This window comes from Rhodococcoides kyotonense, assembly GCF_001645385.1.
GTDB classification, from domain to species: Bacteria; Actinomycetota; Actinomycetes; order Mycobacteriales; family Mycobacteriaceae; genus Rhodococcoides; species Rhodococcoides kyotonensis_B.
Genome location: NZ_LVHI01000040.1, coordinates 1 through 183,276, shown reverse-complemented (window position 1 = coordinate 183,276; position 183,276 = coordinate 1). Strand labels below are relative to the sequence as shown.

Here is a 183,276-nt window from a genome sequence, read left to right as displayed (position 1 = left end):
GGGCGCGGCCTTCTTGGACTTCGAGGAATTCGTCGTCGTCGAGGATGCGGCGGATGACCTCGTGCATGTCGTACGGGGTGTTCGGCGAATCCGGGATCAGGGTGTCGAGTTCGAGGTCTTCGGCGGTGAGGTTGTCCTCGATGCCGCCGATGATCGGGTCCGAGGGGGCCAAGCGGGGMGCTTCGGCGCGGTTGTTGCTCGGCAGGTAGGACAGGATGTCGCGGACGTAGTCGAGTGCGTCCTGTTCACCGGAGGCGACGTAGTGCGCGACACCGGACTTCTCCATGTGGGTGTGGGCGCCGCCGAGTTCTTCCATGGTGACGTTTTCGCCGGTGACGGTTTTGATGACGTCGGGGCCGGTGACGAACATCTGSGAGGTTTGATCGACCATGACGACGAAGTCGGTCAGGGCGGGGGAGTAGACGTGTCCGCCGGCGGCGGCGCCCATGACCAGTGAGATCTGGGGGATGACGCCGGAGGCTTGGACGTTGCGGTGGAAGATTTCGCCGTASARYCCGAGGGAGACGACGCCTTCCTGGATGCGGGCGCCTGCGCCTTCGTTGATGCCGATGAGCGGGCGGCCGGTCTTGATGGCCAGGTCCATGACCTTGACGATCTTCTCGCCGTAGATTTCACCGAGGGAGCCGCCGAAGACGGTGACGTCCTGGGAGAAGACGCAGACGTCGCGGCCGTCGATGGTGCCGTAGCCGGTGACGACGCCGTCGCCGAAGGGGCGGTTGTCGGCGAGGCCGAAGTTCTGGGAGCGGTGGCGGGCCAACGCATCCATTTCGACGAACGAGCCCTCGTCGAGCAGCGCGAGGATGCGCTCGCGGGCGGTCAGCTTGCCTTTGGCGTGCACCTTCTCGATCGCGGCTTCGCCGGACGGTGCCATCGCTGCTTCGCGGCGGCTACGCAGGTCGGCGAGCTTGCCCGCGGTGGTGTGTATGTCGGGCTTGGACAGGCGGGACGGGTGCGTGGTCACTGTGTGTCAATCCTTTTTTATAAGAGCTGCTCTCGATCTCCGCATTTCGACGAACGAGCCCTCGTCGAGCAGCGCGAGGATGCGCTCGCGGGCGGTCAGCTTGCCTTTGGCGTGCACCTTCTCGATCGCGGCTTCGCCGGACGGTGCCATCGCTGCTTCGCGGCGGCTACGCAGGTCGGCGAGCTTGCCCGCGGTGGTGTGTATGTCGGGCTTGGACAGGCGGGACGGGTGCGTGGTCACTGTGTGTCAATCCTTTTTTATAAGAGCTGCTCTCGATCTCCGAGATAGTGCTGTGCTGATATCGGCGGGTTCACGGCGTCGGACGCCAAAAAGGGTAGTTACGCCGCACTGCATCCGTGAGCGCGGATCTACGGTGCTGCGGATCGATCTGGTTCAGAATGTGGCCCAAACGGTCGTAGAATTCATCGATGCGGATTCCGAATTCGGGAAAGATGAATTCGTGTCCGCCGCCGAACGGCGCCCAGCGCTCGGCGAATTCGAGGATCGCGGCGTCGACGGTGTTCAGCGGGGTCCGGGGCGCTCGTCGCTCATCGGCGGTCATGATGCTTCGTGTTTCACGTGAGATCCGCTGCTGTGTAGCCTTTTTCCAGGCGGTCTTTGACGTCCGTGAGGTATCGGGCGGCATCCGCTCCATCGACTATCCGGTGGTCGTAGGACAGCGATAGATGCACGGTGGGTACGACTGCGATCGTCAGATTTCCGGCTGCGTCGTACGCGGGCTTGAGGCGTTCGACGACTGCTCCGGTCCCGAGGATCGCTGATTGGGGCTGATTGATGATCGGTGTGTCGAACAACGCCCCGCGGCTGCCGGTGTTGGTGATGGTGAACGTGCCGCCGGTGAGGTCATCGGCTCCTACTTTTCCGGTCCGCACCGATTCTGCGGCTGCTGCGATAGCGTGGGCGAGTTCGGTGATCGTCATGTTCTGGGCATTGCGAATGACGGGAACCATCAATCCTTTGGCGCTGTCGACCGCCATTCCGAGATGCACCGATCGGTGGTAGGTCACTTCGGTGACGTCGGAGTCGAGGGCGGAGTTGATGACCGGGTTCGATTCCAGCGATTCCACTGCAGCCTTCGTCAGGAACGGTAGGTAGGACAGTTTGTGTCCGGTTCGTTGATGGAAGACGGTCTTGTGGTCCCGCCGTAGTGCGGCGATCCTTGCGATGTCGACCTCGACGACGGTCGTCAATTGTGCTGCGGTGTGCAGAGATTCGACCATTCTCGCCGCGATGGTGCGGCGAATGCGGGGTAGTTTCTCGACCCTGACTGCACCTGCGTCGTCGGACGTCCCGGGGTTCGGCACTTCTGGCGCACCCGGGGATGTCCGACTCGAGGAATCCACTAGGGCAGGTCTGTCAGCACTGATGGTTCGGGTTGCTGTTGAACATTTTTCGTCGGACGCAGGAACGATGGCACGTTGTGGGTCAGGATCGGTCGGTAACTGTGTTTGGGGGGTGATGTCGGCTTCAGGTTGCGCAGTCCCGTGTACAGCGACCAGAGCGAGTGGGGCCCCGATCTCGACGACGGCATCCTCGTCGGCGATCATGCCGACCAACACACCGGCCACGGGAGATGCAATCTCGGTATCGACTTTGTCCGTCGCGACTTCGAGCAACGGCTCGTCGATGTCGACTGTGTCGCCGATCTGTTTCAACCATCTGGTCACGGTGCCTTCGGTGACGTTCTCACCGAGAGCGGGCATCGGTACGGTCGTCGTTTCTTGCGTGGTCGTCATGATTCGCTTTCCTGTGTCTTCGTCAGTGCCCGACGACGTCGAGGGCAGCGCCGACGATGGAGTCGGTGTCGATCCGGTGGTACTTGTAGACCTCGTCGAGGGATCCGACCTGCCCGAAGTTGCTGACTCCCAACGAGGTCGACGCGACTCGGTTGACTGTGGCGAGAAATGCCAGGGTGTGTGGGTGACCGTCGAGGACCGTGACCAACGGGGTGGCGCGGTCGGCCGGTAGCAGTTGGTCGAGAATCCAGGATTCCGCGGTGCCGTGCCCGCGGCGGGCTTGGAGGGCTTTGTACAGCTCGCCGGGACTGGTGATGCACAGAACGTCGGCGACGATGCCGATCTGTTCGAGACGCTGCGCTGCTTCGAGGGCTTCGGTCATCATCGCGCCCATCGCAGCGATGGTCACCACTGCGCCCTCGTGGCGGATCAATGGATAGCCGCCTGCGACGACCTGGCGACGACGCCGCTCGCGGGCCGCCGGATCGGCGGGCACGTCGGCGAGCTTCTGGTCGACGGGGCGGGTCGACAGGCGCAGATACGCCGATGTTCCGTCGGACCGCCCGAGTCGGTTGATGCTGGCCAGTAGTGTCCATTCGACGTCGATGGCGAATGCCGGTTCGTAGGTGATGCAGCCGGGTTGCTCGAGTCCGATGGACGGTGTCTTGATCGACTGGTGTGCCCCACCTTCGGCTGCGAGCGTCACCCCGGACGGTGTGCCGACAAGAATGGATTGTCCACCTGCATAGATGCCGTACGACCAGGGTTCGAGTGCGCGTTCGACGAACGGGTCGTACATGACGCCGATCGGGAACAACGGCTGACCCCACCGGCTCCAGGTCGCTCCGAGCTCGCCCATGAGGCCGACGAGGTTTGTTTCGGCGATGCCGAGTTCCATGTGCTGGCCGGTGGGCTTTTCGCGCCAGTGCATGATGGTTTCGGCGTCGTCGGCGAACCAGTTGTGGCGCTCGGCGGTGGACCAGACGCCGACCTTGTTGACCCATCCGCCGAGGTTGGTGGTGGAGCTGACGTCGGGGCTGACGGTGATGATGCGCTTGGCGGCCTCGGGTACCTCACGAGTCAGATCGATCAGAACGCGGCCCAGCGCAGCCTGGGTTGTAGCGGTTCCCTTGGGAGTGCGGCCGATATCGGTCGGCACGGCAGGGGGAGTGGCGGCCGGGATGGGCTCGCGCCGAATGCGTTCTGCTGTTTCGGCACAAAGTTGTCCGGCGGCGGTGTCGTCAGGGAATCGGCCCCACGGACTGCTCGCGTCAGTGCCGAGTGTGCGCGCGAGCTCCTCGTACTCGTCGATGCTCAGTAGCGAGGAATGGTTCTGCGGATGGCCCTGGGTCGGGAGCCCGAAGCCCTTGACCGTGTAAGCGATGATGACGGTGGGGCGGGTGTCGTCGATACGGGAGTACGCCTCGCGGAGTGCGTCGAGATCGTGCCCGCCGAGGTTGCGGATCGACTCGACCAACGTGGCGTCCTCGACGTCGGCGATGACCTCGGCAATGGCGGCCGCGTCGGGACCGCCACCGGGAAGACGGTCACGGACTTGGTCCGCGGTGCAGCGCAGGAGCCGCTGGTACTCGGGATTGGGCATGTCCAGGATCCTGCGGCGCAATGCTTCGCCTCCGGAGCGGGCGAAGAGGTCTTCGAGCAAGCGGCCGAATTTGACGGTGATGACTTGCCAGCCGGCGGCGTCGAACATCTTCTCGAGCCTGCGCGCGGCGATGTTGGGGACGACGCGGTCCAGGGACTGGCGGTTCAGGTCGACAATCCACACGATTTCACCGAGTTCGGCGACGCCGGGGTCGATGATTGCTTCCCACACGGCGCCTTCGTCGAGTTCGGCGTCGCCGACCAACGAGTACTGACGGCCCGTACCCGCTCCGCCGAAGCTGGTGTCGACGTAGCGGCGCGACATGGCACCCCATATCGGTGCTGTCGCACCGATACCGACCGAGCCGGTCGAGTAGTCCACGGTGTCAGGGTCTTTCGACCGCGACGGGTAGGACTGCAGTCCACCGAAGGAGCGCAGTGTCGTCAAATATTTTTCGTCGAGTTCGCCGAGGAGGTAATTGATCGCGTGCAGTACCGGGGACGCGTGCGGTTTGACCGACACGCGGTCCCCGGGCTGCAACTGTTCGAACCACAAGGACGTCATGATCGCGACCATCGAGGCGCAGGAAGCTTGATGGCCCCCGACTTTGAGCCCGGTTGTGTTGGGTCGGACTCGGTTGGCGTGGTGAATGATCGACGTCGAGAGCCACAGCACCTTTTCGGCGATCTCCTGCACATCGTTCGAGGTGTTCCGTCCCGAATTGTGTTCGGCGGAAATAGTGCTGGTCATGACATGTACTCCTGAATCGATGACGTCCGGTGGGTGAATGGTTGGCTGTACCGAGCCGCAATGATGGGCAGAGGGTATGCCAGGGGCGCCGACGAGAGGGTGTGTGCGGCTACATGGTCCGCGTCCGGGTCGCGGAGCGCGTCGAGTTGCGTCCTGTCAGCAACGAGCATCAGTGCATCAGAGTGAATTCCTCTGCACAAGTGGTGATTCTGCGATTGGGCATTCTGCGTAGTTCATCGCCGCGAAAGGTGTTCGAGGTTGTGTTGCTGCGCAGCGCGGGCGACCGCCGCGCGTGTGGACGCAGTACTGAATCTGATTCGAAAATCCTCCGAGACAGTGTATTCGGCTTCGAAAGGTAAGCGCCTACGGCGCCGTCTCACATGGAGGCAGTGGGTGGTCAGCGGCTCGGAGTCGAACGTGTCATCCTTTGATCCTGATGTCCGATGACGCCCATTCCGCCTCGCGCAGTTCGTTTTTGCGAATCTTTCCGGTCGATGTGCGAGGCAGGCTGCCGACGAACTCGACCGAACTGGGCGCCTTGTAGGATGCAATCTGCGTTTTGACGTGAGCGATGACGGAGGCTTCGTTCAACCCCGCGCCCGCGTAGCTGATGACGAACGCTTTCGGTCGCTCACCCCACTTGTTGTCCGGTGTTCCCACAACAGCCGCATCCTGCACCCCTGGGTGGGAAAGGATTGCTTGCTCGACTTCGATGGTCGAGATGTTTTCGCCGCCGGAGATGATGACGTCTTTGGCGCGGTCGAGCAACTGCACGTAGCCGTCTGGGTGCATCACACCTAAGTCTCCTGAATGGAACCATCCGCCAGCAGTAGCTGCCTGGGTCGCCGCATCATCGTTGTAGTAGCCCTTCATGACCGTGTTTCCTCGCATCACGATCTCGCCCATCTCCGTGCCGTCCGCGGCGACGTCGATCAACTCTTCGTCGGGGGAGGTCGTCGTTCGAACCACTCTCAGCCGTTCGGAGGTCAACATGCCGACCCCCTGGCGTGCCATCAGCGTCGCCTGGGTATCCGAATCCAGGGCTGCCCATTCGCTTTTCGGTTCGGACAGCGAGTACGGACCGTAGGTCTCGGTAAGCCCGTAGATGTGCACGAGCGTGGCACCCAGTGCCCGGATACGCGCAATAATCGTCGGGCTCGGTGGCGCACCGCCATTACTGATCGTCAGCGGCGTTGAGAGCTGGTGGGCTCGATCGGCGTTGGCGAACAAAGTCAACACCGTGGGCGCCCCGTTCATGTGAGTGATTTCGTGATCGTCGATGAGCGTCCACATGGTGTCCGCGCGCACGGCCCGGTAGCAGATGTGCGTGCCCAATGCCGCGGTCACTGCCCAGGTGGTGCACCATCCGTTGCAATGGAACATCGGAAGCGTCCATAGATATCGGGTGTCACCGTCGAAGCCCGAGTGGTGGATGTTGCCCAGCGAGTTGAGATACGCACCGCGATGGGAGTACATCACCCCCTTCGGGCGACCTGTGGTGCCTGACGTGTAATTGATTGCTATGGTTCGGTTTTCGTCGTCGACGTCCCATGGTAGGTCCTCACCACGTGCATGGGCGAGCGCAGAATCGTAGCGGACCGGCACCCCTTGTTCTTCGTAGCGCCCGGAGGCGTCCGGCAGCTGGACCCAGCGGTCCACTGTCGAGAACGAAAGGCCTGATGCGATCACAGGTCGTAGAAGGTCTGCATCACCGAAAACGGTGCGCGCACCGGAGTGTTCCAAGATGTAGTGGATTTCCTTGGCGGACAGCCGGGTGTTGATAGCGACGAGCACCCCACGCGTCAACGGTACGGCGTAGTGCGCGATCAGTAGTTCCGCTGAGTTGGTCGCGAGGTAGGCGACTCGTTGGCCATCCGAGATTCCCTGCGCACGTAACGATTTCGCGAGTTTCTGCACCGCTGCTGCAAACTCTTCGTACGTCCATTTGCGGTCACCGTCGATGACGGCTGTCTTGGTGGGCGTGACCTCGGCGGCGCGTTCGAGAAATCGAAGCGGCGTCAAGGGCACATCGAGACCGGACACAGTTTCTCCAAGCTGTAGAGCGCTCGAGTCAGAGCGCTGCGGTCAAAGATCGATCGGATCGTTCGAGATCGTGCTGTGGGCAAGCAACTACCGGAGCACCGGCTCTGAAGAACAGGATGCGCCGGTCGTCGTCTCTCGATTGCGTTCCTCTGCTCGCGTGCGGCTGAGGTTCGCGACGACGGCCGCGGCAGCTCCTTGCATCAGCGCGTCCTGCGACACTGCCCACCGGCGGTGGAACCACGAGTAGGAGCGCAGGTAGACCACAGTGCCGCCCTCTTCGGCGATCCGTGATATCTGTTGTTCGAAGTCTTGTTGGCTGGGAGCGGCGGAGACGAACGGGTCGTGGTGTGACGATTCGATGATGACGTGCACCGGGTGGGTAGCTGTTGTACCTACGCCGACGCAGGCGAAGTGCGACGCCCCGGTCAGCTCGTCGAGGTAGTCAACGACGTGCACCGTTCCCTCGGGTACGTCCACGGTGCGGCTGGCCACTGGACGCACCCGTTCGCGGTGGCCGTCGCCGTGGTGTAGACGGTGGTGCGCGACGTCGCGAACGTCGATGATCGGGACGTCGTGTTCGTAGGCGAAGGAGGTTCGCGCGGAAGCGGCGATTTCGGCTCCGTCGTCGTCGAGCAGGGCTGCGGTCAGCGCCACCGGTTCGAGTCGGCCGAGGCGGCACAGATCCACTGCCGCCTCGAATTTCGAGCTCCGTGCGAGTGTTCCGCCGTCGGTCGTTCTGACCGTCAGGACGTGTCCGGGTCGCGTCAGGTCTGTGGGTCGACTGCCGGGACATGCGAGCGTGCGTGCGGTGCGGGCTCGATCGGTGGCGCTGATGCCCGTTCCGACACCCGCGGCTGCATCGACGGCAACACCGAAGGTGGTGGTCTGGGCACGGTATCGAGCATCAGCGGACATCGCCGGCACGTCGAGTTCGTCGGCGCGGGACGCAGGCAGGGCGGCGCATAGCAGGCCCGAGGTGTGCCGGATAGCCCAGGCCGTCCAGTGGGTGTCGGCGAGCTGAGCGGACAGCACCACCTCGGCCCCGTCGTCGTCGATGATGATTACCGGACGGCCGGCTGTGAGGGACTGCAGTGCCGCATCGAGTCGTGTGGTCGTGATCATCGGGGACGTTCCGTGGCTGCGAGAGAGCGAAAGATACTGCCATGGAACACCAATGGCTCGGCCGAGTCGTCGACTGCGGAGTGGTGCACTTCGAGTAGGACCACGTCGTGGTCGCCGGCGGTAACGCTGGTCGAGATGGTGCATTCGAGCCACGCGGCTGCTCCGGTGAGAAACACAGCATCGGAGTCGTCGGTGAACCAGGAGGTTCCCGCGAACCTGTCCACATTCTTCGCTGCCAGCTGGCGGCTGGCCGCTTCCTGGTCGGTGGCCAAGACCGACACTCCGAGTGCGGAAGTACCCGCCAGCCGCGGCCACGTCGTAGAGGTGTGCTGGATGCAGATGGACACCAATGCCGGTTGCATCGAAACCGGTGTGAACGAGGTGGCCACGATGCCGACTGGAGAACCGTCTTCGTCGAGTGCGCAGATGGCAGCGACGCCGGTCGGATAGCGTCCGTACAGTCGGCGCAGCCGTGTCAAATCAGTATCCGTGTCGCCGGAGTCGATGGGGGACAAGCGTGTCGAGGGTGCGTGGAGCCCGTTTGTGGTCGTTCGATAGTTCATGTGAGCCGCCTCGAAGGGTTTGTGGATGTCAGGCGCCGTGATGTCGCGCGTATTGGACGATCAGCGAGGTCACTGCATGCAGGCAAGCGACGCCGATGGCGTTCGATGCCCCGTGTGGGTCTCCGAGAATGCCGGAGGGGGACATCGATTCGATGCCGTCTCGGAAGGTGCGCTCGAGAAATTCCGTGTCCACCGTTCCTGTGAATCCGCGGGCATAGCGCTTCGCTCGCACCTTCTCGGGGTGAAGGGCCAGCATCACCGACGTTTCCGCGACGTCGGCATGACCTCCGACGGATGCGCCCAGGGAGGCTATTTCGTCCGCGGTGCGGCGCCAGGCGTCGATGATCGCCTCGCCGTCGTCGAAGACGACGAGCGATAGCGGCGCTAACTTGGCAGCGAGCCGACCGCTGAATTCGCGCATGACCGGATAGTTTCCGATGTGCCCGGAGAACACGATCAGTCGCTCGAATCCGCTGTCGGTCAGGTGCGCCCCGTAGTCCTCGCACAGCGCTTCGAGGGTAGACGCCCGAATTGTCAGTGTTCCTGGAAAGCCCAGGTGATGAGGGGAGTAGCCGACCCGAATGGTGGGTAGCACCAGTGCGTTGCCGAGTTCGTGGGCGATGCGGACCGCCAACGCATCAGCGTGGTCTGCATCCATCGACAAGGGTAGATGAGATCCGTGTTGTTCTGTTGCGCCCAGGGGGAGAATGGCCGTACGGATGCCTCCCGAGATTGCCTCTCGGACTTCTTCGGTTGTCAGGTTTTCGATCCGCAGCTCGGTCACGATGTCACCTACTTGCGGCCCGTCGGCGCATAACGCGCTTGGCGGGCAATCTCGTTCTGCTCGTCACCGTCGTACAGCTCGTCGATGAGTTCGGCGAAGGATTCGAGAATCGCTGCCCGTCTGATTGTCGCTTTGGCTGTCAGTTCTCCTGCAGCGGCGGACAAGGCGCGCGGCAAGATTTTGAACTTCTTCAGCTGCAGCGGCCGCGACAATTCGGTGTTGACTTCGTCGATCCAGTTCGTCAGCGCGGCGTCACGCTCTCGCGGGGCCATCAATTGTGCTTCGTCGCTGACGCTGAGCAGCACGGTCAGATATTTGCGCCCTTCTCCTACAACTATGGCTTCCTCGATCAGCGAGCTCGCTTTGAGTCGTACCTCGATGGGCTGCGGGCTCACACTCTTGCCGCCGCTGGTCTTGAGAACGTCTTTGAGCCGGCCGATTATTCGAACTTCGCCGTGGGCGTCGATGTCGACCAAATCGCCTGTGCGATACCAGCCGTCCTCGAAAGCCGACTCGGTCGCGTCCTGATTGTTCCAGTATCCATCGAACAGACACGGGCTGCGCAGCTCGAGTTCGCCCTCCTCGGACACCCGGACGGCCCATCGCGGATCGGGCAATGCTTTGCCGATGGTGCCGGGGGTGGGGAATGCTCTATCCCATTGGGCGATAACCGACCCGCATGTTTCGGTGGTGCCGAACAGTTCGCGCAGATCGAGCCCCCACATATGCCAGAGGGCAGCTACGTCCGGTGTCATGGTTCCAGAGGCGGTCCAGCTGACCGTGATTCGGTCCATTCCGACTTTGGCGCGCAGGGGCATGAATGCATACTTCACCGCGGCATCGTTCAGCGTGTCGAGGTAGCGGGGTATCGGCCGATCAGCCCAACGGAGCGCACTGACTCGGCGGGCGACTTTCATTGCGGCAGCGTGCCGAAGACGGAAGAGGCGGCCGGATTCGGATAGTGCGTCGAGGGTCTCGCTGGCAAGTTTTTCGTGCATGCGCGGTGGCCACAGAACAGTGTTCGGCCTTACTGCACGTAGGACTTCCAGCCGCTGGTCCATGGTGCAGTACGTCATGACCAGTTTGGTCATGATGGGCGCAAATACGCCGAGCAGAGCAGGCGCAACGTGAGAGAGGCCGAGAAATCCGACCATATCGTGCCGGGTGGATCCGATGTCGGGATACGACGCGGCGAACCCCAACACCGAGTACTGCAGGGTTCGGTGCGTGTGCTTGACAGCTTTGGGTGCACCAGTCGAACCCGAGGTGAAGAACAATGCAGCCAAGTCGTCTACATGACCGGCGGCGACGAGCTGTGAAAACAGGGTGGGCTCGGCCATGCTCGACGATCGGCCGCTGTAGAGGAGTTCCACCCATTCGGTGACCTGCACGCCGCTCGCGAATCCATCGGGTGCATCGTCGAATCCGATCACCGATCGCACATCCGGTGTTTCAGTGGCCACGGCGGCGATCTTGGCGCAGTCGTTCGCGCTCTCGGCGAATATAGCCACGGCACCGGTGCTTTCGAGGGCGTGGGAGACTTCGGCAGCTGAGCTGGTCGGGTACACCCCGACAGGTACGGCGCCTATCGCGAGGATGGCCAGAGCGGCGACGACCCATTCCCCTCTGGTCGAAGACATGATCGCCACCCGGTCTCCGTGCACGATGCCCAGTCGATGCAGGCCGAGAGCTGCGTCGGTGACGGCGTCGAGATACTCTTTCCAACTGGTGGAGCGGACAGCTCCGTTCGTCCAGCTGCGGAACGCAACGCCGTCCGGTTCGCGCTCGGCACGAGTGCACAGCATCTGTGCGAACGTGCGGTCGACCGCCTCGAAGTCCGTGACATTGCGCAGTACCGGAACTGTGTCCTGACCGTCGTCCGGTGAATTCGTTGTCACTCTGTTCTCCGTATTCGTATCAAGTCGATCCGTCGGCGCGGTCGCCGCTGCGGATAGTGAGAAGCGTTCTGTTCATAGGATTGTCCGTCGACGTCCCTGTCGCCGCCACACTGTGAGCACGCTGATCGTCGAGCTGTCGGGGTCGGCCGTCATTGCCGGGCAGGGGTGCGTGGGCGGTCACGATTCCAGCTCTGGCGTAGGCGGGCTGCGGTCGGATCGTCGAAATATTCGGTGGAGGCGACGAGGGTGCGCCGAAGAGAATCGTCGTCGTGGTGTGCGTTCGGGTTGTTCACGCTGCGTTTGAGCGCTGCGTACAGCACGGGAGCTTTTCGACCGGCAGCGCGTGCCGCAGCGACGGCCGCGTCGAGCAGTCCATCGGGATCGATCAGTTCGTCGACGATGCCCATCCGATGTGCACGCTCGGCACTGAACAGATCGCCTGACAACACCATCTGCCTGGTCGCGCGTACTCCGAGCAGGCGGGAGGCGCGCTGGATGCCTTTGTCCGCTGGAAGCAACCCGTGGTTGATCTCAGGAAACCCGAAACGTGCAGTGTGGGCGGCGAAGATGACGTCGGCGAAGAGTGCAAGCTCCAGTCCGCCCCCCACACAGTGCCCGTTCACCGCGGCGACGACGGGGCGCGGGTACGACTCGAGTGCGACGAGCATCGCGTGGAAGTTGCGCATCCGGGAGTCCATGTCACCGCGCTGCGCATAGTCGAGTTCCTTGATGTCGCCTCCTGCGCAGAAGAACCGCTCGCCGCCTCCGGTGAGAACGACCGGAGGCGGGGTCGGCGTGGCTGCGAGATCGGTGAACAATCGACCGATCGCTTCGATGAGTGCGCCATCGAGGGAGTTTGCGGGCGGGCGGTCCAGAATGAGGACGAGAACTCCGTCGTGATCGTCGAGCACGATGCCGTCCGCGTGCTCGATGGCGAGATCAGTCATGGTCAGTTCGCTACGTTATGGGTCGAGGCGACGAGGACGGAATGACTGTTCCCGTGGGCCGAGGGGTAGCGTGCGGGCCGGTTTTCGCGGAAGGCCTGTCGTGCTTCGATGTAGTCGGCGCTGGCGAATCCGATGGTTTCCAGTGCTGCAGACAGTTCCTGCTGGGGCAGTGCGTTGGTCAGCCATCCGGTGTTGAGGGAGCGTTTGGTCCAGCGGATGGCTTGCTGGGAGCCTTGCGCAAGATCGTCGGCAATGGCCAGCGCCCGTTCCAGGACGTCGTTCTTCGGTACCGCCAAGCTCACCAGTCCCATGCGTTCTGCTTCTGCGCCGGTCAAGCTTGCCGAGGTGAGTTGGTAGTACTTGGCTTTGGCCATGCCGACCAGAAGAGGCCAGATGAGGGAGGAGTGGTCTCCGGCTACGACGCCGATGCGGGTGTGTCCATCGCGGAGCAGCGCATCGTCTGCTGCGACGCTGATGTCGGCGAGCAGTGCCATCGACAGGCCCCATCCCACTGCGGGACCGTTGATGGCCGAGATCAGAGGCTTGTCCATGTTCAGCAGGGTCGAGATCCGTCGGCGTTCGTCTTCCATCAGCTCGATTGCGTCGTCGAGAGTAGGGTCTGGCTGACGAACGTCCATTCCCGTACAGAAACCGCGGCCGGCCCCGGTGACGACGGCAACCCGTGTCTGTGGATCTCGGTCGACGTCCACCCAGATGTCGGCCATCGCCTTGAACATCGGCATGGTGAGCGAGTTGAGTCGGTCGGGGCGGTTGATGGTGATGAGCAGAACCCCGTGGGGTTTACGCTCGATCGAAATTTCTTCGGGGTACTTGCTGAAAATATCGTCTGCGGGCAGCGTGGTCATCAGAACTCCTTCTACTTCGATGGTGCGTGTGATCGGGTGTTGTCAGCCGCGGCGAGCGCTTCGACCTCGGCGTAGTGGTCGGGCCGTGCGGCCCGAATGTCGTCGAGCACTTTTTCCGGACTGCGCACGACCGCACGCGGGTTCTTGAAGTGCGGGATCACGTATTTGCCGAACAATTCGATCGACTTCATGAGTTCTCTGTGCGGGAGTCCGTCGATGCGCATTACCAAGGAATCGACACCGAGGTCGGCGAACCGCTGAACCTGCGCGATGCAATCGTCGGGATCGCCGACGATGAAGCCCGACGAATCTTCGAACATGTACCGCTCGTCGTGGAAGTCGAGGTCTTTGACCGCTCCCATGTACTGATAGTCGCTCGACAGCTTCGACAGTCGCTGGTAGGCGTCGGTCGACAGAGCGACCGATTCTGTCAACTTCCGCGCCCAGTGCTGCGCCTCGTCCCGGGTTTCGGCGCAGTGCATCCCGCCACCGACTGCCACCAGCTTTTGTGCCTGTAGCGGGTAGGTGTGCGCCGCGCCTGCGAGCGCCTCGTCGTAGATTCTCAGCATGTTCTCGAGGAACTCGAAGCCGAGATAGAACCCTCCGACGATGGCTCCGACCCCCAGCTCGGCCGCGGCGCGAACCGACTCGGGCGAGCCGGTTGCCATGTGAATCGGGGGGTACGGAGTCTGAATTCCCCTAGGCACCAGGCTTCGTGGAGGGATCTTGTAATGTTCGCCCACGAAAGAGAAGACGTCGTTGTGCAACGCACGACGTATTACCTCGAGACCCTCGAGCTGTTGCGCCTTGTTCTCCGCAGGCGAGACTTCGAACGCTCGCAGAGCGAGTGTGGTGTTACCGCGTCCCACACCCAGTTCCACGCGTCCGTTGGAAAGAATGTCCTCGGTGGCGAGCCTTTCCGCCACACGGAGAGCGTGGTTGATGCGCGTGGGCAGAAGGGTCACCAGGTGGATGAACCGAATGCGGCTCGTACGCGCCATTAGATACGGGTAGATCACCTCGGGTGCCGACGTCGTCGCTGTACCGATGGCAACATGCTGCTCGGAAGTGCCGAAAGCGTCGAAGCCCACCTCCTCTGCCAGCAGAACTTCATCGATGAGTTCTCGGTAGCGGTGCTCGTGCGTGTGGCCCGCGGGCGTCTCGCCCTCACTCATGAAAATGAATCGCATCGTCCTCAACCCTTCCGGTCAGTGATGCAGTGATGTGAATGATGATTAACGTAAGCTCAGTCACCGTCCATGTCAACAGATTCGGCGGATTTTCTCCACAGAACGTTTCAACAGCGAAGACTTGCGCGAAAGCTACACACCTGATGCGAGGCGCGATGCTCGCTTTTCGCATTGCGACATGTATCGAGTTACTGACTGTTAACATTGAAGCCGCCTGCGGCTGTCGATGCGAGATCGCACAGGTGCGGTGGCTTCAGAACCGACGAACGGTGGTTAACGTATGAGCATGACTGACGCACGGGATGCGAGGATGGAACCGGCAGCGCGCCGTACTCGCCGGGAGGCCCTCTTGCGCGTTGCTGCCGACCTGTTTCTACACAACGCTTACGATTCGGTGACCGTGGAAATGGTGTGTGCCCAGGCCGGCATCTCGGGGCCGGGACTGTACCGCCACTTCCAGAACAAGCAGGCATTGCTCATCGCCGTGGTGGAAAACCCTCTCGAATTTCTCCAGAAATATGCGCGTGAGACAGTCGAATCGGTATCAGAACCGCGCGACGCGTTGGAGGCCTTGGTCGATTTTCATATCCGGTCTGTATTGTCCGCTGCGCCGACGACGCTGATCTTTCTCAAGAACGAGCATGCATTTCCTGAAGTGGACCGTCGTCGTATCCGCCGCGCTATGAACCAATACGCCGAGGAGTGGATTTCGATCGTTGCACCGTTGCGTCCGGACTTGTCCGAGCCCGAGGTTCGACTTCTGACGCATTCGGTGTTCTCGATGCTCAATACGCTTCCTACGCTCAACCGAGGGTTGGATCAAGACGCCACTATCGCGACCATGTCGAACGCCGCGCTCCAGGCGTTGACGGCGCCGCGGCCGACTGTTCGAAGCGTTCGAACAGACTCGACCAGCCCATAGCGCAGTGCAACCGCTGACCGATCGACAGGTCGATGAGTCCTCGGCACCTATTTCGAGCGGGCGACGAACGTGCCACGCGTAAACCAAGCAACCGTCGACAGCAGCACGAGTACCACTCCCACGAGAATTGAGATAGCCGTCGAGAGCGCGACGAAGTGTGTCGTGACCCCTACGCTCAATACCGGCAAGCTCAGGCCCAGATAGGACACGAAGAACAGTCCAGCGAGCGCCTCGCTTCGAGCAGCGGGCACTGCCATCGCTGCCACAGTGGCGACCGAGCTCTTGAACAGAATTCCGGCCCCGGCACCCGCGCTGACACCTCCAACGACGAAGACGACAAAGTGCTGGCCCGCACTGCCCGCCATGATGGCCGCCATGCCGGCCATCATGGCGCCCATTCCCGACCGTGCTTTCACATGGGGCGACAGGCGACGCGTCGATGTTCCCGATAGCGCAGCAGCCCCGAACACCAGGAACAGGATCAGACCGCTGAGCATCCGAGACGTTTGGTGCAGGGTTCCCGCAACGAATCCCGTCGCGACAGAGGTGAACAATCCGATCACGGCGAATGACGCAAAGCCGATCGTCGCGGCGGCGATGTAGCGCGGCCGATCACCCTGACCGACACCGATTCGTTGCGGGCGATATGCGATGCGCACGGACGGCGCAACGGTGGTCTCGGGAACGATGACGACCGCAACGGTTACTGCCGCCAGCGCTACCGCAAACACGACGTAAGGTGCCTGCAGGGGCGCGTCGGTCCACTGCGACAGTGCCCCCGCAATCAGCGGGCCGACCCCGAGACCGCCGATATTGGCAAGGGTCGAAACATTGTCGAAGCGGTGGCTCGGCCGATCGGGACGGTGTCGAGCGTGCAGTTCGTACAAATACGCCGTTGCAGTGGCAGTCAGAATCCCGATGCCCAGACCCGTCACGAACCGGGCAATCAGAAGCACAACCAGTGAGCTGCTCGTCATGAACAGGACTGCCGCACCCAACTCCAGTAGCAGTGCCGGAATCAGGATTTTCTTACGCCCCACCAAGTCGGATACGTGGCCGACCAGTAACAGGCTGAACACCACCCCGAGGGCATACACCGCGAAAACGACAGTCACGGTGAATGTCGAAAGCAAGTTGAGCTGTTGATAAATCGGGTAGAGCGGGCTAGGTGCTGTGGAAAATGCCATTGCAGTCAGAAATGCAACCGCCACGATCCAGAATCCGACGCCGTGGCGGCGATTTTCGCAGCGGTGTGCATGCCGCGCAAAATCTGAGCTGTTTCTATGCGAGATCAATGAATGACTCCGATGCGAGATGTGGAAGAAGGTTCGACGAGAGAATTCTCTCCGTCGACACAGTTCGCAGTCCAACATGAAAAGCAGCTCGAAACTATCGCGAACGGAGATTCTTGTTCAATGGAGCTACGTCATCTCGAGTACTTCGTCGCAGTTGCCGACGAACGGAATTTCACTCGCGCCGCCGGCCGACTGCACATCGTGCAGTCGGCCGTCTCGGCAGCGATCAAAGCGCTAGAGCGCGAGCTCGGGGCGACCCTGCTCGATCGCAACTCCAAGCGCGTTCTACTGACCGATGCTGGTGCGGCACTGTTGCCGCGGGCACGGGCGGTGCTCGAGGCTGCTCGGTCTGCGCGGGAGGTCGTCGATGAGGTCAACGGCGGGTTACGCGGTTCTCTGCGTATCGGAATCATCGGATCGATCACTCTGTACGATCTTCCCAAACTACTCGGCCACTACCACCGTCGTTACCCACGCGTGCGGCTGTTGACCAGGGCCGCCCCGTCAGGGACACAGGGTCTTCTCGAAGCAGTCGCGGACGGCAGTCTCGACCTGGCATTCGTGTCCCAACCGGAAGAACGTCCAGCGGGTGTCGTCCTACGCAGTCTCGCGTTCTCGGTGTTGGATCTGGTGATACCGCACGAGTATGTACTCGACGGCAGCAACGGAGCTTCGATCGCTGACCTGGCCGGGCTCGACTTCATCGACGCCCCAGTCGGATACGGCACCAGGACGGTGATCGATCGCGCCTTCGATCACGCGGGGATACAGCGTCGTGTCAGCATCGAGATAACCGATCTCGCCACCGGCGTCGACTACGTCCGCCATGGCCTCGGAGTCGCGCTGTTGCCGCGCTACATCCTCGACGCCGTCATCGACCTACCTGTCGTCCCCGTAGTCGACGCCGATCTGACTCTCGCCCTGTCCGTAGCTACATCGGCTGTGCGGCCTACCACCACGGCGGTCGAAGCGTTGCTGGAACTCGTCGAAGACACAGAACGCGCCACCTAGCCCATGCAAGCACGAACACCCAAAGGCAGGGCAAGCTCGGCGCACGTCGACGACTGCGTGGTCGGGCGACCGAGACGATTCGACAAGCAGTTAAGGATAATTCACGGTATCGTCCACGACACTCTATCGCTGCTCGTCGGTCACGCAACGCGGCCTGTCGATGGCAGCGCGAAATGATGCACTCCACTGTGGATTTGAATCCGACGCTACCGGTACACGACGCGTACTCCAGGTGTTGACAAGATCACACCACCAGATCTATGTTAATTTTGACTCACATTCAAGGAGTTGTCTGGCATGGTCACCATCGCCCTACGTCGCAGCGCAAGTCGCACGCGCTACGTCAAGCTCGGGTCTGGTGTTGCAGAACTGCCGCCCGACGAACAGAACACGGGTGTACCGCAAACGTCGCCTGCTACAGAGCTTTTCGTCCTCGACGTCGTTACTTGACGTGGCAGGCGGCACGCGTCGCGTGCACGAACTCGGGCGATTGCGCGCCACCGAACAGACTCATGGATTATCTCTTCCCACAGCAAACTCTACCGGCGTCCATTCCGACGGCCAGCGCAACGATGCGCGGTCTGCCATCTCCCTCCTCGAAGGAGCGCTCATGCGCTTGAACAGAACTCGCATGTCACACGCACAGGTACGAACCAACGCCACCGCCGTCCTCGCTACGTCGATTGCCTGTGTGGCAGCCTTCAAAGGACTCAACGAGTCGGTAACACCTCCAGCGCTCCCCGTTCTGCAAGAAGAGTTTCAGGCTCCTGCGTCGACCATTGCGTGGGTGCTGACGGGCGTACTGCTGACCGGAACGATCGCTACCCCCATTGTCAGCAGACTCGGGGAGGTTTGGGACAAACGACGGGCACTTCTCGTCGTGCTGACCATCGTGGCGCTCGGCACGTTGACGTCTGCCCTGTCGTCGTCGATCAGCATGCTGATCGCCGGCCAACTCCTGCAAGGTATCGGCCTGAGTACCGTGCCCCTGGCGATCGGCATCATCCGCGACACGCAAACCGAGTCCCGCACCAAATCTGCGAACGGTTTCATGGTTGCAGCAATCTTCGCCAGTACCGCGGCCGGGACGATGATTGCCGGACCGATAGCCGACTACCTTTCTTACCGATGGCTTTTCTGGGTGCCGTTCGTTGCCTTGACGTTGTGCTTCGTAGCCGTGTGGGTCTTCGTACCGCGTTCGCCACGACTACGCAGTGGCGAGCGGCCGAGTCTCGATGTCGTCGGCAGCCTCCTCCTGGCGGCGGGGCTCGCATGTGTGTTGCTCGCCTTGACGTTCGCCCCGCAGTGGGGGTGGCTGTCGCCGAAGTTCGTTCTACTGACCGCCGCTGGGCTACTGGGTCTCCTCCTGTTCATCCGTCGAGAACTCACCGTCGATCAACCCCTCGTCGACATTCGCTTGATGGGAAGCCTCACTGTCGTGGCGGCGTCGGGGATGATGTTCCTCGCCGGGTTCTCGATCAATGCCACCCTGATCAGCGTTCCGTTGCAGATGCAGCTCCCGGACTCGGTGTCTCACGGATTGGGCAGGTCCGCGACGGCCACCTCACTTGTGCTCGTGTCGGCTATGTTGATGGGACTGACCGCCCCCCTGATCTCCTTCCTGGACAGGAAGGTCGGACCACGATTCGCGTCCGCCATCGGACCGATCGCGATCATGTTCGGTGCGGCAATCATGATCGGCCTGGGAGAACGCGGCAGCATCGTCACCATCTTGGCGGCGGCGTTGTTCGTCAATTTCGGGATCAGTGTCTCGATGACTCAGTCGCTGAACCTGGTTGTCAGTGGCGTACCGGCTGAAAAGGTGACCGAATTCAACGGGCTGAACTTCGCCATTCAAGCCGTTGCGGGAACGATCGGCGCCCAGGTATGCGGAGCCGTTCTCACGGGAGGCTCGGGCGACGACGGTGCGACGCTGCCCTGGAGCGCATTTTCGACCTCGTGGGCGGTTCAAGCGGTCATTGCAACTGTCGCGCTACTGCTGGTTTTGGCCGCTCGAACCAGGCCACGAACAAGTCAGGGCCCGGCCCCGGTGCTTCCCCGGGAGGCCGCGCGGGACGCAACGTCGATCACCCCGTCCGAAAACTAATGCACGAGAACGAGTCACGCAGATCAGTGCACGCGTACCGGGGTTTCGGTCAGCCGCAATACCCGCCGACACGACCCCTGCGCCACGGAGGACCGCGGCACGGCGTCACGGGCATCTCGTCGACAGCGCTCGACCCGAAGGAGAATAAGTGAAAGCCCTGCAGTACCGCGTCTTCGGGCACGTTCCGGAAGTGGTGGACATTCCGACACCCGATCCGCAACCGGGACAAATTCGCCTGAAAGTGACAGCAGCTGGCCTTTGTCATTCGGACCACGTTGTCATGAACACACCAGAATCGGCTTTCCGCTTCGGCCGACTACCGCTGACGCTCGGCCACGAAGGAGCAGGCGTCGTCGATGCTTTGGGCGAGGGAGTCGGCGGTGTCGGAATAGGCGATGCGGTGGCCGTCTACGGACCGTGGGGCTGTGGTCTTTGCGTGAAATGTGCTGTGGGAAAGGAGAATTACTGTATCCATGCACGATCTTTGTCCATCCGCCCTCCCGGGCTGGGTTCTCCCGGGGCAATCGCCGAGTACATGATCGTCGGCGACGTTCGCCATCTCGTCCCTCTCCACGACCTCGACCCTGTAGCGAACGTGTCGCTGACCGACGCCGGCCTGACTCCCTATCACGCAATCAAGAAATCGATTCCCAAACTCACCGCCGGAAGCACAGCTCTGGTTATCGGGGTGGGGGGTCTGGGCCACGTCGCCGTCCAAATACTGCGGCAGCTGACCGGCTCGACGGTCATCGCCACCGATCTGACCGAAGCGAAACTCGAACTGGCCCTTCGACACGGGGCACACCACGCCATCCAGAGCGATCACGAAGCGATAGCGACCATCCGTACGCTGGCCGGGCCCGCAGGGGTTCAGTCGGTTTTCGACTTCGTCGGGAGCCAATCAACCGTCACCACAGCCGCAGCGGTAGTAGGCGCCGAAGGCGACGTCTCCATCATCGGCATCGGCGGGGGAAAGTTGCCGGTGGGATTTCAGACCACAGCGTTCGACGTCGATGTCAGATCACCGTATTGGGGAAGCCGAAGCGAACTGATCGAAGTCTTCGCCATGGCCAGACGCGGCCAGCTGCAGGTCGAAGTCGAAACATTCACGCTCGACGAAGCCGCCGAAGCGTATGACAAGCTCGCGCGTGGACAGATCAATGGACGCGCGGTCGTGATCCCACACACCTGAAATTCGATAGACCTAGAGGTCGGCCGCCCAACGTCCGAGCGCATCGATGGCCTCGCGGAGGTCGTGTCCGCGGTCGGTGAGTGCGTAGGCCCGTGTGTTGTGCCGCAGGGGTAGACGGGTGAGGACGCCTGCCGCTTCGAGCTCGCGCAGGCGGGTTGCGAGCATGTTCGTCGGCACTCCGAGGTCACGTTGCAGGTCGCCGTATCGCTGGGGCCCGTCTAGCAGCCGCTCGACGATCAGCAGCGCCCACCGCGCTCCTACGACGTCGAGGGCGGCGGCGAGGTCGCTCATGCAGTCGTGTCGACGTCCGGCTTCATCCAGAACGGCGAGTAGTGGTAGCCGTCAGGGTCGTCGAACTGGCGTTGGTACATGAAGGGATAGTCGTCGGTGTCGCCGATACGCCCGCCCGCAGCGGCGGCACGTTCGACGAGTGCGTCGACTGCCTCGCGGCTGTCGAGATCGAAGGACACCGTGACTTTCGAGGGTGTGGAGGGTCCGCCGATCAGCTCTTCGGTGCCGCCGACGCTCGCGTACATCTCGCGGCTGCCGAGCATGACGTATTGCTCGGGTGCGATCACGAAGCAGGACACGTTGTGATCGGACATGTCGGCGTTGAGGGTCCAGCCGAGTGCGGTGTAGAACTCGGTCGCGCGTTGGACGTCGTCGACCGGGCAAGTGATGAACAGGCTCATGCGACGACACTTGCAAAATGCAAGTCCGTAGTCAAGGGCAGCGTTGTGCGCCCAACCCTTCTCCGCCTCGACCCGTCAGCGAACGACGTCGTACACGACTTTGACGACCCCGTTCGAGTAGGCCTCGGATTCGCGGAGTTCGAGGCGCTGCTCGGGCCGGCTCTGATGGCTGAACAGATTCTTGCCTGCACCGAGAACGACCGGAAACACCAACAAGTTGTATCGGTCGATCAAGCCGGCGTCGGCGAGGCTGCGAGCGAGTTCGCCGCTGCCATGGACGAAGATTGCTCCACCATCCTGTTCCTTCACCGCGGCGACCTCCTGGGTCGACCGCAGAACAGTGGTGTCACCCCAGCCGTCGATCAGCGCGGAATCCTCGAGTGAGGTGGACACCACGTACTTGGGAAGCTCCTTGTAGGCGGCGTGGTCCTCCGAGTCGACCCAGATCGGAGCGAATGCCTCATAGCTGTTGCGGCCGAACATCAATGCTGTCGTATCGGCGAGTTCCTCGCCCTTGAGGGAGAACGCTTCGGGAACGAACGGCGTGCGGACGACCCAGCCGCCACTGGGGTGGCCCTCCGATTCACCACCGGGGGAGTCGACGACTCCGTCGATCGACATGAAGCCGGTCCACACCAATTCACGCGCCATCTGCTGTATCTCCGATTCGGAATTCTGAACGATGCCGCATCCTGGACGGCATCGAAGGGTGGGATTGGAACACCGGTCAACCCTAGCGGGGCCTGGCTCGAAATGTCCGGTACGTGACGATTGCTTACTCCTCGGGTCGACGCCAGTCATCTCTAGGTGCATTGTCGGACCACAACGGGAGGCGAGAGATGAACGGTGATGTGCGAAAAGATCGAACGTGACCTACGTTCGGCCCGAGTGCCGAACAGGTCGATCCGATAGCGAAGCGGGTCGACCGCTCGCAGGTCGTCGGCGTTCGTATGAAGCACGTTTTCGACCTGGCGAAAGCGAATGCGCACCTCGACCTGGAGACCGTACGCGATCTGCTGCGGTCGAGGTGGTTCGAATCGAGGATGGTCGCCGTGAGCATTCTCGACGCCCGCGCCCGCAGGAAAGCCCTAGGCGATCCCGAGCGAAAGCATCTGTACGAAGACCCCGCTGCACGTCTTGTCTCGATCAGCGAATCTGTGGGAGCGGCGCACGCAACACCGTCAGTCGGCCCCATTCCCGTTGACGTACAACGATTTTCGCAGCCTCGGCCGCGGCTGATGCTGGGACCCCAGTCCTTCCGGGGTGCACGTGGACCGGCCCGCCCGTCCGTCTTCGACGCTGCTCAGGCCGCCCATCTTCAGAGAGCCTGAGTCGTGCGTGCGCAATACCAGAACCCCGCCGATCGTGCACGCTGTGGCAACACTCCGACATGAGGACCCGGACCTTCGGGACTTCGACTTACTCGACACGTTCTACAGCCAAAGGCGCCGGTAGAAGGCCGAATTCGAATCGGGTATTCGGCAGGCCAAGGCCGGCGGATGGGCGATCCAACTGTGAGGTAGATCACAGATGCGTGCCGTTTGTTTTCGGGCGTGAGAACCGACTACTTACTGCAACTTTTGATCACGCTCAACGAGAAGGTGGAAGACATGAGCTTTGTCGACAAGGCCAAGAACGCAGCGGAAGACGCCCTCGGAAAGGCCAAGGAAGTCGTCGGCGACATCACCGACAACAAGGACCTCGAAGCCGAGGGCAAGGCCGATCAGGGCAAGGCGGGAGTGAAGAAGGTCGGCGAGAACATCAAGGACACGTTCAAGTAAAACCGCCCTGCCGCATTCACTGCCTGGCGTGTTCGGGGCCGCCGACCTGGTCGGCGGCCCCGCTCTCGCAACCATTCACTTCTACCGTGAGGACCGAACATGACTACCGCCGATTCCACTCCCATCGCACCCGCCCGCCCGCGCCGCCGCGGCGGATTCGCAGCCAAGCTGTCGCTGATCGTGGCTCTGGTGTTCACGATCGCCCTGGTGATCTTCGTGCTGCAGAACACCGTGCACGAGAACGTCAATTTCCTCGGCTGGAACTTCGGCCTTCCTCAGGGAGTATGGCTGTTGGGCGCTGCCGCAGTCGGATCGATCATCACCCTTGCCGTCGCAGCCTCGCTACGTGTGCGCCGGGCGGTGCGTTAGACAAGCGAGCCGCGCCCACACCGCACCTGCGAGGATGATCTCGACGAGCAGTGCTGCGACAGACTGCTCGGCGCGGTGGGGCCCGCGACACCTAGAGTTCCTCCGGTCGACGGTCGTCGACGGCAAGTCAGGTGATACTGACGCCGCCGTCGACGGCCAGTGTCTGTCCGGTGAGATATCCTCCTGCGTCCGAGGCCAGCCATATGAGCGTCGATGCGAGTTCGTCGAGGTGCCCGGTTCGACCGAGGACCAGTCGGTGGGAGTTTTTCTCGAAGTAGCTGTCGGTGTAGCCGCTTCCGATCGCTCTGGAGAAGAATCCGGGCGCGATGGCATTGACGCGAATGCCTTTTCGAGTTCCCCACTGTTGGGCCAAGTCGCGCGTGAGGCCGATGAGGGCGGACTTGCTTGCGCTGAACGCTGCGTGAGGTAGTCCGGTGGTGGTGATTGCGAGGACGCTGGAGACGTTCACGATGGAGCTGCCGGGTTGCATGACGCGTCCGCACGCGCGGGCGAGCCAGTAGGCACCGTTGAGGTTGGTGTCGAGAACAGCTTTGAACTGCGCGACGTTCTCACCGATTGCTGCGCTCGTGGAACCGACCTCCGCGTTGTTCGCGAGAATGTCGACTCGACCGAACTCATCGATTGTCGAGTTCACTAGTGCCGTGCAGGCTTTCGGGTCCGTGATGTCGAACTCGATCGTCACTGCTTTGCGGTCGGCGCTGCGAACAGCGTGTGCGGCGTTGTCAAGGTTTCCTGCGTTGCGGCCTGCCACCACGACGTCCGCGCCTGCTTGTGCCAATGCTGCCGCGAACGTCACTCCGGTCGCCGTCTCGGCGTCGGCCACGATCGCGACGCGTCCGTCGAGACGGAACTTGTCGAGAATGGTCATGATGTGAGCACTTTCGGGTCAGAACCAGGCTGGGTTCGTATCGAGTGTGGTGCGATCTCTGCTCGCCAACAGGTCGATCTGTGGTCCTGTCTTTGGTAGTTCGTAGACGAAGAAGTAGCGCGCGGCGTGGCGTTTGCCGTCGTAGAAGTCGCCGATTTTTCCTTCGGCTGCAAGTAGCTGTTCGAGCCACATCCAGGCGATCACGGTGTGGCCCACGGCTTCGAGATAGATCGACGAGTTCGCGAGTGCGACAGCGGCGTCCCCGTCCTCCCACAAGGTCGACGTCGTGTCGACGATACGGTTCCACGTCGCGCCGAGCTGGCCTGCGTAGCGCTGGGCGTCGCCTGCGACCGTCTCGGCGCGCCTAACCGTGGCGGTGATCCTCGAATCCAGCAGTTTCAGGCCGGCGCCGCCACGCATGATGACTTTGCGGCCGAGCAGGTCGAGGCCTTGGATTCCGTGGGTTCCTTCGTGGATCGGGTTCAGTCGGTTGTCGCGATAGTACTGCTCGACGTCGTAGTCACGGGTGTATCCGTATCCGCCGTGGACTTGGATCGCAAGATTGTTCGCTTCCAGGCACCACTGCGACGGCCAGCTTTTCGCGACGGGAGTGAGCACGTCGAGCAGGAGCGTCGCCGCGGCTGCGTCGTCCTCGTTGTCGGCTGTGTCCTGTTCGTCGACGAGCATCGAGCAGTACAGGCCGAGGGCGAGTGCACCTTCCACATAGGACTTCTGCGCCAACAGCATTCGCCGCACGTCGGGGTGCTCGATCAAGGCTACGGGCGACGATGAGCCCGCTGCACCCAGGGCGCGCCCTTGGGTCCGAACGGTGGCGTATTCGACTGACTTGAGATAACCGACGTATCCCAGCGCGAGGGCGACGAATCCGACGCCGATGCGGGCTTCGTTCATCATGTGAAACATGTAGCTCAGCCCGCGGTGCTGCTCGCCGACCAGATACCCGACGGCGCCGGCTTCGCCGTCGGGTCGGTGGGTACCGTCGCCGAACGTCAGCATGGTGTTGGTGGTACCGCGAAACCCCATCTTGTGGTTCAGGCCGGTCAGTACCACGTCGTTTCGTTCCACGGCTCGACCGTCGTTGTCCAGCAACAGTTTCGGGACGATGAACAGCGAAATCCCTTTGACGCCGTGGCCTCCGCCGGGAATTTTGGCCAGGACGAGATGCACGATGTTCTCGCTCAACTCGTGGTCACCCGCCGAGATCCACATCTTGGTTCCAAACAGCCTGTAGCTGCCGTCGTCTTGCTCGACGGCGCGAGTGGTGATGTCGGCGAGCGACGAGCCGGCTTGCGGTTCCGACAGACACATCGTCCCGAAGAATCGGCCCTCGATCATCGGTTTGACGTAGTCGTCGATTTGTTGATCGGTTCCGTAGTGTGCGACCAGGTTCGCGTTCGCGATGGTCAGAAACGGGTACGAGGCGGTCGCCGCGTTAGCGGCCTGAAACCAGGCCATCGCCGCTCGTGCGACCGTGGTGGGCAATTGCATTCCGCCGATGTGTTCGTCGAACTGACCGGCCATCAGACCTGCGGCCGTGTAGATATCGAGCGCTTCTTTGATGTCCTCGATCATCTCGACCGACCCGTCGGGGCGCATGGTCGGCTCAGATGCGTCGCTCTTCTTGTTGTGCGGCGCGAAATACTTGTGGGCGATGTCGGCGCTGAGGTCGAGTACTGCGTCGAACGTGTCCTTGGAGTGCTCGACGAAGCGCTTACGGGACAGTAACGATGTCACATCGAGCCACTCGTACAGCAGGAATTCGAGGTCGCGGCGGGAGAGCACCTCGGTCATCGGTGACTCCGATCGATGCATGTGGTCACATCGACACTCCGCCGTCGACCGGCAGCACGACACCGGTGATGTAACCCGCCTCCTCCGAGGCGAGGAAGCAGATTGCGTCTGCCATTTCAGACGGGTCCGCCAGGCGCGCAATGGGTCCCGTGAGTTCGGTGAGTTTCTCTTCGGGAATGGTCGCGGTCATGCGTGTTGCGGCGTTCGGAGAAATCGCGTTGACGGTGACCCCGAACGCAGCGAGTTCTTTCGCTGCAGTCTTGGTGAAGCCGATGATGCCGGCCTTGGCAGTGGCGTAGTTCGCCTGACCGCGATTTCCGCGGAGCCCGGTGTAGGAGGTGATGTTGATGACGCGTCCGAACTGCTGCGTGCGGAAATGCGGTACCGCTGCTCGAGTGAAGCGAAAGGTGCCGCCCGCGTGCACTTTCAGGACCTGCTCCCAGTCGTCGTCGGTGATCTTCCACAGCACTTTGTCTCGCAGAATTCCCGCGTTGTTGACCACGATGTCGATGCGGCCGGTCTCCTCGACCACCGTCGAGACGACGCGTTCGACGTCGTCGGTGTTGCTGACATCGGCCGCGATCCCGACGGCGCCCACGGCGGCGGCGGATTCGACCAATTCGTCCTTGTCGTAATCGACCATGAAGACAGTTGCGTTGGCCTGGACGAAATGTCGTGCGATGGCCTGGCCGATTCCGCGTGCGGCTCCGGTGACGACAACGGATTTGCCTGCGAAGTCGTAGCTGATGTTGCCCATGGGGTGTGTGCTTTCCGTTCTGTGCCGGTCGATAGGTCAGGAGAGGCGTTCGAGGATCATCGCCATGCCTTGGCCGCCGCCGACGCACATGGTTTCGAGCCCGAACTGCTTGTCGTGGAACTGCAGCGAGTTCATCAACGTGGTGGCGATGCGGGCCCCTGTCATGCCGAACGGGTGACCCAGCGCGATGGCGCCGCCGTTGATGTTGAGCTTGTCCTCGTCGATGCCCAGGTCCCGAGCAGAGGGGATGACCTGCGCTGCAAAGGCTTCGTTGATCTCCACCAGGTCGATGTCGTCGATGGTCATTCCTGCGAATCCGAGTGCCTGGCGGGTCGCTTCGACCGGACCGAGGCCCATGATTTCGGGGGAGAGGCCGGAGACGCCGGTGGAGACGATGCGCGCCAGGGGTGTCAGGCCCAACTCCTTTGCCTTGCTGTCCGACATGATCACCAGCGCTGCGGCGCCGTCGTTGAGTGGGCACGCGTTGGCTGCGGTGACCGTGCCGTCCGGGCGGAACGCCGGCTTGAGTGTGCTGACCTTCTCGTAGGTCGTTCCGGGGCGTGGGCAATCGTCGGTGTCCACGACGGTTCCATCAGGCAACGTCACCGGGGTTATTTCGCGGGCGAAGAAGCCTCGGGCGATCGCAGCTTCGGCACGGTTGTGGCTGCGGACACCGAACTCGTCCTGCACGCGGCGCGAGATGCCGCTGTGCTCTGCGACGTTCTCCGCGGTTTGCCCCATGGTGATGTAGAGATCCGGCAGCACCCCGAGCTCGCGCGGGTCCGTCCAGGTGTCGCCGCCGCCCTCTGCCCGCTTGGTGGTGAGGGCTTCAGCGTCGGCGAAGATTTCGTTGTGCGTGTCCGGGTTCTCATCCGCCATGCCTTTGCCGAAGCGACTGACGGTCTCGGCGCCTGCGGAGATGAAAATGTCGCCTTCGCCGGCTTTGATGGCGTGCAAGGCCATTCGGGTGGTTTGCAGACTCGACGAGCAGTACCGATTGACTGTGACACCGGGTAAGTGGTCCATACCGGTGAGGACGGATACTGCACGAGCAAGGTTGTAGCCGCTCTCTCCCGCGGGCTGGGCAGTTCCCAGCATCAGATCGGTCACCGTGCGAGGGTCGACTTCGGGAACCTTGGATAAGGCGGCCTTGACCATCTGAGCCGCTAGGTCATCGGGTCGGACATCACGCAATGAGCCTTTGACAGCCCGGCCGATGGGGGAGCGGGCCGCAGCAACGATTACAGCTTCGGGCATTGTTCGTATCCGTTCATCAGATTCGACTCACAGGTCGAATATTCGATCACAAGGTCTAATTGGGAGTATGGCGGCAGACTCCGGCACGGTCAAGTATTGGACGACATCTGAGCGCAAATAGGTTCGGCGACATGATGATCGAGTTTCGAGCGGCGTGCGTCTGTGCGGGCGAGCGGAGCGCTACTCGTTCCGGATGAGCCCCGCCGAGCCTGGGACCTGGGGCTTGAAATAGTGCGTCAGCGGTAGGGGGACCGCGCAAGCATGATAGGGGCGTGCAGGCACGACCGGGCCTGAACGCAGGTCAGCGCTACCCGATCAGGACGCATCGGACTACGCGTCCGCGAAAACTGGCGTGGGGCTGTACGAGCTTGCCGCTCATCAGTCGGTCCGACTACCGAGTGAACGGAGTGGTGCGACGACGACTGGTCTTATCTGTCTTTCAGCAGCGCTTCCAGTTGACTTGTGTGGTGGCGGATTTCGCGTGCATGGTAAGCGAGCGCGCCGTCTGTCCCCTGAACGTCGTTGCTCCAACCGGCGGCAGCAGTCGCTGGGTCGGTCATGACTCCGCGGAGGATCAGATGCGCGAACGTCTCGGCGATCTCGTCGGCGGATTTTCCGCCCGTTCCTGGCCGGTACCATTTCCAGATCCAGTTGCACATGCCGTCGATTGCGAAGGCTGTCAGGGTTTCGTCCACGGGTTCGAACATTCGAGATTTCACGCCTTCTCGAATGATCTGCCGAACCAGCACGTCGTGCTCGCGTTTGAGCGCTCTGAATTCGTCGCGTACGTCGACGGGCAACTCGCTCTCTTCACGGAACGAGAGAGAGTAGAGATCGAGGTGGTCGACGAGCGAATTCAGGTGGAACCGAATGAACGCGGTGAGCTTGGTCGCGGCGTCGTCGTTCGACGCGGCGATCGCGCGGGCCTTGGAGACCTCGTTGCGCGCCCAGTCTCCGAAGACGTGCCGGAGCAGGTCGTCCCTATTGGAGTAGTAGTGATAGATCGATGCCTTGGACAACCCCACCTCGGCCGCGACTTCCTGCATCGTGACGCCGTTGATGCCGCGGGTCTGGAACAGACGGGCGGCGCTCTCGGTGATGCGCTCGCGCATTACCGAGTTGCGCACCGACCCGCCTACATTCTTCGACGTCGCCGCGTCGCCGCGTCCCGAAGCAGTTGTCATAGTCACCGAGGATAGACACCGCCCTCTTCGATCTGGGTGTTGTGGGTAGGAAAGTTCTCGGCACCGACCCGAAGGTCCGGCAACCGCGAACTAGGTCAGGCAGGCTGAATCAGCTCGAGCTGCACGCCGTTGAGCGACTTGGGGTGGTAGAAGTTCACGGCCCCGAATTCTCCGCTGACCGCCTCGTCGAGCAGCGGAGTCAGCCCTTGCTGCTTCAGGTCGGCGGTTGCAGCCTCCAGGTCGTTCACCTTGGCCGAGAAGAGGAACACGCCCTCTCCATGCCGTTCGAGGAACCGCGCGACTGACGTGCCTTCTTCGGTTGACGCAATCAGGCTGATAATGAATCCGCCGACATCGAGCCTGGTTCCTTCCAGGCCGGGAAAAGCGAAGCCGTCAGGCCCGACGTGCTCGCCTTCGACGTCGAACAGTTTCTCGTAGCGCGCGGTCGCGGATGCCAGGTCCTTGACCGCGATATTGATTCCGTTGACAGCAAGACTCATGTTGGCTCCCGAAAAATCGATTGTTGCGAAGTGGTAGGTCACGGCCCTGAGTGGATGCAGGACTGGGCACCGGCAGGGGCGGCGTGCAGATGCGTCGACTGCGGCGTGGTACGCCACCCCGTCAATGTACCGACTTGGGGGTCAAAAATTCAATACCCCAGTCGAGAAAGCTTCACGCCAAGTGTCATTCTCGAATGACTCTGTAGTCGAATTTTCGTCTTATAGGTAGATTTCGTCGTATGCTGCTCCACGCGGGTGCATTCGGCAGCTCGACATCGTGTCGCCCACGCGACCGTGCCGGAGATGGGGTCGACGGTCAACTCCGCTGCGCCGCTACTGTTTTGAAATTCGCCTGGCCCGCACCACGTACAGCCGTTGTGGCGCTCAGCGGGACACTTGCACATCAAGGAGCACATGTGACTCAGTTCGTCGGCAACACCGACCGCAGCGGCGTAGTGGTCGTCGTGGGACTCGGCGGCATCGGCGGCGGCATAGCTTTGCGGCTGGCCGAGCGGGGCCGAGCGGTGGTCGGAGTCGACGTCGACGCCGCCCGGGTCACCGACTGGCAGTTACAGAGCGGCTGCACGGGCGTGACGAGCTTCGACGACGTCGACTGGGATTCGGCCGCCTGCCTCATCGTCGCAGTCCGAACCGCACGCCAGGTCGAAACGGTGTTGTCCAACAACGCACTTCGTCCCGCCCTCGCGCGCGAGATGACTGTGTTCGTCGTGACGACTCTGACCCCTGCTGACGCCGAACATATCGTCGGCTTCGAGCAAAGTGGTCGGCGGTTCGAGCTGCCCGTGTCCGGTGGCGAGGTGCGTGCCAGACACGGCGAGCTCACCGGCTTGATCGCTGGACCGGCGGTCGACGACTTCGAAGCTGAACTGTTGGTGGAAATGTTCGCGACCGTGTTCACCTTCGACGCGGTGGGGCAGCCGTCCTGGGTCAAACTCATCAACAACACTCTCGCCGCCCACAACGCGCTCCACACCGCTGTGGCACTGACCGCAGCTCACGATCACGGAATCGACGTCAGACTCGCCAGCCAGGTCGTCGGCGCGTCGTCCGGGTCGAGCGCGGCCGGCGGCGCGCTACCCACGTTGACCGACAACCAGGTCGACCTCCTCGTCAAAGACGCAGATCTACTGCGCGGCCAACTGCAGTCCTGGCCGTTCGACCCGGCATCGCTCGCCGACATCAGTGCTCGGGTCGCACACGCTCGACGGCTACTGACCTCCACCGACACCGAAGGGGCACAACAGCAATGATCGACTCATGGCACGACGGACTCAGACTTCCAACGCTGATGAGCCCGACACGGATCGGGTCTCGGCTCGCGAAGAACCGCATCGTCTCCCCACCGCACGGCACGTATTTCGCCGAAGGAGGCATGGTCACCGACAAACAGATCGACTACTACACCGAACGCGCCGCAGGCGGAGTCGGCATGATCGTGGTCGGGAACATGTCCGCCTGGAGCCGCTCGAAAACCGGCGGCGGCCAGAACTACGCCTTCTCCCCGGACGCAATCGAGGGTCATCGCAGACTCTCCGACGCCGTCCACGCTCACGACGCGCTACTTCTGGCCCAATTGTGGGACGGCGGGCGGCAGGGTTCGTCGCGGCTCAGTCACCTTCCCTTGCTGTCGGCCTCACCACTACCGGACACGGTGGTGCGAGAAATCCCCAAACAGCTCGAAGAAGCCGAGATCGACGACATGATCACCAGCTTCGCAAGGTCGGCGGCGCTGATGGAAGAAGCCGGATGGGACGGCGTCGAGCTGCTCGCCGCCCAAGGGTACGGATTAGCGCAATTCCTTTCGCCGCAGATGAACCATCGGCAGGATCACTGGGGTGGATCGCCGAAGGATCGAGTCCGGGTGGTCACCGAAATCATCTCCGCCATCCGATCGGTGGTGTCCAGAGCATTCCTGGTGGGCGTCCGCATCAACGGCGACGACATGATCGCCGGCGGCAACACCCCGGCCGACGCCGTCGTCACCGCTACCCTGCTGGAAGCGACCGGCGGCGTCGACTACCTCAACATCAGCGGCGCCAGCAACGAGAACTACCCACTGTGGATCGCCGACATGGGGCACGAGACCGCCATGTTCGTCGACGCAGCACGCACGATCAAAGACGCGGTATCCATCCCCGTGATGGTTGCCACCAGGATCAAAGACCCCCTCGTCGCCGAGACTGTTCTGGCAGAGGGGGCGACCGACCTCGTGGGAATGAACCGGGCATTGATCGCGGACCCCACCATGCCGCGCAAAATCGCATCCGGACACTTGAGCCAGGTCCGTCCCTGCATCAGCTGCAACCAAGGATGCGTCGGCAAGACAGCCGCAGGCGGTCCCATGGAATGCACCGTCAACCCACGCGTGGGCTTCGAGCGTGCCTTCTTCGATGGACGGGTAGGCCGGCAAACCGTGGCGGTGGTCGGGGCAGGCCCCGCCGGAATGCAAGCCGCCGTGGTCAGCGCCGAGCGCGGCGCTGAGGTAGTGGTGTTCGAGTCCAGGGGCACCGTCGGCGGTCAACTCGCACTCGCCGCTCGGTGCACGAGCCGCTCAGAATTCGGACTACTGATAGAACACCTGAAACGCCGGATGGGTCAGCTCGACGTCGACGTGCGACTCGGCGTCACCGCCAACGCTACCGACCTCGAACCTTTCGACCACGTGTTCCTGGCCACCGGTTCACTCCCATGGCGCACCGGGTTCTCCACACACCGGCCCGACGTGCCCGCGATACCCGGGCACGATCTCCCGCAGGTATTCACCGCCATCGACGTCTTCGATCCCCCCACCCCCGTCGGACACCGTGTGCTCGTCGCCGAAGACGACTTCCAAGGGCACGCGACCACAGCGGCTGAATACCTCACACAGAACGGCCACGACGTCACCCTCGTATCGAGATCGACATCGGTAGGCCTGTGGAGCGGTGCCAACCAAGAATTCCTCTACAAACGTCTGCGTAGAGCCGGAGTCGACCTGCGGCCGCACACGTGGATCGACGCTATCGGTGAACGCGTGATCGATACCTACGACGTGTTCTCCGGTGCTGCTGTCGATCTCGGCGAGTTCGACTCGGTCGTGCTCTCGACCGGCAGCGGAGTGAACGACCGCCTCTACCGCGAATTGGGAAGCGACAACCGTGTCGTACGGATCGGAGACTGCCTCGCGCCGCGGCGGCTGGACAATGCGATGTGGGACGGCCTGCACGCCTCGGACCGACTGTCCCTCGTCGGAAGCCCCTTGACCGTGGTGCCGTCGGATACCTGAAACGGGCCCTGCACGCCGAGTGCCCCGCGAACCGCCATCGAGGGCGCTCGGCCACGGATACACGCACCACCGATCGGTCATCGTCGGCCGACCATGCCACCAGGAGAAACACGTCCCATGCGTACCTTCACATCCGGCGAGCAACTCAGCACTGCCGTCGGCGAGCATCTGGGCACCAGCGAGTGGCTCGAAATCTCACAAGACCGCATCAACGCCTTCGCGGACGCCACCGGTGACCATCAGTGGATCCACGTCGATGTCGCTCGGGCCGCTACCGAGAGCCCGTACGGAGCACCGATTGCACATGGATTTCTGAGCCTGTCGCTGGTGTCGATGCTCAACTGGCAGATTTATACCGTCGACCACACGCGACTGGCACTGAACTACGGAACGAACAAGGTGCGTTTCATCAGCCCGGTCACCGTCGGAGCACGGGTGCGCCTGCACTCGACGCTGACATCGGTGACGAACGTGGACTCAGACGCGGTGCAAGTGGTGGTCACGAGCCTGCTCGAGATAGCGGGCGAACCCAAACCTGCTCTGGTCGCCGACCTGATCGGCCGATACATCTTCTGACCACTGGGCGGCGTACGCCGACGACAACACGTGCGTATGTTCGATCCGAGTTACGCTGTGCGGCAACGAATTCGGTACCGGTGGCATTACGTCCTGCCCTCGTGAAGGGGTGATCCTCTCTCGACCACCGCTGCGTCTGACAGCCCCGGGCGGGGTGTTCATGCGCCCGAAAACCGTAAACCCGAATTCGTGCGGCGGAACCGGTTGACAGCCCAGTGTGACCTGCGCCATGATCGACACGAACAATGGGTTGGGTTTTCGACTCCCCGGTCAGCCCCCGGGTTTTGCCAGTCGGACCGCGACGAGACGAGGAAACATCATGACCAAGCATTCAGCGCTGTGGCAGCCCATCGAACTGGGTCCGGTCAGCGTGAAGAACCGCATCGTGGTCACCGCTCATGCGCTGATGTACGGCGACAAAGACAATCTGATGACTCAGCAGAGCATCGACTACTACGAAGAGCGAGCCAAAGGAGGAGCCGGACTGATCCTCACCGAGGCGCAGGCAGTGCACGGCACCAGCCGAGGCCTCGGCTACCGCACCCACCAGGGGTGGCGGACCGAGGTCATCCCGGTCTACGAACGCCTGGCGGCAGCAGTCCACCGCCACGGCGCAAAGATCTTCGTCGATTTGTCCCACTTCGGCGTCGAGGACTACAACGGCATGTTTCTCGACAACTGGAGGGCGCTGTGGAGCCCGTCGGGATTGCCGTCGACGACCTACGGTGAAATCGGCAAAGCCATGACCCACGGCGACATCGAACAACTAGTCGCCGGATTCGGCCGCAGCGCACGCAACGCGAAAGTCGCCGGAATCGACGGTGCGGAAGTGCACGCCGCGCACGGCTACCTGCTGTGCAGCTTCCTCTCACCGCTCACCAACCGCCGCACCGACGAATACGGCGGCAGCACCGAAAACCGTTGTCGCATCGTCAAAGAATGCGCCGAGGCAGTGCGCCGCGAATGCGGTCCCGACTTCGCCGTCGGTGTGCGACTGTCACTGACCGAATACACCCCCGGAGGCATCGACGAAGCCGAGGGCGTCAAGATAGCCCGACACCTCGCCGACTCCGGTTTGTTCGACTATTTCAGCATCAGCGCCGGCAACGCCTCCACCTTCGACCGCGTCGTCTCACCCATGTCGATGCCCGGGCCGCAGCTGGTCGACCTCGCCAAGCGCGCGAAAGAGGTGCTCGGCGACATACCGGTGGTCACCGCTAACGGCATCACCGAACTGTCCGTCGCCGATTCGATCGTGTCCTCGGGTGAAGCCGACTTGGTCGCCATGACCCGCGCCCACATTGCCGATCCTCTGCTGGTGCAGAAAGCCCAGTCGGGCCGCGAAGACGAAATCCGCCATTGCGTGCGCGCCAACCAGGGATGCATCGGACGCATGTCGAAAGGATGGGAGCTCACCTGCACGCAGAACCCTGCAGCAGGACGCGAGAAGACCCTGGGCAGTGGCACCCTGAATCTCGCATCGGAGCCGCGTAAAGTCCTGGTGATCGGCGGTGGACCGGCCGGAATGAGGGCAGCAGAGGTCGCCGCATCGCGCGGACACGAGGTCGTACTCATGGAACAGTCCGACAAGCTCGGCGGCCAGATCCGGGCGGCCGCGAAACTCACCACTCGCGGCCGGTGGTCGGTGCTGGTCCACGACATGGAGAGAATGCTGGAGAAGTACAAGGTCGACGTGCGCCTGAACACGACCGCCGATCTCGACAACGTACGTGCCCTCGGCCCCGACCACGTCATTCTCGCCTCCGGTTCGACGTGGCGCCGGGACGGGTTCTCGGCCGTGCTCGCTGCACGCCCGGCGATCCCCGGTCTCGACAACATTCGGGTACTCGACCCGATCCAGGCCATCGATGACCCCGATGCCTGCGGCGACAATGTCGTCATCGTGGACGACACCGGCGAATACACCGCCCTCGGACTCGCCGAACTCCTTGCAACCACGGGCAAGAAAGTCGAGGTCGTCTCCTCCAAGTTGTTCCTGGGCGACAACACCTTGATGAACCTCGATATCGGGCACCTCTATCCCCGCCTCTACGCACTCGGCGCGACCCTGACCCCGCAGCACATCGTCACCGAGGTCACCGGCGATGGCGTCGTCCTCAGCCGCATCTGGGACGGCGCAACGAAAACGATCCCAGCACAGTCCCTGGTGACAGTCATGCTCCGCGATGCGCAAACCGCACTTCTCCCACAACTACAAGAGCAGTTCGCCGTCACCGCCATCGGTGACGCACTGGCGCCCCGCCGAGTCGACGAGGCGATCTACGAAGGCGAAATGGCCGGCCGCGGCGTCTGAACCCGCAGCCCCGAACAAAGGACACCCATGACACAGAGTTGGCACGTCGGCGACATCGAAATTACCCAGATCAACGAATTCTCGGTTGCGGTAGGCGAACTCGACGGACTCATCGCCGAAGCCACGCCGGATGCAGTCAAGTCGATCCCGTGGCTGTACCCCGACTACGCCACCGACGAAGGCCAAACGCTGTGGAGCGTGCACTCCTTCGTCATCGACACCGGCTCGTCGGTTGTGCTCGTCGATCCGGCATGCGGCAATCACAAGGATCTGCCGCTGATACCCGCCTGGGGCGGACTGGACACCCCCTACCTCGACCGCCTCGCGGAGGCCGGGTACAAGCCCGAACAGATCGACTACGTCGCCATTACCCACTTGCATCTCGACCACGTCGGTTGGAACACCGTCCTCGACGGCGACCGCTGGGTACCGACGTTCCCCAACGCCCGCTACACCTTCGTCGAAGACGAATTCGAGTACCACAAGGGGCTCACAGAAGGTCAGTCCGTCACCGAGGATTTGGGCCACGCAGTCACCTACAACGGCGCCAACCCCGACATTCACAATCAAACCCGGCTCGTGTTCGAACAGTCGCTGCAACCCTGCGTCGACGCAGGCCTGGTGGATCTCGTTCCACAGAATCACACCATCTGCGAGGGTGTTCGCTACACCGCCACGCCCGGACACACCAAGTCGCATTCGAGCCTGGCCATCGAGTCGAACGGCGAAACCGGCTTCATCACCGGCGATTTCGTGCACCACCCCATTCAGGCGGCCCGCCCGACATGGAGTTCGCGTGGTGACTGGAACCGCGAGCTCTCCTCCGAGCGGCGCGTCGAATTCATGGAATCGGTGGCCGACACCGATGTCCTGGTGTTCGGAACTCACTTCGCTGGACACAGTGTCGGCCGTATCCACCGCGACGGTGACGCCTACAAGTTCACCGCGATCTGACAAACAAACCGAGCTCGCCTCGCTCTGCACCACCGAAGTACACCGATCGTCACAGGAGCACGATGTCCAAGAACGAAATTCCCTACTACTGGTCGAGCATCGACTGGCGTCAACTCACCGAGGACTTCCCGCCCCCTCCGCTGTTCGACTCCGTGATGGCAGCACGCTCCGACGACGAGATGCGAGAAATTCAGAACGCGCGCTTCCTCGCCCGGATCGCAGACGGATGGCAAATTCCTTTCTACCGCGACCGGTGGTCCTCTGCCGGCCTCGAACCCGGAGACATTCGCAGTCTCGATGACCTCGAGAAGATCCCGACGTTCACCAGCGAAGACATCAAGCACTCGATCGAAGCACACCCGCCGTTCGGAGATCACCAGAACTTCGCGCTGGACGCTATGCGCACACCTCTGAAGATTCAGTCCAGCGGTGGCACGTCCGGTCTACCGCGGCCCACGCTGTTCGACCCCGTCGCGTGGGAAGTACAGGCCATACAATTCGCAAGGGCCTTCGTCGCACAAGGCGCCGAAGTAGGCGACATCTTGCAGATCACCCTCACCAACAGTCTCGCCAACACCGCGTGGTGCTCGTCGACGGCCGCCATGAACTGGTGCGGCATGATCCCCTTGACCACCGGTTCGGGGGCGGTGACCAGTTCCAAACGCCAACTCGAACTGGCCAAGGAGTGGGGGACACGTGGCTGGGTGGCATTCGGCGAGTACTTGAAGATCCTCGCCCAGGAAGCCGAGCGGTCGGGCATCGATCTCAGGAACGACCTGTCGACACGCTTCATCCACACCTACCTCGGCGTCGACACCGAAGGGCACCTCCGCAAGCTTCTCGAAGACGCCTGGGGCGTTCCGGTCTACGACAACTACGGGACCCATGAGGTGGGGTTGATCGGCTACGAATGCGTCGCCAAGAACGGACTACACGTCAACGACGACACCGCGCTCGTCGAAATCGCCGACAGTGACACCGGCCGCATCCTCGGTGCCGGTCACGACGGTGACATCGTGGTCACCAGCCTGCATCGGTCGGTTCCACCCATCATCAGATACGACCTGAAGGACCGCATGCGCAGCACCGAACGTACTCTGTGCTCCTGCGGCGCACGCACGAGCAAACTGTCCGGGTTCCTCGGCCGCCTCGACGAAATGGTCAAACTCCGCGCCACCAGCGTCTACCCCCGATCCGCACAAGATGTCGTCCAGGGAGACTCGCGGTCCACGGGCGAATTCCTCTGCGTCGTCGAGAACGTCGGCGAAGGTCTCGGCTCCCGCGAACGGATGACCGTCTTGATCGAGCAGGCTCGCGAGGAGGATCCGCACTCCTTACGAGAAGACATGAAGCAGCGCCTGAGGACGACATTCGGCGTCTCGGTCGATGTCGAAATCGTTGCAGCCGGTTCGTTGGCCCCACAGACCGGACTCGGCGGTGAGGGCAAGGTCAAGCGCCTACTCGACCGTAGAGGTGAAGCGCCCAGCCCGGTCTGAGCACGATCAGCTTCGAGCCCGTTCCCACCCGGACCCATACGCCGCCGCCGCTTTTCGACGGTGCCGCGTGTGGGTCCGGTCTCACGAAGGAGGCGGCCATGTCCGCTCACGACACCGCGATCAAGACCGACAATGCCAACGACATGTTTCGACTCGAAGACCGCGTCGCGATCGTCACCGGGGCCTCGGCCGGCTTGGGAGTCTTCCTCGCCGATGCCTTCGCCCGAGCCGGCGCGCACGTGGTCGTTGCTTCCCGACGAGTCGAACGCCTGCACACCACAGCCGGGACCGTCCGATGCCACGGACGACGCGCCCTCGTCCACGGCGCTGACGTCGCCGACCCCAGGCAGTGCAGCGAACTGGTCGACGCGGCGATGCACGAGTTCGGGCGCGTGGACGTTCTGATCAACAACGCCGGTGTCGCGAGCGCAGTTCCGGCGACCCGGGAGGAACCCGACGCGTTCCGCTCGGTTGTCGATGTCAATCTCTCCGGCAGTTACGCGATGGCTCGAGCCTGCGCGCAGGTCATGCGGCAGGGAAGCTCGATCATCAACATCGCCAGCGTCCTCGCGGTCACCACCGCAGGATTGCCCCAAGCGGCGTACTCGGCCAGCAAAGCCGGACTGATGGGCCTCACCCGCGACCTCGCCCGTCAGTGGGGCGTCGACCCGGGCATACGTGTCAACGCGCTCGCACCCGGGTTCTTCGAAACCGAAATGACGGAATCGTATGCGCCCGAATATATTCGAGACGTATTGGAACCGCGGATGGTCCTCGGTCGAGCCGGCAAGCCCGAGGAACTCGCCGCCACTGCGGTCTGGCTGGCGTCGCCTGCTGCAGGTTTCGTGACAGGTCAGACCATCTTGATCGACGGCGGGATGTCGACCACCTGACCCGAACGTACTCGGCAGACCGAACGTTGACCGGGCGCCCCGCAACCTGACTGGCGCGGGGGGCAGGGAAGCGCACATTCCTTCGGTTCGAACCGCACAATTTCACAGATTGTCGAGACGGGTGCTCGGGCGTAGAGGACTACGCCCGGGCACCCGTTCGTCGTGCACCGTTGGGCGCAGTTCCCACCAGAAGCACTGCAACGGTGAAATCGGCTGCAGCGCTTGTCGTTCACGGCAGTGTGACCGTTGACACAGCAAAGCCCCAGCGCTATGTTCTACCACGAGGTCGATTCTCCGACTCAGCGGTTAGACATCTCAACGGCGCGCCGACGATTTGATCTAACTTGGTCGATCTGCATCGTCGCCGAACCGGCACAGCAGCAACTCATTTCATCACCACCCGCGATGCCACACCAAGGGAGCACCATGGGCAAATTGGACGGATCGACCGCGCTGATCACCGGCGGGGCCAAAGGATCCGGTCGTTCGCACGCCGTCACACTCGCACGCGAAGGCGCAAACATTGCGCTGCTGGACAATTGCGTCGCCGATGTCGACGGACAGCACTACCCGGGCGGGTCCGAGGAGGAACTTCAAGAGACCCGCAGCATGGTCGAACGCCTCGGACGTCGGTGTATCACCATCGTCGCCGACGTCCGAGACGACAAAGACATGATCGACGCCGCGCGCCAGACGATCACCGAACTCGGTGCTATAGACCATCTGGTCAGCAGCGCAGGCATCATCCTCGGCTTCGGCAAACTCGCCGACATCACTCCCCATCAGTGGCGCACAGTGATCGACACCAACCTCACCGGCGTCTACAACGCGTGCCGCGCAGTGTTGCCGCACATGGTCGAACGCCGCAGAGGAAACATTGTGATCACTTCCTCGACCGCAGGCCGGGCCGCCTACCCGAACATCTCCGACTACGGCGCCTCCAAATGGGGAGTGATCGGACTGATGAAAACCGTCGCAATGGAGTACGGCCAGTTCGGAATTCGCGCCAACTGTGTTGCGCCGACCAACGTCAATTCCGGTGACCTCCCATCGATGAACAACAACCCCGCAGCCTACAAACTGTTCTGCCCTGACATCGAGAATCCCACCCGAGAGCAGATGATCGAACGCATGAAAACCATGCATCCACTCGATGTCCCGGGTGTCGACTGGCAAGACGTTTCCAACGCCTACCTCTACTTGCTGTCCGACGACGCACGAATGATCACGGGCGAGGTCCTCCACGTCTCGGCCGGGCTCACCGCCAACAACATCGCCTGACCACCGAAACCGATTTCGTTCGGTACCCGGGCCCCGTGGGCGCCGGTGCACTAACACCAGTACCTCCACACAACCGAACTCATCCGAACAGGAGAACGACATGCAGGATCTCACAGGTAAAGTAGCCCTCGTCACCGGCGCAGCGCGGGGTCAAGGACGTTCGCACGCAACATTTCTCGCCGAAGCCGGCGCCGATGTCATCGTGCTCGACATCTGCAAACAGGTCGAGACGGTCCCATACCCGACCGCGACCCCCGAAGACCTCGACGACACCGTCAAGGCAATCGAGAAGTTCGACCGCAGAGCGGTTCGAGTCGAATGCGATGTGCGCGACTCCGCCGCTGTCACCGCCGCTGTCGACACCGCAGTGCTCGAACTCGGGCGTCTTGACTTCGCTGTGCTCAACGCCGGGGTCTGTGAGATCACCGCAGCACAGTCCATCACCCCGGCCGAGTGGAACACCGTCGTCGGAACCAACCTCTCGGGCGCCTTCTTCTCCGCCCAGGCGGCCATGAAGCACATCATCGCCGGCGAACGGGGTGGCGCAATGGTTTTCGTCGGCTCGGCCAGCACGTTGACACCGGTCGAGTCGATGGCCCACTACATCGCCTCCAAGCACGGCGTCGTCGGACTGACCAAGGCGCTGGCGAAAGAGCTGGCACGTCACCAGATTCGCGTGAACGTCGTACATCCAACCAACTGCGACACCCCCATGATCCAGAACTCGATGATCTACGACCTTTTCGCACCCGACGTCGCCGAACCCACCCGCGCGAGCGTCGAACCAGTGTTCTCCACACTGGCCGCGTTGGATACCCCGTGGGTCGATCCATCCGACATCTCCAACGCCGTGCTGTATCTACTGGGCGACAGCGGTCGCTACGTGACCGGAACCGAGCTCGAAATCACCGCCGGGTATCCACTGCTTTAAGTCGCCCGGTCTCCTGGGACCGCAACCCTACGTCGAGCCCACCACCGATTCGAACAGGATTCACATGCCGGAGATCGTACCGCCCGAATTATTAGCTCGCACAACACCCATTGCGTTCTACGGGTACGCCCATGCCAAGCCGGGAAAGTACCGCACGCTACTCGATCGGATGCTCGAACTCGGCCCACCCAGCCGCAACGAACCAGGTGTCCTCGTCTACGAAATCCACCACGACGCAACACGATCCGACAGCGTTGCGTTCTACGAGCTCTACGCCGACGGCGAGGCGCTACGCACCCATATCGAGCAGCCGTACATGGTCGCGTTCTTCGAAGACAGCACATCGATGCTGCGGACCGACCTCGAAATCATCGCCCTCGACCCCATACGGCCGTAACCGCCACTCAAACCACCAGACGCCCTCCGGCGCCCCGTCGACGAAGGTCAAGGCTCGCGACCGTTCCTGACTTCGGCGCCTTCCCGAATCATCCACCACCACAGGGGGATTGACGTGCCACCTACCTCGCGACGACTCATACTGTCGATGACCCCGTACCAGATCGGGATCGTCATGATCTGCTCACTGGTCAACCTGCTCGACGGCTACGATCTGTTCATCATGGGTTACGCCCTGCCCAACCTGCCAGACGGGTACGCATCGGCATCGGCGAAAGGCTACTTGATCAGCGCCGCGCTGATCGGAATAGGGGCCGGAGCGTTTTTCCTTGCCCGGCTGGCCGACGTCTATGGACGACGTCCCACGCTGATCGGCGCTTTGATTCTCAACACCAGCGGCCTGCTCGTGTCGTCACTGGCACCGAACTACGCGGTCCTGGTCACCTCGCGCTTCTTCACCGGAATGGCCATCGGCGTCCTCGGCGCCATTTCCATGGTCATCGCACAAGAGTTGTCACCCCCATCACGCAGAAGCCTCTCGGTCGGTGTCGTCCTCTTCGGGTATCCACTCGGCACTTTCGTCGCGGGGCTCGTAGGCTCGGCCGTCATCGAAGCCGCCGGTGGCTGGAAAGGCTTGTTCTGGGTCGGACTCGCACTGAGCGCGATAATCACGGTCGTCGTCGTCGCGTTCATCCCGGAAACCGTTTCTTACCTTCGCGGCCTGCCGGGCGACGATGCGCACCGCGCAGCCGACACCCTCGCCGCCCGCATCAACCTCGAAGAAGGCGACCGAGCACCCTCCGAGTCGGCTGACGTCAGCGACCGAGTGCCCGCCGGGAACGATGCAACCGGTGTCAAACTACTCGGGCGAGAGCTACGCACGACCACGCTGCTCTTGTGGGTCGGCTACGGCTTCTGCACCGCCGCGTTCTACTTCATAGGATCCTGGACGCCACAGTTGATCACCGACGCAACCGGGCAGGCCAGCAACGGCGCTTTGGTCGGAATCATCCTGTCGATCGGCACCATGATCGGCGCCATTCTCTACGGGCTGGCAGGATTGCGTCGGCCCTCGGCGCAGATCTCTTGGATATCCATGCTGCTCGGGTCTGCAGCCCTGATCGGCTTTGCCCTCACCCTCCGCGGCGCCTTCGCGCTCACGATGGCACTGCTCCTCGGCCTCTTCGTCTTCGTCTCCCTGACCGCGTTCACCGCCATCGCAACCACCGTTTATCCCATCCGTGCCCGAGCCCGCGGCTTCGGAACCATGCTCGGTGTCGCCCGCGTCGGCTCGATCCTGTCACCGATCCTGGGCGGATACGCCATCGGCTTCATGTCCCCACAAGAGCTCTACCTCGCGGTGCTGGTACCGCTTAGCATCGCGGGTGTGTGTTCGTACGGGCTGCTGCGTGTGACACGTGCGAGAACGGCAAGCGCACCAGCGCCATCCCAGCTGCCGCAGAACGACTCGGTCTGAGCCATACCCGCACACGGCATTCCGGCCCGCAAAAACAACGAAATAGTCTCCCGCGCAGCGGGTCGCCCATGGCCTATAGCACGCCCCGCCGCTCCCAGCCAGTCAGACTGCACCGAATTCCTTCCGACGGAACGAGAGCCCCTCCTGTGCTTGCACCCTCGCGCCCCGAGAGGCTATTCGCCGACGACCTGATCGCCGGCGAGCAGCACGATCTCGGTTCCTACCTGGTCACCGGTCCCGAAATCGTTGCCTTCGCACGGCAGTGGGATCCGCTGCCCATGCACACCGACGATCAAGCCTCCACAGCAACACATTTCGGCGCCATCATCGCCAGCGGCGTTCACACCCTAGCGGTCTTCCAACGACTGGCAGTAACGGCGGTGTACTCGCAGTGGCAGATCATTGCCGGCAGAACGCTACGAGATGTCCAATTCTGTGCCCCAGTCCACGCGGACACTCGCTTGCACGGTCGGCTGACCGTCTCCGCCATCACCGACACGCACCCGCGGTGGAGCCGGGTCAGGACCTGCGGCGCGCTGTGGTCCACCGTGTCGAACGAAATCCTGACCGTCGAGATCGACTCTTACGTCCGTCGACGCCACCCCTGACCCCACCTCGAACACTGCCAGGGCCGAAAAGCGCCCGGCCCACTACGAACAGGAGAAACCCGTGACAGCTCGTCTGCAAGGCAAGGTTGCAGTGATCACAGGAACTGGCCGCGGCATGGCACGCCAGGTCGCGCTCCGGCTCGCCGCCGAAGGCGCATCGATCGTCGGATGCGACATCGACGCAGAGGCCGCTGAAGAAACCCAGGCACTGGTCCGCTCCGCCGGTGGCAAAATGGAGTCACTTCATCCGCTCGATCTATCCGTCGAGGAACAGGCACACGCACTGGCAGAGTTCGCGTCAGAGCAGTTCGGTGGAATCGACATCCTTCACAACAACGCGATGCAGCTACGCCTCGGGTCGGTCGAAGACTCGAGTCTCGATGACTGGCATCACACCATCACCCACACTCTTACCGTCCCATTCCTGGTGAGCAAACACGTCATACCCCACCTACGCGCGAGGGGCGGGGGGAGCATCATCTTCATGGGATCGGTCGCTGGTGCGAACATCGGAACCGGCTATCCCGGAAACCTACCCATCCTCGCGGCCTACTCCGTCGCCAAAGCAGGAGTCATCCGCCTCGCGAGTGTGCTGACCAACGAGCTGGCACCCGACAACATCCGGGTCAACACCATCTCGCCCGGATGCGTGGCTACCCCGAACGGCCTGCTGTTCTACGGAACCGAAGGATCCGAACAACGCCGCGTCACCCTTACACCCAATCTAATCGACCGACTCGGCGAACCCGACGACATCGCCGATGCCGTCGTCTACCTCGCCTCCGATGATGCCCGCTGGGTAACCGGCCTCAATCTCGCTATCGACGGGGGCCACCATGCCTCCGGCGGCGCCGGGCCGGCGCGCGCAGACGACATCGCGGCCTACGTGCCCAGCATGGCCGAGATGTCACAGGTCGACCATTGGCCGACACGCGGCAGCCGTGCACGCTGACGCACGGCGCTGGGCTACCCGAGCGTTCGGGGATCTCAATCCACCGTCATCGAATTTTCATCATTCCGGTCGACCTGCCGGATAGCTCGGAGTGCGAAGCGACAGAATCGGCTACATGCGCGCCATGCACGCGGATGTAGGACGCTGGTGGACGCTTCGATCATTCGCCGCCAGCAGCACACCCTTGGTCTGCATTCGCGCGTTCAGTTTTGTCTTCCCAGGGATGGCGGGTACGTCGTCGAAACGGTGAGGACCGGCCTTTCCTCTCGATGGGCCAAGCCTGTCCTGGATCTTGGCGACCTGGAGAACGCGCCGCGGGCCAGCCGTTCATGAATATGTAGGTGGCTCTGCCAGAATCGCCTCGTTCACTTTGATCTCTTGACGACCGCAGCCTTGCCGACGTCGCCGAAACAATTTCAGCGCGTCTAGTCCCACCCGCAGCCTCGCTACGTGTGCGCCGGGCGGTGCGTTAGACAAGCGAGCCGCGCCCGGAGCAGCTGCTCAGTCCTTCAGGAGCCTCTCGAGATAGTCGAGGTCCTGGCGGAGCATGGCAATCGCTCGCTCCGGGCCCTCGGGCGCCGACGGTTCGCCGTCGTTCTTGGCGACGGTTCGGATGGCCATGTCAGCGAGATGCGTTGCTACCGAACGATCGGCGTCGGCATCGCCGCTTTGATGCCACCAGGCAACCCAGTTCAGCATGCCGATGATGCCCAGGGCCGCGGTGCGAGGGTCGACGGGCCGCATCTCGCCGGTCTTGATGCCACGTTCGATGACGAGGACGAACTCTTTCAACACGTGCCGTCTGCTCTGCTGGTACTTCCGTGAAATCTCTTCTGGCAGGTCGGCTTCCGATCGGATGATCAGTTTGAAGCGATCGGAACTCTGCGCCTGGTTGAGCGCGATCGCGGTGGCCATCTTGCGCAATTTCTCGGTGGGGCCGAGATCCGTTCTTCCGTTGATGTCGTGCAACACCGCGGCAGGTGTCTCGGTGCTTTCGCTGACGAGCCTCGCGAGAAGTGCGTCCTTGTTCGCGACGTAGTGATACAAAGCAGGCCGCGTGAGTCCGGTGGCGTCGGCGATGTCCTGCAGCGTGGTGCTGGCGAAGCCCTTCTCGGCGAACAGCCGCGTCGCCTGGTCGAGTATTTGATTCTCGACCAGCTCGCGACGCGGGTTGCGCGCGGATCCCCGGGATGCGTCCTCGCGTGTCATTGTCGAAGGATAACCGTCGCGAAACTCACGACTCCACCGACACGAGGTGCGTGCGCGCGCTGACGAGCCCTGCGACAGCGTCCGACGTGCAGGTCGACGGGACGGCGACGACGACCAGAGCACCGCTGCCACGCATCATCCGCTCGGCCACGTCGAGCCTCGTGAGGACCGCCGTCCGGTCGGGCGGGCCCGTCAACCACACGGTGGAACAAGCGCGAGCCTCGTCGACGAGCGCCGTGGCTTTCTCGTTCCATGCTGATTCGACGTCGACGGACAGCACGGCCGTCGACGGCTCGTCGCGCAAAGACGCTGGGGCGTATCGGGTGTCGAACGTGCCTCGACGGTGTGCGAGTGGACGGTCCAGAACCCAGTCGGAGATTTCCTCGGGTGGCTCGGCATGGCCACCGATGTTCGCGTAGCTCGCAATACCGTTCCACGCGACGTCGGGTGCGGATTCGAGAAACCGTTCCAGGCCGACCTTGCCCGCGCGAGTCATGTAGGCAACCATCAGTTGCTCGACGGGCAGGTCCATGCGCTGGGGGAACGACTCCCACCAGTGTTCGCTGCGACGCGCGATTTCCTGGAGGTGCCGCACATCCGGGCGACGAACACGCTCGTACTCGGTGAGTGCGTCGTCGATGGAGTTCGCAGAGGTCAGAGCGGCGTCGAGCGCGATGGCATCTTCCATCGCCAGCTTGGTGCCCGAGCCGATCGAGTAGTGCGCGGTGTGGGCGGCGTCGCCGAGAAGGACGACGTTTCCGACGGACCAGCTGCGGCAGGAGACGGTCCGAAATCGCATCCACCGTGTTCGGTTGCCGATAAGGCTGTGTCCCTGCAGCGTCTCGCGGAACGCGGCTTCGAGGTACCGTAACGACGCCTCGTCGCTGTCGCCGGGCTCGACGGAATCCGCGGCGTCGAATCCTGCTCGACGCCAGGTTTCTTCATCCGTTTCGACGAGGAACGTGCTGCGATCGGACGCATACGGATAAGCGTGTGCGACGAACGTCCCGTGCTCGGTCGTGACCGGGACGAAGATCGCGCTCGGCAGCGCGAAATCCGTTCCACACCACAGATAGAGCCCGGAACCGGTGGAGATGTCGGCTCCGAAAGCGGGCTCGCCGGAGCGCGTCGCACTGTTGATTCCGTCGGCCGCAACGACGAGGTCGACGTCGAGCTCCTGGGCATGGCGGCGTTCGCCGAACTCCAGACGTACCCCGGCGTCCCTCGCTTGGTCCTGCAGTACGGCGAGTAGTGTCGTGCGTGCGATCGCGAGGAGATCGCCGTGTGCTAGGCGCGCCGTCCGGTCTCCCACCTGCAACGACATCTCGTGCGAGTAGGCCTCGGCGACAATGGCATCGAGTGATGCCGCGTCGGCTGCGCGAAGGTTGCGCTGAGTTCGCGATGCGAGACCGACGCCGAACCCGAACGTCGAGTCCGGCGCGCTCTGTTCGTAGACGGTGACGTCTGCATCGGGGTTGGACAGTTTGAGCAGTCGTGCTGCGTAGAGGCCGCCTGGGCCCCCGCCGATGACTGCGACGCGGTCGAGTTTCATGGATACTCCAGTGTTCGAAGGTGATACCCGGTCTACGAGGTGGACCCGGGCGCGGTTTCGGTCTGCACCTTCGCAGCGATGTCCATCCGAAGCCGTTTCTTGTCGATCTTGTTCACGTTGGTTCGGGGCAACGAGTCGAGCCATTCGAGGCGCTCGGGCCACTTGAACTTGGCGACGCCGAGCTGGGTCAGATGGTCCTGAACCTCGGTGAGCGTCAGATCCTGTTCTGCCGCAACGAGGTATGCGCACGTCTTCTCGCCGAGACGCGGATCGGGCATCGCGACGACGGCCACACCCACGATGCCGGGGTGTCGAAGCAGGAGAACTTCGAGTTCTTCGGCGTTGATCTTCTCTCCGCCGCGGTTGATCAGGTCCTTGATGCGGCCTTCGATCGTGACGAACCGCCGGCCGTCGATCACGGTGACCGATGCGAGGTCGCCGGTGCGGTAGAACCCGTCGGAGGTGAATGCCGTCCGATTGTGTTCTGGTGCTGCGAAATAACCGGCGATGGTGTACGGACCCCTGCAGCTCAGTTCGCCGACCTCCCCGTCCGCGAGCTCGGTCTCGGTGCCCGGGTCGAGAATGCGCACTTCGTCGTCCGGTGAGACCGGCGTGCCGACGGTTGCGATGCGGGCCTCACGCGGTGCGTCGACCGGCGTGACCGTGAACAAGCCCTCCGACATTCCGAACAGCTGTCCGGCCCAGTGGCTTTCGCCGTCGTCGACGCGGTCCATCAACGCATTCGACACCTTGGCCCCGGACAGGATGACATGTTTCAGTGCGCCTCGCACTCTGTCGAAGTCCGGATCGAGCACGGTCTGGTAATGACCGTGGCCGATCAAGACTTCGGTGGCCCGCGCGGACTCCATGAGATCGATTGCGGGTTTCGGGTCCGCCGTTGCCAGAACGAGGCATGCGCCGACGGCGTGTGATGCATGCAGCCCGCACGAGATACCGGCATTGTGCACGATCGGAATCAGGTGCGCGACCCTGCTTTCCATCGTCCATTCGAGTCGTTGCGCGTAGAGCAGTGCGTTGTTCCAGTACTCGGCGTGAATGCGCGGAATCACCTTGGGGACACCGGTCGTTCCGCCTGAGAGCTGAAACGCGACGACGTCCTGCGGGTCGGTGTCCGCTTCGATCGCTTCGACGGCCGCCCTGGCGTCACCCGGGTCGATTCCGTGCCCGAGATCTTCGAGACGCGTTTCATCGGCACTAATGCTTCCCACCGTGATCACTCGTCGCACGGTCTCGCTGACCGACGCGTGCTCGCGGGCGAACTGCACCAGGTCGAACGACGGCATTCCAGCCTCGACGATGTGTAGTGCAGCGCCGACGGTCTTGCTGACGTGGCCGATCTCGTGCATCCGGTGCGCGGCCAGTGTGGCAACGGGCACCAGGCCGGCTTTGATGCACCCGTACCAGGCGAGGACGGTCTCGAGGCGGTTGGTGATCTGGAAGAGCACAGGTTCGAGTCGCGTGAATCCCAACTGCATCAGTCCTGCGGCGATCGCGTCGGTGCGACGGTCCAGTTCGGCGTAGGTGAGCGAGCCTTGGGCCGTGACGAGAGCCTGCCTGTCGGGGTACCGCAGTGCAACCTCGTGGAACCGCCTGCCCGTAGGGAGGTCACTCCACGAACCGCTGTCGCGGTAGCGACGTGCGCGCTCTTCCGGATAGGGCACCAAGTGCCCACCCCAGTCGAAGTACGTCGGACTCGCTGCCATCGTCATCTTTCTGCCACCGCAGGAAGAAGCCGGGACATCTCGAGCGAGTGATCGGGATGGTCGGCAGGAACGATGCCGGAGTAGATGGCGGTCCAGCATCCCGGGCAGCAGAGCTGGCGGAACACGATCGGAGTGTCGACGTATTCGGAGGCGTCGGATGTCACCTGCGGCCCTGCCTCCGACGACGGTCCTTCGTAGCGAGCCAACTCCAGTGTGCCGTCGTTCTTCTCGTCACCGAGGAGGCGTCCGCAATGGGCACACGCGACGACTCGGACGTCGGCGACGGTGATCTCGGCGAGATTGTCGTCGAGACGGCGCGCGAGCGTCAGATCCATGGTGGGGGCGTCGCCGTGCGTCGTGGAACGGGCTCGACGCTGCGCGAACATTTCGCGGCGCCGCTCGGCCGTGGCCGATTCGTCGACGGCACCGGCACCGGCGTCGACGACGACTCCGTAGACGGCCGACGCACCCTCTTCGGTGACCTTGCCTTCGCGGAGGTCGACGACCACCGCAGCTGGGTCGCGACGCAGTGGGTCGCCGTATCCGCCGCCGCCTTGCCAGTGCATGTACAGGACTTCGCCTGGCGCAACGTAGCTTTCGGCATAGCAGGGACCGAATTCCTGGCCTCCCGCGACTTCGTCGAGAGTCGACGGGATCCTGCCTGCCGCGAATTGCTCGTTGATGTCGGTGCCGCGCGCCAGGATCTCGAGACCGGTGTTGCCTGGGTAGCCGCCTGCGAGACCGTTGTTCTGTGCCACGGCCTTGCCTGCGGAGGCCAGGACGAGACCCATGGGCAGTGACGTTCCGTAGGGTGTCACCGCCAGGGACGCGCTGACGCCGCCCCGGTGGCGTCCCGGACCGCCGGAGTCGGGCTCTTCGCGACGCCACAGCGTCAGGAGCGGGTACAGGAACTCGGTCATTTCGGTGTCAGGGATGCGGCCCATCGGGATGCAGAAGAGACCACCGGTATCCATGCCGTCGGCTGTAGGTTGCGCCCCGTACCCGCCCGCCATGGGCTCCATCATGATGTTCAGGAACGGCACCGGTTGGTCGGCTCGCTCGTCCAGGCCGGCGATCACAGCGGTGTCCCATGTACCGCAGCACGCGGCCTGCACGCTCTTGCCCAGGTCGACGGATCTGTCGAGCATCTGCGAGAGGCATTCGGCGATGAGGTTGCCGGTCAACCAGGCTGGTCCGATGGGGCCTCGGCTGACCGCAGCCGGGAAGCTCGCGTTGTTGATCGTGCCTTCCTCGGACACCAAGTCGAAGCAACGCATCAGCCCGCCTGCCGACCACGGGATGTCACCGGCGAGGATCGGGAGCAGGGCGAGCATGACGCCGCCGCGCATACCTGCGTAGGTGCAGTTGATGACGCCGGTCTGCTGGTCCGTCCCGGTGAAGTCGAACGTCAGGTGATCAGCGGTCTTGGTCATCGCGACGGTGATCTTGTGGACGTCGCGATCACCCACGCTCGACTGGTCCTGGTAGCCGGTCGCCTTCCACGTTCCGTCGGGAAGCGATGAAAGCTTGGTGCGGAGGCGCGATTCGGCGTCGGTCATCATTCGCTTCATGACGGCTTTGACGGTATCGGCGCCGTACTGTTCGATGACGGCGAGCATACGGTTGCGTCCGACGGTGTTGGCGCCGATCTTCGCTCGCAGATCGAGGCCGACGAGCATGGGCACTCGTGACCGCCTGACCCACAGGTCGGCGATGTCACGCTGAAGTTCCTGTCCGCGAACCACTTTGACAGGTGGGGTCGGAAGTGATTCGGAGAAGACGTCTTTCGCCGACGGGTCGAACGATCCGAGGCCGGAGCCACCGAGGTCTGGTTCGTGGCAGATCGCGCTCGTCCATGCGAACAGCTTGCCGTCGTGGAAGATCGGCTGGTAGACGATGACGTCGCTCTGATGCAGTCCGCCGCCGACCCACGGGTCGTTGCAGAGGAACATGTCGCCCTCTTCGATGCCGGGATTGGTGGCTCGGTTCTGTAGCGTCCAATAGATCGCCAAGTCCACGGCCCCGACGAGCATCGTGTTGTACAGACCGACCTGAACCTCTTGTCCCACTTCGTCGCTGATGGCGAAGTCGAAGTCGTTCGCATCGGTGACGATGGGGGAGCCGGACATACGCTTGAGTGCCTCGCCCATCTCGTCCGTCACCGACCACAACCTGTGCCGTACGACCTCGTACGTCAGGGGATCGAGATCGTCGATCTGCTCCTGAGTGACGGTATGGATCGGCAGGTTCGGCGGAAGGGAACGGGACAAAGCATCGGGGTCGACGGGTCGACTCGAGAACACTTCCGAGCCGGGAATCGCTGATGTCATGGGAATGCTCCTGGGTGCTTACTGGGCGACGATGTTCAGGTTGCCGAGGCGGTCGACGGTGCCTGTGGTGCCGTGCGGAACGACGACGGTCGTGGTGGGTACCTCGACGATCGCGGGACCGGTGATGACGTGGCCCGCGGCGAGCTTGCTGTAGTCGTAGACGTCGGTGTCCACGTAGCCGATTCGGCCGTCGAGGCACACCTGCCGTGATCCGATGCGTGCGTCGGCCGAGTCGGCCGAGTCGGCGGATTTCAGCTCCGGGAGTGTCGGGGAGAAGGGGAGGACGCCGGTGGCGCGTACGCGATAGGTGATGGCTTGAATTCCTGCCTCGCGGAATCCGCTGTCCTTGCCGTACAGGTCCGCGTACCGCATCTCGAACAGGTCCGACGCATGAGCGATGCTCGCGGCGTCGAGATTGCCTGCGGGTATCGACGTCGCGACCTCGGCGAGCTGCATCGTGTACCGCATGTCGATCTCGCGCTCGATCTCGATGTCGGCGAACTTCAGGCCTTGTCGACCGAGCGCTTCGCGGACTCGTTGCTCGAGGCCGTCGAAATTCTGTTCTGCACGGGCGGGATCGAGTGGCATGGCTGCGGGATCGGACAACTCGGCTGCCAGAACGATGTTCGACGACGCCAGGCCGTAGGCCGAGAAGGCCGACGCGACCTGTCCGAGCGGCACGATCACTTCCTTGACTCCGACCTCGGCTGCGTATCCGGCGCAGTGCGCTGGTCCTGCACCACCGAAGGCGTAGAGAACGAAATCTCGTGGGTCGTGGCCCGCTTCGACGACGGTCTTGCGGAGGAGGTCGCCCGTTTGAGCGTTCTGAACGGCGTAGATCGCGGCGGCGGCCTCCTCGACAGTCAGTCCGAGCGGTTCGGCAATGCGACGCCGGATGGCCTCGCGTGCCTTTTCCTTGTCGAGAGCCTTTCGGCCACCGAGCAATCCGCGTTCGGGAAGAATCCCGAGGACGAGGTTCGCGTCGGCGTTGGTGGGTTCGGTTCCGCCCTGGCCGTAACACGCGGGGCCCGGTACTGCCTGTGCGCTGTGTGGTCCGATCTGGAGGTTGCCGCCTGCGTCGACCCACGCGATCGCGCCGCCGCCCGATCCGATGGCGTGCACCTCGAGGGTGGGCACGTTGATCGGGTGGTGGTTGATGATGGTGCTGGACGCTCGTACCGGCTCTCCGTCGACGACGAGTCCCACGAGGAATGTGGTACCGCCGACGTCGGTGGCGATGATGTTCTCGTGCCCGAGTTGCTTGCCGAGCGAGACCGCCCCGACGACACCACCGGTGAGGACGGAACCGACGGTACTGATGGCATTGTTCGGTGCTTCGGAGGCAGCGACGGCGCCGCCGTTGCTCTGCATGACCAACAGAGGACCGGCCAGATCGAGCGCGCGCAGCTTCTCTTCGAGTGAACCGAGGTAGTCGCGAAGCCCCGGACCGATCTGGGTGCTCATGATCGTGGTCGCGTTGCGGGCGAACTCGCGAATGCGAGGACTTACTTCGGACGAGAGCGAAACGAACATGGTCGGATCGATCTCGTGCACGAGTTCACGAATTCGCTGTTCGTGCACCGGGTTTCGGAACGACCACAGCAACGATACGGCGATGCCCGACACGCCGTCGTCCACGAGCCGGCGGATCGAATCACGCGCGGAGTCCTCGTCGAGGGCGACGACGATGTTGCCGTCGCGGTCGAGGCGTTCGGTGACCTCGAGGGCATGTTTCTTGGGCACGAGGCCGTGAGACTTGCTCTGGCCGAGCACGTTCTGCAGTTGCTCCGGTGACCGGCCGAGGTACCGGCCCTCGACGTTCATGATGTAGATCGAGTCTCGGTGCCCCTTGGTGGTCAGAAAGCCGACCGGGGGAACGTTGCCCATGACCAGCGCATTGAGCGACGACGTGGTGCCGTGTGCGATGTGGTGGGTGTTCGCGAGCATCTCGGCAACCGGTAGGCCGAGCTGAGCGGCCAGAACTTCCAGCACGTCGATGACGCCCTGGGAGTAGTCGGGCGGGGTCGAGGGTGCCTTGGCTGCGACGACGGTACCGGATCCGTCGTCGAGTACTGCGTCTGTGAACGTGCCGCCGACGTCCACTCCGATCACGTAGGTCATGTCGGTGTGCTCCTTAGGTCCGAGTCGAAGACGCCCGAGAGGTGTGAGTGCGTGCTCCAACACCGCTTACGTCTGCGTCGAGTATTCGACGTTGACGAAAACATGTCAAGTAGTAAACGTGAGCGGGATCACCACCTGTGATCTTGCCTGATGGCCCGCCGGGTCGGGATGGCGCAGCTGGGGCGGGCTTGACGGATCGTCGCGGACGTCGAATACTCGTCATTGGCGTAAATTTCTTCGATTCGAAGGGCACACCATGAGTTTTCACCGCATCGGACTCGTCGTACCGAGTTCCAATGTGACCGTCGAGACCGAGATGCCGGAGCTGTTGGCGCGGCACTCGGATGCGCGCTTTTCGTTCCATTCCAGCCGTATGCGCATGCAGGCCGTGTCACCGGAACAGCTGCGCGCGATGAATGCCCAACGTGAGCGGTGCATTCTCGAACTGGGTGATGCCGACGTCGACGCGATCCTGTACGCATGCCTGGTCGCGCTGATGGCTGCCGGCCCCGGCGAACACCAGCGTGTCGAAGGGCTCGTCGCCGAACAACTGGCGGCGGGAGGGTCCGACGCGGCCGTCAGGTCCAGTGCCGGCGCGTTGGTGGAAGCATTGAACGCGCTGAAGGCCACCTCCATCGCACTCGTCACGCCGTACATGAAGCCGCTGGCCGAGAAGGTCGTCGAATACCTCGAAGCCGAAGGCTTTCACATCGTCGACTGGCGCGCACTCGAGGTGTCCGACAATGCAGAGGTCGGTTGCATCCCCGGAGCACGGGTGATGGATGCCGCGCGGTCGCTCGAGTTGACGGGTGTCGACGCTCTCGTCATTTCCGCCTGCGTGCAGATGCCGTCGCTGCCGCTCGTGCAGGCAGCCGAAGACGAGTTCGGAATTCCGGTTCTGTCGGCAGCGACCGCAGGCGCATACAGCCTGCTTCGTGCACTCGACCTACCTGTCGATCTGCCCGACGCGGGGTCCCTGCTTCGAGCAGACGCGGCAGTAACTCTCTAGAAAGGAGATCAGATGTCCCTCCCACACAAGGTCAAAGGCGTCGACCACGTCGCCTACCCGACGTTCGACCCGGCCGCGACGGTCGAGTTCTACCGCGACGTCCTGGGGTTCCCCGTCGTGCACTCCATCTGCGCAGCAGGCTGGGGCCCGGAGAAGCACCCTGATTTCATTCATTTCTTCTTCGACATCGGAAACGACGACCGACTCGCCTTCTTCTACTACTTCGGACTCGAACCGTTCGACGGTGGGCCACAGGGGGATTCGTACTCGCGGTTCGCCGAGGACGTGCCGATCTTCTTCATCCGATCACGGCACCTCGCGATCCACGTGGACAGCGAGGACGATCTGCTCGAGTATCGGCGCCGTCTCGACGGCAGCGAATGGCCTGTCGAGATGCAGATCCAGCACGAGACGATCGAGTCGATCTACACGCACGATCCCAACGGATACATGATCGAGATCACGAGGGCGATGCGTCCGGTCACCCCGCAGGAAGATCTCGACGCCAACCTGACGATCGACGCTCTCATCGACGTCGTGCGCGGCCCCGACCCCAGCATGGCGAACCTGTTGACGCGCAAAGCTGAGTTGATCGTCGAACGCGCAGCCGATTGGGTTCCCGAAGAGGTCGGTACTCGATGACTACTTTGTTCGTTCTGGATGTTCCCGAGAACACCGCGATCGCCGCTGTCGCAGGCCAGGATTCGGCGGTGGAGATCGATCGCATCGGACCGTACTTTCGTATTCGATCCGCTGGCGAGATCGTGATAGATCGCCGAGCGACCGGCTGCAGACACGCAGTCTGGTACTCCAGTGTCGCCGGTTTGCATCGGTCCCGAATTCTGCAGTGGGACAAGGACGCGATGCGGGTCGACGCGCTATGACCTCGACCAGTTCGAGGCTGGGCGCAGGCCGCTACATCGATGCCGCGGAGGCGCCGCCCTCGACCGTGACGTCGGTACACGAGTTGCGGACGGCCGACGATGCCCGAGTGAGCGGCGTCCTACGAACCGTCCCGGGCGCGCGCACCGTCGTCACGTTGATGCATCCACGGCAGGACCTGACACACCACGTTCTGGTTCCCGAGCTGCTCGCTCGCGGTTACGCGGTGTGGACTCAGGGCACCCGATCGGTCAACAACGATCTGGCCCTGGTGCACGAGCAGGCGCTTCTCGACGTCGCCGCGGGGCAGGTCTTCGTGCAGGAGAAATTCGATCACGTTGTCACGTTGGGTCATTCGGGGGGCGGTACGCTCTTCGCGTTCTATCACGAGCAGGCCGGCCTCGCGCCCTCGCAGCGATTGACGACAACCCCGGCGGGACGGCCGATCGACCTTGCGTCGGCCGACATGCCGATCCCCGACGGCGCGCTGTTCATGGCACCGCATCCCGGCCAGGGCGCTCTGCTGCTGCGGTTGATCGACCCGTCGGTCATCGACGAATCGGATCCGATGTCGGTGGATTCGGCGCTCGATCCGTTCGATCCGGCGAACGGATTCGCCGAGGCGCCCGAAAGTTCATCGTACTCACCGGAATTCCTCGTACGGTATCGCGCAGCGCAGCGGCAGCGAATCGAGCGTCTCGACGAGGTCGCGCGTGACCGCGTCGCCGAGGCGACGGACGCTCGTCGACGGTTCGAGACCAGCGGCAACCCCGTCGACCGCCGAACCGCCCTCGCCCCCAGAATCCTCACCGTTCACCGGACGGACGCCGATCCGAGGTTCATGGATCTGTCGTTGAGTCCGAACGACCGGCCGTACGGGTCGTTGTTCGGCCGTCGGCCCGACCTGACGAACTACGGGCTCGTCGGGTTCGGGCGTCTGTCCACTCCGGACGCCTGGCTGTCCACATGGTCGGGACTGTCCACCAACGCGGATTTCGTTCGATGCGCTCCAGGCGTGGTGGTGCCGTCGTTGTTCGTCGAATTGACCGGCGATCAGGCGTGTTTCCCGGAGGACGCCGAAGTCATGTTCGATGCATTGGGCTCGGTCGACAAGACCACCGTCGGGGTCGCAGGAACCCATTTCGGAGGACCGATCGCCCCCGGCGCACCTACGGGTGCTTCGCTGGCTGCCGCCGACATCGGCGCGTGGCTTGCCGAGCACTTCGACCGGTAGACAACAGAAGCCGGTCTGAGACGACTCATCCGGGCGCGGCTGAAATGCTGCGCCCGGATGCCGTTGTCAGAGAGCAGCTTTGGCATTGTTCAGCGTATCGACGGCGATCTGGAGACCTTCGAGAGGACCGTAGGCGGTGTCCTCGTGTTCGATGTTGACGGCCATGTTGGGGTCGATCTTCTGAAGCGCTGCGAGGAAGCGGGTCCAGAACTCGACGTCGTGGCCCTCACCGACGGCGACGAAGTCCCAGGCGGAGTCCTCGGGCCACTTGTTGACCACGTGCCTGCCGCCGAGACCGGTGGGGTTCTGATCGGCAGGGATGCGCGTGAAGCGGTCGTCGAGGACGCCGTAAATTTCGCAGTTCGGGTTGATACGGGTGTCCTTGGCGGCAGCGTGGAAGACCAGCGGTCCGAGCCATTCGATGGCCTTGACCGGGTCGATGCCCTGCCAGAACAGGTGCGACGGATCCATTTCGGCGCCGACGTTCGTCAGCCCGCCCTTCTCCACCAGACGCTTCATCGTCGGCGGGTTGAACACGAGGTTCTGCGGGTGCATCTCGATGGCGACCTTGACGCCGTTCTCGCGGGCGAGGGAGTCGATCTCTTTCCAGAACGGGACGGCGACCTGGTCCCACTGGTAGTCCTGGGAGTCGAGGTAGCCCGAATCCCACGTGTTGACGTGCCATGCCGGCCACGTGCCGCCCTCGTGTGCTGCCGGTAGTCCGGACATGGTGACGACGCGGTCGACGCCGAGCAGTCCGGCGACCTCGATGGACTTGCGCAGGTCCTCGGCGTCCTCGGGGCCGACCTCGGGATCGGGATGCAGGGGATTGCCGTTGCAGTTCAGGCCGGCGATGGAGACGCCGGTGCCCTCGAAGTTCTTCAAGTATTCCTCGGGGCTGATCTTTCCGGCGAGGAGGTCGTCGACGGGAAGGTGGTTCGGGGGCAGGAAGCCACCGGAGTTGATCTCGATGCCTTCGAGACCGAGGGACGCGACCGTCGCGATGGCGTCGGGCAGGGTCTTGTCGTGCAGGATTGCGTTGTAGACGCCGAGCTTCATGTTGTCAGTCCTTGTAAGAGTCTGCGGTGGTGGTCTTTTCGGGGGCTGTTGGGGACGGAGCCCCCCGACTGTCAGATCTTGACGGCGATGCCGTTGCCTGCGGCCGACTCGGTGATGGCGGCGACGATCTGCATGCCGCGCAGGCCGTGCGCGAAGTCGGGGAGCTCGGGCAAACCTTGGATTCCAGCAACCTGATCCAGAAACGCACGTGCCTGATAGGCGAAGAACTCGGCCTTGCCGTGTCCGACGCCGCCGGCATCCATGGGCAGGCCGCCGCGAATGTAGGGGTGCTGGGGTCCGATGATGACCTGACGACGGCCGTTGACCGTGTCGTCGATGTCGGTGGTGGAGATGTGGAACTCCGAGGCGCGCTCGAGTGCCCAGGACGCGGAGCCCTTCGTGCCGAACACGTCGAACGAGAGCCCGTCCGGGTTGCAGTGCGAGACACGGGAAGCGGAGAACGTTCCGACGAACCCACCCTCGAACTGCACGGTGAAGGTGGCGACGTCCTCGTTCTCGACGGCAGCCATCTCGCCCGTCGTGTCGGCCTTGGTGTGGCCGTAGGTGACACCGACGGGGACGGGGCGTTCGGTGATGACAGTGGAGAACTGCGCGCCACGGACCGAGGTGATGGGTCCGGCGACGTATTCGGCGAGGTCGATCAGGTGGCTACCGACGTCGGCGAGGGCGCCGGTGCCGAGGCCGCCCTTGTAGCGCCAGGTAATCGGTCCGGTGGGATCGAGGGAGTAGTCGGCGCGGTAACGGCCGTCGAAGTGGACGATGTCGCCGAGGCGGCCGGCTTCGAGTTCGTCGGCGATGGCCTGGACCGCGGGGGAGCGGCGGTAGGTGTAGCCGACGGAGGCGATGCCGGTCGCGGACGCTGCTGCGGAGACCATGGACTGAGCGTCGGCGATGGAACCGGCGAGGGGCTTTTCGCACAGCACGTTCTTGCCCGCGGCGAGGAGTCCTTCGACGATCTCGCGGTGCAGGTGGTTGGCGACGACGACGCTGACGACCTGGATGTCGTCGGCAGCGGCGATGGCCTGCCAGCTGTACTCCGCACGTTCGTAGCCGTAGCGCTTGGCGGTGTCGTCGGCGATGGCCTCGTTCGTGTCGGCGATCGCGACGAGCCGTACGTCGGGACGGTCGGTACCGAACAGGGTCGATGCCATGCGGTATCCGGCTGCGTGGGCGCGGCCGGCCATTCCGCCGCCGATGACGGCAACGCCGATGGAGTCCTGTCTCATGAGCGTGATGCTTTCTGTCGTGGGGAGTTGCACATTTAGTTCGATCTATTTGACCGGTCTAATATGGCTACTATGAGACACCGGTCACGGCCATGTCAAGGCGGCGTAGGCGATGATCGGAACCGTCGAAGCGAGGAGGGCGCATGGGTAACGGGCGTTCGGTGACGATGCAGGACATTGCGGATCGGGTGGGTGTCTCGAAGGCGCTCGTCTCGATGATCTTCCGAGGGGTACCGGGCCCGAGCGCCGAGACCAAGGAGCGGGTCTTCGAGGTCGCCGCCGAGCTCGACTATCGCCCGAATCGCACCGCGGCTTTGCTGTCCCTGCGACGCACGCATCTGATCGGCGTCATGACGAACATCCGCAACCCCTTCCATGCCGAGATGGTCGAGCACATGGTGGCTGCGGCAGACGCGGTCGGGTACGAGATAGTTCTCGGCGCCGTCACGTCGACGCACCCCGAGTCCAAGGTGATCGAGACGCTTCTGGATTTTCGATGCGAGGCTGTCGTTCTTCTCGGACCCGAAGCCCCCGCGGAGTCGCTGATGCTGTGGGCCGAGCGTGTGCCCGTCGTATCCGTCGGACGTCGCGTCACCGGGGCCGGTGTCGATGTCGTGCGCGCCGGGGATTCGCCCGGCATGAGTGACGTCGTCGATCATCTCGTCGACTTCGGGCATCGCCGAATTGCACATTTGACCGGCGGCTCCGGATCGATCGCGATCGATCGATCGGCTGGGTATCGTCGCGCGATGCGCAGGCACGGCCTTGCCGAGTACGAGTGCGTAGTGGACGGTGACTTCACCGAGAACTGCGCGCCGCGCGCCGTCCACGAGTTGTTCGGTTCCTCGGGGCCGCGGCCCACCGCAATCGTGGCAGCCAACGATCTCAGCGCCGCCGGTCTTCTGGATGCGTTGCGGCGCAATGGGTTCGCGGTACCCGGCGACGTGTCGGTCACCGGGTACGACGACAGTACCCTCGCCCGAATGGCGCACATCGATCTCACGACCGTCAGCCAGCGGCCGGAGGAGCAGGCAGTCAGGGCTGTGCGCGCTGCGGTCGAGCGGCTCGACGACGGCCGCGACGAGGCGGCGTCGACGGTCCTCAGACCCCGTCTCGTGGTGCGGGCAACTACTGGTCCGGTGCCTGCGGCAACCGACCGAGTCGTCTGACCACCCCAGGGCCCGCGACCGTTACGCTGTCTTGCGCTGCGCCCTCAGGTAATCCGCCCGCTCCGTCTGCGACATTCCGCCCCAGACACCGTACGGCTCACGGGTCTTGAGCGCATACGAACGACACTGCTCGAGCACTGGGCACCCCGTGCAGATCGCCTTGGCTTCCTGTTCTCGGCGCACCCGCGCGTGCCCGCGCTCGTCGTACGGGTGAAAGAACTGGGAAGAGCTGTGGCCGCGGCATTTTCCGTGGAGCTGCCAGTCCCACTCTTCTGTCACGGCAGGAGGCAGCCACACGGTTTTCGTCGGAACGTCGCGGACTCTCGGTGATGTCATTGCTCCTCCTTCAGGTCCTCGGGTACCACCCTAGAGCGACTTCGGATGTTAAACAACCCCACTTAGGTATTTAAAAGTCGTAAGTATGTTGCTGTTGTCATGTCCAGTTGGTTCAATGGCCTCATGCGAACACCGCGACCCAGCGCGCCTTCTGCCACCGCGGGTGCCGTATTCGCGCTTGTTCGTGACGGAGTTGCGACGACCCGCGCCGATCTGGCCAAACACACGGGCTTGTCACGTTCGGCCATCGTGTCGCGTGTCAATGCGCTGAGTGCGCTCGGACTCGTCGTCGAGACCGAGGACGATCGGTCGACCGGCGGTCGACCGCCTGCGCGACTGTCGTTCGATGTCGACGCAGGCATCGTGCTCGCTGCCGCGATCGGACGCAGTCGCTCGCAGTTGGCAGTGTTCACCGTCGGGGGTGACTTCCTGGCGGGGGATACCGTCGACCAGGAGATCGGCGTCGGACCAGATGAGCTGATGCCGCAGATCACCACACGGTTCGACGCGCTGATCGACGACGCAGGACGCGCCGGCCACCGAATTTTCGGGGTCGGACTGGCCATACCCGGTACCGCGGACACGGTGCGTGGGTGCAGTCTCGATTCGCCGATCATGCACGGATGGGACGGCGTTCCACTGGCGCCCTACTTCGGCCAATTGACCTCCGCGCCAGTCTTTCTCGACAATGACGCGAACGCGATGATCCTGGGCGAACGACGCGACACCCGAGAACACTTCGAGAACGTTCTGTTGGTGAAGGCGTCGACCGGTCTCGGTGCCGGGATCATTGCGGGCGGAGTGCTGCAACGCGGATCCTTGGGTGCTGCAGGCGAGTTCGGGCATACCAAGACGGCCGCGGCTGCAGGCGTGGCATGTCGCTGCGGGGACTCCGGTTGTCTCGAGGCAATAGCGGGCGGGTGGGCTCTGGTTCACGCGCTCCAGGACCAAGGGCGTTCGGTCGGACATATCCGAGACGTCGTCGATCTCGCGGTCGGCGGAGATGCCGAAGCGCGACGGCTCATCCGCGACAGCGGACGCCACATCGGCGAGACACTCGCCGGCGCAGTGAATTTGCTCAACCCGGAAATTCTGGTCCTGGGCGGAGACATGGCCAAGTCGTACGACATCTTCGTCGCAGGACTGCGGGAAACGGTCTATGGACGTGCGACGGCTCTGGCCACCCGCAACCTGACCATCAGAGCCACCATGCACAGTGGCCAGTCCGGTGTGATCGGCTGCGCCGCCTTGGTTTCCGATCGCGTGTTGAGTTCGGACGCCATCGATGCCTCGCTGCGTGCGAGTTCGGCCTCGGCCTGACCGGGCGAGCGGCGGGCGCGGTGTCAATCGTCCGATGTCGCAGGCAGTCCGAGCGCCAACAGAGCCACGTCGTCCTGCAGACCGCTGCCGAAACTGTCGAGGAGTTCGGCCAGACGGCCGATGATCGACTGTGCGCTGGTCGGCGCGGCTGCCGTCGCGAAGGACTGCAGTGCACCGTCGTCGTCGTACCGAGCCCGACCAGGCCCTACAACAGCTTCGGTGAGACCGTCGGTGTAGAAGGCCAAGACGTCCCCAGGCCGCAGATCCACGGTCGCCGCGACGAAGTGGGCGGACGCGAACGCCCCGACGAGCTGGCCGCCGCGGGTGTGCACATACTCGGCTGTGCCGTCTGCTTGTAGCCGTAGCGCCGGGGGATGTCCTCCGCTGGCCAGATGGACCACGACACCGTCGTCGCCGAGTGTGATCGTTCCGTACACGACTGTGCAGAATCGGGGATCGTCACCCCGAAACTCCTGATGCAAAACGGAATTGAGATTGTGCAGGACGGCGATCGGGTCGCGATCGAATACCGCTGCTGCGCGCAGCGTGTACCTGGTGAGCGATGTGACGGCAGCCGCCCCTGCGCCCTTGCCGCTGACGTCTCCGAGGAAGAACGCCCAGGTGGCCTCGTCCAACGGGAACACGTCGTAGAAGTCGCCGCCCACCTCGTCCAGCGACGCGGGGTGATAGAAGCCTGCCACTTCCATGCCGGGTGGTGCTGCCAACACGGGAGGCAACAACGTCCGCTGCAAGGTCGTAGCGAGAACCTGGACTTGCGTTCGCTCCGCCTCGGCGACTCTCCTGGCGTCCTCGGACTCGTCGAGCGCGATCCGAGTTCGCCCCAGAGCTGCTTCGGCGTCGATCTGCGCCGCGTGCGCTGTGTCGCGGTCGGAGATCAAGGCATTTTCTCGCACTACGTGATCGCCCGTGGAGTGAACCGAGATGACCACCGCGGCGTCGCCACTCGCTGATACGCGGTGATTGGCCACGAGTGACACTGGATTACCGCGCGTCGAGTCCGGTGCGGCCAAATCGGCTGCGGCCCCGATCGACGTACCGTCGGAGTGCGACGCGACAGCCAGGAGAATCGACAGTGTCTCGACACTGTCGTCGGTGAACAGCCGCGTGAGAGGCGATCCGATCACATCGCTGCGATCGCGTCGCACGAGGCGGAGCAACGTCGTGTTGATGTAACGAACGGCCTCGGAGTCCGCGTCGACGACGACGATCCCGCAGGGAGCATCGTCGATGAACTCCGAGATCCCTTCGGCCGAAAGGCTTTCGGGACTGCCGGGTGCGGTCATGACGACGCGGGTTCCGACAGACTCCAGACGATGGTCACCACCGTGCCGTCGTCGGTGTTGTCGACATCGAGGTTGTCGCTGACCGCTTCGATGAGTGCGAGACCGTGGCTGCGATCGGGTGTCGGAGTGGGCGGCTGCCAGGTCCCTGTGTCGGAGACGGTCACGCTGAGCGCGTGCGATTCGTGGATGGCCGTCAGCGTCATCTCTCCTTTGTTCTCGGAGCGGGCGTAGGCATGTTCGACGACATTCGCCAACGCCTCGTACGACGCCAGTTCGATGGCGTCGACGACGCTGTCAGCGACCTTCAGCCCTGTTGCCCACTTGCGTACACGGCGTCGCAACGTGGTGGCGGCGTCCGGCGCGGCGGGGCTGGTGTGTGTCCACCGGTCGGGGTCCAAACCGGGCTCGCCCGTCGAGGTCTCGGTCACGATCGAGCCGCCTGAGCTCGATCCCGGATGTAAGCGACCGCGGCAGGGATGCTCGCGAACGTCGACATGACTCGATCGATACCACTCAGCTGAATCGGCAGCACAACTTGATTGTTCACTGCGACGAGCGCCATCGTCGCAGCGGCCGGCAGATGCTCGTGGGTACGGACCAGTTCGGTGATCGCGCTCGACGCCAGGAACCGCACGTCGGACAAATCGACGACCAAGCCGGCCTCTGCAGATTCGGCTACCGGCCGTGCAGTGTCTGCCAGGTTGCGCACAGTCGACACGTCGAGTTCGCCGCTGACTGTCAAGATGGTCACCTGCCCATCGCGGGTCACCTGTGCATGAAAATGCCTGCCCGGAGGCTCGGTCGTCATGGATCGTTCGCCTTTCGGTCAGAGGTCGACGGTGTCATTGCTTCCCACATCCGGTTTTTCGCCGGTGATGCGGGATTTCGCGTAGGCGATGAGTGTGGAGACTTTCGAACCCGGCGCCGACCAATATTCTGCACCCTCCGCGCGAACCTTGATCAGCACGACCTCGGTGGACTCGGGCCCGTTGTCGAACCAGGCGGCCGCAGCTCGGTTCCACAGATCCTTCTTCTTCGCGACATCGTCGACGACGATCTCCGCGCTGCCGGACAAAGACACCCAGGCAGTGCCGGATTGGAATGCGACGTTCACCGAATCGTCGGCACGAATGTCCTCGACCTTGCGTGAACCGTTGCGGGCGAAGAACCACAAGTCGCCGTCGAACTCCGTCTCCTGCAACGCCATCGGTCGAGACAGCAAATGCCCGTCGCGGCCGACGGTCGTGAACATGCACAGCTTGGAATCGCTCATCAGCTCGGCAACCTTCGTGATTCCGGCTGTGTGGTCGTCGGTGGAAGTCATGCCGCCACAGTTACCCGTCTCGAGCTTGAAGGAAACACCACCTCGACACCGTCGGGCTCGATTCGTTCGTCTGTGCAGCGGTTCGCTCAGGCGCAGATTCACACGGCAACAGCCGATTCCGACTGAATTGATTCAGGATTTCCGGTCGGTCGAACTGCGTGCGGACAGCTTGGACGCCCGAGTATGTTCCGCTCGTACGTTTCGAGGATGCGACGGCGAGGCGAAATCCGGGGAACCTAGGATGTCCTCGTGTCCTCAGTAGAACTCGCCCGTTGGAATGCCCAGGAAGCGATCGCAGAGTCGATGATCCCGATCATCGGTACATTGCATCGCGCGAAGAATGTGACGATCCTTCTGCACAGCAGGTCGCTGGTGAACAAGTCGGTGATCAGCATTCTTCGAACACACCGCTTCGCTCGGCAGATCAGCGGCGAGGAGTTGTCGGTCGACGAGACGTTCCCGTTCCTGCAGGCACTGGCCGACTTGGATCTGAGGCCGTCGAAGATCGATCTCGCTCTGTTGGTGATGGCGTACCACGCCGACGATCGTGGACTGTCGGTCCCCGCGTTCACAGCAGAACAACTGGCTGAGGTCACCGGCGCTGACCCCGACGAGCCGCACGCCGGGCCGCGTGACGTGGTGCTCTACGGATTCGGCCGGATCGGTCGCCTCGTCGCTCGGTTGCTGATCGAGAAGTCGGGATCGGGCGGAGGGCTGAATCTGCGAGCCGTCGTCGTGCGCAAGGGCGGGGAAGGCGACCTGGCCAAGCGCGCGTCGCTCCTTCGACGCGACTCGGTTCACGGCAAGTTCAACGGCACGATCAAGATCGACGTGGAGAACAACGCGCTGATCGCCAACGGCAACGTCATCAAGTTCATCTACAGCAACGACCCGTCGGGTGTGGACTACACCGAACACGGCATCGACGACGCGATTCTGATCGACAACACCGGTAAGTGGCGCGACCGCGACGGGCTGTCCGCGCACTTGCGTCCCGGTATCGCCAAAGTTCTGCTCACTGCCCCCGGCAAGGGTGACGTCCCGAACATCGTGCACGGGGTCAACCACTTGACTCAGAACCCCGACGAACAGATCTTCTCGTGCGCGTCGTGCACCACGAACGCGATCGTCCCGCCGCTGAAAGCGCTCGACGACGCATTCGGCATCGTGCGCGGACACGTCGAGACCGTCCACTCCTTCACGAACGACCAGAACCTGCTGGACAACTTCCACAACGCGGACCGTCGTGGACGTTCCGCGCCGTTCAACCTCGTACTGACCGAGACCGGTGCAGCGTCGGCCGTCGCGAAGGCGCTGCCCGAGCTGAAGGCCAAGATCACCGGAAATTCGATCCGCGTTCCCACACCGGACGTCTCCGTCGCAATCCTCAATCTCCAGTTGAAGCGTGAGAGCACCAAGGGCGAGGTGCTCGATTCGCTCCGGCTCGCATCGCTGACGGGCCCGTTGAGCCGCAACCTCGACTACACGGCGGCAACCGACGCGGTCTCGAGCGACTTCATCGGCTCGAGGGCCGCGTGCATCGTCGATGCGAACGCTGCGATCGTCGACGGCGACACCGCCATCGTCTACGTCTGGTACGACAACGAATTCGGCTACTCCAGCCAGGTCGTGCGTACGGTGCAGTACCTGTCGGGCATCGAGTACCCGATCTATCCGGCAGTCGCGTCGAACAACTGACGGTGCCCGACGCTCCCCGCACGCCCGAGCCGGGTGTGCGGGGAGTTCGTCGTTACGAAGCAGATCGACTAGGCCCGTCTGGACAGTGGCGACGACCGAACGTGAGGATGCCTTCATCCGTCCATCCGACTACGCGCGATTTCACGGTGTCCGATGAGTTCCGCGGTCGCGCCAAGTCGGATCCGTCGACAAGTTCGATGCAACCCATCAACGACGGGACCCAATCATGGCGATTTCGGCTTCGACCACTCGTTCACTGTCGCTTTCTCGGTGGCAGGCAGTTCTTTTCTCGGTGCTTGCCGCGCTCGCGACCAACCTCGTGCTGTGGCTGATCGGACTCGCTGCAGGCGGATCGTTCGAACTGACAGACGCCGGCGAGACCATGGCCGTCGCGCCCGGAGGTGTAGTGATGTTGACGGTCGTGCCGATGGTCGTCGGCATGGGGTTGGCTGCGCTCGTGTCGCTGCGATGGGTCGGTGTCGTGCGGGTGGCTCAGGTCGTCGGCGTGATCGCGCCACTGGCCACGATTGCAATGACCATCTCGGCCGACTTCGACGCAGCCTCCACGGTCATGCTGTCGCTCATGCACGTCGTCATCGCCGCCGTCGTGTTCTTCGGATTGGAAGCGATGCGTCGACGCCTTGTGGATCCGCGGCGTTGATCGCACGATCGCGAAGAGCACCCTGCCCGAACCCGCCCGTACCGAGCGCTTTTCAGCCATACTGCTTCGGTGAACAAGACCGGGGGGTCCCGCTTTTCGATAGGTCTCGTACTGCTCGCCGTCGTCGCCTTGCTTGTTTCGGGGCAGGGGATCGGTGGCGCCGAACCGTCCGCCTGGAGATACACGATGGTGGCGTTCAGCAACACGAACGACCGTGACATGGACGTGTACGAGTCCGGAGACGGCACGCAGTTCGCGCCCGTGCAGCTCGGTGCGTTCCGGCCGCAGGCGGGGCTGGTGCGTGACCCGAGTATCTTCCGGCACACCGACGGGTCGTACTACCTGACGTACACGACCGGCAGCGGGGCAACCATCGGTTTCGCGCGCAGCGTCGATCGCGTCAGCTGGACCCCGATGGGGAACTACCCGGTTCCGTTCTGCTGTGCATTCTTGCCGGGGACAGGGGATGGGACGGGTTCCGCGAGTCTGCCTGGGTTCACGGGATCTGCAGGGTCGTCGGACGGCCCGTCGTTGTCGCCGTTCACCACCAAGGCGTGGGCGCCGGAGTGGTTCGTCGACGGCAGCAGCGTGAATGTCATCGTCTCGTTGTCGACGGGTGGCGGGTTCGTGCCCTACCTGATGACGGCGTTGAATCCGTCGCTCACCGCGTGGAGTTTCCCGGTACCGCTGGCAGGGATCGGGGCGGACCACATCGACACGACGGTCGTCGAGGTCGGGAACACTTATCACGCGTTCACCAAGAACGAAACGACGAAGGTCGTCGAACATGCGGTCTCGCCGTCCCTGGCCGGGCCCTACACGTTCGTGCCGCCCGGAAACTGGGGGTCGTTCGTCGAAGGGCCTGCGGTGGTTCAGCTGCCCAACGGGGCTTGGCGGATCTATCTCGACAAGTACACCGAGAACAGGTACCTCTACTCGGACAGCTCGGACGGGATGCGGACCTGGTCGCCGGTGAACGAGCTTCCGGGGTTGTCCGGAACGGTCAGGCACGTGGGCGTGCTGAGAGAACCCGCCTGACAGAAGCCTTGCGATTCGAACATCTGTTCTATAGTCTTGGTTCATGGGCGGGGACGCAGACACGATCGAGATGAATGCCGGTGTTGTGACCGGCGATTTGTCGGACGAGACGTGGCGCAGATCCGAGCGGGAGCTTCTTCAGGATGCCGTCGCGTTGTCGCAGAAGATTCAGGATTTGGAGATCGAACGGATCCGGCTGGTGCGTGCGATCGACGATCGTGTTCCCGCCGAGGTCCTCGGGTTCAAGACTGTGCGGCCGTGGCTGGTGGCGTCGACGTTGCTCGACAACACCGCAGCAGGCCGGATCCTCGCCCTGGCCCGCGGACTGAAACACCACAAGCCCGTCGCCGACGCGTTCTACACCGGATCGATGCCCATCGATCTGGCAGTGATGCTGCTGAACTTCTGCGAGAAGCCGCCGGCGAACATGCCCGAGGAAGCGATGGAACCCGCCTTGGCGGCCCTGGTCGCCGCCGCGACCGGTCCCCGCGCCAGCCGCGACGTCGTCCGGGACGGCATCAAGACTCTCGAGCACATCTTCGACTCGGACGACCCGCCGCCGTCGGAAGACCTCGACCGCAACACCCTGCACGCCTCGACCACCTTGAACGGCCGCGTCGCGGTCAAAGCCGACCTCGACGCAGCCACCGGAGAACAATTCCTCACCGCACTGTCAGCCTTGTCGAAACCCGTTCCCGCGCACGACGGCACCCCCGACCCGCGTACCCCGGCCAAACGCCGCGCCGACGGATTCACCGAACTCGTCGAACGCTACCTCGCCTCGGGCACAGGACCGACCGAGGGCGGGGAGAAGCCGCACATCAACCTGCACATCCGCGCCGATCACCTCGCCGACATCCACCGCACCCGCAACCACGTCGACCACGAACCACACGAACGCTACGACGACGAACCCGCAGAACACCCACATCACTGGAACGCCGCGCGGGACAACGAACTCCACCGACTGCTCGCCGACGATGCAATCGCCCGGGTGACCGGACGCGATACCCCCGCTGATTGGGATATCACCGGGGGCTGGGACCCGGCCGCATCCGCAGACTTGCGGGTGAAGCTGCTGTCCTACAGCGATACCTGGAACGAAGCCGACCACTGGACCGCCTGGGCCCAGCAATTCAATCAAACACAGCAGTTCGATGAGGCCGGCGATGCTGGGCCCAGGAACGAACGTGTTCGCGATACCTCGTTCTACCGTGACCTGATCGACGACGCCGGTGTCGGCTGGGTGCCGTGGACCGGGCCGGTCACCGTCACGACCGCACGCCGATTGTCCTGTGACTGCATCCTCCATCCGATCTTTCTCGACCAGAATCATGTGCCGATCGACCATGGGCATTCCGAACGGCTCGCCTCACGCAAACAGCGTCGAGCACTCGTCGCACGCGATCACGGATGCGCCTTCCCCGGCTGCACGCAACCCCCGGCGTGGACGCAAGCGCATCACATTCAGCATTGGATCGATGGCGGACCGACGGTCCTGGACAACCTGGTCCTGCTGTGCGGATACCACCACCGGATACTGCACCACTCCGATTGGGAAGTGGTGATGGAACCGACCGGCACCCCGAATTCATCCCACCCGCCAGCGTCGACCCGTTCCGACGACCCGTGCCCTCGAACCGAAGCCCCCTAAGCAGACCAGGTGTCCGGAGCAGAACGGGTGCCCGGAGCAGAACGACCCGACATAAACCGGTCGCCGCACACCACTGCACACCAGCCCTGCATCGGACAAACAACCCGGTGCAGGGCCAGACGTGGTCGCGGTAGTCCGTCGAGGCGGGGGCGCCGTGTCTGCTGTACGGGTGCCTAGAGCGCGACATCGACGCGCACGCGAAACCCTTCAGGGTTCGGTCTCGGCCTGCTACCGTCGAAGTATTTCGTATTGCTAAGCACGCCAAGCGATTCCATGACCTACGTATCTCGGGATAATTCGCGCGAAAAAAGCTATCTGTCGGTTAATCGCCGAAGAGCAACCAGTCGGTTCCATACGTGCGCCAAGACAAACTCTGTGTCTATTGTTAACTACTGGGGTTCATGATGCCATTGGGGTATTCCTACCGAGGCGGATAGATGAACCGTTTTGCGCTCGTCCCTATCGCAATTTTGTCCCTGGTGGCCGGCGCCGTAATTCGATCGCCGCACGCCGTGGCCCAAGACGCTGTCGCGCTGGCGCCTGCCTTCGTGCTGTCGCCGTCGACGTCCGGCGCGGTGTTCGACGAGAGTGCTGCCCCAGGTGGGCGAACGCTGGGAATGTGGTCCCAGTCGACCGCGACGGCTCAGATGACCACCCCGTCGGCGACGGGACTGACGCTCCGTGCGCGCGGCGACAGTTGCCTGGGCGCGGCCAAAGTGTCCGTCGCCGTCGACGGCAAAGCGGTGGGCACCGCGACACTGTCCGGGATCTGGGCGAACTACACGATCAAGACGGCGCTCCCAGCTGGAAGCCACTCTGTTGCAATCACATTCACCAACGATTACCGATACGGATCGTTGTGTGACCGTAACGCATACATCGGTTCGGTGACCGCGATCGCCGCGGCCCCCACGACAACCAAACCCCCGACAACCACCAAGCCGCCGGTGACCACGACGACGAAGCCGCCGGTGACCACGACGACGAAGCCGCCGGTGACCACGACGACGAAGCCGCCGGTGACTACCACGACGCCGCCGACCACCACGCCGCCCGTCGACACCGGCAAATGCGGAGTCAACATGTACCTCGCGGCGTATTACAACAACTTGACCGCGACTGGCACGCCGGTGACGAGTCGGTGCGAGTACTCGGTCGGAAACACCTGGGACGCACAGTCTCCCGCCCCGGGCGTCAACGCAGGTAACTTTTCGGTTCTCTACACCGGCTCCATCAACTTCCCGACGTCGGGCACCTACAACGTCAACGCTCAAACCGGATTCGTCGGAGTGCAGGCGAAGATCGACGGTAAGTCGTTGATCGACTATTGGCCCAATCAGACCTGGGGGCGCTACCACACGACCACGAACGTCACCGCCGGACTTCATACGGTCTCGGTCGCGGTGTCGAACCCGACGAAGAATGGGCACCAGCACTTTTCGATCACTCCGGCGGGAACGAGTCCGGCTTCGAACAACGGCAACTACTTCGCCGCCAATTCCTTCTGGAACCAGCCGATTCCATCCAATGCGATCGTGCATCCGAACAGCGAGACGTGGCGGACCATGGTCGCGAACGACTCCCGGAACAACGCGATCAACGTGAACTCGTCGCAGTGGAGCACCGGCATCTACAAGGCGCCCGCAGGCACGCCGACGACCACTGTGCGAGTGACCAATTCGAACAAGACGATCACTGTTCCGTACCTGTCGTCGTACAAGCCGACGCCGGACGCGGACGCGCATCTGTCGATCATCGACGAGAGCAACGGCTGCCTGTACGAATTCCAAGCGTTCAATGCGAGCAACAAGACCGCAATCGCTCAGGCCAGCTACCCGGCATACACGGGATCGGGTGCACACGCGAGCGGGCCGGCGCACTCGGGTGGTGAACTGTCGTACGTCGCCGGCATGATCACCCCTCAGGACGTCAGGGCAGGCGTCATCGACCACGCGCTGCGTTTCGCGATACCCAACAACTCGTCGGAATTCTTCTATCCGGCAACACGTTCGGACGGAACGGTGTCCGGTGGCGTCCCGGAAGGGGTCAGGATTCAGCTCGACCCGAATCTGAATCTCGACACGCTGGGGCTGACACCGTTCCAGAAGATGGTGGCCAAGGCGTTGCAGACGTACGGCGGATTCAACGCAGACGGTGCCGCCAACTTCGCGATCTACGCGCAGAGCCCCGACGACGGCTCCACGTATCCGATGTCGCTCGACGCGCTGCCCAAGTCGCTGATCGGTAAGTTGCGTTACCTCGCACCGACATTCACGTCGACGGATGTCCAGATGGCGACGATGTTCGACAGCGGGTGTCAGCAGCAGCGCTGATCGGAGGGCCTATCCAAGCAGTGTGGCGAGAATTCGTCCCAAGCTCGCGAGGTCGTCGTCGGACAAGGCCGAGAACGACTCCGGGGGCGTGGCGAGGGCACGGTCGGCCCGCGCGGCGATGTCACGTCCTTCGTCGGTGAGTTCGACGAATCGTCGACGACGATCCTCCGGGTCCTGCGTGCGCACGAGGAATCCGCGGGCTTCCAAGTCACGTAGGGTGATCGAGACGTAGGCAGGATCGGATCCCAGTAATTCTGCGAGCGCACCAGCAGACATCGGGCCGGCCTGAAGCCGCCGCATCAGCTTGCACCGAAAGAAGCTGACGCCCGTTGCGGCAACGACGGCGCCGTGCGGATCGGCTACATCGAACATCAACGTGCGCATGTCGCGCCAAACGTCCTCCGTGCTCACGCCACCTCCTGTGGCACCCGTGCGGCGACGCGTTCCGCCGTGGCTCGCGCCCAGGTTCCCGTCGTCACCACCGCCAACGCCAGTACGACCACACCGGCGCCGAGGAGGACGAACCAGGCGGGGCGGGCCGCGTCGACGAAGCCGTCTGCGAAGCTACCCACCATCCCGGCGGTGACGATCGAACCGACTACAGCAACACCGAGAGACTGTCCGACCTGACGACTGGTCGACGCGATTGCCGACGCGACGCCTGCTTGGCTGCGCGGCATTCCGGATACCGCTGTGTTCGTGATCGGCGCGTTGACCATTCCGAATCCGATGCCGAACACGATGTACGGCAGCGCAAGCCACACGAACGGTGTGTCGGGACCGAGTCGAGTCAACAGTGCTCCGGACACGATGAATCCGATTCCGGCCACTACCAACGATGTTCGGGGGCCGCGAGATCCGGTGAGCCGTCCGGAGATCGGCGCGAGGATCAGCGTCATCAGCGCCATGGGCAACGTGTACAGCCCGGCGTGCAGCGGTGAATATCCACGTACGTCCTGCAGGTACAGCGTGTTGAGGAACAGGAATCCGCCGAGGGACGCGAACGAGCAGACGGCGATGATCGTCGCACCCGAGAAGGGAACAGATCGGAAGAAACCCAGTTCGACCAGCGGTTCTTTCTGTCGAGTCTCCACGTACAAGAACCCGATCAGGGACAGCACGACCACCGATGCAGACAGGAGGATGGGCGTCGACGACAATCCTTTGCTCGGGATCTCGATGATCGTGAACACCACGCTCGCGAGCAGAACGATCATGAGAATCTGGCCGACGGGATCGAAACGGCGGGCGTGTGCGGCTTTGGATTCGGGCACGAATTTCCAGGTCGCGAACAGTGCAAAGAGCCCGATCGGAACATTGACCCAGAAGATCGACTGCCACCCGGCCGACGAGACGAGCGCCCCGCCGATCAGTGGACCACCCGCCATCGAGATCCCGACGACGCCACCCCACACGCCGATGGCGCCTGCACGTTCCTTCGGATTCGTGAAGGTGTTGGTGATGATCGACATAGCAACGGGATTCATCATCGAGCCACCGACGGCTTGCACCATACGGAACGCGACCAGCCAGGCGAGCGACGGCGCGATGCTGCACAACAGCGAACCAGCGACGAACGTCGCGGTGCCGATCATGAAGAATCTCTTGCGCCCGAATCGGTCTGCGCTCGAACCGCCGAGCATGAGGAGCGAAGCAAGGACGAGTGTGTAGGCGTCGATGATCCACTGAAGTCCGGAGACCGACGCGTTCAAATCGGTGCGGATCGAGGGCAGCGCGACATTCACGATGGTGTTGTCGATGCTGACGAGGAACAGACTCATGCAGCAGATTGCCAACACCAGATAGCGGTGCCGCTTCGTCAAGTCGGTCATGTGCGTCCAATACTTGTAGTACTACAACTATTAGCTGAAGTATGAAACTAGTTGGGCTCTACATGCAAGTCCCGGTGCCGGATTTCCCGCATGTCGGTACCCTTGGGCGGCGACGGAGGGAGTCGACCATGGTGGACGGCGGGCAGATCTTTCGGACGGTTGCGAACGTGGTGAACAAGGGCGTCGTCCCGCTGCTTCGGCATGGTGGACCGGTCGGCGCGAAGCTGAAGGAGTCGATGGCGGAGGTCACCTACACCGGGCGCAAGTCCGGCAAGGAGTTCACTCTCGTCGTGGGCTACAGGCGAGAAGGCGACACGGTCACGATCGGGTGCGTCATGCCCGACGCGAAGACCTGGTGGCGCAACTTCCTCGGAAAAGGTGCGCCGATGCGATTGACACTGGGGGACAGCACTTACGACGCGCACGCCGTGGCGACGCGCGATCCGGACGGCGCGGTGACGATTCGCGCGCAGTTGACGTCTCCGAGGTAGAGCATCCCTGGCTCAGGGATGAACGTACGACGATCCGTTGATGTCGACGACCGTTCCGCTGCACCACGCCGCCTCGGGGGAGGCGAGATGAACGATCGTCGATGCGACTTCCTCTGGGGTACCGACTCGACCGAACGGGCTCTGGCTTCGGATCTCGTCGCCTGCGGGTCCGTTCAGCTTTCCGAGCTGGCGTTCACTGGAGACGAACCCGGGTGCGACGGCAGTCACCGAAATGCCGTGCGGTGCGAGAGCAATTGCCATCGACTGGCTGAACGCGTGCAGTCCGGCCTTGCCGGCGCCGTATGCGGGGTAGTCAGGCTCGCCACGAAACGCGCCGCGCGATCCCACCGACACGATGGCCCCGGGGCGGCCGCTGTCGATGAGGTGGCGCGCGAAGGCCCAGGAGAGGTGCGCGGTGCCGATCAGGTTGACCTGCACCATGTCTCGCCAGGCCGCTTCCCACTGCTCGAACGTGTCCTCGGTGATGCGATGACGGTTCTGCTCGGTGGGGCCGACTGCCGCGTTGTTCACGAGTACGTCGAGCCTGCCCAGTCGATCGACAGCGCCGGAGACGATGCCGGGTCCTGCCGTCGTCGACGCGAGATCGCCGGACACCGCGATGTGGCCTGAGCCGTCGAGCAGTCCCAACGTTTCCTCGGCAGCTGCGGATGCCGACGAGTAATGCACCGCGACGCGATAGCCTGCTGCGGCGAACGCAACGGCGGTTGCTCTGCCGATGCCCCGAGATGCGCCGGTGATCAGAGCGGTGCGCGTAGCGGTGTCGTCGTCGGAGTGAGGCTGCATGAATTCACTGTATTCACCCGGGGCGCGCCACCCGAGTTGCGGATCTAGGCGAAGCGAAAATCGTCACCGCTGCGGTGCAGTAGCCGGTCGTCCACGAGAACGGCGACGGCGGAGCGAACGGTCTTCTTGCCGACGCCGACCCACGACGCGAGCCTGTGCAGCTGCGGAAGCTGTTCGCCGGCAGTGATGACGCCCTGTTCGTGTAGGTCTCGCAGTTGCGTCGCGAGCTGGAAATAGACAGGTACGGCATGCCAGTGCCGCAGGGCGATCGAATGAACCCAGGTCGGCATCGCAGACGAGTTGGTCCGACTCGCAACGGTGTCGACAGCACCGGTGCCTGGCGACTCGGCAGTCGTCGGAGACAGGTGTTCTTCCATTGCTGTCGCCTCCCCGGGTAGCCCTCGTGCTTCGCCGGGCGGGATAGCGCCGACAACGAAGTAACTCACATTCTGGGCCACCAGGGGCAGAATTCGACAGCCTCGAATCCATCAAAAACGCCTCAGCTGCAGGCGTGTCGTCGGCGCCGCCGTGTACGCGATCAGTCCGTGTTGATCCGCGGAACCAACGTGTCGATGGCGTAGGGAATCGACAGGACCGAGTTGTACGTGATCGCCCCGCGCTGATCGATCGACGTCGCGATGACGTTGTTCTGTCGGGCCGCACGCAAAGTACCGAACAAAGGGTTCTCGGCGACGACGTCGACGTTTTGGTCGGTGCTCAGGAACAGGACGACGTCGGCGTCGAGCATTCCGATGTTCTCCGCCGACACGGGGACGAAGAAGCTGTCGCCGGTGTCCTGGCTGGTGATGGCCTCGGGTGTGTCGAGGCCCAGCGAGTTCAGGAACTGCCCGCGTGCGTCTCCTGGCAGGAACGCGCCGTACTGACCGTCGTAGGGGAGTACGGCGACGCCGGTCATGTCTGCGAATTCAGGATGGTCCGACTTGGCCTGGCTCAGTAATTCGGTTGTCTCGCGGTTCAATTCGTCACCGCGTTCAGGGACGCCGAGGGCGGTTGCGATGGTGGATGTCGCGTCCTCCCTGCTGACCGTGTACGCCGCGGTGCCCGCGGGGCGCGCGATCGTCGGCGCGATGTCGGAGAGTTTCCTGTAGACGTCCTCGTCGAAACCGGCGTTGATACCGACGATGAGATCTGGAGCAAGTTCGGCAATTTGCTCGAGGTTCGGTTCGGAGTCCGAGTCGATCAGGGTGAGCGGTGCGTCACCGACCGCCTCGTCGGTCCATGGGCCGAGTCCTGTCTCGTAGAACGAGTAGCCGGTGTTGCCGACTGGGACCGTGCCGAGGGCGATGGCTGCGTCGGCATCGGAAACCCCGAGTGTCACAATGCGTTTCGGCGTCTCGTCGATCGTCGTGCTGCCGAAGATGTGCTCGATGGTGACGGAACCGTCGCTCGACGCGTCTCGATCGGTGTCGGCGCTGCACGACACCAGTGCTACCGCCAGCAACCCTATGCTCGTACTCGCCATCCACGTGTGAATCCGCAACTGCTGCCCCTTACCGATGTCTGAAGTTAGGGCAGCGTAACATTACCGTCCGATTCTGGGTCCGACGACGCTGCCGAACTCCCGGCTGGCATCCAGCTGGCTCACAGGGTTCTTGCAGGAACGGCAAATATCGTCCTCCACATGATGATTCGAAGTTCTTCCGCGACTCGTCGCACACGAGGCAAAGTTGCCGTGACCTCGCTGGTCCTCGTCGGCGGCCTATTTCTCGGCGGCTGCGCGAGCGACGCCACCGACGCCGCGACGACGACGGCCGCAGCACAGCAGGTCTCCACGTCGCAGACGGCCACCACCGCCACTTCTACCGACGCGTCCACGACGGCCGAAACGATCTCCGCCACAACGGAAGCCGCCGAAGCATTTCTGGCTACACTGTCCGACGAGCAGCGTGAGCAGGTCACGTACGCCTTCGACGACGAGACGAAGACGACGTCGTGGTCCAACTTCCCGGTCGCCTTCGTCGATCGAGCGGGGCTGAACCTGGCCGATCTGACGGACGAGCAGAAGGCTGCGGCGCTGAACGTGCTCGAGGCGCTGCTCAGCGACGAGGGATACGAGACGGTCACCGGCATCATGGGTGGTGACGAGTATCTTCACGAGAACAGCAGTTCGACCGAGGAATCGCTGGGACAGTACTACATCGCGTTCTTCGGCGATCCTTCCGATTCGAGTGCCTGGGAAGTCCAGTTCGGCGGCCACCACCTCGGGATCAACGCAACCCTCGACGGCGCCGAGGACTCCGTGACATTCGCGCCGACTCACCTGGGAATTCAGCCCGCCGTCTATACCGACGCCGACGGCAACGAGGTGCAGCCGTTCGACGGTATCTACACCGATGCATTCGCGTTCTACGACAGTCTGACCGACGAGCAGAAAGCGACGTCGTATCAGGGAACCAGTGTCGCAAATATGGTGTGCGCACCTGGCAGCACGTGCGACTACCCAACGGGCACAGGGATTTCCGGTGCCGACCTCGAGGACGAGCAGAAGCAGCTCCTCCTCGAGGTCATCGCCAACTGGGCAGGTCTGGCCGACGAACAAACGATGTCGGACGCACTCGCGAAGATCGAGGCGACGCTCGACACCACCTACGTGAACTGGTCGGGTGCGACGACGTACGACATGAGCCAGGGTGACGGCATCTACTTCCAGATCTCCGGACCCGATGTCTACATCGAGTTCGCAGCCCAGCAGGGTTCGGCGGGTGCCGACGTCTCGGGCGTCACGACGTCGGGATGGGGCCACGTGCACACCATCTACCGCGATCCGACGAACGACTACGCGGGTAGCGCGACGCAGCAGGCAGGATCAGGTCCCGGCGGCGGAGCAGGTGCCCCTGGCAGTGGAGCTGGTGCCCCGAGCGCCGGAGCGGGTGCTCCGGGTGGCGGCCAGCCTCCGGCAGGTGGGATGGGAGCTCCGCCGGCCGCGGGCTGATCCGAATCTGCCCACCCGGCAGTGGCATCGATGGTCCGTGGCAGCCGATAGACGGTTGCCACGGACCATCGATGCCTGCCCGGGCTTCGTTCCTACCGCCGAACCTCGGCGACGAACCGCTCGATCAATCGTGCGTCCTTGACTCCGCGCGACGACTCGATCCCGCTGGAGACGTCGACGCCTGCTGCTCCGGTCGCCGCGATGCCTTCACGAACGTTCTCGACGCCGAGCCCGCCCGCGAGGATCCACGGACGATCCGGACGCTCCAGACGATCCCAGTCCCACGCCTCGCCCGCGCCGGCTGTCGAGCCGTCGATCAACAGATCGTCCTCGCCGATCGAGGTGTAGTCGGCTCCGGCTGTAACTGCGCGGTACACCGTGAGCCCGGCGTCGTGCAGGCGTGAGACGTCGTCACTTCCTGCGAGGTCGTGCACCTGCACCGTGTGCAATCCGGCGTCGGACGCCGTCGCGAGTATGTCGGAGACGGTCGCGCCCTTGAACACGCCCACCGGCTCGGCGCGGCCACGCGTCAGCTCGACGAGAGGCCGCGCATCCTCGACCGAGATCTGCCGTGGGCTTCGTACGAAGACGAAGCCGATCGCATCCACGTCCAACGACAGCGCGACGTCGAGGGTCGACCGATCGCGAAACCCGCACAGCTTGATGAACGTCACGGGTCCAGATTACCGAGCTGTCGTCAACGGCTTCCCGACGCGTCTGCCAGCTCCCGAGTGTCCGACGGCTCGGCAGCCAGGTCGGCCCGTCGACGCCGTCCGGGGAACCACCAGTTCGCCGACGCGGCGACCGCCATCGCGGCGGGCACGACGACCATGCGCACCAGGGTGGCGTCGAGAAGCACCGCGATCGCGAGCCCGAAGCCGAACTGTTTGACTTCGAGTACGTCGCCCACGACGAGGGCGCCGAAGACCGCGACCATGATAGTTGCGCCTGCCGTGATCTGAGGACCTCCACGCGAGAGGGCCGTCAGCACGGCATGGTCGTTGTCGTTCGTCTTCTGCCACTCCTCACGCATACGTTCCACGAGGAACACTTCGTAGTCCATCGACAGTCCGAAGAGGAGGACGAACAGCGCGACCGGAATGAACGCCTGCACCGTCCCAGGGCTGTCGAAGCCCAAAATTCCTTGGCCCCAACCCCACTGGAACATCGCGACGGTGGCACCGAGCGCGGATGACGTCGCGAGAACGTTCAACACGACCGCCTTCACCGGGAGAAAGATGCTGCGGAACGCGAAGACGAGATACACCAACGACATCAGTAGCACTACGCCGACGACGAGTGGGAGCGAGTCGACCGTGACGGTCGCCAGGTCTGTGTACTGCGCGGTCACGCCCCCGACGAGTATGTCGAGATCGTTCTCGTCCGCAAGTCCGCGTATTCGTTCCACTGTCGCCGACGCGTCGGACGAGTCGATGGCAACGGAGGTCACCGCCTGGAGGTAGAAGCACGTGCGGTCGGTGTCCACGAGCGCGTCGACGATGGGTGCTGCTGTGGGCGCCGATACGAGGCGTTCCAGATCAGCGGGCGAGTGACCGCCGAACTGATCGTCAAGCACGGATGTCAACGACACCACCGACGCGACGTCCGGGTCGCTGCCTACGGACTGGGTGAGGGCCGCGAGTGAATTCAGGCCTGCCTCATCGGTCGCACCTCGCCCGCACGCAAGTATCTGGACCGGGCCGACGCTGCCCGCCGAGAACGACTCCTGCAGAACGTGCTGACCGTGGCCGGACGGTGTGTCACGGAGCGAGGACAAACCGAGGTCCATGCCGAGCTCGATCCTGAACACAGGGACGGCCGTCAACGCCAGCAACAGCAAGGCCGGAATTCCGAAGACCAACGGCCGGCGCAGTACCGCACGGCCCCACGCCTCCCATCGCCTCGATGACCCGTCGGACTTTTTCGGACGCAGCATCGCGGGAAGTGTCCCCTTCGCGACGCGTGTGCCGAGCAGCGCGAGGCCAGCCGGCAATGCAGTCAGGGCAACGACGACCGCGCAGAACACGACGAGGCCTGCCGCCAGTGCTATTTCGCGGAAGACATGTGCGCCGATCATGGCCAGCGAGCCGACGGACACGATGACGATTGCGCCGGATGTCACGACGGTTCGGCCCGACGTCGCGAGTGCACGCCCCACCGCTCCCTCGACGGACTCGGTGGCGAGTTCCTCACGAAAGCGGCTGACGACGAACAGCGCGTAGTCGATGCCGACACCGAGGCCGAGCACGGTCGCGATGACGAGTACGAACTGACTCAGAGGGAAGATCGACGTCAACGCGGCCAGAACGCCCGTGCACAGGACGACGGCAGCGCCCGCAGCCGCGAGTGGTACCGCGGCGGCAACGAAAGCTCCGAGGACGAACAGCAGTACCACGAGAGCGACGGGAAGGCCGATGATCTCGGCGGTCTGCTGGTCGGCGACCTCGACGTCGGCCAGATCGTTGGACAGAGCCGACGCACCCGTGAGGACTGCGGTGACGCCGGTCCCCGCCCCGTACTTCGACACGGTCTCCTGGAGTTCTCGGCTTGCCCGCGCGCGATCGGGAGGTCCGCCGTCCATGGCGACCGCCACGTAGGCGACGGTACCGCTCGCCGCGACCTGACCCTGGCCGGCCGCATCGTACGGCGTGATCACCGATGCGACGGAAGAGTGCTCACGAACAGGACGTATCACCCGCTCGACGGCAGCGCGAAAGAAGGGATCGTCGACGGTCGTCTCGGGGTCCTCTGCTACGAACACGACTGCCTGTTGTTCGCTACCGAGCGCAGGGAACATGCGTGCGAGGTCCTGCTCGACCGCCGCTGACTGAGATCCTTCGACGGTGTAGTCCGGTGCACCGAGTTTCTGCTCGATCGTCGCTGCCGACACACCCGCCACCGCGAGTACGAGCGCGGCGAGGACCAGAACGAGGCGGGCACGGCGGGCGACCGCGCGGCCCCACCTGTCGAGAAGCGAGACAGGTGGGGCCGCCGCGACCGAAACAGTCGACGTCACATGGTTGTTCACGGATCGCCTGCGATCTAGGTGGCGAAGAAGCCGGCTGCGGACATGTCGGACACGCTGTTTCCGAACGCCTCCGCCACGACCTTCATGTCGGTGTCGGAATGCGCTGCGCTCAGCAACATCGTGTGCAGTTCGGGCATGTACACCCCGTGTCGACGCATGTAGTACGCCAGCGCGATGTTGGCCTTGATGTTGGAGCCCGCCAGCCGATCTCGGACGCGCTTGGGCTTGGCGTAGTCGAACGTCAACGAGAAGATCGACCGAAACCCCTTGACCGACAACGGCACGGACAGTCCCGCTGCGCGATCCCGCAGTTCGTCGGTGAGCCAGTCCGTCCTGCGCTCGAGGTCGTCGTAGATCTCTCGGTTCTCGTCGAGGTACGCCAGCGTCGCCGACCCTGCTGCGGCGGTGATCGAGTTGCCACTCATGGTGCCGCCGAGGAATGCCTGGCGTTCGATGTCGACGAACGGGTCCTCGGTAGTCTTCGCCATGGACACGACGTCGACATCACCGACGACGGCCCCACACGGAAGGCCACCGCCGATGATCTTCCCGAGGCATGTCAGGTGCGGACGAATGCCGGCGAGCGTCTGTACGCCGCCATATGCGACGCGGAATCCGGTGACCACCTCGTCGAAGATCAGAACGATGCGGTGCGTGTCGCATGCGCGACGCAGATCCTCGAGAAATGCACGATCGTACGAAGCCATCGCCGTCGGCATCGGTTCGACGAGAACGCATGCGATGTCGGACGCGGATTCGACGAGCCGGTCGATCGATCCACGTTCTCCGTACTGGAGCACAAGGGTTTCCGAGACGGTCGACGCCGCCATGCCTGCAGTTCCCGTCGGCTCCGGGCGGTCGGCGCTACCGCTGTAGCGGAACCACGAACTGACGAGTCCCTGATCGGAGAAACCGTGGTAGTGACCTTCGAACTTGGCCACACGTTGTTTTCCGGTGTACGCACGAGCGAGTCGGACTGCCATCTGGACGGCTTCGGTGCCCGAATTCGACAGAATGACACGGTTATCGGAGCCGAACGCGTCGGACAACTGCCGTGCCAGTGCGATCTCGGGCTCGTTGCCGAGAGCGTTGATCGAGCCCGCGGTTGCGGCCTCGGCGATTGCCGCAGTCTGCACTGGATGCGCGTAACCGAGGATGTGAGGGCCGTATCCGCACGACAGGTCGATGTAGTCGTTGCCGTCGACGTCGGAGAGGACGCTTCCCTGCGCCGACTTGACGAGAAGTGGGAAAGCGCTCGGCAGTGCGAACCGATCGAGGTGGGTCGGCGCGATCAGGCGACGATCCGGATCGCGCTTCTCGGCCATGGATTTCGGAATCCGGTCGCCGATCTCGCGATCGAACTGCTCGGCGACTTCTTCGCTCATGTACGGCGAGAAGCGATCGGTGAAGGTGCGCCCGTTCGCCCAGATGTCGATGTCGGGATCGATCTGCGAGATGAAACCCTCACCCGTCAGAAAGGCTAAGGCCAGCAACGAGAATCGTGTCGAGACACGAGCGTTGTACTCGCGGAGCAGCCGGGTCGCGTCGTCGAAGAAGGACATCGTCGACCAGCGGGCCGACGTCTCCTCGAAGTGGCGGCGAAGAACGACCTCCAGCTTCGCGTCGTATTCCGCTCGGTGATCGTCCAGAAGGCTGGGGTCGGCGACGAACGCACGTGTGCATCGCTCGACGGCGAGCTCCCACTGACCCTTGACACACGCGTAGTAGAAGGACGCGAGATTCCATTTGTCGTTCTCGTCGAGGCGGCCGACCAGACCGAAGTCCAGCGCGATGATCTTCCCCTCGTCCGTGAACATCAGATTGCCCGGGTGCGGGTCCACGTGGAAGAAGCCGTGAAAGTACGACATCGCATAGAACGCGTCCTGCAGACGGCGGGCGATCTCCGGTCGCGGGAACTTCACGGTTTCGAAGTCCGGGCCCGGCGTCGCGTGCACGAACTCCATGACGAGAACCTTGCGGCCCGTCAGATGATCCACCGTGGCGGGTACGCGCAGATGCGGGTGGCTGCGGAAGTTCTCCGCGAGTTCGTTCTGGCGGGCAGCTTCGGCCACCATGTCGGTCTGACCGGTCAGCAGAGGGCGAAGTTCGGCGAAGTGCCCGGGCAAGTCGTAGCTGCGTGCTCGTGACGATGCGCGGTGGGCGATGGCAGCGAGGCGCCCGATGACCCACGCACTGGTGCGCAGCCGCAGGTCGACACCCGCCTTGACGACCTTGATCGCGACGTCTTGACCGGTGGCCAGCCGGGCCTTGTGAACCTGGGCGACCGAACCGACGGCGATGGGTGCCCAATCGAATTCGGCGAACACGGCCGTGACCGGACGTCCGAAATGCTCGTCGAGCACTTCACGCAGTTCCGGCGTGCTCATCGGTGGCAGATCGGCGAAGAAGGACCGGAATCGATCGGTCGCATCTTTGGACAGCAGCCCGGACTGCGTTCCGAGCACCTGTCCTGCCTTCATGTACAGCGGACCCATCCGAAGCAGGAATCCTCGGAGTAGACCCGCCATGAACTCGTCGCTTCTGAGTCGTTTCGGGCGCGTGTAGTAGCGGAGCGCGAAAACGGTCGTCCAGACGATGATGCGGATGGCTTCTCGAAACGTTCCGCGAACCAACTCCGGCAACTCCGCCAGGTGGCTCACGCCGAACAGCCGAGACGAACTAGACATGTGTATAACCCCCGTCTACACAATGGACGGACGCGAGAACCGCGTCCGCTGGAGCGGGCAGAAATCTACTGCAGCACTGTGCTGTAGTACAGATGTACGTCGGGTGCGGTGGGTATTTCGCCGGGTTGGTCAGCGCGTTGCGCCTGGTCAGAGCGTATTGCCGCGGAATTGTGGTGAGTGCCACAGTTGCGAGCTATGCTGTGGCAATTTACCGAACGTCCACCGAACGACTACGAACAGTGCAGGGCCACATGAGTACGAACTCGGATGCGAACGGAGACAGTTTCGCCGCCCGCCTCGACCATCTCTTCCGTAAATTGCCCTCGGCGTCCGGAGGTCGGTGGTCGGTGTCCGAAATCGCGCGTCGCAGCACCGATTTCGGTTATCCGATTTCCGAGGCGTATCTCTACCAACTTCGCAGCGGCGTCAAGGAGAATCCGTCGTTGCGTCATACCGAGGGCCTGGCACGTGCGTTCGGTGTGGACATCAGGTTCTTCACCGACCGTGACGTGTACGAGCGGGGTGTCCAGGAAATCGATTATCTGCGGCTGCAGTCGAGTCCCGGAATACACGCCGCGGCGCACCGTATGGTCGATCTGTCCGAGACGCGTCTGTCCGAGGTGATCGATTTCATCCGATTCATGCGTATCAAGGAGGGGTTGCCCGCGGATCCGGGGGAGGGGGACGAGCAGCGATGAAGCATCTGCGTCGGCAGCGACTGCTTCGCGGAATGTCGGTTCCGGATCCGTTCTCGATCGATCGCTTGTGCGACGAGGTCACCGCCGTGACCGGACGTCCATTGCGAGTCGAGTCAGCAGCGCTGCCGTACGGCGTCGCCGGTGCGTTGTTTCGTTCCGAGGCAAGCGATGTCATCGTCCACGATCAGGTCTTGCCGCGGCTCGCGCGATTGAACACGATCCTGCACGAGGTCGGACACGTGATTCTCGGGCACGACAGCGCTCGTGGCGACGACGTCGAACCGATCGAGTTCTCGGTCCTGATGCCCGACGCAGTGGCGAACTTTCGATGCTCGGCGCGTCGTACAGATTTCACGACCGGTCCCGAGCGTGATGCCGAGTTGTTCGCACGAGCGACGCTGCGGCGCATTCTCGAGTCGAACACGGAAGTGACCGCGGCGGGCCGCCTGTGGGCTTCGCTCACTCACCCGGTGCGCACGCACTGGTGAGGGAGCGTATGCGATGACGGTCGTAGCGCTCTTCGTCGTGTCCGCCCTGTGTTACGCCGCGCTCGGTGTGGCGTTCGTGTCGTGGGCAGAGAGGCACGGTTCGTCGCGACTGCCGGGTCTCGCCCTGCTGTTCGGTGCAGCGTCGTCGATCTTCGATTCGTACGCAATGGACATGCCGACAGGACCGTGGACGGCCCTTCCCCGAGTGTCGGCCGACGTCTGCACGTTGGCCACGTGTGCTCTTCTCCTGCAGTGGCGGTTGGTCGTCTCGGGTGAGAAAGGCGGGCGCGTGCGCGTGCTGTGGATCTCGTACGTCGCGCTTGCGACGTTCGCAGCTGCGATGTCGCTCGTCGCCGACGCGTCGGGAAAGCCCATCGTGGTGCTCGGAGCCCCAAGTGGGTCGGTGGTCGAAGCGGCGTACTGGACCGCGATCGGTCTGGCATTCGCGTTCGGATTCGGCGCGGGCGCAATGCTTCTCGGTCCTCGACTACTGTCTTCCGGTAGCCGAATGCTCTGGTGGTCCGCGGTGCTGGTCAGTGCTGGGAGCTGTGCCGCGGTCGCGTACGGCATCTGGCGTCCGCTGTCGCACTGGTCCTCGGTGATCGGAGTGGGCCGTTCACCGCAGGGCACGACCGACGTGGTTGCACTTGCGTTGCTGATCGTGTTCGCGACGTCCGGCCTGGCAGGCCTGGTGGTGCTCGGCGTCGGGGGATGGCTGTACCGGCGTCGGCGCTACCGCGACACGGTCGACATGCTCGGTCGCCTGCATGCGTTCCTCGTCGGGCTCTACCCGGAAATCGACGGTCCGTTACCCAACCGGGGTTCAGCGCACCGATGTACGAAATTGTTGGTCGAGATCGAGGACGGGCTCGCGATCTTGGGGCGGCGCGAACCCGGCGTCGCAGCTGCGCTCGACCTGTATTTCGTCGACTCGGACGGCGACGAGTCCGCCGAACTGACGTACGTCGCACGAGAAGCAGCCAGGCGTTTCAACCGACGATTCACGGGGGTGAGTGCATCATGAACGACAGCCGAGTTCTTGTCATCGGTGCTGGGGTATCCGGTCTGACGTGCGCGTATCGACTGCAGCAGGCCGGGATCGACGCGTTGGTGCTCGAGGCTTCCGACCGGGTCGGAGGTCGTACTCGCACCGTCCGTTCGCCCGACGGCGTCCTGCTGGAAGGGGGTGGGCAATGGTTCGGTCCGGGACAGACTGCCGTTCTGCAGTTGATCGACGAACTCGGTCTGGAGACCACGCCGACCTACACTCACGGACGCACTGTCTTTCGTCTGCGCGGACGTACGTCCACGAGCCGTGTCGGGGTTCCGTTCGAATGGCCGCTCGTCACGCTCGACCTTTCGATCGCGATCACGAGGCTGCAGATGCTGGCAGCCCGGGTGAACAGGGAACGGCCGTGGACGTCGGCGCGAGCTGCAGGCCTTGACCGGACGACGTTCGACGAATGGTTGACCGAGCACACGCGGACCGTCGCAGCGAGGCACATTTTCGATGCAGTCTCCGCGTTGACGCTGGGCGGCGATCCGCGCGATCTGTCGCTTCTCGGTGTGCTGCAACACATTCGCAGCGCAGGAGGTCTGCTTCGGTTGATCGGGGTGCGTGGGGGTGCCCAGGACCGACGCCTGATCACCGGCGCTCAATCCATTTCGACCTCGCTCGCCGACCGGATGCCCGGTCGTGTCTTGCTCGAGACGCCCGCGAAGCAGATCGAATGGGACGCGAACACCGCGACGGTGCGGGCAGCAGGGCACGAATTTCGAGCGTCGGCGGTCGTCGTGGCGATGTGCCCCATCGACCGTGGACACATCGACATGGTGCCCGAACTGCCGCCCATCGAGCGGGACCGAATTGCGCTCAGTGCGCAGTACTCCGGCATCAAGGTGCACGCCGTCTATCCGACGCCGTTCTGGCGTGCGCGCGGGTTCAACGGCCAAGCGGTGTCCGACGTCGGTCCGGCACCGGTGGTGTTCGACAACTCACCCGCCGACGATCGAGTGGGCGTGCTGTCGGCCTTCGTCGCTGGGACGGTGTCCGATCATCCCGCGTCGCCGACGATCGAGCAGATACAGGACCCGGATGTGCGACGCGTCGGCGTCCTCGAATGTTTCGCCGAGCTCTTCGGCGACGAGGCGCGACACCCCACCTACTTCACCGAAGTCGATTGGCGCGCAGAACCTTACATCGAAGGATGCATCCCGAGCGTCGCGCCGGGCGTTCTGACCGCCACCCACGGGCATTCGCACGGAACCGGCAGGCTCGTGTGGGCCGGGACCGAGCAGTCCGACGTGTGGAACGGGTACATCGACGGTGCAGTGCGGGCGGGGGAGAGGGCCGCAGCACACGCACGGCAGTTGCTTCACTGAATGTCGGACAACAGCGCCACGACGTCGCGGGATTCGGGGATTCCTTCGACGACGCGTGCAAGACGATCCGCATCGGTGCCGATCAGCCTGGTGATCTTGCGGTGAATGTCGTCGTAGGTCATCGGAAGATGGTCGACGTCGCCGACGGGGTTGGGCGTCGACGCGCCGATTTCCTCGCCGCTGCGGAGTGTCACCGTCACCTCGGCAGCTCTGCGGTGTGGCAGGAGCGCGTCGAGCTCGTCGGACGCGCTGACCTCCACTCGACTGCTGAACCGTTCCGCGTCGGGAAACACCGAACCGCCCGGGTCGAGCGCGTCGGCGTCGATGTCGTCGGTGACGAAGGCAGCGGACACGACGAAAGGGAGGGAGAACATAGCTCCGAGGCGAGTGACCGGGTGTCGCCGAAACAGAGGCTCCGCAAGTGAATGCGTCTGCACGCGAACCGTTTCGACATCATCGGCGGTCCAGGTTGCACCGGCTTTGATGCTCTGCACCGAATCGATCGCGGCGTGCGTGTAGGAACAACTGGCGTGACGCTTGGCGTAGCCGTGGAGCAGCAGCCAACGGTCGTCGAGATCGTCCGTCAGCACATCGAGATCGAGGGTTCCCACGATGTCGCCGAGGCTGTGTTCGATTGCACCGGAATTGCGCACGAGTCCTGCGCTCGACAGACGTGCCGCGTCGAGTCCGGCTCGGACGGCGCCTGCTATCCACAGGTTCCGACTGAAGTTTCCGTCCAGCACGACGCCCCACGGGGCCACGTGTACCAATGCCGATGCCGAATCGATCGCGCCTGCCACGCACTCGGCGTCCGCGCCCCAGATGGACGCGGCAGCTGCAGCTGCTCCCGTCGCACCCCAGTGACCGTGGGTATGCCACCTGGGGTCGCGGGTCAGTGCGTGGCCGAACCGGGCCGCAACCTCGTACCCGCCGACCACTGCAGCAAGAAACGCCCGCCCGTCGACGGGAGTGTCGGACAGCCTCGCCGCAGCGACGGCCGCCGGGACGACATGCGCGGCCGGGTGCCCTGCGGCGTACTTGTTGCCTTCGTCGAGTTCGAGACAGCAGGACGCGATGGCGTCCAATTCGGCCGCGGTCGCCGCGGTGGTACCGACGGTCGTTCCGAGCGGAGAGACCGAACCCGCTTCGGAGCGCCAGGCCGACGACAACGCGCGTAGCTCGGCCGTGCGCGCTCCTGCGATCGTGACGCCGAACAGATCGAGAAGGATCGAGCGTGCGCGATCGGCGAGTGGCGTCGGCAGGGCCTCGTCTCGAAGTTCGCAGACGGTTCGTGCGAGCGACGCGACGCGGGCGGTGTGTTCCTCTGAGCGGAACGATCTGTGCTCCGGCATGCGTCGCACAGTAGAGACCGCAGCGTGGTTGGTCAACGCGTCACGCCAGGAATGCCTGCAATGATAGTGTGACTCACACCGCAGCCTCGCTTGTCAGATCGTTTCTTTCAGCGGAACGGCACAACTCGGTACAGCATCGCGAAGCAGACGAAGGAGACGTGCAATGTCCGATCAACTCCTCCAGGCCGTGCAGGCCGGGGTGCAGTTCGTCGACCTGGGTAGACAGTTGCGGGTGGGTATGCCGCAGTCGCCCAATCACCCGCAGTTCTGGCACACTTTGCCCAGACGGCACGGCGACATGACGCGGTCGGACGGCGGCAGCGCGGCGAACGACATGATCACCACCGGAACGCACGTCGGCACCCACATCGACGCCCTGGCTCACGTGTCGCACGACGGCAAGCTGCACGGCGGCGCCGACGCGGGGCAGTCCTGCCTGGGCGGCAAGTACGTCGAACACGGTGTGCACACGATCTCGCCGATGATTCGACGCGGTGTATTGCTGGACATCCCCGGGCTTCTCGGCGTCGAACGATGCGACGGCGGATACGAGATCACCGTCGCCGATCTCGACGCGGCATGCGAGGCCGAAGGAGTCGAGATCGCCGAGGGCGACGTCGTACTGATCCGCAGCGGATGGGGCCAGTTGTTCTCCGAAGGTCAGGCGTATGTCGGCGGCCCCTCGGGCGTTCCGGGCGTCAGCAAGGCGGGCGCACAATGGCTGTCGCAGAAGAAGGTGCACGCAGCCGGCGCAGACACCATCGCGTTCGAACGATTGGCGCCCGGTGGTGGGCACGCACTTCTACCCGCGCATCGAGTCCTGTTGGTGGAGAGCGGGATCTACATCATCGAAGCACTGGACCTCGAGGAACTGGCAGCGCAGAAGATGTACGAGTTCACGTTTCTGCTCGTTCCGTTGAACATCTTCGGCGCCACCGGGTCGCCCGTTCGCCCCTTGGCGGTGAAGTCGGCATGACCGAACCGACACTGGCGCAGCATCTTGCGCGCTTTGCCGTCGATACGACGTTCGACACGTTGCCGGCCGACGTCGTCGCGAGTGTCGGAATGCGTATCCTCGACACACTCGGAATCGCTATCGCTGCAACCGAACTCGACACCAGCCGCGCTGCGATCGCGTGGGCTGCCGAGCAGGGAGGTGCGGCGACGGCGTATGCGGTCGGTGTCGAAGAGGCGCTTCCAGCACCGTTGGCAGCGTTCGTCAACGGCGTGCTGGCGCACTCTCTCGATTTCGACGACACCCACCTTCCTTCGATTCTGCATCCGAGCGCGAGCGTCGTGCCCGCGGCGCTCGCGGCGGCGCAGCAGCATGGGGCAGATGGCAGGGCTCTGGTGCGCGGCATCGCCATCGGGCTCGAAGTCTGTGTCCGGTTGGGCATGGCCGGCTTCGACCCGGAGACGAAGAACTCGGTCTTCTTCGAACACGGCCAGCATGCGACGTCGATCTGCGGGGCGATGGGAGGAGCCGTCGCGGCCGCGGTGATCGGTGGCGCATCGGAAGGTCGAATTGTCGATGCACTCGGTATCACTGCATCGATGGCGTCGGGAATCATCGAAGCGAACCGTACGGGCGGCACGGTGAAACGATTGCACTGCGGCTGGGCGGCGCACTCCGCAGTGTCGGCGGCCGGACTTGCGCGACATGGCATCACAGGCCCTCCGACCGTCCTCGAGGGCCGGTTCGGGTTCTACCAGGCGTGGCTCCACGACGCTCCCCGCGCGTCCGAGATCGTCGACGGTTTGGGCGCGCAGTGGGCTGTGCCAGGTATCTTCTTCAAGCCCTACCCGGCGAACCATTTCACGCATGCCGCAGTGGACGCGGGTGCAGCGCTCCGTGAACGCGGTATCACTGCTGACGACATCGACAAACTGGTGCTCGGTGTTCCTGCCGCCAATCTGCGGACGATCGGCGAACCCATCGAGGTCAAGCGAGCTCCGGAAACCGGCTACATGGCGCAGTTCAGCGGACCGTACGCGGTGGCGGTCGGGCTGTTCGGCGGTGGTGGTCTCGGTGCGGCGCTGGAAGACTATTCCGACGACTTGGCCCGGTCGACGGACCGTCGAGCGCTGATGGCCAAGGTGGACGTCGTTCCCGACGAGCGGTGCGACGCGATCTTCCCGCATCAGTTCCCTGCGGTACTCACGGCAACGTTGACCGATGGGTCGACTGTTGTGGAGGAGGTACTCACGACGCGCGGGGGACCGGAACGTCCGTTGTCCTTCGACGAAGTGACGGCCAAGTTCAGAGCCAATGCGGGCGCGTTGCTCACCGACGATCGAGTCGACGAGTTGGCCGAACGATGTCACGCAGTGGCCACTCTGAGCGACGTCGGGAAACTGCTGGCTCCTCTGACGAAGCTTCGCTAGAGCCGAGTGCCGGTGATGTGAACGACGGGTTCGTTCACATCACCGGCGGGCCTATACGCGGGCCAGGATCTCCCTGGCCCCGCGCACGACAGCTTCGTCGACGAATCGGCCGTTGTCGTCCACCGTGGGTCCGCCGTCTGCGAGGCGATACAGCTCGAGCAGGCGATGGGCGCGGGTGACATCCTCGTCGGACGGGGTGAGGGCGTCGTTGATGATCGGAATCTGCTTGGGGTGCAGCGCAGTACGGCCACGGAACCCCATCTCCACGAAACGGGTAGTCGTAGCGGCGAATCCATCGAGATCGCGGAAATCCGTCGAGGTCGGCGCGATTGGTGCAGCCAGACCAGCTGCGGCACAATCGATCACGACCTGTAGTCGCAGCGCATCGATCACGCCGGTCGTGTCGGCGGTCCGGGTGATCCGGAGATCCGCAAGCAGATCGACCTCGCCTATGCCGAAGGTCCGAACCCGTTCGAACTTCGCCATTCCATCGATGGAGCGCAGCGATGCGGCTGTCTCGATGAGTCCGATCAGTCCGAGCGGGCGCAATCCGCGGGCCGTCTCGAGGTCGTCGAGCAACGTTTCGGCCCAGGCCAGAGCGTCGACGGAGCATTTCGCAATCATGACGCCGTCGACTCCCGCGCTCGCGGCGACATCGAGGTCCTCGTGGAGAAACTCAGGAGTGACACGAACCCACACCTCGGTGCGCGTGGCGATGCGTCCGGCGAGCCAGGCCCGCACATCCCGGCGAGCCGCGTCCTTGAGGCCGAGGGGAACCGCGTCCTCCAGATCGACGATGATCGCGTCAGCATCGCCGGCGGCCGCTTTGTCGAAGAGTTCGGGCTTCACTGCGGGGACATAGAGAAAAGAACGTGGAACGGCTTTGTTCATCGGGCAGTCCGCGATTCGAGCATCTGGGTGATCTGTTGCGCCGCGGCGATCACCAAACGCGCATGAGCAGTGTGTTCCTCGTCGGCAGACGCCGAGTAGCGAAATGCGGGGCCCGACGAGCTCACCGATCCCAGTACGTGTGCGGCCCCGTCGAAGAACGGCGCGGCTATCGATGCGGCACCGGTCTTCCGTTCGTTGATCGAGGTTGCGTATCCGTCGTCGCGAATTCGTGCGAGACGCGCGTGGAAGGCCTCCACGTCGACATCATGTGTGGCGCCCTGTAATTCCCGCGCGGCATCCACTGCGAAATGCTCCGGCAGAAAAGCGAGGATCGCCAGACTCGATGCCCCCGAATGCAGCGGGAATTGGGGACCGATCTCGATCACCATCTTCACTTCCTGCGGACTCTCGTACTGGTCGAGATAGACGCGGCGATGGCCGACGAGGGCGGACAGCGTTGCAGTCTCACGCGTCTCCGCTCGTAGTTTCCGCAGGACCGGCGCGGCGATCGATCGAACGTCGAGTTGGCTCCACGCCTTCGTGCCCAGACCGATCGCTGCGGGCCCGAGTGAATACGTCGATTCACCCGCCATCGGTTGCACGATCGACCGGGACGCCAGGGACTGCAGTATCCGGTGCACAACGGCTTTGCTGAGCTGCAGGCGACGGGCAATCTCGGTGACACCGAGTGCGCGATCGGACTGCGCGAACGCAAGAAGAACGTCTGCGACGCGATCTGCCGATTCGGTGCCCGTCGACGTCTCGACCGGGGGTCTCGATTTGGGCGGCGTGACCATATGGGTCATCCTTCCTGATGTGGGCGGGACTTCGTAGTCGACCGTCTCGAGATGACCATACCGTTCCGCTGGGCGAACCATCTGGTTTACAAGAAAGTCACGAAACGACCTGTTGCATCCACGTGTCCCGTGTCATACTCGTCGTCAGAAGGAATGTTCTTCATTCAACTGGTGCGCTCAGCGGAACGCTAGGAGCGTCGAAAAGAATGATTCGACTCGGTGCCAAGTGGGCGCGAAAGGCAGACTCGACAATGAAGAAGCTCGTAGGCGTGCTGACGGCCGCCGTGGTGATGAGCGCGGCAGCATGCGGCTCGTCCTCCGGTGGCGACGACTCGGGGGCGATCAAGATCGGTTCGGTGCACCCCACTACCGGCGCACTCGCCGGTGTCGGTGGTTTGATGAACGACGGTGCCGCTCTTGCTGTTGCGGACATCAACGCTGCGGGCGGCATCGCAGCCCTCGACGGCCGACAGCTCGAACTCGTATCCGGTGACAGCCAGGGCAAGGCCGAGGTCGGTCAGAGTGAGGCGCAGCGTCTCATAGACGACGGTGCAGTCGCATTGATCGGGACGTACCAGAGCGACGTCACGCAGAATGTCGCGTCGGTGGCCGAGCGGTCTCGCGTGCCCTTCGTCATCGACGTCGCTGTCGACGACAAGATTCTCGATCAGGGATACCAGTACACCTTCCGTATCCAGCCGAACGCGTCGAGCATGGGAACCGACGGCGCACGGGCGTTGGCTGCCATCGAGAGTCGGACCGGTCAGCCCATCGACAAGGTGTCCTATCTCCACATCGAAGGTTCGTTCGGAGACAGCGTCTTCGACGCGTTCGAGGCCGAGGCGGCAGCCCAAGGTATCTCGTCGGTGCAGGAAATCACCTATCCTGCAACGAATTTCTCCGATGCGACCACCCAGGTTCGCGAAGCTGCGGTGAGCAACCCCGACGTCATCGTCGCAACTGGCTACTACCCGGATTCGCTGCTGATCGCGCGCGCAGTCGACCAGCTCGGCCTGAATGTCAAAGGCCTGTACGGTATTGCCAACGGCGGATTCGACGACAGTTCGTTCCCGGCAGACGCAGGAGCTGCGGGACAAGGCGTGCTGAGCGCCAACTACCACTACGACGCGACGAGCGAGCGCACCAATGAAATCCGTGCCCGCTTCGAGCAGCAGTTCGGCCGCCCGATGGAAACGGCAGCGATGTTGTCCTACCAGGCAGTCGAGGTCGTCGCGGAAGGCCTGAACAGCGGCGCCGACAGCGATCCGGAAGCTCTGCGCGAAGCCATTGCCGGAGTGTCGATCGACGATCCGCTGTTGGCGTTCGCCGGTCCCATCGAGTTCGACGAGACCGGGCAGAACAAGAACGCGACCGTCATCGTGACCCAGGTTCGCGATGGCTCTGTTCTGCAGGTGTTCCCCGAGGAATTCGCAACCGACGCACTCCAGTTCCCCGCCGGAGCCGGACAGTGACCGCTGCGTCCCAGGCGGTGTCCACGACAAAAGGTCTCCGTGGCATCTCGGGACGTAGCCCGGGGGTTGCGGTAGCAGGCGCGATCGTCGTCATCATGGCCGTCATCTACTCGGTCGGCGGTAAGGACCAAGGACTGGTCACCCAATCCGTCGTGTCGGGACTGCTGTTGGGTGGCGTGTACGCCCTGATCTCGGTCGGTCTGACTCTGATCTTCGGTGTGCTCGGAATCGTCAATTTCGCTCAAGGCGCCATGTTGACCATGGCCATGTACGTCGTCTATGCGCTGTCGACCGCAGGATTGCCCGTCTACCTCGCGACGATCATCGCGGTACCTCTGATGTTCGTGTTCGGCATGATCGTTCAGGCGGCATTGCTGACCAAGCTCACGGTCAGCGGGAGCCACGACGGTCCGCTGCTCGTCACCCTCGGCTTGTCGTTGCTGATCATCAACGTCCTGCTGATGATCTTCGGTGGCCGGCCGCAGTCGGTCCAGGCGCCGGTCGACGGTTCGCTGTCCGTTCTGGGCGCCGTCGCGTCGTGGCCCCGCGTGATCGCATTCGTCGGCGCCGCTCTCGTCGCGTTCGCGTTGACTGCCGTGCTGAGGCGCACGCCGCTCGGCTTGTCGATTCGTGCAGTGGCGTCGAATTCGGAGGGCGCGAAGCTCGTCGGAGTCGACATCGGACGCGTCTACGCGCTCACTTTCGGTATCGGTGCGGCGTGCGTGGCGGTGGCCGGGGGACTGATGACCCCGTTCACCAGCCTCACGCCCTCGGTGGGTGAGCAATTCACGATCCTTGCGTTCGTCATCGTCGTTCTCGGTGGCCTCGGAAGCGTCGTCGGCGCCGTGGTCGGTGGTCTGGTGATCGGACTCGTGCAGACGGTCGGCGCGCTGTACCTACCTGGCACCGGCTCGCTCATTCTCGTGTTCGCTGTGTTCATTCTCGTTCTGTTTCTCAAGCCCGAAGGACTGTACGGAGCTCGCCGATGACCGCAACCGTGACAGCACCGACACCGGTGTCCGAGGATTCGCGACTGAAGGACACGTGGCTGCGCCGCCAATTGCTCACGCTCGCAGTGGTATTCGTTCTCGTCGCGCTTCTTCCTCTCGCACTGGGCGAACAAGCGCAGACAGTCGCTGTGCGCACGCTGATCTTCGGCATCATGGCGGTCGCTTGGAACATCATGAGTGGTTTCGGCGGCATGTTCAGCTTCGGTCACGCCGCGTTCTTCGGAATCGGGGCGTACACCGGCGCCTACCTTCTCGTCGATCACGGCATCTCGCCGTGGATTTCCATGGTGTTGGCGGCGATCATCGCAGCGACCGTCGGCACACTGTTGGCCTATCTGTGTCTCCGATATCGGCTCGCTGGATCGTATTTCGCGTTGGCGACCTTCGCTTTCGCGCAGATGTTCTTGCTCCTGGTGCAGAATTTGGAGGTCTTTCACAAGACCGAGGGCTTCAACGTGCCTATCCTGCCGCGCGATTCGTGGTGGATGCTGCAGTTCGAGAAAGGCAGCCCCAATTACATCTGGATTCCGCTCGTGATTCTGACCCTGGCGGTGCTCGGAACGATCTTCTACGTGCGTTCTCGGCCTGGACAATTCGTCCAGGCGGTGCGTGACGACGCAACAGCTGCAGCATCTCTGGGCATCGACACCATGAAGTACCGATTGATCGCAGTGGCTGCGAGTTGTGCACTCACGGCTGTGGCCGGCGTGTATTACACCCAGTACTACTTCTTCGTCGGGCCGGAGCAGGCATTCGGTTCGGCAGTGTCGGTCGAGGCCATCGTCCCGGCCGTCATCGGTGGAATCGGAACCATCTGGGGCCCCGTCCTCGGGGCGGCCGTCATCGGACCGCTGTCCGAGGTGATCAACGATTTCATGCGGAACCCACCTGCCTTTCTCGACTTCCTCGGAGGCACGATCGGTCTCGACGTCGCGACCTACTCGATCATCCTGATTCTCATCGTCATCTTCCTTCCGAAGGGAATCTTCGGCACGATCCGTGAGAGGTGGTTCCGGTGAGCCTGTTGAGCATCGAGGGACTGAGCAAATCGTTCTCGGGTATTCACGCGGTGCGTGATGTGACGCTCGACGTGGCCGAACACGAATTCCTCGGAATCATCGGACCGAACGGCGCGGGCAAGACGACACTGTTCTCGTTGCTGTCCGGCGAGCAGCGTCCCACCGAGGGCCGCGTGATCTTCGACGGCACCGACATCACCGGGTGGTCCGCCGACAAGATCGCGCGTCATGGCCTCGTGCGTACCTTTCAGCTGATGCGTCCGTTCGAGTCGATGTCGGTACTCGAGAACGTCACCATCGCGGCGCTCACCAAACGTCGCTCGCGGAAGGACGCTCGCGCGCACGCACTCGAGGTGCTCGACCGCGTTCAGCTGTCGGATCAGGTAGGAGGCAAGGTGTCGACGATGTCGACAGCAGGCCTCAAGCGTCTGGAACTTGCGCGCGCATTGGCGATGGAACCGCGTGTCGTTCTGCTCGACGAGGTGCTCGCGGGACTTGTTCCCGCAGAACGCGCACCGATGATCGATCTGCTGCGAACCCTGCACGGTCAAGGACAGACAGTTCTGTTCGTCGAGCACATCATGGCGGCAGTGATGGCGCTGTCCGAACGATTGGTCGTCATGCACGAAGGCGCGGTGCTCCTGTCCGGGGAACCGCGGACGGTCATCGAGGACAGTCGTGTCATCGAGGCCTATCTCGGCGAGGAGGCACCCGCATGATGTTGGAGATCGACGACCTGCACGCCGGCTATCGACGGCTCGAGATCCTGCACGGACTGACGATGTCCATCGCACGCAACGAAATCGTCTCGTTGATCGGCGCGAACGGCGCTGGCAAGACGACGACACTGCGTGCGCTGTCCGGGCTGGTCTCGCCCAGTGGTGGACGAATCCTGTTGGACGGTAATCCGATTCAAGGAATGCGTGCGGACCGCATCGTCCGGGAAGGTTTGGTGCACGTCGCGCAGGACCGCGCGCTGTTCGGCAGCCTCCCCGTGTTCGAGAATCTCGAGATGGGTGCCTACACGCAGAAGCGCAGCTCCGTGAAGGAATCCTTGGACCAGGTGTTCGATCTGTTTCCGATTCTCGCGGAGCGACGGGGGCAGCGGGCGGACACGATGTCGGGCGGGCAGCAGCAGATGCTCGCGATCGGACGAGCGATGATGGCGCGGCCGCGCGTGCTCACCCTCGACGAACCGTCCGTCGGGCTTGCACCCAAACTGGCGGCGCAGGTCCTCGAGGCCATCGTGCGCATCCGTGGCACCGGCGTCACCGTTCTGATCGTGGAACAGAACGCGGCTCAGGCTCTCGAAATCTCCGACCGCGCCTACGTCATCGAAAGCGGTTCCATCGTGCTGACCGGCAGCGGGACCGAGCTTGCCCACGACGACCGCGTCAAAGCGGCATATCTCGGCATTTAGGAGTTCTGTACATGCACCTTCTGGCTTTCACGCCGATCGACGTCGACGCAGCCGAACTGCGTCGCCGTCAGGAACGGTACGACCACTTGGCGCCGACGTCGGTCACCGTCGAGCTGCGCAACATCGGTTCGGTTGCACCGTTGGCGCTGAACACCGAAGCCAACATCAGGGCGTCGGAAGACGTTCTGACAGAGGCGTTCCGCGCAGTCGATCCGACGGGATTCGACGGGTTCCTTCCCGACTGCGTTCTCGATCCGTGTGCCGAGCAAGCGGAGGACTTCGCTGTGCCGCTCTACGGCTTGTCGCGTCTGACCGCCTCGTTCTACGCGTCTCAGGGACAGCGCCTCGGTGCGCTGGCCCGAAACGCGGCGATCGCCGCCGAGCTCGACCGGCGACTGGCGTTCTACCGCCTGGACGCGGATCCGACCCAGGTACTCGGCTTGGACGTCCACGACATCGCGGATACGGCCGCGTGGGGTGACGCGGTCATCGAGCACGCACGTGGGCTGACCTGCTCGGTGGCGATCAACGCGTGTTCGGCCGTCGAACTCGTCGACCCTCCGCGGCAGCCGCTCGTCGTGGACCCGACGGCGACCGCATTGCGTCTTCTGGGGCTGAGCTCGGAACTCGAGTCGGTCGCATGAGCGAGAACGGACCCGACCTCGTCGTGGCCGGTGCCGGCGGCGGTCTGGTCGCCGCTCTGCGCGCGGCCGAGCGTGGCTTGGATGTTGTCGTCGTCGAAGCGAGCGAACACTTCAAGCGCGGCAACAACACTGCGATGTCGACGGCGATGATCCCGGGTGCAGGCTCGCGTTGGCAACGCGATGCGCGAATCGGCGACACGCCGCAGAATTTCGTCGACGACGTGATGCGGAAGACGAAGGGCACCGCCGACGAGCGACTGACTGCAGCACTGGCCGACGTCAGCGCCCCCTTGGTCGAGTGGCTCGCCGACCATCTACGCATTCCGCTCGAGCTGGTCACCGAATTTGCCTACCCAGGACATTCGAGCTTCCGATGCCACACGGTGGAGGGGAGGCACGGCAGCATTCTGCTCGACTACCTCGTCCGTGCAGCGAACGCCGAGCCGCGCATCGACATACTCGTGCCTGCGCGGCTCACGGACATTTCCATCGACGTCGACGGCGCGGTGAACGGAGCCACCGTGACCCTTCCCGACGGCACGACGGAATCGATTCCCACGCGAGCAGTTCTGTTGGCCACCAACGGATACGGCGCGAACACCGACATGGTGTCCGAGCACATTCCGGAAATCTCGGCGGCTCGGTACCACGGCAGTGAGTACTCGGCCGGTGATGCGCTGACCATCGGTGCACGCCTCGGCGCGAAATCGAAATACCTCGACGCCTACCAGGGACACGCGGCGTTGTCGAAGAAGGCGACGACGCTCGTCGGGTGGGCAACCGTGATGCACGGCGGTATCGTTCTCGATCTCGACGGGCGCCGCTTCGGCGACGAAACCACGGGCTACTCCGAGTATGCGGCTCGTCTCGCAGCGCAACGTGAATCCGAGGGCTGGATCGTCATCGACCGCCCCATCTACGACAAGTGTCTGGCGTTCACCGACTTTCGTCAGACCGTGGAGTCCGGCGCGGCGACGTGGGCCGACAGCTCGGCCGAACTCGCCGACGCAACAGGCTTGCCGCGCGATGCCGTCGAACAGGAACTGGCGGCGGTGCGGGGGTACGCGCGAGGAGAAGAGCGGGATCCGTTCGGGCGCACATCGTTCGAGCACGTCCTGGGTGCGCCGTACGCAGCCATCAAGATCGTGCCTGCGCTGTTCCATACGCAAGGTGGGCTCGTGGTCGACGAACACGCACGAGTGCTGCGTGCCGACGACCGGCCGATCGACGGTTTGTTCGCGTCCGGTGGCGCGGCGATCGGCATCTCAGGCCACGGAGCAGCAGGGTACCTGGCGGGCAACGGACTGCTCCCGGCGCTCGGACTTGCCTATCTCGCGGCTAGTTTCATCTGATTTTTCTCCCATTTCGAAAGGATCTCTCGATGTCCACGTTGATCACCAATGCACGCGTCGTACGCCCGGGCGCGGATGCTCCCGAGGACGGCGAATTCCTCGATCTGCTGATCGAAGACGGCAAGTTCACCCGAATCGAAGCGAACATTCCGGCCGACGCAGCCGACACCGTCATCGATGCGGCGGGGAAGGTGGCATTCCCCGGTGTCGTGGACGCGCACCAGCATTGGGGCATCTACAACTCCCTCGGTGACGATGCCGAAACCGAGTCACGCGCCTGCGTGCAGGGTGGCGTCACGACGTCGCTGTCCTACATGCGCACCGGTCAGTACTACATGAACACGGGTGGTTCCTACGCCGATGTGTTCCCGACGGTACTCGAGGCAACCGAGGGCAGGCCCTACGTCGACTACGCGTACCACCTTGCGCCCATGTCCAAGGAACACATCACCGAAATCCCCTCGCTCATCACCGATCACGGTGTGACGTCGTTCAAGATCTTCATGTTCTACGGCAGCCACGGGCTGCACGGGCGTTCGAGCGACCAGAGCGAATTCCTCATGACGCCGGAAGGGGAGCGCTACGACCTGGCGCACTTCGAGTTCGTCATGCGTGGCATCCAGGCCGCCCGGGAACAGCTGGGCGACAAAGCAGATCACATCTCGCTGTCCCTGCACTGCGAGACGGCCGAGATCATGAGTGCATACACGAAGATCGTCGAAGAAGAAGGCACCCTGCAGGGTCTGGCTGCCTACAGTGCGTCACGTCCGCCGCACTCGGAGGGACTCGCGGTCACGATCGCGTCTTTCCTCGCCGACGAGACCCAGCTTCCCAACATCAATCTGCTGCACCTGTCGTCGCGCAAGGCTTTGACTGCCGCGATGAGGATGGCAAAGGCGTTTCCGCACGTGAACTTCCGTCGTGAGGTCACGATCGGACACCTTCTGGCCGACATCGACACCGCGTACGGACTCGGTGGGAAGGTCAACCCGCCGCTGCGCCCACGCGAGGACGTCGAGGCGTTGTGGGAGCACCTCATCGCAGGCGACATCGACTGGGTCGTCAGTGACCACGCGTGCTGCAAGGACGAGAAGAAGTTCGCCGAGGATCGTGGAGACATCTTCGCCGCGAAGTCAGGATTCGGCGGCGCCGAATACCTGCTGCCCGGCCTGGTCAGCGAGGGCCGCAAACGAGGCTTGAGCTGGCGACGCATCGCGGAGTTGACGTCGCTCAACCCTGCGTCGCGCTACGGACTTCCTGGCAAGGGCGACATCGCGATCGGTATGGATGCGGACATCGCGCTCGTCGACCCCGACCACACCTGGACTGTGCGTCCCGAAGACTCGGAATCGACGCAGGAGTACACGCCGTTCGAGGGCTTCGAACTGGGAGCCAAGGTCACCGACACATTCGTCCGCGGACAGCGCGTCCTCGCCGACGGTGCCGTGTCCGGTGCGCCCGCCGGCCGCTACCTGCACCGTCCGTACAAGTGACCGGGCCGCTCGAGGGCATCAAGGTCCTCGACATCTCGACGATCCTCGCCGGTCCGCTCGTCGCTCAGATCCTCGGTGACTTCGGTGCCGACGTCATCAAGATCGAACATCCGACCCGGCCCGACGGTATGCGTGGGCACGGGTTGGACAAGGACGGGCATCCGCTCTGGTGGACGATGATCAGCCGCAACAAGCGGACGATGACGTTGAACCTCGGAAGCGAGCAAGGCGCCGAGATCTTCGAATCGCTCGCAGCCGAGGCGGACGTCGTCGTCGAGAACTTTCGGCCGGGAACGCTCGAGCGTTGGGGACTCGGCTACGACGTGCTCTCCGAGAAGAATCCCGGTCTGATCCTGTTGCGCGTCACAGGTTTCGGGCAAACCGGCCCGTACTCGACGCGGCCGGCCTTCGGAACCCTCGTCGAATCGATGAGCGGATTCGCGCATCTGACCGGGGCCGCGGACGGCCCACCGACGTTGCCTGCCTTCGGTCTGGCGGACTCGCTGGCGGGCATCGCCGGTTCGTCGGCGGTCTCGATGGCACTCCTGCATCGGACGAACAACGGCGGTAAGGGGCAGGTCATCGATCTGGATCTGCTGAGCCCCATCATGGCTGCAGTGGGACCGGGCATCATCTATGCGGACCAATTGGGAATCGACCAGGAGCGAACGGGCAACCGTTCGAGCAACAATGCACCGAGGAACTTGTACAAGACGTCCGACGGCCATTGGTTGGCGATATCCACGAGCGCCAACTCGATTGCCGAGCGTGTGCTGACGTTGGTGGGTCATGCCGAGGTGATCGACGAACCGTGGTTCGCGACGGGCCGTCAGCGTGCGGCTCACGCCGATCTGCTCGACGAGTACGTGGGCGGATGGATCGGAGAGCGCACGCGCGAGGAAGTGGTGGCGGAGTTCGAGAAGGCGGGCGCAGCGGTCGCCCCCGTCTACAAGCCGAGCGAATTGCTCGACGATCCACAGGTCAACGCGATCGGGATGGTGACCACCGTCGAGGACCGCGAACTCGGCCCGGTCCGAATGCAGAACGTGATGTGGCGGATGGGCGGTTCGCCCGGAAGTATCCGGCACACCGGGCGCGCCCACGGGGAGGACACCGACGCGGTGCTCGCCGAATTGGGTTGTGACGCCGACTCGATCGAGAAGTTGCACAAGTCCGGCGTCGTGTGATGCGGCTTCGCCCCACGTGCGCGGGAATGTGTAGCGGGCTATACATTCCCGCGCACGAGGCGGAGCCCCTTCGTCCGTGAACATCTGCTGTTGCCATACTGAACCTTCGGGGTCCCGCGGCTCGAGCGGGGGGTCGCAGGGAACGAAAGCGCAGTAGAGGAGCGGAACGAATGTCGACACTGTCGTATGTCATCGCCGGCTCGGAGGCGACCGGAGGAGCAGGTCTGCAGGCAGACCTCAAGACCTTCGAGCGCCTCGGGGTCTACGGTGTCGGAACCGTCACCTGCATCGTGTCGTTCGACCCGAAAGCAGGCTGGGGCCACCGGTTCGTTCCGATCGACGGCTCGGTCATCGCCGACCAGATCGAGGCCGCGACGTCGGCTCATGACCTCGACGTCGTGAAGATCGGCATGCTCGGCACACCCGAGACCGTGGCGACCGTCGCGAATTCGTTGAAGAAGCAGAGCTGGCGTCACGTCGTCGTCGACCCTGTCCTGATCTGCAAGGGTCAGGAACCGGGCGCCGCACTCGACACCGACAACGCACTGCGGGCCGAGATCCTGCCGCTTGCGACCGTGGTCACCCCGAACCTGTTCGAGGCGCAGACTCTCTCCGGCATGGACACGATCGAATCCGTCGACGACCTGGCCGAGGCGGCCCGCCGCATCGCCGATCTCGGCCCGCAGTACGTCGTCGTCAAGGGTGGTGCGGGACTGCCCGTCGACGAAGCCGTCGACGTGCTGTTCGACGGTCAGGACGTGACGGTGTTGCGCGCACCGAAAATCGGCAACGAACGAGTGTCCGGTGCAGGATGCATCTTCGCCGCGGCCATCACCGCCGAATTGTCGAAGGGCACACCTGTCGGCGACGCCGTGCAGACCGCCAAGGATTTCGCCCACGCCGGCATCGTCGGCCGTATCACGACGAATGCGCCGTTCGCCGCCGTCGGCTGGCAGGGCTGACCGCGGGCAGATCTATCGACGACCGCGTAGAGCTCGGTCGAGTGCGTGTAGGTGATCGATCATCGTCCCCGGGTCGTCGAGGGCGAGAAGGTCGCCGCCGTAGGCATCCAGTGCGCGACGAGCCCGCTCGTGCACCGCACGCCCGGGTCGTGTCGGCTCGACGACGAATTCGTCGCTGCGGTGCCCGCCGAGACTGCGCGTCACGTGGCCTACGTCGACCAGACCGGCCACGATGCTGCGGACACTGGTGCGGTGCCGGTCCAGCGTGTGGGCGAGGGCCCGGTACGTCATCGGACCCTCGGTGCAGACGAGGTCGAGAACTTCGTATCCGGCCCAGCTGACGCGATGGCGTGCCAGGACTTCGTCGAGCCGCGTCCGCATGGTGTTCGCGACGCGGATGAGCGTCGCCGCGAGGTCGAGCGCGACGGTGCCTCGTGGGGGAGCTAGTTCGTGGCCGTACACGTCAACTCCTGACGCTGTGGATCGGCCGGCGTGTGAGGCGCGGCAACCGGGTTCGTCGTCGTTCCGAGGGCGTCAGCCCACCCCAGATGCCGTGCTGTTCACCGTTCAGCATCGCATGCCGCAGGCATTCCCTCGTGACGGGGCAACGACCACAGACACGCTTGGCATCCTCGATCGACGCCCCGCTGTACTCGTCACCCGACGGGAAGAACATCTCGCCGGCAGAACTCCGGCACGCGGCACTCTCGGACCACGACGTGAGGTCGTCGAAACCCGGGTACAGCGGTTGAACACTGGTCACGAGTCTCAGCTTAGATGGTCGGGCATCCTAGTAGTGGAAGTCCTAGTAGTTGTGAAGAACTTCACGCGCCGGGGACGCGTGCGACGATGCGCCGTGCTTGCTGAATCACCGGCGCATCCACCATGAGGCCTTCGAACGTGAACACCCCGCGGTTGTCCTGAACCGCTGCGAGGAGTCGTGTCGCCCACTCGATGTCCTCGTCGGTCGGTGCGTAGGCTTCCCGGATCACCGGAACCTGGCTCGGATGGATTGCCACCTTGCCGTCGAAACCGACCGCCACCGCATCGTCGGATTCCTCCCGAAGGCCGTCGAGGTTAGGAATGTCGAGAAAGACCGAATCCAGTGCGAAAAGCCCCCGTGCCTTGGCCGCGAGCAATGTCTGCGACCGGACATGCCGTGCGACGTCGCGGTAACCGCCGCCGGCGAATCTGCTCGAATTGCCACCCAGCGCGGCGACCAGATCTTCCGCGCCCCACATCGCGCCGACGGCGTTCTGCGCTGTCAACGAATAGGCTACCGAGATCGCGCCGAGCGGGGACTCGACGAGAACAATGACCTCACGAGGTGCCAACGACGAGACCTGCTCCACCGCTTCGCACTTCGGCAGCATGACGACGCGATACTCGGTCTTGTCCAGTGCTTCGAGGTCGGCTGTCCAGTCTGCGGTTCCATGCGCATTGATCCGTACGACGGTGCGTTTTGGATCGAGGGGCGTGGACGTGAGTGCTTCCCGGGCAGCGTCTTTGTCCGCGGGCGCGACGGCGTCCTCGAGATCGAGAATCACGACGTCCGCCCGATCCGCAGCCTTGGAGTAGCGTTCGGGCCGGTCCGCGGGGCAGAACAACCATGCAGGTCCCGGCGGTGTCCACGTCACGACGCGTCCTCCTCTGGTCGCATACGTACCAACGTCTTTCGGACGGCAACCGCGACGACGTCGCCGTGCTGGTTCCGTCCGGTGTGCGTGAAGGTCACGATGCCCTCGCCCGGGCGTGACTTGGATTCTCGTTTGTCCGAGATCGATGTTTCCGCGTACAGGGTGTCGCCGTGGAACAGCGGCTTCGGGAACGACACTTCGGAGAAGCCGAGATTCGCCACGATGGTGCCCTGCGTCAGTTGTGCCACCGACAGTCCGACGAGTGTGGACACGGTGAACATCGAATTGACAAGTCGCTCACCGAAACTGGTCGTCTCGGCGTACGCTGCGTCGAGGTGGAGCGCCTGCGTGTTCATCGTCTGGGTGGTGAACAGCGTGTTGTCGGCTTCGGTGATCGTGCGCCCGGGGCGATGTTCGTAGACGGCCCCGAGTTCCATCTCCTCGAACCACAACCCGCGCTGGAGAATGCGCTTCTCGCTCACAGCCCGAGTCCCCGGGCGATGAGCATCAACTGCACTTCGGTGGTGCCCTCACCGATCTCGAGGATCTTGCTGTCGCGGTAGTGCCGCGCAACGGTGTACTCGTTCATGAATCCGTAGCCGCCGTGAATCTGCGTGGCGTCGCGAGCGTTGTCCATCGCGGCCTCGGACGCGACGAGCTTCGCGATCGATGCGGCCTTCTTGAACGGCTTGCCCGCCAACATCAATGCGGCCGCGTCGTAGTACGCCGTCCGCGCGGTGTGGGCACGCGCCTCCATGCGCGCGATCTTGAACGAGATCGCCTGATTGTTCGCGATCGGCTGCCCGAACGCCTCGCGCTCCTTCGCGTACTTGACGCTCTCGTCGACGCATCCCTGTGCCGCGCCGACCGACACCGCCGCGATCGCGATGCGACCCTCGTCGAGGATGTGCAGGAAGTTCGCGTACCCACGCCCTTCCTCACCGAGCAGGTTCTCCTGTGGGACTCGAACGTCGGTGAAGCTCAACGGGTGCGTGTCCGACGCGTTCCATCCGACCTTGTCGTACGCGGGTTCCGCGACGAAACCCGGAGTGTTCGTCGGGACCAGGATCGACGAGATCTGCTTGCGGCCGGTTGCCTCGTCGACCCCGGTGACTGCCGTGACGGTGACCAACTCGGTGATGTCGGTACCGGAGTTGGTGATGAACTGCTTGCTGCCGTTGATGATCCAGTCGCCGCCGTCACGCTTGGCCGTGGTCTTGGTGCCGCCGGCGTCGCTACCTGCACCTGGTTCCGTGAGTCCGAACGCGGCGAGCGCCGTACCGCTGGTGAGTTTCGGCAGCCATTCCTGCTTCTGGGCGTCGTTTCCGAATCGGAACACCGGCATCGCACCGAGCGACACACCGGCTTCGAGCGTCATCGCGACGCTCTGGTCCACCTTGCCGAGTTCTTCGAGGGCGAGGCAGAGAGCGAAGTAGTCGCCGCCCATACCGCCGTATTCTTCGGGGAACGGCAGTCCGAACAGTCCCATCTCGGCCATCCCCGCAACGACCTCGTACGGAAAGGAGTGCTCTGCATCGTGTTTCGCCGCGACCGGTGCGACGACGGTACGCGCGAAGTCGTTCACCGACTTCGCCAGTTGCTGATACTCGTCGGGCAAATTGGCCGATGACAGGTAGTCGGTCATGATCAACCTTCGTTCTTCTCGGTGGGGACGATACGAGCCAGGAGCTGATCGACTCGAACCTGATCGCCGACGGCGACCTCGAGTTCGACGGTGCCGTCGATCGGGGTGGTCAACGTGTGTTCCATCTTCATCGCTTCGACGACGACGACGGCACTGCCCGCGGTCACCGTATCGCCCGACGCGGCTGCGACGGCGATGACGGAACCGGGCATGGGGCTGAGGATCTCGGCGTCGCCGGAATGCGCGTCGGTTTCGCGCACGCTCGGCTCGTCGACGGGACGCAATGCCCATGTTCCACGTGAATCGGAGATCCACGTCTCGGCGCCGTCGTGGCCGAACCGCATGGTGTCGCGCCGTCCGTCGAGCACGACGGTGACGGTGTTCTGCGACGCCTCGGCGGTCAACGCCATCGGCGGCTGGTCGTCGAGCATCACCTTGGCCGACGTCGGCGTTCCGGTGATGGCGACGTGGACCGAACGGTCACCGGTCTTCAGTCGCACCGTGTACGGCGCGTGCGCGCCGACGCGCCAGCCGCTGGGCGTCGACCACGGATCGTCGCCGCGGCTGTCCCACGTCGCCAACCAGGACACCGACGCGGCCGCCACGAGCACTTCGTCCGGTGCCGCCGATGCGGTGAAGTCCGGGGCGCGGCGATCGAGCAGCCCGGTGTCGAGCGCGCCGGCTCGAACGTCGTTGTCGGCGAGCAGGAATCGAGCGAACTCGATGTTGGTGACGACTCCGAGGACTGCGGTGTCGGCCAAGGCACGGTCCAACGTCCGCAGTGCTGCAGCGCGGTCGGGGCCGTACCCGATGACCTTGGACAGCATCGGGTCGTAGTTGCTGCCGACCTCGGTGCCGACCTGCAACCCGGAGTCGACGCGGATGCCGTCGCCGACGGGTTCACGCAGTCCGACGACGGTGCCGCCGGTGGGCAGGAACCCACGGCCCGGATCTTCGGCGTAGACGCGCGCTTCGATGGCGTGTCCGGTGAGCGTGACGTCGTCCTGTGCGAGTGTCAGGTGCTCGCCCGCCGCGATACGCACCTGCCATTCGACGAGGTCTTCACCGGTGACCATTTCGGTGACCGGGTGCTCGACCTGCAGACGGGTGTTCATTTCCATGAAGAAGAATTCGTCGGGGCTGTCGGCGGAGACGATGAACTCGACGGTGCCTGCACCCGTGTAGTCGACGCTACGGGCCGTGTTGCAGGCTGCCTCACCGATGCGGGCGCGGGTCTCGGCGTCGAGAAGCGGCGACGGCGCTTCCTCGATCACCTTCTGGTGACGGCGCTGCAGGCTGCATTCGCGCTCGCCGAGGTGGATGACGTTGCCGTGTGTGTCGGCCAGGATCTGGACTTCGATGTGCCTGGGCCGCAACACGAAACGCTCGAGGAACAGAGTGTCGTCGCCGAAAGACGACGACGCCTCCCGACGCGCACTCGCCAGCGCAGCAGGCAGGTCTTCGGCGCGCTCGACAAGACGCATGCCTTTGCCGCCGCCACCTGCGGAGGGTTTGACGAGCACCGGAAAGCCGACGTCGGCGGCACCCGCGATCAGATCCGCGTCGGTCAGGCCCGGCCGCGAGATGCCGGGGACGACGGGGACACCGAACTCGGTGACCGCGGCCTTGGCGGTGATCTTGTCGCCCATCACCTCGATCGCGCGGGCGGACGGGCCGAGGAACGCGATACCGGCGGCCTCGCATGCGGAGGCGAACTCGGCGTTCTCGGACAGGAAGCCGTATCCGGGGTGGATACCCTGTGCACCGGTCATCCGGGCGGCCTCGATGACCTTCGGTATGGATAGGTAACTCTCTCGCGCGTTCGCCGGTCCGAGCCGGATCGCCGTGTCGGCTTCGGCGACGTGCCGAGCGTCGGCGTCGGCGTCGCTGTAGACGGCGACGGAGCGAATGCCCAGGCGCCGCAACGTGCGTGCGACGCGGACTGCGATCTCGCCACGGTTGGCGATGAGAACGGTGTCGATCTGCGTGGTCATGTGTGTCGTCACATCCTGAAGACGCCGTAGGAAACCGGTTCGAGCGGTGCGTTGGCGCATGCCGACAACGCAAGTCCGAGAACGGTTCTGGTGTCTGCCGGGTCGATGATGCCGTCGTCCCACAGCCGAGCCGTCGAATAGTAGGGGTTGCCCTGTGTTTCGTACTGCTCGCGGATGGGCGCTTTGAACGATTCCTGGTCGTCACTCGTCCACGGGGTGCCTGCCGCGTCGAGTTGTTCGCCGCGGACGGTCGCGAGGACGGAGGCTGCCTGCTCGCCGCCCATGACGGAGATGCGCGCGTTCGGCCACATGAACAGAAAGCGTGGGGAATACGCGCGGCCGCACATCGAGTAGTTACCTGCACCGTAGGACCCGCCGATGACGACGGTCAGCTTCGGCACCCGTGCGCACGCGACTGCGGTCACCATCTTGGCGCCGTGCTTGGCGATGCCGCCCGCTTCGTAGTCGCGGCCGACCATGAATCCGGAAATGTTCTGCAGAAAGACCAGCGGAATGCTGCGTTTGTCGCACAGTTCGATGAAATGCGCGCCCTTCATGGCTGATTCGGCGAACAGCACGCCGTTGTTGGCGATGATCCCAACGGGGTGGCCGTGAATGTGTGCGAAGCCGGTGACGAGTGTCTTGCCGTATTCGGCCTTGAACTCGTCGAACTCGCCCGCGTCGACGACCCGGGTGATGACCTCACGCACGTCGTACGGAGTTCTGGAGTCGGTGGGGACCACGTCGTAGAGCTCGGTCTGATCTGCAATGGGTTCGCGAACGTCGATCACGTCCCACGGGCGCGGCGTGCGCGGACCGAGTGTGGAGACGATCTTCCGGACGCGGCGCAGCGCGTCGCGATCGTCGTCGGCGAGGTGGTCGGTCACTCCGGAGATCTTCGAGTGCAGATCGCCGCCGCCGAGCTCCTCGGCTGTGACGACCTCACCGGTCGCGGCTTTCACCAGCGGCGGGCCGCCGAGGAAGATGGTGCCCTGGTTCCGGACGATGACTGCTTCGTCGCTCATCGCGGGGACGTACGCACCACCTGCCGTGCACGAACCCATGACCGCGGCAATCTGGGCAATTCCCTTGGCGCTCAAGTTGGCCTGGTTGTAGAAGATGCGGCCGAAGTGGTCGCGGTCGGGAAACACCTCGTCCTGACGGGGGAGGAATGCGCCTCCGGAGTCGACGAGGTAGATGCACGGCAGAGTGTTCTGCAGCGCGATCTCCTGCGCGCGTAGGTGCTTCTTGACGGTCATGGGGTAGTAGGTGCCGCCCTTGACCGTTGCGTCGTTCGCCACGACGACGCACTCGCGTCCGGAGACGCGGCCGATGCCGGCGATCATGCCTGCACCGGGGCATTCGTCGTCGTACAGACCGTTGGCGGCCAGTGGAGCGATTTCGAGGAACGGGCTGCCCGGGTCCAGTAGTTCGTCGACGCGGTCACGGGGGAGCAGCTTGCCGCGTGCGACGTGGCGCTCTCGGGATTTCTCGCTCCCGCCGAGTGCCGCCAAGGCGAGCCGCTCGGAGAGCTGGGCAGTCAGCAGCTCGTGGTCTGCCCTGTTGGCAGCGGTGTCGATAGCCATGGTGGTGCGCGTCCTCGGTCTCGTCTGTCGGAACACGATTTCAGTTAACTGGGAATAACTGATTGCAATAGTAAACTACGATTAACTGAGATGTCCAGAGAGGCGACGACAGATGGCGACACCGACCGACCCCGGGCTCGACGACAAGCCCGCGACGTCCCGTGACCAGAAGAAGGCCGAGCGTCGCGAGCAACTCCTGCAGGCAGCGGCGTCGTTGTTCGCCGAGCGCGGTTTCTCGTCGGTGCGCCTCGAGGATCTCGGAGCGGCCGTCGGTATCAGCGGACCCGCGGTCTATCGGCACTTCTCGGGCAAGGAAGCCGTCCTGGTCGAACTGCTCGTCGGAATTTCGCAGTACCTGCTCGACGGTGGCCGCGCCGTCGTCGACGAGCATGCGCCGAGCGACGCCACGGTGGAGCGCCTGATCGATTTCCATCTGGACTTCGCGTTCGCCTCGCCCGCGCTCATCCGAATTCAGGACCGTGATCTGGAGTCTCTGCCCGAGACGCCGCGCCGGTCGGTCCGACGCAAGCAGCGTGAATACGTCGAATTGTGGGTGTCCGCGCTGTGCGACGCGGACGCGACACTCGGCGAGTCGGACGCAAGGACCAAGGCGCACGCGGTGTTCGGATTGATCAACTCGACGCCCTACAGTGCCGGCAGATCCCCGTCGAAGCAGACTCGACCTCTGTTGCGGGACATGGTGTTCGGCGCTCTTCGACTGGACTGACTACGTGTCGGCCGGTTCTAGCAGATCGTGCGGGTCGGATACCTCGACGTCGTGGCCCTCCGATCGCAGTCGGTCCATCGCCTCGCGCAGCAATCGTCTCGCGGCGTCGTCGACGGCGCGCACGTGCTCGAAGTCGAGCCTGATGCGGTGGTGCGACGGTATGCCGTTTCCGAGACGCGCGAGAACCGACTCGGCGCCGGCGAAGCGCAGGTCTCCTTGCAATTCGAGGACCGTCGCGTCGTCGCTCTCGTCGACGGTCCGCAGCGAGGACATTCCCGACGGCGAGACGTGCATCATGTGCAGTTCGAGATCGCGAGAGAGCCGCTCGAAGACAGCGACGCCGCGCACGCTGTTGCCGTGCTCGTTGAGGCGGGGCGACACCACGGCGATGCCGACCTGGCCGGGGAGCACGCCGATGATCGCACCCGAAACTCCGCTCTTGGCCGGAATCCCGACCGTGGAGATCCAGCTTCCCGTGCCGTCGTACATGCCGCACGTCGTCATGGTGGACAGGACGTGGCTGTTGACCGAGAGGTCGAGAAGTCGTGTACTGGAACCGGGTTCGAGCCCACCGTTCGCCATCACGGAGGCCATGACGGCGAGGTCGCGGCAGGTGACGGAGATGGCGCATTGCGCCGCGTAGCCGTCGACGACCTCATCGGGATCTGCTCCGAGCACACCGACGGCCTTCAGCAGGTGGGTGATTCCGGTGTTGCGGTCGTCGGCATCGAGCTCGGACTCGTACACGGCTGTGTCGATGGACAATTCACGACCCGCGAGTGCACTGTGCAGCGCGCGGATACGTTCGACGCGCTCACGCGCCGAGTCGGCACGCACCATCGCGTGTACTGCGAGTGCACCGGCGTTGATCAGTGCGTTGCGTGGTCTACCGGATCCCGGTTCGAGCGAGATCTCGTTGAACGAGTCGCCGGACGGTTCGACGTCGACGACGTCGGACATCGCATCGAGGCCGTTGTCGGCAATCGCCAGTGCATACGCCAGCGTCTTGGCGATCGATTGAATCGAGAACTCGACGTCGGCGTCACCGGCGGTGTAGACCGTGCCTGCGACGGTGGCGATCGCGACCCCGAACATGTCCGGATCGGCCGCAGCCAGTCGGCGGTTGCCGCTCTCGATCGAACCACCGTCGACCGATCGGCATTCGGCGAGCACGGTGTCCAGATAGTCGGGTATGGGGGATTCCATCTCTCGACGGTAACGGTTCGACACACGTCGGTGACGGTCGGCACGACCGAGCAGCGGCGATGGTCGAGGTGCCGTGACGCTGCGGTCGACTACGATTCGGGACGAACCACAGACCCGAGGAAGGCAGCCCCACCGTGATCACCGGAAGCATCGTTGCGATCGTCACGCCCATGACCGACAGCGGCGACGTCGACTACCCGTCGCTGGATTCCCTGCTCGAGCGACAGATCAGCGGCGGTACCTCGGCGATAGTGTCGGTCGGAACGACGGGTGAGTCGTCGACCCTGTCGGTGTCCGAACACGAGAACGTCATCCGACGCACCATCGATGTCGTCGCAGGACGGATCCCCGTGATCGCGGGCACCGGCGCGAATTCCACCGACGAGGCCATCCACCTGACGGAGGCGGCCCGCGTCGCAGGCGCCGACGGCGCACTCCTGGTCACCCCGTACTACATCAAGCCCCCTCAGGAAGGCCTGTACCGCCACTTCAAGGCGATCGGTGAGGCAGTCGACCTTCCTCAGTACCTCTACAACGTCCCGTCGCGGACCGGTTGCGACATGCTGCCGTCCACCGTCGCCCGGCTCGCCGAGCTGCCGAACATCGTCGGCATCAAGGAAGCGTCGGGAGACCTGGATCGAACGCGCGATCTCGTGGCTCTCGAACTGCCCGATTTCGGGCTGTACTCGGGCGACGACTCGACCGCACGAGCCAGCATGCTCGCGGGCTTCCACGGCAACATCTCGGTGACGGCCAACGTCGCACCGGACGCGATGGCGAAGATGTGTGCCGCCGCCCTCGCGGGTGACGCGGACACGGCGTCGGACATCGACGCGACCCTTGCCGGTCTGCACAGCGCCCTGTTCGCCGAGCCCAATCCCATCCCGGTCAAGTGGGCCCTCGCCGAGATGGGATTGATGTCCGGAGGTATTCGCCTGCCTCTCGTCGAACTGGACGAATGGCATCACGCCGACGTTCGCGCCGCACTACGCAACGCGGAACTGATCGACTGACCCGTCAGCTGTAGGGCTTGCGGGCGGTTTCCGGATCCCCGTAGGTGATGGCTCGCTCGCGTCTCGAGTTGGTGGCCAGCGTGGCCGCCCAGTTGACGAGAGTCCCGACGCGATTCCTGGCTCCCGACAGGAACGCGATGTGAATGAACCCCCACGACAGCCATCCGAGGAAACCGGACATGCGCAGCGGTCCGGCCTGCACGAGCGCGTGTCCGCGCGCGATGTAGGCCGCGCTGCCGAGGTCGCGATACTTGAACGGAGCTCGGGCGTTGCCCGGGTGCTCGAGCTCCGCCGCGATGACCGATCCGACGTGGCGTCCGCCCTGCATCGCCACCTCGGCCACGCCCGGCAGGTCGTCCTTCGCCATCATGTCGCCGACCACCCAGACGTTCGGATGTCCGGGGACCGACAGATCGGGCCCGACGGAAATCCGGCCGGACCGGTCAGGATCGACGCCGAGCGCTGTCGCCAACGTGCGCGCGAACGGCACGGCCTCGACACCCGCCGTCCACAACACCGTGCGCGCGTCGTACCGGGTCTTCGTCTTCGGTTCGGCTTTCGTCGTGGTCTCGACATCGGTCTCGGTGACGTCGGTGACGTGCACGCCGAGGTGCGTTTCGACGCCCACGATGTCCAAGGTCTTCTGAGCCGCCGCCGACAGTTTCCTGTCGAACGACGGCAGAACTCGATCGTCGCCGTGGAAGAGCAACACCCTTGCCTCGCGCGGGTCGATCGAACGGAACTCGTGCGACAGTGCCCTCGTCGCGAGTTCCCGTATCTGACCGGCCAATTCGACACCGGTGGGCCCGCCGCCCGCGACCGCGAACGTCAGCCAGGGCTGTCGCTCCTCGGCAGTCGGGAGCGATTCGGCCATCTCGAACGCGGCAATCAACTTCCGTCGGATCGTCAGGGCGTCGTCGAGAGTTTTCATGCCGGGCGCGTACTGGATGTATTCCTCGTGACCGTGGTAGGCCTGCTGCATCCCGGCGGCGACCACGAGGAAGTCGTACTTCAACTCGTACGTGGACCCGTCGAATCGGCTGGCCGTGACGATGCGCGCTTCGGCGTCGATGGCCGAGGCCTCACCGAGAGCGACATGGGCATTGTCCTGATGCCGCAACAGATGTCGCAGCGGGCTCGCGATGGAACCCTCGGACACGAGACCCGTCGCGCACTGATAGAGCAACGGTTGGAACACGTGGCTGGTGCCTCGTTCGAGTACGGTGACGGCCACGTCGCTGTGGCGCAGTCGCTTTGCCGCGTACAGGCCGCCGAAGCCTCCGCCGATGACGAGGACATGCGGCCTACCGGGTGCGGTCATGAATGAAATCCTCTCGGTGCGTTCGTGACTCAGACTCGACCGCGGAGGATCGAGTGCCAGTAGATCTGGGGTAGACCGTATCTGTCGAATGCGAACGCGGATCGGCGGGGCGTGAGCGGGTCGAGGAACGAGGGCAGCGACGACGACAGTCTTCCGGCGCGGTCGAATTCGGCGGCGACGAGATGACGGTCGTCCAGCGGGATCGGGGCGACCGTGTAACCGTCGTACGTCGACGTGGCCCGACCCTCACGCGTCGCATGGATGTTGTCGACGAGCACCGAAACCTGTTTGCGCAGACCGCCACCCGACGGGTCTGTGTCGATCGACGCGCCATCGCCGACGGCCCAGATGTTCGGGTGCGTGCGATGCCGGAACGTGTGGGGATCGACGTCGACGAGCCCGTGCATGCCGTCGGCACTCAGGTTCGATTCGGTGATCCATCGAGGTCCACGAAACGGCGGTACGAGATGCAGGAAGTCGTACTCGACGGTGCTCGGCGTCGAGCCTGCGGTGACGGTCTCGATCCGCCGAGACGCCGGTTCGAGCGACACGACCGTCGTGTCGAAGTGGACGTGAACCCCGAGTTGCTGCAACCGATCCATCAGCACAGCGTCGAGCTCCGGGACTCCGAGCAGGCGAGGACGGTCGACGAGCAGAGTGATCTCGATGCCGGAAAGTCGGCCCACTCGGTGCCAGTGCGACGCCGCCAGAAACAGAGGTTTCAGTGTCGTCCCGGTGCAGCTGACCGGCGGCCGTGGCACCGTGAACACGGCGTGCCCGAAGGCGGGCATGTTCTCCACCAGTGTCCAGGTCTTGTCGGCGCGGTCGAGATAGTTGCTGGCCACTCCGGTCGAGTCGACGGCCTCGGCGATGCCGGGAAGTTCATCGTCGTCCGGTACGAGTCCGGGACCGAGCACGAGGTCGTGATAGCGGAACCGGCGTCCTGACGCGCACGTGACCGTGTTGTTCGGTGCGTCGACGACGGTCGCCGAGTCTTCGATCCACGTGCAGCCTCGTGGGATCACGGACCGTTGCGTGCGTTGCGCCTCGTTCAGCGTGGCCTGCCCGGCGCCGACGTACGACAACAACGGGCGGTAGGTGTGTACCTGCTGTGGTTCGATCACCGCGACATCTCGTATGCCCGTTCGGATCGCTCGGGCAGCGGCGCTGATACCGGCGTTCCCGCCTCCGATGACCAGGACGTCGAAAGTGGGAATGTCGGTCGAGGTCGTGATCGGGTCCAGTCTGTTCACCTGTGCCGCATTACCCGTCGGTCGCATCGGGAAACCGCAGGCGCGTGGGGACGACGTACGTGGGTATGCGCCCTCTCGACGCGAGGAGAAGGTGACGGTGACGATGCACTCGGAGTGGCTGCGGTCGGTTCGGCGGAACATGACCACCCGATTGGGTGCGTCGGACCTGTCTCTCGTCGCGGGAGGATTGACCTTTTACGCGGCGATCGCCGTCGTTCCCGTGTTGCTGTTGGCCTTGCGTGCAGCGACTGTCGTCACGTCTCCGGAATGGGTGCTGTCCCGCATGGCCGACGTCGCCGAGTTGCTACCCGATGCGCTCGGCGCTCGGTCGGCGGTGATCACGCTGGCAGAGGCCGGCGCAACGTTGTCGTTGCTGGGGGTCCTGATCGCGATCTTCCCGGCGACGTTCTACGGAGAAGGGCTTCGGCGCGCGCTCGTGGCGTACCGTCCCGTCGACGAGAATCTGACGGGCTGGCGTGGCCGAGCCCTCGTCCTCCCGTTCGTATTGTTGGCGCCGTTCCTCGTCGTGGTGATGCTGCGTCTCGCGGAGTGGCTGGCCGACGCGACCACCTCGGGAGGCGTGGGCAGTCTGGCGCTTCGGGTGTGGATCGGATTCATCGGAACGTGGCTCGTGCTCGCTGTCGCCGTGAGCTGGGTCTTCGCGGTCGTCGGTCCCGGTCTCCCGCGCGCGACGGTCGTTGCCGCCGGAGCGTTGGTCACCGCGTCGTTCCTGGCCGGGTTCGCGCAGGGGTTCGTGCTGTTCCTGGCGATACCGGTCGATCTCGGTGCTCCCTTCGGGGGGCTGACCGTGATCGGAGCCGTGATCGCAGCAGGACTGTGGATGTTCCTGCTGCACGTGTTACTGCTCGTCGGGTGGGCTCTGACGCTTGCCATCGACGAACTGGGATGGTGGTTCGACGACGCGTCCGCGCAGGGCGCGTCGGACAGCGATCGCCAAGTGAAGTAGCCCGCACGTGGCCAGGACAGAGCCGACCGCCGCGCCCAGTGTCGACGTCGTGACTGCGGCCGACGGCACTGCCGCGGCGGTAACAGCGATCAGTATCGACGTGACCACCCGCGACGGCCGTTCCCACACTGTAATCACGAGGACCTCGCGCAGCCCGGCCGCGCCTGCACGTGCCCGAAGGGTCTCGTGGATCATGGTGAAAGCCATCATCACGGCGACGAGTGGCCATGGGGCACCGGCGAATCCGACGATCGCCAGAATCAACAGATCGCTGCAGCGATCGGCCACGGTGTCGACGACGAAACCCCACGCGTCGTCCCGTCGCGAGATCACCGCCACTGCGCCGTCGATACCGTCGAGCACGGAGGCGACGAGGACGAGCGCGGCGGCGAGGAACAGCCACGCGCCGCCGGTCCACGCTGCTGCGGACGCGCCCGCCGCCGTCGCCACGCCCGTCGCCGTGACGACGTCGGGCGGCAGACGTTTCCGTGCGAGCGGCGCCGACAGGCGATAGACGGCGCTCAGCCACGGCCGCACCAGCGAGGAGGCGTTCTGGTCGTACTGTCCGTGCAGAACGCGCCACCGGTCGAGGTACTGCTCCCTGGTCAGAACCGCCGTAGCCGAGGAGGGCCCGAGATCGGTCACTCGCCTGGCTCTCGGCGCCACCATCGGTCGGTCGGCGCGACCGGGGTCGTGCGCTTGTGCCTGGTCTTGGTGTACCAGCGTTCGATGACGGCGACGGCGTCGTCGTCGACATCTCCGCCGTCGAGGTAGGAATCGATCTGTGCGTACGTGACGCCGAGTGCCTGCTCGTCCGGCAGGGCAGGGCGGTCATCCTCCAGGTCGGCCGTCGGCACCTTCTTCCAGGTGGACTCGGGCGCGTCCATGAACTGAAGAAGTTGTGCTCCTTGCCGTTTGGTGAGGCCCTCGAGCGGTGTCACGTCGGCTCCGCCGTCGCCGTACTTGGTGAAGAACCCGGTGACGGCCTCGGCAGCATGGTCCGTCCCGATGACCAGGAGGTTGTCCTGGCCTGCAATCGCGTACTGCGCGATCATGCGCTCACGTGCCTTGATGTTGCCGCGCACGAAGTCGTCGAGGCGGTCCACGCCCAGGGCTTTCGCAGCTGCGCGCGCCGACGCGTCGACTGCGTCCTTGATGTCGACGGTGACCGTGCGATCGGGGCCGATGAACTCGACGGCGGTGATGGCGTCGTCCTCGTCTGCCTGCACACCGTACGGCAGCCTCACGGCGACGAACTCGGCCTCTCCACCGGACGCCACGACCTCACGCACGGCACGCTGTGCGAGGGCACCCGCCAGAGTGCTGTCCTGTCCACCGCTGATTCCGAGTACGAACCCACGGGTTCCGCTGGCGCGGAGGTAGTCCGCCAGGAACTCGACTCGGTCGCGAATCTCGTTCTCGGGGTCGATCGCCGGCTTCACGGCGAGCTCGTGCTGGATGTGTGAACGCAATGAGGTGTCCATTCGGCGTGTTACCCCTATCTCGGTCGAAGGATGTGGTGGATCGTTCAGGCGGAGCGTCGGCGAGCATGGCCCACCAAGGATTCGATGGAGAGCGACAACGTCTGTGCCAGAATCTCTTCCGGCTCACCGTCGAACTGCTTGCGTTCGGTGGTGACGACGCCTCGGTCGCACATGCCCACCCATACCGTCCCCGGCGGTTCGTTCTCCTGTGTCTCGGGCCCTGCCTCGCCGGTCACGGCAATGGCCATGTCGGCACCGAGCAGTTCGCACGCAGAACGTGCCATCGTGGCGGCCGAGACCTCACTGACGACCGGACCTTCGGGAACGCGGAGAAGCGAGTGCTTGACATCGGCGTCGTAGGCGACGATTCCGCCTCGGAACCAGTCACCCGAAGACGGGGCCTTGCCGAGCATGGCGGCGAGATTGCCTGCGGTCAGAGACTCGACCGTGGCGACCGCGATCGAATGTTCCAGAGCCAACTCCGACAGTTCTTCGCACAATTCCGACAGATCGTCGCGGACGTCGATGCGCTCCTCGGGACTTGTCGACATGAAAGAGAACCTCCTACAAGCGTTTCCCCCTGCCCGCCCGATACCCGTGCGCCCGCGGGGTGAAACCCGCTCGTCAGGGTTCGCGGCGCCGTGACACCGGACCTCGGCCGAGAGCCGAGCCGATGCGATCCAGGAACGTCCGTGCGCGCAGAGGCGGGCTGGATGCGGCTGCCCCCTGGCGCATACCGCGGATCGTCTCCGCCAGCACTTGGGGCCCGTCGAGCGTCGGCGCCCACTTCAGTACCGTCTCGGCGTGGCGTGTGTCGAGCAGTGGAGTCTCGTATGCGAGATCGATCCACCCCGGGTGCACGGACTGCAGCCTCGTGGTGAACGTCGCCGCCGCCACGGCGCGCATGGCGACGCGCGGAACGGGAATCGCATGCGCGGACAAGGTGGCTTCGAAATCTGCGGTGCGAACGGGAGTCGGCGCGGACAGGTTGAACGCGTCGCTGTGGGGACAGGTCAACGCAGCGAGAATCGCGTCGGCGACGTCGCTCGTCGACACGGCAGGAATCGTGATCGACCGGTCCATCGGCAGGACCGGCACGCGATCCACGACCCACGACGGCACGAGGTCGGGTAGCGAATACCGAAGCAGCGCACTGCCGAACGCGTACTGGCCGATCAGCCCGGGTCTGAGACGGACGACGGTTGTTCCGTTACCGCGCGTCTCGAAACGGTCGAGCACCTGTTCCGCGGCCGCCTTGTCGACGCTGTACGTCGACGACGGGACGCCGCCCCGCGGCCAGGTCTCGTCGACGCGGCGGCCGTAGGCGCCGGGTGAGTACACCCCGCTCGACGACATGTGGATCAGTCGGCCGACCTCGGCCCGTCCCACCGCGTTCGCGACCGCCTCGGTTCCCCCTACGTTGGTGCGGCGCAGATAGTCTCGCTCACGCATGGGCTGAAACCCGATCGCGAGATGTATCACCGCGTCGACTCCGGTCAGAATCGGAACGAGCTGGTTCTCCGCATCGGCGTCGGCGAGATCGATCTCGTGCCACTGCACGCCGGCGTAGGGATCGGTCTCGGGCGGGCGCCGACGAGCAATTCCGACGACGTCGACGTCCTCCCCCGCAAGTCGCCGAAGGAGCGTCGTCCCGACGTTTCCGGTCGCACCGGTGATGGCCACACGCATCGAATCACCCTTCGATCAGGTCGAGAACAGCGTCGGTGATCGCTCCCGATGTCTTCAGTGCATCGCGTTGGCGACGAGCCCCGTTGCCGTGCTGTACGTTTCGTCGAATTGCCGAGTCGACGAGGTCACGCTCGCCGGTCGTCTCCAGGGCTCCTGCCACATAGGACACGAGGGAACTCAGCGCGTCGGCAGCGGTGCCGAGCCGCCCGGTGGCAGGATCTACCAGACGGTCCGAAAGCCCGTCCCTGGCTGCACGCCAATATGCCCAGTGCAGAGCATGTTCCGCCACGCGCGGTGCAGAAGCGCCACGGTCGATCGCGTCGGACGCCGTCATGACCAACGCGCGCACGAGCACCGCCAACAGGACCGTGTCCGACGTGCTCGCCGGTACGTCACTGACTCGGATCTCCAGCGTCGGAAAATTCATCGACGGTCGGACGTCCCAGTAGACCATCCCGTCGTCGAGAATGGCTCCGACGTCGAACATCTGGCGGATCAGCGCGTCGTAGTGGTCGACGGAGTCGAAGTACGGGGGAGGGCCTGCACTCGGCCACCGTGACCACAGCACCGATCGCCAGCTGGCGTAACCGGTGTCGCGGCCTGCGTAGAGAGCCGAGTTCGCCGTCAACGCAAGCAGAACCGGCAACCAAGGACGCACGTGATTGCTCACTGCGACACCGAATTCCCGGTCGGGAACCGCGACGTGCACGTGGGCTCCGCACACTCCCTGTTCGAGCGCGATCATGCCGTACTCGTCCGCGATCCGCCGGTACCGTTTCGTGTCGGTGATGGGGCCCAACTCCGGAAGCAGTGGGGGGACCCCGGCGGGAAGTAGCGCGGCACCCGCACGACGCGCGGCCACGGCTGCCGTCGAACGAGACCGGGCCAGCGACTCGGCCAGTTCCGCCGACGTGTGCAGGACGCTCGACGCGGTCTCGATCTGACACGGTGTGAGCTCCAGCTGTAGCGAGAGGCCGAGCTGACGTGCATTGTCCGCAACCACCTCGTTCTGCATCGACGGGATCCCGGTGTTCGGATCGACGAGCAGCAACTCCTCCTCCACCCCGAACGTCGGAACGGGTTCCAGGCCCATGTCAGTGAGCTTTCAGTGCGATCGAGAAGTGGTTCAGCGTCGCCGGAAGGGGTGACTCGCCGCCGAGGGACGGTGTCGACTGCTGTCGAAGGTCGGGCAGCGATTCGATCAGGTTCGCGAGCATCATGCTCGTGGTGAACAGAACGAAATTCTGTCCGGGGCACCGGGCTGGACCGGCGCTGAACGGCACTACCGCGCGTTGTGTACTCATGCGACCGTCGAGCCACGCATCGGGTGTGAAATCGTCGGCGAAATCGATGCTCGTCCGGTCCCGGTGGAAGAACGCCGTCAGGATCAGGAAGGCTGCACCCGACTCGATGTCGAAGCGGCGGTCGCCCTCACCCCAGTGCGTCGTGGTCGTCGAATCGCGCAGAATCGCAGGGGTCGTCGGCCACAGACGAACGGATTCCAGAATGCAGGCCCGCAGATACGGAAGTACCTGCGGCTGAGACAGATCCATCTCGACGATTTCGTCGCGAGCACGCCGCATGTGCTCGGGCTGCGCGGACAGCACGGCAAGTGCGCGGAGCGCGACCATCCCGGCCGCGTCGAACGCGAAAAGCCAGTGCGGAATCTGACCCACCGGATCGACCGTCGAGTCCGGTCGTGCCGCCGCGACGGCCCCCGCAAGACTCAACGGTTCGGCGTCGTCGACGTACTCGTACAGGCGGTCGAGAAAACGATCGCGCACGCGACGGCGCAGCGGGCGTAGGTACGACCAGTTGCCGTCGCCCCGCAGTGTCCAGAGATCATCCGTCACGGCATCGTCGTCGCGCGCGCCGTCACCGAGCACGACACGTCGTACCATCCGCCACCACCCCTCGACGAACACACTCGCGTCGAGCAGACCGTCGTTGCCGCTCGCCTCGGCCACGATGTTGCCTGCTTCTTCGCGGATCGTCGGAGCGAGCGAACCGGCCAGATGGTGCAGTGGCAGATCGCTGTCGAGCACCTGTTCGTTGAACGTCCGTCGCGATTCGCGAGCACGTCCGCGAGAGATCAACACACCGTGGGGTTGGAACGGGCTGAGCGCGGCGCGCTTCTCCCGGTTGGCGGGGGTGAACAGCTCGGGGGACTGCGCCAGAACGCGCTCGACGTCGCCCGCCGTCAACGGAACGACGACCGTCCTCCCCGGCAACTCGAGGCGTAGCGGACCGGGTCCGTACTCTCTGCGCAGTTCCAGCATCGTCTCGACGGTGTCGGCATCGCTCTGGCGCTTCTCGAGCAGCGGCATCACCGTTCGCCTTCGTGCGATGACACCGCCTGCCACCAACGGCCCCGAAAGTTTCGCCAGAAGCCGGGCGGCGGCTACTCCCGTCACGACAGGGCCGGCCGGCACGGTCGGGGCAGCCGACGGCGTCGGTACGGTGGATTCGGAGGTAGGCATGCACCCTGCCTACCCTGCGCCGAACAGGGCGAAACGGGCCAGGAATGGTCGACCTCGTGACCGGGTATGGCCCACCACGTGAACCAATCGGAAACACCTCTGTTGGACGCTGTCGCCCGCTACCACCGCGACGACCGTTACGGTTTCACGCCGCCCGGACACCGGCAGGGAGTCGGTGTGGACCCACGCGTGACCGACGTACTCGGCGCTGCGAGTTTCAGATCCGATCTGTTGGCGTCGGGCGGCATGGACGACCGGCACTCGTCGAACGAATATCTCACGCGTGCAGAACAATTGATGGCATCGGCCGTCGGCGCGCGCTCGGCGTTCTTCTCGACGTGCGGCAGTTCGCTCTCCGTCAAGGCCGCGATGATGGCGGTGGCGGGCAACGACGACGGTGGTCTGCTCGTCGCCAGGGACAGTCACAAGGCGATCGTCGCAGGCCTGGTGTTCAGCGGTGTCAGACCGCGTTGGATCCCGCCGCGCTGGGATACCGACCACCACATTTCGCATCCACCGTCGCCCGAGCAGGTGCGTCAAGCCTGGGACGACAATCCCGACGCGGCCGGTGCGCTGATCGTCAGCCCGACGCCGTACGGCACGTGCGCCGACATCGCTGCGATCGCGGACATCTGCCACGAACGGGGCAAACCGCTCATCGTCGACGAGGCGTGGGGTGCGCATCTGCCCTTCCACGACGACCTTCCGACCTGGGCGATGGACGCGGGCGCAGATATCTGTGTCGTGAGCGTGCACAAGATGGGTGCGGGATTCGAGCAGGGATCGGTGTATCACGTTCAAGGTGACCTCGTCGACGACCGCCATGTCGCCTTGTGTGCCGACCTGTTGATGACGACCAGTCCGAACGTTCTGGTCTACGCGGCGATGGACGGGTGGCGCCGCCAGATGGTCGAGCAGGGTTCGGAGTTGCTCGGCTCGGCGCTCGCGCTCGCCAGGTCGGCGCGTCGCGAGATCTCGGAGATCGACGGCCTCAGCGTTCTCGAGGACGAATTGATCGGGGCCGAGGCGTCGAAGGATCTCGACCGGCTGCAGGTGATGATCGACGTGTCGTCGATGGGTGTGAGTGGGTATCAGTGCGCGGATTGGCTGCGGGACACGCATCACCTCGACATCGGGATGAGCGATCACCGAAGAATCCTGGCGACGTTCTCGTTCGCCGACAGCGAGGCCACCGCCGAGAGACTGTACGCCGCGTTACGTGGATTGTCCTCTGCCGCATCCACTTTCGACGCCCCGCCCGAGATGTACCTGCCCGATCCGAACGATCTGTCTCTGCGTTCGGTGATGTTGCCACGCGACGCATTTTTCGGCGACACGGAAATGGTGGATGCGAAGCACGCCCCGGGACGGATCGTGGCCGAACAACTCACCCCGTACCCGCCGGGCATCCCGGTCGCGGTGCCGGGGGAGGAGCTGACCGACGGGGTCGTCGACTATCTCACGACCGGTATCGCCGCGGGAATGAACGTCCCCGACGCCACCGACAAGTCACTACGGACGTTCAAAGTGGTCCGCTGACGTGAAACGGGGGCCGCGAGACGAATCTCGCGGCCCCCGTTCGGTGTCGACGTCACTCGTCGGCGCCGGTTTCCTCACGCTCGTGTTCGGTGCGGGCGTCCAGCTCCGTGTCGTCGAGGTGCTTCGGTTCCTTCGCGTGCTCGCGATGGTCCGGATGCACTTCCTCGGTCGGAACAATGACGTCGTCGAGGTTCGGTTCGTCGTGGTTGGGTTGGGTCATGAGGGGTGTATTTCCTTTCGGTGGTTGCTCGAAACCTTCAGGACGGGTCTTCGTGCGCGAGTGCGCGGTAGCCGGTGGCACCTGCACGATCCACGGCTGCCTTGACGATTCCGAACACGGCTCCGTGAATTGCCGCTGCCAGCAACACTTCCTGTACCGACCGGTTCAGATCTTTCGGGTCGGGAGCTTCGACGTCGTTGTCGCCCACGTACTTCCAGATCTGTTTGAACACGGCGCCCGCCGCGATACCACCCAGCACGCTGGTTGCCAGAGCGAGTGGTTTGTACATGGCCTTCGATACTGCGCTCATCGGAAAATCCTCCGGGATCGTCGTCTGCGAATGATGATCGTCACGATGGTTCCCGCCACCACCGCACCGATGGCCGCGGCGATCACCTGCGGGTTCTTCTGTGCCGCCGTCTTCGCCCGCTCGGCCTGGAACGACGCCTCGTTGGCAACGCGGGCAGGTACATCGGCCTTGGCCGCGAGCGCCGCGACGGTCTCGGCTACGTCCGCCCGTTGTTCCTCGACGCTGGGTAGGTCGTCGGGTTCCGGTGTCTCGGCGTGCTTTCCACTCATCGGATACCTTTCTTGATCGCAGAGATGTCGTCGTTCACGCTTGCCGCCGTGTCGGCGGGAACCGGCGGGAGAGCGTTCTTCGCGCGGGACGCGCCGACTGCGGCGAGAATTCCGCCGATGATGAGCACCACGACGGCGACGATCAACGCGGCGAGCCACGGTGCGACGACGGTGGCCAGACCGAGCACGGCGGTCGCGATCAGCGTGGCGACGCCGAAGAACAGCAGTAGTGCCCCCGCGCCGGAAATGCCGATACCGACGCCGACGCGTGTGCCCTTGCTCTTGACCTCGTCGAGGCCCGATCGAATTTCGGTTCGGACTAGGGTCGACACCTGGTCGGTCAGCCGCTCGACGAGCTGGACCGTCGACAGGTCGCTCACCGGTCGACTCGCCGCCGCCCTGGTATCGGGTGGCGGTGCGGAACGGTCGGTCATGACATCTCCTGTTCTCGTACGTGGCCGATCCGCTTGTTCTGCGGTCGGCGCATCGGGGGAGTCGTTCTGTTCGTGTGCCAGACGTAGACGGCGACCCTGCTCGACGGCGTCGGCGTCCTTCTGTTCGTTCTTGTCCGACACGCGGGTGTCGCGCGGGGGAAGCTGAAGTCGTTCTTCCGCAACCATTCCCGCCTGCAACTGACGACCACGTTCCAGCTCCGAATCGAGCTCCGCGCCGAACAGCAAGGCCAGGTTGGTGATCCACAACCACAGCAGGAACACGATCGCGCCGGCGAGCGAGCCGTAGGTCTTGTTGTAGCTTCCGAAGTTCGCGACGTAGAACCCGAACAGCACCGATGCCAGGATCCACACCAGAATGGCAAGTGCCGCGCCGGACGAGATCCATCGGAACTTCGGTTGCTGAACATTGGGGGTCGCGTAGTACAGAATGGCCACGGCCAGAACGACTATCACCAGGACGATCGGCCAGCGAGCGATGTTCCAGACGGTCAACGCGGTGTCACCGAGGCCTATCGTGTCCCCCACGGCCGACGCGATCGGACCACTGATGGCCAGCATCACCGCAGCGCACGCGACCAGCAGCAGACCGACGAGCGTGACCAGAAGCATCACCGGCCGTAGCTTCCATACCGGTCGGCCTTCCTCGACCTCGTACATGCGATTCATCGCACGGCCGAATGCTCCGACGTAACCCGAGGCCGACCACAACGCGCCGGCAACACCGGTGAGGAGAGCGAACCCGGCAGCGGGAGCCTGGACCAACTGCTCGATGGGGCCGCGCAACGTGTCGACCGCCGACGAGGGGCCCAGATCGCCGACGATCTGCAACACACCGTCGACGGTGGCTTGACCCTGCCCGAAGACACCGAGCAGTGACACCACCGCCAGGATCGCCGGAAACAGGGACAACACGGCGTAGTACGTGAGTGCGGCTGCGAGGTCGGTGCACTGATCGCGCGAGAACTCGCGAGCGGTCTTCTTCAAGACGAACATCCACGACGGCTTCGTCAGTTCGGTAGGAGAATCCGCTTTTCGTGGGTCGTCGGGATCGGCGTCGACAGGCGCAGTGGACGCGGCATCCTGTTGGTTCATGACGGGTGCGATACCCACCTGTCCCGTCCGGAAACGCTGCGCGGTGCCCGTTTCGCTCCCGCAGGTCACGGGTATCGGCGAGACCATGTCGCACGACGAATCCGTAGACCTGACCGAGAACGAGATCGCCGTTCTCCGTGCCGCATTCGATTGGGCTCGGCAGGGCGAAACAGACTTGCTACGACGGTTTCTGGGTGCGGGCGGCCCGGTGAATCTCACCAACGATCGCGGCGACACCCTGTTGATACTCGCGTCGTATCACACCCATCCGGGCACGGTGGCTCTGCTGCTCGATGCGGGCGCAGACGTCGAACGTGTCAACGACAACGGGCAGACTGCGTTGGGAGCAGCGGCGTTTCGCCGGTCGACCGACATCGTGAGCGCTCTATTGCGTGCTGGGGCAGACCCGTTCGCGGGAACCCGGTCCGCAGTGTCGGTCGCCGAGTTCTTCGGTCTCGACGACATGACGGCACTGCTGACCGGGTCCCGCGAGCATTCCTGACCGTCAGTTCGACGGCGGCACTTCCGATCCCATGACCGCAGCGGCGCGGTCCCATGCTCGGTGCAGGCCCATGGCATCGAACAGCGCGTCACCGAAGCTGTCACCGGGCGAATCCTCGGTCACCACACCGGGACCGCCGTCGGTGACGCCTGCGGCCTCGAGCGTTGCCACACCGTCGCCCCATGCGCCGACTGCCTTGCAGTGGCGGAAAGCCTCCTGCAGCAACAGAACCAGCTTGATGTCGTTCGAGGGTGCAGTGCCGCCCGCGACGACGAACGCGTCGAACTCGATGGACCGAACCGTCAGGAACGTGCGTTCGACGACTTGACGATTCGGGCCGTCGCCGAGGAAGCCACCGGTCGCTGCGATGACATGCACCGTCACCCCGCGACTTTCGGCTGCCGTGCGCAACGTGTCGATGCCGGCGAGATCGGAGTCGGCGTCGGCGATCACACCGATCTTGCGTCCGTCGATCGGGCCGGGTGTCGTGACGACCTGCGACAGTGCAGGCGAGGTGACGACATCCGTCGGCGGCGTGCCCGTCGGTGCCGGTAGTCCGAGACCGGCTGCGACGCGACTGCACAAGTCGGCGTCGACGTTCGCGAGAACGGCCAGCTCCCGTTCCTTGATCGCCTGCTCGAACACCTTCCCGAGTTCGAACGTGAAGGCCTCGACGATGTGGTCCTGCTCGATCGAACTCAGACTCCGGTAGAACATCGCGGACTGGGTGAAATGATCGTCGAACGACGCCGGATTCGCGCGGACGGCTTTGCCCTCGATCGGCCTAGGCGTCTGCACGTAACCACGGTCGGAGGCGTCGGCGTCGACCGGTTCGCCCTCGTCGAGACTGTTGTCCCGGTACGGCGCCACCCCGGTGTGTACGGCGGTCTGATGCATGCCGTCGCGGAACATGTCGTTGACCGGCGCGTGGGGACGGTTGATCGGCAGCTGCGCGAAATTGGGCCCACCGAGCCGGGTGAGCTGAGTGTCGAGGTAGGAGAACAGCCGCGCCTGCATGAGCGGGTCGTTCGTGACCTCGATGCCGGGCACCAGGTGACCGGTGTGGAATGCGACCTGCTCGGTCTCGGCAAAGTAGTTCGTCGGATTCGCGTTCAACGTGAGCTTGCCGATCGGCTGCACCGGGGCGAGTTCCTCCGGAACGAGCTTGGTCGGATCAAGGAGGTCGATGCCTTCGAACGTGTCGGTTCCGTCGTCGGGCATGACCTGGATACCGAATTCGTATTCGAGCGGTGCCCCCGCCTTGATGCCGTCGGCCATGTCCCGCCGATGAAAGTCCGGGTCGACCCCCGCGGCGATCTGGGCCTCTTCCCACACCAACGAGTGCACGCCCGCAACGGGTTTCCAGTGGAACTTGACGAGGCTGGTGTCGCCGTTCTCGGCGACGAGCCGGAACGTGTGGACGCCGAAGCCCTCCATCGTGCGGTACGACCGCGGAATCCCGCGGTCGCTCATGTTCCACAGCACGTGATGCGTGGCCTCGGTGTGCAGAGACACGAAGTCCCAGAACGAGTCGTGCGCCGATTGTGCCTGTGGCAGTTCGATGTCCGGCTGCGGCTTACCCGCATGGATGATGTCCGGGAACTTGATGCCGTCCTGGATGAAGAAGACCGGCATGTTGTTGCCGACGAGGTCGAATGTGCCCTCGTCCGTGTAGAACTTGACGGCGAAACCTCGTGTGTCTCGGACGGTGTCGGCAGAGCCACGTGATCCGAGAACGGTCGAAAAACGGACGAAAACATCTGTCTTCTTGCCCTTTTCGGCCAGAAAGCCTGCTTTCGTCACCGATTTCGCGCTGCCGTACGACTCGAACGTGCCGTGCGCCGCGGCGCCGCGGGCGTGCACGACGCGTTCCGGGATGCGCTCGTGGTCGAAGTGGGTGATCTTTTCGCGGAGGTAGAAGTCTTCGAGGAGGGTCGGACCTCGATCCCCGGCCTTGAGCGAATGATGAGTGTCGGGCATCCGAACGCCCTGCGCCGTGGTCAGGAACGTGCCGTCCTGTGCGCGGGTGTCGGCCGACCCTGTCGGCCCCACGGGCGCGGGCGAGGACTGGTCGGGACGGGGTGTTGGAGGCATGTATGCATCAGCTTTCGTCGAAGTGGTGAAGGGGCTGTCTTCCGTACGCTCGACGACGCACAGTGTGGTCCTGTCGGCGATTCGACTGCGGTCCGTGGCTCGACCCGCGAGGGCAGCTGTACCCCGTCGTGGTCTGTCCCATACATGGACTCTCGTACCTTGCGTTACGTGTCGGACGCCGGTCACCGGGGTAGCTGTATCGAATGGCGTCGGAGGAAACGAACACTTCATCTCGTACCGTCACGATCGGCATCGTGGCCGACGAAGGTTTTGCGTCGACCATCGCGTCGGCGATCGGAGATGCATTGCCGGAACGGGTTCCCGTGGACGGGCGAGTTCTCGCCATCGAAACGGAACGGTCCTCGATGGCGCTCCCGCCGACCGAAACGGGCTCGGCGCAACTGGGGCGCTGGCTCGAGTCGGTGCGCGCACACAACGACTACGACGTGGTGCTCTTTCTGTCCGAAATTCCTCGGCGGCAACGGTCGAGGCCTGTGGTGGCCGAGCTGAGCGAGGACAGCACTGCGGCGTTGTACATCCCGTCGTTCGGGACGGTCTCGGTGCGTCGACGCGCGGTCGCGGTGGCGCTCGCGATCGTTCACGACTTTCTCGGCACCGACACCACGTCGCGTCCGCACCTTCGCAGGTCCATGGCACGGTGGGCGCCCGGACCCGGACCGGGCGGAGCAGAGGAACGAATCTTGTTGACGCCCGGCATGTTCGGGCGTCTACGCATGGTTCTGGGAATGATCCGCTGCAACAGGCCATGGCGGCTGGTGCCGACGCTGTCCGGTGCGCTCGGCGCGGCGAGTGCCGCATCGGCGTTCGGTGTCTTCTACGCCAGCATCTGGCAGATGGCGGCGTTCATGTCGGTTCAGCGCCTCGCCGCAGTCGGGATCACCGCGATCGCCGCGATGAGCGTGTGGTTGATTCTCCCGAACGGAATGTGGGAGACGCGGAAGTTCCGGACGTCCACGACCGATCGATGGATGTACAACGCGGCAACGCTCGGCACGGTGGTGTCCGGTGTGCTGTGCATGTACGCGGTCCTGTTCGTCGTCGTTCTCGGGTCTGCGGCCATCGTCATCTCACCCGAATTCCTGGCCGAGCAGATTCACCGCTCGGCGAACTTCGGCGACTACATTTCACTCGCGTGGCTCGCGGCGTCGTTGGGCACCGTCGCAGGCGCTGTCGGATCCGCCGTCGCGGACCGGGGCGACATCCTGAACGCGACATACGGTCACCGAGAACTGATTCGCAGGCAGTCCGCGGACGAGGCCTGATCAACGCTCGTGGCTTCTCCGCCACGCTCGCGTGGACAGCAACCGCATTCCGTTCAGCGCGACCAGCACCGTCGAGCTTTCGTGCCCGGCCACCCCGACGGGGAGTGGAAGAGTGCCGATCAGATCCCACGTCACGAGCACGACGATGAATGTCGCGGCGATGACGAGGTTGGCGACGACGATGCGGTGAGCGCGCCGCGACAGAGCGATCACGGACGCGAGCGCACCGAGATCGTCGCGCACGAGGACGGCATCGGCGGTGTCGAGAGCGAGGTCGGAACCCTTGCGGCCCATGGCGACTCCGATGTCCGACGCGGCCAGCGCGGGCGCGTCGTTGACGCCGTCGCCGACGAGCAGTACCCGCGCGCCGGATTCGGCCTGTACCGCGCGCACCGCATCGGCTTTCTGCTCGGGCAGCAGATCGGCGCGCACGTCGTCGATTCCGGTTCGCCTCGCCACGTCCTGGGCGGCACGGGGGTTGTCACCGGTCAACAAGATCGAGGGGTGTCCGGTCAAGGCTTCGAGGTCGGCGACCGCGGCCGCCGCGTCGGCGCGCACGGTGTCGGCTACGCCGATCACCGCCGTCGGCGCACCGTCGACACGAACGACGACGGCTGTCTTCCCCGCCGACAGTGCGGCGCGAACGACGCCGAGATCGTTGTCCGGCCCGGAGGGTTTCGTGACGGTGACGAGCCGACCGTCGACGATTCCGCTGACACCCGAACCCGGACTCGACTCGAATGCCGACACATCGGGCAGCGTCAACCCACGGGCACGGGCGTAGCCGACCACCGCGGCGGCGACGGGATGCTCGCTCGCAGTCTCCACCGCGGCGGCCAGGCGAAGAACGCTGTTCTCGTCGTAGTCCGAACCGGGGAGAAGGTCGACGATGTCGACTCGTGGTGTTCCTTCGGTCAGGGTGCCGGTCTTGTCGAACGCCACGACCGACGTCGTGCGTAGCTGTTCCATCACGACGGCGGACTTGACCAGCACTCCGGACCGACCCGCCGTCGACATCGCCGCGAGCAGCGGGGGCATCGTGGCGAGCACGACCGCGCACGGTGAAGCGACGATCATGAATGTCATGGCCCGGAGCAAGGCGGGCTGGAACTCGCTGCCGAGAATCATCGGGATCGCGAAGATCGCGACCGTGGCCACCACGACGATCGTCGAGTAGTACTGCTCGACCTTGTCGATGAACAGTTGCTTCTTCGCCTTGGTCGCCGACGCGTGCTCGACCATCGCGACGATGCGAGCGATGACGGTCTCGGACGGATCGACGTCGATACGTACCCGGAGCGTTCCCGTGCCGTTGACGGAACCGGCGAAGGTGCTGTCACCGACGCTCTTGTAGACCGGAACCGACTCACCGGTGATCGACGACTGGTCGACGTCGCTGCCACCGTCGACGACGGTTCCTTCGCCTGCGATGCGCGACCCCGGCCGAACGACGACGACGTCGCCCGGGCGTAGGGACGACGCGGGGACGTTCCGTTCGGTTCCGTCGTCACCGAGAACGTCGGCCGTGTCCGGCGCAAGATCGAGAAGGCTTCGCACCGAATCCGCGGTACGCCTCGTGAGTACCGCCTCGAGAGCTCCCGACGTCGCGAAGATGACGATGAGTAGCGCACCGTCGAAGATTTGCCCGATAGCGGCCGCGCCGACAGCGGCGACGATCATCATCAGGTCGACGTCGAGCGATTTCTCTCGCAGCGCGCGCAGGCCCTCGATGGCCGGTTCCCACCCGCCGCACGCGTAGCAGGCGAGGTACAGCGCCCAGGCCAGTGCCGAGGGAGCAGGTGAGAGCTGGACGGCGAGGCCGGCCAGGAAGAAGACGAGCGACGCCAGCGCCCACCGCACCTCCGGTACGGACAACACGCGCGTTCGGGCGCCGCGAGAGTCGAGCGCAGGAGTTCGGGGTGTGGTGGTCGAAGCGTGTGTTGCAGTCACGTCCGAGAGCGTACAGGAATATATGAAGACGTTTACATCTGTTCATTGGATATAGTTACCGTATGGGACACGGTGTCGACGGACGGACCACGCCTCCGGCGCAGCTCGATGCGGATTCCGCAGCCACGGTCGCGGCCACGCTGCAGGCGCTGGCGACCCCGAGCAGGCTGCGAATTCTGACGCAGTTGCGTCAGGCGCCGAGTGGCGTCAACGACCTGGCCGACGCGGTCGAGATGGAACAGTCGGCGGTGTCGCACCAACTCCGGCTGCTGCGCGCGATGGGGCTCGTCGCAGGCGCTCGTTCGGGGCGCAGCGTCATCTATCGGCTGTACGACAATCACGTCGCGATGCTGCTCGACGAGGCCGTGTACCACATCGAGCACTTGGGAATGGCGGCATCGGACGCTGCCGATGCGGAGTCGACCGACCGGATCGAGTCGGGCGCGCTCGACGCATAGCGCCTGAAGCCGAGTGGCGCTGTGTCGCTACGGTTTCCGATATTTCGCGTCATCGGAGGGATCGTCGAACATGCGGGCGAGATGGGCTTTGATGGCCTCGGTGCTCATCGACGCTCCGACGTGCGAGCCGGACGACAGGTGTCCAGGACGTTCCGGACGTCGTTCCTGATCTGGATGAAGGCTGTCCACGAGATGAAATCCGTTCAGCAGGAATTGATGGTTACGACAGATCTGTTGGACCGTTGGAGTCGCGGCCGCGATGTCGGAGGCCGCGATCTCGAAGGAGTTGGGCGAGAGCCAGTTTCGCGATCGGCTCACGCGCCGATCGCACCAGTTCGTCGACAGCGGCCGTGCGGGACACGGTCCGGAGCGCATCGCTTAATTCGGCGTCGACGGATTCGGTGAATCGAGGGCCGGACAGTCGCTCGACGGTGGCGGACAATTCGGCGAATCGATCGGGTTGCCCGGGCCGTAATCGGCTGCGTATCAACGCGAATGCTGCCACTGCCTCGGGCGAGTCCAACTCGGACAGAGTCGCTGTTTCCACTAGGTCCATGATCGAATCGATGTCGTTCGACATGTATACCCCCCGTTTCGAACTGATGCCGTCACTCGCTGTGCGTATGTCGTCTGGTGTGCGTCGGATGTGCACTGGGCGCGGGGCGGAGTCGCGAACAATCCGCATACGACGCGCGAGGAGACCCCTCGACCCCTCGCGCCGCCCCGCGCCGTTGTGCCGCGGCGAGGCAGTCGAAGAGGAGGGCGGACCGTTCTCTCGATCGCGTCGTCGACGGTGAAACACGATGCGCGCGAGTGTGTGCAACTGCCGATAACAGTTGCCGCTAACGGCACATCGTTCGGAGGACACCGGGATGCTCGGGTGTCACCAGCAGGCGTGTCGCCGAGGTCAGGGGCGATGTCGTTTGCTTCGAGAATCTAACCACGACTCGGTCCGATGTTCCAGTGCGATAGCATGCGATCGACTTGTTTCACCCTCCTCGTGTGGTTGCTGCAGGAGGAACATGAATTGGTCGACCGTCCAGCACGGGGCGTCGGGGATGTACACGCTTGCGTCTGCTCGGAGAGAGCCGGAGGTAGGGATGTGTACGACGCCAAGAAATTCGTGAATGTCGTGGACCGGATGGTCACGGTCGCCGAATCGATGTCCGACGACGACGCCGTCTTCACCGAACTGACCGCTGCGCTGACTGCTGTGTTCGACATCGTCGGCACCAGTGTGCTCGTCTTGGGCGACGACGACGATCTCCACGTCGCTTCGACCTCGGGGGCGATCGAAGCGATCGAACGATGTCAGACCGCTGTACAGCACGGCCCCGCGTACGACGCCTTTCGCGGTTCGCGGATCGTTGCCGTCGCCGACATCGCGCGGGCTCGCCATCGTTGGCCGCAATTCGTGGACGTTGCTGCACACGCGGGAATCGGTGGGGTGGCCGCATTCCCGTTGCAGCGTGGGAACGACGACGTGATGGGCAGTCTGGTTCTGTATTCGACTGTGTCTCGAGCGTGGTCGGCTACCGACCTGGATGCGACCAGGGTTCTCGCACGGCTCGCGATCGCTCAGCGCGCCTCTGCGAAACAGCTCCGCACGATGACCGAGGTGTCCGAACAGCTGCAGCACGCTCTCGAGTCGCGCATCGTGATCGAGCAGGCGAAGGGCGTTCTCGCTGCGACGAGCAACATCGACACGGAGGCAGCCTTCGAGCGAATGCGACATCATGCTCGCCGTCACCGGATGAGGTTGCGAGACGTCGCGCAGGCGGTCGTCGACTATCGAGTTCGACTTTGATGCTGGAGGGGGTTCCCAGCCGGTGGGGTCCGGAGTAGCGTCGAAGTCGTTCCTTGCTGCGGACTTCCACCCCCCTTTGACAAGTCCGGGCCAGAAGAGGGACGCGAAGGCCCCGGCAAAACCCCCCCGTTGCCGGGGCCTTCACCTGTTCCCGTCGATCTCGGCTCTGTACTTGCTCTTTCGAACTTTTCGGTCCGTTTTCCCTCTCGCGCCCGAATTTTCGGGAAACATGGAAGTTATGCATCGGTCGATCGCGCTGGTTGCTTGTCGCCGGTTGCGCGGTGTCTGAGATGTATCTGCATCCGAAGGACGGCGTCGCGATCGTCGTCTGCGTCGAGAACACCCGATCGGAATGGGTCGCACGGTTGCGTGCATCGATCGACGGCATCGGGCCGTCGCACCGGCCACTGTCGTTGACGGTGTGGTCCGACGCGACGCACTTCGGACATGCTGTCGTCATCGGGCTCGACCCCGAATTGGGCTGTTCCAGGCTTGCCGTCGACCCCGACGCCGAGAATTCGGTGCGACGCATCGTTGCGTGGCTGTGTCACCCGATCGCCGGACTCTACGTCAGTACGTGATTGCCGGAACGGCAGACAGCGGGCATGGTGCGCCGTCATAACGTACCGACGGACGTGTACCATCGTCCGAAACAATCTTTTGGACGGTTTGTCCCCGAGGCAGACCGATGACCGAAGACCGTTGTTCGGCCTGGCCCGTAGCGGCGAGCATGGATGGTACGGACGAGACCGATGCGAGGGGGGTTCGCATGATCGCCGACGCAAGTGCGTTCGTCGTCGCAGGAGCTGTTCTTGTCGCGCTCACCGCAGGTATTGCGGGTATCGGTGTCCTCGGTCGAGGTGCAATCGCAGCCACCGACCGGCTTTTCGCCCCGGCAATTCCACTGCTGCTGCTCGGTTCGCTGCTCTTCGTGGCCGGTGTCTGGACGACGGGCGCTCACGACCCGCGGGCCATCGTGACGAAAACCGCGATCAGTTGGACGACGATCACTGCGGGAGTGGTCATCCTGCAATTCCTCCGGCACTCGACGTCGTTCCAGGGACTCGACCGATGGGTCCCCGGTTCGGACGGGTACGACGTCGTCGCATGACGATCGGGGCGCGGAGCGCCCTGTCGCGGAGGTCGATCGGGGCGGGTGCGCGCAGCCGGAGGTAACCGGCGATTCGAAAGTCGACGTCGGTGACGGATAGGGTGCAGAGCAGTAACGATCGGGACACGGGCTGTTGCAATCGGGGAGCGCATGGTTGACGCGTCCTCGATCCCAGGCAGGATGAATCCGACCTTCGGCCTAGAAGCAGACCGACCGACATAGCGAGACAAGAGCGATGACTGACTCACTACGCGACACCACGGCATCGGTGTGGACTGCGAACTCCCTGTTCGCGGGGGACGACATCACGGCAGGCGACCATCGGGCCACCGACTGGGCAAGTACGCCGCTCGGTCCCGTCGAATCCTGGTCGCCGGAGCTGACCGCTGCAGTCGCGACGGTGTTCGATTCGGACGTGGCGATGCTGCTGTGGTGGGGTTCCGACCTGGTTCAGATCTTCAATCACGCGTACACGCCGTTTCTCGGTACGAAATATCCGACAGCGATCGGTCAGCCCGCCGCCGAATGCTGGCCGGACGTATGGCCGGACATGGGTCCTCTTGCCGACGAAGCACTGAAGGGGCGAACCACGCACGGCACCGAGGTCCGGCTGTTCGTGGACCGGCGTGGCGGGGTGCCCGAAGAAACCTTCTGGACGTTCTCCTACAGTCCGATTCGCAGTGCCGATGGTGGCGTGCTCGGGGTGTTCGTCGCGACCAGTGACGTGACCGGACGGGTCCTCGCCGATCGCCGTATGACTGCCATGCAGCGACTCGGTGCCATCTCGACGACACAGGGTCAGCATCCGGTGACGACCTGCCGCGCCGCGTTGACGATGCTGTCGGAGTACGAGTCCGACATGCCCGTGCTGATGCTCTATCTCGATCCGGTGGCCACGTTCGACGTCGACGGTGCGCATCGACTCGGGAGTGCAGACAACGTCGTGCCACTCGGCGACGGCCGAACGCTGGAATTGGTCGCTGTCGGGGAGGGCATCGAGCCCGACGACGCGCACCGATGGATTGCCACTGCCCATGGCACCGGCGGCATCGCCGAAGCCGTCGCCTCCGGTTCGGTCGACTTGGCTGGCGGACTGCCCACTGTCGACGGCGGGCCTGCAGTCGAGTCAGTGCCCATCAGCGACATCGTTCTGCTTCCGCTGCGAATTTCGGGCAGGACGGAGCCGGTCGGTGTTCTGGTCGTCGGAACCAATCCGCTCCAGGTGGTCGGCGATCAATACCGCTGGTTCCTGGATGTCGTCGCAAGTCGTCTGTCCACGACGCTCACCGATGTCCTGGCGTTCGAGTATCAACGTGACCGCAACGATGCGTTGGCCGAACTGGACGAAGCGAAGACCCGACTGCTTCAGAACATCAGCCACGAGTTCCGTACCCCGCTGACGATGCTGTTGGCTCCACTTCGCGATTTGGTGCAGTCGACCGACGGGTCCGACCGTGCCGCAGCGGACCTCGCACTGCGCAATGCTCAGCGGCTACAACGACTTGTCGATTCCCTTCTCGACGTGGCCCGAGCGGGGAACGGGGCGCTTGCACTCGATCGTGCGCCCACGGACATCGACGAACTCACCCGCGCCTGCGTCGACCGGTTCGACGGCGCGGTCGAGGCGGCAGGATTGACACTCGACGTGTCGATCGACGTGAGGCCCTCTGCGATGGTGTCGATGGACCGCGAGAAGTGGACACGTATCACGACCAATCTCGTCGCGAACGCGATCAACTACACGCACGCCGGCAGAATCGAAGTGTCGCTCGGTCGTTCGGCGGGGAATCTCGTTCTGCAGGTGTCGGATACGGGGATCGGTCTGAGCGACGAGGACCGTGCGCGCGTCTTCGACAGGTTCTACCGAGTCGCCGGCGCGGAAGGTCGCAGCGCGGAGGGCTCGGGAATCGGACTTGCATTGGTGGCGGAGCTGGTCGCTGCGCTCGACGGCACGGTGACGGTGGACAGCACACTCGGTGAGGGAAGCACCTTCACCGTCGTGGTGCCCGCAGGCGACGTGTCGGTACTTCCGCCGGTGTCCGCGCCGGCGGTGGCGGACCTGGAAAGCGCTGTGGTACAGCCGAGTTCGGGCGAGCTCGAAATTCACCGGGGTGTGCGCGGCGATGCCACGCGCTCGGTTCTGCTGGTCGAGGACAACGTCGACATGCGCGAGTACCTCGTAGGACTGTTGACGGCCGAGAACTGGAACGTGCACGCGGCAGGTGACGTCGAGACTGCTCTCGCTCACGCGCGTTCGACACCGCCGTCGCTGGTGCTCACCGACGTCATGTTGCCCGGGCGAAGCGGCCTCGACCTCGTTCGTGAGGTCCGCAGCGATCCAACTCTCGTGCGTCTGCCCGTGGTCGTCCTCACCGCGCGGGCAGGTACCGAATCGTCCGTCGAGGGTCTCGAATCGGGCGCCGACGACTACGTGGTGAAACCGTTCGCGCCCCGCGAGCTGATCGCTCGTCTGCGGGTGCATCTCGAATTGGCTGCGTTCCGAGAAGAATTGCTCGAGGCGAGTCAGAACGAGGCGACGACGCTGAAGGAGGCCATGCGGACCCGCAGCACGATCGGCACCGCGATCGGTCTGCTGATGGCGGCGAACAACTGCGATGCCGACGAGGCCTTCACGAAGCTGACGACCTTCTCGCAACACAGCAACCGAAAGGCGAGGGATGTGGCGGCGGAGATAGTCGCGGACTTCACGCGTTCGTAGACGATCTCCACCGCAACGAGTCACATACTGAACGCCCCGCTGAAGTCGAGCGGGGCGGCTTCGATGTGGCGGCCCCGCGGGGTTGAATCCACCAGTTCGCCGTCGCGGACGACGACGCGGCCCCCGACGAGCACCGTCACCGGCTTACCGCGTAGCTGCATGCCTTGGTAGGGAGTGTAATCGGTGGCCATGTGAAGGTCCTCGACGTCGACGGTCCACTTCAGGTCGGCATCCCACAGGACGATGTCCGCGTCGGAGCCCGGCATCAGCGACCCCTTGCGTGGATAGAGTCCGTTCGTTCGTGCCGGGTTGGTCGACGTGAGTTCCACGAATCTGCTCGGCGTCAGCCCGCGTTCACCGACGTACTTCGAGAACACGACCGGTAGCCGCGTTTCCACACCGGGCAAACCGTTCGGCATGTGCCTGACGTCGTGACGGTGGCGTTGCTTCTGAGTCAGGTCGTAGCAGCAGTGATCGGAACCGATCGTCGTGATCTGACCGGTGAAAAGATGTTTTCCGAGGCCGTCGACCACGTCGGCGGAGCGCAACGGCGGGCAGCAGACGAACCGTTCCGGTTCGTCGCCGGAGTACTGGGAGTCATCGAGAACGAGGTGGTGCGCGACGGCCTCGGTGAACGCGACGAGCCCACGTTTGCGAGCGTCGGCGACGAGTTCCACTGCGGCGGAACTCGATTGGTGCACGAAGTAGACAGGTGCGCCCTGGGATTCCGCGATGGCGAGTACGGCTGCGACGGAGGCGGATTCGGCCAGCTCCGGACGAGTACGCGACATGTTCGACGCGTCGATCCCGTCGGTGTGTGCTGCGAGGTTCTGCGCATCCACGACGATCGCGTCGGATTCGCAATGGATGATCACCATGCCGCCCAGATCCCGCGTCGTCTGCATCGTGTTGAGAATCGTGTGCTCGTCGGCCATCGTCTCGCCGGCATATGTCGTGAACATCTTGACCGTGCGTATGCCTGCGTCGGCCATGGTCGCCAGCTGCTCGGCGGTGGTGTCGTCCCACTCGACGACGCACGCGTGCAGCGCCGAATCACACAGTCCCTCGGACGCTTTCGCGCGCTGACCCTCTGCCGCGTCGAGTGGACGCTGCCCGGGCCGCGGAATCGCGAAGTCGACGATGGTGGTCGTTCCCCCGAACACGGCGGCGGTGGTGCACTCGAGGTAGGAATCCAGTGAGGTGAACTCTCCGGATGTGAATCCGACGTGACAGTGCGGATCGACACCGCCCGGCAACACGAGCTTGCCGGTGGCGTCTACGACCTCGGCGGACTCGTCCACGGGCGCACCCGGTGTCAGCACAGCGAGGATCTTGCCGTCGTCGACGAGCAAATCCGCTGGTCCCATCCAGGTGGCTTCGACGACGGTCCCGCCGCGCACCACCTTCACGACCTGGCCCCGAGGTACGCGCGCCAGCCGCCTGCGTCGCTGATGTCGACGACGCCGTCGGCCGTCAGTGCGTTCTCGCGCATCCGCATCGACAACGAGCCGCTCCCGTCGGCGAGCTCGATGACGCCGAGTTCGAGTTCGACCGGCTCGCGCGGAAGCAATTCCTCGCGCAGCACGTCGTACTCCACCTCGTACAGCTCACCGGGCACCACGCGACCGTCGTCGGTGACGGGGTGCAGTCCGGGGAACTCGTCGCGGACGGAGTAGAAGCGGTACTTGGGTGCGGTGTCGACCTTGCCGACGAACTTCGCGTTCTGCAGGGCGTCGTTGAGGCTACCGCCGGACATCGCCTGTCCGTTGACGAACATCGTGACCAGTGCCATCGAAAGTATCTCCTCTAGAGAGTCGGGGTGGCGACGAGACGCGCAGGTGAGTACGCGTCGACGTCGACCGCTGGGTTCTTACCGAGTACGAGCGCCGTCAGAACGTCCGCCCACAGTGGCGCGAACGTGAACGAGTATGTGCCACCGGCGACGAAAAGACCGCGCGCGGAATCGAGTTCACCGATGACAGGCATCTCGTCGGGAGTGGTGACGACGGGACCCGTCCATGCGTCGAGCAGCGTTGCGTGGCCCAAGGATGGAAGTATCCGGGACACCTGCGCGCGACTGCCGGTGGTGCTGTCCGTGTTCAACGGAGCTTTCCCCGTCGGATGGAACGGTCCGGCCGGCCAACCGCCACCGAGGACGATTCGTCCGCGTCGATCCTGTTTGACGGACATTCCTTCGCCGACGTGCTGAACCAGGACGTCGAGCGTTCCGGGGGCCGCCTCCAGCGTGTGCATCTGCAACGACGTCGGCCTGAGATCGAGATGCACGCCCGCCAGCGCCGCGACGTCGGCCATCCACGGGCCTGCGGCGTCGATTACGGAGTGTGCGTTCCACGTTCGGTCGAACGAGGTCACGATCCAGCCGTCCGTTCGACGGTCGAGCGCGGTCACGGGGGTGTCGGGGTAGAAGATCGCGCCTTCGAGAATGGCCTGGCGCAGAAGTGCAGGCGTCGCGAGATCGGGCTCGGCGAAACCGTCCCAGGCGCACCAGGTCGCAGCCAGAACGTCCTGACCGAGGAGGGGCAACGCCTGTCGCGCCTCGGATCCGGTCGATATCTCGGTGGGAATGCCCGCGGCTGTCTCCCATTCGTGCTTTTCGTGCAGAGATGCCACCTGCGCTTCGGTTTCGGCGACCATGAAGCCGCCACACCGATTCAGCCCCAGCTGAGGAACGTTCTCGGCCAAACCGTCCCACAGAATGCTCGTCGCATTCTGCAGTGGCAGAAGCTTCTTCACATCCATCGGCGTTCCCTGCCCCGGGCGTCGGGTGTGGATGCTCTGGATATGCAGGTTGCCTGCGGTGGTTCCGGAACCCTGGGTATTGGCCTGGGACCGGTCCAAGACTGCGACCGTGGACCCGGCGCGGACCAGAGCGAGCGCCGTAGCCGCGCCGACGATTCCGGCTCCGATGACGACGACATCCACCTCAGGCTGCATGGCCTGCTCCGAGGACTCGTGCCGATGCCTCGGCGACGCCGGACTCGTCGACAATGGTCTGCAGCGCGGCGAGAGTGTCGGTGGCAGTGACCGGCAACAGCGGCGGGCGTACGTGTCCGCCGGGTTGGCCGAGAAGATTCATGACGGCTTTGAGCTGGGGGATCGGCGACGCGTACACACCGCTGTAATCGCCGCCGATGAGACGAGACGAGTACGCGCGGTACTTGTCCGCCCACATACGCGCGGTCTCGACGTCGCGGTCGGCCACCGCCCGATAGAACGGGACTGCGAACGGCGCACCGACGCCGCCACCGTCGATGTTGCCGTCGCCACCCAGGTCGAGCAGGGTGGCGAGACCGCGGCGGTGAAGAAAGCTGCCGAAAACGCGTACTCGATCGGACACCGCTTCGACGGTGTCGAGCATCTTCAGCCAGTCCCCGGTGCTGTCCTTGATGGCCGCCACGTTTCCGATGTCTGCCAGCCGAGAGAACAGGCCGGGCGTCGACCCCATGTCGACCGCAACGCCGCGCGGCCAGTTGTAGACCATGAAGGGGAGCTGTGTCGCGCCCGCGACGGCGTCGTAATACGAGACGATTTCGTCGGGACTCGGGTGGACGTACGGCGGTGGCGTCGCCAGAACTCCGTCGGCACCGGCGGATTCGGCGTGCTTGGCGAGGGCGGACGACTCGGTTTCGGTGTAGGCGCTGACGCCGATCACGACAGGGAAGCGTCCGGCGACTGCGTCGACCGCCACCTCTGTCACGGTACGGCGCTCGTCTTCGGTCTGGCTGTACCATTCACCGGTACTTCCGTTCACCAGAACCCCGTCGACGCGCATGTCCGCGTAGAGGTTCATCAGGGCACCGAGGCCGTCGGTGTCGAGGGCGCCGGTTGCAGTGAACGGGGTGGGAGCTGCGGGCCAGTAACCGGACCATGCGACGTCATCGCGATTCATGAGGAGCCTTTCGAGCGGAGTGCGCTGAGATTCGAATATCCGATCGCGCTGATTGTGCGCGGGTTATGGGATCGATTGCATAGACTGCCGTCGGAGGGGTCGAGCAGTCAAGCGGGAAACACAGATGTAACGCAGACGCGATCGAATACCCCTACGCGACAACCAGGTCCGAGAGCGAGCAGGAGCGAATGACAGTCACCTTGATCGATGTCGCACAGGCTGCGGGAGTGTCGCGGAGTACAGCGTCCCGCGCCCTCAGTGGATCATCGCTGATCTCTGCCGAGACCCGCGCAGCAGTGGAACACGCGGCACGGGCCCTGGGTTACCGGCCCAATCGTGCAGCGAGCGCGCTGCGCTCCAATCGGTCCCATCTCATCGGGCTCGTCATGAACAACCTGATCAACGCGACGTTTCACACCGTCGCCGAGGTCGTGCAGAAGCGGGCGTCGGCGAGCGGATTCCAGGTGTTGCTGTGCATCACCGACGCCGACCCCGGCAAGGAGAACGACGTTCTGTCGATGCTCGGCGAACACGGGGTCGACGGCACTATCGTCATCGGCAGCGGTCGCAGCGCCGACGCGTCGAACGCACTGTTGTCGGCCGGAAGGGGCGTCGTCAATCTCATCCGGTCCGTTCGGGGCAGTGGGGCGCCGACGGTTCTCGCCGACGACCTGGAGGGAGCGAAAGAGGCGACCGCGCACCTGCTCTCGCTCGGGCACACCCGCATCGGGTACATCGGGGGCCCGGCCGACGCGACGTCCGGCCGGGAGCGATTCGACGGCTACTGCCGCGCCTTGGCGGACGCCGGCGTAGACGTGGACGAGGGACTGATTCGCAAGGGGCCGTTCACCACCGAGTTCGGTGCCGAGGCCGTGAATCTCCTACTCGACGACGCGCGCCCGATGACGGCCCTCTACGCGGCGAACCACGAGGCGGTGTTCGGCATCCTGCCCACCTTGTCGGCGCGAGGCGTGTCCATCCCGGACTCGTTGTCGCTCGTCTGCCACGAGGACATGCCCTGGTTGAAGATGTGGCAACCGCCTGTCACCGTCGTGGACAACGGGGCCGCTCAGTTGGCCAATGTGGCCATGGATCTGCTGTTTCAGCAGATCAACGACGCGGCGGTCCCGGACGGACGTACCTATCGAATCGGCGCACGGCTCGTCGACCGCGATTCGTGCCGGCCCGAGCGCTCATGACGGACGCGGTGCGTAAACAGTTGGTGTCGTCGATTTCGAGCGTGTTAACCGCGTTGACGGCCACGAATCAGTCTGCGACGCTTTATGCAATCGATCCCATCGATGAAGACGACTCGATGCCGATTCCAACCAAGGCCCTCTGCTGCAATGCAATTCGAACATTGCGGCCCCCTCGAAAGGCTCACCACATGCGCAAGACCACGGTAATCGCGGCGACGTTGCTCGTCGCTGCTGCCGCCGCCGGATGTAGTTCGTCGTCCGACGAAAGCGCCGTACCCACCGACTGCACGCCCACCCTCGGAGCCGCGGATCTCGCAGAGGAGGGTGTGTTGACGATGGCCACCAACGCCACGCTGCCTCCGATGCAGTACGTCGACGCGAACGGCGACGTGATCGGAATGCGCGTCGATCTCGGCAAGGAGATCGCGAAGCGACTGTGCCTCACGCCCGAGTTCGTCAACATCGAGTTCGACGCTCAGATTCCGGGTGTGCAGAGCGGTCGTTGGGACATGATCGACACCGGCATGTTCTACACACCGGCGCGTGCCGAGACGATCGACCTCGTTCCGTACGAGGTACAGGCCGTGTCGATCTCGGTGCCGTCGGGCAATCCCGAATCCATCTCCACCGTCGACGATCTCGCGGGAAAGACCATCGGCGTCGAGGCCCCCGGGTACGAGTTCGACACGCTGACTGCGCTGTCCGAGCAATTTGTCGCGGAAGGCAAACCCGCGTTGACCGTTCAAACGTTCAAGACCAACGCCGACGCCTACCAGGCGCTGTCGGCCGGGCAGCTGGACGGAACCTCGATCGTGGAGTCGGTCACGTCCTTCTACCAGTCCGACGGCCGATTCGAGACCGCGGTCGGCGGCATCAACGAGGCACCGCTCGCGATGGGATTCGCGAAGGACAGCAAGGCTGCACCCGAGGTAGCGCGTGTGCTCGACGAGATGCGCACGGACGGATACCTGCCGGACCTCTTCGACCGATACGACGTCACCGGCTACGACGGAGCCATCGAAGTCAGCACCGGCCCGCTGGACAGCTGAGTCACCGACAAAGGAAAGGCAATTTCGATGTGGTCGTGGGACGCATTTTTCTCCATCCTGACGAGTAGACAGCTGTTGGAAGGTGCATGGGTCACCATCTGGCTGACGGTCGTGAGCATGATCCTCGGCCTTGTTCTCGCCGTCGTCGTCGCGGCGGCACGGTCGTCGCGTCTCACACCGTTGCGTGCGGTGTCCGGATTCTATGTGTGGCTCATGCGCGGAACGCCGCTGCTCGTGCAGTTGGTCATCATCTATACGGGCCTTCCGCAGGTCGGTATCAAGCTGGGTGTGATCGAAGCTGCACTCCTCGGTCTGGTCCTGAACGAAGCGGCCTACTTGTCCGAGATCGTCAGGTCCGGCCTGATGTCCGTTCCCACCGGTCAGACCGAAGCGGCACGGGCCCTCGGCATGTCGCCGGCCAAAGTCTTCCGCGTCGTCGTGCTTCCGCAGGCGATGCGTGTGATGATCCCGCCCTTGGGAAACAGCTTCAACGGTCTGCTCAAGACCACGACGCTGGTGTCGGTCATTTCAGTGCAGGAGTTGCTGCGACGCACGCAATTCCTGGTGCAAGTCAACTTTCGTGTGCTCGAAGGCCTCATCGCCGCCGCGCTGTACTTCCTCGTCTTGACGACCCTGTGGGGCCTGATCCAGAAGATGATCGAAGTGCGAGTCGGTCGTGGCTACGACCGCAACTACAAGCGTAAGACTCGTGACGACCGAAAAGCGTTGGACGCCAGCGCGATGGAAGCGGAAGCGGTGAACCGATGACGATGCTGGACACTGGCGTGACGATGATCGACGTAAGCGGTATGACCAAGGCGTACAACGATCTGGTGGTGCTCGACGGCATCGACTTCTCGGTGCGCAGGGGCGAAGTGGTGCTGCTGCTCGGTCCGTCGGGAAGCGGAAAGAGTACGTTGCTGCGCACGTTGAACTGCTTGGAGACGATCGACTCGGGCACCGTCCGTGTATGCGGCGAGGTGATGGGATTTTCGGACGACGCGACGCGTCGACCGCTGTCGGAGTCGCGTCTGGCGAAACAGCGACACCACACCGGCATGGTGTTCCAGAGTTTCAATCTGTTTCCGATGATGACCGCCGTCGAGAACGTGGCGGCCGGACCGCGGCACGTACTCGGCATATCGAAGGATCAGGCGCGGTCCGAGGCCTTGTCCCTGCTCGACATGGTCGGCCTCGGTGACAAGGGCGACAACTACCCGTCACAACTGTCCGGTGGCCAGCAGCAGAGAGTGGCCATCGCACGAGCGCTCGCAATGAAGCCGAAGGTGATGCTGTTCGACGAACCCACATCCGCCCTGGATCCCGAGATGGTGAACGAGGTGCTGGACGTCATGATCAGGCTGCGTGACGAAGGGATGACCATGGTGGTGGTCAGCCACGAGATGGGATTCGCACGCGCTGCCGCCGATCGCGTGGTGTTCATGAGTGACGGCAGAATCGTCGAGGACGCACCGCCGAACGAATTCTTCACGAACCCGAAGAACCCTCGGACTCGGCAGTTCTTGAGTCGCATTCTCTGAGGCGTCGGCTCTGCAAGGTTTCGGAGAACCCGATTTTCGGGGACACTCGGTAGCGTGACCACCATCGGAACCCGTGTGACAGAAGAAGTAGTCCTTGTCGATTCCGAGGGGAATGCTGTCGGAACGCATCCCAAGTCGTCGGTGCACACGACGAGCACGCCGCTCCATCTCGCGTTCTCGTGCTACGTGTTCGACGGGGACGGCCGAGTGCTCGTCACCGAGCGTGCGCGTCACAAGAACACGTGGCCAGGGGTGAGAACGAACAGTTGCTGCGGTCATCCTGCGCCCGGAGAAGACATGGGAGAGGCGGTGATTCGCCGTTTGAAGCAGGAACTCGGAATCACCGTCACCGCCCCGTTCCTGTTACTTCCGAAGTTCCGCTATCGCGCGGTCATGGAGAACGGCGTGGTCGAGAACGAGATCTGCCCGGTGTTCGGAGTGCGCTACGACGGGCCCGCCCCCGAGCCGAATCCGGACGAGGTGCATCGTGCGGACTGGATTCCGTGGTCGGAGTTCTCCCGGTTCGTTCTCGATGGGGGAGACGTGTCGCCGTGGTGCGAGGAACAAATGCCGCTGCTCGTGCAACTCGGCGACGATCCCGGATCCTGGCGGGCAGGCGAGGAGTCCGACCTCCCGGCGGCAGCGACGTACACGGCGCGCTGACCGACCACGGCGTTTCGTAGCCGGTGTCATTCGAACAACCGACACCCGACCCGATATGGTTGATCGGTGGATCACACACGGAGGTCGTCGGGCGTCATCGAAAGCACACGAGGAGCGGTCGGGGTACATGCAGGAGCGTGCTGAGAACACTCGCCAGGCCGTGCTGGTGGGCGCAGCCGTCAGCTTCGAGAAGTACGGGTACGGAACGGCAAGCCTGTCCACGATCCTCTCGCACGCCGGGGTGACCAAAGGCGCGATGTACTTCCACTTCTCGTCGAAGGAAGATCTCGCCAACGCGGTCATCGACGCTCAACATCAGCTCGCCATGGACGGTCTGCGGACGGTTCTCGATCATGTTCCCACCGCGCTGGACGCGATGATCCTCGCCAGCCAGGAGTTGGCGCGTCAGCTCGTCGTCGAGCCTGTCGCACGTGGTGGAATGCGACTGACGCTCGAGATCGGCAGCATCCAGACGCCGGTGAAACGTCCTTACATCGACTGGATCGAATCGATCGGCAAACTTGCGGCCAGGGCTGCCGCCGAAGGCGACCTCGTCGACGGCGTCGACCCGGAGATGTTGGCCAAGTTCGTGGTCGGTGCCTTCACGGGCGTGCAGACGTTGTCGGAGGTTCTGCACGGTCGCTCGGATCTGTACCAGCGCCTGAGTGAGATGTGGCAAATCCTGCTGCCGGCCGTGGCAGCGGACTCGGCCCTCGATCGGGCTTTGGCGGTCGCGCGCAACGAGCCGCGGAACTGGGCGGCGTCCTAGCGTATATTTCGATTTCAGGACACGACCGTTGTCCGGAACGAGGCTTTTCATGACCGACGTGCTTTCTCGCCGCGACCTCGACTTTCTGCTCTACGAATGGCTCGACGTCGAATCGTTGTTGTCGCGCAAGCGTTTCGCCGAACATTCACGTCAGACGTTCGATGCCGTCATGGACCTGTGTGCGGATCTCGCGCACAAGCATTTCGAACCGCACAACAAGAAGTCCGACGCGCAGGAACCCAGGATGCGCCCCGACGGTTCCGTCGAGATGATCGACGACGTGAAGACGGCTCTCGACGCGTACTCGGCGGCGGGGCTGATCGCGAGCCAGTTCGACGAGAGCGTCGGGGGAATGCAGTTGCCGACGACCGTCGCGCGGGCGGCGATGGCCTGGTTCCAGGCGGCCAATGCGTCGACGGCGTCCTATCCGTTTCTGACGGTGGCCAACGCGAATCTGATCGCGACGTACGGGACCGCGTCCCAGATCGACGACTACGTCCGGCCGATGCTCGAAGGCAGGTACTTCGGCACGATGTGTCTGTCGGAACCACAGGCAGGATCGTCGCTCGCCGACATCACCACGCGCGCCCTGCGGCAGGACGACGGCAGCTACCGGCTCACCGGCACCAAGATGTGGATCTCGGCAGGTGACCACGAGCTCACCGAGAACATCGTCCATCTCGTCCTGGCCAAGGCGGAGGGTGGTGGACCCGGCGTCAAAGGTATCTCGCTGTTCATCGTTCCGAAGTTCCTCCCGGGCGGCACGCGCAACGACGTGACTCTCGTCGGGCTGAATCACAAGATGGGCAACCGCGGTACCACCAACACGCTGTTGGCGTTCGGTGACGGAACCCATTCGCCCGACGGGCAGTCCGGGGCGATCGGCTTCCTCGTCGGCGAGGAGCACCGCGGGTTGTCGTACATGTTCCACATGATGAACGAGGCGCGCATCGGCGTGGGCTTCCTGGCGATCGCGCTCGGGTACGTCGGTTATCTGAAGTCGGTCGACTATGCGAAGGTGCGGACTCAGGGACGTGCTCTCGGTGCGAAAGACCCTCTCTCAGCGCCGGTTCCGTTGATCGAACACGCCGACGTCAGGCGCATGCTGCTGGCGCAGAAGTCGTACGTCGAGGGCGCGCTTGCACTGGGTCTGTACTGCTCACGCCTCGTCGACGAGCAGGACACGGCGGACGACGACGAGGTGAAGGCCGAGTCGACTCTGCTGCTGGACGTCCTGACGCCGATCGCGAAGAGTTGGCCGTCGCAGTGGTGTCTCGAGGCCAACAGCCTCGCCATCCAGGTCCACGGCGGGTACGGCTACACCCGGGATTACGACGTCGAACAGTACTACCGCGACAATCGTCTCAATCCCATCCACGAAGGCACGCACGGCATTCAAGGGCTCGACCTGCTCGGCCGGAAGGTCACGATGCAGGGTGGTGCAGGACTGATGCTGCTCGTCGGCCGCATCGCGGCCACCGTCGAGGCTGCACGGGCGGCCGGCCTGTCGGACTACGCGGACCCGCTGAACGCAGCGACTCAGCGAATCGCCGAAGTCACCGCCGGACTCTGGGCGACGGGTGATCCCGCTGTCGCGCTGGCCAACTCGACGATCTACCTGGAAGCGATGGGGCACATCGTCATTGCATGGATGTGGCTCGAACAGCTCCTCGCCGTCGCCGACAAGTCCGGCGATTTCTACGACGGCAAGCGGCACGCTGCTCGCTACTTCTTCCGCTACGAGTTGCCCAAGGTCGGGCCCCAGCTCGATGTGCTTGCCTCGCATGATCGTACGACGCTGGACGCGAATCCCGCCTGGTTCTGACCGCAGACCCGTGCTCGGCAATGTACAGCCCGCTGTACATTGCCGAGCACGGGGGCGTCAGCTGCCCAACAAGGTGAACGAATGTTCGCGGATCAGGATCGTCGGACCACCCGTCTCGTAGGCCTGATCCGGGTCGCTCGACAGCACCTGTCGCCAATTGCCCTCGGGCAGAACGAATTCGACGGTCGCGGGGGACGAATTCACCATCCACGCGAAGACGGTGTCGTCGTCCCCGGAGGCCAAACGGACGAGCATCGACAGCGCCGACGCGTCGTCCCAGTCGTCGTCGCCGAAGATCTCACCGTCGGCGCGATAGAAGTCGACGGTGTTCTCGCTGCCGCTGTCACTCCCGTGTCGGAACCATCTGGGGCGCAGCGCGGAATGGGCGGCACGCAACCGGATCAGGTCAGTGGTGAAGTGCTTCAGTTCTTCGTCCGCCGATGACCAGTCGAACCACGACAACTCGTTGTCCTGGCAGTAGGCGTTGTTGTTGCCCTGCTGGGTCCGACCGATCTCGTCGCCGCCGAGGATCATCGGCACTCCGGCGGACAACAGCAGTGTCGCCAGATGGTTGCGCTGCTGACGGGCACGCAACGCGTTGACGCCCTCGTCGTCGGTCGGCCCCTCGGCGCCGCAGCCCCACGAGCGGTTGTCGGACTCGCCGTCGGCGTTGTCCTCGCCGTTCGCGTCGTTGTGCTTCTCGTCGTAACTGTTCAAGTCCGCGAGAGTGAAGCCATCGTGCGCCGTCACGAAGTTCACCGACGCCAGCGTCGGTCGTCGCGTGCTCTCGTACACATCGGGACTGCCGGTGATGCGCGTTGCGAAGGCGCCGAGCGAGCCCGGTTCACCGCGCCAGAAGTCACGCACGTCGTCCCGGAACTTGCCGTTCCATTCCGACCATCGAGCCGGGAATCCGCCGACCTGGTATCCCTGCGTGTCCCACGGCTCGGCGATGAGCTTGACCGAGGCGAGCGTCGGATCCTGGTGCACCAGATCGAGAAACGCGCTGTGCTTGTCCAGATCCGCGTCCTGACGGGTCAGTGTGCTGGCGAGGTCGAAGCGGAATCCGTCGACGTGCATCTCGGTGACCCAGTAGCGAAGCGAGTCCATGATCAGAGCAAGCGCCGCGGGATGCCCGACGTTCAGGCTGTTTCCGGTGCCGGTGGTGTCGAAGTACGAGCTGCGGTCGTCGTCGACCAGTCGGTAGTACGACGCGTTGTCGATCCCCTTGAGCGACAACGTCGGTCCGAGGTGATTGCCCTCGGCCGTGTGGTTGTAGACGACGTCGAGAATCACTTCGATGTCGGCGGCGTGCAATGCCTTGACCATCGCCTTGAACTCGTCGACCTGGCCGCCGGTGTCGCCGGCGCTGCTGTACTCGTTGTGCGGTGCGAAGAATCCGATCGAGTTGTATCCCCAGTAGTTCCGACGGCCCTCTTCGAGCAGATGAGAGTCCTGTACGAACTGGTGAATCGGCAGAAGTTCGACGGATGTGACGCCGAGATCGACCAACGACTGAACAGCTGCGGGGTGAGCGAAGCCCGCGTAGGTGCCACGAAGGTGCTCGTCGACTTTCGGATGGGTTTCGGTGAAGCCTTTGACGTGGACTTCGTAGACGACGGTGCGGTCCAACGGGATTCGCGGCGGAGTGTCCGAACCCCAGTCGAAATCGGACGCGACGGCCACGGACACGGGCATCGATCCGGCGGAATCGGCGTCGTTCCGTGTCTCGGGCTCGTCGTGATGATGAGAGAAGACCGATTCGTTCCAGTCGACGCCACCCGCGACGGCACGGGCGTACGGGTCGAGAAGAAGCTTGTTCTGGTTGTGGCGTAACCCTTCCGCGGGGTTCCACGGACCGTCGACGCGCAGTCCGTACCGCGATCCGGCCACCAGGCCGTCGACGATTCCGTGGAAGACGTGCCCGGTGCGTTCGGACAGCACCGTCGACGACAACTCGTTTCCGTCCTCGTCGACGAGGACGACGGTCACCGAATCTGCTGTTTCGGAGTACACGGCGACGTCGGCCGCACCGGTGTCCAGCAGGGACACTCCGAGGGGGTACGGCTTGCTGATGGGGGACGAGGCGTCGGTCATTGCAGCCCTGTACCCCGCGCAGGGTGGGGTAAACACGTTTGAGATCGACGCGGCGCCGGGTACGGACAGGCATGGCTGATTACAGAGTTCTGAACCCCAAGGGCGACGTCGTGGCAACCAAGACCATCGAGAGCGCCGACGACGCGCACGCATGGTTCATCGACCAGAAGGCAGACGATACCGAGCTGGGCTGGCGCATCGAGGTCGACCACGACGGCGAGTGGTCCTTCTTCGACGACACCGACGGCAACCGACCCCACTGAGTCGCTCGCACGCTGGTTCCGTCGTTACGGGCGGGTGTCCCGTAGCAACGGAACCAGCGGCACTCCGTTGTCGATGATCTCGTCACCGACCTGAACGAATCCGTGACGCGTGTACATCTCGACGAGGTAGCTCGGTGAATCGATACGGCAGGGCGCTGACCCGACGTCGGCCAGGGCTGCCTGCAGCAACCGCGTCGTGTGGCCGTGGCCGCGATCGGCGCGCCGGGTGCACAGGTGCCCGAGGCTGTAGGACTTCTCGTTGCCCGAATTCTCTTCCAACAGGCGCACGGTTCCGATGACGTCCCCGTCCCGCTCGAGCCAGAAGTGCCGAGTGCGCGGAAGCAGATCGTATCCGTCGAGCTCCGGGTAGAAGTAAGCCTGCTCGACGACGAACACCTCTACGCGCAACTTCAGCAGGGCGTAGAGCCGATCCGTTTCGAGGTCGCCCGCCCAGGCTCTCACCAGAGTCGGTGGACGGTCGGTTGTGGGCGATGTACTCATGAGCAGTCAGTCCTCGGTCTGGTCGCGTGGGTCCGGAGGTGGTGGGCCCGACGATGTTTACCCGTTGGTCCGTTGTTCACTCCACGTTCAGTGGATGCGAGAAATAGTACCTGCCTGCGTCCGAGTGATCAGACCTCGGCGCTCGAATTCGGTCAACCATCCCTCCATCGGCCAACGATTCCAGCGCCTGTGGAAGACAGCGGAATTGCGCACGATGTCGTCGAGATGCTCGACGGGTGGCGACGACACCGGGTGGTGTTGGTGATAGGCGTGCGCCCCACCCACCCAGCCGAGTCCGACGCCCGCCGCTCGTGCCGTTGCAGCGAAATCGGTGTCCTCGCCGCCGTAACCCGAATAGCCCTCGAAGAATCCGCCGATCGACGCCCACGTCGCCGGCGTGACACCGAACGACAGCGACCAGAACAGATCGTAGTTGTCACCTTCCTCGACGATTCCGGGAAGTGGGTCGGGTCGGGCAGTGTGCGGGCGCGTGTTGGCGACGAGTTCGTCGGTGGCCCACGGCCCGTCCTTGGGAGGGAGGTACGTGACCGGGCCGCACAGCAGGTAGTGCCCATGGCTGCGAGCAGCATCCGCGTACCGCCTCAGCATGTCCGTGCCGGGGATGCAGTCGACGTCCAGGAAGACCAACACGTCGGCTCCCGCCTCGATCGCCGTCGTCGCACCGGTGTTGCGCGCGTGAGCAATCGGCAGTTGCGGCCTCGGCGCATCCACCGAGACGACAGCCGCGTCGCTACCGCTTTCGGCAACCACGTCGGTGATCGCGTCGTCACCCATCGCGACGACGACGTGCAGCCAGGGTGCCGGCGACGACTCTGCGAGGCCACGCAGTTGGCCTGCCAGGTGCTCGTGCCGTCCCGAGACGACGGTGACGACGGCGATGTTCACGACGGCACCGCCCGAGAGATCGCGGAGGCCGCACGTTCGGCGGCGCCGTTCTGCCGAACCTGTTTCCACGCAGCGGGATTCAACGCCAATGCGTCGTCGAGCAGTCGTGGCCAATTCTCCGCCGACGGCCATTGCGCCGCAGTGACGGCCACCGACGAGCCCGCCAACGCGGCTGCGGTCGCGACCTGTTCGTCGTACGGACGATGTTGCGGGATGACGACGGCGCGCGTTCCTGCGCACGCGACATCCGCGATCGCATTCTGACCCGCGTGCGTGACGACGACGGATGCGGAACACAGCAGGGGCCATACGTCGTCGACCCAGGTCGACGCGTCGAGACCCACGGCCGCCCAATCGAATCGAGTGTCGGATGCAGCTGCGTCGTCGATATCGCGTGCGGTGAGCGCGGTTCCGCCCGCGCCGCCCAACACGAGCACGCCTGGGGCGTCGTCGACGGTCTCGTGTGCGCGGCCGGCGAATCTGCTGACGACGCCGACGTAATCGGTTTTGTCGGCGTGCATGCGCAACCACGTCGGATCGTAGACAGACTGCGACCACGGCGCGACGATGCGGGTCGCGGCCTGGTAGGCGAGTCGGTGTGGAGCGTCGTCTCGCTCGCCGGGCATCGCCATGACGACGACCGGAACGCCGAGCAGCCGAACGAACACCGCCACTTCCACCGACACGTCGACGACGAACACCCGCGGACGCATGCGTGCGATCCAGTCCGCGATGGCAACCATCCGGTCCGTCAGACCGCGGACACCCAGCGGAGCCCAGTGCAGTGTTCCGCCCACGGTCGGGTCGATCGGGGTGACGTCCTCGTCGACGTCGAGAGGAAGCGTGACCCATTCGATGTTGCTGTGAGACGGTCGCTTTCGCGACGACAGAACGACGAACTGCTCGTCGCTGGCTGCCGCGATCGACGTGGCGCGGGTGACGTGACCGGACCCGTGGTGATGCGCGTAGTAACCGATCATCGCGGTACCGCCGCGGACGAGTCGGCGCGCGAGAGTACGCGACGGTAGATCGATTCGTGCGTCTCGGCGATTCGAACTCGTTCCTGCTCGCGTGCCTGCCGTGACGCGGAGGCGACACGGCCACGCGCGTCGGACGCGTCGTGTACGGCCGTCGTCAGCGACTCGGGGTCGAACCTGTCCAGGCCGAATCGATACGTGTGACAGGGTTTCTGCTCGGCGTAGTAACCGCAGTCGGGTGCGATCGCCGCCGTGCCGACGTCGTAACACGCCTCGAGCCACCCCGAGTGCGTTCCGAACCTGTACGGCAGCACCGACACATCGATCTCGGTCAGGTAGCGCCATAGTTCGTCGTCGTCGAAGCGCCGGTGGATTCGCACGTCGACACCGCGGTTCTCGTACTGTCGCAGCGCGTCACCGACCGGCCTGACGCCGCGTTCGTCGTCGGACCCGAAGACTTGTTCGTCGATGTCGAGCCGGACGACCGCGTCGGGGATCTCGTCGGCCGCTCTCACGACGGCATCCATGACGGCCAGCGGATCGAGGTTGGCGCGCAGGTTCTTGGCATGGACCCCGATGACGAAACGGTCGGTACTCGGGCGTGGGCCACCGATCAGATCGAGCGGAGCAACATGCGGATGAGGCACGACGGTGGCGTCGACGCCCCAGCGCGACACGATCTCGGCGGCAGCGCCGTCGGTCAACGTGACGACCTCGGCCGCGGCGGGCACCAGCACATCGAGATGTTCGAGATGCAGCGTGTTGTCCGCGAAGTGCGGATTGTGCAGGTCGTGCACGGTCAGGACGAGGGGCTTGCCGTGGTCACGCAACACGGTGGCGACGTCGACGAGTTGTTCGGGCGGAAGTGCGTCGAAACCGAAGTGCAGATGAAGCACGTCGAACGTGTGGACGTTCTCCGCCAGCCAATCCGCTTCCAGCCACCGAGGCGGCCACCACGGATCGTTGGTCGTAGCGCCGGACGGAATGGGATCCGGCAGCCGGACGACGGTCGTACCGGTGACGGGTTCGAGATGGGCCACGTACTGGTGTGCGGTGGGCACCGAAGCGACGGTGATCAAATCGGAGGGTTCCTCTGTCTGCAGACGGGATATAGGAGGTAGTGGGGTACCCTGCCCGGCTGCTCGAGAAGGAGTGTTCTTGGTGACGTTGGAGATACTACCGCGACGTGCGGCGACGGCGGCGGCGCTGTGAGACCGCCCCGCGGACGGACCCCGAGTGCCCGAACAGTGCATTACGGGGAGTTCTACGGCGTCAGCGAAGCGGTAGGACGAGACGATCGGCCGGTACTGGTCGTCTGGGGAAACTGCCAGGCAGAGGCCCTTCGTATCGTGTTGTCGAGCTCTCCGGATCTGCCGTACCGAACGGTCCGCATCCCGCCGGTGCACGAGCTGCTTTCCGACGATCTGCCTCACGTCGAACGGCTTCTCGACGGGGCCGCGGTCATCGCGTCGCAGCCCGTGCGCGCCGGGTATCGCGACCTGCCGATCGGGACGGCCGACATCGTGGACGCCGCCGGACCCGACACGAAGACCATCGTCTGGCCGGTCGTTCGACACGGCGGGCTGTTTCCGTTCCAGGCAATCGTCCGTTCGCCCGACCGACCGTCGGCGGTGCCCGCGGCCGTTCCGTATCACGACCTGCGCACGATTCTCGCCGTGCGTGACGGCAGATTCGCCCGCGAGGAGTGGGACGTCGACGTTACCCCCGATCGTATTCGCGCCGCCGCAGCGTGGAGTGTCGAACAACTGTCACGTCGCGAGGAGAAGCACTGCGACGTAGGGGTTTCCGACGTCCTGCTCGGTCTGGGCGACCGTGCCGCTCACACGATCAATCATCCCGGAAACCCGGTGCTGATGACGCTCGGAACTCGTCTGCTCGACATGCTGGGCGCATCGGGCCCCAGTGCGCCGGATCGCGAGCTCCTCGGAAACGTCCGCGCACCGTTGGAAAGTCGCGTCGTCGAGGCGTTGAGTCTGGCCGCGTCACCACGTGACCGTTGGCTGGTCGACGGCACATCGCTGACCGACGACGAGGTCCGCATCGCCCAGATTGCCTGGTATGCACACCATCCCGAGTTCATCGAGGCGGCGCTGACGCGTTACGCCGAGTTGCTCGACATCCTCGGGCTCGCGTCATGAGTGCCGACGTGTGTCATCTCGTCATCGGCCCGCGCAAGCACGGTGTCGTCGAGTATGCCGTGTCGGTTCACGAGGCGCTGGCCGCGGAAGGCGTCGGGCACCGGAGGGTGTTGCTCGACACGCCGTGGTCGCCGTTGCCGTCGGATCTTTCCTCCTGCGGCCTGGTCCACCTGCACGTCACGGACAGGTTGTTCGGCACGTCGCCCGCGCAGGCGTCGAAGCACCTGCTGTCCGTGGTCGAAGCCGTCGGCCGTCCTGTGTCGGTCACGCTGCACGACCTGCCGCAGCCGTCGGACGGTTCGTCGATGAACGCTCGGGTCGATTTCTACCGGACCGCGGTCGATGCAGCGGCAGGGGTGGTGGTGTCGAGCGAGCATGAAGCCGGGCTCCTGAAACGGCACGTGGCCCCCGAGGCGGTACCCGAGGTGGTTCCGCTCATGATCGGATCCCGTGTGCAGCATCCGATGTCGCCGATGCCCGCGGTGCCGACCGTCGGCGTTCTCGGATTTCTGTACCCGGGTAAAGGACACATCGAGACGCTGCGCGCCATGGCAGGCCTTCCGTCGACCGTGGGATTCCTGGCGCTCGGTGCGCCGTCGCCGGGCCACGACGATCTCGTCGACGAATTGCGTTCCGTTGCAGCCGAATCGGGGCGCTCGTGTGAGGTCACCGGCTACCTCGACGACGACGAGATGCGCGAACGAATGCGCGGCGTCACCGTCCCGGTTGCGTACCACCGGCACATGTCCGCATCCGGTTCGATCAACACGTGGATCGCCCAGGGACGCAGGCCGTTGGTTCCGCAGAGCGACTACATCGACGAACTCGACCGACGGTCGCCGGGCGTGGTGACGATCCACGGCAACGACGACGAGTCCCTGCAGTCCGCGATCTTCGCTGCGGTGGAGGACTCGAGCAGGACCTGGCTCGATCCGTCCGTCGAGCCGGTACCGTCGCCGTCCGATGTCGCGAACGCCTACGCCGAGGTGCTGGCGAGGTGGCGTCGGTGACCGACGTGTTCCGCGTCGACGACACACACGTTGCCGTACCGGACAACCGGTGGGATCTCGCCGACGGAACAGGTTCCTGCCCGACGGTCAGCGTGATCGTTCCGTATTACGACCAGTCCACCCAATTGTCGCTCGTGCTGACGGCATTGGCGGCGCAGCACTATCCCCTGGAACGGGTCGACGTCGTCGTCGCCGACGACGGGTCGGCCGTCGCACCCGACGTCGAGCGGTGGCGAACCGACCTGTCGATTTCGGTGGTGACGCAGGAGGACAAAGGGTTCCGGGCCGCCGCCGCCAGGAATCTCGGTGCTCATGCGTCGAGGGGGCAGGTTCTGTGTTTCCTCGACGCGGACACCGTGCCGACACCCGACTACATCCGTCACGCGGTGCGCTTACCGTCGCTCGTACCCGACGCGCTCGTCGTCGGCAGGCGCAAGCATGCGGATCTGTCCGAGATCGCCGAGTCTGCGGTGCTGCAGTGGATCGCGGCACAGGACGAGTCCGGACACGATCGTGAACCGGCCTGGCTCGTCGACGGGTACGCGCGTACGTCGAACCTGTTGAAGCCTGGGTGGGACGGCTACAAGTACGTTCTCAGTGCCGTGATGACGTGCAGTCGTGCACTGTTCGATGCAGTCGGTGGGTTCGACGAGTCGTTCGTACAGTACGGGGGAGAGGACTGGGAATTCGCGAACCGTGCGTTCATGATGGGCGCGGTCCTCGCGTACGAGCCGGCGGCCCTGGCCTGGCACGACGGACCGGATTGGGGTGAGCGGGAAGTGTCGGACCGCGTGAGTAGGAAGAATCACGAGGCATTGGCGCTGTCTCGGCTCGTCACGGATCCGGCGGCGAGGACTTCGGGTCTGCGCTATCGCATTCCGGACACCGTCGCGCTGGTCGACACCGATGGACACTCGGCCGCGTCCCTTGCGGTGACGATCGCATCGATAGTCGACGGATACGATTGCGCGGTCTGGCTGAGCGGAACGTCGGCGAGTGAACTCTTCGACGCTCTGGGACTGGAGGATTCGCGTATTCGCCTCGGGGAACCCGAATTCGATACAGTGGCGCGATGCCGATTCGTTCTCGACGTCAGGGGACGTATCGAGTTCTCGTCGTCGACCTTGGCCACGCTCACGACCGACGTCCGCCCCGGAGGGTATGGACGGGTGGAGGTCGAATGTGGTTCGGCGTCGGTCACTCTGACGGCGTCCCGTGCGGTGCATCGCGCCCGCCGGTGGGCCGACGGTTCCGAGATCGACCTGCTGGAGCAACTCTTCGGTGTAGCCCGTCTCGACGCGAGCGAGGTGGGCATCACCGTACGTACCGAGGAGCCCTGGCTGGCGTGGTAGCACTCGGGCCTCGGCTGGTCTCGCGCGGAGCGACAGGCCGGGTGTAGAGGATGCTGTTTCGTCAACTGGAGTACCTCGTCGCGCTGTCACGCGAACGGCATTTCACGCGGGCAGCCGAGGCGTGTCACGTGTCGCAGCCCGCGCTGTCCGAGGCGATCCGAAAGCTGGAGATCGAACTCGACCTGCCGTTGATCGTGCGCGGGCGCAGGTTCGAAGGTCTCACGCCGGAGGGCGAGCAGATCGTTCGGTGGGCCAGGCGCATCGTCTCCGACCAGCAATCGTTGAAACACGAAGCCGCCGCCTTGCGGACGGGTGTCACCGGCACGGTTCGGCTCGGAGTCGTTCCGACGGCATCGGCCACCGTCGCCGATCTGACCGGTCCGCTGTGCGGCAGGCATCCACTCGTCACGGTGAATCTGGCCGAAGATCTGCCGTCTGCCGACATCACCGCACGGATCGACAGATTCGAACTCGACGGTGGCATCACGTATCTCGACGACGACATCACGACGCGCTATCGAACGTTCCCGCTCTACCGCGAGTTCTACGACCTGCTCGTGTCCGCCGACTCGACGACAGCAGGCGGTGACAGCATCACGTGGCGGGAAGCGTCGAGCCTGCCGCTGTGTGCTCTCCCGTCGATGATGCGGGGACGTCGGATTCTGGACGAATTCTTCGCGTCCGACGGCGTGACGCATGCCCCGCAGGTCGAGACCGACTCGATCGCGTCGCTCTATGCCCATGTCAAGACCGGTCAGTGGGCGGCGGTCGTGCCGCGCGTCTGGCGACGGGTGTTCGGGGAACCGCCAGGGCTGCGCTGCATTCCGCTCGCGGGTGGTTTCGACGCTCCCGTGGTCGGACTGATCACCGGTAGAGGCGCCCAGGGGTCGGCACTCGTCCGCGCATTGGAGGACACGGCCCGAGGCCTCGACCAGTCGTCATCGGTGCCACCTATCGACCAGTAGGCGCTGCGTCTTGGACTCGCGTGGGTGCGGTGGTGCACCGTCTGTGCATGACTGTGCGACACGACTACGAGTACGACGAGGACAACATCGTCGTCACGGACAAGAAGAGTTATGCGGCTGGGGTGCCCGCCGTGCTCGTGTCGTTGCAGCGCGGAGTCGAACAGATGGGTGCCGCCCGAACGGCGTTGTCGCTCGCCTCTCTGAACCAACGCAAGGGTTTCGATTGCCCAGGGTGCGCCTGGCCCGAGACTCCCGGTCACCGTAAGCACGCTGAATTCTGCGAGAACGGCGCCAAAGCCGTCGCCGAAGAGGCCACGAAGCGCACGGTCGGGCCCGCGTTCTTCGCCGAGCATTCGGTCGAGGATCTGCTCGGCCGCACCGAATACTGGCTCGGGCAGCAAGGGCGCCTGACACATCCGATGGTGTTGCGTTCCGGTGCAACTCACTACGAGCCCATCGGATGGGACGACGCGAACGCGCTGATCGCCGACGAGCTCCGGTCGCTCACGAGCCCGCACGAGGCGATCTTCTACACCTCCGGACGCACGTCCAACGAGGCTGCGTTCCTGTACCAGCTGCTCATTCGGTCCTACGGCACGAACAACATGCCGGACTGTTCCAACATGTGCCACGAATCCTCTGGCAGCGCATTGTCCGCGTCGATCGGTATCGGCAAGGGTTCGGTCTCCGTGCCGGACATCGAGAATGCGGACCTGATCGTCATCGCCGGCCAGAACCCGGGCACCAATCATCCGCGCATGCTGTCGACGCTGGAGAAGGCCAAGCGCAACGGCGCGAGGGTCATCGCCGTCAACCCGCTCGTCGAGGCAGGCCTGCAGCGTTTCAAGGACCCGCAGCGAGTAGGTGGAGTGATCGGAGACGGTATCGCGATCTCCGACGACTACCTGCAGATCCGCATCGGTGGAGACATGGCCCTGTTCCAGGGGCTCGGCAAGCTGATCGTCGATGCCGAGGATGCTGCTCCCGGAACGGTTCTCGACCACGACTTCATCGCGCGCCACACCGCGGGCTTCGACGCGTGGATCGAGCACATTCGCCGGGTCGACCTGGACGTCGTCCTCGAAGCAACCGGTCTGACGATGGACCAGCTTCGATCTACCGCCGACGCGATGATCGCCTCGAACGCCACGATCATCTGCTGGGCGATGGGGCTGACGCAGCAGACGCACGGCGTCGCGACCATCGAGGAAGCGGTGAACCTGCTGCTCGCACGGGGGATGATCGGCAAGCCGGGCGCAGGAGTATGCCCGGTGCGTGGACATTCCAACGTGCAGGGTGACCGCACGATGGGGATCTGGGAGAAGATGCCCGAGGCCTTCCTCGCTGCGCTCGACGCCGAGTTCGGAATTCGGTCGCCGCGCGAACACGGTTTGGACGCAGTCGATTCGATCCGTGCGATGCGCGACGGTCAGGCGTCGTTCTTCATGGGCATGGGCGGGAACTTCGTGTCCGCTACTCCGGACACCCATGTGACCGAGGCAGCGTTGCGTCGGTGTTCGTTGACTGTGCAGGTGTCGACGAAGCTGAATCGCAGCCACCTCGTTCACGGTAGGACCGCTCTGATCCTTCCGTCGCTCGGTCGCACCGACAAGGATGTGCGCGCCACGGGCAAGCAATTCGTCACCGTCGAGGATTCGATGTCGATGGTGCACCGTTCGCGTGGTGGCCTGACGCCGTCGAGTCCCCACATGCGTTCGGAGGTCGCAATTGTCGCGGGTATCGCCGAGGCACTGTTCGGCAGCGAACACTCGGTGCAGTGGTCGAAGCTGGCCGACGACTACGACCTCATCCGTGATTCCATCTCGCGGGTCGTCCCCGGGTTCGAGGATTTCAATCGAAAGGTCAGGCAGAAGGAAGGTTTCGGACTTCCGCATCCGCCGCGCGACAGCCGCACCTTCATGACCTCCACCGGGAAGGCGAACTTCGGCGTCAACGAGCTGACGTGGTTGCCCGTGCCCGAAGGTCGCCTCGTTCTGCAGACGATGCGCAGCCACGACCAGTACAACACCACCATCTACGGGCTCGATGATCGATACCGGGGCGTGAAGGGCGGCCGACGTGTCGTCTTCGTCAACCCGGCCGATATCGAATCGCTCGGCTTCCGCGACGGCGATCGGGTCGATCTCGTCTCCGAATGGACTCGTCCCGACGGCAGCGTCGAAGAGCGTCGCGCCGACGCGTTCCGTATCGTCGCTTTCGCCACACCGGTGGGCAATGCAGCCGCCTACTACCCGGAGACGAATCCGCTCGTTCCGCTGGACCATGTGGCCCGCAAGTCCAACACCCCGGTGTCCAAAGCGGTTGTGGTGCGTCTCGTTTCGCATGAGCTACCACCTTCCTGACAAGCGCCGGCTCGACGTCAGTGGACGCACGGGGCGCGTTCCCCGCGCCGAGCGCCTTCGGGGCTTCGGTCTGCCGACTCTCCGGGGAAGCCGCCGACCATCCGGATCGCCGCGCTGCGGGTCCGCGGGGGTCGGCAAAGCCGGTGCCGTCGAATCGTAAATGTGTCCAGTCGGTGTGGTGATGCGGAACGAATGGCGACCACTCTCGCTGGTCGTCGGATGTGCACTCCATCCAGGCGCCTGCTTCGCGTGATTGCACGCCTCGCACAGGCCAGCGCCGTTGTCTGCGGACGTCGGTCCGCCGTTCCGGTGCTCGACGATGTGGTCACGGTGCCGAATGGGTGCACCGCACCACGGGGTGCGGCACCACCTGTCGCGTAGGTCGATCAAGTGCGCCAACGACTTCGGGAACAGTCGCGCCGAGGACTCCATCGCCGTCAGAGATCCGCTCGATGGGTTCGCATAGATGCGGCGGAGAGAGACGCGGGCGTCGGCAGCGAGTGCACCGACGACGAGGTCACGCGCGATCGCCGCAGGAATCGGGCCGTACCCCTGAACATGCGCGGGCGCGGCGCCCCCGGCGAGCAGCGATTGATCGGAGATCACCAGGTCGACTGCGACCGGCACCTGATCGGTGCTGCTGATGCCGAGCACACGCTCGGTCAGCAGATCGGCCATGATCTGGTTGCGTGTGCGATCACCGCCCGCGCCGTCGGAGATTGCCTGCTGCGCGTCTCGCATCAGGGTCGCGTGAATGCTGATCGCCTGTTTCATCGGTAGGAGTGACGTCAAGTAAGCCATGCTGTCGGGTGCAGGTCTGCTCGTCACCGATCGCTGCTCCGGTGCCTTGCGCGCCCGAGCGACGATGGCGGCCGCGTCTCGCTCCGCCGCGAGTCCGGCCGCCCGTGCACTTACTGCTTTGTCGCTCAGACCCGCCAAAGTAGTGACCGACGAACACAATTCGACATCGATCGCTTGTCTGTCGGCCTTGTCGAGACACACGATCTCCTTGACTATCAGGTTGACACGCCATTCGTTCAGATCGCCCGCCGCAAGTCGTGCGAGGGTATGAGGCATGTCCTCCAACAGGATTCGCGCCTGCCCGAGATGAGTACCACCGCGGTGTGGTGAGTCCATCCGGGCAAGGCCGATCTGTGCCGCAATACCGCGCGACCTCCGTGATGCAGGAACGCCGTCGGCGGCTCTCTGTACGCGTGTCGCCGAATCGAGGTCCGCAGTGAGTGTCGCCTGCGCGGCGACGGCTGCAGACTTGATGCGTTCGAGTGCGGTGATCTGTTCGATCCGTGTGGCGTTGTCTAGTGACCGATCGACTTCGCCAACCGATCGATGGAACTCGGCTATCGCATCCGTACTCAACAAATGGTCCCCCCGGGCCGAAGTGATAGTCGAACATTAGTTCGAATAACGCCGAAATGCAAGGCGTGGGCCTGAATTGGTCAACATCGAGCTTGGATGTGGAGATTGTTCGGAGGCAGCCGGTCTCACGTCCGTTCATCTGTGGATCACCGTCCGGACATGTCATGGTCACCGGCCGGTTTGCGGGCTGGGCGACGGTTGACCCCTCGCACGTTCCCTATTCGAGGAGTTCTCACAGATGCTCACCGCATCGATTCGCCGGGCGGCCACGATGGGTGCACTCGCCCTCGCCGCGGCGACGACCACGCTGGCTACCAACGTCGTCACAGCGGCACCCGCGACGGCAGCTCCGCTGTTGTGCCAGATCGCCGATGTGCTGCCCACGGGTTCGGCAGGCTCGGCGAATGCAACGCAGTACGGCTGCGCCGAAGCAGGCGAACTGCTCGACATGCGTATCGGCGACGTCCGCGCGACCCAGCCGTCGCTCGGATACGACGAGGTCTACTACAAGCTCGGCCGCTACAGCCAGGGCAAGGACGAGATCAACAAGAAGTTCGACGATTGGTGCGAGGCGAACGGCCAGCTCGAGGCTGCGTCTGCTCAACCCGATGCTCGTCTCGACAACCCCGCGTCGTTCACCTGCGCACTGCCCGTCGGACAGGAAACCGACGAGAGCATCGCCGCAATGAAGACCGTCGTGATCGGCCCGGGCGGCGTTCCGTATCTGACCGACGGCCATCACACGCTGACGTCGTTCTACGAGACTGCCGACGGTGGACCGAACCTGCACGTTCGACTGCGCGTCGTCGCGAACCTGAGCGATCTGAGCCCCGCCGACTTCTGGGCGAAGATGCAGGCCGAGAAGTGGGTCTGGAACCGCGACGTCAACGGTTCCGAGGTTCCAGTCGAGCAACTGCCTGCGGGTGTGGGCCTCGCCAACTTCCAGGACGACAAGTACCGCAGCTTGACCTATTCCGCTCGTGACATCGGATTCACTCCCGGATCGATTGCGTTCCAGGAGTTCTACTGGGGAGCTTGGGTTCGTGACTCCGGCGCCGTCGACATCAGCGGATGGAACAACAACGACCTTGCCAGCTACCTAGCGACCGTCGAGGCTGTCTCGCGTGCACAGGTTGCCGTCCCCAAGGATGCGGTGATCGACAACGGGAGAACCGCAGCGGAACTCGGGGCCCTGGACGCATGGAACGACGGAAAGGCCACGACCAAGGGCGAATTCGGCAAGTTGTCGGCTCCGTACTCGGATGCGAAGCCGGGCAAACTCGCCTACGCGCTGCTCTACAAGTCGGGCTTGGGTAACTGACCCGACTCCGCATCATGGAGCGGCGGCCGATGTCGGCCGCCGCTCCATCTGTTTCATCGGTCCTCCGAGGGCGGTTCAGGTGAACGTGTCGGTCGGCCGTGGGACACTGGCGCGCATGGTCGACGTCGAAGTACCGGACGCTGTCATCGAGCTCGCCCGCGCAGCGTCCCGGGTCGCAGTCCTGACAGGGGCAGGCATGTCAGCGGAATCGGGCATCGCCACGTTCAGGGACGCGCAGACCGGATTGTGGTCCCACTTCGAGCCCGCGGATCTGGCCAGCCCGGACGGGTGGGCACGGGACATGGACCTCGTGTGGGGCTGGTATCGGTGGCGAGCCGAACTGGTACGGCGCTCCGAACCCAACCCGGGTCACTACGCGTTGACCGAGTGGCAGAAGCGAATACACCTCGACATCGCCACGCAGAACGTCGACGACCTACATGAGCGGGCCGGTTCGACCGTGCTCGCGCACGTGCACGGCAGTCTGTTCGATCCGCGGTGTTCCGAATGCGGCGTTCGTTCGCAGCCCGACGAAGAGATCGTCGACGAGGAGACGGACCGGGTGCCGCCGCCGTCGTGCCCCGAATGTGGCGGGCCGATGCGTCCCGGTGCGGTGTGGTTCGGTGAACCATTGCCGGAAGATCAGTGGTCCGCGTCGGTCGACGCTGTCGAGCACGCGGACTTGGTCTTGGTCGTCGGAACGTCCGGCGTCGTGTTCCCGTTCGCGGGCTTGCCCGCCATGGCCCGCAGCACCGGGGCGAAGGTGGTCGAGATCAACCCGGTCGAGACCGAGATTTCGGACATGGCCGACGTTCGATGGCGCACCACTGCTGCCACCGGTCTGCCGGCACTGGTCGCGAAGCTCTGACGGCCTATTCGAACTCGAGGCGCATGGACCGTGCAGCGAAGTGGAGTAACAGCGCGAAGCCCCCGATCGAGACCACGACCGGCGACCAGACGACGATTGCCATCAGCACGGACACGCCCTCGTACTTCACGACGTACACGGCGATGACTGTCGCGGCGAGAATGCAGAACACGACGTGAGTTGCGAGCATCCACCGTTCGAAGAAGAAGCCGACGAACATTCCGAGTTCGATCAGGAACGCAGTCTTTCCGAGGGTTATCTCGGGTGGAAAGTCCGCCACCATGGTCGCCGAGAAGATAGCGAGATCGGCGATCATGACGAATGCGAACGCTTGCTTCAATGTCGGCCACGGGCCGAACATCCAAAAGGCACCCATGATGTACGCGGCGATCATCGACGCCCACTGCACGCCCGACGGGATCGGCGTCGTCGCCCCGTAACCGAAAGCCATTTCCAACGTGACGACCACCGCCATGGCCAGCGTGGCCAGTGCGACGACCTTCTGCACAATGCCGGTCACCGCCAGTGACGACATCAACGCGACTCCCCACGCGTAATGCTGTTCCGACGATTTCACTGCAACAATCATGTCGATTCGCCCCTCGGAATTCGTACCGCTTCCCGATTGAAGCACAGACAACCCGGCTCCGAGCCCGTTTGCTCTTTCGGTGGTGCGAATTCGACGGGGGCTTTCGGCGCCGCCACCATGGACGGCCCGAGGCCGATTCCGGCTACTCGCACGTCGATTCGAGGCCGTATCGACTGTGTAATGTGTGCGGTTGTCTTAACAAATACGTTCGGAGACCGAGGAGGGCGCGGTGCGCATCGGAGTTGTCGGGTACGGAGTCGGTGGTCGGTACTTTCACGTGCCCTTCGTCCAAGCCGCCGAGGGTGTGGAACTCGTCGGCATCGTGACACGGTCGCCGGAGCGTGCTGCCCAGGTCCAGAGCGACGTGCCGGGCACTCCTGTGTTCCAGAGTCTCGGTGAACTCATCGACGCGGGTGTCGACGCAGTCACGATCACGACGCCGCCGGAGACGCGTCGCGAGTTGGTCCTCGAAGCACTGTCTCGCGGTGTGCATGTCGTCGCCGACAAGCCGTTCGCGCCGGACCCGCAGGGCGGACTCGATCTCGTCGAGGCTGCAGACAAGGCGGGGTTGCTCCTCAGTGTCTTTTAGAACCGCCGATGGGATGCGGACATCAGGACCCTGCGCGCCGTGATCGATCGCGGAGAACTCGGTCGTGTCTGGCGCATCGAATCGCGCTTCGATCTGGACGAGCCGTCCACGCTCGAGTTGGGGCCGACCGGCGGATTGCTTCGAGACCTGGGCTCACACCTCGTCGACCAGGTGCTTTGGCTGTTCGGAAGGGCGACGTCGGTCTATGCGCGGATGGACTGGGTCGGCGACGGTGACCAGCGCACGGACAGTGCCTTCGTCGTCGACATCGACCATGCAAGCGGTGTGCACTCCACCGTCTCGGCGACCAAGATCAATCGCTTCCAGGCCCGTCAGCTACGCGTGTACGGAACCGACGGCAGCTTCTACTCCGACGGAACCGACGTCCAGGCACAGTCGATCTTCGCCGGACGCAGGCCGGTGGACGATCCCGAATCGTGGGGGTACGAGCTCGAAGACCGTTGGGGCACTCTGTATACCGACGCCGGCGCCCGAAAGGTCCCGTCGGAGCAGGGCAGCTACCAGGACTACTACAGTGCGTTCGCCGCAGCGGTGCGTGGCGAAGGGCCGCAGCCGGTACCGGCGTCGGAGGCCATTCACACCCTCGAGGTGCTCGACGTGGCGCGACGTGCCGCCGAGACCGGACAGGTGATCGAGCTACCGTCGTCCTGACTCAGAGCAGCTGCTCGGTCCTGATCAGGACGTCGCGCAGTATCTGCTCCATCTCGTCGAACTCTGCTTGCCCGCACGTCAGCGGTGGCGCCACCTGAATCACGGCGTCACCGCGGTCGTCGGGACGGCAGTACAAACCGGCGTCGAACAACGCCGATGGCAGAAACTGTTTGACGACGCGTTCTCGCTGGGCCGCGTCGAGTCGGCCTTTGGTTGCCTTGTCGGTGACGAGTTCGACGGCCCAGAAGTAGCCGTCGCCGCGCACGTCGCCCACGACGGGAAGGTCGAGCAACTTACCGAGGGTCTTCTCGAACCTGTCCTCGTTGTCGAGTACGTGCTGGTTGAGCTTCTCTCGTTCGAATATGTCGAGATTCGCCAGTGACACCGCCGCCGACACCGGATGTCCCCCGAAGGTGTAGCCGTGCGTGAACGACGTGGTCGTGTCCGCCAGGAACGGTTCGACGACCCGCTCGGACGCAATCATCGCGCCGATGGGTCCATACCCGGACGACATGCCTTTCGCGCACGTGATGATATCGGGTGTGTAGCCGAACTTGGTGCACGCGAACATGGTTCCGTGACGGCCGAACGCGCAGATCACCTCGTCGGATACCAGCAAGACGTCGTACTTGTCGCAGATCTCGCGCAGGCGCCGGAAATACGAGGTCGGCGCGGTCAGGCATCCACCGGAGTTCTGCACCGGCTCGACGAAGACGGCGGCGACGGTCTCCGGTCCCTCGAACAGAATAGCTTCCTCGACACGGTCTGCCGCCCACAGTGCGTGCGCCTCGCGATCGTCCGAATGTGCTTCCGCCCGATAGAAGTTGGTGTTCGCTGCCCGAAAGCCGCCAGGAGCCAACGGTTCGAAGGCCTGTTTCATCGCAGGCACCCCGGTGATGGCCAGAGCTCCGTGCGTCGTGCCGTGGTACGCCGTCGCCCTGCTGATCACCTTGTGTTTCAACGGTTTTCCGACGAGTTTGAAATGCTGCTTGGCGACTTTCCATGCACTCTCGACGGCTTCGCCGCCACCCGTGGTGAAGAAGACGCGATTCAGGTCTCCGGGTGTGTAGGTCGCCAGCCTCTCGGCGAGCTCCAGTGCGGGCGGCGTCGCGTAACCCCACACGGGGAAGTACGCCAGCTCGGCTGCTTGCGCGGCCGCCACCTCGGCGAGTTCTCGGCGTCCGTGGCCCACCTGCACGACGAACAACGCGGACAAGCCGTCCAGAATTCTGCGACCACGGGAGTCGTAGATGTAACTGCCCTCGCCCCTGGTGATGACGGGGACGTCCCTGTCCTGGAACGAACCCATGCGGGCGAAATGCATCCACAGGTGATCTCGTGCGTCGAAGTCCAGAGTCATGGGCGGCGTCCTTCGTCGGTTCGTCGACGCCATGGTAGTCCCGCGGTGCGTCGACGTCCTCGGCGAAGGTGAAATAGCATGGCGGTTCGACTCGCATCTCTTTTCGTGACACGGAGACCTTCATGCCCGAACGCTCGATACCGCTGCGCAAGTTGGGATTTCTGACCATCGGGTTGTTCGACGAGCAGGACCCGGGGCGCGGCCACCGCTCGACATTGGAGATCATCGAGCTGGGGGAGCGGCTCGGCTTCGACAGTGCGTGGCTGAGGCACCGGCACCTGCAGTTCGGCATCTCGTCGCCGATCGCCGTCATGGCCGCCGCGTCGCAACGCACGTCGCGGATCGAGCTCGGTACAGCGGTCACGCCGCTGGGATGGGAGAACCCGATCCGCCTGGCCGAGGACTATGCAACCGTCGACGTTCTGTGCGGCGGCCGACTCAATGCCGGTGTCAGTGTCGGCGTTCCCATGCAGTACGAACGGGTCAAGGCAGCGCTGTACCCGGAGACGGCGGACGTCGAGGATTTCGGGTACGAGCGGGTGAATCGGCTGCTGCGAGCCGTCGAGGGGCTGCCGGTCTCGGACTGGAGTGGTACGCAGGGGATCGAGCAGTTCTCGGACCGGGTGCAACCGCACTCGCCCGGTCTGCGTCGTCGAATGTGGTACGGAGGCGCGAGCGTACGGTCGGCACAGTGGGCAGGAGATGCCGCGATGAACCTCCTCGTCAGCAGTGTGGTGAAGGCGGAGGAGTCGACGGATTTCGACGACATCCAGTTCTCGCACATCATGCGGTTCCGCGAACACCATCCGGATGGTGGCAGTGCCCGGGTGTCGCAGGGGCTCGTCGTCGTTCCGACCGACTCGGCTACGTCGGCGCAGGTCTCGAAGTATCGGGAGTACGCCCGGAGCAGATTCGAGCGAACTCTGCAGCCCCAGGGTCCCGCACGCATGATGTTCGCCCCTGATCTCGTCGGAACGTCCGACGAGATCGCCGACATGCTGTACGCCGGCAAAGCCTTTCGAGAAGTCGACGAGGTGGCCTTCGCCTTACCGTTCAGCTTCGAGCACGACGACTACGTGCAGATCCTGACCGACATCGCCGAGAACCTTGGCCCGAAGCTCGGGTGGTCTGCCGCGCAGAAGTGAAGGCGCACACGAGTATCGGTGTGTGAGGCCATGACGCAACGGGTAGCCGCGTGCTGGCACCGACTTCCTGCGAAAGGCACTCCATGGTCGAAGTTCGACGAACATTCGTAGTCCGCAAGCCCATCGACATCGTGGTCTCGTACCTGCGAGACTTCGCGCACGCAGAGCACTGGGATCCAGGAACGCAGAAGTGCGTGCAGTCGACGCCAGGTCCCATCGGTGTCGGCACCGAATGGCACAACGAATCGAAGCTGTTCGGAATCGGTACCGAACTCACCTACCGAATGATGGAAGACCAGCCGAACAGGGTTGTGTTCCAGGGAACCAACAAGACGGCGCGATCGGTCGACGACCTGTCGTTCGCGACGTCCGGTCCCGATTCGACCGAGATCACGTACATCGCGGACATCACCTTCAACGGCGCAGCGAAGCTTGCCGACCCGCTGGCCAAGCTCGCTTTCGAACGGGTCGGCAATCAGGTGGTGCCGACGATGACCGAAGTGCTCGAAGCGTTGTAGCGGCGCGCATGAAAACGGCCTCGACGCGGAACGCGTCGAGGCCGTTTTCAGTGCCCGAAGGTCAATACCACGTCTTGCGACCGCCGACCGCGCGACCGGCGGTTCCGAGCAACGTAAGGATTGCGCCGACGACGATCAGCACGATGCCGATGATCCAGAGGATCTGTATCGACGCCAAGAAGCCGATGAGTGCGAGGATGATTCCTAGGACGATCACTGTGGTTCCCTCTTTTCGATTGTGGGCCGCTACCAGCGGCCACCAGTTGATCTGCGTCGATCGCCAATCGCTGACAAACCTACCGTGATTCGGCTGAAATCTACGGTGCTGCCGAAGATTTCGGATCCATCACAGTCGCTGCCTTTCCGATAGCCGATCTGAGCCGACCACGAAACGACCTCACGTGCGCCGTTGGGGCAACGCACAGAAGGGTGATCGTTTCCTGCACCGACGCTGACGCCGGTAGTCGCGACTACCCTCGTCCGCTGTGCTTCAAACCACGCGACAAAAAATCGCCCCTGTCCCGGTTCGCGAGAACCGGGACAGGGGCGTGACAACCGTTCTGAGCCTGCGGATCAGCCTGCGTCGCTCGCCGCCTGCTTCTCGCTCGTAGCGCCTGCGGTGGAGAGCTGTCCGCCGGAGTTCTCGAGGTGTGCGCGGACGAACCAGTGGAAGAGCTCCAACTGACCGCTCTGACCGATCAACAGGTCCTCGGTGATCGGGTCGATCTTGCCGATCTCCTCGATGGCCTTCCTGGTGTCCTCGATGACGCCGACGTAGACGAGGTCGAGTGCCCCGAGGTGTTCGATCGCCGATGCGCGTCCGATGGAGTAGTCGTCCCACGAACGCTGATTCACGATCGTTCCCGGAGTGCCCAGCGCCGAAGATCCGAGCGTCGCGATGCGTTCTGCAACCTCGTCGGCGAAACCTCGTACCGCTTCGACCTGTGGATCGAGCATCTCGTGCACTGCGATGAAGTTGGGACCCACCACATTCCAGTGGATGTGCTTCAGCGTCAGGTGCAGGTCGTTGAACGCGTTGAGGCGATCCTGCAGCAGGGTCGCGACACGGGCGCCGTCGTCGGTGCTCATTCCTGGAACGGTGTACGAGTTCGAATTTGTCATGGGGGTCGACTACCCGTGCTCGAATCGAACAAAACACGCGGCCTCGCAGCCGATGAAGGCTGCGAGGCCGCGTGTCGGTGAGAGAGTGGTCAGTCGTCCTTGGTGAGGGTCGGCTGATCCGGTGCCGCCTGAACCTCGTCCGGCTCCTCCTTCGGCGGCCGCTTCATGCTGAGGATGATCGAACCTGCGAGCACCACCACGATCACCACGAGGCTCACCACCGACGGGATCTCGGGGATGGACGTGCTGATGACCTTGTGGCTCGCCTGCAGGATCAGCTTCACGCCGATGAAGCCGAGGATGATCGCAAGGCCCTTGGACAGGTAGTGGAACTTGTCGAGCAGACCGGACAACAGGAAGTACAGAGCGCGGAGTCCGAGGATCGCGAACGCGTTCGACGAGTACACGATGAACGGATCGTCGCTGACCGCGAGAACGGCCGGAACACTGTCGACGGCGAACACGAGGTCCGCAGCCTCGATGGCTACGACGACCGCGAGCAGTGGCGTCGCAACGCGCTTGCCTGCTTCCATGACGAAGAACTTCGTACCGGCGTACTCGTCGCGGACGGGAACCACCTTGCGGAGCAGTCGAACTGCGAGCGACGTGCTGGGATCGTAGGAATCCTCCTCGTCCTTCATCAGCTTCCACGCGCTGTACAGCAGGATCGCGGCGAACACGAACAGTACGACGGTGAACTTGGAGACGATCGCGACACCGGCGGCAAGGAAGATACCGCGGAAGATCAGAGCGCCGACGACGCCGTAGAACAACACCCGGTGCTGGTACTCACGCGGCACCTTGAAGTAGCCGAAGATCAGCGCGAAGACGAACAGGTTGTCGACGGACAGGCTCTTCTCGAGCAACCACGCCGTCGTGTATTCGACGCCCGCTGTCGTACCGAGCGTGGCGAAGACGACTCCGCCGAAGATGAGTGCGACACCGACCCAGACCGCGCTCCACCATGCGGCCTCCTTGAAGCCGATGATGTGGGCGCCGCGGTGAGCGAGGAGATCGATCGCGAGCATGATGACGACGACGGCGGCAAACGCCGCCCATGCCCAAACGGGAACGTTCATCGGCGGGTGTCCTTACCTGTGATTCGAGAGCCGATGCTTTTCAGCTTGGCCTGGTTCTCGGGCTTGCTTGCGTAGGCCTTGGCCTTGGCGATCAGAGTGCGGCCCTGGGGGCTGCCCGCGAAATTCTTCAATCGCTGGGTCAGAGATGCCATGATTGCTGGATTCTCCTTCGATCGTACGATCTGCGACGGTCGTCCCGTCGCGGCTCCTCCAATTCTGCCTGTGCAGGTTACGGAATACACCGTCCGATGCTGGACATGTTTTGTCCGCTTACCTTGCCTGTATCCGGCAAAGACGGCTCTAGAGCCGTCGATTCTCCGGCCAACCGAGCAGCCTCGCCCCGAAAACAGCGGTCTGCAGCGCGAACCGCTCACCCGAATCGGCGACGTCGTGCCCGGTCAGTTCGGCGATCCTGGCCAATCGATAGGTGACCGCGCGCACCGACAGATGCATGGACCGTGCCGTCATGGCCGCGTTGCCACCGGATTCGAAGAACGCGAAGAGTGTCTGCAGCAGCGGTTCCGCACCCCCGCGTGACGAGAGAAGGGGGGTCAGCACCGTGTCGACGAGGTCGGTGATGGCAGGCCGGTCGTCGAGCAACACTCGGTAGACCAGGAGTTCCCGCGCGTCGACGACGGGTGCGTCCATGCCCAGTTTGGACGCGAAATCCAACGCGTCGACCGCTTCCCGATAGGACGACGACACCCCGGCAGCGCTGCTCCCGGTGCGGCCGACGCCGATGCGATGCGACCAGTCGCCGTCCACGCGTGCTTGCTTGATCGCTGTTCGAAGGCCGTCGAGAACGTGTGTGACCGCCTGCTGGTCCGGCGCGGAGAAGACGACGACCAGCCTGCCTTCCTTGCTGGCGACGAGAGTGCCTGCGTCGCCCTTGCTGCCTTCGACGGCACGTTCGACGTCGACGATCGCGGATCCCGCGTCCGTGAACGGGTCGTCGGCGGCGACGACAGCGACGCAATGCGGACCCGTCAGATCGAGACCGAAATTCTCGGCGCGGCCGAGAACACCGGCGACGTCGGCGCTTCCGGACAACAGATCGTCGACGAACTCGCGTCGAGCCGACACCTCCGCGCGCACGAGCGACCGTCGCGCGAGCTGGAAACCCTCGGCGAGTTCTGCGACCGCGTCGTCGGACGCGCGCAACATCACCTCGCCCGCGGTGACGACAGCCTGCGGGTCGTGCTCCGCGTCGAGGACCGCCGGGAGGTTGCGCCACAGTCGCCACACCGACGACAGGTACAGGTCGAGCAGCGCACGCAACGGCACGCCCTGACGTGCGGCGGCGTCACCCTTGATGCGCAACGTGCCGAGCTGACGCCTCGTCAACGGTCTACCTGCGGACACGGCTGACGTCAGAACTTCGAGGAAGTCACCGAGCAATTCGGTGGACAGTCCTCCCGCGTCGAGCGCGGCGAGCCGCGCAACCTCGAGACGTGCGTCCTCGGTGCTCGCGGAATCCGACTCGGCTGTCACCCGGTCGATCGTATGCGGCCGCCGAGCAGCTATGTATACGGCAACGTGGGCGAGCGCCGATAGGTTACGGTCGAGCAGGGTCGGCGCTGCGTCGGGGGCGGCGCCGAACCCGACTACCTGTTGGTCGGCGAACTTGCGGCGCGTTCGAGGATGGGCGTCGTACGGTACGGGATCAATTCCCTCATCGCGATCGACATGTTCGTGCGTTCGACGCCGGGAATCTTCAGTATCAGGCCGGCGACGCGATACAGATCGTCGGCGTCCACCGCGGCGATTCGGATGTGCATGTCGGACGCACCCGACAGACCGAACACCTCGAGCACTTCAGGAATCGTGCGGAGGTGATCGGTGACCTCGGCGAGCTTGTGCTGGTCGACGCGGGTGGTCACGAATGCCTGCAATGCGTAGCCGAGACTCCCGGGCCGCACCCGATGATCGATCGGAGTGAGAGCGTCCTTCTCCTCCCATCGAGTCAGGCGGGCCTGCACGGTATTTCGAGAGAGCCCTAGCGTCGTCGCCAGTTCTACCCCGGTCGCGCGCGGCTTGTCGCACAGCGCGAGGAGGAGTCGAGCGTCGGTGCGGTCGAGGTCCGTCATGGGTCCACGATATGCGTCTTGGTTACTGTGCATCCATGGCAGATACGAGCGTGCGCGATCAATTTCGGTTGTCCGGTGCGTGGAATTTCCGCGACGTCGGAGGTGCGCGTACAGCCGACGGGCGTCGGGTTCGATCGGGTGTGCTGCTGCGGTCGTCCGAGCTGACGCGTCTCGACGACGACGGACGCGCCGAGATGAGCCGACTCGGAGTGCGCCACGTGTTCGATCTGCGTGGTGACTCGGAAATCGAGCGCAGCGGACGCGACCTCGTACCCGAGGGGGTCGTCGTGCACAACCTGCCGTACCACAACCACCGGGGTGAGCGGGCTCCGCACGAGGCCGGAGCCAGCGTCGACCCCGAGGCCCAGCTGCGCTACATGATGCGTGCGTACACGTCGTTTCCGACGCTCGAGGGCGCGCACGCGGCGATTCGTTCGGTGGTCACCTCGCTGAGCAACGACGAAGGCCCGGTCCTGGTGCACTGCGCGGCGGGAAAGGATCGTGCCGGCTGGACCGTCGCGACCGTCCTGCGCGCAGTCGGGGTCGCCGAGTCCGACGTCCTCGCCGACTTTCTGACCAGCAACACCGCCATCGAGCCGCTGCGAGCCCACCTCGAACAGGTGTGGGCTCCGCGTGAAGGTGGAACGCCCGTCGAGTTGACCGACGCGGTCCTGGGCGTCACCGAGGCCTATTACCGTCACGGAATCGAGGTCGCGACCGAAGAGCACGGCTCGTTCGACGGTTATCTTCGGGCGATCGGTGTGACCGCAGACGACCTGGAGAAGTTGAAGCGAACACTGCTCGTTGACGAGAACTGAACGTCGGCACGTACCCTGTCGTGCATGCGTACTGGCGAAACCGCGCCGGACTTTCGGCTTCCCGACCATACGGGGAACGTTCGAAGTCTGAGTGACATGGTGGACAGAGGCCCCGTGGTCCTGTTCTTCTACCCGGCGGCGTCGAGTCCGATCTGCACGGCGGAGGCCTGCCATTTTCGCGATCTGGGCCGCGCGTTCGAATCGCTCGGCGCTCAGCGAGTCGGTATCAGTACGGACACCACCGATCAACAGTCGCATTTCGCTTTGCAGAGGTCGTTCGACTATCCGTTGCTTGCCGATTCCGACGGTTCGGTGGCCGAGCAGTTCGGTGTGCGACGCGGCGGCTGGCTGATGCGGCGACGTCGGATGAAGGACATCGAACGGCGACGAACCCACACCGTCGAACGCGGGCTGCTGCGCCGGCTGCTGTCGGTGAAACGGACGACGTTCGTCATCGACACGAATCGCGTCGTACGGCTGGTGGTCACGAGCGAACGTGCGAACGTGCACGCGGACAAGTCGCTGGACTATCTACGGTATCTGTCCTGATGTTCCGTCTCCGCTGAACAACGACGTGTAGACGACGGGTTCGGTGTTCTGCGTAAGCGCGTCGTCCTGCACGGAATCCTTGTGGCTGAACAGCGTCTCGATCTTCTTCGGTGATTCCATCGACCGAGCATGCTCCCGATTCGGTGAAAATGCCATCGAGACGCGCCGAACGCGACCGAAATTGTGCCGCGTGCAACGTGTTTGGCACCTCCGATGCGGGGATGAAACACTGAAGGACATGCACGACGTCGAATCCGTCCTGAACGGCCTGCGCCGCTATCCCGATGCGGAGGCGCCCAATCTGTTCGCGTCGGATGCTGCCGATCGGCTGATTCTCGACACCGCAGCCGACGCACTGGCCGAGGTCGGTGGACGCGACGCGGTCGTGATCGGCGATCGCTACGGGGCGCTGACATTGGGTGCAGCGGCGATCGTGAAGACGAACGACATTCGAGTACACCAGGATCCGATCACGGGGGAGATCGCACTCGGGCGTAACGCGTCGGCGCTGGGGATGGCCGACACCTACCGGAACCTCCCACTCGGGAGCGATCTTCTGAACGGCGCACGGCTGGTCGTGATGCAGTTGCCTCGAAGTTTGGCCGAATTGACCGAAATCGCCGAGAACATCGCCGCATTCGCGGCTCCCGACGTGCGGGTGTTCGCCGGTGGTCGAGACAAGCACATGACTCCTGCGATGAACGGCGTGCTGGGCGCGAGTTTCGACTCCGTGATCGCGGGCCGCGGGCGTCAGAAGTCTCGGGTGATCACGGCGTCGACCCCGATCCGTCGGGCGCCCGAGAGTTACCCGGTCAGCGAGCGACTCGACGACGTGGGGCTGACCGTCGTCGCGCACGGTGCTGTGTTCGCGGGAGCGAAACTGGACATCGGCACGAGATTCCTCGCGTCGTTCCTGCCGGAGATGAACCCCGATGCGCGTGACATCGTCGACTTGGGTTGCGGGACGGGCATTCTCGCGTGCCTGCTCGCTCGGGACAGGATGGCCGCACGAGTGGTGGCGACCGACCGGTCCGCTGCCGCGACGGCGTCCGCTGCGGCCACCGCTGCGGCCAACGGACTGGACCTGTCGGTGATTCGCGACGACGCCATGTCCACGTTCGATTCCGCCTCCGTCGATCTGATCGTGTGCAACCCGCCGTTTCACGAGGGCGCGTCGCTTCACACCGGAAGTGCGGAAAAACTGTTCGCCGCGTCGGGCCGCGTGCTGCGACCGGGCGGCGAGCTGTGGACCGTGTACAACTCGCACTTGAACTATCGAGGCGAGCTCCGCGCGGCCGTCGGGCCGACCGAGACGGTGGGCAAGAACGCCAAATTCACCGTGACTCGATCGACCATCGGCTGAGCCGACGTCCTATTCGACGGGTCCGCCGTCCTCCGGGGTGCCGTCGATCTGCCCGCGGTCGCGGCCACGATCCTCCACCAGCGTGCCCTCGATGATCTCGGCCTGACGCTGACCGTCGGCGTAATCGATGTCGGGATCCTCGTCGGACTCGAGAATCTCCTTGTCGACGAGATCTTCGGTCAGTTCCGCGTCGGGTGTCTCGGACACCGCGCGCTCGTCGTTCTCGAGCGGAACATCCGGTTCTTCTTCGCTGAGCTTCTCGTCGAGGCTCTCGCCCTGGAGAGCTTCCTCGGGCGTCGTGCCGAACTTGTCGGCTTCGCTCCAGTGATCCGGCGGTTCGACCGTCGAGTCGCCGTCGTCGTTGCGCAGTTCGTCTGAATCCAGGCTTTCACTCTGGTCGAGGGTCTGATCCGTTCCGTCATCGTTCATCATCACGCTATCGACAATGCCCACTGATGTCGGACGGGAAACCGGACGTCGCTGTCCGACGAGTCGCTCCAGACGGTAGAGTCCGATTTGTCGGAAGTTCTCGGGTCCGACTGGGAACTTTTGTCCGTATGTGGGAGTTTTACATACAGCTGTCGGCGACGAGTCGACGCAAGGTCCTCCAGCCACGAAGGGCTTGCAACCTCAGAAGGGAAGAAACACGGTGCGCACCTCCAGCAACCCGGTGTTCCGCAACCTGCCCAAGCAGGAGGGCGGCGGATACGCCACTTTCGGCACTGCGACGGCTGGTGCGTCGCAGGCCACTCAGCAGTTCGGACAGCCGCAGACGTACGGCGAGCCCTACCAGGCCGGGCCGACGTCGCGGGCCATGACCATCGACGACGTCGTCACCAAGACCGGAATCACGCTCGGTGTGCTGACCGTCTCGGCGATCATCTCCTATGTCCTCTCCAGCGGTAACCCGTCGCTCGCCCCGATGTTCGTCATCGGCGGCGCCATCGTCGGCCTCGTGCTGGTGCTCGTCGCGACCTTCGGTCGCAAGATGGACAACCCGGCCATCGTCCTGGCGTACGCCGTCGCCGAGGGTCTGTTCCTCGGTGCTCTGTCTCTGATGTTCACGGACGTCATGTTCGGCGGCGTGGGCGGCGCTGCTCTCATCGGCCAGGCCGTTCTCGGTACGTTCGGCGTGTTCTTCGGAATGCTCGTCGTCTACAAGACCGGCGCCATCCGCGTCACGCCTCGGTTCACCCGCATGATCATCGGCGCGCTCATCGGCGTCGTGGTTCTCGCGCTCGGTAACCTGATCGCCAGCTTCTTCGTCGACGGCGGCTTCGGCCTTCGCGACGGTGGTCCGATCGCGATCATCTTCAGCCTCGTCTGCATCGGCATCGCGGCATTCAGCTTCCTGCTGGACTTCGACCAGGCCGACCAGCTCATCCGCGCACAGGCTCCGGAGAAGGCAGCCTGGGGCGTTGCGCTCGGACTGACCATCACGCTCGTCTGGCTGTACGTCGAGATCCTGCGTCTGCTCAGCTACTTCCAGAACGACTAGCACCTGCACGAGAAAGGCCCCCGCTGATGCGGGGGCCTTTGTCGTATCCGGGTGTCAGCTGAGGCGCTCGAGCACCATTGCCATGCCCATGCCGCCGCCGACGCACATGGTCTCGACGCCGAACGTCTTGTCGTGCGTGGTCAGGTTGTTCAGCAGTGTCGTGGTGATGCGGGCGCCGGTCATGCCGAACGGGTGTCCGACGGCGATAGCGCCACCGGAGACATTCAGCTTGTCGTGGTCGATGCCGAGGTCACGAGCGGACCCGAGGACCTGCACCGCGAACGCTTCGTTGATCTCGAACAGGTCGATGTCGGAGATCGACATGCCCGCGATCGACAGTGCCTTGCGCGTCGCCTCGATCGGTCCGAGGCCCATGATCTCGGGGGACGTGCCGGTCACGCCGGTCGAGACAATCCGGGCGAGCGGGGTCAGGCCGAGAGCCTTGGCTTTGGTGTCACTCATGATCACCAGTGCGGCGGCGCCGTCGTTGAGCGGGCACGCGTTGCCGGCGGTCACGGTTCCGTTCGGACGGAAGACCGGCTTGAGTTCGCTGATCTTCTCGTACGTCGTGCCGGCGCGCGGGCCGTCGTCGGTGCTGACGACGGTGCCGTCGGGCAGCGTGACCGGGGTGATCTCGCGTTCGAAGAAACCGGACTTGATTGCGTCCTCGGCGCGGTTCTGGCTTCGAACGCCCCAGTGGTCCTGCTCCTCACGGGAGATGCCGGTCAGCAGGGCGACGTTCTCCGCGGTCTGGCCCATGGCGATGTAGGCGTCGGGCAGCTGTCCGCTCTCACGCGGGTCGGTCCAGCTGTCGGCGCCTTCCTCGGCGACTTTCTTGGTGCGCGCTTCGGCGCTCTCGAACAGTGGGTTGTGGCTCTGCGGAAGCGAATCGGAGCTGCCGTGGACGAAACTGGAGACGCTTTCCACGCCGGCGGAGATGAAGACGTCGCCTTCGCCTGCCTTGATCGCGTGCAGCGCCATGCGGGTGGTCTGCAGCGACGACGAACAGTAGCGGGTGACGGTGGTTCCAGGCAGCGAGTCGTAGCCGAGGAGTACCGCGACGATCCGAGCGAGGTTGTTGCCCTGCATGCCGCCGGGCAGGCCGCATCCGAGCAGGAGGTCGTCGATGTCGGTTGGGTCGAGCTCGGGAACCTTCGCGAGCGCCGCCGACACCATCTGCACGGTCAGGTCGTCGGGACGGATGTCCTTCAGCGAGCCTTTCATCGCGCGGCCGATCGGGGAACGAGCGGTACTGACGATCACTGCTTCTGGCATGAACTCTCCTTCGTTGGGTGATACAGCTTCTGGTTACCGGCGAGTAGCAAGAAATCTAGCGTCAGCCGCCCGCTCCCTGGATTTCGGCACCACGTCTACGCAGGAAACGATCGAGCGACGCCGCGGCGCGTGGCGCCAATCTGCGTGATTCCACGGCCTCGGACACCTGGGGGAGCTCGGGCAGCGGACCGCCGTTCCACTCGCCGAGCGCGGCGGCGAGGACGGGCAGCAGTTGCTGCGCAGCGAGTTCGTAACCCGCCGCGGACGGATGAAAGCGGTCCGGTGAGAACATCGTGTCGGGGGCGGCCAGAAATTCGGGCGCGAGGAGATCGGCCAGCGCGACCGGGTGGCCGCCTGCGGCGAGCGTCGCAGCGGTCTGAGCGCGCGCAAGGCGAAGGCCCCAATTGCGGACGACGGTGCGCAGTGGCTGCGGAATGGCGGTGACGACGCCCAGATCGGGGCACGTCCCCACGACGACGACCGTGCCCTTCGCGGTCAAGCGCTCGACGGCGGCTCCGAGCCTCGCAGCCGACGCGGCGATCGAGAACTTCTTGGTGACGTCGTTGGCGCCGACGAGGATGACTGCGGCGTCGGGTGCGGGACCGGCGACGAACATGGCGTCGACTTGGCCCTCGAGGCCCTTGGACGTCGCACCGCCGATCGCCTTGGTGCTGAGGCGGATCTGTTTTCCCGTTTCGTCGGCAAGGCCACGTGCGACGAGAACGCCCGGAACCTCGTCGGCGATCACGCAGCCGACACCGGCCGCGGTCGAGTCGCCGAAAATCATCAGATGAATATCTGCTGAACTTCCCATTCGCCAGGGCCGCGGCGTCCGATCACCGGGTCCGTAGATGCCGTCGGCCTCGGGCGGTTTGGCCGTCGACCGGCCGATCACGCCTCTTGCGGACGTGGCTTGGGACATCAGATGTCGGTACATCGCCCACGACGCCGTCCCAGCTGACGAGCCTGCGAGGACTGTTGCCGCACCGGCTCTCGCCGCAATGCGCCATCGACTCATGGGCACTGTTGATCTCCTTCGCTGAGCGCCACGATTTCCATCGTATGCATTTCCGGCGCGTCGTCACGGCGGTACCGAAGAGCGCGCTGCGGCGCGTCTGGGAAGATGGCACCATGCGCATCGCACAGCACGTCACCGAACTCATCGGCAACACTCCGTTGGTCAAGCTTTCCTCCGTTGTCGGCGACAACGCGGGGATCGTTGCTGCCAAGATCGAATACCTGAACCCCGGCGGCTCGTCCAAGGACCGCATCGCCGTGAAGATGATCGACGCGGCCGAGGCGTCGGGCGAGCTGAAACCGGGCGGCACCATCGTCGAGCCGACCTCCGGCAACACCGGCGTCGGCCTTGCGCTCGTCGCTCAGCAGCGTGGATACAAGTGCGTGTTCGTGTGCCCCGACAAGGTCGGTGAGGACAAGCGCAACGTGCTTCGCGCGTACGGCGCCGAGGTCGTCGTCTGCCCGACGGCAGTCGCGCCCGAGGACCCCAACAGTTACTACAGCGTCTCCGACCGTCTCGTTCGTGAGATCGACGGCGCATGGAAGCCCAACCAGTACGCCAACCCGGCGGGACCGCAAAGCCACTACGAAACCACCGGTCCCGAGATCTGGGCGGACACCGACGGCAAGATCACGCACTTCGTGGCAGGCGTCGGCACCGGCGGCACCATCTCCGGCACCGGCAAGTACCTGAAGGAGGTCTCCGGCGGCAAGGTCAAGGTCATCGGCGTCGACCCCGAGGGCTCGGTGTACTCCGGCGGCACCGGACGGCCGTACCTGGTCGAGGGCGTCGGTGAGGACTTCTGGCCGACCGCGTACGACCCGTCGATCCCCGACGAGATCATCGCCGTGTCCGACGCCGACTCGTTCGACATGACGCGTCGCCTCGCCCGTGAAGAGGGTCTCCTCGTCGGTGGCTCGTGCGGTATGGCTGCAGTCGCCGCGATCAAGGTCGCCGAGCGTGAAGGCCCCGACGCCGTCGTGGTCGTGCTGCTGCCCGACGGTGGCCGCGGATACCTCGCGAAGATCTTCAACGACGACTGGATGTCGTCGTACGGCTTCCTGCGTTCACGGCTCGACGGCAAGACCGACGAGCCGTCGGTCGGCGACGTGCTGCGAGGCAAGTCCGGCGCACTGCCCGACCTCGTGCACACGCACCCGTCCGAGACCGTGCGCGACGCAATCGAGATCCTGCGTGAGTACGGCGTCTCACAGATGCCGGTCGTCGGTGCCGAGCCGCCCGTCATGGCCGGCGAAGTTGCGGGCAGTGTCACCGAGCGCGACCTGTTGAGCGCAGTGTTCGAGGGGCGCGCGACGCTCGCCGACCCCGTCGCGAAGCACATGAGCCCGCCGTTCCCGCTGATCGGTGCGGGCGAGAACGTCTCCGACGCCACCAAGGCGCTCGGCGAGACCGATGCGCTCATGGTCGTCGAAGAGGGTAAGCCGGCAGGCGTCATCACCCGGCACGATCTCCTCGGGTTCCTCAGCAAGGGGGCATAGCCCCATGTGAGTGCGAATGTAGAGCCCGCTAGACGGCGGTCTCAAGCAGTCATCGCAACGTGCCTGATCATTGAGGGATGGTTGCGATGGGACGTCCGGTGTACACCCATGAGGTGCGGATGCTGTTCTGGGTTCTGTTGGGTTGGGGCTCGACGGTGAAAGAGGCCGCCGAGGTGATCGG

173 protein-coding genes and 2 pseudogenes are annotated in these 183,276 nt (G+C 64.0%); 83 read left to right on the top strand and 92 right to left on the bottom strand.

Features of this window, described 5'->3' with window-relative positions:
- The 13 genes and pseudogenes from A3K89_RS26540 to A3K89_RS24250 form a co-directional block, all read right to left on the bottom strand.
- Window positions 1-982, bottom strand: a 982-nt coding sequence (locus A3K89_RS26540; RefSeq protein ID WP_302050746.1) for an acyl-CoA carboxylase subunit beta, incomplete at its 3' end; no start/stop codon positions are given.
- A gap of 42 nt (window positions 983-1,024) precedes the next feature.
- Window positions 1,025-1,222, bottom strand: a pseudogene (locus A3K89_RS24305) (methylmalonyl-CoA carboxyltransferase); the annotation flags it as partial.
- 70 nt (window positions 1,223-1,292) lie between these two features.
- Window positions 1,293-1,544 (bottom strand): hypothetical protein, encoded by a 252-nt coding sequence (locus tag A3K89_RS24300; RefSeq protein WP_068431901.1) that lies wholly within the window; start codon window positions 1,542-1,544, stop codon window positions 1,293-1,295.
- A gap of 13 nt (window positions 1,545-1,557) precedes the next feature.
- Complete coding sequence (locus A3K89_RS24295) at window positions 1,558-2,739, bottom strand: 2-oxo acid dehydrogenase subunit E2 (protein ID WP_068431898.1); 1,182 nt, start codon at window positions 2,737-2,739, stop codon at window positions 1,558-1,560.
- Window positions 2,740-2,761: 22 nt separating this feature from the next.
- Entirely contained in the window at window positions 2,762-5,092 is a 2,331-nt protein-coding gene (locus A3K89_RS24290; protein WP_068431895.1) for a transketolase-like TK C-terminal-containing protein, read from the bottom strand.
- 420 nt (window positions 5,093-5,512) lie between these two features.
- Window positions 5,513-7,135: an AMP-binding protein gene (locus tag A3K89_RS24285; RefSeq protein WP_068431892.1), complete on the bottom strand. Its 1,623-nt coding sequence runs from the start codon at window positions 7,133-7,135 to the stop codon at window positions 5,513-5,515.
- An 87-nt stretch (window positions 7,136-7,222) separates the two neighbouring features.
- On the bottom strand, window positions 7,223-8,257 hold the full coding sequence (locus tag A3K89_RS24280) for a 3,4-dihydroxy-2-butanone-4-phosphate synthase (protein ID WP_068431889.1): 1,035 nt from the start codon (window positions 8,255-8,257) through the stop codon (window positions 7,223-7,225).
- Entirely contained in the window at window positions 8,254-8,772 is a 519-nt protein-coding gene (locus A3K89_RS24275) for a flavin reductase family protein (RefSeq protein ID WP_068432097.1), read from the bottom strand. The genes A3K89_RS24280 and A3K89_RS24275 overlap by 4 nt, the downstream gene beginning before the upstream one ends.
- A 76-nt stretch (window positions 8,773-8,848) precedes the next feature.
- Window positions 8,849-9,604, bottom strand: coding sequence for a creatininase family protein (locus A3K89_RS24270; RefSeq protein WP_068431886.1), 756 nt, complete (start codon window positions 9,602-9,604; stop codon window positions 8,849-8,851).
- An 8-nt stretch (window positions 9,605-9,612) separates the two neighbouring features.
- Complete coding sequence (locus A3K89_RS24265) at window positions 9,613-11,502, bottom strand: AMP-dependent synthetase/ligase (RefSeq protein ID WP_068431883.1); 1,890 nt, start codon at window positions 11,500-11,502, stop codon at window positions 9,613-9,615.
- A gap of 149 nt (window positions 11,503-11,651) precedes the next feature.
- Window positions 11,652-12,449 (bottom strand): enoyl-CoA hydratase/isomerase family protein, encoded by a 798-nt coding sequence (locus A3K89_RS24260; RefSeq protein ID WP_068431880.1) that lies wholly within the window; start codon window positions 12,447-12,449, stop codon window positions 11,652-11,654.
- A 2-nt stretch (window positions 12,450-12,451) separates the two neighbouring features.
- Window positions 12,452-13,315: an enoyl-CoA hydratase/isomerase family protein gene (locus A3K89_RS24255; RefSeq protein WP_068431879.1), complete on the bottom strand. Its 864-nt coding sequence runs from the start codon at window positions 13,313-13,315 to the stop codon at window positions 12,452-12,454.
- A gap of 11 nt (window positions 13,316-13,326) precedes the next feature.
- The gene (locus A3K89_RS24250) at window positions 13,327-14,505 is read right to left on the bottom strand and encodes an LLM class flavin-dependent oxidoreductase (protein ID WP_068431878.1); all 1,179 of its coding nucleotides are present in this window, start codon (window positions 14,503-14,505) and stop codon (window positions 13,327-13,329) included.
- 286 nt (window positions 14,506-14,791) lie between these two features.
- On the opposite strand from A3K89_RS24250, the gene A3K89_RS24245 reads away from it, so the two are divergent.
- The gene (locus A3K89_RS24245) at window positions 14,792-15,427 is read left to right on the top strand and encodes a TetR/AcrR family transcriptional regulator (protein WP_206030356.1); all 636 of its coding nucleotides are present in this window, start codon (window positions 14,792-14,794) and stop codon (window positions 15,425-15,427) included.
- A 47-nt stretch (window positions 15,428-15,474) separates the two neighbouring features.
- Here the strand turns inward: A3K89_RS24245 and A3K89_RS24240 are convergent, their stop codons facing one another.
- The gene (locus tag A3K89_RS24240; protein ID WP_084424094.1) at window positions 15,475-16,800 is read right to left on the bottom strand and encodes an MFS transporter; all 1,326 of its coding nucleotides are present in this window, start codon (window positions 16,798-16,800) and stop codon (window positions 15,475-15,477) included.
- A 42-nt stretch (window positions 16,801-16,842) separates the two neighbouring features.
- Between A3K89_RS24240 and A3K89_RS24235 the strand changes: the two genes are divergently transcribed.
- From A3K89_RS24235 to A3K89_RS24225, 4 genes are all read left to right on the top strand, one after another.
- Window positions 16,843-17,733 carry a LysR family transcriptional regulator gene (locus tag A3K89_RS24235; RefSeq protein ID WP_068431875.1) on the top strand — a complete coding sequence of 297 codons (891 nt, stop codon included), beginning with the start codon at window positions 16,843-16,845 and terminating at the stop codon, window positions 17,731-17,733.
- Window positions 17,734-18,030: 297 nt separating this feature from the next.
- Entirely contained in the window at window positions 18,031-18,183 is a 153-nt protein-coding gene (locus A3K89_RS25910; protein ID WP_157105438.1) for a hypothetical protein, read from the top strand.
- A gap of 160 nt (window positions 18,184-18,343) precedes the next feature.
- Window positions 18,344-19,840: an MFS transporter gene (locus A3K89_RS24230; RefSeq protein WP_068431872.1), complete on the top strand. Its 1,497-nt coding sequence runs from the start codon at window positions 18,344-18,346 to the stop codon at window positions 19,838-19,840.
- 148 nt (window positions 19,841-19,988) lie between these two features.
- On the top strand, window positions 19,989-21,032 hold the full coding sequence (locus A3K89_RS24225; protein ID WP_068431869.1) for an NAD(P)-dependent alcohol dehydrogenase: 1,044 nt from the start codon (window positions 19,989-19,991) through the stop codon (window positions 21,030-21,032).
- A gap of 12 nt (window positions 21,033-21,044) precedes the next feature.
- Here the strand turns inward: A3K89_RS24225 and A3K89_RS24220 are convergent, their stop codons facing one another.
- From A3K89_RS24220 to A3K89_RS24210, 3 genes are all read right to left on the bottom strand, one after another.
- Window positions 21,045-21,323 carry a winged helix-turn-helix transcriptional regulator gene (locus A3K89_RS24220; RefSeq protein WP_068431866.1) on the bottom strand — a complete coding sequence of 93 codons (279 nt, stop codon included), beginning with the start codon at window positions 21,321-21,323 and terminating at the stop codon, window positions 21,045-21,047.
- Window positions 21,320-21,724 carry a VOC family protein gene (locus A3K89_RS24215; RefSeq protein WP_068431863.1) on the bottom strand — a complete coding sequence of 135 codons (405 nt, stop codon included), beginning with the start codon at window positions 21,722-21,724 and terminating at the stop codon, window positions 21,320-21,322. Before A3K89_RS24215 ends, A3K89_RS24220 begins: the two co-directional genes overlap by 4 nt.
- A gap of 75 nt (window positions 21,725-21,799) precedes the next feature.
- Window positions 21,800-22,375, bottom strand: coding sequence for a dihydrofolate reductase family protein (locus A3K89_RS24210; RefSeq protein ID WP_068431860.1), 576 nt, complete (start codon window positions 22,373-22,375; stop codon window positions 21,800-21,802).
- A gap of 959 nt (window positions 22,376-23,334) precedes the next feature.
- Between A3K89_RS24210 and A3K89_RS24200 the strand changes: the two genes are divergently transcribed.
- Together A3K89_RS24200 and A3K89_RS24195 are read left to right on the top strand one after the other, a co-directional pair.
- Window positions 23,335-23,505, top strand: a complete 171-nt coding sequence (locus A3K89_RS24200) for a CsbD family protein (RefSeq protein WP_068432087.1) — start codon at window positions 23,335-23,337, stop codon at window positions 23,503-23,505.
- A gap of 99 nt (window positions 23,506-23,604) precedes the next feature.
- Entirely contained in the window at window positions 23,605-23,874 is a 270-nt protein-coding gene (locus tag A3K89_RS24195) for a LapA family protein (protein ID WP_068431854.1), read from the top strand.
- Between the two features lie 127 nt (window positions 23,875-24,001).
- On the opposite strand, the gene A3K89_RS24190 is transcribed toward A3K89_RS24195, so the two are convergent.
- The 6 genes from A3K89_RS24190 to A3K89_RS24165 all read right to left on the bottom strand — a co-directional run bounded on the left by A3K89_RS24190 (window position 24,002) and on the right by A3K89_RS24165 (window position 30,315).
- On the bottom strand, window positions 24,002-24,763 hold the full coding sequence (locus A3K89_RS24190; protein WP_068431852.1) for an SDR family NAD(P)-dependent oxidoreductase: 762 nt from the start codon (window positions 24,761-24,763) through the stop codon (window positions 24,002-24,004).
- Between the two features lie 18 nt (window positions 24,764-24,781).
- The gene (locus A3K89_RS24185) at window positions 24,782-26,575 is read right to left on the bottom strand and encodes an acyl-CoA dehydrogenase (protein WP_068431850.1); all 1,794 of its coding nucleotides are present in this window, start codon (window positions 26,573-26,575) and stop codon (window positions 24,782-24,784) included.
- A gap of 25 nt (window positions 26,576-26,600) precedes the next feature.
- On the bottom strand, window positions 26,601-27,332 hold the full coding sequence (locus A3K89_RS24180) for an SDR family oxidoreductase (RefSeq protein WP_068431847.1): 732 nt from the start codon (window positions 27,330-27,332) through the stop codon (window positions 26,601-26,603).
- 36 nt (window positions 27,333-27,368) lie between these two features.
- Window positions 27,369-28,589, bottom strand: a complete 1,221-nt coding sequence (locus tag A3K89_RS24175) for an acetyl-CoA C-acetyltransferase (RefSeq protein ID WP_068431843.1) — start codon at window positions 28,587-28,589, stop codon at window positions 27,369-27,371.
- A gap of 428 nt (window positions 28,590-29,017) precedes the next feature.
- The gene (locus A3K89_RS24170; protein ID WP_084424092.1) at window positions 29,018-29,773 is read right to left on the bottom strand and encodes a TetR/AcrR family transcriptional regulator; all 756 of its coding nucleotides are present in this window, start codon (window positions 29,771-29,773) and stop codon (window positions 29,018-29,020) included.
- A gap of 95 nt (window positions 29,774-29,868) precedes the next feature.
- Window positions 29,869-30,315, bottom strand: a complete 447-nt coding sequence (locus tag A3K89_RS24165; RefSeq protein WP_157105437.1) for a VOC family protein — start codon at window positions 30,313-30,315, stop codon at window positions 29,869-29,871.
- Window positions 30,316-30,689: 374 nt separating this feature from the next.
- On the opposite strand from A3K89_RS24165, the gene A3K89_RS24160 reads away from it, so the two are divergent.
- The 13 genes from A3K89_RS24160 (at window position 30,690) to A3K89_RS24100 (ending at window position 45,437) form a co-directional block, all read left to right on the top strand.
- Window positions 30,690-31,544 carry an NAD(P)-binding domain-containing protein gene (locus A3K89_RS24160; RefSeq protein WP_167674364.1) on the top strand — a complete coding sequence of 285 codons (855 nt, stop codon included), beginning with the start codon at window positions 30,690-30,692 and terminating at the stop codon, window positions 31,542-31,544.
- Between the two features lie 38 nt (window positions 31,545-31,582).
- Window positions 31,583-33,559, top strand: coding sequence for an oxidoreductase (locus A3K89_RS24155; protein ID WP_167674363.1), 1,977 nt, complete (start codon window positions 31,583-31,585; stop codon window positions 33,557-33,559).
- Between the two features lie 117 nt (window positions 33,560-33,676).
- Window positions 33,677-34,135, top strand: a complete 459-nt coding sequence (locus tag A3K89_RS24150; RefSeq protein ID WP_068431827.1) for a MaoC family dehydratase — start codon at window positions 33,677-33,679, stop codon at window positions 34,133-34,135.
- Between the two features lie 319 nt (window positions 34,136-34,454).
- Entirely contained in the window at window positions 34,455-36,449 is a 1,995-nt protein-coding gene (locus A3K89_RS24145; RefSeq protein ID WP_068431826.1) for an oxidoreductase, read from the top strand.
- Window positions 36,450-36,476: 27 nt separating this feature from the next.
- Complete coding sequence (locus A3K89_RS24140; RefSeq protein WP_068431822.1) at window positions 36,477-37,403, top strand: MBL fold metallo-hydrolase; 927 nt, start codon at window positions 36,477-36,479, stop codon at window positions 37,401-37,403.
- 62 nt (window positions 37,404-37,465) lie between these two features.
- On the top strand, window positions 37,466-38,899 hold the full coding sequence (locus A3K89_RS24135; RefSeq protein WP_068431819.1) for a phenylacetate--CoA ligase family protein: 1,434 nt from the start codon (window positions 37,466-37,468) through the stop codon (window positions 38,897-38,899).
- A 98-nt stretch (window positions 38,900-38,997) separates the two neighbouring features.
- On the top strand, window positions 38,998-39,792 hold the full coding sequence (locus tag A3K89_RS24130) for an SDR family NAD(P)-dependent oxidoreductase (RefSeq protein ID WP_068431817.1): 795 nt from the start codon (window positions 38,998-39,000) through the stop codon (window positions 39,790-39,792).
- Window positions 39,793-40,218: 426 nt separating this feature from the next.
- Window positions 40,219-41,073 (top strand): mycofactocin-coupled SDR family oxidoreductase, encoded by an 855-nt coding sequence (locus tag A3K89_RS24125; protein WP_068431814.1) that lies wholly within the window; start codon window positions 40,219-40,221, stop codon window positions 41,071-41,073.
- 100 nt (window positions 41,074-41,173) lie between these two features.
- Complete coding sequence (locus tag A3K89_RS24120) at window positions 41,174-42,004, top strand: mycofactocin-coupled SDR family oxidoreductase (RefSeq protein WP_068431811.1); 831 nt, start codon at window positions 41,174-41,176, stop codon at window positions 42,002-42,004.
- Between the two features lie 64 nt (window positions 42,005-42,068).
- Window positions 42,069-42,401 carry a putative quinol monooxygenase gene (locus A3K89_RS24115; protein ID WP_084424086.1) on the top strand — a complete coding sequence of 111 codons (333 nt, stop codon included), beginning with the start codon at window positions 42,069-42,071 and terminating at the stop codon, window positions 42,399-42,401.
- Between the two features lie 147 nt (window positions 42,402-42,548).
- Window positions 42,549-43,877 (top strand): MFS transporter, encoded by a 1,329-nt coding sequence (locus tag A3K89_RS24110; protein ID WP_068431804.1) that lies wholly within the window; start codon window positions 42,549-42,551, stop codon window positions 43,875-43,877.
- 146 nt (window positions 43,878-44,023) lie between these two features.
- Entirely contained in the window at window positions 44,024-44,485 is a 462-nt protein-coding gene (locus tag A3K89_RS24105) for a MaoC/PaaZ C-terminal domain-containing protein (protein ID WP_068431801.1), read from the top strand.
- A gap of 61 nt (window positions 44,486-44,546) precedes the next feature.
- Window positions 44,547-45,437 carry an SDR family NAD(P)-dependent oxidoreductase gene (locus tag A3K89_RS24100; RefSeq protein ID WP_068431798.1) on the top strand — a complete coding sequence of 297 codons (891 nt, stop codon included), beginning with the start codon at window positions 44,547-44,549 and terminating at the stop codon, window positions 45,435-45,437.
- Window positions 45,438-45,938: 501 nt separating this feature from the next.
- Here the strand turns inward: A3K89_RS24100 and A3K89_RS24095 are convergent.
- Genes A3K89_RS24095 through A3K89_RS24075 form a run of 5 tightly spaced genes read right to left on the bottom strand, consistent with a single transcriptional unit; the run spans window position 45,939 to window position 54,373 of the window.
- On the bottom strand, window positions 45,939-46,646 hold the full coding sequence (locus tag A3K89_RS24095; protein ID WP_068431796.1) for a TetR/AcrR family transcriptional regulator: 708 nt from the start codon (window positions 46,644-46,646) through the stop codon (window positions 45,939-45,941).
- 25 nt (window positions 46,647-46,671) lie between these two features.
- The gene (locus A3K89_RS24090) at window positions 46,672-48,198 is read right to left on the bottom strand and encodes an FAD-dependent monooxygenase (RefSeq protein ID WP_068431793.1); all 1,527 of its coding nucleotides are present in this window, start codon (window positions 48,196-48,198) and stop codon (window positions 46,672-46,674) included.
- Window positions 48,199-48,230: 32 nt separating this feature from the next.
- Window positions 48,231-49,928, bottom strand: a complete 1,698-nt coding sequence (locus A3K89_RS24085; RefSeq protein WP_084424082.1) for a (2,3-dihydroxybenzoyl)adenylate synthase — start codon at window positions 49,926-49,928, stop codon at window positions 48,231-48,233.
- Window positions 49,925-52,252, bottom strand: a complete 2,328-nt coding sequence (locus tag A3K89_RS24080; RefSeq protein ID WP_068431790.1) for a hydantoinase B/oxoprolinase family protein — start codon at window positions 52,250-52,252, stop codon at window positions 49,925-49,927. The genes A3K89_RS24085 and A3K89_RS24080 overlap by 4 nt, the downstream gene beginning before the upstream one ends.
- Window positions 52,253-52,270: 18 nt before the next feature.
- On the bottom strand, window positions 52,271-54,373 hold the full coding sequence (locus tag A3K89_RS24075) for a hydantoinase/oxoprolinase family protein (RefSeq protein ID WP_068432081.1): 2,103 nt from the start codon (window positions 54,371-54,373) through the stop codon (window positions 52,271-52,273).
- 256 nt (window positions 54,374-54,629) lie between these two features.
- Here A3K89_RS24075 and A3K89_RS24070 point away from each other — a divergent pair, with 256 nt between their 5' ends.
- Genes A3K89_RS24070 through A3K89_RS24055 form a run of 4 tightly spaced genes read left to right on the top strand, consistent with a single transcriptional unit; the run spans window position 54,630 to window position 57,498 of the window.
- On the top strand, window positions 54,630-55,382 hold the full coding sequence (locus A3K89_RS24070; RefSeq protein ID WP_068431788.1) for a maleate cis-trans isomerase family protein: 753 nt from the start codon (window positions 54,630-54,632) through the stop codon (window positions 55,380-55,382).
- Between the two features lie 12 nt (window positions 55,383-55,394).
- A complete protein-coding gene (locus A3K89_RS24065; RefSeq protein ID WP_068431785.1) occupies window positions 55,395-56,024 on the top strand; it encodes a VOC family protein in 630 nt (209 codons plus the stop codon).
- The gene (locus A3K89_RS24060) at window positions 56,021-56,266 is read left to right on the top strand and encodes a hypothetical protein (RefSeq protein WP_068431782.1); all 246 of its coding nucleotides are present in this window, start codon (window positions 56,021-56,023) and stop codon (window positions 56,264-56,266) included. The genes A3K89_RS24065 and A3K89_RS24060 overlap by 4 nt, the downstream gene beginning before the upstream one ends.
- Window positions 56,263-57,498, top strand: a complete 1,236-nt coding sequence (locus A3K89_RS24055; protein ID WP_068431779.1) for an alpha/beta hydrolase — start codon at window positions 56,263-56,265, stop codon at window positions 57,496-57,498. The genes A3K89_RS24060 and A3K89_RS24055 overlap by 4 nt, the downstream gene beginning before the upstream one ends.
- A 66-nt stretch (window positions 57,499-57,564) precedes the next feature.
- On the opposite strand, the gene A3K89_RS24050 is transcribed toward A3K89_RS24055, so the two are convergent.
- Window positions 57,565-58,557 (bottom strand): sugar phosphate isomerase/epimerase family protein, encoded by a 993-nt coding sequence (locus A3K89_RS24050; protein WP_068431777.1) that lies wholly within the window; start codon window positions 58,555-58,557, stop codon window positions 57,565-57,567.
- A gap of 71 nt (window positions 58,558-58,628) precedes the next feature.
- The gene (locus tag A3K89_RS24045) at window positions 58,629-59,804 is read right to left on the bottom strand and encodes a Gfo/Idh/MocA family protein (protein WP_068432078.1); all 1,176 of its coding nucleotides are present in this window, start codon (window positions 59,802-59,804) and stop codon (window positions 58,629-58,631) included.
- 143 nt (window positions 59,805-59,947) lie between these two features.
- Between A3K89_RS24045 and A3K89_RS24040 the strand changes: the two genes are divergently transcribed.
- Window positions 59,948-60,973 (top strand): LacI family DNA-binding transcriptional regulator, encoded by a 1,026-nt coding sequence (locus tag A3K89_RS24040; RefSeq protein WP_068431774.1) that lies wholly within the window; start codon window positions 59,948-59,950, stop codon window positions 60,971-60,973.
- 21 nt (window positions 60,974-60,994) lie between these two features.
- On the opposite strand, the gene A3K89_RS24035 is transcribed toward A3K89_RS24040, so the two are convergent.
- Window positions 60,995-61,309, bottom strand: coding sequence for a WhiB family transcriptional regulator (locus A3K89_RS24035; RefSeq protein WP_084424080.1), 315 nt, complete (start codon window positions 61,307-61,309; stop codon window positions 60,995-60,997).
- Window positions 61,310-61,432: 123 nt separating this feature from the next.
- Between A3K89_RS24035 and A3K89_RS24030 the strand changes: the two genes are divergently transcribed.
- Window positions 61,433-62,629 carry an ROK family transcriptional regulator gene (locus A3K89_RS24030; RefSeq protein ID WP_068432076.1) on the top strand — a complete coding sequence of 399 codons (1,197 nt, stop codon included), beginning with the start codon at window positions 61,433-61,435 and terminating at the stop codon, window positions 62,627-62,629.
- A 23-nt stretch (window positions 62,630-62,652) separates the two neighbouring features.
- Here the strand turns inward: A3K89_RS24030 and A3K89_RS24025 are convergent, their stop codons facing one another.
- The 4 genes from A3K89_RS24025 to A3K89_RS24010 are packed head-to-tail and all read right to left on the bottom strand — an operon-like array spanning window position 62,653 to window position 65,257.
- Entirely contained in the window at window positions 62,653-63,933 is a 1,281-nt protein-coding gene (locus A3K89_RS24025) for a PP2C family protein-serine/threonine phosphatase (protein WP_084424078.1), read from the bottom strand.
- Complete coding sequence (locus A3K89_RS24020) at window positions 63,930-64,361, bottom strand: ATP-binding protein (RefSeq protein ID WP_068431768.1); 432 nt, start codon at window positions 64,359-64,361, stop codon at window positions 63,930-63,932. The genes A3K89_RS24025 and A3K89_RS24020 overlap by 4 nt, the downstream gene beginning before the upstream one ends.
- Window positions 64,358-64,741, bottom strand: coding sequence for an STAS domain-containing protein (locus A3K89_RS24015; RefSeq protein ID WP_068431765.1), 384 nt, complete (start codon window positions 64,739-64,741; stop codon window positions 64,358-64,360). The genes A3K89_RS24020 and A3K89_RS24015 overlap by 4 nt, the downstream gene beginning before the upstream one ends.
- Window positions 64,742-64,759: 18 nt before the next feature.
- Window positions 64,760-65,257: a pyridoxamine 5'-phosphate oxidase family protein gene (locus A3K89_RS24010; protein WP_068431762.1), complete on the bottom strand. Its 498-nt coding sequence runs from the start codon at window positions 65,255-65,257 to the stop codon at window positions 64,760-64,762.
- Between the two features lie 249 nt (window positions 65,258-65,506).
- Here A3K89_RS24010 and A3K89_RS24005 point away from each other — a divergent pair, with 249 nt between their 5' ends.
- From A3K89_RS24005 to A3K89_RS23985, 5 genes are all read left to right on the top strand, one after another.
- Complete coding sequence (locus A3K89_RS24005; RefSeq protein ID WP_068431760.1) at window positions 65,507-66,955, top strand: glyceraldehyde-3-phosphate dehydrogenase; 1,449 nt, start codon at window positions 65,507-65,509, stop codon at window positions 66,953-66,955.
- A 226-nt stretch (window positions 66,956-67,181) separates the two neighbouring features.
- A complete protein-coding gene (locus A3K89_RS24000) occupies window positions 67,182-67,616 on the top strand; it encodes a DUF6069 family protein (RefSeq protein ID WP_068431757.1) in 435 nt (144 codons plus the stop codon).
- Between the two features lie 69 nt (window positions 67,617-67,685).
- On the top strand, window positions 67,686-68,654 hold the full coding sequence (locus A3K89_RS23995) for an arabinofuranosidase (protein WP_068431755.1): 969 nt from the start codon (window positions 67,686-67,688) through the stop codon (window positions 68,652-68,654).
- A gap of 43 nt (window positions 68,655-68,697) precedes the next feature.
- Window positions 68,698-70,308, top strand: coding sequence for an HNH endonuclease signature motif containing protein (locus A3K89_RS26535; protein ID WP_068431752.1), 1,611 nt, complete (start codon window positions 68,698-68,700; stop codon window positions 70,306-70,308).
- A gap of 479 nt (window positions 70,309-70,787) precedes the next feature.
- Window positions 70,788-72,641, top strand: coding sequence for a carbohydrate-binding domain-containing protein (locus tag A3K89_RS23985; RefSeq protein WP_167674361.1), 1,854 nt, complete (start codon window positions 70,788-70,790; stop codon window positions 72,639-72,641).
- A gap of 9 nt (window positions 72,642-72,650) precedes the next feature.
- Here A3K89_RS23985 and A3K89_RS23980 read toward each other — a convergent pair whose 3' ends face one another.
- Together A3K89_RS23980 and A3K89_RS23975 are read right to left on the bottom strand one after the other, a co-directional pair.
- Window positions 72,651-73,052: a MarR family winged helix-turn-helix transcriptional regulator gene (locus tag A3K89_RS23980; protein ID WP_068431746.1), complete on the bottom strand. Its 402-nt coding sequence runs from the start codon at window positions 73,050-73,052 to the stop codon at window positions 72,651-72,653.
- Window positions 73,049-74,473, bottom strand: a complete 1,425-nt coding sequence (locus tag A3K89_RS23975; protein WP_068431743.1) for an MFS transporter — start codon at window positions 74,471-74,473, stop codon at window positions 73,049-73,051. The genes A3K89_RS23980 and A3K89_RS23975 overlap by 4 nt, the downstream gene beginning before the upstream one ends.
- Window positions 74,474-74,601: 128 nt before the next feature.
- Between A3K89_RS23975 and A3K89_RS23970 the strand changes: the two genes are divergently transcribed.
- Window positions 74,602-74,964, top strand: coding sequence for a hypothetical protein (locus A3K89_RS23970; RefSeq protein ID WP_068431740.1), 363 nt, complete (start codon window positions 74,602-74,604; stop codon window positions 74,962-74,964).
- 12 nt (window positions 74,965-74,976) lie between these two features.
- Here the strand turns inward: A3K89_RS23970 and A3K89_RS23965 are convergent, their stop codons facing one another.
- From A3K89_RS23965 to A3K89_RS23955, 3 genes are all read right to left on the bottom strand, one after another.
- On the bottom strand, window positions 74,977-75,768 hold the full coding sequence (locus A3K89_RS23965; RefSeq protein ID WP_068431737.1) for an SDR family NAD(P)-dependent oxidoreductase: 792 nt from the start codon (window positions 75,766-75,768) through the stop codon (window positions 74,977-74,979).
- A 44-nt stretch (window positions 75,769-75,812) separates the two neighbouring features.
- On the bottom strand, window positions 75,813-76,226 hold the full coding sequence (locus tag A3K89_RS23960; protein ID WP_157105435.1) for a GntR family transcriptional regulator: 414 nt from the start codon (window positions 76,224-76,226) through the stop codon (window positions 75,813-75,815).
- An 80-nt stretch (window positions 76,227-76,306) separates the two neighbouring features.
- Window positions 76,307-77,251, bottom strand: a complete 945-nt coding sequence (locus A3K89_RS23955) for an iron-siderophore ABC transporter substrate-binding protein (protein WP_068431732.1) — start codon at window positions 77,249-77,251, stop codon at window positions 76,307-76,309.
- Between the two features lie 162 nt (window positions 77,252-77,413).
- Between A3K89_RS23955 and A3K89_RS23950 the strand changes: the two genes are divergently transcribed.
- Window positions 77,414-78,721 (top strand): DUF3500 domain-containing protein, encoded by a 1,308-nt coding sequence (locus tag A3K89_RS23950; RefSeq protein ID WP_084424106.1) that lies wholly within the window; start codon window positions 77,414-77,416, stop codon window positions 78,719-78,721.
- A gap of 92 nt (window positions 78,722-78,813) precedes the next feature.
- On the opposite strand, the gene A3K89_RS23945 is transcribed toward A3K89_RS23950, so the two are convergent.
- The 3 genes from A3K89_RS23945 to A3K89_RS23935 are packed head-to-tail and all read right to left on the bottom strand — an operon-like array spanning window position 78,814 to window position 84,436.
- Window positions 78,814-79,395: a phosphoribosylanthranilate isomerase gene (locus tag A3K89_RS23945; protein ID WP_068431727.1), complete on the bottom strand. Its 582-nt coding sequence runs from the start codon at window positions 79,393-79,395 to the stop codon at window positions 78,814-78,816.
- Window positions 79,396-79,418: 23 nt separating this feature from the next.
- Window positions 79,419-81,749, bottom strand: a complete 2,331-nt coding sequence (locus tag A3K89_RS23940; protein WP_157105434.1) for an MMPL family transporter — start codon at window positions 81,747-81,749, stop codon at window positions 79,419-79,421.
- Between the two features lie 14 nt (window positions 81,750-81,763).
- Window positions 81,764-84,436 carry an aminotransferase class III-fold pyridoxal phosphate-dependent enzyme gene (locus A3K89_RS23935; protein ID WP_068431721.1) on the bottom strand — a complete coding sequence of 891 codons (2,673 nt, stop codon included), beginning with the start codon at window positions 84,434-84,436 and terminating at the stop codon, window positions 81,764-81,766.
- A gap of 251 nt (window positions 84,437-84,687) precedes the next feature.
- On the opposite strand from A3K89_RS23935, the gene A3K89_RS23930 reads away from it, so the two are divergent.
- The 4 genes from A3K89_RS23930 to A3K89_RS23915 are packed head-to-tail and all read left to right on the top strand — an operon-like array spanning window position 84,688 to window position 88,004.
- Window positions 84,688-85,134 (top strand): hypothetical protein, encoded by a 447-nt coding sequence (locus A3K89_RS23930; RefSeq protein WP_068431718.1) that lies wholly within the window; start codon window positions 84,688-84,690, stop codon window positions 85,132-85,134.
- On the top strand, window positions 85,131-85,622 hold the full coding sequence (locus A3K89_RS23925) for a hypothetical protein (RefSeq protein WP_068431715.1): 492 nt from the start codon (window positions 85,131-85,133) through the stop codon (window positions 85,620-85,622). The genes A3K89_RS23930 and A3K89_RS23925 overlap by 4 nt, the downstream gene beginning before the upstream one ends.
- 13 nt (window positions 85,623-85,635) lie before the next feature.
- A complete protein-coding gene (locus A3K89_RS26095) occupies window positions 85,636-86,646 on the top strand; it encodes a hypothetical protein (protein ID WP_068431712.1) in 1,011 nt (336 codons plus the stop codon).
- The gene (locus A3K89_RS23915; protein ID WP_068431710.1) at window positions 86,643-88,004 is read left to right on the top strand and encodes a flavin monoamine oxidase family protein; all 1,362 of its coding nucleotides are present in this window, start codon (window positions 86,643-86,645) and stop codon (window positions 88,002-88,004) included. The genes A3K89_RS26095 and A3K89_RS23915 overlap by 4 nt, the downstream gene beginning before the upstream one ends.
- Here A3K89_RS23915 and A3K89_RS23910 read toward each other — a convergent pair.
- Window positions 87,998-89,356 (bottom strand): MmgE/PrpD family protein, encoded by a 1,359-nt coding sequence (locus tag A3K89_RS23910; protein WP_068431707.1) that lies wholly within the window; start codon window positions 89,354-89,356, stop codon window positions 87,998-88,000. The two genes, A3K89_RS23915 and A3K89_RS23910, sit on opposite strands and share 7 nt — an antisense overlap.
- 163 nt (window positions 89,357-89,519) lie before the next feature.
- Here A3K89_RS23910 and A3K89_RS23905 point away from each other — a divergent pair, with 163 nt between their 5' ends.
- Both A3K89_RS23905 and A3K89_RS23900 read left to right on the top strand, forming a co-directional pair.
- Window positions 89,520-90,332: a cyclase family protein gene (locus tag A3K89_RS23905; RefSeq protein ID WP_068431704.1), complete on the top strand. Its 813-nt coding sequence runs from the start codon at window positions 89,520-89,522 to the stop codon at window positions 90,330-90,332.
- Complete coding sequence (locus tag A3K89_RS23900; protein ID WP_084424072.1) at window positions 90,329-91,741, top strand: MmgE/PrpD family protein; 1,413 nt, start codon at window positions 90,329-90,331, stop codon at window positions 91,739-91,741. The genes A3K89_RS23905 and A3K89_RS23900 overlap by 4 nt, the downstream gene beginning before the upstream one ends.
- Before the next feature lie 51 nt (window positions 91,742-91,792).
- Here the strand turns inward: A3K89_RS23900 and A3K89_RS23895 are convergent, their stop codons facing one another.
- Both A3K89_RS23895 and A3K89_RS23890 read right to left on the bottom strand, forming a co-directional pair.
- Window positions 91,793-92,632 carry an HpcH/HpaI aldolase/citrate lyase family protein gene (locus A3K89_RS23895; protein WP_068431701.1) on the bottom strand — a complete coding sequence of 280 codons (840 nt, stop codon included), beginning with the start codon at window positions 92,630-92,632 and terminating at the stop codon, window positions 91,793-91,795.
- Window positions 92,629-93,429 (bottom strand): IclR family transcriptional regulator, encoded by an 801-nt coding sequence (locus A3K89_RS23890; RefSeq protein WP_084424070.1) that lies wholly within the window; start codon window positions 93,427-93,429, stop codon window positions 92,629-92,631. The genes A3K89_RS23895 and A3K89_RS23890 overlap by 4 nt, the downstream gene beginning before the upstream one ends.
- 251 nt (window positions 93,430-93,680) lie before the next feature.
- Here A3K89_RS23890 and A3K89_RS23885 point away from each other — a divergent pair, with 251 nt between their 5' ends.
- From A3K89_RS23885 to thiD, 10 genes are all read left to right on the top strand, one after another.
- Window positions 93,681-94,901, top strand: a complete 1,221-nt coding sequence (locus A3K89_RS23885; protein WP_068432062.1) for an ABC transporter substrate-binding protein — start codon at window positions 93,681-93,683, stop codon at window positions 94,899-94,901.
- Entirely contained in the window at window positions 94,898-95,890 is a 993-nt protein-coding gene (locus A3K89_RS23880) for a branched-chain amino acid ABC transporter permease (protein ID WP_084424067.1), read from the top strand. The genes A3K89_RS23885 and A3K89_RS23880 overlap by 4 nt, the downstream gene beginning before the upstream one ends.
- On the top strand, window positions 95,887-96,930 hold the full coding sequence (locus A3K89_RS23875; protein ID WP_068431696.1) for a branched-chain amino acid ABC transporter permease: 1,044 nt from the start codon (window positions 95,887-95,889) through the stop codon (window positions 96,928-96,930). The genes A3K89_RS23880 and A3K89_RS23875 overlap by 4 nt, the downstream gene beginning before the upstream one ends.
- Window positions 96,927-97,649 carry an ABC transporter ATP-binding protein gene (locus A3K89_RS23870; protein ID WP_068432065.1) on the top strand — a complete coding sequence of 241 codons (723 nt, stop codon included), beginning with the start codon at window positions 96,927-96,929 and terminating at the stop codon, window positions 97,647-97,649. Before A3K89_RS23875 ends, A3K89_RS23870 begins: the two co-directional genes overlap by 4 nt.
- Window positions 97,646-98,350 carry an ABC transporter ATP-binding protein gene (locus A3K89_RS23865; RefSeq protein WP_206030353.1) on the top strand — a complete coding sequence of 235 codons (705 nt, stop codon included), beginning with the start codon at window positions 97,646-97,648 and terminating at the stop codon, window positions 98,348-98,350. The genes A3K89_RS23870 and A3K89_RS23865 overlap by 4 nt, the downstream gene beginning before the upstream one ends.
- A gap of 11 nt (window positions 98,351-98,361) precedes the next feature.
- Window positions 98,362-98,994, top strand: coding sequence for a hypothetical protein (locus A3K89_RS23860; RefSeq protein WP_068431693.1), 633 nt, complete (start codon window positions 98,362-98,364; stop codon window positions 98,992-98,994).
- On the top strand, window positions 98,991-100,346 hold the full coding sequence (locus A3K89_RS23855) for an FAD-dependent oxidoreductase (RefSeq protein WP_068431691.1): 1,356 nt from the start codon (window positions 98,991-98,993) through the stop codon (window positions 100,344-100,346). The genes A3K89_RS23860 and A3K89_RS23855 overlap by 4 nt, the downstream gene beginning before the upstream one ends.
- Window positions 100,347-100,375: 29 nt before the next feature.
- Window positions 100,376-101,839 carry a dihydroorotase gene (locus A3K89_RS23850; RefSeq protein ID WP_068431688.1) on the top strand — a complete coding sequence of 488 codons (1,464 nt, stop codon included), beginning with the start codon at window positions 100,376-100,378 and terminating at the stop codon, window positions 101,837-101,839.
- The gene (locus tag A3K89_RS23845) at window positions 101,836-103,026 is read left to right on the top strand and encodes a CaiB/BaiF CoA transferase family protein (protein ID WP_068431685.1); all 1,191 of its coding nucleotides are present in this window, start codon (window positions 101,836-101,838) and stop codon (window positions 103,024-103,026) included. Before A3K89_RS23850 ends, A3K89_RS23845 begins: the two co-directional genes overlap by 4 nt.
- Window positions 103,027-103,196: 170 nt before the next feature.
- Window positions 103,197-103,988 (top strand): bifunctional hydroxymethylpyrimidine kinase/phosphomethylpyrimidine kinase, encoded by a 792-nt coding sequence (gene thiD, locus A3K89_RS23840; protein WP_068431682.1) that lies wholly within the window; start codon window positions 103,197-103,199, stop codon window positions 103,986-103,988.
- Between the two features lie 12 nt (window positions 103,989-104,000).
- Here the strand turns inward: thiD and A3K89_RS23835 are convergent, their stop codons facing one another.
- The 7 genes from A3K89_RS23835 to A3K89_RS23805 all read right to left on the bottom strand — a co-directional run bounded on the left by A3K89_RS23835 (window position 104,001) and on the right by A3K89_RS23805 (window position 110,850).
- Entirely contained in the window at window positions 104,001-104,450 is a 450-nt protein-coding gene (locus A3K89_RS23835; RefSeq protein WP_068431679.1) for a MarR family winged helix-turn-helix transcriptional regulator, read from the bottom strand.
- Between the two features lies 1 nt (window position 104,451).
- Window positions 104,452-104,751: a WhiB family transcriptional regulator gene (locus A3K89_RS23830; protein ID WP_302050745.1), complete on the bottom strand. Its 300-nt coding sequence runs from the start codon at window positions 104,749-104,751 to the stop codon at window positions 104,452-104,454.
- 61 nt (window positions 104,752-104,812) lie between these two features.
- Complete coding sequence (locus A3K89_RS23825) at window positions 104,813-105,625, bottom strand: HpcH/HpaI aldolase/citrate lyase family protein (protein ID WP_068431676.1); 813 nt, start codon at window positions 105,623-105,625, stop codon at window positions 104,813-104,815.
- On the bottom strand, window positions 105,622-106,107 hold the full coding sequence (locus A3K89_RS23820; RefSeq protein WP_346764328.1) for a MaoC family dehydratase: 486 nt from the start codon (window positions 106,105-106,107) through the stop codon (window positions 105,622-105,624). Before A3K89_RS23820 ends, A3K89_RS23825 begins: the two co-directional genes overlap by 4 nt.
- Window positions 106,104-107,270, bottom strand: coding sequence for an acyl-CoA dehydrogenase family protein (locus A3K89_RS23815; RefSeq protein WP_068431673.1), 1,167 nt, complete (start codon window positions 107,268-107,270; stop codon window positions 106,104-106,106). Before A3K89_RS23815 ends, A3K89_RS23820 begins: the two co-directional genes overlap by 4 nt.
- 2 nt (window positions 107,271-107,272) lie before the next feature.
- The gene (locus tag A3K89_RS23810) at window positions 107,273-109,264 is read right to left on the bottom strand and encodes an acetyl-CoA carboxylase biotin carboxylase subunit (RefSeq protein ID WP_068432050.1); all 1,992 of its coding nucleotides are present in this window, start codon (window positions 109,262-109,264) and stop codon (window positions 107,273-107,275) included.
- An 8-nt stretch (window positions 109,265-109,272) separates the two neighbouring features.
- A complete protein-coding gene (locus tag A3K89_RS23805; protein WP_068431670.1) occupies window positions 109,273-110,850 on the bottom strand; it encodes a carboxyl transferase domain-containing protein in 1,578 nt (525 codons plus the stop codon).
- Between the two features lie 112 nt (window positions 110,851-110,962).
- On the opposite strand from A3K89_RS23805, the gene A3K89_RS23800 reads away from it, so the two are divergent.
- Entirely contained in the window at window positions 110,963-111,577 is a 615-nt protein-coding gene (locus tag A3K89_RS23800) for an SACE_7040 family transcriptional regulator (RefSeq protein ID WP_068431666.1), read from the top strand.
- Here the strand turns inward: A3K89_RS23800 and glsA are convergent, their stop codons facing one another.
- On the bottom strand, window positions 111,578-112,783 hold the full coding sequence (gene glsA / locus A3K89_RS23795) for a glutaminase A (protein WP_068431663.1): 1,206 nt from the start codon (window positions 112,781-112,783) through the stop codon (window positions 111,578-111,580).
- Between the two features lie 134 nt (window positions 112,784-112,917).
- Between glsA and dapA the strand changes: the two genes are divergently transcribed.
- Window positions 112,918-113,796: a 4-hydroxy-tetrahydrodipicolinate synthase gene (dapA, locus tag A3K89_RS23790; protein WP_084424065.1), complete on the top strand. Its 879-nt coding sequence runs from the start codon at window positions 112,918-112,920 to the stop codon at window positions 113,794-113,796.
- A 4-nt stretch (window positions 113,797-113,800) separates the two neighbouring features.
- On the opposite strand, the gene A3K89_RS23785 is transcribed toward dapA, so the two are convergent.
- Both A3K89_RS23785 and A3K89_RS23780 read right to left on the bottom strand, forming a co-directional pair.
- The gene (locus tag A3K89_RS23785) at window positions 113,801-115,117 is read right to left on the bottom strand and encodes an NAD(P)/FAD-dependent oxidoreductase (protein WP_068431660.1); all 1,317 of its coding nucleotides are present in this window, start codon (window positions 115,115-115,117) and stop codon (window positions 113,801-113,803) included.
- A gap of 29 nt (window positions 115,118-115,146) precedes the next feature.
- Entirely contained in the window at window positions 115,147-116,352 is a 1,206-nt protein-coding gene (locus A3K89_RS23780; RefSeq protein WP_068432045.1) for an NAD(P)/FAD-dependent oxidoreductase, read from the bottom strand.
- Between A3K89_RS23780 and A3K89_RS23775 the strand changes: the two genes are divergently transcribed.
- A complete protein-coding gene (locus A3K89_RS23775) occupies window positions 116,255-117,337 on the top strand; it encodes a YihY/virulence factor BrkB family protein (RefSeq protein WP_254303666.1) in 1,083 nt (360 codons plus the stop codon). The two genes, A3K89_RS23780 and A3K89_RS23775, sit on opposite strands and share 98 nt — an antisense overlap.
- Here A3K89_RS23775 and A3K89_RS25620 read toward each other — a convergent pair.
- From A3K89_RS25620 to A3K89_RS23745, 6 genes are all read right to left on the bottom strand, one after another.
- The gene (locus tag A3K89_RS25620; RefSeq protein WP_084424061.1) at window positions 117,230-117,982 is read right to left on the bottom strand and encodes a CDP-alcohol phosphatidyltransferase family protein; all 753 of its coding nucleotides are present in this window, start codon (window positions 117,980-117,982) and stop codon (window positions 117,230-117,232) included. The genes A3K89_RS23775 and A3K89_RS25620 overlap by 108 nt on opposite strands.
- Window positions 117,979-118,821, bottom strand: coding sequence for an ammonia-dependent NAD(+) synthetase (nadE, locus tag A3K89_RS23765; RefSeq protein ID WP_068431651.1), 843 nt, complete (start codon window positions 118,819-118,821; stop codon window positions 117,979-117,981). Before nadE ends, A3K89_RS25620 begins: the two co-directional genes overlap by 4 nt.
- A 44-nt stretch (window positions 118,822-118,865) precedes the next feature.
- Window positions 118,866-119,372 carry a CinA family protein gene (locus tag A3K89_RS23760; RefSeq protein WP_068431647.1) on the bottom strand — a complete coding sequence of 169 codons (507 nt, stop codon included), beginning with the start codon at window positions 119,370-119,372 and terminating at the stop codon, window positions 118,866-118,868.
- Window positions 119,373-119,445: 73 nt separating this feature from the next.
- Window positions 119,446-120,510: an NAD-dependent epimerase/dehydratase family protein gene (locus A3K89_RS23755; protein ID WP_068431644.1), complete on the bottom strand. Its 1,065-nt coding sequence runs from the start codon at window positions 120,508-120,510 to the stop codon at window positions 119,446-119,448.
- A 4-nt stretch (window positions 120,511-120,514) separates the two neighbouring features.
- On the bottom strand, window positions 120,515-121,603 hold the full coding sequence (locus tag A3K89_RS23750; protein ID WP_068431641.1) for a carboxylate-amine ligase: 1,089 nt from the start codon (window positions 121,601-121,603) through the stop codon (window positions 120,515-120,517).
- A 1-nt stretch (window position 121,604) separates the two neighbouring features.
- On the bottom strand, window positions 121,605-122,990 hold the full coding sequence (locus A3K89_RS23745) for a cytochrome P450 (RefSeq protein WP_157105433.1): 1,386 nt from the start codon (window positions 122,988-122,990) through the stop codon (window positions 121,605-121,607).
- 78 nt (window positions 122,991-123,068) lie between these two features.
- On the opposite strand from A3K89_RS23745, the gene A3K89_RS23740 reads away from it, so the two are divergent.
- Window positions 123,069-124,529, top strand: coding sequence for an aminotransferase class I/II-fold pyridoxal phosphate-dependent enzyme (locus A3K89_RS23740; RefSeq protein ID WP_068432040.1), 1,461 nt, complete (start codon window positions 123,069-123,071; stop codon window positions 124,527-124,529).
- 52 nt (window positions 124,530-124,581) lie between these two features.
- On the opposite strand, the gene A3K89_RS26090 is transcribed toward A3K89_RS23740, so the two are convergent.
- The 4 genes from A3K89_RS26090 to A3K89_RS23725 are packed head-to-tail and all read right to left on the bottom strand — an operon-like array spanning window position 124,582 to window position 126,875.
- Window positions 124,582-124,749 (bottom strand): hypothetical protein, encoded by a 168-nt coding sequence (locus A3K89_RS26090; protein WP_165839527.1) that lies wholly within the window; start codon window positions 124,747-124,749, stop codon window positions 124,582-124,584.
- 37 nt (window positions 124,750-124,786) lie between these two features.
- Entirely contained in the window at window positions 124,787-125,059 is a 273-nt protein-coding gene (locus A3K89_RS23735; RefSeq protein WP_068431638.1) for a DUF4235 domain-containing protein, read from the bottom strand.
- Window positions 125,056-125,328, bottom strand: a complete 273-nt coding sequence (locus tag A3K89_RS23730) for a hypothetical protein (RefSeq protein WP_068431635.1) — start codon at window positions 125,326-125,328, stop codon at window positions 125,056-125,058. Before A3K89_RS23730 ends, A3K89_RS23735 begins: the two co-directional genes overlap by 4 nt.
- Window positions 125,325-126,875 (bottom strand): YhjD/YihY/BrkB family envelope integrity protein, encoded by a 1,551-nt coding sequence (locus A3K89_RS23725; protein WP_068432037.1) that lies wholly within the window; start codon window positions 126,873-126,875, stop codon window positions 125,325-125,327. Before A3K89_RS23725 ends, A3K89_RS23730 begins: the two co-directional genes overlap by 4 nt.
- Window positions 126,876-126,918: 43 nt before the next feature.
- Here A3K89_RS23725 and A3K89_RS23720 point away from each other — a divergent pair, with 43 nt between their 5' ends.
- Window positions 126,919-127,377, top strand: coding sequence for an ankyrin repeat domain-containing protein (locus A3K89_RS23720; RefSeq protein WP_254303665.1), 459 nt, complete (start codon window positions 126,919-126,921; stop codon window positions 127,375-127,377).
- 3 nt (window positions 127,378-127,380) lie between these two features.
- Here the strand turns inward: A3K89_RS23720 and A3K89_RS23715 are convergent, their stop codons facing one another.
- Window positions 127,381-129,471, bottom strand: coding sequence for a catalase (locus A3K89_RS23715; protein ID WP_068431632.1), 2,091 nt, complete (start codon window positions 129,469-129,471; stop codon window positions 127,381-127,383).
- A gap of 254 nt (window positions 129,472-129,725) precedes the next feature.
- Here A3K89_RS23715 and A3K89_RS23710 point away from each other — a divergent pair, with 254 nt between their 5' ends.
- Complete coding sequence (locus A3K89_RS23710; RefSeq protein ID WP_254303664.1) at window positions 129,726-130,754, top strand: hypothetical protein; 1,029 nt, start codon at window positions 129,726-129,728, stop codon at window positions 130,752-130,754.
- On the opposite strand, the gene A3K89_RS23705 is transcribed toward A3K89_RS23710, so the two are convergent.
- Complete coding sequence (locus A3K89_RS23705) at window positions 130,755-132,704, bottom strand: heavy metal translocating P-type ATPase (protein ID WP_174551506.1); 1,950 nt, start codon at window positions 132,702-132,704, stop codon at window positions 130,755-130,757.
- Between the two features lie 62 nt (window positions 132,705-132,766).
- Between A3K89_RS23705 and A3K89_RS23700 the strand changes: the two genes are divergently transcribed.
- Window positions 132,767-133,162 carry an ArsR/SmtB family transcription factor gene (locus A3K89_RS23700; RefSeq protein ID WP_068431623.1) on the top strand — a complete coding sequence of 132 codons (396 nt, stop codon included), beginning with the start codon at window positions 132,767-132,769 and terminating at the stop codon, window positions 133,160-133,162.
- Between the two features lie 27 nt (window positions 133,163-133,189).
- Here the strand turns inward: A3K89_RS23700 and A3K89_RS25900 are convergent, their stop codons facing one another.
- On the bottom strand, window positions 133,190-133,351 hold the full coding sequence (locus A3K89_RS25900; RefSeq protein ID WP_157105432.1) for a hypothetical protein: 162 nt from the start codon (window positions 133,349-133,351) through the stop codon (window positions 133,190-133,192).
- 31 nt (window positions 133,352-133,382) lie between these two features.
- A complete protein-coding gene (locus A3K89_RS23695) occupies window positions 133,383-133,742 on the bottom strand; it encodes a hypothetical protein (RefSeq protein WP_068431620.1) in 360 nt (119 codons plus the stop codon).
- 522 nt (window positions 133,743-134,264) lie between these two features.
- On the opposite strand from A3K89_RS23695, the gene A3K89_RS23690 reads away from it, so the two are divergent.
- The 4 genes from A3K89_RS23690 (at window position 134,265) to A3K89_RS23675 (ending at window position 138,799) form a co-directional block, all read left to right on the top strand.
- Window positions 134,265-134,969, top strand: coding sequence for a GAF and ANTAR domain-containing protein (locus A3K89_RS23690; RefSeq protein WP_068431617.1), 705 nt, complete (start codon window positions 134,265-134,267; stop codon window positions 134,967-134,969).
- Between the two features lie 290 nt (window positions 134,970-135,259).
- On the top strand, window positions 135,260-135,550 hold the full coding sequence (locus A3K89_RS23685) for a hypothetical protein (RefSeq protein WP_157105431.1): 291 nt from the start codon (window positions 135,260-135,262) through the stop codon (window positions 135,548-135,550).
- A 188-nt stretch (window positions 135,551-135,738) separates the two neighbouring features.
- The gene (locus A3K89_RS23680) at window positions 135,739-136,080 is read left to right on the top strand and encodes a hypothetical protein (protein ID WP_157105430.1); all 342 of its coding nucleotides are present in this window, start codon (window positions 135,739-135,741) and stop codon (window positions 136,078-136,080) included.
- Between the two features lie 235 nt (window positions 136,081-136,315).
- The gene (locus tag A3K89_RS23675) at window positions 136,316-138,799 is read left to right on the top strand and encodes an ATP-binding protein (RefSeq protein WP_068431608.1); all 2,484 of its coding nucleotides are present in this window, start codon (window positions 136,316-136,318) and stop codon (window positions 138,797-138,799) included.
- Window positions 138,800-138,819: 20 nt separating this feature from the next.
- Here A3K89_RS23675 and hydA read toward each other — a convergent pair whose 3' ends face one another.
- The 4 genes from hydA to A3K89_RS23655 are packed head-to-tail and all read right to left on the bottom strand — an operon-like array spanning window position 138,820 to window position 142,709.
- Window positions 138,820-140,208, bottom strand: a complete 1,389-nt coding sequence (gene hydA / locus A3K89_RS23670) for a dihydropyrimidinase (RefSeq protein WP_068431604.1) — start codon at window positions 140,206-140,208, stop codon at window positions 138,820-138,822.
- Entirely contained in the window at window positions 140,205-140,591 is a 387-nt protein-coding gene (locus A3K89_RS23665) for an allophanate hydrolase-related protein (protein WP_068431601.1), read from the bottom strand. Before A3K89_RS23665 ends, hydA begins: the two co-directional genes overlap by 4 nt.
- A gap of 14 nt (window positions 140,592-140,605) precedes the next feature.
- Window positions 140,606-141,754 (bottom strand): NAD(P)/FAD-dependent oxidoreductase, encoded by a 1,149-nt coding sequence (locus A3K89_RS23660; RefSeq protein ID WP_068431598.1) that lies wholly within the window; start codon window positions 141,752-141,754, stop codon window positions 140,606-140,608.
- Complete coding sequence (locus A3K89_RS23655; protein WP_068431595.1) at window positions 141,744-142,709, bottom strand: dihydrodipicolinate synthase family protein; 966 nt, start codon at window positions 142,707-142,709, stop codon at window positions 141,744-141,746. The genes A3K89_RS23660 and A3K89_RS23655 overlap by 11 nt, the downstream gene beginning before the upstream one ends.
- 188 nt (window positions 142,710-142,897) lie before the next feature.
- On the opposite strand from A3K89_RS23655, the gene A3K89_RS23650 reads away from it, so the two are divergent.
- The 7 genes from A3K89_RS23650 to A3K89_RS23620 all read left to right on the top strand — a co-directional run bounded on the left by A3K89_RS23650 (window position 142,898) and on the right by A3K89_RS23620 (window position 149,755).
- Complete coding sequence (locus A3K89_RS23650) at window positions 142,898-143,908, top strand: LacI family DNA-binding transcriptional regulator (RefSeq protein ID WP_068431592.1); 1,011 nt, start codon at window positions 142,898-142,900, stop codon at window positions 143,906-143,908.
- Between the two features lie 188 nt (window positions 143,909-144,096).
- Window positions 144,097-144,957, top strand: coding sequence for an ABC transporter substrate-binding protein (locus A3K89_RS23645; RefSeq protein WP_068432031.1), 861 nt, complete (start codon window positions 144,097-144,099; stop codon window positions 144,955-144,957).
- Window positions 144,958-144,984: 27 nt separating this feature from the next.
- Window positions 144,985-145,725 carry an amino acid ABC transporter permease gene (locus A3K89_RS23640; protein WP_068431589.1) on the top strand — a complete coding sequence of 247 codons (741 nt, stop codon included), beginning with the start codon at window positions 144,985-144,987 and terminating at the stop codon, window positions 145,723-145,725.
- 23 nt (window positions 145,726-145,748) lie between these two features.
- Window positions 145,749-146,498: an amino acid ABC transporter ATP-binding protein gene (locus A3K89_RS23635; protein ID WP_157105439.1), complete on the top strand. Its 750-nt coding sequence runs from the start codon at window positions 145,749-145,751 to the stop codon at window positions 146,496-146,498.
- Window positions 146,499-146,552: 54 nt separating this feature from the next.
- Window positions 146,553-147,161 carry an isopentenyl-diphosphate Delta-isomerase gene (gene idi / locus A3K89_RS23630; RefSeq protein WP_084424057.1) on the top strand — a complete coding sequence of 203 codons (609 nt, stop codon included), beginning with the start codon at window positions 146,553-146,555 and terminating at the stop codon, window positions 147,159-147,161.
- A gap of 127 nt (window positions 147,162-147,288) precedes the next feature.
- Window positions 147,289-147,930: a ScbR family autoregulator-binding transcription factor gene (locus A3K89_RS23625; protein ID WP_068431584.1), complete on the top strand. Its 642-nt coding sequence runs from the start codon at window positions 147,289-147,291 to the stop codon at window positions 147,928-147,930.
- Window positions 147,931-147,979: 49 nt separating this feature from the next.
- On the top strand, window positions 147,980-149,755 hold the full coding sequence (locus tag A3K89_RS23620; protein WP_068431582.1) for an acyl-CoA dehydrogenase: 1,776 nt from the start codon (window positions 147,980-147,982) through the stop codon (window positions 149,753-149,755).
- A gap of 57 nt (window positions 149,756-149,812) precedes the next feature.
- Here A3K89_RS23620 and glgX read toward each other — a convergent pair whose 3' ends face one another.
- The gene (gene glgX, locus A3K89_RS23615; RefSeq protein ID WP_068431580.1) at window positions 149,813-151,852 is read right to left on the bottom strand and encodes a glycogen debranching protein GlgX; all 2,040 of its coding nucleotides are present in this window, start codon (window positions 151,850-151,852) and stop codon (window positions 149,813-149,815) included.
- A 71-nt stretch (window positions 151,853-151,923) separates the two neighbouring features.
- Here glgX and A3K89_RS23610 point away from each other — a divergent pair, with 71 nt between their 5' ends.
- A complete protein-coding gene (locus tag A3K89_RS23610) occupies window positions 151,924-152,115 on the top strand; it encodes a hypothetical protein (RefSeq protein WP_068431577.1) in 192 nt (63 codons plus the stop codon).
- Window positions 152,116-152,139: 24 nt separating this feature from the next.
- Here the strand turns inward: A3K89_RS23610 and A3K89_RS23605 are convergent, their stop codons facing one another.
- The 4 genes from A3K89_RS23605 to A3K89_RS23590 form a co-directional block, all read right to left on the bottom strand.
- Window positions 152,140-152,616, bottom strand: a complete 477-nt coding sequence (locus A3K89_RS23605) for a GNAT family N-acetyltransferase (RefSeq protein ID WP_068431573.1) — start codon at window positions 152,614-152,616, stop codon at window positions 152,140-152,142.
- Between the two features lie 87 nt (window positions 152,617-152,703).
- Window positions 152,704-153,522 carry a glycosyltransferase family 2 protein gene (locus A3K89_RS23600; protein ID WP_068432025.1) on the bottom strand — a complete coding sequence of 273 codons (819 nt, stop codon included), beginning with the start codon at window positions 153,520-153,522 and terminating at the stop codon, window positions 152,704-152,706.
- Window positions 153,519-154,502: a glycosyltransferase gene (locus A3K89_RS23595; RefSeq protein WP_068431570.1), complete on the bottom strand. Its 984-nt coding sequence runs from the start codon at window positions 154,500-154,502 to the stop codon at window positions 153,519-153,521. Before A3K89_RS23595 ends, A3K89_RS23600 begins: the two co-directional genes overlap by 4 nt.
- The gene (locus tag A3K89_RS23590; protein ID WP_254303662.1) at window positions 154,499-155,560 is read right to left on the bottom strand and encodes a hypothetical protein; all 1,062 of its coding nucleotides are present in this window, start codon (window positions 155,558-155,560) and stop codon (window positions 154,499-154,501) included. Before A3K89_RS23590 ends, A3K89_RS23595 begins: the two co-directional genes overlap by 4 nt.
- A gap of 186 nt (window positions 155,561-155,746) precedes the next feature.
- Between A3K89_RS23590 and A3K89_RS23585 the strand changes: the two genes are divergently transcribed.
- The 5 genes from A3K89_RS23585 to A3K89_RS23565 are packed head-to-tail and all read left to right on the top strand — an operon-like array spanning window position 155,747 to window position 162,348.
- Complete coding sequence (locus tag A3K89_RS23585) at window positions 155,747-156,658, top strand: WcbI family polysaccharide biosynthesis putative acetyltransferase (RefSeq protein ID WP_254303660.1); 912 nt, start codon at window positions 155,747-155,749, stop codon at window positions 156,656-156,658.
- The gene (locus A3K89_RS23580; protein ID WP_068431566.1) at window positions 156,655-157,668 is read left to right on the top strand and encodes a hypothetical protein; all 1,014 of its coding nucleotides are present in this window, start codon (window positions 156,655-156,657) and stop codon (window positions 157,666-157,668) included. The genes A3K89_RS23585 and A3K89_RS23580 overlap by 4 nt, the downstream gene beginning before the upstream one ends.
- Window positions 157,665-159,020 (top strand): glycosyltransferase, encoded by a 1,356-nt coding sequence (locus A3K89_RS23575; protein WP_068432020.1) that lies wholly within the window; start codon window positions 157,665-157,667, stop codon window positions 159,018-159,020. The genes A3K89_RS23580 and A3K89_RS23575 overlap by 4 nt, the downstream gene beginning before the upstream one ends.
- A 50-nt stretch (window positions 159,021-159,070) precedes the next feature.
- Window positions 159,071-159,985 carry a LysR family transcriptional regulator gene (locus tag A3K89_RS23570; RefSeq protein WP_068431564.1) on the top strand — a complete coding sequence of 305 codons (915 nt, stop codon included), beginning with the start codon at window positions 159,071-159,073 and terminating at the stop codon, window positions 159,983-159,985.
- Between the two features lie 47 nt (window positions 159,986-160,032).
- Window positions 160,033-162,348 carry an FdhF/YdeP family oxidoreductase gene (locus tag A3K89_RS23565; RefSeq protein ID WP_068432017.1) on the top strand — a complete coding sequence of 772 codons (2,316 nt, stop codon included), beginning with the start codon at window positions 160,033-160,035 and terminating at the stop codon, window positions 162,346-162,348.
- Here the strand turns inward: A3K89_RS23565 and A3K89_RS23560 are convergent.
- Window positions 162,334-163,725 (bottom strand): HNH endonuclease, encoded by a 1,392-nt coding sequence (locus A3K89_RS23560; RefSeq protein WP_157105429.1) that lies wholly within the window; start codon window positions 163,723-163,725, stop codon window positions 162,334-162,336. The genes A3K89_RS23565 and A3K89_RS23560 overlap by 15 nt on opposite strands.
- Window positions 163,726-163,963: 238 nt before the next feature.
- On the opposite strand from A3K89_RS23560, the gene A3K89_RS23555 reads away from it, so the two are divergent.
- Both A3K89_RS23555 and A3K89_RS23550 read left to right on the top strand, forming a co-directional pair.
- On the top strand, window positions 163,964-165,046 hold the full coding sequence (locus A3K89_RS23555) for a ParB/Srx family N-terminal domain-containing protein (RefSeq protein WP_254303658.1): 1,083 nt from the start codon (window positions 163,964-163,966) through the stop codon (window positions 165,044-165,046).
- 115 nt (window positions 165,047-165,161) lie between these two features.
- On the top strand, window positions 165,162-165,914 hold the full coding sequence (locus A3K89_RS23550; RefSeq protein WP_068432009.1) for an SIR2 family NAD-dependent protein deacylase: 753 nt from the start codon (window positions 165,162-165,164) through the stop codon (window positions 165,912-165,914).
- 4 nt (window positions 165,915-165,918) lie between these two features.
- On the opposite strand, the gene A3K89_RS23545 is transcribed toward A3K89_RS23550, so the two are convergent.
- Window positions 165,919-166,491: a giguanylate cyclase gene (locus A3K89_RS23545; RefSeq protein ID WP_254303656.1), complete on the bottom strand. Its 573-nt coding sequence runs from the start codon at window positions 166,489-166,491 to the stop codon at window positions 165,919-165,921.
- 241 nt (window positions 166,492-166,732) lie between these two features.
- On the opposite strand from A3K89_RS23545, the pseudogene A3K89_RS23540 reads away from it, so the two are divergent.
- Window positions 166,733-167,764 (top strand): annotated as a pseudogene (locus A3K89_RS23540) (Gfo/Idh/MocA family protein).
- A gap of 1 nt (window position 167,765) precedes the next feature.
- On the opposite strand, the gene A3K89_RS23535 reads toward A3K89_RS23540, so the two are convergent.
- On the bottom strand, window positions 167,766-169,157 hold the full coding sequence (locus tag A3K89_RS23535) for an aspartate aminotransferase family protein (RefSeq protein ID WP_174551505.1): 1,392 nt from the start codon (window positions 169,155-169,157) through the stop codon (window positions 167,766-167,768).
- Window positions 169,158-169,246: 89 nt separating this feature from the next.
- Between A3K89_RS23535 and A3K89_RS23530 the strand changes: the two genes are divergently transcribed.
- Both A3K89_RS23530 and A3K89_RS23525 read left to right on the top strand, forming a co-directional pair.
- Window positions 169,247-170,269 (top strand): LLM class flavin-dependent oxidoreductase, encoded by a 1,023-nt coding sequence (locus tag A3K89_RS23530; protein ID WP_068431554.1) that lies wholly within the window; start codon window positions 169,247-169,249, stop codon window positions 170,267-170,269.
- An 83-nt stretch (window positions 170,270-170,352) separates the two neighbouring features.
- On the top strand, window positions 170,353-170,787 hold the full coding sequence (locus tag A3K89_RS23525) for an SRPBCC family protein (protein ID WP_068431551.1): 435 nt from the start codon (window positions 170,353-170,355) through the stop codon (window positions 170,785-170,787).
- Window positions 170,788-170,848: 61 nt separating this feature from the next.
- Here the strand turns inward: A3K89_RS23525 and A3K89_RS26085 are convergent, their stop codons facing one another.
- The 6 genes from A3K89_RS26085 to A3K89_RS23505 form a co-directional block, all read right to left on the bottom strand.
- Window positions 170,849-171,004: a DUF6131 family protein gene (locus A3K89_RS26085; protein WP_165839526.1), complete on the bottom strand. Its 156-nt coding sequence runs from the start codon at window positions 171,002-171,004 to the stop codon at window positions 170,849-170,851.
- 356 nt (window positions 171,005-171,360) lie between these two features.
- Window positions 171,361-171,909 carry a Dps family protein gene (locus A3K89_RS23520; RefSeq protein ID WP_068431545.1) on the bottom strand — a complete coding sequence of 183 codons (549 nt, stop codon included), beginning with the start codon at window positions 171,907-171,909 and terminating at the stop codon, window positions 171,361-171,363.
- An 89-nt stretch (window positions 171,910-171,998) separates the two neighbouring features.
- On the bottom strand, window positions 171,999-172,988 hold the full coding sequence (locus tag A3K89_RS23515) for a TerC family protein (protein ID WP_068431544.1): 990 nt from the start codon (window positions 172,986-172,988) through the stop codon (window positions 171,999-172,001).
- A complete protein-coding gene (locus A3K89_RS26080) occupies window positions 172,985-173,140 on the bottom strand; it encodes a hypothetical protein (protein WP_165839525.1) in 156 nt (51 codons plus the stop codon). The genes A3K89_RS23515 and A3K89_RS26080 overlap by 4 nt, the downstream gene beginning before the upstream one ends.
- A 148-nt stretch (window positions 173,141-173,288) precedes the next feature.
- The gene (locus A3K89_RS23510; protein WP_068431543.1) at window positions 173,289-174,479 is read right to left on the bottom strand and encodes a PucR family transcriptional regulator; all 1,191 of its coding nucleotides are present in this window, start codon (window positions 174,477-174,479) and stop codon (window positions 173,289-173,291) included.
- A gap of 113 nt (window positions 174,480-174,592) precedes the next feature.
- Window positions 174,593-175,075 (bottom strand): Lrp/AsnC family transcriptional regulator, encoded by a 483-nt coding sequence (locus A3K89_RS23505; protein ID WP_068431541.1) that lies wholly within the window; start codon window positions 175,073-175,075, stop codon window positions 174,593-174,595.
- A gap of 35 nt (window positions 175,076-175,110) precedes the next feature.
- Here A3K89_RS23505 and A3K89_RS23500 point away from each other — a divergent pair, with 35 nt between their 5' ends.
- Window positions 175,111-175,893 (top strand): tyrosine-protein phosphatase, encoded by a 783-nt coding sequence (locus A3K89_RS23500; protein ID WP_068431539.1) that lies wholly within the window; start codon window positions 175,111-175,113, stop codon window positions 175,891-175,893.
- 24 nt (window positions 175,894-175,917) lie between these two features.
- A complete protein-coding gene (locus A3K89_RS23495; protein ID WP_068431537.1) occupies window positions 175,918-176,442 on the top strand; it encodes a peroxiredoxin in 525 nt (174 codons plus the stop codon).
- Here the strand turns inward: A3K89_RS23495 and A3K89_RS26075 are convergent.
- Entirely contained in the window at window positions 176,425-176,562 is a 138-nt protein-coding gene (locus A3K89_RS26075) for a hypothetical protein (protein WP_167674357.1), read from the bottom strand. The two genes, A3K89_RS23495 and A3K89_RS26075, sit on opposite strands and share 18 nt — an antisense overlap.
- A gap of 118 nt (window positions 176,563-176,680) precedes the next feature.
- On the opposite strand from A3K89_RS26075, the gene A3K89_RS23490 reads away from it, so the two are divergent.
- Window positions 176,681-177,805: a class I SAM-dependent methyltransferase gene (locus A3K89_RS23490; protein WP_068431536.1), complete on the top strand. Its 1,125-nt coding sequence runs from the start codon at window positions 176,681-176,683 to the stop codon at window positions 177,803-177,805.
- A 9-nt stretch (window positions 177,806-177,814) separates the two neighbouring features.
- Here A3K89_RS23490 and A3K89_RS23485 read toward each other — a convergent pair whose 3' ends face one another.
- Entirely contained in the window at window positions 177,815-178,237 is a 423-nt protein-coding gene (locus A3K89_RS23485; protein ID WP_068431529.1) for a hypothetical protein, read from the bottom strand.
- Window positions 178,238-178,454: 217 nt separating this feature from the next.
- Here A3K89_RS23485 and A3K89_RS23480 point away from each other — a divergent pair, with 217 nt between their 5' ends.
- Window positions 178,455-179,303, top strand: a complete 849-nt coding sequence (locus A3K89_RS23480) for a Bax inhibitor-1/YccA family protein (protein WP_068431527.1) — start codon at window positions 178,455-178,457, stop codon at window positions 179,301-179,303.
- Window positions 179,304-179,357: 54 nt separating this feature from the next.
- Here the strand turns inward: A3K89_RS23480 and A3K89_RS23475 are convergent, their stop codons facing one another.
- Both A3K89_RS23475 and A3K89_RS23470 read right to left on the bottom strand, forming a co-directional pair.
- A complete protein-coding gene (locus A3K89_RS23475; RefSeq protein ID WP_068431524.1) occupies window positions 179,358-180,578 on the bottom strand; it encodes an acetyl-CoA C-acetyltransferase in 1,221 nt (406 codons plus the stop codon).
- A 61-nt stretch (window positions 180,579-180,639) separates the two neighbouring features.
- Window positions 180,640-181,596: an SGNH/GDSL hydrolase family protein gene (locus tag A3K89_RS23470; protein WP_174551504.1), complete on the bottom strand. Its 957-nt coding sequence runs from the start codon at window positions 181,594-181,596 to the stop codon at window positions 180,640-180,642.
- A 113-nt stretch (window positions 181,597-181,709) separates the two neighbouring features.
- On the opposite strand from A3K89_RS23470, the gene A3K89_RS23465 reads away from it, so the two are divergent.
- Window positions 181,710-183,095, top strand: coding sequence for a cystathionine beta-synthase (locus A3K89_RS23465; RefSeq protein WP_068432006.1), 1,386 nt, complete (start codon window positions 181,710-181,712; stop codon window positions 183,093-183,095).
- Window positions 183,096-183,276: the final 181 nt, after the last annotated feature.

Excerpts from the sequence above, each read along its gene's own strand:
- A3K89_RS24300 (WP_068431901.1), bottom strand. The coding sequence starts at position 1,544 with ATGACCGCCGATGAGCGACGAGCGCCCCGGACCCCGCTGAACACCGTC.
- A3K89_RS24295 (WP_068431898.1), bottom strand. The coding sequence starts at position 2,739 with ATGACGACCACGCAAGAAACGACGACCGTACCGATGCCCGCTCTCGGT.
- A3K89_RS24290 (WP_068431895.1), bottom strand. The coding sequence starts at position 5,092 with ATGACCAGCACTATTTCCGCCGAACACAATTCGGGACGGAACACCTCG.
- A3K89_RS24280 (WP_068431889.1), bottom strand. The coding sequence starts at position 8,257 with ATGATCACGACCACACGACTCGATGCGGCACTGCAGTCCCTCACAGCC.
- A3K89_RS24260 (WP_068431880.1), bottom strand. The coding sequence starts at position 12,449 with ATGACTGATCTCGCCATCGAGCACGCGGACGGCATCGTGCTCGACGAT.
- A3K89_RS24255 (WP_068431879.1), bottom strand. The coding sequence starts at position 13,315 with ATGACCACGCTGCCCGCAGACGATATTTTCAGCAAGTACCCCGAAGAA.
- A3K89_RS24250 (WP_068431878.1), bottom strand. The coding sequence starts at position 14,505 with ATGCGATTCATTTTCATGAGTGAGGGCGAGACGCCCGCGGGCCACACG.
- A3K89_RS24245 (WP_206030356.1), top strand. The coding sequence starts at position 14,792 with ATGACTGACGCACGGGATGCGAGGATGGAACCGGCAGCGCGCCGTACT.
- A3K89_RS24240 (WP_084424094.1), bottom strand. The coding sequence starts at position 16,800 with ATGTTGGACTGCGAACTGTGTCGACGGAGAGAATTCTCTCGTCGAACC.
- A3K89_RS24235 (WP_068431875.1), top strand. The coding sequence starts at position 16,843 with ATGGAGCTACGTCATCTCGAGTACTTCGTCGCAGTTGCCGACGAACGG.
- A3K89_RS25910 (WP_157105438.1), top strand. The coding sequence starts at position 18,031 with ATGGTCACCATCGCCCTACGTCGCAGCGCAAGTCGCACGCGCTACGTC.
- A3K89_RS24230 (WP_068431872.1), top strand. The coding sequence starts at position 18,344 with ATGCGCTTGAACAGAACTCGCATGTCACACGCACAGGTACGAACCAAC.
- A3K89_RS24220 (WP_068431866.1), bottom strand. The coding sequence starts at position 21,323 with ATGAGCGACCTCGCCGCCGCCCTCGACGTCGTAGGAGCGCGGTGGGCG.
- A3K89_RS24215 (WP_068431863.1), bottom strand. The coding sequence starts at position 21,724 with ATGAGCCTGTTCATCACTTGCCCGGTCGACGACGTCCAACGCGCGACC.
- A3K89_RS24210 (WP_068431860.1), bottom strand. The coding sequence starts at position 22,375 with ATGGCGCGTGAATTGGTGTGGACCGGCTTCATGTCGATCGACGGAGTC.
- A3K89_RS24200 (WP_068432087.1), top strand. The coding sequence starts at position 23,335 with ATGAGCTTTGTCGACAAGGCCAAGAACGCAGCGGAAGACGCCCTCGGA.
- A3K89_RS24195 (WP_068431854.1), top strand. The coding sequence starts at position 23,605 with ATGACTACCGCCGATTCCACTCCCATCGCACCCGCCCGCCCGCGCCGC.
- A3K89_RS24190 (WP_068431852.1), bottom strand. The coding sequence starts at position 24,763 with ATGACCATTCTCGACAAGTTCCGTCTCGACGGACGCGTCGCGATCGTG.
- A3K89_RS24185 (WP_068431850.1), bottom strand. The coding sequence starts at position 26,575 with ATGACCGAGGTGCTCTCCCGCCGCGACCTCGAATTCCTGCTGTACGAG.
- A3K89_RS24180 (WP_068431847.1), bottom strand. The coding sequence starts at position 27,332 with ATGGGCAACATCAGCTACGACTTCGCAGGCAAATCCGTTGTCGTCACC.
- A3K89_RS24175 (WP_068431843.1), bottom strand. The coding sequence starts at position 28,589 with ATGCCCGAAGCTGTAATCGTTGCTGCGGCCCGCTCCCCCATCGGCCGG.
- A3K89_RS24170 (WP_084424092.1), bottom strand. The coding sequence starts at position 29,773 with ATGACAACTGCTTCGGGACGCGGCGACGCGGCGACGTCGAAGAATGTA.
- A3K89_RS24155 (WP_167674363.1), top strand. The coding sequence starts at position 31,583 with ATGAGCCCGACACGGATCGGGTCTCGGCTCGCGAAGAACCGCATCGTC.
- A3K89_RS24150 (WP_068431827.1), top strand. The coding sequence starts at position 33,677 with ATGCGTACCTTCACATCCGGCGAGCAACTCAGCACTGCCGTCGGCGAG.
- A3K89_RS24145 (WP_068431826.1), top strand. The coding sequence starts at position 34,455 with ATGACCAAGCATTCAGCGCTGTGGCAGCCCATCGAACTGGGTCCGGTC.
- A3K89_RS24140 (WP_068431822.1), top strand. The coding sequence starts at position 36,477 with ATGACACAGAGTTGGCACGTCGGCGACATCGAAATTACCCAGATCAAC.
- A3K89_RS24135 (WP_068431819.1), top strand. The coding sequence starts at position 37,466 with ATGTCCAAGAACGAAATTCCCTACTACTGGTCGAGCATCGACTGGCGT.
- A3K89_RS24130 (WP_068431817.1), top strand. The coding sequence starts at position 38,998 with ATGTCCGCTCACGACACCGCGATCAAGACCGACAATGCCAACGACATG.
- A3K89_RS24125 (WP_068431814.1), top strand. The coding sequence starts at position 40,219 with ATGGGCAAATTGGACGGATCGACCGCGCTGATCACCGGCGGGGCCAAA.
- A3K89_RS24120 (WP_068431811.1), top strand. The coding sequence starts at position 41,174 with ATGCAGGATCTCACAGGTAAAGTAGCCCTCGTCACCGGCGCAGCGCGG.
- A3K89_RS24115 (WP_084424086.1), top strand. The coding sequence starts at position 42,069 with ATGCCGGAGATCGTACCGCCCGAATTATTAGCTCGCACAACACCCATT.
- A3K89_RS24110 (WP_068431804.1), top strand. The coding sequence starts at position 42,549 with ATGACCCCGTACCAGATCGGGATCGTCATGATCTGCTCACTGGTCAAC.
- A3K89_RS24095 (WP_068431796.1), bottom strand. The coding sequence starts at position 46,646 with ATGACACGCGAGGACGCATCCCGGGGATCCGCGCGCAACCCGCGTCGC.
- A3K89_RS24090 (WP_068431793.1), bottom strand. The coding sequence starts at position 48,198 with ATGAAACTCGACCGCGTCGCAGTCATCGGCGGGGGCCCAGGCGGCCTC.
- A3K89_RS24085 (WP_084424082.1), bottom strand. The coding sequence starts at position 49,928 with ATGACGATGGCAGCGAGTCCGACGTACTTCGACTGGGGTGGGCACTTG.
- A3K89_RS24080 (WP_068431790.1), bottom strand. The coding sequence starts at position 52,252 with ATGACATCAGCGATTCCCGGCTCGGAAGTGTTCTCGAGTCGACCCGTC.
- A3K89_RS24075 (WP_068432081.1), bottom strand. The coding sequence starts at position 54,373 with ATGACCTACGTGATCGGAGTGGACGTCGGCGGCACGTTCACAGACGCA.
- A3K89_RS24070 (WP_068431788.1), top strand. The coding sequence starts at position 54,630 with ATGAGTTTTCACCGCATCGGACTCGTCGTACCGAGTTCCAATGTGACC.
- A3K89_RS24065 (WP_068431785.1), top strand. The coding sequence starts at position 55,395 with ATGTCCCTCCCACACAAGGTCAAAGGCGTCGACCACGTCGCCTACCCG.
- A3K89_RS24060 (WP_068431782.1), top strand. The coding sequence starts at position 56,021 with ATGACTACTTTGTTCGTTCTGGATGTTCCCGAGAACACCGCGATCGCC.
- A3K89_RS24055 (WP_068431779.1), top strand. The coding sequence starts at position 56,263 with ATGACCTCGACCAGTTCGAGGCTGGGCGCAGGCCGCTACATCGATGCC.
- A3K89_RS24050 (WP_068431777.1), bottom strand. The coding sequence starts at position 58,557 with ATGAAGCTCGGCGTCTACAACGCAATCCTGCACGACAAGACCCTGCCC.
- A3K89_RS24045 (WP_068432078.1), bottom strand. The coding sequence starts at position 59,804 with ATGAGACAGGACTCCATCGGCGTTGCCGTCATCGGCGGCGGAATGGCC.
- A3K89_RS24040 (WP_068431774.1), top strand. The coding sequence starts at position 59,948 with ATGGGTAACGGGCGTTCGGTGACGATGCAGGACATTGCGGATCGGGTG.
- A3K89_RS24035 (WP_084424080.1), bottom strand. The coding sequence starts at position 61,309 with ATGACATCACCGAGAGTCCGCGACGTTCCGACGAAAACCGTGTGGCTG.
- A3K89_RS24030 (WP_068432076.1), top strand. The coding sequence starts at position 61,433 with ATGCGAACACCGCGACCCAGCGCGCCTTCTGCCACCGCGGGTGCCGTA.
- A3K89_RS24025 (WP_084424078.1), bottom strand. The coding sequence starts at position 63,933 with ATGACCGCACCCGGCAGTCCCGAAAGCCTTTCGGCCGAAGGGATCTCG.
- A3K89_RS24015 (WP_068431765.1), bottom strand. The coding sequence starts at position 64,741 with ATGACGACCGAGCCTCCGGGCAGGCATTTTCATGCACAGGTGACCCGC.
- A3K89_RS24010 (WP_068431762.1), bottom strand. The coding sequence starts at position 65,257 with ATGACTTCCACCGACGACCACACAGCCGGAATCACGAAGGTTGCCGAG.
- A3K89_RS24000 (WP_068431757.1), top strand. The coding sequence starts at position 67,182 with ATGGCGATTTCGGCTTCGACCACTCGTTCACTGTCGCTTTCTCGGTGG.
- A3K89_RS26535 (WP_068431752.1), top strand. The coding sequence starts at position 68,698 with ATGGGCGGGGACGCAGACACGATCGAGATGAATGCCGGTGTTGTGACC.
- A3K89_RS23975 (WP_068431743.1), bottom strand. The coding sequence starts at position 74,473 with ATGACCGACTTGACGAAGCGGCACCGCTATCTGGTGTTGGCAATCTGC.
- A3K89_RS23970 (WP_068431740.1), top strand. The coding sequence starts at position 74,602 with ATGGTGGACGGCGGGCAGATCTTTCGGACGGTTGCGAACGTGGTGAAC.
- A3K89_RS23965 (WP_068431737.1), bottom strand. The coding sequence starts at position 75,768 with ATGCAGCCTCACTCCGACGACGACACCGCTACGCGCACCGCTCTGATC.
- A3K89_RS23955 (WP_068431732.1), bottom strand. The coding sequence starts at position 77,251 with ATGGCGAGTACGAGCATAGGGTTGCTGGCGGTAGCACTGGTGTCGTGC.
- A3K89_RS23950 (WP_084424106.1), top strand. The coding sequence starts at position 77,414 with ATGATTCGAAGTTCTTCCGCGACTCGTCGCACACGAGGCAAAGTTGCC.
- A3K89_RS23935 (WP_068431721.1), bottom strand. The coding sequence starts at position 84,436 with ATGTCTAGTTCGTCTCGGCTGTTCGGCGTGAGCCACCTGGCGGAGTTG.
- A3K89_RS23930 (WP_068431718.1), top strand. The coding sequence starts at position 84,688 with ATGAGTACGAACTCGGATGCGAACGGAGACAGTTTCGCCGCCCGCCTC.
- A3K89_RS23925 (WP_068431715.1), top strand. The coding sequence starts at position 85,131 with ATGAAGCATCTGCGTCGGCAGCGACTGCTTCGCGGAATGTCGGTTCCG.
- A3K89_RS26095 (WP_068431712.1), top strand. The coding sequence starts at position 85,636 with ATGACGGTCGTAGCGCTCTTCGTCGTGTCCGCCCTGTGTTACGCCGCG.
- A3K89_RS23915 (WP_068431710.1), top strand. The coding sequence starts at position 86,643 with ATGAACGACAGCCGAGTTCTTGTCATCGGTGCTGGGGTATCCGGTCTG.
- A3K89_RS23910 (WP_068431707.1), bottom strand. The coding sequence starts at position 89,356 with ATGCCGGAGCACAGATCGTTCCGCTCAGAGGAACACACCGCCCGCGTC.
- A3K89_RS23905 (WP_068431704.1), top strand. The coding sequence starts at position 89,520 with ATGTCCGATCAACTCCTCCAGGCCGTGCAGGCCGGGGTGCAGTTCGTC.
- A3K89_RS23900 (WP_084424072.1), top strand. The coding sequence starts at position 90,329 with ATGACCGAACCGACACTGGCGCAGCATCTTGCGCGCTTTGCCGTCGAT.
- A3K89_RS23895 (WP_068431701.1), bottom strand. The coding sequence starts at position 92,632 with ATGAACAAAGCCGTTCCACGTTCTTTTCTCTATGTCCCCGCAGTGAAG.
- A3K89_RS23890 (WP_084424070.1), bottom strand. The coding sequence starts at position 93,429 with ATGGTCACGCCGCCCAAATCGAGACCCCCGGTCGAGACGTCGACGGGC.
- A3K89_RS23885 (WP_068432062.1), top strand. The coding sequence starts at position 93,681 with ATGAAGAAGCTCGTAGGCGTGCTGACGGCCGCCGTGGTGATGAGCGCG.
- A3K89_RS23875 (WP_068431696.1), top strand. The coding sequence starts at position 95,887 with ATGACCGCAACCGTGACAGCACCGACACCGGTGTCCGAGGATTCGCGA.
- A3K89_RS23865 (WP_206030353.1), top strand. The coding sequence starts at position 97,646 with ATGATGTTGGAGATCGACGACCTGCACGCCGGCTATCGACGGCTCGAG.
- A3K89_RS23860 (WP_068431693.1), top strand. The coding sequence starts at position 98,362 with ATGCACCTTCTGGCTTTCACGCCGATCGACGTCGACGCAGCCGAACTG.
- A3K89_RS23855 (WP_068431691.1), top strand. The coding sequence starts at position 98,991 with ATGAGCGAGAACGGACCCGACCTCGTCGTGGCCGGTGCCGGCGGCGGT.
- A3K89_RS23850 (WP_068431688.1), top strand. The coding sequence starts at position 100,376 with ATGTCCACGTTGATCACCAATGCACGCGTCGTACGCCCGGGCGCGGAT.
- thiD (WP_068431682.1), top strand. The coding sequence starts at position 103,197 with ATGTCGACACTGTCGTATGTCATCGCCGGCTCGGAGGCGACCGGAGGA.
- A3K89_RS23815 (WP_068431673.1), bottom strand. The coding sequence starts at position 107,270 with ATGACCGACTACCTGTCATCGGCCAATTTGCCCGACGAGTATCAGCAA.
- A3K89_RS23810 (WP_068432050.1), bottom strand. The coding sequence starts at position 109,264 with ATGACCACGCAGATCGACACCGTTCTCATCGCCAACCGTGGCGAGATC.
- A3K89_RS23805 (WP_068431670.1), bottom strand. The coding sequence starts at position 110,850 with ATGGCTATCGACACCGCTGCCAACAGGGCAGACCACGAGCTGCTGACT.
- A3K89_RS23800 (WP_068431666.1), top strand. The coding sequence starts at position 110,963 with ATGGCGACACCGACCGACCCCGGGCTCGACGACAAGCCCGCGACGTCC.
- glsA (WP_068431663.1), bottom strand. The coding sequence starts at position 112,783 with ATGGAATCCCCCATACCCGACTATCTGGACACCGTGCTCGCCGAATGC.
- A3K89_RS23785 (WP_068431660.1), bottom strand. The coding sequence starts at position 115,117 with ATGACCGCACCCGGTAGGCCGCATGTCCTCGTCATCGGCGGAGGCTTC.
- A3K89_RS23775 (WP_254303666.1), top strand. The coding sequence starts at position 116,255 with ATGCCCGTTCGGATCGCTCGGGCAGCGGCGCTGATACCGGCGTTCCCG.
- nadE (WP_068431651.1), bottom strand. The coding sequence starts at position 118,821 with ATGGACACCTCATTGCGTTCACACATCCAGCACGAGCTCGCCGTGAAG.
- A3K89_RS23760 (WP_068431647.1), bottom strand. The coding sequence starts at position 119,372 with ATGTCGACAAGTCCCGAGGAGCGCATCGACGTCCGCGACGATCTGTCG.
- A3K89_RS23755 (WP_068431644.1), bottom strand. The coding sequence starts at position 120,510 with ATGCGTGTGGCCATCACCGGTGCGACCGGAAACGTCGGGACGACGCTC.
- A3K89_RS23750 (WP_068431641.1), bottom strand. The coding sequence starts at position 121,603 with ATGGGCCTGGAACCCGTTCCGACGTTCGGGGTGGAGGAGGAGTTGCTG.
- A3K89_RS23745 (WP_157105433.1), bottom strand. The coding sequence starts at position 122,990 with ATGCCTACCTCCGAATCCACCGTACCGACGCCGTCGGCTGCCCCGACC.
- A3K89_RS26090 (WP_165839527.1), bottom strand. The coding sequence starts at position 124,749 with ATGACCCAACCCAACCACGACGAACCGAACCTCGACGACGTCATTGTT.
- A3K89_RS23735 (WP_068431638.1), bottom strand. The coding sequence starts at position 125,059 with ATGAGCGCAGTATCGAAGGCCATGTACAAACCACTCGCTCTGGCAACC.
- A3K89_RS23730 (WP_068431635.1), bottom strand. The coding sequence starts at position 125,328 with ATGAGTGGAAAGCACGCCGAGACACCGGAACCCGACGACCTACCCAGC.
- A3K89_RS23725 (WP_068432037.1), bottom strand. The coding sequence starts at position 126,875 with ATGAACCAACAGGATGCCGCGTCCACTGCGCCTGTCGACGCCGATCCC.
- A3K89_RS23715 (WP_068431632.1), bottom strand. The coding sequence starts at position 129,471 with ATGCCTCCAACACCCCGTCCCGACCAGTCCTCGCCCGCGCCCGTGGGG.
- A3K89_RS23700 (WP_068431623.1), top strand. The coding sequence starts at position 132,767 with ATGGGACACGGTGTCGACGGACGGACCACGCCTCCGGCGCAGCTCGAT.
- A3K89_RS23695 (WP_068431620.1), bottom strand. The coding sequence starts at position 133,742 with ATGTCGAACGACATCGATTCGATCATGGACCTAGTGGAAACAGCGACT.
- A3K89_RS23685 (WP_157105431.1), top strand. The coding sequence starts at position 135,260 with ATGTATCTGCATCCGAAGGACGGCGTCGCGATCGTCGTCTGCGTCGAG.
- A3K89_RS23680 (WP_157105430.1), top strand. The coding sequence starts at position 135,739 with ATGATCGCCGACGCAAGTGCGTTCGTCGTCGCAGGAGCTGTTCTTGTC.
- A3K89_RS23675 (WP_068431608.1), top strand. The coding sequence starts at position 136,316 with ATGACTGACTCACTACGCGACACCACGGCATCGGTGTGGACTGCGAAC.
- A3K89_RS23665 (WP_068431601.1), bottom strand. The coding sequence starts at position 140,591 with ATGGCACTGGTCACGATGTTCGTCAACGGACAGGCGATGTCCGGCGGT.
- A3K89_RS23660 (WP_068431598.1), bottom strand. The coding sequence starts at position 141,754 with ATGCAGCCTGAGGTGGATGTCGTCGTCATCGGAGCCGGAATCGTCGGC.
- A3K89_RS23655 (WP_068431595.1), bottom strand. The coding sequence starts at position 142,709 with ATGAATCGCGATGACGTCGCATGGTCCGGTTACTGGCCCGCAGCTCCC.
- A3K89_RS23650 (WP_068431592.1), top strand. The coding sequence starts at position 142,898 with ATGACAGTCACCTTGATCGATGTCGCACAGGCTGCGGGAGTGTCGCGG.
- A3K89_RS23645 (WP_068432031.1), top strand. The coding sequence starts at position 144,097 with ATGCGCAAGACCACGGTAATCGCGGCGACGTTGCTCGTCGCTGCTGCC.
- A3K89_RS23640 (WP_068431589.1), top strand. The coding sequence starts at position 144,985 with ATGTGGTCGTGGGACGCATTTTTCTCCATCCTGACGAGTAGACAGCTG.
- A3K89_RS23635 (WP_157105439.1), top strand. The coding sequence starts at position 145,749 with ATGATCGACGTAAGCGGTATGACCAAGGCGTACAACGATCTGGTGGTG.
- A3K89_RS23625 (WP_068431584.1), top strand. The coding sequence starts at position 147,289 with ATGCAGGAGCGTGCTGAGAACACTCGCCAGGCCGTGCTGGTGGGCGCA.
- A3K89_RS23620 (WP_068431582.1), top strand. The coding sequence starts at position 147,980 with ATGACCGACGTGCTTTCTCGCCGCGACCTCGACTTTCTGCTCTACGAA.
- glgX (WP_068431580.1), bottom strand. The coding sequence starts at position 151,852 with ATGACCGACGCCTCGTCCCCCATCAGCAAGCCGTACCCCCTCGGAGTG.
- A3K89_RS23610 (WP_068431577.1), top strand. The coding sequence starts at position 151,924 with ATGGCTGATTACAGAGTTCTGAACCCCAAGGGCGACGTCGTGGCAACC.
- A3K89_RS23605 (WP_068431573.1), bottom strand. The coding sequence starts at position 152,616 with ATGAGTACATCGCCCACAACCGACCGTCCACCGACTCTGGTGAGAGCC.
- A3K89_RS23595 (WP_068431570.1), bottom strand. The coding sequence starts at position 154,502 with ATGATCGGTTACTACGCGCATCACCACGGGTCCGGTCACGTCACCCGC.
- A3K89_RS23580 (WP_068431566.1), top strand. The coding sequence starts at position 156,655 with ATGAGTGCCGACGTGTGTCATCTCGTCATCGGCCCGCGCAAGCACGGT.
- A3K89_RS23570 (WP_068431564.1), top strand. The coding sequence starts at position 159,071 with ATGCTGTTTCGTCAACTGGAGTACCTCGTCGCGCTGTCACGCGAACGG.
- A3K89_RS23565 (WP_068432017.1), top strand. The coding sequence starts at position 160,033 with ATGACTGTGCGACACGACTACGAGTACGACGAGGACAACATCGTCGTC.
- A3K89_RS23555 (WP_254303658.1), top strand. The coding sequence starts at position 163,964 with ATGCTCACCGCATCGATTCGCCGGGCGGCCACGATGGGTGCACTCGCC.
- A3K89_RS23550 (WP_068432009.1), top strand. The coding sequence starts at position 165,162 with ATGGTCGACGTCGAAGTACCGGACGCTGTCATCGAGCTCGCCCGCGCA.
- A3K89_RS23535 (WP_174551505.1), bottom strand. The coding sequence starts at position 169,157 with ATGGCGTCGACGAACCGACGAAGGACGCCGCCCATGACTCTGGACTTC.
- A3K89_RS23530 (WP_068431554.1), top strand. The coding sequence starts at position 169,247 with ATGCCCGAACGCTCGATACCGCTGCGCAAGTTGGGATTTCTGACCATC.
- A3K89_RS23525 (WP_068431551.1), top strand. The coding sequence starts at position 170,353 with ATGGTCGAAGTTCGACGAACATTCGTAGTCCGCAAGCCCATCGACATC.
- A3K89_RS23520 (WP_068431545.1), bottom strand. The coding sequence starts at position 171,909 with ATGACAAATTCGAACTCGTACACCGTTCCAGGAATGAGCACCGACGAC.
- A3K89_RS23515 (WP_068431544.1), bottom strand. The coding sequence starts at position 172,988 with ATGAACGTTCCCGTTTGGGCATGGGCGGCGTTTGCCGCCGTCGTCGTC.
- A3K89_RS26080 (WP_165839525.1), bottom strand. The coding sequence starts at position 173,140 with ATGGCATCTCTGACCCAGCGATTGAAGAATTTCGCGGGCAGCCCCCAG.
- A3K89_RS23505 (WP_068431541.1), bottom strand. The coding sequence starts at position 175,075 with ATGACGGACCTCGACCGCACCGACGCTCGACTCCTCCTCGCGCTGTGC.
- A3K89_RS23500 (WP_068431539.1), top strand. The coding sequence starts at position 175,111 with ATGGCAGATACGAGCGTGCGCGATCAATTTCGGTTGTCCGGTGCGTGG.
- A3K89_RS23495 (WP_068431537.1), top strand. The coding sequence starts at position 175,918 with ATGCGTACTGGCGAAACCGCGCCGGACTTTCGGCTTCCCGACCATACG.
- A3K89_RS26075 (WP_167674357.1), bottom strand. The coding sequence starts at position 176,562 with ATGGAATCACCGAAGAAGATCGAGACGCTGTTCAGCCACAAGGATTCC.
- A3K89_RS23490 (WP_068431536.1), top strand. The coding sequence starts at position 176,681 with ATGCACGACGTCGAATCCGTCCTGAACGGCCTGCGCCGCTATCCCGAT.
- A3K89_RS23485 (WP_068431529.1), bottom strand. The coding sequence starts at position 178,237 with ATGATGAACGATGACGGAACGGATCAGACCCTCGACCAGAGTGAAAGC.
- A3K89_RS23475 (WP_068431524.1), bottom strand. The coding sequence starts at position 180,578 with ATGCCAGAAGCAGTGATCGTCAGTACCGCTCGTTCCCCGATCGGCCGC.
- A3K89_RS23470 (WP_174551504.1), bottom strand. The coding sequence starts at position 181,596 with ATGAGTCGATGGCGCATTGCGGCGAGAGCCGGTGCGGCAACAGTCCTC.
- A3K89_RS23465 (WP_068432006.1), top strand. The coding sequence starts at position 181,710 with ATGCGCATCGCACAGCACGTCACCGAACTCATCGGCAACACTCCGTTG.